This is a genomic window from Pseudomonas sp. NC02 (assembly GCF_002874965.1).
Classification (GTDB): domain Bacteria; phylum Pseudomonadota; class Gammaproteobacteria; order Pseudomonadales; family Pseudomonadaceae; genus Aquipseudomonas.
Window position 1 is genome coordinate 5477571 of sequence record NZ_CP025624.1, and the last position, 229312, is coordinate 5706882.

Annotated in this window: 212 protein-coding genes, 2 tRNA genes and 2 pseudogenes (2 of these 216 only partly in view); 92 read left to right on the forward strand and 124 right to left on the reverse strand. The window is 60.9% G+C overall.

Annotated features, from left to right (window positions below; translation table 11 throughout):
- Positions 1 to 468 carry the 3' portion of a flavin reductase family protein gene (locus C0058_RS25720; RefSeq protein WP_102369799.1) on the forward strand. It extends 165 nt beyond the left edge of the window, so 468 of the gene's 633 nt are visible here — the last part of the coding sequence; its start codon lies beyond the left edge, outside the window; the stop codon is at positions 466 to 468.
- A gap of 140 nt (positions 469 to 608) precedes the next feature.
- Here C0058_RS25720 and C0058_RS25730 read toward each other — a convergent pair whose 3' ends face one another.
- Positions 609 to 857 carry a hypothetical protein gene (locus C0058_RS25730; RefSeq protein ID WP_003214132.1) on the reverse strand — a complete coding sequence of 83 codons (249 nt, stop codon included), beginning with the start codon at positions 855 to 857 and terminating at the stop codon, positions 609 to 611.
- 43 nt (positions 858 to 900) lie between these two features.
- On the reverse strand, positions 901 to 1242 hold the full coding sequence (locus tag C0058_RS25735) for an antibiotic biosynthesis monooxygenase family protein (protein WP_003214130.1): 342 nt from the start codon (positions 1240 to 1242) through the stop codon (positions 901 to 903).
- A 326-nt stretch (positions 1243 to 1568) separates the two neighbouring features.
- On the opposite strand from C0058_RS25735, the gene C0058_RS25740 reads away from it, so the two are divergent.
- Positions 1569 to 2498 (forward strand): AraC family transcriptional regulator, encoded by a 930-nt coding sequence (locus C0058_RS25740; RefSeq protein ID WP_102369801.1) that lies wholly within the window; start codon positions 1569 to 1571, stop codon positions 2496 to 2498.
- A 152-nt stretch (positions 2499 to 2650) separates the two neighbouring features.
- Here the strand turns inward: C0058_RS25740 and C0058_RS25745 are convergent, their stop codons facing one another.
- The 4 genes from C0058_RS25745 to edd form a co-directional block, all read right to left on the reverse strand.
- Positions 2651 to 4120 carry an ATP-binding protein gene (locus C0058_RS25745; RefSeq protein WP_003214126.1) on the reverse strand — a complete coding sequence of 490 codons (1470 nt, stop codon included), beginning with the start codon at positions 4118 to 4120 and terminating at the stop codon, positions 2651 to 2653.
- A complete protein-coding gene (locus C0058_RS25750; protein ID WP_003214124.1) occupies positions 4110 to 4841 on the reverse strand; it encodes a response regulator in 732 nt (243 codons plus the stop codon). Before C0058_RS25750 ends, C0058_RS25745 begins: the two co-directional genes overlap by 11 nt.
- A gap of 154 nt (positions 4842 to 4995) precedes the next feature.
- Positions 4996 to 5952 carry a glucokinase gene (locus C0058_RS25755; protein ID WP_003214122.1) on the reverse strand — a complete coding sequence of 319 codons (957 nt, stop codon included), beginning with the start codon at positions 5950 to 5952 and terminating at the stop codon, positions 4996 to 4998.
- Positions 5949 to 7775, reverse strand: a complete 1827-nt coding sequence (gene edd / locus C0058_RS25760) for a phosphogluconate dehydratase (protein WP_003214119.1) — start codon at positions 7773 to 7775, stop codon at positions 5949 to 5951. Before edd ends, C0058_RS25755 begins: the two co-directional genes overlap by 4 nt.
- Before the next feature lie 221 nt (positions 7776 to 7996).
- Between edd and gap the strand changes: the two genes are divergently transcribed.
- The 8 genes and pseudogenes from gap to C0058_RS33330 all read left to right on the forward strand — a co-directional run bounded on the left by gap (position 7997) and on the right by C0058_RS33330 (position 17002).
- A complete protein-coding gene (gene gap, locus C0058_RS25765) occupies positions 7997 to 8998 on the forward strand; it encodes a type I glyceraldehyde-3-phosphate dehydrogenase (protein WP_003214117.1) in 1002 nt (333 codons plus the stop codon).
- A 184-nt stretch (positions 8999 to 9182) separates the two neighbouring features.
- On the forward strand, positions 9183 to 9701 hold the full coding sequence (locus C0058_RS25775; RefSeq protein WP_003214115.1) for an RNA polymerase sigma factor: 519 nt from the start codon (positions 9183 to 9185) through the stop codon (positions 9699 to 9701).
- 61 nt (positions 9702 to 9762) lie between these two features.
- The gene (locus tag C0058_RS25780; RefSeq protein WP_102369802.1) at positions 9763 to 10731 is read left to right on the forward strand and encodes a FecR domain-containing protein; all 969 of its coding nucleotides are present in this window, start codon (positions 9763 to 9765) and stop codon (positions 10729 to 10731) included.
- A 117-nt stretch (positions 10732 to 10848) separates the two neighbouring features.
- Positions 10849 to 13428 (forward strand): TonB-dependent receptor, encoded by a 2580-nt coding sequence (locus tag C0058_RS25785; protein WP_102369803.1) that lies wholly within the window; start codon positions 10849 to 10851, stop codon positions 13426 to 13428.
- A gap of 131 nt (positions 13429 to 13559) precedes the next feature.
- Positions 13560 to 14168: a biliverdin-producing heme oxygenase gene (locus C0058_RS25790; protein ID WP_003214109.1), complete on the forward strand. Its 609-nt coding sequence runs from the start codon at positions 13560 to 13562 to the stop codon at positions 14166 to 14168.
- A gap of 170 nt (positions 14169 to 14338) precedes the next feature.
- A complete protein-coding gene (locus C0058_RS25795) occupies positions 14339 to 14740 on the forward strand; it encodes a YbaN family protein (protein ID WP_008435511.1) in 402 nt (133 codons plus the stop codon).
- 264 nt (positions 14741 to 15004) lie between these two features.
- Positions 15005 to 16144 (forward strand): annotated as a pseudogene (locus C0058_RS33325) (HAMP domain-containing protein); the annotation flags it as partial.
- A gap of 102 nt (positions 16145 to 16246) precedes the next feature.
- Positions 16247 to 17002, forward strand: a complete 756-nt coding sequence (locus C0058_RS33330) for a methyl-accepting chemotaxis protein (protein ID WP_371857030.1) — start codon at positions 16247 to 16249, stop codon at positions 17000 to 17002.
- A 149-nt stretch (positions 17003 to 17151) separates the two neighbouring features.
- On the opposite strand, the gene C0058_RS25805 is transcribed toward C0058_RS33330, so the two are convergent.
- Positions 17152 to 17715, reverse strand: a complete 564-nt coding sequence (locus C0058_RS25805; RefSeq protein WP_003214103.1) for an NAD(P)H nitroreductase — start codon at positions 17713 to 17715, stop codon at positions 17152 to 17154.
- A 139-nt stretch (positions 17716 to 17854) separates the two neighbouring features.
- On the opposite strand from C0058_RS25805, the gene C0058_RS25810 reads away from it, so the two are divergent.
- The 3 genes from C0058_RS25810 to C0058_RS25820 are packed head-to-tail and all read left to right on the forward strand — an operon-like array spanning position 17855 to position 21478.
- Positions 17855 to 19282, forward strand: a complete 1428-nt coding sequence (locus C0058_RS25810; protein WP_102369805.1) for a di-heme oxidoredictase family protein — start codon at positions 17855 to 17857, stop codon at positions 19280 to 19282.
- A 31-nt stretch (positions 19283 to 19313) separates the two neighbouring features.
- A complete protein-coding gene (locus C0058_RS25815) occupies positions 19314 to 20378 on the forward strand; it encodes an imelysin family protein (RefSeq protein WP_102369806.1) in 1065 nt (354 codons plus the stop codon).
- Between the two features lie 2 nt (positions 20379 to 20380).
- A complete protein-coding gene (locus C0058_RS25820; protein ID WP_102369807.1) occupies positions 20381 to 21478 on the forward strand; it encodes a DUF1513 domain-containing protein in 1098 nt (365 codons plus the stop codon).
- Between the two features lie 918 nt (positions 21479 to 22396).
- Here C0058_RS25820 and C0058_RS25830 read toward each other — a convergent pair.
- The 5 genes from C0058_RS25830 to colR all read right to left on the reverse strand — a co-directional run bounded on the left by C0058_RS25830 (position 22397) and on the right by colR (position 26170).
- Entirely contained in the window at positions 22397 to 22627 is a 231-nt protein-coding gene (locus tag C0058_RS25830; protein WP_008433604.1) for a hypothetical protein, read from the reverse strand.
- The gene (locus C0058_RS25835) at positions 22627 to 23343 is read right to left on the reverse strand and encodes a lipopolysaccharide kinase InaA family protein (RefSeq protein WP_008433603.1); all 717 of its coding nucleotides are present in this window, start codon (positions 23341 to 23343) and stop codon (positions 22627 to 22629) included. The genes C0058_RS25830 and C0058_RS25835 overlap by 1 nt, the downstream gene beginning before the upstream one ends.
- A 4-nt stretch (positions 23344 to 23347) precedes the next feature.
- Positions 23348 to 24028, reverse strand: coding sequence for a class I SAM-dependent methyltransferase (locus tag C0058_RS25840; RefSeq protein ID WP_102369808.1), 681 nt, complete (start codon positions 24026 to 24028; stop codon positions 23348 to 23350).
- A gap of 188 nt (positions 24029 to 24216) precedes the next feature.
- The gene (locus tag C0058_RS25845; RefSeq protein WP_102369809.1) at positions 24217 to 25497 is read right to left on the reverse strand and encodes a HAMP domain-containing sensor histidine kinase; all 1281 of its coding nucleotides are present in this window, start codon (positions 25495 to 25497) and stop codon (positions 24217 to 24219) included.
- A complete protein-coding gene (gene colR / locus C0058_RS25850; RefSeq protein ID WP_003208587.1) occupies positions 25487 to 26170 on the reverse strand; it encodes a two-component system response regulator ColR in 684 nt (227 codons plus the stop codon). The genes C0058_RS25845 and colR overlap by 11 nt, the downstream gene beginning before the upstream one ends.
- A gap of 201 nt (positions 26171 to 26371) precedes the next feature.
- On the opposite strand from colR, the gene C0058_RS25855 reads away from it, so the two are divergent.
- The 5 genes from C0058_RS25855 to C0058_RS25875 all read left to right on the forward strand — a co-directional run bounded on the left by C0058_RS25855 (position 26372) and on the right by C0058_RS25875 (position 32689).
- Positions 26372 to 28321, forward strand: a complete 1950-nt coding sequence (locus C0058_RS25855; RefSeq protein ID WP_102369810.1) for an LTA synthase family protein — start codon at positions 26372 to 26374, stop codon at positions 28319 to 28321.
- 54 nt (positions 28322 to 28375) lie between these two features.
- Positions 28376 to 29119, forward strand: a complete 744-nt coding sequence (locus C0058_RS25860) for a phosphatase PAP2 family protein (protein ID WP_102369811.1) — start codon at positions 28376 to 28378, stop codon at positions 29117 to 29119.
- A 73-nt stretch (positions 29120 to 29192) separates the two neighbouring features.
- On the forward strand, positions 29193 to 29891 hold the full coding sequence (locus tag C0058_RS25865; RefSeq protein ID WP_102369812.1) for a response regulator transcription factor: 699 nt from the start codon (positions 29193 to 29195) through the stop codon (positions 29889 to 29891).
- On the forward strand, positions 29881 to 31176 hold the full coding sequence (locus C0058_RS25870) for a sensor histidine kinase KdpD (protein ID WP_102369813.1): 1296 nt from the start codon (positions 29881 to 29883) through the stop codon (positions 31174 to 31176). The genes C0058_RS25865 and C0058_RS25870 overlap by 11 nt, the downstream gene beginning before the upstream one ends.
- A gap of 85 nt (positions 31177 to 31261) precedes the next feature.
- A complete protein-coding gene (locus C0058_RS25875) occupies positions 31262 to 32689 on the forward strand; it encodes a glycosyl hydrolase family 8 (protein WP_102369814.1) in 1428 nt (475 codons plus the stop codon).
- Between the two features lie 131 nt (positions 32690 to 32820).
- Here the strand turns inward: C0058_RS25875 and groL are convergent, their stop codons facing one another.
- From groL to C0058_RS25895, 4 genes are all read right to left on the reverse strand, one after another.
- Positions 32821 to 34464: a chaperonin GroEL gene (groL, locus tag C0058_RS25880; protein WP_003208597.1), complete on the reverse strand. Its 1644-nt coding sequence runs from the start codon at positions 34462 to 34464 to the stop codon at positions 32821 to 32823.
- 50 nt (positions 34465 to 34514) lie between these two features.
- On the reverse strand, positions 34515 to 34811 hold the full coding sequence (gene groES / locus C0058_RS25885; RefSeq protein ID WP_003208599.1) for a co-chaperone GroES: 297 nt from the start codon (positions 34809 to 34811) through the stop codon (positions 34515 to 34517).
- A 249-nt stretch (positions 34812 to 35060) separates the two neighbouring features.
- Positions 35061 to 35537, reverse strand: coding sequence for an FxsA family protein (locus C0058_RS25890; protein WP_003208601.1), 477 nt, complete (start codon positions 35535 to 35537; stop codon positions 35061 to 35063).
- Positions 35538 to 35603: 66 nt separating this feature from the next.
- Positions 35604 to 36335 (reverse strand): HugZ family protein, encoded by a 732-nt coding sequence (locus tag C0058_RS25895; RefSeq protein ID WP_003208603.1) that lies wholly within the window; start codon positions 36333 to 36335, stop codon positions 35604 to 35606.
- A 75-nt stretch (positions 36336 to 36410) separates the two neighbouring features.
- Between C0058_RS25895 and C0058_RS25900 the strand changes: the two genes are divergently transcribed.
- The gene (locus tag C0058_RS25900; RefSeq protein WP_102369815.1) at positions 36411 to 37169 is read left to right on the forward strand and encodes an SDR family oxidoreductase; all 759 of its coding nucleotides are present in this window, start codon (positions 36411 to 36413) and stop codon (positions 37167 to 37169) included.
- Positions 37170 to 37184: 15 nt separating this feature from the next.
- On the opposite strand, the gene C0058_RS25905 is transcribed toward C0058_RS25900, so the two are convergent.
- Complete coding sequence (locus tag C0058_RS25905; protein ID WP_003208606.1) at positions 37185 to 38192, reverse strand: DUF481 domain-containing protein; 1008 nt, start codon at positions 38190 to 38192, stop codon at positions 37185 to 37187.
- Positions 38193 to 38394: 202 nt separating this feature from the next.
- Here C0058_RS25905 and C0058_RS25910 point away from each other — a divergent pair, with 202 nt between their 5' ends.
- The 4 genes from C0058_RS25910 (at position 38395) to C0058_RS25925 (ending at position 43163) form a co-directional block, all read left to right on the forward strand.
- The gene (locus tag C0058_RS25910) at positions 38395 to 38709 is read left to right on the forward strand and encodes an MGMT family protein (RefSeq protein ID WP_218166212.1); all 315 of its coding nucleotides are present in this window, start codon (positions 38395 to 38397) and stop codon (positions 38707 to 38709) included.
- Between the two features lie 43 nt (positions 38710 to 38752).
- The gene (locus tag C0058_RS25915; protein ID WP_008433581.1) at positions 38753 to 40294 is read left to right on the forward strand and encodes an AmpG family muropeptide MFS transporter; all 1542 of its coding nucleotides are present in this window, start codon (positions 38753 to 38755) and stop codon (positions 40292 to 40294) included.
- A 179-nt stretch (positions 40295 to 40473) separates the two neighbouring features.
- Positions 40474 to 42189 (forward strand): proline--tRNA ligase, encoded by a 1716-nt coding sequence (locus tag C0058_RS25920; protein WP_008433579.1) that lies wholly within the window; start codon positions 40474 to 40476, stop codon positions 42187 to 42189.
- Positions 42190 to 42209: 20 nt separating this feature from the next.
- Positions 42210 to 43163 (forward strand): hypothetical protein, encoded by a 954-nt coding sequence (locus C0058_RS25925; RefSeq protein ID WP_003208616.1) that lies wholly within the window; start codon positions 42210 to 42212, stop codon positions 43161 to 43163.
- 115 nt (positions 43164 to 43278) lie between these two features.
- Here the strand turns inward: C0058_RS25925 and dinB are convergent, their stop codons facing one another.
- Entirely contained in the window at positions 43279 to 44337 is a 1059-nt protein-coding gene (gene dinB / locus C0058_RS25935; protein ID WP_003208617.1) for a DNA polymerase IV, read from the reverse strand.
- A gap of 291 nt (positions 44338 to 44628) precedes the next feature.
- Here dinB and C0058_RS25940 point away from each other — a divergent pair.
- The 4 genes from C0058_RS25940 to C0058_RS25955 all read left to right on the forward strand — a co-directional run bounded on the left by C0058_RS25940 (position 44629) and on the right by C0058_RS25955 (position 49197).
- Positions 44629 to 44705, forward strand: a tRNA-Met gene (locus tag C0058_RS25940).
- A gap of 206 nt (positions 44706 to 44911) precedes the next feature.
- Positions 44912 to 44988 (forward strand) — tRNA-Met (locus C0058_RS25945).
- Positions 44989 to 45268: 280 nt separating this feature from the next.
- A complete protein-coding gene (mprF, locus tag C0058_RS25950) occupies positions 45269 to 47911 on the forward strand; it encodes a bifunctional lysylphosphatidylglycerol flippase/synthetase MprF (protein WP_003208619.1) in 2643 nt (880 codons plus the stop codon).
- Positions 47911 to 49197 carry a virulence factor family protein gene (locus C0058_RS25955; protein WP_102369817.1) on the forward strand — a complete coding sequence of 429 codons (1287 nt, stop codon included), beginning with the start codon at positions 47911 to 47913 and terminating at the stop codon, positions 49195 to 49197. Before mprF ends, C0058_RS25955 begins: the two co-directional genes overlap by 1 nt.
- Positions 49198 to 49251: 54 nt before the next feature.
- Here C0058_RS25955 and C0058_RS25960 read toward each other — a convergent pair whose 3' ends face one another.
- Positions 49252 to 51153, reverse strand: coding sequence for a potassium transporter Kup (locus tag C0058_RS25960; protein WP_010170040.1), 1902 nt, complete (start codon positions 51151 to 51153; stop codon positions 49252 to 49254).
- 301 nt (positions 51154 to 51454) lie between these two features.
- On the opposite strand from C0058_RS25960, the gene rimO reads away from it, so the two are divergent.
- The 5 genes from rimO (at position 51455) to tsaA (ending at position 55393) form a co-directional block, all read left to right on the forward strand.
- Positions 51455 to 52795 (forward strand): 30S ribosomal protein S12 methylthiotransferase RimO, encoded by a 1341-nt coding sequence (gene rimO / locus C0058_RS25970; protein WP_003208624.1) that lies wholly within the window; start codon positions 51455 to 51457, stop codon positions 52793 to 52795.
- A 103-nt stretch (positions 52796 to 52898) separates the two neighbouring features.
- Positions 52899 to 53372 carry a GNAT family N-acetyltransferase gene (locus tag C0058_RS25975; RefSeq protein WP_102369818.1) on the forward strand — a complete coding sequence of 158 codons (474 nt, stop codon included), beginning with the start codon at positions 52899 to 52901 and terminating at the stop codon, positions 53370 to 53372.
- Between the two features lie 71 nt (positions 53373 to 53443).
- Positions 53444 to 54154, forward strand: coding sequence for an rRNA pseudouridine synthase (locus C0058_RS25980; protein ID WP_003208627.1), 711 nt, complete (start codon positions 53444 to 53446; stop codon positions 54152 to 54154).
- A 77-nt stretch (positions 54155 to 54231) separates the two neighbouring features.
- Positions 54232 to 54693: a DUF1456 family protein gene (locus C0058_RS25985; RefSeq protein WP_003208629.1), complete on the forward strand. Its 462-nt coding sequence runs from the start codon at positions 54232 to 54234 to the stop codon at positions 54691 to 54693.
- A gap of 4 nt (positions 54694 to 54697) precedes the next feature.
- Positions 54698 to 55393 carry a tRNA (N6-threonylcarbamoyladenosine(37)-N6)-methyltransferase TrmO gene (gene tsaA, locus C0058_RS25990; protein ID WP_102369819.1) on the forward strand — a complete coding sequence of 232 codons (696 nt, stop codon included), beginning with the start codon at positions 54698 to 54700 and terminating at the stop codon, positions 55391 to 55393.
- 118 nt (positions 55394 to 55511) lie between these two features.
- On the opposite strand, the gene fpr is transcribed toward tsaA, so the two are convergent.
- On the reverse strand, positions 55512 to 56291 hold the full coding sequence (gene fpr / locus C0058_RS25995) for a ferredoxin-NADP reductase (RefSeq protein ID WP_003189055.1): 780 nt from the start codon (positions 56289 to 56291) through the stop codon (positions 55512 to 55514).
- Positions 56292 to 56415: 124 nt separating this feature from the next.
- On the opposite strand from fpr, the gene C0058_RS26000 reads away from it, so the two are divergent.
- Positions 56416 to 57342 (forward strand): LysR family transcriptional regulator, encoded by a 927-nt coding sequence (locus C0058_RS26000; protein WP_003208633.1) that lies wholly within the window; start codon positions 56416 to 56418, stop codon positions 57340 to 57342.
- Here C0058_RS26000 and C0058_RS26005 read toward each other — a convergent pair.
- The 3 genes from C0058_RS26005 to C0058_RS26015 form a co-directional block, all read right to left on the reverse strand.
- Positions 57339 to 57701, reverse strand: a complete 363-nt coding sequence (locus C0058_RS26005) for a diacylglycerol kinase (RefSeq protein WP_003208635.1) — start codon at positions 57699 to 57701, stop codon at positions 57339 to 57341. The genes C0058_RS26000 and C0058_RS26005 overlap by 4 nt on opposite strands.
- Positions 57702 to 57776: 75 nt before the next feature.
- Positions 57777 to 58427, reverse strand: coding sequence for a response regulator transcription factor ErdR (gene erdR, locus C0058_RS26010; protein WP_003208636.1), 651 nt, complete (start codon positions 58425 to 58427; stop codon positions 57777 to 57779).
- Positions 58428 to 58681: 254 nt separating this feature from the next.
- Positions 58682 to 59392, reverse strand: coding sequence for a tRNA-uridine aminocarboxypropyltransferase (locus tag C0058_RS26015; RefSeq protein ID WP_003208638.1), 711 nt, complete (start codon positions 59390 to 59392; stop codon positions 58682 to 58684).
- A gap of 205 nt (positions 59393 to 59597) precedes the next feature.
- Between C0058_RS26015 and C0058_RS26020 the strand changes: the two genes are divergently transcribed.
- A complete protein-coding gene (locus C0058_RS26020; RefSeq protein WP_003208640.1) occupies positions 59598 to 60038 on the forward strand; it encodes a PA3611 family quorum-sensing-regulated virulence factor in 441 nt (146 codons plus the stop codon).
- 375 nt (positions 60039 to 60413) lie between these two features.
- Positions 60414 to 61523: a TIGR00730 family Rossman fold protein gene (locus C0058_RS26025; RefSeq protein ID WP_087695311.1), complete on the forward strand. Its 1110-nt coding sequence runs from the start codon at positions 60414 to 60416 to the stop codon at positions 61521 to 61523.
- Positions 61524 to 61691: 168 nt separating this feature from the next.
- Here the strand turns inward: C0058_RS26025 and recX are convergent, their stop codons facing one another.
- The 38 genes from recX to C0058_RS26205 form a co-directional block, all read right to left on the reverse strand.
- Positions 61692 to 62159 (reverse strand): recombination regulator RecX, encoded by a 468-nt coding sequence (gene recX / locus C0058_RS26030; protein WP_003208644.1) that lies wholly within the window; start codon positions 62157 to 62159, stop codon positions 61692 to 61694.
- Between the two features lie 8 nt (positions 62160 to 62167).
- Positions 62168 to 63226, reverse strand: coding sequence for a recombinase RecA (recA, locus tag C0058_RS26035; protein WP_003208645.1), 1059 nt, complete (start codon positions 63224 to 63226; stop codon positions 62168 to 62170).
- An 83-nt stretch (positions 63227 to 63309) separates the two neighbouring features.
- Positions 63310 to 63810, reverse strand: a complete 501-nt coding sequence (locus C0058_RS26040) for a CinA family protein (protein WP_102370300.1) — start codon at positions 63808 to 63810, stop codon at positions 63310 to 63312.
- A gap of 71 nt (positions 63811 to 63881) precedes the next feature.
- Positions 63882 to 64373: a lysis system i-spanin subunit Rz gene (locus C0058_RS26045; protein ID WP_102369820.1), complete on the reverse strand. Its 492-nt coding sequence runs from the start codon at positions 64371 to 64373 to the stop codon at positions 63882 to 63884.
- Entirely contained in the window at positions 64361 to 64918 is a 558-nt protein-coding gene (locus tag C0058_RS26050) for a glycoside hydrolase family 19 protein (RefSeq protein ID WP_087695309.1), read from the reverse strand. The genes C0058_RS26045 and C0058_RS26050 overlap by 13 nt, the downstream gene beginning before the upstream one ends.
- Before the next feature lie 30 nt (positions 64919 to 64948).
- Positions 64949 to 65548: a phage tail assembly chaperone gene (locus C0058_RS26055; RefSeq protein WP_102369821.1), complete on the reverse strand. Its 600-nt coding sequence runs from the start codon at positions 65546 to 65548 to the stop codon at positions 64949 to 64951.
- 8 nt (positions 65549 to 65556) lie between these two features.
- Positions 65557 to 66882 (reverse strand): tail fiber protein, encoded by a 1326-nt coding sequence (locus tag C0058_RS26060; protein WP_102369822.1) that lies wholly within the window; start codon positions 66880 to 66882, stop codon positions 65557 to 65559.
- 11 nt (positions 66883 to 66893) lie between these two features.
- A complete protein-coding gene (locus tag C0058_RS26065) occupies positions 66894 to 67493 on the reverse strand; it encodes a YmfQ family protein (RefSeq protein ID WP_087695306.1) in 600 nt (199 codons plus the stop codon).
- Positions 67481 to 68521, reverse strand: coding sequence for a baseplate J/gp47 family protein (locus C0058_RS26070; protein ID WP_102369823.1), 1041 nt, complete (start codon positions 68519 to 68521; stop codon positions 67481 to 67483). Before C0058_RS26070 ends, C0058_RS26065 begins: the two co-directional genes overlap by 13 nt.
- Positions 68511 to 68909: a phage GP46 family protein gene (locus tag C0058_RS26075; protein ID WP_087695304.1), complete on the reverse strand. Its 399-nt coding sequence runs from the start codon at positions 68907 to 68909 to the stop codon at positions 68511 to 68513. Before C0058_RS26075 ends, C0058_RS26070 begins: the two co-directional genes overlap by 11 nt.
- The gene (locus C0058_RS26080; RefSeq protein ID WP_017480159.1) at positions 68909 to 69418 is read right to left on the reverse strand and encodes a phage baseplate assembly protein V; all 510 of its coding nucleotides are present in this window, start codon (positions 69416 to 69418) and stop codon (positions 68909 to 68911) included. Before C0058_RS26080 ends, C0058_RS26075 begins: the two co-directional genes overlap by 1 nt.
- Positions 69419 to 69434: 16 nt before the next feature.
- Positions 69435 to 70472, reverse strand: a complete 1038-nt coding sequence (locus C0058_RS26085; protein WP_102369824.1) for a phage baseplate assembly protein — start codon at positions 70470 to 70472, stop codon at positions 69435 to 69437.
- Between the two features lie 3 nt (positions 70473 to 70475).
- Complete coding sequence (locus C0058_RS26090) at positions 70476 to 71714, reverse strand: DNA circularization protein (RefSeq protein ID WP_102369825.1); 1239 nt, start codon at positions 71712 to 71714, stop codon at positions 70476 to 70478.
- Entirely contained in the window at positions 71701 to 73317 is a 1617-nt protein-coding gene (locus C0058_RS26095; RefSeq protein ID WP_102369826.1) for a hypothetical protein, read from the reverse strand. The genes C0058_RS26090 and C0058_RS26095 overlap by 14 nt, the downstream gene beginning before the upstream one ends.
- Positions 73317 to 73442: a hypothetical protein gene (locus C0058_RS33120; RefSeq protein WP_010170085.1), complete on the reverse strand. Its 126-nt coding sequence runs from the start codon at positions 73440 to 73442 to the stop codon at positions 73317 to 73319. Before C0058_RS33120 ends, C0058_RS26095 begins: the two co-directional genes overlap by 1 nt.
- A gap of 5 nt (positions 73443 to 73447) precedes the next feature.
- Positions 73448 to 73744, reverse strand: a complete 297-nt coding sequence (locus tag C0058_RS26100) for a phage tail assembly protein (RefSeq protein WP_102369827.1) — start codon at positions 73742 to 73744, stop codon at positions 73448 to 73450.
- The gene (locus tag C0058_RS26105) at positions 73741 to 74088 is read right to left on the reverse strand and encodes a phage tail tube protein (protein WP_010170089.1); all 348 of its coding nucleotides are present in this window, start codon (positions 74086 to 74088) and stop codon (positions 73741 to 73743) included. Before C0058_RS26105 ends, C0058_RS26100 begins: the two co-directional genes overlap by 4 nt.
- 64 nt (positions 74089 to 74152) lie before the next feature.
- Positions 74153 to 75649 carry a phage tail sheath subtilisin-like domain-containing protein gene (locus C0058_RS26110; RefSeq protein ID WP_102369828.1) on the reverse strand — a complete coding sequence of 499 codons (1497 nt, stop codon included), beginning with the start codon at positions 75647 to 75649 and terminating at the stop codon, positions 74153 to 74155.
- Positions 75649 to 75831: a DUF2635 domain-containing protein gene (locus C0058_RS26115; RefSeq protein ID WP_087695298.1), complete on the reverse strand. Its 183-nt coding sequence runs from the start codon at positions 75829 to 75831 to the stop codon at positions 75649 to 75651. The genes C0058_RS26110 and C0058_RS26115 overlap by 1 nt, the downstream gene beginning before the upstream one ends.
- Positions 75828 to 76418: a hypothetical protein gene (locus C0058_RS26120; RefSeq protein ID WP_102369829.1), complete on the reverse strand. Its 591-nt coding sequence runs from the start codon at positions 76416 to 76418 to the stop codon at positions 75828 to 75830. The genes C0058_RS26115 and C0058_RS26120 overlap by 4 nt, the downstream gene beginning before the upstream one ends.
- Positions 76419 to 76482: 64 nt before the next feature.
- Positions 76483 to 77490 carry a phage tail protein gene (locus C0058_RS26125; RefSeq protein WP_087695296.1) on the reverse strand — a complete coding sequence of 336 codons (1008 nt, stop codon included), beginning with the start codon at positions 77488 to 77490 and terminating at the stop codon, positions 76483 to 76485.
- Positions 77491 to 77499: 9 nt separating this feature from the next.
- Entirely contained in the window at positions 77500 to 77712 is a 213-nt protein-coding gene (locus tag C0058_RS26130) for a tail protein X (RefSeq protein ID WP_087695295.1), read from the reverse strand.
- Positions 77705 to 78088, reverse strand: coding sequence for a phage tail protein (locus C0058_RS26135; RefSeq protein WP_087695294.1), 384 nt, complete (start codon positions 78086 to 78088; stop codon positions 77705 to 77707). The genes C0058_RS26130 and C0058_RS26135 overlap by 8 nt, the downstream gene beginning before the upstream one ends.
- Positions 78088 to 80280: a phage tail tape measure protein gene (locus tag C0058_RS26140; RefSeq protein WP_102369830.1), complete on the reverse strand. Its 2193-nt coding sequence runs from the start codon at positions 80278 to 80280 to the stop codon at positions 78088 to 78090. Before C0058_RS26140 ends, C0058_RS26135 begins: the two co-directional genes overlap by 1 nt.
- A gap of 127 nt (positions 80281 to 80407) precedes the next feature.
- Positions 80408 to 80989: a phage tail assembly protein gene (locus tag C0058_RS26145; protein WP_087695292.1), complete on the reverse strand. Its 582-nt coding sequence runs from the start codon at positions 80987 to 80989 to the stop codon at positions 80408 to 80410.
- A 51-nt stretch (positions 80990 to 81040) separates the two neighbouring features.
- Positions 81041 to 81547 (reverse strand): phage major tail tube protein, encoded by a 507-nt coding sequence (locus C0058_RS26150; protein ID WP_087695291.1) that lies wholly within the window; start codon positions 81545 to 81547, stop codon positions 81041 to 81043.
- Positions 81547 to 82713, reverse strand: a complete 1167-nt coding sequence (locus C0058_RS26155; protein WP_003208663.1) for a tail protein — start codon at positions 82711 to 82713, stop codon at positions 81547 to 81549. Before C0058_RS26155 ends, C0058_RS26150 begins: the two co-directional genes overlap by 1 nt.
- A gap of 2 nt (positions 82714 to 82715) precedes the next feature.
- Positions 82716 to 82889, reverse strand: a complete 174-nt coding sequence (locus tag C0058_RS32850) for a hypothetical protein (protein ID WP_003208665.1) — start codon at positions 82887 to 82889, stop codon at positions 82716 to 82718.
- 86 nt (positions 82890 to 82975) lie between these two features.
- Positions 82976 to 83278 carry a hypothetical protein gene (locus tag C0058_RS26160; protein ID WP_256344671.1) on the reverse strand — a complete coding sequence of 101 codons (303 nt, stop codon included), beginning with the start codon at positions 83276 to 83278 and terminating at the stop codon, positions 82976 to 82978.
- Between the two features lie 2 nt (positions 83279 to 83280).
- Positions 83281 to 84063: a phage tail protein gene (locus tag C0058_RS26165; protein ID WP_087695289.1), complete on the reverse strand. Its 783-nt coding sequence runs from the start codon at positions 84061 to 84063 to the stop codon at positions 83281 to 83283.
- Between the two features lie 46 nt (positions 84064 to 84109).
- A complete protein-coding gene (locus tag C0058_RS26170; protein WP_087695288.1) occupies positions 84110 to 84643 on the reverse strand; it encodes a phage tail protein in 534 nt (177 codons plus the stop codon).
- Positions 84640 to 85368 (reverse strand): phage tail protein I, encoded by a 729-nt coding sequence (locus C0058_RS26175; protein WP_102369831.1) that lies wholly within the window; start codon positions 85366 to 85368, stop codon positions 84640 to 84642. Before C0058_RS26175 ends, C0058_RS26170 begins: the two co-directional genes overlap by 4 nt.
- The gene (locus C0058_RS26180) at positions 85365 to 86360 is read right to left on the reverse strand and encodes a baseplate J/gp47 family protein (RefSeq protein WP_023659217.1); all 996 of its coding nucleotides are present in this window, start codon (positions 86358 to 86360) and stop codon (positions 85365 to 85367) included. The genes C0058_RS26175 and C0058_RS26180 overlap by 4 nt, the downstream gene beginning before the upstream one ends.
- Positions 86357 to 86689, reverse strand: coding sequence for a phage baseplate protein (locus tag C0058_RS26185; RefSeq protein WP_003208675.1), 333 nt, complete (start codon positions 86687 to 86689; stop codon positions 86357 to 86359). Before C0058_RS26185 ends, C0058_RS26180 begins: the two co-directional genes overlap by 4 nt.
- Positions 86690 to 86701: 12 nt before the next feature.
- Entirely contained in the window at positions 86702 to 87310 is a 609-nt protein-coding gene (locus C0058_RS26190) for a phage baseplate assembly protein V (RefSeq protein ID WP_003208676.1), read from the reverse strand.
- A gap of 3 nt (positions 87311 to 87313) precedes the next feature.
- Complete coding sequence (locus C0058_RS26195; protein ID WP_102369832.1) at positions 87314 to 87829, reverse strand: hypothetical protein; 516 nt, start codon at positions 87827 to 87829, stop codon at positions 87314 to 87316.
- A gap of 22 nt (positions 87830 to 87851) precedes the next feature.
- Entirely contained in the window at positions 87852 to 88190 is a 339-nt protein-coding gene (locus C0058_RS26200) for a phage holin family protein (protein ID WP_003208680.1), read from the reverse strand.
- 610 nt (positions 88191 to 88800) lie between these two features.
- A complete protein-coding gene (locus C0058_RS26205) occupies positions 88801 to 89535 on the reverse strand; it encodes an XRE family transcriptional regulator (protein ID WP_032899152.1) in 735 nt (244 codons plus the stop codon).
- 198 nt (positions 89536 to 89733) lie between these two features.
- Here C0058_RS26205 and mutS point away from each other — a divergent pair, with 198 nt between their 5' ends.
- Positions 89734 to 92325, forward strand: a complete 2592-nt coding sequence (mutS, locus tag C0058_RS26210) for a DNA mismatch repair protein MutS (RefSeq protein WP_008433521.1) — start codon at positions 89734 to 89736, stop codon at positions 92323 to 92325.
- Positions 92326 to 92467: 142 nt separating this feature from the next.
- Entirely contained in the window at positions 92468 to 92791 is a 324-nt protein-coding gene (gene fdxA / locus C0058_RS26215) for a ferredoxin FdxA (protein WP_003208688.1), read from the forward strand.
- Between the two features lie 496 nt (positions 92792 to 93287).
- Here fdxA and apbC read toward each other — a convergent pair whose 3' ends face one another.
- Complete coding sequence (apbC, locus tag C0058_RS26220) at positions 93288 to 94382, reverse strand: iron-sulfur cluster carrier protein ApbC (RefSeq protein ID WP_102369833.1); 1095 nt, start codon at positions 94380 to 94382, stop codon at positions 93288 to 93290.
- Between the two features lie 172 nt (positions 94383 to 94554).
- Between apbC and metG the strand changes: the two genes are divergently transcribed.
- The 4 genes and pseudogenes from metG to C0058_RS26240 all read left to right on the forward strand — a co-directional run bounded on the left by metG (position 94555) and on the right by C0058_RS26240 (position 98631).
- Entirely contained in the window at positions 94555 to 96606 is a 2052-nt protein-coding gene (metG, locus tag C0058_RS26225) for a methionine--tRNA ligase (RefSeq protein WP_003208690.1), read from the forward strand.
- Between the two features lie 121 nt (positions 96607 to 96727).
- A pseudogene (rsxB, locus tag C0058_RS33335) lies at positions 96728 to 97141 on the forward strand (electron transport complex subunit RsxB); the annotation flags it as partial.
- A 558-nt stretch (positions 97142 to 97699) separates the two neighbouring features.
- Complete coding sequence (nth, locus tag C0058_RS26235; RefSeq protein WP_010170146.1) at positions 97700 to 98338, forward strand: endonuclease III; 639 nt, start codon at positions 97700 to 97702, stop codon at positions 98336 to 98338.
- A gap of 107 nt (positions 98339 to 98445) precedes the next feature.
- A complete protein-coding gene (locus tag C0058_RS26240) occupies positions 98446 to 98631 on the forward strand; it encodes a PA3496 family putative envelope integrity protein (RefSeq protein WP_003208696.1) in 186 nt (61 codons plus the stop codon).
- Positions 98632 to 98702: 71 nt separating this feature from the next.
- Here C0058_RS26240 and C0058_RS26245 read toward each other — a convergent pair whose 3' ends face one another.
- From C0058_RS26245 to C0058_RS26255, 3 genes are all read right to left on the reverse strand, one after another.
- Complete coding sequence (locus C0058_RS26245) at positions 98703 to 99335, reverse strand: response regulator transcription factor (RefSeq protein ID WP_003208698.1); 633 nt, start codon at positions 99333 to 99335, stop codon at positions 98703 to 98705.
- 656 nt (positions 99336 to 99991) lie between these two features.
- Positions 99992 to 101209: an argininosuccinate synthase gene (locus C0058_RS26250; RefSeq protein ID WP_003208700.1), complete on the reverse strand. Its 1218-nt coding sequence runs from the start codon at positions 101207 to 101209 to the stop codon at positions 99992 to 99994.
- Between the two features lie 129 nt (positions 101210 to 101338).
- Entirely contained in the window at positions 101339 to 102247 is a 909-nt protein-coding gene (locus tag C0058_RS26255) for an OmpA family protein (RefSeq protein WP_102369835.1), read from the reverse strand.
- Positions 102248 to 102403: 156 nt separating this feature from the next.
- On the opposite strand from C0058_RS26255, the gene pyrC reads away from it, so the two are divergent.
- The gene (gene pyrC / locus C0058_RS26260; protein WP_003208703.1) at positions 102404 to 103450 is read left to right on the forward strand and encodes a dihydroorotase; all 1047 of its coding nucleotides are present in this window, start codon (positions 102404 to 102406) and stop codon (positions 103448 to 103450) included.
- A complete protein-coding gene (gene rnt / locus C0058_RS26265; protein ID WP_003208704.1) occupies positions 103447 to 104124 on the forward strand; it encodes a ribonuclease T in 678 nt (225 codons plus the stop codon). Before pyrC ends, rnt begins: the two co-directional genes overlap by 4 nt.
- A gap of 64 nt (positions 104125 to 104188) precedes the next feature.
- Here the strand turns inward: rnt and C0058_RS26270 are convergent, their stop codons facing one another.
- Positions 104189 to 104791, reverse strand: coding sequence for a peroxiredoxin (locus C0058_RS26270; RefSeq protein WP_003172097.1), 603 nt, complete (start codon positions 104789 to 104791; stop codon positions 104189 to 104191).
- 237 nt (positions 104792 to 105028) lie between these two features.
- On the opposite strand from C0058_RS26270, the gene C0058_RS26275 reads away from it, so the two are divergent.
- Positions 105029 to 105247: a bacterioferritin-associated ferredoxin gene (locus tag C0058_RS26275; RefSeq protein ID WP_003208706.1), complete on the forward strand. Its 219-nt coding sequence runs from the start codon at positions 105029 to 105031 to the stop codon at positions 105245 to 105247.
- A gap of 200 nt (positions 105248 to 105447) precedes the next feature.
- Positions 105448 to 105918: a bacterioferritin gene (bfr, locus tag C0058_RS26280; RefSeq protein ID WP_008433502.1), complete on the forward strand. Its 471-nt coding sequence runs from the start codon at positions 105448 to 105450 to the stop codon at positions 105916 to 105918.
- 78 nt (positions 105919 to 105996) lie between these two features.
- Here the strand turns inward: bfr and grxD are convergent, their stop codons facing one another.
- Positions 105997 to 106335 carry a Grx4 family monothiol glutaredoxin gene (gene grxD / locus C0058_RS26285; RefSeq protein ID WP_003208710.1) on the reverse strand — a complete coding sequence of 113 codons (339 nt, stop codon included), beginning with the start codon at positions 106333 to 106335 and terminating at the stop codon, positions 105997 to 105999.
- Positions 106336 to 106434: 99 nt separating this feature from the next.
- Complete coding sequence (locus C0058_RS26290) at positions 106435 to 108531, reverse strand: molybdopterin oxidoreductase family protein (protein WP_102369836.1); 2097 nt, start codon at positions 108529 to 108531, stop codon at positions 106435 to 106437.
- 445 nt (positions 108532 to 108976) lie between these two features.
- Between C0058_RS26290 and argF the strand changes: the two genes are divergently transcribed.
- Together argF and C0058_RS26305 are read left to right on the forward strand one after the other, a co-directional pair.
- Positions 108977 to 109897, forward strand: coding sequence for an ornithine carbamoyltransferase (gene argF / locus C0058_RS26300; RefSeq protein WP_003208712.1), 921 nt, complete (start codon positions 108977 to 108979; stop codon positions 109895 to 109897).
- Positions 109894 to 111003: an ABC transporter ATP-binding protein gene (locus C0058_RS26305; protein WP_102369837.1), complete on the forward strand. Its 1110-nt coding sequence runs from the start codon at positions 109894 to 109896 to the stop codon at positions 111001 to 111003. Before argF ends, C0058_RS26305 begins: the two co-directional genes overlap by 4 nt.
- Positions 111004 to 111013: 10 nt before the next feature.
- Here C0058_RS26305 and ybaK read toward each other — a convergent pair whose 3' ends face one another.
- Positions 111014 to 111484, reverse strand: a complete 471-nt coding sequence (gene ybaK / locus C0058_RS26310) for a Cys-tRNA(Pro) deacylase (protein WP_003208718.1) — start codon at positions 111482 to 111484, stop codon at positions 111014 to 111016.
- A 360-nt stretch (positions 111485 to 111844) separates the two neighbouring features.
- On the opposite strand from ybaK, the gene C0058_RS26315 reads away from it, so the two are divergent.
- The 4 genes from C0058_RS26315 (at position 111845) to glpD (ending at position 116847) form a co-directional block, all read left to right on the forward strand.
- Positions 111845 to 112699: an MIP/aquaporin family protein gene (locus C0058_RS26315; protein WP_008433490.1), complete on the forward strand. Its 855-nt coding sequence runs from the start codon at positions 111845 to 111847 to the stop codon at positions 112697 to 112699.
- Between the two features lie 80 nt (positions 112700 to 112779).
- On the forward strand, positions 112780 to 114285 hold the full coding sequence (gene glpK, locus C0058_RS26320) for a glycerol kinase GlpK (RefSeq protein ID WP_003208721.1): 1506 nt from the start codon (positions 112780 to 112782) through the stop codon (positions 114283 to 114285).
- 94 nt (positions 114286 to 114379) lie between these two features.
- Positions 114380 to 115135, forward strand: a complete 756-nt coding sequence (locus C0058_RS26325; protein ID WP_003208723.1) for a DeoR/GlpR family transcriptional regulator — start codon at positions 114380 to 114382, stop codon at positions 115133 to 115135.
- Positions 115136 to 115308: 173 nt separating this feature from the next.
- A complete protein-coding gene (gene glpD / locus C0058_RS26330; RefSeq protein ID WP_008433488.1) occupies positions 115309 to 116847 on the forward strand; it encodes a glycerol-3-phosphate dehydrogenase in 1539 nt (512 codons plus the stop codon).
- A 48-nt stretch (positions 116848 to 116895) separates the two neighbouring features.
- On the opposite strand, the gene C0058_RS26335 is transcribed toward glpD, so the two are convergent.
- On the reverse strand, positions 116896 to 117618 hold the full coding sequence (locus C0058_RS26335) for a tetratricopeptide repeat protein (RefSeq protein ID WP_003208726.1): 723 nt from the start codon (positions 117616 to 117618) through the stop codon (positions 116896 to 116898).
- Positions 117619 to 117743: 125 nt separating this feature from the next.
- Between C0058_RS26335 and C0058_RS26340 the strand changes: the two genes are divergently transcribed.
- The 8 genes from C0058_RS26340 (at position 117744) to C0058_RS26375 (ending at position 127329) form a co-directional block, all read left to right on the forward strand.
- Positions 117744 to 120068: a TonB-dependent siderophore receptor gene (locus tag C0058_RS26340; protein ID WP_102369838.1), complete on the forward strand. Its 2325-nt coding sequence runs from the start codon at positions 117744 to 117746 to the stop codon at positions 120066 to 120068.
- 336 nt (positions 120069 to 120404) lie between these two features.
- Positions 120405 to 121331 (forward strand): glutamate/aspartate ABC transporter substrate-binding protein, encoded by a 927-nt coding sequence (locus C0058_RS26345; RefSeq protein WP_008433481.1) that lies wholly within the window; start codon positions 120405 to 120407, stop codon positions 121329 to 121331.
- Positions 121332 to 121526: 195 nt separating this feature from the next.
- On the forward strand, positions 121527 to 122273 hold the full coding sequence (locus C0058_RS26350) for an amino acid ABC transporter permease (protein WP_083359915.1): 747 nt from the start codon (positions 121527 to 121529) through the stop codon (positions 122271 to 122273).
- The gene (locus C0058_RS26355) at positions 122273 to 122944 is read left to right on the forward strand and encodes an amino acid ABC transporter permease (protein ID WP_003208733.1); all 672 of its coding nucleotides are present in this window, start codon (positions 122273 to 122275) and stop codon (positions 122942 to 122944) included. Before C0058_RS26350 ends, C0058_RS26355 begins: the two co-directional genes overlap by 1 nt.
- Positions 122941 to 123675: an amino acid ABC transporter ATP-binding protein gene (locus tag C0058_RS26360; protein ID WP_003208734.1), complete on the forward strand. Its 735-nt coding sequence runs from the start codon at positions 122941 to 122943 to the stop codon at positions 123673 to 123675. Before C0058_RS26355 ends, C0058_RS26360 begins: the two co-directional genes overlap by 4 nt.
- A 67-nt stretch (positions 123676 to 123742) precedes the next feature.
- A complete protein-coding gene (locus tag C0058_RS26365; protein WP_003208735.1) occupies positions 123743 to 125644 on the forward strand; it encodes a sensor histidine kinase in 1902 nt (633 codons plus the stop codon).
- Complete coding sequence (locus C0058_RS26370; RefSeq protein WP_003208736.1) at positions 125641 to 126981, forward strand: sigma-54 dependent transcriptional regulator; 1341 nt, start codon at positions 125641 to 125643, stop codon at positions 126979 to 126981. The genes C0058_RS26365 and C0058_RS26370 overlap by 4 nt, the downstream gene beginning before the upstream one ends.
- Before the next feature lie 18 nt (positions 126982 to 126999).
- Entirely contained in the window at positions 127000 to 127329 is a 330-nt protein-coding gene (locus C0058_RS26375) for a GlpM family protein (protein WP_174717800.1), read from the forward strand.
- Positions 127330 to 128101: 772 nt separating this feature from the next.
- Here the strand turns inward: C0058_RS26375 and C0058_RS26385 are convergent.
- Genes C0058_RS26385 through C0058_RS26410 form a run of 6 tightly spaced genes read right to left on the reverse strand, consistent with a single transcriptional unit; the run spans position 128102 to position 135362 of the window.
- Positions 128102 to 129499: a sigma-54 dependent transcriptional regulator gene (locus C0058_RS26385; RefSeq protein WP_003216481.1), complete on the reverse strand. Its 1398-nt coding sequence runs from the start codon at positions 129497 to 129499 to the stop codon at positions 128102 to 128104.
- Positions 129489 to 131267, reverse strand: a complete 1779-nt coding sequence (locus tag C0058_RS26390) for a HAMP domain-containing sensor histidine kinase (protein WP_102369840.1) — start codon at positions 131265 to 131267, stop codon at positions 129489 to 129491. Before C0058_RS26390 ends, C0058_RS26385 begins: the two co-directional genes overlap by 11 nt.
- The gene (locus C0058_RS26395) at positions 131267 to 132391 is read right to left on the reverse strand and encodes a GNAT family N-acetyltransferase (RefSeq protein WP_102369841.1); all 1125 of its coding nucleotides are present in this window, start codon (positions 132389 to 132391) and stop codon (positions 131267 to 131269) included. Before C0058_RS26395 ends, C0058_RS26390 begins: the two co-directional genes overlap by 1 nt.
- Before the next feature lie 16 nt (positions 132392 to 132407).
- Positions 132408 to 133274: a carboxylesterase gene (locus tag C0058_RS26400; protein WP_003216475.1), complete on the reverse strand. Its 867-nt coding sequence runs from the start codon at positions 133272 to 133274 to the stop codon at positions 132408 to 132410.
- Positions 133271 to 134665: an aspartate aminotransferase family protein gene (locus tag C0058_RS26405; protein WP_003216473.1), complete on the reverse strand. Its 1395-nt coding sequence runs from the start codon at positions 134663 to 134665 to the stop codon at positions 133271 to 133273. The genes C0058_RS26400 and C0058_RS26405 overlap by 4 nt, the downstream gene beginning before the upstream one ends.
- A complete protein-coding gene (locus C0058_RS26410; RefSeq protein ID WP_008435530.1) occupies positions 134658 to 135362 on the reverse strand; it encodes an MtnX-like HAD-IB family phosphatase in 705 nt (234 codons plus the stop codon). Before C0058_RS26410 ends, C0058_RS26405 begins: the two co-directional genes overlap by 8 nt.
- Positions 135363 to 135591: 229 nt before the next feature.
- On the opposite strand from C0058_RS26410, the gene C0058_RS26415 reads away from it, so the two are divergent.
- Positions 135592 to 136362, forward strand: coding sequence for a MipA/OmpV family protein (locus tag C0058_RS26415; protein ID WP_102369842.1), 771 nt, complete (start codon positions 135592 to 135594; stop codon positions 136360 to 136362).
- A 203-nt stretch (positions 136363 to 136565) separates the two neighbouring features.
- Here C0058_RS26415 and C0058_RS26420 read toward each other — a convergent pair whose 3' ends face one another.
- Together C0058_RS26420 and C0058_RS26425 are read right to left on the reverse strand one after the other, a co-directional pair.
- On the reverse strand, positions 136566 to 137219 hold the full coding sequence (locus C0058_RS26420; RefSeq protein WP_003216466.1) for a DsbA family oxidoreductase: 654 nt from the start codon (positions 137217 to 137219) through the stop codon (positions 136566 to 136568).
- 62 nt (positions 137220 to 137281) lie between these two features.
- Entirely contained in the window at positions 137282 to 138301 is a 1020-nt protein-coding gene (locus C0058_RS26425) for an alpha/beta fold hydrolase (protein ID WP_032899419.1), read from the reverse strand.
- 203 nt (positions 138302 to 138504) lie between these two features.
- On the opposite strand from C0058_RS26425, the gene C0058_RS26430 reads away from it, so the two are divergent.
- Both C0058_RS26430 and metR read left to right on the forward strand, forming a co-directional pair.
- Positions 138505 to 144081, forward strand: a complete 5577-nt coding sequence (locus C0058_RS26430; protein ID WP_102369843.1) for a dermonecrotic toxin domain-containing protein — start codon at positions 138505 to 138507, stop codon at positions 144079 to 144081.
- A 97-nt stretch (positions 144082 to 144178) separates the two neighbouring features.
- Entirely contained in the window at positions 144179 to 145096 is a 918-nt protein-coding gene (metR, locus tag C0058_RS26435) for a transcriptional regulator MetR (RefSeq protein ID WP_003216460.1), read from the forward strand.
- A 113-nt stretch (positions 145097 to 145209) separates the two neighbouring features.
- On the opposite strand, the gene C0058_RS26440 is transcribed toward metR, so the two are convergent.
- The 5 genes from C0058_RS26440 to C0058_RS26460 all read right to left on the reverse strand — a co-directional run bounded on the left by C0058_RS26440 (position 145210) and on the right by C0058_RS26460 (position 149946).
- Complete coding sequence (locus tag C0058_RS26440) at positions 145210 to 145620, reverse strand: NUDIX domain-containing protein (RefSeq protein ID WP_102369844.1); 411 nt, start codon at positions 145618 to 145620, stop codon at positions 145210 to 145212.
- Between the two features lie 48 nt (positions 145621 to 145668).
- Positions 145669 to 147015, reverse strand: coding sequence for an HD domain-containing phosphohydrolase (locus C0058_RS26445; RefSeq protein WP_023659212.1), 1347 nt, complete (start codon positions 147013 to 147015; stop codon positions 145669 to 145671).
- 182 nt (positions 147016 to 147197) lie between these two features.
- Positions 147198 to 147470, reverse strand: coding sequence for a type B 50S ribosomal protein L31 (locus C0058_RS26450; RefSeq protein ID WP_003216453.1), 273 nt, complete (start codon positions 147468 to 147470; stop codon positions 147198 to 147200).
- 100 nt (positions 147471 to 147570) lie between these two features.
- Entirely contained in the window at positions 147571 to 148896 is a 1326-nt protein-coding gene (locus C0058_RS26455) for an APC family permease (RefSeq protein ID WP_003216451.1), read from the reverse strand.
- 228 nt (positions 148897 to 149124) lie between these two features.
- A complete protein-coding gene (locus C0058_RS26460) occupies positions 149125 to 149946 on the reverse strand; it encodes a carbon-nitrogen hydrolase family protein (RefSeq protein ID WP_102369845.1) in 822 nt (273 codons plus the stop codon).
- Between the two features lie 93 nt (positions 149947 to 150039).
- Here C0058_RS26460 and C0058_RS26465 point away from each other — a divergent pair, with 93 nt between their 5' ends.
- The 4 genes from C0058_RS26465 to C0058_RS26480 all read left to right on the forward strand — a co-directional run bounded on the left by C0058_RS26465 (position 150040) and on the right by C0058_RS26480 (position 154185).
- Complete coding sequence (locus C0058_RS26465) at positions 150040 to 150804, forward strand: LuxR C-terminal-related transcriptional regulator (RefSeq protein WP_003216446.1); 765 nt, start codon at positions 150040 to 150042, stop codon at positions 150802 to 150804.
- A 130-nt stretch (positions 150805 to 150934) separates the two neighbouring features.
- Positions 150935 to 152554, forward strand: a complete 1620-nt coding sequence (locus tag C0058_RS26470) for an FMN-binding glutamate synthase family protein (protein ID WP_003216444.1) — start codon at positions 150935 to 150937, stop codon at positions 152552 to 152554.
- A 66-nt stretch (positions 152555 to 152620) separates the two neighbouring features.
- A complete protein-coding gene (locus C0058_RS26475; RefSeq protein ID WP_003216439.1) occupies positions 152621 to 152917 on the forward strand; it encodes a cupin domain-containing protein in 297 nt (98 codons plus the stop codon).
- 143 nt (positions 152918 to 153060) lie between these two features.
- Positions 153061 to 154185 (forward strand): OpgC family protein, encoded by a 1125-nt coding sequence (locus tag C0058_RS26480; protein ID WP_008435548.1) that lies wholly within the window; start codon positions 153061 to 153063, stop codon positions 154183 to 154185.
- Between the two features lie 45 nt (positions 154186 to 154230).
- On the opposite strand, the gene C0058_RS26485 is transcribed toward C0058_RS26480, so the two are convergent.
- Positions 154231 to 155643: an amino acid permease gene (locus tag C0058_RS26485; protein ID WP_003216436.1), complete on the reverse strand. Its 1413-nt coding sequence runs from the start codon at positions 155641 to 155643 to the stop codon at positions 154231 to 154233.
- Between the two features lie 676 nt (positions 155644 to 156319).
- On the opposite strand from C0058_RS26485, the gene C0058_RS26490 reads away from it, so the two are divergent.
- The 3 genes from C0058_RS26490 to C0058_RS26500 all read left to right on the forward strand — a co-directional run bounded on the left by C0058_RS26490 (position 156320) and on the right by C0058_RS26500 (position 165365).
- Positions 156320 to 156778, forward strand: coding sequence for a transposase (locus C0058_RS26490; protein WP_032899435.1), 459 nt, complete (start codon positions 156320 to 156322; stop codon positions 156776 to 156778).
- Between the two features lie 253 nt (positions 156779 to 157031).
- A complete protein-coding gene (locus C0058_RS26495; protein WP_102369846.1) occupies positions 157032 to 160124 on the forward strand; it encodes a transglycosylase domain-containing protein in 3093 nt (1030 codons plus the stop codon).
- Positions 160125 to 160259: 135 nt separating this feature from the next.
- Positions 160260 to 165365 (forward strand): NEL-type E3 ubiquitin ligase domain-containing protein, encoded by a 5106-nt coding sequence (locus C0058_RS26500; protein ID WP_102369847.1) that lies wholly within the window; start codon positions 160260 to 160262, stop codon positions 165363 to 165365.
- Positions 165366 to 165378: 13 nt separating this feature from the next.
- Here the strand turns inward: C0058_RS26500 and C0058_RS26505 are convergent, their stop codons facing one another.
- Genes C0058_RS26505 through C0058_RS26545 form a run of 9 tightly spaced genes read right to left on the reverse strand, consistent with a single transcriptional unit; the run spans position 165379 to position 173048 of the window.
- Entirely contained in the window at positions 165379 to 166350 is a 972-nt protein-coding gene (locus tag C0058_RS26505) for a fimbrial protein (protein ID WP_008435561.1), read from the reverse strand.
- Between the two features lie 36 nt (positions 166351 to 166386).
- Positions 166387 to 166920, reverse strand: a complete 534-nt coding sequence (locus tag C0058_RS26510) for a fimbrial protein (protein WP_087692798.1) — start codon at positions 166918 to 166920, stop codon at positions 166387 to 166389.
- Positions 166921 to 166931: 11 nt separating this feature from the next.
- A complete protein-coding gene (locus C0058_RS26515) occupies positions 166932 to 167411 on the reverse strand; it encodes a fimbrial protein (protein WP_003216426.1) in 480 nt (159 codons plus the stop codon).
- Between the two features lie 14 nt (positions 167412 to 167425).
- The gene (locus C0058_RS26520) at positions 167426 to 167923 is read right to left on the reverse strand and encodes a fimbrial protein (protein WP_102369848.1); all 498 of its coding nucleotides are present in this window, start codon (positions 167921 to 167923) and stop codon (positions 167426 to 167428) included.
- Between the two features lie 10 nt (positions 167924 to 167933).
- Positions 167934 to 168515 carry a fimbrial protein gene (locus C0058_RS26525; RefSeq protein ID WP_003216422.1) on the reverse strand — a complete coding sequence of 194 codons (582 nt, stop codon included), beginning with the start codon at positions 168513 to 168515 and terminating at the stop codon, positions 167934 to 167936.
- Positions 168516 to 168536: 21 nt separating this feature from the next.
- Positions 168537 to 169289: a fimbria/pilus periplasmic chaperone gene (locus tag C0058_RS26530; RefSeq protein WP_003216420.1), complete on the reverse strand. Its 753-nt coding sequence runs from the start codon at positions 169287 to 169289 to the stop codon at positions 168537 to 168539.
- Positions 169286 to 171898 carry an outer membrane usher protein gene (locus C0058_RS26535; RefSeq protein ID WP_158660304.1) on the reverse strand — a complete coding sequence of 871 codons (2613 nt, stop codon included), beginning with the start codon at positions 171896 to 171898 and terminating at the stop codon, positions 169286 to 169288. The genes C0058_RS26530 and C0058_RS26535 overlap by 4 nt, the downstream gene beginning before the upstream one ends.
- 16 nt (positions 171899 to 171914) lie before the next feature.
- Positions 171915 to 172475 carry a fimbrial protein gene (locus C0058_RS26540; RefSeq protein ID WP_023659209.1) on the reverse strand — a complete coding sequence of 187 codons (561 nt, stop codon included), beginning with the start codon at positions 172473 to 172475 and terminating at the stop codon, positions 171915 to 171917.
- Positions 172476 to 172526: 51 nt separating this feature from the next.
- Complete coding sequence (locus tag C0058_RS26545; RefSeq protein ID WP_023659208.1) at positions 172527 to 173048, reverse strand: fimbrial protein; 522 nt, start codon at positions 173046 to 173048, stop codon at positions 172527 to 172529.
- A 540-nt stretch (positions 173049 to 173588) separates the two neighbouring features.
- On the opposite strand from C0058_RS26545, the gene C0058_RS26550 reads away from it, so the two are divergent.
- On the forward strand, positions 173589 to 174137 hold the full coding sequence (locus tag C0058_RS26550) for a PadR family transcriptional regulator (protein ID WP_003216412.1): 549 nt from the start codon (positions 173589 to 173591) through the stop codon (positions 174135 to 174137).
- Positions 174134 to 174883, forward strand: a complete 750-nt coding sequence (locus tag C0058_RS26555) for a siderophore-interacting protein (protein ID WP_008435572.1) — start codon at positions 174134 to 174136, stop codon at positions 174881 to 174883. The genes C0058_RS26550 and C0058_RS26555 overlap by 4 nt, the downstream gene beginning before the upstream one ends.
- 71 nt (positions 174884 to 174954) lie before the next feature.
- Here the strand turns inward: C0058_RS26555 and C0058_RS26565 are convergent, their stop codons facing one another.
- Both C0058_RS26565 and C0058_RS26570 read right to left on the reverse strand, forming a co-directional pair.
- Entirely contained in the window at positions 174955 to 175596 is a 642-nt protein-coding gene (locus C0058_RS26565; RefSeq protein WP_102369850.1) for a Pr6Pr family membrane protein, read from the reverse strand.
- Position 175597: 1 nt separating this feature from the next.
- A complete protein-coding gene (locus tag C0058_RS26570; RefSeq protein WP_003216406.1) occupies positions 175598 to 175834 on the reverse strand; it encodes a VF530 family DNA-binding protein in 237 nt (78 codons plus the stop codon).
- A 378-nt stretch (positions 175835 to 176212) separates the two neighbouring features.
- Between C0058_RS26570 and C0058_RS26575 the strand changes: the two genes are divergently transcribed.
- Positions 176213 to 178231: a TonB-dependent receptor gene (locus tag C0058_RS26575; RefSeq protein ID WP_102369851.1), complete on the forward strand. Its 2019-nt coding sequence runs from the start codon at positions 176213 to 176215 to the stop codon at positions 178229 to 178231.
- A 142-nt stretch (positions 178232 to 178373) separates the two neighbouring features.
- Here the strand turns inward: C0058_RS26575 and C0058_RS26580 are convergent, their stop codons facing one another.
- Positions 178374 to 180398: a c-type cytochrome gene (locus C0058_RS26580; protein WP_102369852.1), complete on the reverse strand. Its 2025-nt coding sequence runs from the start codon at positions 180396 to 180398 to the stop codon at positions 178374 to 178376.
- 223 nt (positions 180399 to 180621) lie between these two features.
- Between C0058_RS26580 and C0058_RS26585 the strand changes: the two genes are divergently transcribed.
- The 4 genes from C0058_RS26585 to C0058_RS26600 all read left to right on the forward strand — a co-directional run bounded on the left by C0058_RS26585 (position 180622) and on the right by C0058_RS26600 (position 183284).
- Complete coding sequence (locus C0058_RS26585) at positions 180622 to 181824, forward strand: pyridoxal phosphate-dependent aminotransferase (RefSeq protein WP_102369853.1); 1203 nt, start codon at positions 180622 to 180624, stop codon at positions 181822 to 181824.
- Positions 181825 to 181971: 147 nt separating this feature from the next.
- Positions 181972 to 182226 carry a type II toxin-antitoxin system prevent-host-death family antitoxin gene (locus C0058_RS26590; protein WP_087692805.1) on the forward strand — a complete coding sequence of 85 codons (255 nt, stop codon included), beginning with the start codon at positions 181972 to 181974 and terminating at the stop codon, positions 182224 to 182226.
- Entirely contained in the window at positions 182223 to 182477 is a 255-nt protein-coding gene (locus C0058_RS26595) for a Txe/YoeB family addiction module toxin (protein WP_087692806.1), read from the forward strand. The genes C0058_RS26590 and C0058_RS26595 overlap by 4 nt, the downstream gene beginning before the upstream one ends.
- 102 nt (positions 182478 to 182579) lie before the next feature.
- Positions 182580 to 183284 (forward strand): hypothetical protein, encoded by a 705-nt coding sequence (locus tag C0058_RS26600; protein WP_003216395.1) that lies wholly within the window; start codon positions 182580 to 182582, stop codon positions 183282 to 183284.
- 122 nt (positions 183285 to 183406) lie between these two features.
- On the opposite strand, the gene C0058_RS26605 is transcribed toward C0058_RS26600, so the two are convergent.
- The 5 genes from C0058_RS26605 to glyA all read right to left on the reverse strand — a co-directional run bounded on the left by C0058_RS26605 (position 183407) and on the right by glyA (position 189840).
- Positions 183407 to 184492 carry a pyridoxal phosphate-dependent aminotransferase gene (locus C0058_RS26605; RefSeq protein ID WP_102369854.1) on the reverse strand — a complete coding sequence of 362 codons (1086 nt, stop codon included), beginning with the start codon at positions 184490 to 184492 and terminating at the stop codon, positions 183407 to 183409.
- A 149-nt stretch (positions 184493 to 184641) separates the two neighbouring features.
- A complete protein-coding gene (locus C0058_RS26610; RefSeq protein ID WP_102369855.1) occupies positions 184642 to 186084 on the reverse strand; it encodes a cytochrome c in 1443 nt (480 codons plus the stop codon).
- A gap of 3 nt (positions 186085 to 186087) precedes the next feature.
- The gene (locus tag C0058_RS26615) at positions 186088 to 187677 is read right to left on the reverse strand and encodes a GMC family oxidoreductase (protein WP_102369856.1); all 1590 of its coding nucleotides are present in this window, start codon (positions 187675 to 187677) and stop codon (positions 186088 to 186090) included.
- A gap of 14 nt (positions 187678 to 187691) precedes the next feature.
- A complete protein-coding gene (locus C0058_RS26620) occupies positions 187692 to 188228 on the reverse strand; it encodes a sugar dehydrogenase complex small subunit (RefSeq protein WP_023659207.1) in 537 nt (178 codons plus the stop codon).
- Positions 188229 to 188484: 256 nt separating this feature from the next.
- Positions 188485 to 189840, reverse strand: a complete 1356-nt coding sequence (gene glyA / locus C0058_RS26625; RefSeq protein WP_102369857.1) for a serine hydroxymethyltransferase — start codon at positions 189838 to 189840, stop codon at positions 188485 to 188487.
- Positions 189841 to 190119: 279 nt separating this feature from the next.
- Here glyA and C0058_RS26630 point away from each other — a divergent pair, with 279 nt between their 5' ends.
- Positions 190120 to 190725, forward strand: a complete 606-nt coding sequence (locus C0058_RS26630) for a helix-turn-helix transcriptional regulator (RefSeq protein WP_003216382.1) — start codon at positions 190120 to 190122, stop codon at positions 190723 to 190725.
- On the forward strand, positions 190712 to 191608 hold the full coding sequence (locus tag C0058_RS26635) for a queuosine precursor transporter (protein WP_003216380.1): 897 nt from the start codon (positions 190712 to 190714) through the stop codon (positions 191606 to 191608). The genes C0058_RS26630 and C0058_RS26635 overlap by 14 nt, the downstream gene beginning before the upstream one ends.
- Before the next feature lie 122 nt (positions 191609 to 191730).
- Here C0058_RS26635 and queC read toward each other — a convergent pair whose 3' ends face one another.
- From queC to hmpA, 8 genes are all read right to left on the reverse strand, one after another.
- Positions 191731 to 192423, reverse strand: coding sequence for a 7-cyano-7-deazaguanine synthase QueC (queC, locus tag C0058_RS26640; RefSeq protein WP_087692810.1), 693 nt, complete (start codon positions 192421 to 192423; stop codon positions 191731 to 191733).
- A 102-nt stretch (positions 192424 to 192525) separates the two neighbouring features.
- Entirely contained in the window at positions 192526 to 193413 is an 888-nt protein-coding gene (cyoE, locus tag C0058_RS26645) for a heme o synthase (RefSeq protein ID WP_003216376.1), read from the reverse strand.
- 11 nt (positions 193414 to 193424) lie between these two features.
- A complete protein-coding gene (cyoD, locus tag C0058_RS26650; protein WP_003216374.1) occupies positions 193425 to 193760 on the reverse strand; it encodes a cytochrome o ubiquinol oxidase subunit IV in 336 nt (111 codons plus the stop codon).
- Positions 193760 to 194386 (reverse strand): cytochrome o ubiquinol oxidase subunit III, encoded by a 627-nt coding sequence (locus C0058_RS26655; RefSeq protein WP_008435616.1) that lies wholly within the window; start codon positions 194384 to 194386, stop codon positions 193760 to 193762. Before C0058_RS26655 ends, cyoD begins: the two co-directional genes overlap by 1 nt.
- A 3-nt stretch (positions 194387 to 194389) precedes the next feature.
- Positions 194390 to 196408 (reverse strand): cytochrome o ubiquinol oxidase subunit I, encoded by a 2019-nt coding sequence (gene cyoB, locus C0058_RS26660; RefSeq protein ID WP_003216371.1) that lies wholly within the window; start codon positions 196406 to 196408, stop codon positions 194390 to 194392.
- A 3-nt stretch (positions 196409 to 196411) separates the two neighbouring features.
- Positions 196412 to 197353: a ubiquinol oxidase subunit II gene (cyoA, locus tag C0058_RS26665; RefSeq protein ID WP_008435619.1), complete on the reverse strand. Its 942-nt coding sequence runs from the start codon at positions 197351 to 197353 to the stop codon at positions 196412 to 196414.
- 798 nt (positions 197354 to 198151) lie between these two features.
- The gene (locus C0058_RS26675) at positions 198152 to 198658 is read right to left on the reverse strand and encodes a disulfide bond formation protein B (RefSeq protein ID WP_008435621.1); all 507 of its coding nucleotides are present in this window, start codon (positions 198656 to 198658) and stop codon (positions 198152 to 198154) included.
- Positions 198659 to 198918: 260 nt separating this feature from the next.
- On the reverse strand, positions 198919 to 200100 hold the full coding sequence (hmpA, locus tag C0058_RS26680; RefSeq protein ID WP_102369858.1) for an NO-inducible flavohemoprotein: 1182 nt from the start codon (positions 200098 to 200100) through the stop codon (positions 198919 to 198921).
- Positions 200101 to 200247: 147 nt separating this feature from the next.
- Between hmpA and norR the strand changes: the two genes are divergently transcribed.
- On the forward strand, positions 200248 to 201792 hold the full coding sequence (gene norR / locus C0058_RS26685) for a nitric oxide reductase transcriptional regulator NorR (RefSeq protein WP_102369859.1): 1545 nt from the start codon (positions 200248 to 200250) through the stop codon (positions 201790 to 201792).
- Between the two features lie 57 nt (positions 201793 to 201849).
- Here the strand turns inward: norR and C0058_RS26690 are convergent, their stop codons facing one another.
- Positions 201850 to 202761 carry a DMT family transporter gene (locus C0058_RS26690; protein WP_102369860.1) on the reverse strand — a complete coding sequence of 304 codons (912 nt, stop codon included), beginning with the start codon at positions 202759 to 202761 and terminating at the stop codon, positions 201850 to 201852.
- 137 nt (positions 202762 to 202898) lie between these two features.
- Here C0058_RS26690 and C0058_RS26695 point away from each other — a divergent pair, with 137 nt between their 5' ends.
- Positions 202899 to 203774 (forward strand): helix-turn-helix domain-containing protein, encoded by an 876-nt coding sequence (locus tag C0058_RS26695; protein ID WP_102369861.1) that lies wholly within the window; start codon positions 202899 to 202901, stop codon positions 203772 to 203774.
- 135 nt (positions 203775 to 203909) lie between these two features.
- Here C0058_RS26695 and dacB read toward each other — a convergent pair whose 3' ends face one another.
- The 8 genes from dacB to C0058_RS26735 all read right to left on the reverse strand — a co-directional run bounded on the left by dacB (position 203910) and on the right by C0058_RS26735 (position 212463).
- Positions 203910 to 205370: a D-alanyl-D-alanine carboxypeptidase/D-alanyl-D-alanine-endopeptidase gene (dacB, locus tag C0058_RS26700; RefSeq protein ID WP_102369862.1), complete on the reverse strand. Its 1461-nt coding sequence runs from the start codon at positions 205368 to 205370 to the stop codon at positions 203910 to 203912.
- Positions 205371 to 205428: 58 nt separating this feature from the next.
- Positions 205429 to 206463, reverse strand: a complete 1035-nt coding sequence (locus tag C0058_RS26705) for a YncE family protein (protein WP_102369863.1) — start codon at positions 206461 to 206463, stop codon at positions 205429 to 205431.
- Positions 206463 to 208889, reverse strand: a complete 2427-nt coding sequence (locus C0058_RS26710) for a TonB-dependent receptor (RefSeq protein ID WP_102369864.1) — start codon at positions 208887 to 208889, stop codon at positions 206463 to 206465. The genes C0058_RS26705 and C0058_RS26710 overlap by 1 nt, the downstream gene beginning before the upstream one ends.
- A gap of 109 nt (positions 208890 to 208998) precedes the next feature.
- Positions 208999 to 209934, reverse strand: coding sequence for a glutathione S-transferase family protein (locus C0058_RS26715; protein WP_008435631.1), 936 nt, complete (start codon positions 209932 to 209934; stop codon positions 208999 to 209001).
- Positions 209935 to 210009: 75 nt separating this feature from the next.
- Positions 210010 to 210285, reverse strand: a complete 276-nt coding sequence (locus C0058_RS26720) for a GIY-YIG nuclease family protein (protein WP_003216354.1) — start codon at positions 210283 to 210285, stop codon at positions 210010 to 210012.
- Between the two features lie 36 nt (positions 210286 to 210321).
- Entirely contained in the window at positions 210322 to 210792 is a 471-nt protein-coding gene (locus tag C0058_RS26725) for a nuclear transport factor 2 family protein (protein ID WP_008435632.1), read from the reverse strand.
- Positions 210793 to 210892: 100 nt separating this feature from the next.
- Positions 210893 to 211528 (reverse strand): response regulator transcription factor, encoded by a 636-nt coding sequence (locus C0058_RS26730; RefSeq protein WP_003216351.1) that lies wholly within the window; start codon positions 211526 to 211528, stop codon positions 210893 to 210895.
- 200 nt (positions 211529 to 211728) lie between these two features.
- Positions 211729 to 212463, reverse strand: a complete 735-nt coding sequence (locus tag C0058_RS26735) for a response regulator (RefSeq protein WP_003216349.1) — start codon at positions 212461 to 212463, stop codon at positions 211729 to 211731.
- Positions 212464 to 212968: 505 nt separating this feature from the next.
- Between C0058_RS26735 and C0058_RS26740 the strand changes: the two genes are divergently transcribed.
- The 8 genes from C0058_RS26740 (at position 212969) to C0058_RS26775 (ending at position 220667) form a co-directional block, all read left to right on the forward strand.
- Entirely contained in the window at positions 212969 to 213598 is a 630-nt protein-coding gene (locus C0058_RS26740) for a DUF1120 domain-containing protein (RefSeq protein ID WP_087692818.1), read from the forward strand.
- A 44-nt stretch (positions 213599 to 213642) separates the two neighbouring features.
- A complete protein-coding gene (locus C0058_RS26745) occupies positions 213643 to 214260 on the forward strand; it encodes a DUF1120 domain-containing protein (RefSeq protein ID WP_168197537.1) in 618 nt (205 codons plus the stop codon).
- Between the two features lie 43 nt (positions 214261 to 214303).
- Entirely contained in the window at positions 214304 to 214933 is a 630-nt protein-coding gene (locus C0058_RS26750) for a DUF1120 domain-containing protein (RefSeq protein WP_008435636.1), read from the forward strand.
- A 64-nt stretch (positions 214934 to 214997) separates the two neighbouring features.
- Complete coding sequence (locus C0058_RS26755; protein ID WP_250884758.1) at positions 214998 to 215624, forward strand: DUF1120 domain-containing protein; 627 nt, start codon at positions 214998 to 215000, stop codon at positions 215622 to 215624.
- Between the two features lie 28 nt (positions 215625 to 215652).
- Positions 215653 to 216351, forward strand: a complete 699-nt coding sequence (locus tag C0058_RS26760; RefSeq protein ID WP_008435638.1) for a fimbria/pilus chaperone family protein — start codon at positions 215653 to 215655, stop codon at positions 216349 to 216351.
- Positions 216352 to 216492: 141 nt separating this feature from the next.
- A complete protein-coding gene (locus C0058_RS26765) occupies positions 216493 to 218862 on the forward strand; it encodes a fimbria/pilus outer membrane usher protein (RefSeq protein ID WP_102369866.1) in 2370 nt (789 codons plus the stop codon).
- 11 nt (positions 218863 to 218873) lie between these two features.
- Entirely contained in the window at positions 218874 to 220001 is a 1128-nt protein-coding gene (locus tag C0058_RS26770) for a DUF1120 domain-containing protein (RefSeq protein ID WP_102369867.1), read from the forward strand.
- Between the two features lie 15 nt (positions 220002 to 220016).
- The gene (locus C0058_RS26775; RefSeq protein ID WP_102369868.1) at positions 220017 to 220667 is read left to right on the forward strand and encodes a DUF1120 domain-containing protein; all 651 of its coding nucleotides are present in this window, start codon (positions 220017 to 220019) and stop codon (positions 220665 to 220667) included.
- Here the strand turns inward: C0058_RS26775 and C0058_RS26780 are convergent.
- Positions 220664 to 221944, reverse strand: a complete 1281-nt coding sequence (locus C0058_RS26780; protein ID WP_087692825.1) for a CynX/NimT family MFS transporter — start codon at positions 221942 to 221944, stop codon at positions 220664 to 220666. The two genes, C0058_RS26775 and C0058_RS26780, sit on opposite strands and share 4 nt — an antisense overlap.
- Positions 221934 to 222593, reverse strand: a complete 660-nt coding sequence (locus C0058_RS26785) for a FadR/GntR family transcriptional regulator (protein WP_003216331.1) — start codon at positions 222591 to 222593, stop codon at positions 221934 to 221936. The genes C0058_RS26780 and C0058_RS26785 overlap by 11 nt, the downstream gene beginning before the upstream one ends.
- 159 nt (positions 222594 to 222752) lie before the next feature.
- Here C0058_RS26785 and C0058_RS26790 point away from each other — a divergent pair, with 159 nt between their 5' ends.
- Both C0058_RS26790 and C0058_RS26795 read left to right on the forward strand, forming a co-directional pair.
- Complete coding sequence (locus C0058_RS26790) at positions 222753 to 223064, forward strand: type II toxin-antitoxin system MqsR family toxin (protein ID WP_003216329.1); 312 nt, start codon at positions 222753 to 222755, stop codon at positions 223062 to 223064.
- Positions 223061 to 223543, forward strand: coding sequence for a type II toxin-antitoxin system MqsA family antitoxin (locus C0058_RS26795; RefSeq protein ID WP_003216327.1), 483 nt, complete (start codon positions 223061 to 223063; stop codon positions 223541 to 223543). The genes C0058_RS26790 and C0058_RS26795 overlap by 4 nt, the downstream gene beginning before the upstream one ends.
- A 61-nt stretch (positions 223544 to 223604) precedes the next feature.
- Here C0058_RS26795 and C0058_RS26800 read toward each other — a convergent pair whose 3' ends face one another.
- The 4 genes from C0058_RS26800 to C0058_RS26815 all read right to left on the reverse strand — a co-directional run bounded on the left by C0058_RS26800 (position 223605) and on the right by C0058_RS26815 (position 227773).
- Positions 223605 to 224369 carry an amino acid ABC transporter ATP-binding protein gene (locus tag C0058_RS26800; protein ID WP_003171943.1) on the reverse strand — a complete coding sequence of 255 codons (765 nt, stop codon included), beginning with the start codon at positions 224367 to 224369 and terminating at the stop codon, positions 223605 to 223607.
- Between the two features lie 10 nt (positions 224370 to 224379).
- Entirely contained in the window at positions 224380 to 225477 is a 1098-nt protein-coding gene (locus tag C0058_RS26805) for an amino acid ABC transporter permease (RefSeq protein WP_003216325.1), read from the reverse strand.
- A gap of 10 nt (positions 225478 to 225487) precedes the next feature.
- Complete coding sequence (locus tag C0058_RS26810) at positions 225488 to 226669, reverse strand: amino acid ABC transporter permease (protein WP_003216323.1); 1182 nt, start codon at positions 226667 to 226669, stop codon at positions 225488 to 225490.
- A 72-nt stretch (positions 226670 to 226741) separates the two neighbouring features.
- Positions 226742 to 227773, reverse strand: a complete 1032-nt coding sequence (locus C0058_RS26815) for an amino acid ABC transporter substrate-binding protein (protein ID WP_003216321.1) — start codon at positions 227771 to 227773, stop codon at positions 226742 to 226744.
- 347 nt (positions 227774 to 228120) lie between these two features.
- Between C0058_RS26815 and C0058_RS26820 the strand changes: the two genes are divergently transcribed.
- Complete coding sequence (locus C0058_RS26820; RefSeq protein ID WP_102369869.1) at positions 228121 to 228777, forward strand: alpha/beta hydrolase; 657 nt, start codon at positions 228121 to 228123, stop codon at positions 228775 to 228777.
- 96 nt (positions 228778 to 228873) lie between these two features.
- Positions 228874 to 229312, forward strand: the start of a protein-coding gene (rhlB, locus tag C0058_RS26825) for an ATP-dependent RNA helicase RhlB (RefSeq protein WP_032899430.1). Its footprint extends 1049 nt past the window's final position; only the first 439 of its 1488 coding nucleotides appear in the window; it begins with the start codon at positions 228874 to 228876; the stop codon falls past the right edge of the window.

Sequence of the window (229312 nt, forward strand, 5' to 3'; positions counted from 1 at the left end):
ATTCCGCCGATCATTGGGTTTTCCAGTGTCGGGCGCAAAGACAGCCTGAACAACATCGAACAGACCGGTGAGTTCGTGTGGAACCTGGCTACCCGCCCGCTGGCCGAGCAGATGAACCAGAGTTGCGCGCCGGTATCACCCGAGGTCAACGAGTTTGAATTGGCCGGCTTGACGCCGGTGGCTTCAAAGGTGATCGCCGTGCCTCGCGTGGGCGAAAGCCCGGTGTCGTTCGAGTGCAAGGTGACGCAGATCATTCAGCTGCAGCGCGCCGACAAGGAGCTGGTGCCTAGCTGGCTGGTGCTTGGTGAGGTGGTCGCGGTGCATATCGCCAAATGGCTGCTGAAAGACGGGGTGTACGACACGGCTGCCGCCCAGCCGATCCTGCGTGGAGGTGGCCCGGCGGATTATTTTCAGTTGGGGCCGGAAGCGCTGTTCAAAATGTACCGCCCAGGCGCCACGCAACGCTGATTGGAATGCGATAAAAATGTGGGAGCGGGCTTGCTCGCGAAGGAGGCGTGTCAGTCCATGCATATGCCAACTGATCCACCGCATTCGCGAGCAAGCCCGCTCCCACACAAGCCGCTCCCAGATTTGGATCAGCGGTGTTTTCAGTTGGCGGAAGTTGCCCAAGAGAGCTGACCGTCTTCATCTACATCGACCAAGCGCTCCAGTTGCAGCGCTGCGGCATCGTCGGCGTCGGAGGCAGTCTTGAACGTCTGTCCATCGAGGATCTTGTGAAAGCGCGGTGCGCCCATGCCATCCAGCGCCTTGACGGCGATGGCGGCGCTATAGCCACCCTCTTCTTCACGCACCAAGGCGGAAACGGCTTCGTGGTGGGCAAACTCTTTACGTGCCATGTTGCAGGTCCTGGCCAATGGGAAAGGCGGCCATTCTAAAGCACTAGCCCGCCAGTTGCAGGTACTCGCCATAGGCATTGGCCGCCGAGGCGTCGGTAAAGGTCTGGAAGTCCATGCTGCGAACCACCATGTCATTCAACAACTCGGTGAAGACCATCAGCGCCGGCGAGCTGAAGTAGGCACTCATCGCCTGCTCGCTGCTCCAGAAGCCCGACACCAACCACACATCCGGGTCGGCCAGGGAGTGCTGCAACGAGAATTGCAGGCAACCCTGAGCCTGGCGGCCCGGTTCGATCAAACTGCTCAAGCGTGCACCCAGTTCGGTGCTGTACCCGGTACGGGCACGGATAAAGGCCATATGGCTCGCGGGAATGGGGGTGGACATGTTCGACTCTCCCGTTGAGAAGTGATGCTCGGCAAGCACTGTGAGGGCGTGTTGCCATAGGATCAAAGATACGGGCGCGGGGGTGGATGCGGTTAGTCAATTCCTGCTGGCTTATTGCACAATCCTGCGAGATACGTAGATATAGCAATCGGCCTGCGAAGTTTATTCCCGGCATGACTGCCGTATTTCAGGGGCATGACAGGCCCCGGCTTGCCTGATTCACGATTTTTCGCAGGATCAGGCAAGGATTGTGCAGAATCGAAATACCGCTTTTTGCAAAGCCGCCCTTAAGCTGTGCCCATCGTCAAAGCACCAGAGGATGTCCCATGTCGTCGCCCGAACTTCGCTCCACCCCCCTCGACGCCGATATGGAAAAGCAGCGCGCAGAACTCGCCGGCATCGTTCGCCGGCATACCTGGGAGGATGGTTCCTACGGCACGGCGATCACGTCGCTGTATCTCAACCGTCATAACTCCCCGCGTGAATTCACGCCGGTGCTGGTTGAGCCCGCGCTGTGCATCCTCGCCCAGGGGCGCAAGGAAGTGCGTTTGGCGGATGAAGTATTCGCCTATGACCCGCTCAATTACCTGGTGTTTTCGGTAGCGATGCCGGTGGCCGGGCGCATCCTTGATGCCACGCCGGAAGACCCCAACCTGTCGATTCGGGTGAATATCGACCCGGCACAGATCACCGCACTGATTGCCGAAGCCGGGCCGATGGGCGTGCCCCCGCGCCCGACCTCCCGAGGGATGTATGTCGACCGCCTGGACAACCAGTTACTGGACGCTGTGCTGCGCCTGACCCGATTGCTCGACGCACCGAAAGACATCGCAATGCTCGCGCCGCTGATCAATCGGGAAATTCTCTATCGCCTGTTGCGCGGTCCACAGGGTTATCGGCTGTATGAAATTGCCGTCGCCAACAGTCAGAGCCATCGGGTGAGCCAGGCGATCACCTGGTTGAACGGCAACTACGAACAGCCCCTGCGCATTGATGACCTGGCCAAGGAAGTGAACCTCAGCGTCTCGACCTTGCACCACCGCTTCAAGGCGATGACCGCCATGAGCCCGTTGCAGTACCAAAAACAGTTGCGCTTGCAGGAGGCTCGGCGGTTGATGATCGCCGAGGGCCTGGAAGCCTCGGCGGCGGGGTATCGGGTGGGCTATGAGAGCCCATCACAGTTCAGCCGCGAATACAGCCGGCTGTTTGGTGCGCCGCCGTTGCGGGATCTGGCCAGGTTGCGCCAGAGCGTCTAACCACGGTTATAACACCGGATACTAATAATGTGGCGAGGGAGCTTGCTCCCGTTGGACTGCGCAGCAGTCCCATCTTTTGGGGCCGCTTCGCGCCCCAACGGGAGCAAGCTCCCTCGCCACAAGTACTCAATCAGCTGCAGTATTGGTGGTGTTCAATCCAGGCCACGAGGCAGTTGCAAGGTCACCCGCAAACCGCCCTCCCGCAGATTCTGCAAACTCACTTCACCGCCATGGCTGTGGGCAATGTTGCGGGCGATGCCCAGGCCCAGGCCGTAACCCTGTTGCTGCCCGGCCAGGCGGAAGTGCGGCTCGAAGACCTGCTCCAGGCGCTGTTCCGGCACGCCCGGGCCTTCGTCGTCGACGTGGAGGATGAACTCCGCGCCATCGTCTTCAATGTGCAAATGGGCGTTCTGCCCGTACTTCAGGGCGTTGTCGATCAGGTTGCCGATGCAGCGCTTGAGCGCCAGCGGCTTGCCCGGGTACGTCGTAAGTGCCCGACCATGTTGGGTCACGCGCCCATTGCCGTTGGGCGCCAGGTACGGCTCCACCAGGCAGTCGAGTACGTGGTTGAGGTCCACCGGTTCGATGTTTTCGTGGATGTCGGTGTCCTTCACGCACTGCAACGCGCCTTTGACCAGCAATTCCAGTTCATCCAGGTCGCGGCCGAACTTGGCTTGCAGGTTCTCGTCTTCCAGCAATTCCACCCGCAACCGCAGGCGTGTGATGGGTGTGCGCAGGTCGTGGGAAATGGCGCTGAACAGCTGGCTGCGTTCGGTCAGGTAACGGCTGATGCGTTCGCGCATGGCATTGAACGCGCGGCCTACTTCCACCACTTCGCTGCCGCCGCCTTCGGCCACCGGCTCCACGTCGGCGCCCAGGGACATGTCCCGCGCCGCCCTCGCCAGGCGCTTGAGTGGACGGCTTTGCCAGTGCACCAACAGGCCGATAAACAGCAGCAGGAAGCCGCTGGTGAGCACGATAAACCACACCTGCTGGTATGGCAGGCCTTGTTCTTCGAGGCTGGTGTAGGGTTCGGGCAGCAAGGAGGCAATGTAGAGCCATTCGCCTTGGGCCAGCTGGATCTGGGTGACCAACACCGGCGGATTCACCGGTTCCAGGGTCAGCGCGTAATGCGCCCAGGAACGTGGCAGTTCGTCGAGTTTCAAGCCGGCGTTGAAGATGCGCAGGTCTTCGGCGCTGACGAACTCCACCGAAACATGCACGTCGCTGCCCAGGGTCTGGCGCAACACTTCTTCGACAGCACCGAGCACTGCATGCTTGCGCGGGGTTTCCGGCAATACCGCCATGTCCAGGGGCTTGTCGTTGAGCGTCACCACAAACCGGGTACCGCCCATGCTGCGCAACTGGTCCAGTACCAACGGCCGGAAGGCCACCGGCAACGAGCGGAAATAACTGACGCTGGCGGTCATCGAATGCGCCAGGCTGCGGGCGGCGGTTACCAGGCCTTCAAGCTGGGTAGCGCGCAATTGCGAGACCCAGATTACGCTGGACAACGCCTGGGCAAACAGCACCGCCAACAGGGTCAGCAGTAACATCCGCCCCAGCAGCGAACGCGGTACCGGGATGCGCCGGCGCAGTTCACGCAGGCGCTCAGTGGGCATTGCCGGCAACCACGCTGGCTGCCAATTGATAGCCACTGCCGCGCACGGTGCGGATCAGCCGGGGTGGTTTTTCGGTGTCGCGCAGGCGTTGGCGCAGACGGCTGACGGCCATGTCGACAATCCGGTCCAGGGGCATCAGGTCGCGGCCACGGGTGGCGTTGCCGATGGTGTCGCGGTCGAGGATTTGCTGGGGGTGGTCGAGGAACAGTTTGAGCAGGGCAAAATCGGCGCCGGAAAGAATCACTTCCTCGCCGTCGACGTGGAACAGCCGGTGGCTGACCATGTCCAGGCGCCACTCGCCAAACACCAGCACCTCGCCGCCGCTGCGCTCCTGGCCAAACTGGCAGCGCCGCAACAAGGCCTTGATACGGGCCTGCAACTCACGGGGGCTGAAGGGTTTGCCGATGTAATCGTCGGCACCCAGCTCCAGGCCGATGACGCGGTCGGCTTCGTCGGAACTGGCGGTGAGCATGATGATCGGCACCTGGGCCTGGCGCGGGTGCTGGCGGATCCAGCGGCAGAGGCTGAAACCGTCTTCGTCCGGCAGCATCACATCAAGGATCACCAGGTCGCACGGCGCTTCGTTCATCGCCTGGCGGAACCCCGCGCCATCCGGCACGCCGCGCACCTGGAAACCGGCGCGGCTGAGGTAGGTTTGCAGCAACTCGCGGATTTCCTGGTCGTCGTCGACCAGGAGAATGGATTTACTGATTACGCTCACGGGGTCCTCCTTGTTGTTATGGCCAAGCTTAAGTCATTTGTTGCCCTTGAGGCCGCCTTCGCGAGCAAGCCCGCTCCCACATTCGACCTCATTCATCCAGTTGGAATGGGATTGAATGTGGGAGCGGGCTTGCTCGCGAAGAGGCCATCACTGCCTACGCAAATGCCTGCTCAAGCGCCACACCAGCACCTGTCAACCCTGAATACGGTGCCGTCACCAGCCACACCGGAATGCCTTTGAAGTAGTCGCTCATGCAGCCCTTGTCGCCAAAACTCCTGGCAAAACCACTCTTGATAAAGAAATCGGCAAAGCGCGGGATCACCCCACCCACGATGTACACGCCACCACGACCGCCGGTGGTCAGCACGTTGTTACCGGCAACGCGGCCCAGCCAGATACTGAACTGGTCCAGCACTTCCAAGGCAATCGGGTCGCCCGCCAGGCCAGCGGCAGTGATGGCCTCGGGAGTTTCCAGAACCGCCTCGTGACCGTCCACCGCGCAGATCGCCCGGTACAACCTGGGCAAACCGCCACCGCTCAAGGCAGTTTCAGCGCTGACATGGCCGATCTCATTGTAGATGTGCTGCCACAGCTGGGCTTCACGCGGGCTGCTCACGGGCAGGTCGACATGGCCGCCCTCCCCCGGCAATGCCGCCCAACGGCCATGGCCGAGGTCGAGCAAGGTGCCGACGCCCAGGCCGGTGCCCGGGCCGATCACCACCGCAGGGCGCAACGGCTCCGGCGTGCCTTCGCACACCACGCGGAATTCGTCGGGCTTCAGGCGGGTCATGCCCAGGGCCATGGCCGAGAAATCATTCACCAGCAGCAGCTCGTCCACCTGCAAGGTCTTGCAGAACGCAGTCTTGCTCAGGCGCCAGTGATTGTTGGTGAATTTAAATTCATCTCCACTCACCGGCCCCGCGACCGACAGGCACACCGCGCCAATCGAGCCGATGGCCAGGCCTTCTTCCTTCAGATAGACCTGGATCGCCTCTTCCGGGCTGGCATGATCCGCCGTCGCATGGACGCGGATCGAATGCAGCTCCTGATCCCGCCACAACGCAAAACGGGCGTTGGTACCACCGATATCACCGACCAGCGCTAGCTTCACTTAAGTGTCTCCAAGGCAGAGGTAAAGGCGCTGGCGCCCTGCTCTGCGGAGCTTGCAGCCAAACGCATAAACGCAAACAACTCGCGACCGGCCCCCACGTTATTGCCCAGAAGGCCCGTGGCAGGCGCGCGCGCGGCAAATTCTTCGGCGTCCACCTTAAGCTCCAAGGTGCCTTTGACGCCATCCACGCGAATGATATCGCCATCGCGCACACGTGCCAGTGGCCCGCCGCTCTGGGCTTCGGGGTTGACGTGAATCGCGGCGGGAATCTTACCCGAGGCGCCGGACATGCGCCCGTCTGTTACCAACGCCACTTTGAAGCCACGATCCTGCAACACGCCGAGGAACGGGGTCATCTTGTGCAATTCCGGCATGCCGTTGGAGCGCGGGCCCTGGAAACGCATCACCGCAACAAAGTCTTTTTCCAACTCACCGGCCTTGAACGCGTCGGCCAGGTCTTGCTGGTCCTGGAACACCACGGCCGGGGCTTCGACGATTTGATGTTCGAGGGCCACGGCGGAGACCTTCATCACACCCCGGCCGAGGTTGCCTTCCATTACCCGCAGGCCGCCTTCCGGAGAAAACGCACGGGCCACGGGACGCAGGATGGTTTCGTCGAGGCTTTCAATCGGGCCTTCACGCCATACCAGCTCGCCGTCCACCAGAAACGGTTCCTGGGTGTAGCGGCTCAGGCCATGACCGGCCACGGTGTTGACGTCGTTGTGCAGCAGGCCGGCTTCCAGCAGTTCGCGGATCAGGAACGACATGCCTCCCGCCGCCTGGAAGTGGTTGATGTCGGCCTTGCCGTTTGGATACACGTGGGAGAGGGTCGGCACCACCTCGGAGAGGTCGGCCATGTCATCCCAGGTCAGGATGATGCCCGCCGACATGGCGATGGCCGGCATGTGCAGGGTGTGGTTGGTGGACCCGCCAGTGGCGTTGAGGGCGATGATGGAGTTGACGATGGATTTCTCGTCGACGATCTCGCCGATCGGCGTGAAGCTGCCGTTGGCCTTGGTCAGGCGCGTGACCTGGTGCGCGGCTTCGCGGGTCAGGGCGTCACGCAGCGGCGTGTACGGGTTGACGAACGAGGCGCCCGGCAGGTGCAGGCCCATGACTTCCATCAGCAACTGGTTGGTGTTGGCGGTGCCGTAGAAGGTGCAGGTGCCCGGGCTGTGGTAGGACTTCATCTCCGATTCCAGCAGCTCTTCGCGAGTGGCCTTGCCTTCGGCGTAGCGCTGGCGCACGTCGGCTTTCTGTTTGTTGGAGATCCCCGACGGCATCGGGCCGCCCGGTACGAAGATCATCGGCAGGTGGCCGTAGCGCAGGGCGCCCATCATCAGGCCGGGGACGATCTTGTCGCAGATACCCAGCATCAGCGCGGCGTCGAACATGTTGTGGGACAGCGCTACCGCCGTGGACATGGCAATCACTTCGCGGCTCAGCAGGCTGAGCTCCATGCCCGGCTCGCCCTGGGTCACGCCGTCGCACATGGCGGGGGTACCGCCGGCGAACTGGCCAACAGAACCGACTTCACGCAGGGCCTTTTTGATTTGCTCGGGGAAATGTTCGTATGGCTGGTGGGCCGACAGCATGTCGTTATATGACGAAACAATTGCCACGTTGGCGGCGTTCATCATGCGCAGGCTGTTTTTGTCTTCGGTGCCACACCCGGCCACGCCGTGGGCAAAGTTGGCGCATTGCAGCTTGCCGCGCATCGGGCCGTCGCTGGCAGCGCCGCGAATGAGCGCAAGGTATGCCTCACGGGTTGCACGGCTGCGGGCGATAAGCCGTTCGGTGACCTCAAGTACGCGGGGATGCATGTATAGAACTCCAGGCTAACGGATGTGGCGACCTGAGTGTCTATGCTGGTCAAAAGCCCGCCGCGAAGAGGTTGGCAGGGTGTTGCTTGACCAATCGGACCAGTTGATTCAGGTCACTCGTTGTAGATTGAACAAAATATTGCCACTAAAAAGGCTTGTTTTCTATTTTTATGCGAATAATCTTGTAATTCTTACAACAAATCGACGACAGGCACCTTCCAATGACTCTACGTATCGCTATCAATGGTTTTGGCCGTATTGGCCGTAATGTCCTGCGCGCACTTTATACCCAAGGCTACCGTCAGGATTTGCAGATCGTCGCCATCAACGATCTCGGCGACAGCTCGATCAATGCCCACCTGCTTAAATACGACACCGTCCACGGTACTTTCGACGCAGAGGTCGCTCATGATCAGGAAAGCCTGACCGTGAACGGTGACCGGATTGCCGTGAGTGCCATTCGCAACCCGGCCGACCTGCCGTGGGCTGCGCACAAGGTGGACGTGGTGTTCGAATGCACCGGTCTGTTCACCGACCGTGACAAGGCCGCCGCCCATATTACCGCCGGCGCGCGCAAGGTAATCATCTCGGCCCCGGCCAAGGGCGCCGATGCCACCGTGGTGTACGGGGTAAACCATGACATTTTGCGTCAATCCCACCAGATCATCTCCAACGCTTCCTGCACCACCAACTGCCTGGCGCCCGTGGCCCAGGTGCTGCACCGCGAGCTGGGCATCGAAAGCGGCCTGATGACCACCATCCACGCCTACACCAACGACCAGAACCTGACCGACGTCTACCACACCGACCCGTACCGCGCGCGCTCGGCCACCCAGAACATGATCCCGAGCAAGACCGGCGCTGCCGAAGCCGTGGGCCTGGTGCTGCCGGAACTGGCAGGCAAGCTGACCGGCATGGCCGTGCGTGTACCGGTGATCAACGTGTCGCTGGTGGACCTCACCGTGCAACTGAAAAAAGAAGCCAGTGCCGAGCAGGTCAACGCGCTGCTGAAAGAAGCCAGCCAGCACTCGAAAATCCTCGGCTACAACACCCTGCCGCTGGTTTCCAGTGACTTCAACCATAACCCGCTTTCGTCGATCTTCGACGCCAATCACACCAAGGTCAGCGGCAAACTGCTGAAAGTGCTGGCCTGGTATGACAACGAGTGGGGCTTCTCGAACCGGATGCTGGATAACTGCCTGGCGCTGTGCAACGCCGAGTAATGCTCGGCCTGTAGGAGCGAGCTTGCTCGCGAAAAACGCAAAACCACCGCGTTTATTCAGGATGCCAGCGATATCGTTGACGCCCTTCGCGAGCAAGCTCGCTCCTACAGTAATCCAAAGTGCCACTTGCCATTTGCGTTGATGATAAGCATTATCATTCGCTGCAAATCGGTCTGGTATCACTGTGAGCCAATCTCGTTTCAACCAAGTCTTCCTCACCCAACGGGTGATTTTGCTGCGCACCTTGCAGCGGATGGTGAATAACCACAGCACCGCCGAGGACCTGTTGCAGGAAACCTACCTGCGCGTTACCCGGGCCCTGAGCGAGCGGCCGATCGACCACCTCGAACCCTTTGTCTACCAGACGGCGCGCAACCTGGCGCTGGACCACCTGCGCGCCCGCAGGATTCAGGCCCGCACGCTGCAGGAAGATGTCCCGCTGGACGTCCTGCAAAGCGTCGCCTCCCCCGTCAGCACCCCCGAAGACGCGACACAGGCCGAGCAATTGCTCGAGCACCTGAGTGTCAGCCTCGGCCAGTTGAGCGCCCGCCAGCAGCAGATATTCATCCTCAGCCGCCTGCACGGTTGCAGCTATCAGGAGATCGCCGACAAGCTCGACGTGTCCCTGAGCACCGTACAGAAGGAACTGAAACTGATCATGGCCATCTGCATAGGTGTGGCCGAAAGACTGGATCGCCCTTAAGCTTTGGCGGCACAGTCTGTAGGACTATTGATTAAAACGTGGCGAAGACCCGAGGAACACCGTGACGGAACCGAATCAACGGCACCCCCATGAGCTGGCTCATGAGGTGTTGCAAGACGCGGCCATGGACCAAGCCCTCGACTGGCTGATCGCCTTGCAGTGCCCGCAACCCGGGCAGCAGGCGGAATTTGAAGCCTGGCTCGCCAACGACCCGTTAAACGCCGAAGCCTTCATCAAGGCCCAGACTGCCTGGGGCGGCGCGCCGGTTCACAGCGCTGCCGTCGCCCTGAATGCGCCACGCAAACCCAGCGCCTGGCGCCGTATCAAACCGCACTGGAAGCCCCTGGCCACTGCCGCCGTGTTGCTGCTGGGCCTGTTCAGCTTCAGCAACCTGCCTATGCGCCTGCAGGCCGACCATCTGACCGTGGTGGGCGAACGCCAGCGCCTGCAGCTGGACGATGGCTCGAAAGTGTTGCTCAACACCAACTCAGCCTTCTCCAGCAGCATCAAGGACCACCAGCGCATCGCCCGCCTGTATCAGGGCGAGGCGTTTTTCGAAGTGCTGCCCAGCCGTGGCCTGCCCCTGGAAATCGACGCCGGCCCGGTGCGCGCCAGCGTGCGCGACACCTCTTTCGCGGTGCGCTACTTGAACGGTGAAGCCCAGGTTCAGGTACAGCGTGGTGATGTCGACCTGAGCAACACGTTTGACGACGCGCGGGTGCGCCTGAGCGCCGGCGAAAGTATCCGCATCGGGCCCAAGGGCTTCGGCCAACCGGCCAAACTCGACACCACCAAGGACCTGGCCTGGGTCGACGGCCGGCTGATCTTCGAAAACTGCCCGATGAGCGAAGTGCTGGCCGAATTGCGTCGCTACTACCCCGGCTGGATCGTCAACAACAACGACAGGCTCGCCAGCGTGGCCGTCACCGGCAATTACCGGCTCGACCAGCCGCTCGACGTGGTGCGCTCCCTGGCCCACATCACCTCGGCCAAGCTCTCGGAATACCCGGCGCTGGTGATCCTGAACTAAATGAGAATTATTTTTACTCGATAGCCAGCGACGATACGTCTCGTTATAGCCAATGCAACTGATTCCTATTTGATTCAGTGCGCAACTATAAGATTCGTACCTTCCGGAGCGCTCTCGATGTCGTCTCGTTTCAACCGCCGGTCCTCTTCGCCCGTTCGCCGCCAGGGCTTGTCGCTGCTGACGGCCGCAATCCTGTTGGCCGGTGCGCCCGTCATGGCCGCCACCGCCGCCGAGCCTGCCAGCCGCAGCCAGGGCAATTACAGCTTCAGCATCGAGCAGCAATCCCTGGTCTCGGCGCTGAACGCCTTCACCGCGGTGACCGGCTGGCAAGTCGGCCTGCCGGCAGAACTGGGCCAGGGTGTGTCGTCCCCTGGCGTACGCGGCTCATTGCCGGCGGATAAAGCCTTGGACCGGCTGTTGGTGGGGACCAACCTGGGCTATCGCAAACTGGGCAACAACAACATCGTGCTGGAAAAACGCGTCGCCGTCGGCGCCATCACCCTGCAACAGATGACCATCAGTGCCACCCGCCAGGAACAGGCCGTGGACAGCGTGCCCAGCACCGTGACCGTGCACGACCGCGAAGAACTGGACCGCCAGAACGTCAACACCATCCGTGAACTGGTGCGTTATGAGCCAGGTGTTTCGGTGGGCGGTGCCGGCACCCGCTCCGGCAATGCCGGCTACAACATTCGCGGGATCGACGGCGACCGCATCTTGACCCAGGTGGACGGCGTCGAAGTCCCCGACAACTTCTTCAACGGCCCCTACGCCAAGACCCGCCGCAACTACGTCGACCCGGAAATCGTCAAGCGCGTGGAAATCCTGCGCGGCCCGGCCTCGGCCTTGTACGGCAGCAGCGCCATCGGCGGCGCGGTGAGCTATTTCACCCTCGACCCCAACGACATCATCAAGCCCGGCCAGGACTACGGCGCGCGCCTGAAGACCGGCTACAGCTCCGCCGATGAGAGCTGGCTGACCTCCGGCACCGTCGCCGGTCGCGTGCAGGACTTCGACGGCTTGCTGCACCTGAGCCAGCGCAACGGTCACGAGATGGAATCCTACGACGGGAATAACGCCACCGGCCTGGCCCGCACCGGCGCCAACCCGGAAGATGCGCGCACCACCAACGTGCTGGCCAAACTGGGTTGGAACTACGGCGAAGACAACCGTCTGGGCCTGACCTACGAGAAGTTCAAGGACGATCGCGACACCAACCTGAAAAACGCAGTGGGTGGCCCGTTTGTCGGTGGCCAGGGCTTCAACTTCTACCGCGGCCGCACGGGCAACGACACCATCACCCGCGAACGCTTCGGCATCGAAAACAAGTTCGCCCTCGACTCGCCGATTGCCGATCACATCAAGACCAGCCTCAACTACCAGATCGCCAAGACCGACCAGACCACCGCAGAAATCTACCAGCCATCGCGCAAGGTATTGCGCACCCGCGAGACCCTGTACGAAGAGAAGCAATGGGTATTCGACGCGCAGTTGGACAAGGCTTTCAGCATCGGCGAAACCGACCATGTCGTGACCTACGGCACCACCCTCAAGCAGCAGAAAGTCACCGGTTCCCGTGAAGGCGCCGCGACCTGCCTGGCGGTCGGCGCAGGCTGCACCGCCATCGGTGCACCAAGCCCGTCGGCCGCCGACAGCGTGAAAAAAGCCAGCGACTTCCCCGACCCGACCATCAACTCCTACGCGCTGTTTGCCCAGGACCAGATTGCCTGGGACAAGTGGACCTTCCTGCCCAGCGTACGGTACGACTACATCCAGCTCAAACCCAAGCTGACCCAGGAATTCCTCAATACCGTTGACCCGACACGCATCTACGACCACAGCGATTCGGAAAAGAACTGGCACCGTGTAACGCCAAAATTCGGCATCACTTATGCCCTGACCGAGCAATACACCTGGTTCGGCCAATACGCCGAAGGCTATCGCACGCCATCGGCCAAGGCCTTGTATGGCCGCTTTGAAAACCTGCAGCAGCGCTACACCGTCGAACCCAACCCGGACCTCAAGCCGGAAAGCAGCCGGGGCGTCGAAACCGGGATTCGCGGCAACTTCGACTCGGGCTCGTTTGATGTGGCGGTGTACTACAACAAGTACCGTGATTTCATCGACGAAGATGCCTCGGTTGCCGGTGGCACCGTCCAGCAGTTCGAAGCCAACAACATCAAGCACGCCACCATCAAGGGCGTGGAGGCCAAGGGCCGCTTGAGCCTCGACGCATTCGGCGCACCGCAGGGCCTGTATACCCAAGGCTCGATTGCCTACACCTACGGGCGCAATGACGACAACGGCGAACCGTTGAACAGCGTCAACCCGCTCAAGGGCGTGTTCGGCCTGGGCTATGACCAGCAGAACTACGGTGCCCTGGTCAGCTGGACCCTGGTCAAGAAACAGGACCGCGTCGACAGCACCACCTTCTTCGCCCCTGACGGCAACAGCGCCAACGGCCCGTTCAAGACCCCGGGTTTTGGCATCGTCGACCTGACCGGCTTCTACAAGGTCACCAACGACGTGACCATCAACGGCGGCCTGTACAACCTGACGGACAAGAAATACTGGAACTGGGATGACGTGCGCAGCTACGACAGCGTCGGCGAAGCCGGTGTGACCGGCCCGGCCAACCTCGACCGCCTGACCCAGCCGGGCCGCAACTTTGCGATCAACCTGATCTGGGACATCTGATCCATGGAGCCTCATCCCGGCGCGATTTAATCTGCGCCGGGGTGAGGATTTTTTACTGTGACGCGTCTTCTGGTTCGTCTAGTTCATAACAGCCTGGCAACCAGACGCTTTCTCTTCTCAAGGACTCCCCGATGACCGCCTCCCCTACCGCAGAACGTGCAGCCCTGCGCTCCCAGCGCCTGAACCAGATCACCAATGAACCGCACACCAAGCTCGATGCGTTGGTGAAGGCCCATGCACCGTTTGAAACCCAGGCCAACTTCGCCCGCTTCGTGGTCGCGCAGTACCTGTTCCAGTCGGAGCTGGTGGCGCTGTACAACGATGCAGAGTTGATCAAGATCGTCCCTGACCTCGCCGAACGCTGCCGTGCCGAAGCAGCCAAACTGGACCTGGGCGACCTGGACACCGAAGTACCGGCCCCGGTGGCCGGCGCCGTGAAAAACCCGAGCAAGGCCGAAGCCCTGGGCTGGCTGTTCGTGTCCGAAGGCTCCAAGCTGGGCGCCGCGTTCCTGATCAAGCGTGCCGTGGGCCTGGGTTTGAGCGAAACCTTCGGTGCCCGTCACCTGGGCGAGCCTGCGGGGGGTCGCGCTGAAGGCTGGAAGCGCTTCACCCGCACCCTCGACGCACTGGAATTCACCGCTGAAGAAGAAGCCGAAGTGGAGAAAGGCGCGATTGATGCGTTCGTGCGCTTCACCGTGTTGCTGGAACAGGCGTACGCTAGCGCCCCTGAGCTGGCCTGATTCCCTGATTGGAATGCAATCAAATGTGGGAGCGGGCTTGCTCGCGAATGCGGTGGATCAGTCAATATATCTGGTGACTGAACCACCGCATTCGCGAGCAAGCCCGCTCCCACATTTTGATCCGGTTTCACTTTGAATCCTTCGTAAATCCATCCATGCAAACCGCACCCATGACCGGCAAAACCCAATCCTCATCCAAAATCGCCCGCGTCCTGTTCGGCCTGCTGGCCTACGTCAGCCTGGGCATCGGCTTGATTGCGATTGTGGTACCGGGCTTGCCCACCACCGAATTCATCCTGCTGGCCGCCTGGGCCGCCACCAAAAGCTCGCCGCGCCTGAGTGCCTGGCTGGAAAACCACCGGCTATTCGGGCCGATCCTGTTCAATTGGCGCAATGGCAAGATCATCGCCCGCCGGGCCAAAGTCAGCGCCACCGTGAGCATGCTGCTGTGCGCCGGCCTGATGCTGGTGATGCTCGACCACGGCTGGCCGATCTACCTGGCCATCGCCGGAATGAGCATGGGCAACCTGTGGATCTGGTCGCGACCGGAACGTCTCCCGCAACCCACCTGACACCCCCACTACCGCTCATCGGCTCCCGCTCATGAACTGCCGGCCCAAGCCGATGTTCCGGGCATAGCGCCGAATGGACTCGCCTGAGCTTGCATACTAATAAGTCCATTCGCGGGTACTTCTATGTTCGACACCCTCTCCATTCGCTTGAAAATCGTGCTGTTGTCCGGTCTGTGCCTGCTGGGGGTGATTGCCCTTGTTGTGGGCATGAACCTTTACCAGACCAGCCAGAACGATCAACTGATCAGCGATTCAAGCTCGCGAATGCTCACCGACAGTGTGCAGAACCTGCTGCAGGCCAAGGCCGCCGAGCAAGCGGTGCAACTGCAAAAAACCTTCGGTGAAAGCCTGTTGGTGGTAACGGCCCTGGCCGACCAGATCAAGGACCTGCGCACTCTGGCCGCCAAGCGCTCGCTGGATGCCGGGGCCTTGCGTGAAGAACTCAACCACAGCCTGAAAACCGCCTTCGACCGCAACACCAAGGTGCTCGGCATCTGGCTGTCGTTCGAGCCCAACGCCCTCGATGGCAAAGACAGTGAATTCGTCAATGATGCCGCCCGTGTGTCCAACGAAAAAGGCCGCTTTTCCAGCTACTGGAGCCGCGCCGGCGGTGAAGGCCTGAACACCGTGATGGTCGAGGATGACCTGACCAAGACCACCCTCAACCTCAGCGGCACGCCCTACAACATCTGGTACACCTGCCCACGAGACACAAAAAACACCTGCCTGCTGGACCCGTATGAAGACACCGTAGCCGGCAAGCCGGTGTTGATGACCACCATTTCCCTGCCCCTGCTGGTCGACGGCAAAGTGATCGGCGTGGTCGGTGTGGACCTCGCCCTCAATGCCCTGCAAGCGGCGACCGATGCGGCGCAAAAAGAACTGTTCAACGGCGCCGGAATTCTCGAAATACTGTCCGGTAACGGCTTGATCGCCGGCTACAGCGGCGAGCCGGCCAAAGTCGGCAAAAACCTGGTGGACACCCTCGGTGCCGAAGGCAAAGAGATCGTGCAACTGCTGGCCAGCGATACCCGCAAGATCCGCGAGGAAGACGGCACGATTCGCGCCGTGTACCCGGTCAAACCGATTGCCGACGCCAAATCCTGGGGCGTGGTGATCAAACTGCCCAAACAAGTGCTGCTGGCAGACTCGCTCAAACTCCAGGCGGTGCTCGACAAGGCTCAGGCCAGTGGCACCGTCAAGGCGTTGCTGGTAGGCGCAGCCGCCGGGCTGCTGGGCCTGTTGCTGATCTGGCTGACCGCCACCGGCGTGACCCGGCCGATCAACAGCGTGGCCGCCATGCTCAAGGAAATCGCCAGCGGCGACGGCGACCTCACCCAGCGCCTGGCCTACGGTAAAAAAGATGAACTGGGGGAACTGGTGAACTGGTTCAACCGCTTCCTCGACAAGCTGCAGCCGACCATCGCGCAGATCAAGCAAAGCATCACCGAAGCCCGTGGCACCGCCGACCAGTCCTCGGCAATCGCGCGCCAGACCAGCGAAGGCATGCAGGTGCAGTTCCGTGAGATCGACCAGGTGGCCACCGCCTCGAATGAAATGAGCGCCACCGCCCACGACGTGGCCAACAGCGCCTCCAACGCCGCCAGCGCGGCCCGCGGCGCCGACCAGTCAGCCCGCGAAGGCATGCAGATCATTGAACGCAGCACCCGCGACATCACCACCCTGGCCGAAGAAGTCAGCAAGGCCGTGACCGAAGTCGAAGCCCTGGCGGTGAACAGCGAGCAGATCGGCTCGGTACTGGAAGTGATCCGCAGCATCGCCGAACAGACCAACCTGCTGGCCCTGAACGCTGCGATTGAAGCGGCGCGAGCCGGGGAAAGCGGGCGCGGTTTTGCGGTGGTGGCCGACGAGGTGCGCAACCTGGCCAAGCGTACCCAGGACTCGGTGGAGGAGATTCGCCTGGTGATCGAGCGCATCCAGACTGGCACCCGTGGAGTGGTGGCGACCATGCATTCGAGCCAGACCCAGGCGCAGAACAACGCCGGGCAGATTCATCAGGCGGTGCAGGCCCTGGGCAAGATCAGCGATGCGGTAACGGTGATCAGCGACATGAGCCTGCAAATCGCCAGCGCCGCCGAGCAGCAAAGTGCGGTGGCCGAGGAGGTCAACCGCAACGTCTCGGCAATCCGCACAGTGACCGAAACCCTGACCGGCCAGGCCACCGAATCGGCGGCCATCAGCAGCCAGCTCAATGCCCTGGCCAGCCAGCAGATGAAGCTGATGGATCAGTTTCGGGTTTGACCCGGGCTTGAAGCCAGTAAGCACCAAATGTGGGAGCGGGCTTGCCCGCGAATACGGTGGATCAGTCGGTACATGTATTGACTGACACACCGCATTCGCGAGCAAGCCCGCTCCCACACAAGCCCGTCCACATTTAGAGTCGCGGTGCCTTATTGACCCGTCCAGGCCGCCACAAACGGCGCCAGGTCTTCTTTCGGCGCGGTACGCGGCGGGTTTTGTGGGGTGCCCAGGTAGAGGAAGCCAATCACTTCCTCATCCGCCTTCAGCCCGAGGCCTTTGGCGACATGGGCCGAGTACGACAACTCACCGGTGCGCCACACCGCGCCGATCCCCTGGGCGTACGCCGCCAGCAGAATCCCGTGAGCCGCACAGGCCGCCGCCAGCAGCTGCTCGGATTTTGGCACTTTGAAATGTTCTTGCAGGCGGGCAATCACCACCACCACCAACGGCGCCCGCAGCGGGCCGTTCTGCGCCTTGTCGATCGCGGCCTGGGGCGCGTCGGCGTCCTGCAGGCGGGCGGCTTCGGCCAGCAGGGTGCCCATGCGCTCACGTGCCGCACCCTCCACCGTCAGGAAGCGCCAAGGGCGCAGTTGGCCGTGGTCGGGCGCGCGCATGGCAGCGGCGAACAGCAGGTCGCGCTGCTCCTGGGTCGGTGCCGGGTCCAGCAGTCGCGGCACGGAAACACGGTTGAGCAAAGCGTCGAGAGCCTGCATTGGCCACCTCCAGAGAAAAATGTGCGGTCATTCTAGCGGGAATGAATCGGATACCACCAAACGATAATTGCTCTTATTCAATCCGCCCTGCCCTGTTAGACTTTGCGGCCTTATTTTCAGCCTACGTTCAGGAAGACTGATGTCCCGTTCGCCCCTTCGCCTGTCTGCACTGTTGATGGCCTTGAGCCTGAGTGCCTGCGATGACGCCCCGCGATTCACCAAGGCCGAGCCTGGTGAAGCGCGTGCCGGTGGCGCGACCACGGTGAGGAAGACCGACCAGAACGCCTTCTCCCTGCCCTCGGCCAACCTGTCGCCCACCCGGCGCCTGGACTTCAGCGTCGGCAACAGTTTCTTTCGCAGCCCCTGGGTGATTGCCCCGTCCACCACCACTGCCCGCGACGGGCTGGGCCCGCTGTTCAATACCAATGCCTGCCAGAACTGCCATATCAAGGATGGCCGTGGGCATCCGCCATTGCCCGATGCGCCCAACGCGGTGTCGATGCTGGTACGCCTGTCGATTCCCGATGCACCGCCCTATGCGAAGGTCATCGAGCAACTGGGTGTAGTCCCCGAACCGGTCTACGGTGGGCAATTGCAGGACATGGCCGTGCCCGGCGTCGCCCCGGAGGGCAAGGTGCGGGTCGACTACACGCCGGTCAACGTCCGCTTCAAGGACGGCACCGTGGTCGAATTGCGCAAGCCGGCCCTGCAAATCACCCAGCTCGGTTATGGGCCGATGCACCCCGACACGCGCTTCTCGGCGCGAGTTGCACCGCCGATGATCGGCCTGGGGCTGCTCGAAGCGATCCCCGACGCCGACATCCTGCGCAACACCGACCCGAAAACCGCCGACAAGGACGCCATTGTCGGGCGGGCGAATTGGGTCTGGGACGACGCGCAACACAAGACCGTACTCGGTCGATTTGGCTGGAAAGCCGGGCAACCGAACCTCAATCAACAAAATGTTCACGCGTTCTCTGGTGATATGGGCCTGACCACCTCCCTGAGACCGTTCGATGACTGCACCGATGCACAAGTGGCCTGCAAACAGGCGCCCAACGGCAATGGCCCGGATGGCGAGCCTGAGGTCAGCGACAACATCCTGCGCCTGGTGCTGTTCTACACCCGCAACCTGGCCGTCCCCGCCCGCCGCGACGTCAACGCACCGCAAGTGCTGGCCGGGAAAAACCTGTTCTACCAGGCCGGTTGCCAGGGCTGCCACACCCCGCAATTCACCACGGCGCCCACCGCCGCCGAACCTGAATTGGCTAACCAGGTGATTCGCCCCTACAGCGACTTGCTGCTGCACGACATGGGCGACGGCCTCGCCGACAACCGCAGCGAATTCAAAGCCAGTGGCCGCGACTGGCGCACGCCGCCGTTGTGGGGCATTGGCCTGACGCAAGCCGTCAGTGGCCACACCCAGTTCTTGCATGACGGCCGCGCCCGCAACCTGATGGAGGCCGTGCTGTGGCACGGCGGTGAAGCCCAGGCGGCGCAGCAGCATGTGTTGTCGTTCAATGCCGAGCAGCGCGCCGCGTTGCTGGCATTTCTGAATTCTTTATAAGCTTTGTCCTAATTACAGAAGGGAGCTCGACATGTTCCGTCCGAAGTTGTTGTTCACCAGCCTGGCCGCCCTCGCCCTCGGTGCGTGCTCGCCCCAGGATCCGCAAGCGGTGACCTCGGCGGCCATCGCCAAGCAAGTGATCCTGCCGACCTACAGCCGCTGGGTTGAAGCCGACCGCCAACTGGCCGTCAGCGCCCTGGCCTACTGCCAGGGCAAGGAAAGCCTGGAGACCGCCCGCGCCGACTTCCTGCACGCGCAAAAGGCCTGGGCCGAGTTGCAACCGCTGCTGATCGGCCCGCTGGCCGAGGGCAACCGCTCGTGGCAGGTGCAGTTCTGGCCGGACAAGAAAAACCTGGTGGGTCGTCAAGTCGAGCAACTGGTGACCGCCCAACCACAGATCGACGCCGCCACCCTGGCCAAATCCAGCGTCGTGGTGCAGGGCCTGTCGGCCTACGAATACATCCTCTACGACGCCAAGACCGATCTGGCGGACGAGACGCAAAAAGCCCGCTACTGCCCGTTGCTGGTAGCCATCGGCGAGCGCCAGAAACTGCTGGCCGAAGAGATCCTGTCGAGCTGGAACAGCACCGACGGCATGCTGGCGCAGATGACCAAGTTTCCTAACCAGCGCTACGCCGATTCCCACGAAGCCATCGCCGACCTGCTGCGGGTTCAAGTGACTGCGCTGGACACCCTGAAGAAAAAACTCGGCACCCCGATGGGCCGCCAGACCAAGGGCATCCCGCAACCGTTCCAGGCCGATGCGTGGCGCAGCCAGTCGTCCCTGCAAAGCCTGGAAGCCAGCCTGGCTGCCGCCCAGACCGTCTGGGTCGGCGTCGACAACAAAGGCCTGCGCGGCTTGTTGCCTGCCGATCAAAAGCCATTGGCTGACAAGATCGACGCCGCGTATGCCGCCTCCCTGAAACTCTTCGCCAGCAACCAGCGTACGCTGAATGAAATGCTGGCCGACGATGCCGGGCGCCAGCAGCTCAACGATATCTACGACAGCCTCAACGTGGTCCACCGCCTGCACGAAGGCGAGCTGGCCAAGGCGCTGGGCATCCAACTGGGCTTTAACGCCAACGACGGTGACTGATGATGCTCAGGCGACAGGCTTTGGCCCTCGGCAGCGTGCTGCTCAGTGCGATCACTTTGGGCGGCTGGACGCTGTTCAAGCAGAAGGGCAAAAGCCCGCTGCTGCTCTCGGCGCGGGATGACAGTGATGGCAGGCACTACGCCGTCGGCTTTCGCCTGGACGGCAAGCAGGTATTTGCCACCGAGGTCGGCCAGCGCTGCCACGACATCATCAACCACCCGACGCTGCCGATTGCGCTGTTTGTCGCCCGCCGGCCCGGCACCGAGAGTTACCTGATCGACCTGCGGGACGGGGCGCTGTTGCAAACCATCACCTCCAAGGCCAATCGCCACTTTTACGGGCATGCGGTGGTGCACAAGGATGGCGAGTGGTTGTATGCCACAGAGAACGACACGTCTGACCCGGGTCGCGGTTTGCTGGGTGTGTACCGGTTCGAGGGTGAGCGGCTGGTGCACACCGGGGAGATTTCCACCCATGGGATTGGGCCGCACCAGGTGTCGTGGATGCCTGATGGCGAGACGCTGGTGGTGGCTAACGGCGGGATTCGCACTGAGGCTGAGAGCCGGGTGGAGATGAACCTGAATGCCATGGAGCCGAGCCTGGTCCTGATGAAGCGCGACGGGACGCTGTTGAGCAAGGAGACCCTGGGCCAGCAGATGAACAGTGTGCGGCATATGGGGATTGCCAGCGACGGGACGATCCTCGCGGGGCAGCAGTTCATGGGTGCGTCACATGAGCGTTCGGAGTTGCTGGCGATCAAGCGGCCGGGGCAGGCGTTTATGGCGTTTCCGGTGGCGGATGAGCAGTTGCAGGCCATGGGGCACTACACGGCCAGTGTGGCGGTGCACAGCGAGTTGCGGCTGGTGGCGTTGACGGCGCCACGGGGGAATCGATTCTTTATCTGGAACATGGACAGCGCGCAGTTGCTGCTGGACGGGCCGTTGCCGGATTGTGCCGGGGTGGGTGCGGTGGCTGATGGGTTTGTGGTGACTTCCGGGCAGGGGCGTTGCCGGTTTTATGATTGCCGGCAGGTGCCGTTGGTGGGCAAGCCGCTGGAGTTGCCGGCGGGGCTTTGGGATAACCATCTGCATCTGGTTTGATTGGGGGGCTGATTGGGGGCATATCCGTTGCTGCGGTAACGGCCACTTATGGTTCCGCTCTTACAGCGGGTCACTTTTGGAAAAGAGCCCCAAAAGTAACCAAAAGGGCTCTTGCCCCACCACTCGGCACCTCGCCTAGGCTCGGTGTGCCCTCACTCCGGCTTTGGACCGTGGGCCGCCGTCATGGGCCATCCTTGGCCCAGGACGGCTAACCCGGCGTCCTGCCGGGTTACCCACGCTCCAAAGCCTGCGTTCGGCCAGCGTGGTTTAACGGGGCGCCTAAGATCAAGATCAAAAGCAAAAGCACAGCGGCCTCCCGGCCGGCTTGAGTGTTGAAGAGCACAATCAAAAGCTAAAGCGTGCACGGTCCATTGTAGGAGCTGGCTTGCCTGCGATGGCATCAACTGGGTGTACCTGATGCACCGAGGTGTCTGCATCGCAGGCAAGCCAGCTCCCACAGAAAAGCAGATCTGCATTCGCTCTGGCTTTTGATCTGGCTGTTAAACACTCAAGCCGGCCGGTAGGCCGCTGTGCTCTGCTTTTGATCTGCTTTTGATTTTGATCTGCGGGCCCCGTCAACCACGATGGCCGCAAGCAGGCACGGTGGAGCGGGTAAATCGGCAAGGATGCCGATTTAGCCGCGCCGGGCCATGGATGGCCCGTCGCGGCGGCCCGCGGAGCCGTGCCGGAGTGCGGGCATGCCGAGCCTAGGCGAGGCACCGAGTGGTGGGGCAAAGACCTTTTGGTTACTTTTGGGGCGTTTGCCAAAAGTGACCCGCTGTAAGAGCGGAACCATAAGCCGCCGTTACCGCAGCAACGGATATGTACTCGATCAACCAACCAACCAACCAACCCAAAACCCAAGCCCAAATAAAAGGCCTCGAACTAGCGAGGCCTTTTATTTGGGCTTCAATCTCTTCAACTCTGTGGCCTCATCCCTTGGGACATCCCAAACATGAACAACAACAACTCATGATCAGGCTTGGCCGCGACACCGACCTTGGCGATCCGCGGCATCGGGCATTGCTGCCCGACACCCTGCACCGCACTGAGAACTTGTGTCCGGGGCTGCTCCCAGGCAGCCAGGGCCAGGGCAGCTATGCCCAACGCCCCCAACAGAAACAAACCTCGTGCAATTTCTAGCTTCATTACGTTAAACCCTTGATAGCGCTGCCAAACGCCGTCTCGTAAAAGTAGCTCAGTTTTTGCCAGTCCGTAGCATTCCACGACGAATGGCGGCGCAACTGCAACATGTCATGCCGGGCCGCCCGCAAAGCGGTCAAGCGCTGCCGGCACTTCTCGAAATCCAGCAACGCCACCTCAACCTTCGCCGCGTCACCCTCACCCGTCACTCGCACAAAGATATGCTTGATATACAGGCAACCATGCTGCCAACGCCCCTTGTGCATCCGCGCCAACGTACCCGCGAGTTCCTTGAGCAAACGCTCATGCACCAACTCGCCATACTGCTCACGACCACCCGCGGCGTACCAGTTTTCGATCTCGTCGAAACCGTCCAGCGACGCCGTCACCAACAACGCCTTCCATTGGTGCTCAGGATCGCGACGGGCCTCGCAGAACACCAACTCCGGCACGCGTACATCCAGCAAGCGCAGGCCCTTCAGGGCGTCACGCTCACGCAACACAGTGGGGCGCCCAAACGGATGGAGCCAACTACGGTAGATATGACCGGTCTGGCGCTTGCTGTAGAGCAAACGCCCATGGGTGCCCGTTACCCGTTGCACACCACTTTCACCGCCACGACGACGATTGGGCTCTTCGACCCACTCGCCCTGCTGGCGCCAGAAATAATCAAATCGCTCTTCGGGAGCTACTTCACTACCTGGTAAACACTCGACAGCCATCCTGTTACCTCTTGCGCAATACATACACTCGCCACATGGCGTAGAGCGGTATGAAGTCCAGAGATTCCTGAACACGGAAACCGGCCTGCTCAAACTCTGCCTCAACAGTACCAGCCGGTAACACAAACCGATTTTGGTAACCTTCCTGCTCACCCTTGTTGCGACGCCGCACTTCGGCACGCTTGCGTTTCCACGCCTTGAAGTTGCCGTCCACCCACAGCGAGATAATCACGCTGTCACGGGTAACACGCTGAAATTCGCGCAGTATTGCCAGCCTGTGCTCGGGGTCACCAATGTGGTGCATCAAGCGCATGCAGAAAATACTGTCGACCGCATTATCTGGCAAATCGATATCAAAGGCAGACGTTTGCAAGGGGCGTACCCGTTTCACCACATCCGCCGGCTGGGCGACGGTGGCAATCTTCAACATCGACGCGGAGTTGTCGGCGCCGATGATCACGCGGTTGGGCTTTTCTGCCAGCAACGGCCAGAAACGCCCGGCACCACATGGCAAATCCAGCACCAGGCCAGGCTCACCGGCCATGGCCAGCGCACCACGGGCCAATTGCTCGTCGCGTTTGTGGGACAACCGGCGAGCCAGATTGTCCTGGTGTTTGAGTAAATAATTCTGCGCGTGCTGATCGTCGTACTTTTCGGAAAATTCGAGCTTGATCGGGGTAGGCATCACCGGGTCTCCAGTTACTGATGCCTACAACCTTAAAAAGAATCCTGTGATCAACAGGTCAACACGTTGTGAAAAACTTGTCCTGTCGAATCGTATACATTACAAAACTTTGCAGACACAAGTCGTGGCATGATGCCATCTTCGGCGAAAATCAGGAAGTCTGCCGCAGCTTAGCGGCAGGGCAGGCATCAGGCTTTGACCTGACTCAATTCGACGTGAAAGCGGCAGCCGTTGGGCTCCATGGTGCTGAGGCTGACGCTCCAACCCTGGTTCTCGCAGATGCGCTGAACCAAGGACAAACCCAGGCCAAGGCCTTCACCGCGCTTTTCACTGCCACGCACAAACGGTTCGAACATCGCTTCGCGCTTGTCCTCGGGAATGCCCACGCCAGTGTCTTCCACCACAAAACCGCTCGGTTCCAGGGTAAGGCGGATCAAGCCATGCTCGGTGTAGTGCAGGGCATTACGCAACAGGTTGCCCATGACCGCGTGCAGGAAGGTCGCGTTGTAGCGGGTATCCAGTGGATTGCCCGGTTGATAGATCAGCTCAAGGCCTTTGCGCTCGATCGGCTCACGCCAGATCCCCAGCAAGTCCTCGGCCACCTGGGCCAGGTTGGCCTGGGGCGACATGCCGGCCTCCTCGCGCTGGGCACGGGCCAGCATCAGGAAGGTCTGCACCAGTTCGCGCATTTCTTCACAGGCCCGCGCAATGCGCTCGACCTGCTTGCGGCCGCGCTGGTCAATCGCGGGGTTCTCCAGCAACAGCTCGCAGGAACTGGCGAGCACCATCAGCGGGGTGCGCAATTCGTGGCTCACGTCACTGGTAAACAGTTGCTCCCGGGACAATGCCTGGCGCAAACGGCCCAGGGTGGCGTCGAAGGCCACGGCCAATTCGCCGACTTCATCCGCGGCGTAATCCGGCGCCAGCGGTGGTGCCAGTCCGAGTAACTGGTCGCGGTGCCGCACCTGGCGGGCCAGGCGCACCACCGGCGCCATTACCTTGCGCGCCAGCACCCAGCCGAGGAATACCGCCAACGCCAGGCTGAGTACAAACCCCACCAGCACCACGGCAAACAGCACGCGCTCGCGCTCTTCGAAATCGCTCTGGTCTTGCAGCAGGACATAACGGCGGCCGTCGACCACCTCGACCATGGCATGGTAGGACAGCGCCTCCCGAAACACCTCGTGAAAACCAGGCTCCAGATGACGCAAGTCCTTGGGCAGTTCGAAATCGCCGGGGCCGCCGCTGAAGTAGAACAACTGGTCGGGCTCCGGGCGATGGCTCCAGTCCTCGACGCTGTCCATCAGCAACAGGCGTTGCAAGTCACCGCCCAGGCCTGCCGAAATGAGTTTTTCTTCCACCAGGTGCACCGTTGCGACGATGCCCATGGCGAAGGCCCCCGCCACCAGCGCGCTCATCAAGGCGAAGGCGATGATGATCCGCTGGGCAAGGCTTTGCTTAAACTCCATCACGACCCTCGGCCAGGCGATAACCCACACCGTGCACCGTTTGCAGCAACGGCTTGGCGAAGGGTTTATCAATCACCTGACGCAGTTGATGGACATGGCTGCGCAGGCTGTCGCTGTCCGGGCAGTCATCGCCCCACAGGGCTTCTTCAAGAATCTCACGGCGCAATACATGCGGGCTTTTCTGCATCAGCACCGCCAACAACTTCAGGCCGACCGGGTTGAGCTTGAGCAGGCGCCCTTCGCGGGTGACTTCCAGGGTATCGAGGTCGTAGTTCAGGTCACCCACCTGCAAGGCACGGCGCCCGCCGCCCTGGGCACGACGCAGCACCGCTTCGATACGCGCGGCCAGCTCCGACAGCGCAAACGGCTTGAGCAGGTAGTCATCGGCGCCGGACTTGAAGCCCTGCAGCCGGTCATCCAGTTGGTCGCGCGCAGTGAGCATGATCACCGGCGTGTCGCGGCGCGCGTCTTCACGCAGGCGTTTGCACAGGGTGTAGCCATCAATGCCAGGCAGCATGATGTCGAGCACGATCAGGTCGTAATGTTCGGTGGCAGCCAGGTGCAGGCCCGACAAACCGTCCTGCGCACAGTCTACGGTGTAGCCCTTCAGCCCCAGGTAATCGGCCAGGTTGGCCAGAATATCGCGGTTGTCTTCAACCAATAAAATTCGCATGGGCAGTGTCTCCGTACGCGGTAACGGCCGTGTTGGCTCGCGCAGCTTAAGGCCAAGTATGGCTCACGGCTAGGCCTGAAGGCCGCGCCGATTACTGTTTTCAACCGATTGCGAGACTTAACGAGTTTTTCACTATAGGTTCACAAGCTGACTACAGTGTCAGCGCGAAGATCGCGCCCATCGAAAATAAGGAACGTTGACATGGGTTTTCCAAAAACGGCGCCAATGCGCTATTTGCTGTTGGTGACCGGTGCCTGGCTGGTGGTTTTTCTACTGACCCGCAGCGTGCTGCTGGTAACCCATCTGGATGAGGTGAGCGGCAACCTGCTGCCGGTATTCGGCGTAGGGCTGCTGTATGACCTCGGCTTCCTCGCCTATGCCGCCCTGCCCCTGGGCCTGTATTTGCTGCTGTGCCCACCGGGGTTGTGGCGCCTTCGTGGCCATCGCTGGTTCCTGCAGGCGGTACTCACCGTCAGCCTGTTCGCCATGCTTTTCACCAGCGTGGCCGAATGGCTGTTCTGGGACGAGTTCGGCGTGCGCTTCAACTTTATTGCCGTGGACTATCTGGTGTACTCCAAAGAGGTGTTGAACAACCTGCTGGAGTCGTATCCGATTGGCAAGCTGCTGAGCCTGCTGGCGGTGATGGCGATTATCTTGAGCCTGGCCTTGCGTAAACCGTTCAACGCGGCGATGAACTCGCCGTTGCCTGCGATGCGCAAACGCCTGCTCAACGCCCTTGGTTTGTTGGTGGTGGCCGGCCTGAGCCTGCAACTGATCAACCAGGACAGCCCGCGCAGCCAGGGCGGTAACGCCTACAACAACGAATTGGCCAGCAACGGCCCCTATCAGTTCTTCGCCGCTTTCCGTAACAACGAACTGGACTACACCCAGTTCTACAAGAGCCTGCCGGCAGATGTAGTCGCCAAGCAGTTGCGCGCCGAACTCAGCGAGCCCAACGCACGGTTTATCGGCACGGATCCGCTGGATATCCGTCGCGCCATTACCAACCCGGGCACGCTGCGCAAACCCAACATCGTGCTGGTGACCATCGAAAGCTTCAGTGCCAAGTACATGGGCAGCAACGGCGACCCGAATAACCTCACGCCCAACCTCGATGCGCTGCGCAAACAGAGCCTGTACTTCAATAACTTCTACGCCACCGGCACCCGCACCGACCGTGGCCTGGAAGCCATCACCCTGGCCATCCCGCCGACGCCCGGGCGCTCCATCGTCAAGCGTATCGGCCGGGAAAGCGGTTTCGGCAGCCTCGGCCAGCAGCTCAACGCCATCGGCTACGACAGCGTGTTTGTCTACGGCGGCCGGGGCTACTTCGACAACATGAACGCGTTTTTCAGCGGCAACGGTTACCGCGTGGTCGACCAGAGCAGCGTGCCGGAATCCGAAATCAGCTTTAAAAACGCCTGGGGCATGGCCGACGAAGACCTCTATAAACAGACGCTGAAACTGGCGGACGCCGACTACGCCAAGCAGCAACCATTCCTGTTGCAACTGATGACCACCTCCAACCACCGTCCGTATACCTATCCGGCTGGCCGCATTGATATCAAATCCGGTGACGGTCGCGACGGCGCGGTGAAGTACACCGACCATGCCATCGGCCAGTTCCTGGAGGCGGCGCGCCAGAAACCCTGGTTCGACAACACGATCTTTATTTTCGTCGCCGACCACACGGCGGGCAGCGCCGGCAAGGAAGACCTGCCGATGGTCAATTACCAGATCCCGCTCTTCATCTACGCACCCAAACTGGTAGACGCCGGCGAGAACGCGAAGCTGGCCAGCCAGATCGACCTCGCCCCGACCCTGCTGGGCTTGCTGAACCTGAGCTACGAGTCGACGTTTTTTGGCCGCAACCTGCTGCAGGACAACCCGCTGCCGCCACGGGTAGTAGTCGGCAATTACCAGTACCTGGGGTTGTTCGACGGCAAGGACCTGGCGATTCTCAGCCCGCGCCAAGGCTTGCGTCGGCATGACCAGGCCCTGGGCGACAGCCACGAAATCCGCGTTGGCAGCGATGACCCGTTGATCCAACGGGCCATCACCTACTACCAGGGCGCCAGTTATGACTACAAGCAACAGTTGCTGAGCTGGAGGGTGCCCAAGGACGAGGCTTCCCAAGTGAGTACACGCTAACCAAAATGCCCCGGCCAGGTCTGACCGGGGCTTTTTTTAGAGTCTGAGTTCGCCATGCACGCAATCGCTGTTCGTCCGTTATCCCAACCCCTCAACTTCTGGCTGTGCCTCGGTGTGCCTGCCGTTCTGGCGGTGGCCATGTTGCTGCTGGAGCTGACGTCGCTGGACATGGACATCGCCAGGCTGTTTTACGACGCGTCCGAAGGCGGCTTCGTGGGCCGGCACAGTTTTTTTCTGGAGGACATTCTTCACGATCGCGCCAAGCAGATGGTGATCGTGTTTTCGGTGCTGGCAATCGCCGGGCTTGCCGGGGCCTTTGTCTTTGAGCGGCTCAAACCCTATCGCCGGGAACTGGGCTGCCTGGTGCTGTCGCTGGCACTGGCCACCTCGTTCGTTTCACCGTTGAAGACGGTGACCGGGGTGCAATGCCCGTGGAGCGTCAAGGAGTTTGGCGGCCAGGAGACGTACAGCGAGCTGCTGAGCCCCAGGCCGCCGACCGACAAGCCGGGGCGTTGCTGGCCGGGCGGGCATGCGGCGACCGGGTTTGCGCTGTTTGCGTTGTTTTTTGCCCTGAGGGATCGCCGACCGCGGATGGCGCGCTCGGCGTTCATGTTTGCGCTGGGCCTGGGCACGGTGCTTTCGGTGAGCCGCACGATGCAAGGGGCGCACTTTCTTTCCCACAACGTGTGGACGGCAATTTTCAGCTGGCTGATTTGTTTGGGCGCCTATTACTTCCTGCTGTACCGGCCGGTGAAAACACCGCAGCCCGCCTTCCGCAAGCAGCCCGTGACGCCGTGATGATCAGCCCTTGCCTAGCCGGGGGCAAGGGCGCAACACTCTGCGCACTTTTTGGCAACGATCCTGCTGAGCCATGTCCGATACCCTGTTGCTGATCGAAGACGACCTGCCCCTGGCGGCACTGACGGCCGAGTTCCTGCGCGCCGAAGGCTTTACCGTCGCAGTGGAACACCGTGGCGACCACGCCGCCCAGCGTATCCAGGATGAACAACCGGCACTGTTGATCCTCGATGTGATGCTGCCGGGCATCGACGGTTTTACCCTGTGCCGACAGATTCGCGACCACTACCCCGGGCTGATCCTGATGATGACGGCCCTGGACGAGAACGCCGAACAATTGGTGGGGTTTGCCGCCGGGGCCGACGACTACGTGGTCAAGCCGATCGACCCGCAACTGTTGCTGGCAAGGATCCGCTCGCTGCTGCGCCGCCATCCCCAGGCACCTCGCAGTTACTATCAGTGGGGCGCTTTTCGGCTGGACCTGAACAACCACTTCGCCTGGCTTGGCGAGGCACCCTTGCAGTTTTCGGTGGCCGAATTCGAGTTGCTCGCCATCTTTGCCCGCCATTGCGGCGTATTGCTCACCCGCGAAAAGCTGCTCCAGCGCCTGCGCGGCCTGGAGTACGACGGGCTGAACCGGTCGATTGATATGCGGGTGTCGCGCTTGCGCAAAAAGCTGATGAGCCTTGAGTGCCCCGTGACCATCCAGACCATCACGGCGCAGGGATACCTGTTCGTCGAGATCCCGACGGGGAGCCAGCATGCTGTCTAAAGTTCGCCCGTGGATGGCCATCGCGGCCGGCACCAGCTGGGCCGCCCTCACTTTTTACCTGTTGTGGTTGTGCTCGAACGCCTCGGTGTTTATCGGGGACTACAGTTTTCTGCGGCTGATGGCCGGGCCGGGTTATCTCGTTGCTGAGCAACTCAAGGCCTTGCCCGCCGAACAACGGGAGGCGCGCATCGAGTCACTGCAAGCACGCTTTCAGTACCCGGTGAGCCTGGTGAAAAAGGATGATATCGAGCTGCCGCCTGAAGCTATTGTGATGCTCGACCACCATCAGCCGGCGCAGAACAGTGATGAGGACGTCACCTACTTCCCGCTGGACGATGACACGGTGATTCAATTCGGCCCCTTGTGGGGAACCGCCGAAGTGAAGGACCTGCTGCAATATCCGGTGTACTGGGTGACCGCCTGTGTCGCCGGCCTGCCGGTACTGTTGTTTCTCTGGATTGCCCTGCGTGCCCGGCGCAAATACACCCATGACCTCGATGCCCTTAATGCCTGCATTGCTACCCTCGCCCGCTCGCCCAACACGCTGCTGCCCGCGATGAGCCAGGAGTGGGCGCCGCTGCTGCTGACCTTGCAACGGCATGCGCTGGATATCAGCTCGATGGGCGAACGCCACCGGGAGGTTTCCCAGGCGGTGTCCCACGAACTGCGCACACCCCTGGCGCGGATGCGTTTTGCCCTGGCACTGCTGAGTAAAAGCGCCGACCTCGACACCCGCACCCGCCTGCAAGAGCGCCTGCACACCGATATCGAAGAGCTGGAGTCGCTGGTTCGCGCCAGCCTCGCCTTTGCCCGGCTGGCCGATGCACCCAGCGACCTGCAGCATGAGCCAATCAATCTCCATGCCTGGCTGCAGCAGGAGTTTGCCCTGCTGGACGGGCACCATCGCTTGCTGACCCTGGACACCGACCCGGCCGACCTGGAACTGATCGGCGACCGCGCCCTGCTGCATCTGATCGTGCGCAACCTGTTAAGCAACGCCATTAACTACGCCCGCGAACGGGTGAACGTCAGCGCTGCGTGCCAGGGCCAGCACCTGGTGCTGCATGTGGATGATGACGGCCCGGGCGTACTGCCGGAAAACCGCGAAAAGATCTTCGAACCCTTCGTGCGCCTGGCCATGGGCGGCGACGAGCCCAGCGGATTTGGCCTCGGCCTGGCACTGGCCAAGCGCGCCACCCACTGGCACGGTGGTGAGCTGTCGATCACCCGCAGCCCGTTGGGCGGCGCACGCCTGACCCTGACCCTGGCACTGCGCCCGGCCTAGGCTGTTACAGCCTGTGACAGTGGAACATCCGCGCTGCCGCTAACCTCGCGACCTTGCCCTTTGGATCAGGTTGGAGAGTCAGCTCATGCGTCACCCTAGACGGCATCTGCCCACGCTGCTGTTATCACTGTGCATGGCCGCCGGTTCATGGTCAGGCGGCGTTGCGGCCCAGAATGTCCAAGCGCCCTACTACCCCGGCACCATCCTGCCCAATCGCCAGCCCCAGGCGATCATGGATCAACAACTGGTCACGTTCTACAAGGACTGGAAGGCGGTTTACCTGTCGGGGGAATGCGGCAGCGGCCGGTATTTCATCAAGGTCAACGCCGACCACAAACCCGTGGGTGGTGGCGCCGCGCCCAACACCATCACCGTGTCCGAGGCCCATGGCTACGGCATGCTGCTCACTGTGATGATGGCCGACTACGATGACGAGGCCCAACGGACTTTCGACGGCATGGTGCGCTACTTCCAGGATCACCCGGCAGCTTCCGATCCCGGCCTGATGGCCTGGAACCAGACCGAGGGATGCGGCGACTCCACCGACCCTTTCCGTGGTGACGTCAGTGCCACCGATGGCGACCTGGACATCGCCTACGCCCTGCTGCTGGCGGATCAGAAATGGGGCAGCGAGGGCACCATTGACTATCGCAGCGAGGCCAACACGGTGATGGCGGCAATCATGAAACACGAGGTGCACCCCAGGACTCAGCACCTGATGCTCGGCGACTGGGCCGGTACCGACGGTGACGCAGAGCTTGAGTACACCACCCGCAGCTCGGACTTCATGCAGTCGCACCTCTACAGCTTTTTCACCATGACCGGGGACAAGCGCTGGCAGGCGGTGCGCGACAAGACCTATTCGATCATCAGTGACTTTACCCAACGGTACAGCGCCAACAGCGGGCTGGTGCCGGACTTCATCAGCCACCTGGACACCTCGATCACCCCGGCGCGGCCCGATCTGGTGGAAGGCCCATACGACGGCAGCTATTCGTGGAACGCGGCCCGCTACCCGTGGCGCATCGGCCTGGATTACCTGATGTACGGTGACCCGCGTGCGCTGTACACCTTGACCACCTTCAACCGCTGGGCACGCGCCACCACCCACGATGAGCCGGGCAACTTCAACAGTGGCTACCGAATCGACGGCAGTGCGATCGAGGAAGCGCACAATGAGCCGGCCTTTGTGGCGGCACTCGGGGTCAGCGCAATGATCAACCCCGACAATCAGCTGTGGCTCAATAACCTTTGGGACAACCTGCAACGCCGGTCCATCCGTGACCATGACTATTACGGCAATACCCTCAAACTGCTGGGCATGGTGGTCATGTCCGGCCATTGGGAGCGGCCCCAACCGGCGCCCCTCAAAAAAACCGCACACGTGCCTGTCCATCCGTCATCCGGCTCTGCGGCACCGGGACCCGTGGCATCTTTGCCGCCCGCCTCGCACCTGATGCTGGCTCGCGGCTTCATGTTCAAGAAACTGCTGGGGCGTCGCGGCGTCAGCTGAGGCGTGCGCGTAAAGAGAGACGCGGAGCGTCCCTGGCGGCATTCCCACGCAGAGCGTGGGAACGATCAGCATAAAAAAACCCCGCCTGCATCGCTGCAGGCGGGGTTTTTCAGTATCGGGGTAAGACTGGCTTACATCATGCCGCCCATGCCGCCCATACCGCCCATGTCTGGCATACCGCCGCCAGCTGGAGCATCTTCTTTGATCTCGGCGATCATTGCTTCAGTGGTGATCATCAAGCTGGCAATCGACGAAGCCGCTTGCAGAGCCGAACGAGTCACTTTAGCCGGGTCCAGGATGCCCATTTCGATCATGTCGCCGTATTCGCCGGTAGCAGCGTTGTAACCGAAGTTACCCGAACCCTGCTTGACCTTGTCGACCACTACGCTTGGCTCGTCGCCGGAGTTGGCAACGATCTGGCGCAGAGGTGCTTCAACAGCACGACGCAGCAGAGCGATACCGACGTCTTGGTCAGCGTTGTCGCCTTTCAGCTCGGAGATAGCCTGCAGAGCGCGAACCAGTGCCACGCCACCGCCAGGTACCACGCCTTCTTCAACGGCTGCACGAGTAGCGTGCAGGGCGTCTTCAACGCGGGCTTTCTTCTCTTTCATTTCAACTTCGGAACCCGCGCCAACCTTGATCACTGCAACGCCGCCGGACAGCTTGGCCAGACGCTCTTGCAGTTTTTCACGGTCGTAGTCGGAAGTGGTATCAGCCACTTGAGCGCGGATCTGGGTAACACGTGCCTGGATGTCAGCTTCAACACCAGCACCGTCGATCACGGTGGTGTTTTCCTTGGTCACGGTGACGCGCTTGGCATTACCCAGGTGTTCCAGGGTAGCGCTTTCCAGGCTCAGGCCGATCTCTTCGGAGATAACGGTACCGCCAGTCAGGACAGCGATGTCCTGCAGCATGGCCTTGCGACGATCGCCGAAACCAGGTGCCTTGACAGCAACCACTTTCACGATACCGCGCATGTTGTTCACAACCAGAGTCGCCAGGGCTTCGCCTTCAACGTCTTCGGAAACGATCAGCAGTGGGCGGCCGGCCTTGGCAACAGCTTCCAGAACTGGCAGCAGTTCACGGATGTTGGAGATCTTCTTGTCAACCAGCAGGATCAGTGGGCCGTCGAGCTCGGCGGTCATGGTGTCTGGCTTGTTGACGAAGTACGGGGACAGGTAGCCACGGTCGAACTGCATGCCTTCAACAACCGACAGTTCGTTTTCCAGGCCCGAGCCTTCTTCAACGGTGATCACGCCTTCTTTACCGACTTTTTCCATGGCTTCGGCAATGATGTCGCCGATGGAGCTGTCGGAGTTGGCCGAGATGGTGCCGACCTGAGCGATTGCCTTGGTGTCAGCGCATGGCTTGGACAGGGACTTCAGCTCTTTGACAATGGCGATGGTCGCCTTGTCGATGCCGCGTTTCAGGTCCATCGGGTTCATGCCGGCAGCGACGGCTTTCAGGCCTTCGTTGACGATCGACTGAGCCAGGACGGTCGCGGTGGTGGTGCCGTCGCCTGCGTCATCGTTGGCACGGGAGGCAACGTCTTTGACCAGCTGCGCGCCCATGTTTTCGAAGCGATCTTTCAGCTCGATTTCTTTGGCGACGGAAACGCCGTCCTTGGTGATGGTCGGAGCGCCGAAGCTCTTCTCGATGATCACGTTACGGCCTTTAGGGCCCAGGGTCGCTTTTACTGCGTCAGCCAGGACGTTCACACCGGCGAGCATTTTCTTACGGGCGGAATCGCCGAATTTAACTTCTTTAGCAGCCATGATCGATATTCCTTAAATACTTTGTAGTAACGGGAAGATGAGCGGGGAAATCAGCCTTCCAGAACAGCGAGAATCTCGTTCTCAGCCATTACCAGCAGGTCTTCGCCGTCGATTTTCACAGTGTTGCTGCCGGAGTAAGGGCCGAAAACAACCTTGTCACCCACTTTCACAGCCAGCGCACGTACTTCACCGTTTTCCAGGGTCTTGCCTGGGCCAGCAGCGAGAATCACACCGTGGTTGGCTTTCTCAGCAGCCGAACCTGGCAGCACGATACCGCCAGCGGTTTTCTTTTCTTCTTCACTGCGACGGATGACGACGCGGTCATGCAGAGGACGAAGCTTGCTCATTGTCGATCTCTCCTAATTGTGTTTTTCATCGGCCGGTGTCAATTCCGGCTAGTTAAATTCCGGCGGTGCCGGTCGCGGTTCGCGGCGCGAAACGCGGAAGTCTGTCTGGTGTCGCCACCAGAAACCTTGCGGTGACCGTTACATAAGGGCGCATAAGCTTATTACAAGGGTACCGAGATGAAAATTTTTGTGTCGGGGGGCGTCTTCAAAAGCCGCACGGCACCCGCGGGTGCCGTGCCAGTGAGGAGATTACTTGGGGTCGCGGTGTTCGAACTCACCTTCGATCACGTCACCTTCGCGCCCCAGGGGCTGGCGCGGGGCCGGGCCACCACGGGGTTGCAGGTCATCGGCAAAGGCGCGCTGGCGAATGGCAGCCTCTTCGGCACGCTGGCGCATCTTGCCCGCCAGCACTTTGCGAGTGAATGGCAGCAACATCACCAGGCCAACCACATCGCTGATAAAGCCCGGCAGGATCAGCAGGCCACCGGCCAATGCCATCATCAGGCCTTCGAGCATGGTCTGGGCCGGCAGCTCGCCACGATTCAGGCTTTCGCGGGCACGCAGCGCCGTGGCCAGGCCGGCGACGCGCAGCACCAGTACGCCGAGCATCGAGCCGAGAATGATCAGCAGCAGCGCCGGGAAAAACCCGATTGCCCCGCTGACTTGTACGAATACGAACAGCTCAAGCACCGGAAACAACAAAAAGAGCAACAAAAAAGGGCGCATCAAATGGTTCCTCAACGCAAGAATGCCTTGCTACTTCACCTTAGATGACGTCGCCGTTTCGTGAATTCAAGCTTCAGCGGCTGCTTTTTTCGGCCAGACCTCGGCGTGAGCCAGGAAAACCAAGGCTTCGCGTACTTGTGTCGGCGTGTTGCAAGGCTCGGCAAAGGGCAGCCAGTAGAGGGCCTGGCCAATGCGCAAATGCATGCCTTCGCTGTCGATACCGGCCAGTTGCGCAGGCTCAGAGGTCGGCAGGCCGGCCAGTTCGACATAGTGGGCAATCGCCTTGGTGTGGTCGCTGTTCATGTGCTCGACCATGCTCAGCTCGGCCTTGCCGGCAAACGGATTGGCCAGGGTCAGTTGGTCGACCCAGTGGATCGCGCCGAACCCGCCGATATAACGATGGCGCACCGGCTTGAGCACCCAGAAGTCAAAATCATGGGCCTTGTGGTAGTTCGCCGAGTCCGGGAAATAGCGGTAATAACGCTCGGCGGCGGCTTCAATCGCAGCGCCGTCTTCGAGCTTTTCGGCCTCGGCGAGGTAGGTCAGGCGCCCTACCGCTTGCACGTCGTCGGCCTCACGCTCACCGACCAGCAACGAGCACTTGGGGTCTTTCTGCAGGTTATGGGTGTGCTGGGCGATACGGCTGATCAGGATCAGCGGCCGGCCCTCGGCGTCCAGACAATAAGGCACCACCGACCCAAACGGGAAACCGGGCATGGCCTTGGACAAGGTGGCGAGTGCCCCACGGTATTCCTTGAGCAGTAGTTCTCGGGCATTCTTGGCAACGTGCGCGCTCAACTTATGACTCCTTCGATAAATTTCGTCAAAAAACAAACTTGGATAGCCGCTTAATTCTGCCCACAGGACTTGCGAATGCATCTCAACGACAAAGTAATCATTATCACCGGCGGTTGCCAGGGTTTGGGCCGCTCCATGGCCGAGTATTTTGCCGCCAAAGGCGCCAACCTGGCGCTGGTGGACCTCAATCAGGAAAAACTCGACCAGGCGGTGGCCGCCTGCCAGGCCCATGGAGTGAAGGCCCGCGCCTATCTGTGCAACGTGGCGAATGAAGAGCAGGTGACCCACACCGTGGCACGGATCGCCGAAGACTTCGGTGCCATCAACGGCTTGATCAACAACGCCGGGATCTTGCGTGATGGCTTGCTGCTCAAGGTCAAGGACGGCGAGATGACCAAGATGAGCCTGGCCCAGTGGCAGGCGGTGATCGATGTCAACCTTACCGGGGTGTTCCTGTGCACCCGTGAGGTGGCGGCAAAAATGGTGGAGCTGAAGAACCAGGGCACCATTATCAATATCTCGTCGATCTCGCGGGCCGGCAATGTCGGGCAGACCAACTACTCCGCCGCCAAGGCCGGTGTAGCGGCCGCCACTGTGACCTGGGCCAAGGAGCTGGCGCGCTACGGCATCCGCGTGGCGGGCATCGCACCGGGGTTTATCGAGACCGAGATGACCCTGGGCATGAAGCCCGAGGCCTTGGAGAAGATGACCGCCGGCATTCCCCTCAAGCGCATGGGGCGGCCTGAGGAGATTGCCCATTCAGCGGCGTATATCTTCGAGAACGACTACTACACCGGGCGGATTCTGGAAATGGACGGCGGGTTACGCCTTTAATTACCAGGCGGCTCGTTACCAGGCGACGCCGAACCCTGCGGTGTAGCGGGTCTTGCTCAACGCGCTTTCCGAGTCGCCACTAATAATGTCGCGCTCGGCCTTGAGGTTGAGGGAGGCCCACTCGGTGACTTTGTAGCGCAAGCCCATTTCCGCATCCAGGGAGTACTCGGACGGCCCGGCCAGCGGCTTGCCCACTTCGCCATTGGTGAAGAATTCAACGGTCTTGCCCACCAGGTAGCGGTTGTAGTTCCACTTCATGGCCAGCGAATAGAAGTTGTCCTTGCCGCCGTCCTGGTATTCATAGTCGGTGCGGTTGACCAGCGAACCGAGGGAGAACGCGCCCAGTTCGTCATCCCAGAATTGGTAGCCCGGGCCGGTACCCACGGTGCGCTGGCGGGACAGGTCCTCGACCTTGTCGCGCTTGTAGGTCAAGCGGCCCTGCCAGAACCAGTGTTCGGTAATAAACCGGTCCAGGTCGTACTCCAGCGCCCAGTTGTCGGTGGTGGTCACGTCGTCCTGGAATTCGCGGTTGTACTCGCCCTCGGCGGTATGGCGCCACTGGCCATGGCGGGCAGTGGTCTTGAAGTCGATGTCGTAGTCGTTGGTGTCTTTTTCCGCGCGCTTGTAGTCCAGCGCCATATCGACATTGCCCTTCCACACCAGGTCCTCGATCACCGGCTTGGGCTTGATGATCTGCTGGATGCTCGCCAGCTCGACGGTCTTGGGCGCCTCGCCGTTGGCCAGGATGACCTTGCCATCGTCGGCCGGCTGCAGGGACTTGGCCTTCTCACCGCTGTAGGCATCCTGCTTGACCAGCAATTCCTGATCGCTCTCCAGGGTCTTGACCTGCTTCCAGTCCACCGGGATCGCGCCGGCATAGTCGGTCTGGATCAGCAGTTTGCCACCGTCGAAAACCTTGATCTTGCCGGTCAGGCGGTCACCGTTCTTCAACCAGACGGTGTCGGCGAGCAACGGGGTGGAGGCGCTGAAGACAGCGAGGCACAGCAGGGTTCTGGACAACATAAGCGGATATGGGGCTCGAGTTTGACGAAAAAACGGGCATTATCGGGGTGGATAACTTCTTAGCAAGGACTGACTCGGGTATTCGTATCGAGTTCCGCTCTCAGCCCCCCATTTTGCAGAAACTTCTTACAAATAGACGGATATTTTCATCGGATATGCCACCGTGAACGAACTGACCGACGCTCCGCAAAGCCCCGCTGAAATGCGCCGCACCGTGCTGTACCTGACCCTTGCCCAAGTGCCCGAAGGCTGCGTGATCAGCTACGGGGAGCTGGCACACCTCGCCGGTTTGGGTCGCGCCGCACGTTGGGTGGGTCGCACCCTGAGCCAACTGCCCGAGGACACCAAACTGCCTTGGCATCGCGTGCTGGGTGCCGGTGGTCGGATAAGTCTGCCGGTGGGCAGTGCCTCGGGTGACGAGCAACGTGCGCGTTTGCGCGGCGAAGGCGTCAGCATCCTGAACAATCGTGTTGATATTCAGCGTCATGGCTGGCGCCCGGTAGAGCACAGCGGTTAGAGTGCGCGCTTTATTTGCGTAATTCTGAGGCAGACTCCAGCCCATGCCCCGTAAAACCTGGCGCGCCGCGCTCGCCGCCTATGCCAGCCCCTCGACGTTAGTGCTGTTGCTGCTCGGCTTTGCTGCCGGCTTGCCTTACATGTTGGTGTTCTCGACGCTCTCGGTATGGTTGCGCGAGGCCGGCGTGGCCCGCGAAACCATCGGTTATGCGAGCCTGATCGGCCTGGCCTATGCCTTCAAGTGGGTCTGGTCGCCCCTGCTCGACCAATGGCGCCTGCCACTGCTCGGCAAGCTCGGACGCCGTCGCTCCTGGCTGGTACTGTCCCAGACGCTGGTGATCCTCGGATTGATCGGCATGGGTTTCTGTGATCCGCAAAAGCATCTGTCCTGGCTGATCGCCATTGCCGTGATCGTGGCCTTCGCTTCCGCCACGCAAGACATCGCCGTAGACGCCTACCGCCTGGAAATCGCCAGCGACAGCCAGCAGGCCGCGCTTGCCGCCAGCTATATGTCCGGTTATCGCGTGGCCGCGCTGCTTGCCACCGCAGGTGCGCTGTTTTTTGCCGAAGGCTTCGGTTCCACCGGGTTCAACTACAAGCATTCGGCATGGGCCGGTACGTACGTGCTGTTTGGTGCACTGATGGTGCCAGCGCTGCTGACCACGCTGTTCATGCGCGAACCCAATGTGCCGCTGCGTACCCAATTGCAGGCCGGGCGCTACAGCTTTGCTCACCAGCTGGTCTCGGTGTTCGTGTTGATCGTGCTGCTGGTGTCGGTGCCGGCGATGTTCACCCAGCTGTACAACACTGACTTCGCCAGCGTGCTGTTCCATGGGGTCAGCCTGCTGGACCTGCTGCTGGAAGATCGCGCGTTCCTGCGGGCCATCCTCTACATCATCCTGACCACGCTGTGCCTGTCGACCATGGGCCGCCGGGGCCTGGCGCCGGTGCTCACGCCGGTCAACGATTTTATCCTGCGCTACCGCTGGCAGGCCTTCCTGCTGTTGGGGCTGATTGCCACCTACCGCATGTCGGACACGGTAATGGGCGTAATGGCCAACGTGTTCTATATCGACCAGGGCTTTACCAAGGACCAGATCGCCGGTGTCAGCAAAGTCTTCGGCCTGATCATGACCTTGCTGGGCGCCGGCATGGGTGGCCTGTTGATCGTGCGCTTCGGGATTCTGCCGATCCTGTTCATCGGCGGCATTGCATCGGCCGGCACCAACCTGCTGTTCGTGATGCTCGCCGACATGGGCCCGGACCTGCAGATGCTGATTTTCACCATCTCCCTGGACAACTTCAGTTCCGGCATGGCGACCTCGGCGTTTGTCGCGTACCTGTCGAGCCTGACCAACCTGAAGTTCTCCGCCACCCAATACGCCCTGCTCAGCTCGATCATGCTGCTGCTGCCGCGCTTGATCGGCGGGTATTCGGGGGTGATGGTCGAGAAGTTCGGTTACCACAACTTCTTCATGATCACCTGCCTGCTGGGTGTGCCGACGCTGGTCCTGATCGCCTTGCACTGGTTTCAGGAAAGCCGGCGGATTCGCTTGAATCCTCCCGAGGAAAACGAATCACTGTAGGAGCTGGCTTGCCTGCGATTGCATCACCGCGGTGTAACTGACACACCGTGTTGCCTGCATCGCAGGCATGCCAGCTCCCACAGAAGCCCTGCTCCAGCAACCAGATGCCTGTACGTCGGCAGCAAGCGCCCGTACAATCCCAAGTCATTTCAAGTCCAAGCAACCGACAACGGCCTACCATGCGCACCAGTCAATATTTGCTCGCCACACAGAAAGAAACGCCTTCCGACGCGGTCGTGATCAGCCATCAGCTGATGCTGCGCGCCGGCATGATCCGCAAACTGGCCTCGGGCCTGTACACCTGGCTGCCCATGGGCTTGAAGGTGATGCGCAAGGTCGAAGCCATCGTTCGTGAAGAAATGAACGCTGCCGGCTCTCTGGAAGTGTTGATGCCGAGCACCCAACCGGCTGAGCTGTGGCAGGAATCCGGGCGCTGGGAAGAGTACGGCCCTGAATTGCTGCGCTTCAAGGATCGTCATGGCCGGGACTTCTGCGCCGGCCCGACCCACGAAGAAGTGATCACCGACCTGATGCGCAACGAGTTGAGCAGCTACAAGCAGCTGCCCCTCAACCTGTATCAGATCCAGACCAAGTTCCGTGACGAAATCCGCCCACGCTTCGGTTTGATGCGCGGCCGCGAATTCATCATGAAGGACGCCTATTCGTTCCACGCTGACCAGGCGTCCCTGCAGGTCACCTACGACCGCATGCACACCGCCTACTGCAATGTGTTCACGCGCCTGGGCCTGAAATTCCGTCCGGTTGAAGCGGACAACGGCTCCATCGGCGGTGCCGGCTCCCACGAGTTCCACGTGCTGGCCGAGTCCGGTGAAGACGACATCGTGTTCAGCAACGGTTCCGACTACGCGGCAAACATCGAGAAAGCCGAAGCCGTGCCACGGGAAACTTCCCGCCCTGCACCAAGCGAAGAGCTGCGCCTGGTGGACACGCCCGAGACCAAGACCATCGCGGCCCTGGTGGAAAAATTCAATCTGCCGATTGAAAAGACCATCAAGACCCTGATCGTGCGCGCCGAGGAAGAAGGCAAGCTGATCGCCCTGGTAATCCGTGGCGACCACGAGCTCAACGAAATCAAGGCCGCCCAGCAGCCAGGCGTTGCCAGCCCGCTGGTCATGGCCACCGACGCCGAACTGCGTGACGCCATTGGTGCCGGTGCCGGTTCCCTGGGCCCGCTGAACCTGCCATTGCCGATCATCATCGACCGTTCGGTCGAGCTGATGAGCGACTTCGGCATCGGTGCCAACATCGATGACAAGCACTACTTTGGCGTGAACTGGGAACGTGACCTGCCGGTTCCGACCGTGGCCGACCTGCGCAACGTGGTGGCCGGCGACCCAAGCCCGGACGGCAAGGGCACCCTGGAAATCAAGCGCGGCATCGAAGTCGGGCACATCTTCCAGCTGGGCAACAAGTACAGCAAGGCGATGAAGTGCGAAGTGCTGGGCGAGAACGGCAAGCCGATCACCCTGGAAATGGGCTGCTACGGCATTGGCGTATCCCGCGTGGTTGCGGCTGCCATCGAGCAGAACAACGACGAGAAAGGCATCATCTGGAGCGACGCCCTGGCGCCATTCCAGGTTGCCCTGGTACCGCTGCGCTACGAAACCGAGCAAGTACGCGAAGCCACCGACAAACTGTATGCCGAACTCACGGCTGCCGGTTTTGAAGTGCTGCTGGATGATCGGGACAAGAAAACCAGCCCGGGCATCAAGTTCGCCGATATGGAACTGATTGGCATCCCGCACCGGATCGTGGTCAGTGACCGCGGCCTGGCCGATGGCAATCTGGAATACAAGAGCCGGACCGAAGCCGAGGCCCAACCGTTGCCGGTGGCTGACGTGCTGTCTTTCCTTCAGGCGCGTATTCGTCGCTGAAAACCAGATCAAGAGTCGTCATGTTCAAGCGAAACACCATAGCCCTGGGGGGCGCCACGTTATGTGGCGCCCTGCTGGTCAGCGGCTGCGCCAACCAAATGTCGCAACGCAGCGAGCACGAGGAACGCATCGAGCGCAAATTGCTCGATCACAGCCTGCAGATCGACGTGGGCGAGCCGAAGGTGCTGGAGCTGCCGCAACGCCGGGTGCGCATTCACGAGCAAAAGACCTTTGAGGTCACCGAGTTCGAAGTTACCCGTCGCTACGACCGCTACACGCCCTACCAGCCCTGGCGCAAACTCTATGAGATGCCCCTGGGCGCGGTCGCGCTGGTGGCGGGCGTCGGCGCCAACGTGGCGAATGTGTTTGCCCTGGGCAACCTGCCTGCCAGCATGACCCGGGATTGGCTCAGCTATGGCGTGGACGGGCTCAACCCGTTCATGAACGTGCAATCCAACGGCCGTGCGCAACAGAACCTGGCGGGTATCGATGAAGTCCAGCGCGACAAGCGCGTGGAGTATTCGAGCCTGCCCTGGAGCGAGCGCCCGGTACAGGTGACTGCCGGCAAGCAAACCCATGAGCTGACCACCGACCGCGATGGCGTGCTGCGCCTGAACCTGTTGGACAGCCCGTTTGCCGAGCAGGACCTGAACCGCATCAGCACCCTGAAGATCAGTGTTGAAGATGCCCAGGATGACGTGCACTCGGACTCATCCCTGGCCATCAGCGGCACCCTGCGGGGCAAATTGCTCGAAGCTCACGGTTTGATCTATGACGACCTGGAAGACGACGAGGTCAACGAGTGGGTGCACCGGGTCAAGCGCCTGTCGGAGCTGGGCCTGGAAGAAGAAGCCAGCGAGCTGGAACAGAGCCTGATCGAACTGACCCGCAATGATCCGGAGTTGCAGCAGGAATTCCTGCAGGCCTTGACCAAGGATGCCGGACGCCTGGTGGCGGATCCCGGAGCACGCTGAAGCCTTTAAATGTGGGAGCGGGCTTGCTCGCGAATGCGGCGTGTCAGCCAGCACATGCGTCAACTGACACACAGCATTCGCGAGCAAGCCCGCTCCCACATTTGGTTTTCGGTTCCTACCAGGGGAATTGGAGCTGCTCGTTGCCGTTGCTCAAATCCAGCAAACGCACGCCTATTCCCAGCAATCGCACCGGCTTGTCGCCGCGATTGAACGCCTGGGTCAGCAACTGCCGGTAACTCTCCAGGTCCCGCCCTGCCCCCGCCTGCTCCAGGGTCGTCTGGGTAAAGTCGTGAAACTTCACTTTGACGAACGGCTTGCCCGCCCGATAACTGCTGTCGATGCGCGCCATGCGCCCGGCCAGGGTGTCCATCAGCTCCGGCAGTTTTTCCAGGCAACTGGGCAAGTCCGGCAGGTCGACATCGTAGGTATTTTCCACGCTGATGGATTGCCGGCGGCTGTCGTTCTGCACCACACGGTCATCAATCCCACGCGCCAGGCTCCAAAGCCGCTCGCCAAAACTGCCGAACTCTCGCACCAGCGCCAACTTGTTCCACTCCCGCAGTTGCAGGCAGTCCTCGATCCCCAGCCGCGCCAGCTTGTCGGCCGTCACCTTGCCCACGCCGTGGAGCTTTTTCACAGGCAGCGCCGAGACAAAGTCTTCCACCTGGTCGGGGGTGATCACAAACAGTCCGTTGGGCTTTTTCCAGTCGCTGGCGATCTTGGCGAGAAACTTGTTCGGCGCCACGCCCGCGGAAACGGTGATGTGCAACTGGTTGGAGACCCGCCGGCGAATGTCCTGGGCAATGCGCGTGGCACTGCCGCCGAAATGCGGGCTGTCGGAGACGTCCAGGTAGGCTTCGTCCAGGGACAACGGTTCGATCAGGTCGGTGTAGTCGCGAAAGATCGTCTGGATTTCCTTTGATGCTTCTTTATAAGCATCCATGCGCGGCTTGACGATGGTCAGGTCCGGGCACAGCTTCAGGGCATGGCGGGACGACATGGCCGAACGCACACCATAGGCCCGTGCTTCATAGTTGCAGGTGGCGATCACCCCGCGACGGTCTGCCGAGCCACCGACAGCCAGGGGCTTTTGCGCCAGGGTCGGGTCGTCGCGCATCTCGATGGCGGCGTAGAAGCAATCACAGTCGACGTGGATGATTTTGCGCTGCGTCATATATAAGGCAGTGGTTCTGGGCAGAAAACGGATAGGCCGGCAGTATCTCACTCACACCTGTATATAGCACCAGTAGTTTGAATCTTCCGCTTAAGCGGTAGGAAAATTCGCAGGTGAATTCATTTTCTCAATCGAAACACACCCCCCAATAGAGCTGAAAGCCTCGGCCAGACTGGCCCCGCGACCTATCAAGGGGCCACCTTGGAGAGCTAACCGATTGAACCACAAGCGCTTTTCTTTGAATCAGCGGTTGACACACTCGCGTTCCTCTGTAGAATGCCGACACACAGACGCGGGATGGAGCAGTCTGGTAGCTCGTCGGGCTCATAACCCGAAGGTCGTCGGTTCAAATCCGGCTCCCGCAACCAAACATCAAAAAAGGCTACTCGAAAGAGTGGCCTTTTTTGTGCCTGTCTGTTTTAGCCCTCGTTTCGATTGTCTGACAAAAAACCTTTCCCAATCGCGCACTTACCGCACCCGCGTGACAATCCGACGCTAAATTGCACTTATTTGACCCATCGTTCGATTAACGGTTGACACCCCGCCGTTGCTCTGTAGAATGCCGCCACACAGACGCGGGATGGAGCAGTCTGGTAGCTCGTCGGGCTCATAACCCGAAGGTCGTCGGTTCAAATCCGGCTCCCGCAACCAAACATCAAAAAAGGCTGCTCGAAAGAGTGGCCTTTTTTGTATCTGACGAAAAAGTCCTTTTGAAACAATGGCATGGCATCTTTCATGAAACCGTACACGGTTTGTAGAGTCCATCTCATTGCAAGCTATGCTAAGTCTTCAAGCACTGTCCTTCTACGACCAATGGGCGCTGTCGCCGCACTTCGCGATACGCGTTAATATTTGTAATTATTTTGTCCATAGGGATTGGTAACTTGGCTGGATACCTCCATCCTGTCGCGCACAATCCACGAGGTGATTGATGCGCGCCAACTCGTCTGAACCACAAGACTCTGTCACAGCGACACAACCGATCACTCCCACCCGTTTGCGCTGGCTGGATCTGTTGAGCAAATACCGCCAACCCATCGGGCTGGCCGTCACCTTGTTGCTGTTCGCAATCGCCCTTATCGCCTGTCGCCACCTGTTGCTTGAACTGGATCTGTACGCGCTCCACGATTCAATCCTTGAAGTACCCAAGCCTGCACTGCTGGGTGCGTTCGGTGCTGCTGTCGCCGGCTTTATCATTTTGTTGGGCTATGAATTTTCCGGTGCCCGTTATGCCGGCGTGAAGCTGCCTGCCAAGACTCTGGCCTACGGCGGCTTTACCGCATTCGCCATCGGTAACGCGATTGGTCTGTCGATGCTCTCGGGCGGCTCGGTACGCTACCGTTTATATGCACGGTATGGCATCGGCGCTTCGGAAGTGGCGCGCATGACCGTGTTTGCCAGCCTGGCCCTGGGTTGCGCCCTGCCGCCGCTCGCTGCGCTGGCCACCCTGAGCAACCTGCCTGCCGCGTCCAATGCCCTGCATCTACCCGCAAGCCTGCTCGGCGGTATCGCCGGCGCTGTGTTGCTGTTAACAGCCGCACTGTGCATCGGCATCTACCGCCGCCGCCTGCCGGAACAACCGTATCCGGACAACCTGCTGGTCAAGGCTGGGCGTCGCACCTTGCGCCTGCCGGGCCGTCGCCTGACCTTCCTGCAACTGATCATCACTGCCCTCGACGTGGCTGCGGCCGCTACCGTGCTGTATATGCTGCTGCCGGAAGCGCCGCCCTTTGGCCCGTTCCTGCTGGTGTACCTGCTGGCCCTGGCCGCCGGTGTGCTCAGCCATGTACCCGGTGGCGTCGGGGTGTTCGAAGCAATCCTGCTGGCTGCCTTCGCCGACAAGCTCGGTGCCGCGCCACTGGCGGCCGCACTGCTGCTGTACCGGATGATCTATGTGGTGCTGCCGCTGTTGATCGCTTGTGTGTTCCTGCTGGTCAATGAAGCCCAGCGCCTGTTCCATACGCAACAAAGCCTGCGCGCGGCCTCGGGCCTTGCTGCACCGATCCTGGCCGTACTGGTTTTTTTGTCAGGCGTGGTCCTGCTGTTTTCCGGCGCAACCCCGGAAATCGACTCACGCCTGGAAAACATCGGCTTCCTGATTCCTCATCGCCTGATTGACGCGTCGCACTTTGGTGCCAGCCTGATCGGCGTGCTCTGCCTTCTGTTGGCCCAGGGCCTGCGTCGACGGTTGTCCGCGGCGTGGATGCTGACCATGGTGCTGCTGCTGACCGGCGCCCTGCTCTCCCTGCTCAAGGGTTTCGACTGGGAAGAAGCCAGCCTGATGACCATGACGGCAGTGCTGCTGGCGATCTTCCGGCGCTCGTTCTACCGCGCCAGCCGCCTGACCGAACTGCCGTTCTCGCCGCTGTACCTGGTGGCCAGCGTGTGCGTACTCGGTGCGTCGATCTGGCTGCTGTTGTTCGCCTACCAGGACGTGCCCTACAGCCATCAGTTGTGGTGGCAGTTCACCCTCGACGCCAACGCCCCGCGGGGCCTGCGTTCGCTGCTGGGCGCGGCCGTGGTGCTGGTGGTGGTGTCGCTGACCTGGCTGCTGCGTACCGCGCGCCCGATCATCCACTTGCCGACACCGGATGAACTGGAGCGCGCCACCAAGATCCTGATGAACTCTGCACAACCCGACGGCGGCCTGGCGCTGACCGGCGACAAGGCCCTGCTGTTTCATCCCAACGACGAAGCGTTCCTGATGTACGCTCGTCGCGGTCGCAGCCTGGTGGCCTTGTACGATCCGATTGGCCCGACCCTGCAACGGGCCGAGATGATCTGGCAGTTCCGCGACCTGTGCGACATTCACCACGCCCGCCCGGTGTTCTACCAGGTGCGCGCGGAGAACCTGCCGTACTACATGGACATCGGCCTCACCGCGATCAAACTGGGTGAAGAAGCCCGGGTCGACCTCAAACGCTTTGACCTGGAAGCCAAGGGCAAAGAGATGAAGGACCTGCGCTACACCTGGAACCGCGGGACCCGTGATGGCTTGTCCCTGGAGATTCACGAACCCGGCCAGGCCCCGATGGAGGAGTTGAAAGTCATCTCCGACGCATGGCTGACCGGCAAGAACGTGCGGGAAAAAGGCTTTTCCCTTGGACGATTCAGCGACGATTACCTCAAGCACTTTCGTATTGCGATCATTCGCTTCGAAGGGCGCCCGGTAGCGTTTGCGAACCTGCTTGAGACCTACAGCCACGACCTGGCCAGTCTCGACCTGATGCGTGCGCACCCGGACGCGCCGAAACTGACCATGGAATTCATGATGGTCGGCCTGATTCAACATTATAAGAACCATGGCTACGCCCGCTTCAGCCTCGGCATGGTGCCGTTGTCGGGCCTGCAACCACGACGTGGCGCCCCGCTGACCCAACGCCTGGGCTCGATGGTGTTCCGCCGTGGCGAGCAACTGTATAACTTCCAAGGCTTGCGCCGCTTCAAAGACAAGTTCCAGCCTGACTGGGAACCCCGTTATATGGCCGTGCCCGCAGGACTTGATCCGCTGGTGGCACTGGCCGACACCGCCGCCCTGATTGCGGGCGGCTTGACTGGATTGGTGAAACGCTGATGATTCGACGCTCCTGGCGGTATGTATTGGCATTTTTGGTGGTACTGGCACTGATCCTCGGTGGCGGCTACTGGTACTGGAACCGCCCTGCACCGCAACCGACCCTGGAACAACTGCCACAGGCCGATGGCACGGTCCTGACCCGCGTTACCCCGGGTACCGCGCCCAACGCCCGCGTGGCCGTGGCCGTGCTGGCCGACGAAACCCTGACCGACAGCCAACTGATCGCCCTGAGCCAGGGCGGCGCAGCGCAGATCGTCCAGGTGATCCTGCCCAAGGACGACTGCAAGCTGCAGGAACAAGCCCTGCAAACCGCCCTCGGCCAGCTTGCCGGCCCAGCGACCCTGGTCAGCGGCATCGGCCCTGGCGCAGCCCTGGCCTGGCGCTGGCTGGCCGCGCAGAACGACGACAAGGCCAATGCCATCTCCGTCGGCTTCGCGCTGGCGCAGCCAGGCTGCAACGACCCGCTGCCGAAGACTTCGGCCCACGGTAGCTGGCTGGTGGCCTGGAACGATAACCCTGACGACGATGCTGCCAGCTTCGTACGCGATACACCGCGTGCTACCACCAGCATCAGCGACTACGACGTTCACTACCCGCAAGTGCTGAACAACGAGCTGCGCAAGCAACTGGTGGGCTCGGACAACGGCGGCCTGGCAATTCCGGTGGTCGAAGTGCCGGCTGGCCAGGCCAAGGACACCGTCACCCTGTTCCTCTCCGGTGACGGCGGCTGGCGTGACCTGGACCGCGACGTGGCCGGTGAAATGGCCAAGATCGGCTACCCGGTGGTGGGCATCGACACCCTGCGCTACTACTGGCAGCACAAGACTCCGGAACAAAGCGCCAAGGACCTCGCCGAGCTGATGCAGCACTACCGGCAGAAATGGGGCACCAAGCGCTTCGTGCTGACCGGCTACTCGTTCGGCGCCGATGTGCTGCCGGCCATCTACAACCGCCTGCCGGAAAACGAGCAACAGCGTGTAGACGCGATCATCCTGCTGGCCTTCGCCCGCACCGGCAGCTTCGAGATCGAAGTGGAAGGCTGGCTGGGCAACGCCGGCAAGGAAGCTGCGACCGGCCCGGAAATGGCCAAGCTGCCGGCCGACAAGGTGGTGTGCATCTACGGTGCCGAAGAAGTCGACGAGAGTGGCTGCACCGACAAGACCGCTGTCGGCGAAGCCGTGAAGCTGCCTGGCGGCCATCACTTCGACGAGAACTACCCGGCGCTGGCCAAGCGTCTGGTAGACATCATCGAGAAGCGCCAGGGCAAGACCCCGGCCGAATAAGCGCCCACAAAAAAGCCCCCGCTGCCGCAAGGCACCGGGGGCTTTTTGTTGGGCTTACATTTCTACTTGAGTGCCGAGCTCGATCACCCGGTTAACCGGCAACTTGAAGAAGCGCAGGTTGCCGTTGGCGTTCTTCAGCATGAACGCGAACAACCCTTCGCGCCAACGCGCCATGCCCTTGATGCGGGACGCGATCACGGTTTCGCGGCTGAGGAAGTAGGTGGTGCGCATCGGGCTGAAGTCCAGGTCATCCAGATGGCACAGCTTCAGCGCTTCGGGCACGTCCGGTTCATCGGTAAAGCCGAAATGCAGGATCACCCGGAAGAAGCCTTCGCCGTAGGCATCCACCTCGAAGCGGCGTGCGACCGGCACCCGTGGAATGTCTTCATAGACCACCGTCAACAGCACCACCTGCTCGTGCAGTACCTGGTTATGCAGCAGGTTGTGCAACAGCGCATGAGGCACGGCGTCTGGCCGCGCCGTCAGGAACACCGCGGTGCCCTGCACGCGATGAGGCGGTTGTACGCGGATACTGCTGATAAAGATCGGCAACGGCAGGCCGCCCTCGTCGAGACGGTCCACCAGCAATTGCTTGCCGCGCTTCCACGTGGTCATGAGTACGAACAGCACAATCCCCGCGAGTACCGGGAAAGCACCGCCCTGGACGATCTTCGGCACGTTGGCCGCGAAGTACAGGCCGTCCACCAGCAGGCAGCAGACCAATACCGGCACCGCCAATATCGGTGGCCATTTCCACAGCAGCAGCATCACTGCCGACACCAGGATAGTGGTCATCAGCATCGTGCCGGTCACCGCCACGCCGTAGGCCGATGCCAGTGCGTTGGAGGACTCAAAGCCCAGCACCAACAGGATCACACCGACCATCAGCGACCAGTTCACCGCACCGATGTAGATCTGGCCCTGCTCGGCACTGGAGGTGTGCTGGATATGCATGCGCGGGATATAACCGAGCTGGATGGCCTGGCGCGTCAGGGAGAACGCACCGGAGATGACGGCCTGGGACGCGATCACTGTGGCCAGCGTGGACAACACCACCAGCGGGATCAGGGCCCAACTCGGCGCCAGCAGGTAGAACGGGTTTCGCGCGGCCTCAGGATCGCCGAGCAACAAGGCACCCTGGCCGAAATAATTCAGCACCAGCGCCGGCAACACCAGCATGAACCAGGCGCGGGCAATGGGTTTGCGGCCGAAGTGGCCCATGTCGGCGTACAGCGCCTCGGCACCGGTCAACGCCAGCACTACGGCACCGAGGATGGCCACGCCAATGCCCGGGTGAGCCTCGAAGAAACGCACGCCCCACATCGGGTTCATGGCGTTGAGTACTTCCGGATGCTGGGTGATGCCGTAGGCGCCGAGGCCGCCCAGCACCAGGAACCAGGTCACCATCACCGGCCCGAACAACTTGCCGATGCGGTCGGTACCGTGTTTCTGAATCAGGAACAGGGCCACCAGCACAATCAGGGCGATCGGCACCACCCATTTTTCGAGGCCATCGAAGGCCAGTTCCAGACCTTCCACCGCCGATAACACGGAAATCGCCGGGGTGATCATGCTGTCGCCGTAGAACAGCGCCGCGCCGCACAAGCCACAGACCACCAGGAAACTGCGCAGCCGCTTGCGCTCACCCGCTGCTCGTCGCGCCAACGCGGTCAAGGCCATGATGCCGCCTTCGCCCTGGTTATCGGCGCGCAACACGAACAGCATGTACTTGATCGAGACCACCCAGATCAGCGACCAAAAGATCAGCGCCAGGATCCCCAGCACACCGTCATGGTTGACCTGAACCCCATAACCACCGGTAAACACCTCTTTAAGGGTGTAGAGCGGGCTGGTGCCGATATCGCCGTAAACCACCCCCACTGCCGCCACCAGCATGCCGATCGGCTTTGCGTTGGACTGCTCGGCACCTGCTGCCTGACTACTTGCCTGACCCATCAACCACTCCTGCCCTTTGACCTGCGGTCTTTTATAAACAGCGCGCCTGCTGCGGGCGCCTATGCTGTCCACAGCATGCGCTGTTTTACTTCTCGTTACAGACGATTTATTGACCGAGGAAATTCACTCAGGTGCAACGGCGCGAAGCATAGCGCAGCACTCGTCGTATTTCCCTGCATAAAGCTGGTCAAGAGCGATTCCCGTCGCTAGAATTGCGCACTTTTTGATCAGAGGCACACCAAGTGCCCATCCGCCACCTTTCGTGCACGACGGGCGGCGTCATTCAATACCGAGGTTAGACATGTCCACCACCATCGCAAAAGCCAACCCCAAGGTCGGCTTTGTATCCCTGGGTTGCCCAAAGGCTCTGGTCGACTCCGAACGCATCCTTACGCAACTGCGCATGGAAGGCTATGACGTCGTGTCCACCTACCAGGACGCGGACGTGGTGGTGGTCAACACCTGTGGCTTCATCGACTCGGCCAAGGCCGAGTCCCTGGAAGTGATCGGCGAAGCCATCAAGGAAAACGGCAAGGTGATCGTCACCGGCTGCATGGGCGTGGAAGAAGGCGCCATCCGCAACGTGCACCCAAGCGTGCTGGCCGTGACCGGCCCGCAGCAGTACGAGCAAGTGGTCAACGCCGTGCACGACGTAGTGCCGCCGCGCCAGGACCACAACCCGCTGATCGACCTGGTGCCGCCGCAGGGCATCAAGCTGACGCCGCGCCACTACGCCTACCTGAAGATTTCCGAAGGCTGCAACCACAGCTGCAGCTTCTGCATCATCCCGTCGATGCGCGGCAAACTGGTGAGCCGCCCGGTAGGCGACGTGCTGGACGAGGCCCAGCGCCTGGTCAAATCCGGCGTGAAAGAGCTGCTGGTGATCTCCCAGGACACCAGCGCCTACGGCGTCGACGTCAAATACCGCACTGGCTTCTGGAACGGCGCGCCGGTGAAAACCCGCATGACCGAACTCTGCGAAGCCCTGAGCAGCCTCGGCGTATGGGTGCGCCTGCACTACGTTTACCCGTACCCGCACGTTGACGAGTTGATCCCGCTGATGGCCGCCGGCAAGATCCTGCCGTACCTGGACATCCCGTTCCAGCACGCCAGCCCGAAAATCCTCAAGGCCATGAAACGCCCGGCCTTCGAAGACAAGACCCTGGCGCGCATCAAGAACTGGCGCGAGATCTGCCCGGACCTGATCATCCGCTCCACCTTCATCGTCGGCTTCCCCGGCGAAACCGAAGAAGACTTCCAGTACCTGCTGGACTGGCTGACCGAGGCCCAGCTGGACCGCGTCGGCTGCTTCCAGTACTCGCCGGTGGAAGGTGCTCCGGCCAACCTGCTGGACGCTGCCATCGTGCCGGACGACGTCAAGCAGGACCGTTGGGAGCGCTTCATGGCGCACCAGCAGGCCATCAGCTCGGCGCGCCTGCAACTGCGCATCGGCCGTGAGATCGAAGTACTGATCGACGAAGTCGACGAGCAAGGCGCTGTAGGCCGCTGCTTCTTCGATGCACCGGAAATCGACGGTAACGTGTTCATCGACGATGCCAGCGGCCTGAAGCCGGGCGACAAGGTCTGGTGCACCGTGACCGACGCCGACGAGTACGACCTGTGGGCTGAAAAACGCGCATAAGGTGTAAAGAATTGAAAAAGCCCTGCCTCTGGACAAGATGCGGGGCTTTTTTAGGTCTATCGTTTTGCCCATCGGCGCCAATCATCGGCAAGGGGCAGCGGGCATGCGTCAGCATTCGGTTATCCATACACCCAAATCCAGCGACTATCAGGAACTGACCCGCATCTGGGAGGCTTCGGTGCGGGCCACCCATGACTTCCTGCCGGACAGTTACATCGAGTTGCTGAAAAACCTGGTGCTGACCCGCTACCTCGACGCGGTGATGCTGATCTGCACCAAGGACTCGCGCCAGCGCATCACCGGGTTTGCCGGGGTGGCCGCGGGCAAGGTCGAGATGCTGTTTATCGACCCCGAGCACCGTGGCCAGGGCCTGGGCCGGCAATTGCTGCGCTATACCATCGAGTCGATGAATGCCGATCAACTGGACGTCAACGAACAGAACCCGCAGGCCCTGGGCTTTTACTTCAAGCAGGGCTTTGAGGTGATCGGACGCACGGACCATGACGGCATGGGCCAGCCTTATCCGTTGCTGCACATGCGTTTGCGCCAGGCCCAGCCACAGGCGCGTCGCGGCTAAATGAAATGGAGCCGGGATTAACCGGCGCCACACAGGTACAATAGCCGCCCCCTTTTGTTTCGGCCCTTGTCATGACTGAACCCCTACGCCTCTCCAAACGCCTCATCGAACTGGTCGGTTGCTCCCGTCGGGAGGCTGAGCTGTTCATCGAAGGCGGCTGGGTCACGGTGGACGGCGAAGTGATCGACGAGCCGCAGTTCAAGGTCACCACCCAGAAGGTCGAGCTTGACCCTGAGGCCAAGGCCACAGCGCCGGAGCCGGTGACCATCCTGTTCCACGCCCCCGCCGGCGTGGATGCCGAGACAGCCATGGCGTCGATCAACGCCGAGACCCTGTCGGAAGAACACCGCTTCAGCAAGCGCCCGCTCAAGGGCCACTTCCTGCGCCTGACCGCCAGCAGTGACCTGCAAGCCAAGGCCAGCGGCCTGCTGGTGTTCACCCAGGACTGGAAGATTTTGCGCAAGCTGACCGCTGACGCGAACAAGATCGAACAGGAATACGTGGTGGAGGTGTCCGGCGACATGGTCGCCCACGGCCTGAACCGCCTCAACCATGGCCTGACCTACAAAGGTAAGGAATTGCCGGCGGTGAAAGCCAGCTGGCAGAACGAGAACCGCCTGCGCTTTGCGCTGAAAAACCCGCAACCGGGTGTGATTGCCTTGTTCTGCGAAGCCGTCGGCCTGAAAGTCGTCGCCATTCGACGCATCCGCATTGGCGGAGTCTCCATCGGCAAAGTGCCGGTAGGCCAATGGCGCTATCTGTCCGGCAAAGAAAAGTTCTAAGACTTTTTTCGCCGCCGAATCTCTCGATACCGCCTGCCTGGGCGGTGTCCACAGTTGAATGACCAGGATTGCCCACCATGATTCACAATGACGTACTGCGCAGCGTGCGCTACATGCTCGACATCAGCGACAACAAGATGGTCGAGATCATCAAGCTCGGCGGCATGGAAGTCACCAAGGACGACCTGCTGACCTACCTCAAGAAAGACGAGGAAGAAGGCTTCGTGTTCTGCCCGGACGAAGTCATGGCGCATTTCCTCGATGGCCTGGTGATCTTCAAGCGCGGCAAGGACGAGAGCCGTCCACCGCAGCCGATCGAACTGCCGGTGACCAACAACATCGTCCTGAAGAAACTGCGCGTGGCCTTCGAACTGAAGGAAGACGACATGCACGCAATCCTCAAGGCCTCCGAGTTCCCGGTGTCCAAGCCTGAGCTGAGCGCACTGTTCCGCAAGTTCGGCCACACCAACTACCGCACCTGTGGTGACCAGCTGTTGCGCAACTTCCTCAAGGGCTTGACCCTGCGCGTTCGCGCCTAAACCCGTGAACTACAGCGTCTCGCCCATCGGCTTTGTCCGCTCCTGCTTCAAGGAGAAGTTCGCCATCCCGCGCCAGCCACAACTGGCGCCTGCCGCCCGGGGCGTGCTGGAGTTGGTGGCGCCATTCGACCAGGGTGAGGCGGTGCAGGGTTTGGAACAGGTCAGCCATGTGTGGCTGCTGTTCCTGTTCCACCAGGCGCTGGAAGACAAGCCCCGCCTGAAAGTGCGCCCGCCTCGCCTGGGTGGCAACACGTCCATGGGCGTGTTCGCCACCCGCGCGACGCACAGGCCCAACGGCATCGGCCAGTCAGTGGTCAAGCTGGACAAGGTGGAAGATGGGCGCCTGTGGATATCCGGGATCGACCTGCTGGATGGCACACCGATTCTCGACATCAAGCCGTACGTGCCGTACGCAGACATAGTTGACACTGCGACCAACAGCATCGCCAGCGCTGCGCCACCGCTGATTCCCGTGCAGTGGCTGAAGACTGCGCTGCAACAGGCAGAAGGCCACGCTCAGCGCCTTGGCGAGCCATTGGTGGCGTTGATCGAGCAGTGCCTGGCGCAGGATCCACGGCCGGCGTACCAGACGCCGGGGCCGGAGCGGGAATACGGGGCGCAGTTCTGGGATGTTGATGTGCGCTGGCACTATCCCGAAGCCGGGATGATTTGTGTGCTGGAAGTCGTGTCGGCCGGGTAAACCGGAAACAAATGTGGGAGCGGGCTTGCTCGCGAAAGCGGTGGATCAGTCAATACATCTGGTGACTGTTACACCGCTTTCGCGAGCAAGCCCGCTCCCACATTTTTTTGCGTCGCGCTTATTTCTCGACGAACGCACGCTCGATCAGGTAGTCGCCCGGCTCACGCATACGCGGGGAAACCTTCAAACCGAAGCTGTTGAGCACTTCGCTGGTTTCATCCAGCATGCTTGGGCTGCCGCACAGCATGGCGCGGTCGTCTTCAGGATTGATCGGCGGCAGCCCGATATCGCTGAACAGCTTGCCGCTGCGCATCAGGTCGGTCAGGCGGCCCTCGTTTTCGAACGGCTCGCGGGTCACGGTCGGGTAGTAGATCAACTTGTCACGCAGGGCCTCGCCGAAGAACTCGTTCTGCGGCAGGTGCTCGGTGATGAATTCACGGTAGGCGACTTCGTTGACGTAACGCACGCCGTGGCACAGGATCACTTTTTCGAAACGCTCGTAGGTTTCCGGGTCCTGGATCACGCTCATGAACGGCGCCAGGCCAGTGCCGGTGCTGAGCAGGTACAGGTGTTTGCCCGGCTTCAAATCGTCAAGCACCAGGGTGCCCGTCGGTTTTTTGCTGATGATGATCTCGTCGCCTTCCTTCAAGTGCTGCAATTGGGAAGTCAGCGGGCCATCAGGCACCTTGATGCTGAAGAACTCCAGATGCTCTTCCCAGTTCGGGCTGGCAATCGAGTAAGCGCGCATGAGCGGGCGGCCGTTGGGCTGTTGCAGGCCGATCATCACGAACTGACCGTTCTCGAAGCGCAGGCCCGGATCGCGGGTGCACTTGAAGCTGAACAGAGTGTCGTTCCAGTGATGAACACTGAGGACACGCTCGTGGTTCATGTTGCTCATGTACGGGGGACTCCTGGAAATGGGTCTGCGCCAAATGATGGATGCGCAATTGCACAGCATTCTAATGGCGGCGACAATATCTGTTAACTGGATTATTAAGATAAGGGTTATCGGTTATATCGATATGCGATTTACTCTACGTCAACTGCAAGTCTTCGTCGCCGTCGCCCAGCAGGAAAGCGTCTCGCGCGCTGCTGGCCTTCTGGCCTTATCTCAATCCGCCGCCAGCACGTCGATTACCGAGCTGGAGCGTCAATCCAGCTGCCAGTTGTTCGACCGCGCGGGCAAACGCCTGAGCCTCAACGCCCTCGGTCACCAGCTATTGCCCCAGGCGGTGGCACTGCTGGACCAGGCCAAGGAGATTGAGGACCTGCTCAACGGCAAGTCGGGCTTCGGCTCCCTGGCGGTCGGGGCCACGCTGACCATCGGCAACTACCTGGCCACGCTGCTGATCGGCAGCTTCATGCAGCAGCATCCCGAGAGCCAGGTGAAGCTGCATGTGCAGAACACTGCGCATATCGTGCATCAGGTGGCGCACTACGAAATTGATCTGGGTCTAATCGAAGGCGACTGCAGCCACCCGGACATCGAGGTGCAAACCTGGGTGGAAGATGAACTGGTGGTGTTCTGCGCACCCCAGCATCACTTGGCCAAGCGCGGCCAGGCGACCATGGAAGAGCTGACCCATGAAGCCTGGATCCTGCGGGAACAAGGCTCTGGAACACGCCTGACCTTTGACCAGGCCATGCGGCATCACCGCAGCGCGCTGAATATCCGCCTGGAGCTGGAACACACCGAGGCAATCAAACGCGCGGTGGAATCAGGCTTGGGGATTGGCTGCATTTCCCGGCTGGCGCTGCGCGACGCCTTCCGGCGTGGCAGCCTGGTACCGGTGGAAACCCCGGACCTGGACCTGGCCCGGCAGTTCTACTTCATCTGGCACAAGCAGAAGTACCAGACCTCGGCGATGCGCGAATTCCTCGAGCTGTGCCGGTCGTTCACCGCCGGGGTGCAGCGCAGCGACGAGATCGTACTGCCGACCATTGCCTAGATCAGGATCACGGCCCACACCAGGGTAATCATGGTCAGCGCTACGAACTGCGCGGCGCTGCCCATGTCCTTGGCATTTTTCGACAAGGGGTGCAGGTCCAGGGAAATCCGGTCGATCGCCGCTTCGACGGCGGAGTTGAGCAACTCGACGATCAATGCCAGCAGGCACACGGCGATCAGCAGCGCCCGCTCTACCCGGCTGACGTTAAGGAAGAAACTCAGCGGGATCAGGATGACATTGAGCAACACCAGCTGACGAAACGCCGCCTCGCCGGTGAAAGCCGCACGCAGGCCATCCAGGGAATATCCGCCTGCGTTGAAAATACGTTTGATACCGGTTTGACCCTTGAAAGGCGACATAGAGTAGGCAACTGAGCAAAAAGGTGTGGGGAAACTAGAGCAAGCAAAGTCAAAAAAACGTGAATGAACAGCGTCTTAATGCTGTGAAATTGACTCAAGTTGTTGCAAGAGCAGCGCCGCCTGGGTTCGCGTACGTACGCCGAGCTTGCGGAAGATCGCCGTGACGTGAGCCTTGATGGTCGCTTCCGACACGCTCAACTCATAGGCAATCTGCTTGTTCAGCAGGCCTTCGCAGACCATGGTCAGCACGCGGAACTGCTGGGGCGTGAGGCTGGCCAGGCCATCACGCGCGGCCTTGGCTTCGTCGGAGACGTTGATCTCTTCAAAGGCCTGCGGCGGCCAGGAGACATCGCCATCCAGCACCGTGCGCACGGCTTTCTGGATGTCTTCCATGGAGCTGGACTTGGGAATGAAACCACTGGCACCGAACTCCTTGGAGCGCACCACCACCGACGCCTCTTCCTGGGCCGACACCATCACCACCGGTATCTGCGGGTATTGCCCACGCAGCAGCACCAGCCCGGAAAAACCGTAGGCACCCGGCATGTTCAGGTCCAGCAGGACCAGGTCCCAGTCGGACTTTTCGGTAAGGCGGGTTTCCAGCTCGGCAATGCTGGCGACTTCGACGAGGCGTACATCCGGCCCCAGGCCCAGCGTGACCGCCTGGTGCAGCGCACTGCGAAACAGCGGGTGGTCATCGGCAATCAGGATTTCGTATGTGGCCATTTATTAAATGATCCTGTTTTTTAGGGCGGCACTGATGGGTTCAGTGCTCGCCAACGCGCAAGGTGGCTGCCAGGCCAGCAGTCACCAAAGGGCGCGCTCAACGTCAAAAAGCGACGTATCCAATCTGTGACAGCGCCCCAATCGGCGCCAAGCATGCCCAGCGTAGCCTGGGTGGTCAAGCGCTACGCCCGTGGCTATTTTAGCGGGCTGCGCGTTTGCGCGGCCATCATGCAAAGGTCGGCTGGCCATGACACCTATAGATAAGGTGCAAGGCGAGTATGGACGACATCGGCCGGGTCCAGCGCCAGTTGAAACTTGGCGGCCAGGTAGTGAGTGCTGAATACGTCCAGATAGGCATCCAGGACTTCACTGGCTGCGGCATCTTCAGCCAGCTCCAGGCACAGCGCGGCGACTTCGGCGGTGCAGAAGTGGTCATCACGCTTGGAGCGACGCAGCTTGTAGCGCGACAGTTGCTCGGGCGCCAGGCTCAGCACCGGCAAGTGCTCCAGGTACGGGCTCTTGCGGAACATCTTGCGCGCCTCGCTCCAGGTGCCGTCCAGCAAAATGAACAGCGGGCGCTTGCCCTCCTCCAGCCTGACCTGATGGACCACCCGCTCCGGGGCCACGAATTCGCCGGGAAAGACGATGTATGGCTGCCATTGCGGGTCGGCCAGCAAGGTCAGCAACTCCGGCTCAACCTCAGTGCGCGACCAGGGGAACGCGGTCGTGTCGTTGATCACATCGGCAATCAGCCAGCCGGTGTTGCTGGGTTTCATCGGCTCTACGTCGTGCATCAGCAGGCACATGCCGGATCTGGCCTGGACCTTGGGCCGCCAGGCGCACAGGCAGTACTCGGGAATCACCCGGCAGCCGGGGCAGCGTTCGGCCCGCGAGCCTCGCGCTACAAACGGTTTTACGGCACGGGCCAGGCGCTGCGTGCGCAAACGGGAGACGGCATGGCTCATCGGGTGCGCCGCAGGGAAGTGGAAATCGACACGGATAGAACTCGGAAGGCAAAAGTTACCGCAGTCTACCAGAGCCGCCCCCGGCCACCTGCACTTCCCGGCAATAGGCTGGCCCTAGGGGCAAGCGGTCACCTATAATCCCGCGCCACTGAACGCACAGCGCAGTGGCTGGTCTATGCACCAGTAACCGAATCAGGAGAGTTTCATGCTGCGTCTTATGCCACGCCTTGTAGTTCCGTCCGTCGCCCTCGCGCTGGTGTTGCCTCTGGGTGCCCAAGCGGCCTCGTTGCTGGAGGCTCAACTGAACAGGAAGCTGCAAAGCGTCGCAGAGGAAACCAACAAAGAACTGCCACGGGAAATTGACGAAAAGACCCTGGAAGTTGCCTACACCGTTGAAGGCTTGCAGCTGATTGACCATTTGAGCGTACTGCCCGACCGCGCCGAGCAAATGCGCGCCAACCCCAAGGCTGTGTACTTCCAGCTCGGCCAAAGTGTGTGCCTGAACAAGGGTTACCGCGAGCTGATGGCCAAGGGCGCGATCATGCGCTATGAAATCACCGAGAACAAAACCAACCGCCCGGTAGCCTCGGTGAAGTTCCAGGAAGCAGATTGCCCGGCACCGGCTGCCGCGAAGAAGAAAAAGTAAGCGATAACTCCTGTCGCGCGCCGCTGACCAGCGGCGCGCAATATACCCCTCTGCACTCTCCGCCATTGCCCGCCCGCGGCAGCGTCTAAACTCCCTCAGAAGTGATCAATAAGCGGTTGCCAGCCAAGACTTTATAGGCTCATGATCAATTCATCCTGAACGCCTGGAACATCGGGTTTTCACACCGTCCTGTAACATTTTCAGGGCAAAAGAGGGTTGCCCTCCTGAGCGTGCAATGCAAAGGTTTTTAATCATAAGGAATATACAGAACCGGTTTCGCCCACCTCGTTAATCAGAGGCAACGACACATGCAGTGTCGTGGTCCCGACGAATTTCTCGCCGGCACCCAGGGTTCTGTGAAGAAGGAGAAGTTGAATGCCTTACGAACCGAATGAACTCCTGATCCGTCAATTTGAAGAAAACGGCACCGACCTCACGCAGCAGGTCGACGCGCAACTCCACTTGATTGCGCCCAACAGTCCAAATATCCCCCTTTATCGCGACATGATCTTCACCGTGTTGCGCATGGCCCAGGACGACCGCAGCCGCTGGAATGCCAAGATAACCTTGCAGGCGATCCGGGAACTGGACCACGCCTTCCGCGTGCTCGAACAGTTCAAGGGGCGGCGCAAAGTCACGGTGTTCGGCTCGGCGCGCACGCCGGTGGAAAGCCCGTTGTACGCACTGGCCCGGGAAGTGGGCGCGGTCCTGGCCCGTTCGGATCTGATGGTGATCACCGGCGGTGGCGGCGGCATCATGGCGGCGGCCCACGAGGGTGCCGGCCTGGAGCACAGCCTGGGGTTCAACATCACCCTGCCTTTTGAACAGCACGCCAACCCGACCATCGATGGCACCGAGAACCTGCTGTCCTTCCACTTCTTCTTTACCCGCAAGCTGTTCTTCGTCAAGGAAGCCGACGCCTTGATCCTGTGCCCGGGCGGTTTCGGTACCCTGGATGAAGCGCTGGAGGTGCTGACCCTGATCCAGACCGGCAAAAGCCCGCTGGTACCGGTGGTACTGCTGGATGCACCGGGCGGTAGCTTCTGGCAAGGCGCACTGGACTTTATCCGCAGCCAGCTTGAGGCCAATCGCTACATCCTGCCCACCGACCTCAAGCTGGTCCGCCTGGTGTACAGCGCCGAAGAGGCGGTGGACGAAATCAACCAGTTCTACGCCAACTTTCACTCCACCCGCTGGCTGAAGCGCCAGTTTGTGATTCGCATGAATCATCCGTTGAGTGACCGCGCACTGGCCCATCTGCAGGAGGCATTTGCCAGTCTTCGCCTCAGTGACGACTTCCAACAAATCGCGTACACCGGCGAAGAGCATGACGAGCCAAGCTTCAGCCATCTGACGCGGCTGGTGTTCAACTTCAACGGGCGTGATCAGGGACGGTTGCGGGAATTGGTGGATTACATCAACTTGCCGGAAAACTGGGCCCAGGCTCAGGGGAAAACGCAGCAGCGGGTGACGGAGACGGCGTGACCTGACACTGAAACGAAAAAAGGCCCGCTATTTTCATAGCGGGCCTTTTGGGTTGTGTCAGGTAGAACGATGCGCAGGTTAGGGCCGCTGCGCAGCCCAGCGGGAGCAAGCTCCCTCGCCACACCAAGCCCCGTAGTGATCAGAGCAACCATTTACCAGGCGCAGCCTTCAGTCATCCATATCCCGACCGCTCAACAGGCGACTGATCATCTCCATCGAAAACCCGCGATAACTCAGGAAGCGACCTTGCTTAGCCCGCTCACGCGCATCAATAGGCAGATGACCGGCAAACTTGCGCCGCCAGGTTTCTTCCAGTTGTGCCTGCCAACTGATGCCGCACTCACGCAACGCGAGTTCGATATCAGCACGCTGCAGGCCACGCTGGCTCAGCTCTTCACGAATTCGTGCAGGGCCATAGCCGGATCGGGCTCGGTAGGAGACGAAACTTTCGAGGTAACGGGACTCCGACAGCAGCCCTTCTTCCGTCAAACGGTCAAGGGCTGCGTCGATCATCTCGGGATCTGCGCCACGCTGACGCAGCTTACGCGTCAGCTCGACTCGACCATGCTCGCGCCGTGCGAGCAGGTCCATTGCAGTGCGCCTTACGGCGACGGGTGTATCCAGGACAACGCTCATCGTTTGCTTCAGATGTCAGTGTCGACTTCTTCTACTTCTTCAACCGGCTCGCGGTTGGCGGCAGCCTTGACGTCAGGTGCCGGGGTCAGCAACTTGTCGCGGATCTGCTTCTCGAGCGTAGCGGCAACATCCGGGTTATCCGCAAGGAACTTGGCCGAGTTGGCCTTGCCCTGGCCGATCTTGCTGCCGTTGTAGGCATACCAGGCACCGGATTTCTCGACGAAACCGTGCAGCACGCCCAGGTCGATCATCTCGCCGTTCAGGTAGATACCCTTGCCGTAGAGAATCTGGAACTCGGCCTGACGGAACGGCGGGGCCACCTTGTTCTTCACGACTTTAACGCGGGTTTCGCTACCAACAACCTCGTCACCTTCCTTCACCGCGCCAGTACGACGGATGTCCAGACGGACCGAAGCGTAGAACTTCAGCGCGTTACCACCGGTGGTGGTTTCCGGGCTGCCGAACATCACGCCGATCTTCATCCGGATCTGGTTGATGAAGATCACCAAGCAGTTGGCGTTCTTGATGTTACCGGTGATTTTACGCAGGGCCTGGGACATCAAGCGGGCTTGAAGGCCCACGTGCATGTCGCCCATTTCGCCTTCGATTTCAGCCTTGGGTACCAGGGCTGCCACGGAGTCGACCACGATCACGTCGATGGCGTTGGAGCGCACCAGCATGTCGGTGATTTCCAGCGCTTGCTCACCGGTGTCCGGTTGCGAAACCAGCAGGTCGTCAACGTTGACGCCCAGCTTGCCGGCGTATTCAGGATCCAGGGCGTGCTCGGCATCGACGAACGCACAGGTGGCGCCCATTTTTTGTGCCTGGGCAATCACCGACAGGGTCAGGGTGGTTTTACCGGAAGATTCAGGACCGTAGATCTCAACGATACGGCCTTTTGGCAGGCCGCCAATGCCGAGCGCGATGTCCAGACCCAGAGAGCCAGTGGAGATAGCCGGGATCGCCTGACGGTCGTGATCGCCCATACGCATTACGGCACCCTTGCCGAATTGACGTTCGATCTGACCCAGGGCCGCAGCCAAGGCTTTCTTCTTGTTGTCGTCCATTAAAGTCCTCACGTAATCAATAAGGCCTGGCGGCCAACACCTGTATAAGTAGACAGTATTGTTCCACAAAGATCCGTGATCGCCTACCCCTGTTTTTCTATTTCTGCTGCAGCTCGTCGCAACAAGCCCTCTAGTGCGGCCTTTACCGTTTGTCGGCGGACCTCGTCACGGTTCCCAGGGAAGTGTTCGAGCTCGGCGGTAACCTCATCGCCCACGCCCCAGGCCAGCCATACGGTGCCCACCGGCTTGTCCGGCGAACCGCCATCGGGCCCGGCCACACCGCTGACTGCCACGGCAAAACGCGCCAGGCTTTTCTCCTGGGCGCCTCGCACCATCGCCTCCACCACTTCGCGACTGACGGCACCGACCTTGGGGAACAGGGCCTCCGGCACATTCAGCTGCCGGGTCTTCTGGCGATTGGAATACGTGACATAGCCCGCCTCGAACCAGGCCGAACTCCCGGGAATCCGCGTGATTGCCTCGGCGATACCGCCGCCGGTGCACGACTCGGCCGTCGTGACGTGGGCATTGAGAACCTGCAAGCGTCGGCCAAGTTCAGCGGCGAGTTGAGTAATTTCCTTCACGGTCATCTCCTGGAGTGGACGGGCATTCGCCTACCCTACAGGAGCCCATGGGCCATGCAAGTTACAAGAGACTAACGCGCGACAGCCCGGACATACGCCTGGCAGGCGCGCAAGGCGATCATTGCGTTGTCGCCGTCGTCGGTGATGCCGATAATTCGTTGAGCATGCGCCGGGTCAAGTCGGGCTCGCGGGGCGCCATGAACCAGGCTGCCGGAGGGGGCGGTGGCTGGCATTGCACAGCCGCTGCCTGAATCGCTGGCGTCGAGAAGGACTGACAACCGCACATCAGCAGTGGCCAGGCGATCCCGCAGGTGAGCCTGAGCGCGTTGTGCATCGGAAAGCTCCCGGGTGTGTTGTTGGTCGCTGGCGCTGAGTTGTTGCTCCAGTGCCAGCCGTTTGTCCTGTTCGGCCTGTTGTTGCTGGCTGAGTGCTGCGGCATGCAGAGCCTGCAGGTGCTCGAGTTGTGCGCCATATCGCCAAGCCTGTACCTGCCAGGCAACACCCGCCGAAACTGCGAACAACAGGCAAAAGCCAAGCAGGCGATATGACGTCAGGAAGCCCATGACACCGCCTTCGCCCGCGCCCACAGTTGCATACGGTTCTCCAGACCGTTGAGGCCACCATTGATGCGCCGGGTGATCGTGGTGAACTGGTCCTGGTCAGCCAGTTCGTTCAAGCCATTGCGCTGCCAGAACCACGCGGCAGATTCGCACGCCCATTGCGGCGTCTCCAGCAACTCCGGTTGGTGCAACAAACGCTCATCGCCGAACAGTGCCTGACTGCACGCCAGGTAGTTGCGCCGGCCGGTGATCTGGATCAGGCCGCGGCCGCGATACTTCTGGCCATCGCCGTCGGCTTCCGGGGAGTTGCCCAGGCGGGCGGCCAAGGTACCGGTGTCGTATTTGCTCAGGTATTGATCGCTGCCCAGTTCACGTACGTAGCGCAGTTCGCCGGATTCGTGGCCGATTTGGGCGAGGAAGGCGGCGATGCGTTTGGGTGTGGTGATTTGGCGGTTGGACATGGCTGTGTTCAGCGCAGATACGAAAACGCCCGCTTGGGCGCGGGCGTTGGGCATGATTTGCACAAGATCATTCTGGGTTATCGGCATGAAAAAACCTCCGAACTCACGAGCACCACACTATTGTACAAGGCCAACCATCCAGTCCGGTTTAACCGGCCGAAATTCGGAGGCTGGAAACTTCGAGTTCTGCGGCCAATCACGCAGCAGTTGGAAATAAGCCAGCAGTTGCGCAAATTGTCCTTCTGTCAGCGTGGTATCTCGCTTCAGATCGGACTCATCCCGATGGCGCTCGCGAAGCCACTTGATACTGTCGATTTCCGAATCCCGCCAGAGTCGTTCGGATTCACATTCGTTCGTGTTCCTCAGCTTTTCATCGAGATGCCAGGACGAGCCATCCCAAACGTGATCTGACCCGGGGCGTTTCAGCGAGGTAAGCTCCAACGGCAACTCACCTAACTGCTGCCATTGGATCTCCTCGCCGGTATCCGTTCGATACACAAGGCCGCGCAGGTCCGGAACCAGGTTCCAGATAGCTTGAGCATCTTTAACGTGAACCGCAGCAAAGCCGGGCTCGGTTACAGGCGGGGCTTCACTGAAAGCCATGGAGGGGATAAGCCAGGCCCCCTCGACAAGTGGATCGGGGTCAGCAAAAGCCGTTCCGATGTATTCGCCCGTCACCGGGTGTGCCTGATAAACAACAGGGGCAGAAGCAGTCATGATTGACCTCAGTACTTGATGCACATAAGACGGGAAGTGTTGCGCGGACGCGTTTCGTTGGCGGTGCGTGGAACACCATTGACGCCGTTGGTTACGGGGTCACCGGTGCTGCCAATGTTGAACGATGCGTTGGAACCACCGCCCACGCCGTTCCAGTTGCCTGGGCTCCCGTTCAGGGTGGTGCCAGGACGAGGGCCGTGCCAATGGCCTTGCATCGCATCCAGTTGCAACGACCCCAGCCCGCGTTGCGGGTCCACGCCGCGTCCATCGTCAAAGCCACGGATGAACTCACCACGGCTGTCCGGCAGGTTAAACGTAGTGCTTCCGTCACCAGCGCCAAACGTCGTCCCTATCACGTCAAACAGCTTTGAATAGGCTGTACGAGAAACCGCAGCACCGTTCTCTTTCAAAAACCCAGCCGGTGCCGAGGCACCGCAATACTGAATCGTCGTCCCGACCGGAACCCCCATCGACGCTGGGTCGAGATTTCCAGAGTGCCAGAGCCTTCGTGTTGGGCTCCAGACCTTAGCCTGAGAGCAGCCTCGGATGTAGACATCCGGTTCTGTGTTCCCCTGCTGAAAACCAATCTGCCCCGCGTAATTTCCGTCGCCGTAAGGGATATTCACCAATCCGACGTAGTTGGCGAAACTGGTATTCCCGGCACTGTAATAGTAAAACCCGCCGGGTAGCCCAACGGTATCAATCGCGGCAGCAGGTGCAACATTGCCACCCAGTCCGTATTGACCAATGCTCAGCGCATCTGTCACACCATAGCCCGCAAGGGTCGTAGCCTTATCCGCTTTGGTTGAAGGGTTGAAGTTGATCTCAGACCAAATTTTCTTCGAACTCCAGAGCAACTCACCGTCCGCGTTCATCGCGAGTGCTCGAGCAATTATCTTGCCCCAATGGAACATGATTCGTGGTGCATAGTTGAAATCTCGTGTGGAATCAGAAACTTCTTGCGCTTCACGAATTTCCAGTGCGCCCCCCTGTCCATTGCCGATCTCACCCAATATGCTGGAAGAAAGACTTGGGCGCTGCTGGGACGTACGGCCTACCACCAGAGCATCCGTAATCCCATACCCCGCCAACGTCGTCGGCTTATTCCTCAACTTCAACCAATCACTCAACACACTCAACGCTTGCGCCAGCTGATCGGTCTTCGTCTCATCCGGCGCAATCCCCGCCGCCGCCAGCACATTCAAAATCTCCTGCGTAATCCCATTCCCCCAAGCCGCCGGAATCAAACTCCCCGGCGTCCCGGTCACCGGGTTTTCATCCACAAACTTGCCATTCACCAGCCCAACGCTGGGCACACTCTTTGGATAATCCACGCTTCTATCCTCTAGTCATAATTGATGTGCACCTGCGTATGAGCAGGTGCGCTGCGATGAATCAGGCACTCCAGGGCATTGCCCGGGTTGACGCCAAACCGCTCTCCCCAATAACTCGCCCCAAACCGCCGCCCCAAGTGCTGGCGGCCGCCGGTATTGAGCGTCCACATGAAGTGCGCCTGCCAGGTGCCAAAATGCGCCGCGCCAAACCGTGAGCGGCCCATGCGCGGGGCGCGATGTTCAGTGACACTGGCGTCGGGATAACCCTGGCTGCGGGCGATTTCGATGTAGTACGCGGCGCGCTGGCTGCCCACCGCCAACAGACGTCGACGCACCGCCAGGCGACGGTCGTCGTACAGCGGGCTCAAGCCCAGGCAAGGGTCGGGCAGTTGCATCACCCTTTCCCACTCCGGCACCAGTTCGCTGACGGTCACGGGGTCCATTTCGTTTTGCAGGTCGCAGGCGCGGGCGTCGATGCGCGTAAGTTCTTCGGCGATGCCTTTGAGCACCGTCTGCAACTGCGGCATGGTCTCCAGGTCCCAGGCCGGCCCGCTGGGCAACAGGGCGATCAGTTGCTCCTCGTACTGGCCAGCCGTCCTTATCCCAGCCATGTGATACCTCCAAACACCAGTAACTGGTTTGTCGCCGCCGTAACGTCCGCCAGCGGGCTTGTCAGTTTGTGATCGGTCTCACCGGTGGCGGTGCTGATGGCTTCGGCGATGTGGGTCAGCAACAAGCTGTCGCCCAGCCCCGCCTCGCGATTGTGCAAATCTCGCAGTTGGGCCTCGACGGCCGCGCGCACGGCGCTGGTGTCGGGGGTCAAGCGCAGTTGATAAACCACTGGCTTCATCACCGGCGCCAACACATACACATCAGCGGTCACTGGCCGCAGCGGTTCGATATGGGCTTGAACCTGCGCCAGCTGCGCTGCATTGGGGATCGGCTGCGGGTCGTCGTCACGCATCACGAACACCCCCACCGTCCCCGGCCCCAGGTAATTGCCGCGACACCATGCGCGGGTAATGCCGGGCACTTCGAGGGACCAGGTCTCGTAATCCTGTGCCGAACCGCCCTGGGGAATAACGCGATAGGAACGAATCACCCGCGCCCGCAGCGACTCCAGGGTTTCTCGTGCCACACCGCCGGTCAACCCCGGCGCCAGCACGGTAAACGTCGAACCAATACCTTGCAGCGGCTGGACCGCGATCAGGCTCAGCCCGGCATCAGCGTTGCCCAGCGTGCCGGCATCAATCGCCTGCACCGTGGCGGTGTTGAGGCCTGCATGGGTGGTACCGGCAGCGGTGACTTTGAAGCTGCGACCATCACTGGCTTGCAGCACCGTGTCCACATCCAGCACCGCGCCCGCCGCTGCGGTAAAACTCACGCTGCCACTGGCGGCCACCGCCGCCTTGCGAGCCTGGTTCAAACGCAGCGCGGCGATGCGCTCCAGGGTGGATTCATCCGCGGTATCCGGCAGGATCTGCTCAGCGATCCAATCGAGATAACCGTACAGGCCGAACGCAGCGCCACTCAGTGTGCGCGCCAGGACCTGGGCATCGGACTGGCGCAGCGAATCGCTGGCCAGGTCGCTTTGGGTGCGTTTGATCAGCACCGGCAGCGAAGGGGTTTCAAACGGCATAGATCACCTGCCAACTGTTATCAGGGTTGATGTCCAGGCGCTCGCCATCGGCCAGGGTCAGCTGCGTGCGCAGGTTGAGCCGCTGGGCGTCGAGGCGCTCACTGAGGACTTCGATGGCGCTGCAATGCCCGTCGTCGATCAGCCATTGCAAGGCTTCGCGGGCATAGAATTCGGCGTCCAGTTGCGTCTGGCGGGTCAGCTTGACCCGGCGCAGCAACCACAACCTTGAGCCGATACGGTCGTCGGCCACGCTGGGAAAACTGTCGCCCCACCAGCCGAAGCGCTCGTCATCGTCAACAGGGTCATCCGGCGCGGCACGGCGCCAGGTGAACAGGCTGATCAGCACCGAGCGGGTCAGGGCCTTTTTCAGGTTGTCGGAGACAAACATCACTGGCCTCCCGCCGGCGCACCGGTCTGACCGCTGCCGGGCTGGACGCCCACATGCACGTGCCGGATCTGGCTGATGCCGCCGGCAATCTGGTCGCCCTGGGAGATGATCTTGCCGCTCTGCGTCAGGGTCGGCGTATCAATGTTCACCGCCTGGCTGGCGCGGATATTCAAGGTGCCGGTTTCAATGTCGATTACCCGCCCGCGCTTGAAATGAACTTTGTCGCCTTCGTCGGTATAGATCGCCACTTCACCCGGCGCCAGGGACTGCAAGCGATAGCGACGGTCGGCCACCACCAGCACGATGGCATGGGAGCGGTCACCGCCCAGGAAGGTGGCGATGCCTTCAGCACCCGCCAGAGGGTTGCTGGTAAAACCGTAGGGTTCGAAGTGCTCCATGTCGTCGTTCACTTCGCCTGCCGTCAGGCGCATTTGCAGCGATTGCAGCTTGGTGGCCGAGTGGGCGAGCACGACAGTGCCGCGCGCCAGCAGGCGAGTCAGTAAGCTCATGGAAATTCCTTGGTGGTTAAGCGGATGGCAACGGATTGGCATCAAAGGTGGACGGCGGCGCCACCTGTAGGGTGGTGATCGAACCTTGGTCGGAGAGCGACCAGGTGACCTTGGAGATCAGCATGTCCTGGTCAAAGCCCAGCACCGGATCGATCACCCGCACCAACAGGTTGTGGCGCCACAAATCGCCGTTGGACTGCCGCCAGCCTTGCACGGTGTAGGTGGTGGTCAGGGCTTTTCCGGTACGGGTGGCGCGTTCCCAGTCGGCGCGTTGCTGGGCCAGCTCGGGGGTCAACTGCGTCGGTTCGCTGATCACCGTGACGCGTTTTCGCGTGGCTTTTTCATCCCGGGAAATCCCTGAAACCTCACTGACCGCCGCTGCGTTTTTTTGATCATCGCCCTTGTGCTGGCCGATGACGCGGTACTCGGAAAATACCGAGTCGAAGTCCATCGGTGCGTTAGCCGAAAGGATGTTCTGGCCCAGCTCCAGGCTGTCATTCGCACGCCCTGCACTACCGGGCGATGCCAATACCAGGCGCCCATCCGCATCGTCGGTGGAGAACACCCGATACAACGTCAGCAAGCGGTCGATGGATTGAAATACCGTCTCCCCGGGCACGATGCTGTGGGTATGCAGGCGCGCGGTTTCGGCAATCTCGCTGTGCACCTCCACGCCATAGGTGGCCGTCAGCGCCCGGACGATGCTCAGCACACTTTGCCCGCGCCACTGGCCGGGCTGGTTTATCGCTGCGCAGTCCACAAGGTCCTGGGTCACTGAACCGCCCTGAATACTCAGGCTGATCTGTCGGCCGTCGTAACTGATGGGCGCCTTGAACACAAAGCCGGTGAGCACCAGGTCGCAACCGATGCGTACCTGGCAACGGGCACCGGGCTTGATCGGCGCCGCCAGGGTTTGCCCGGGCCATTGCCAGGTGATGTTGAGGGTGAAGGTGCGAAATTGACGCTCCAGGTCGGCGCTGATTTCCACGCTTTTCCAGCCGCCATAATCCAGGCCGTCCACGGTCAGGGTGACGGCATTGTCCAACTCGTTCATGGGTTACTCCCTGACCACTTGCAGGTCCGCCGGTGGCAGGAAGCCCGGATGGGCCACCCGATTGCGCTGCACCACCTCGCCCACTCGCGTCGCGTCACCGAACCGCTGATAGGCCAACAGCAAGGCGGGCATGCTGCGCATCGGCGTCAGATTGACCAGCCGGACACCGGACGAAGCCACCGCCGTCAGATGCGCGAACATCTGTTGGCGCAGGTCGTTCAGCGCAACATAGTGCCCGGCGTCGGCCTTCAATGCGGCTTGCCACATGGCTTCGTTCAGAAGGTCACGCAGCATCAGCACATCGTCGGCCACCGGCACTTCGCGGCGCTGCACCGGCTGTGCCGCCTGTTGCGCCAGGGATGGCGTGGTACTGAGGGTCACCGCTTTTGTCGCCACCGGTACGTCCGCCAGCCAATGGGCGATCTTCACCCACAACGCATCCTGTACCAGGTTGGCAGTGGCTTGCACCGTCGCCACGCTGTCCTTGCCGGTGGTCAGCTTCGGCACGTCGATAGTGCGAGCCGCTTCCACCTGCTGCGAGAGGTTGGCCAGCATGCCGCGATAGCCGTTGCGGGCAAATGCCTTCAACTCTTTCAAATCGCCGAGCAAGCCCTTGAACTCGGCGCTCAATTCCTTGGGCACTTCCTTGATGGCTTTGACCAAGGCATTCAGGTCGCCATACAACTGAATCAGTGGGGCAAATTGCTGCTCAATTACCTGGTAAACCTCTGCCAGGCCATTGCGCAACGCCTGGATGCCCACCCGCGCCTGCTTCACCAGTGCGACGGCCTGCTCAAAGCGCAGCACCGCCGAACCCAGCAAACTGTCGGCCGACACCAGCAACAGCTGGCGGGTATTGACCGCCGTAGTGGGAAACTTCAAAGGTTCGTCGGGATAGAACTTCAGGGCAAAGGTCACCAGCCCGCCGTCCTGGCGGGTTTGGGTCATCTCGCATTCGCCGACCTTGACCTGCAACCGTCCAAGCCATGGGTGCACCAGCTCGCCGGCGCCCTCCTCCAGGGCCTTGAGCAACTTGTCGCGTTGCTCCAGGCAATCCTCGCCCACTACAAATGCCGTCAGCTCATGCACCCTGGACTGTTGGCCCAGCCCTTCAAAAAAAGGCAGGTCGCGCTGAGGGTATTCGTGCAACTGGCCCTTCTTGCCGACCGGGACTTTCGCCTGGTCAACCCAAAACCCGACGCCACGAAACGACGCCGGCAACAAACGATCACGCCAGCTCATTGGAGCCTCCAAGGGACAGGGAACGGTAGCCGACACGTGGGGTGACGCTCAGGCCGGGCTGGTTGGTTCTGGGCTGGTCCACCCGCAGGCCCGCCGGTGCATTGTCGAAGCTCACCCGCAAATCGCCGTTGAGCTGCGTGCGGTTGTTGGCAGCGGTTTGTTGCAGCAGCGAACTGGAGCTGGACGCCAGCGGTGATACCAAGCCAGGCCCCTTGCGGAACCAGGATGGGTTACGCGCGCTTTCGGCATTACGTTCCTGTTGCTCGGTGGTCAACTCCAGCACACTGCCGGTCGCCTGGTTGATCACTTCACCCAGCCCACCGTTGAACAGCTTGCGAATCGGTGCGGTGATCACCGCAAGCTTCTCCGACAGCGCGGTGAACCAACTCAGCACCGGTGCCCACATGGCTTCAAGTTGCTCCATCGGATGCCAGTCGTCGAACAGGCCACTCAACACTACAAAGGCGTCCTGGGCCTGCAATTTGATATCGCCCCAGATCGAGGCGAATGCACCGCTGACGCTACCCCAGACGGCAGAAACCTTGTCCAGGGGCGACCAATCGAAGTAACTGCTGACGATGGTAAAAGCCGCCAGCGCGGTGAGTTTGAAGTCACTCCAGATCGCCGCAAACATCTCACTGATCACGCCCCAGTTGGCAATGATTTGCCCTTGGGGTGACCAACTGAACAGGCTTTTCATGAACTCGACCACCGGCACACTCAGTGCCTTGAGCAAGTCCCAGAGGGCCGCAAAAAAGCCGCTCAACGGCGTCCAGTTGTTGACGATCAAACCCATTGGCGACCAGGAAAACAGTGTGGTGAAAAAGCCGACCAAGGGCTGCGCCATCACTTTCAGCGACGTCCACAACCCGGCAAAAAAGCCTGTGATCGGCCCCCACAAGCGCATCACCTGTTCCAGCGGACGAAACGCAAAGACGGTCTGGAAAAACTCGCCCAAGGTTCCAATCGCCGCCATCACCCGTTCGCCAAGCCCGACAAAAAATGCCGAAATCGGCTTCCAGTTGGCAACGATCAAGCCTGCCGCCACGGCAATGCCTACAGCCACCAAAACTATCGGATTGGCGCTGAGCACCAGCTGCATCAAGCCCAGTGCCTGAGACACGCCGGTGACGGCCGCCTGCATCGCGGTAAACGCTACTGCGCCGGCAGCCAGGCCCTGCACCAGTTGCGGATTTTCGGTGAGCACCTGGGCCAACGTCGTCAGCAACGGCTCCAACCCGACCACCACCGCCGTGACGGCCGGCAACAGCGCAGTACCAAACGCCACCGACACCTTGTCCAGCGACGCGTTGAAATCCTTCAGCCCTTGCGCCGCCGTTTCGGTAACGCCCTGCCCCACGGCGGCATTGACCTCGCCGACCTCAGCCTTGAACGCCAGCGCCGATTTGATACCGCTGATAAACGGTGCCGCCAGCCCACCGCCCTTTACCAAACCGGCGATATCCAGCTTGCCGAGACCGGTCTGTTCCAGGTTCTGCCTGAAGCGCCCGACCATGGCCTGCAGCGCAGCAAGCTTGGGCGACAGCTGGTCGATGCCGGTCAGGCGCACGGCGGTACTTTCTACTTTCTGAGCTTCTGCCATCACTGCACCTGCTGCATCGCATTGATCCGTTGCGCATGCTCCAGGGATTCCCGGAGCGTATCCAAAGGCCTGGCCAGCATCTGTTCGGGATCAACCTTCCAGAACCAGGCCAGGTCATAGGCCACCGCAATCAGCTCGGCGACGGAGCCTGCGCCGCACTCATGAAAAAACCAGCGACGGCCCAGCTCAGCGCGTTGAAGTCCATCAGGTCGAGCTGGTTGACCGACGACGGCGGGATACCCGCGCACACGGCGATGTACTTGGCGGCGACGTCAAGGTCCAGACTCACGTCTTCGCCCTTGTCGATCTTGTACGGCAGCGCCTTGATTGCCCGCACCTCCTGCACCGTCGGGCGGCGCAGGGTGAGTTCGGTCAATGACTCGCCGTGGGCCTCGATGGCCGCTTGCAGCTTCACCGTATCGGTCATTGCCAGGTCCCCTTGATGCCTTCGAATTTCAGCTCGATCACGGCATCATCGCCCTTGGCCACCGGCTCTTCCACCAGGTAGGCACCGGCCAGCACGTAGACCTTGCCGTTGTTGAATTCGCAGGTGACGGTCATGTCGGTGCCGGCGATCAGTTGCTTCAATGGAAAGTCCGGCGTGTGCAGCGCGGTAACTTTGAAAGACGGGGTGATGTCGGTTTCCTTATAGAAACCCGGCACCACGGTTTCCCGCTTGACGGCCATCAACGGTGCTTCGCAGCCGCCGTTGATGGTCAGTTGAGCGCCGTCCACTTTGACGTAGCAGGTGCCCGCAATCAGTTGACCCATGATGTTTCTCCCAAAAATAAGCCCGCACTCGGCGGGCTGGAATCAGTTGCGAAAAGCGCGGGGCCTACACCGCCGCGTCGTACTGCAAACGGAACTGGTTGAGCAGCGCGAACACCCGCAGCCCGTTGACGTAATCCGGCGGGAACAGCACGTTGACCCGGCTCGGGTCCTGGCTGTCGCGCTCGACGATCAGGTGCTCGGCGAACAGCTCGGCGTTCTCCACATGGCCTTCCAGTTCGAGCTTGGCGTACTGGGCAATCAGCTCACCGCGGATGGTGCTCGGGGTGACGATCGGCTGGCCGGCGCCAAAGCGCGTGCCGTCAGCAGCGAGTTTGTGGCGCCCGTACTTGCTGGTGATCACGCTCTGCAGGCGGCGCACGATAAAGGCCGACTGGTGCAGGGTTTCGCTGTCCAGATAGGAATTGTCCGCCTGGCCGAACGCGTTCTTCTGGTAAGTGGTGATCGCCCGCTGAATGCGCACGTAACCGCCTTCGTAGTAAGCGGTGGCGATGCCGTAGTTGAGCAGCGATTGGCGCTCGGTCAGAGTGAAGCGCTCGCTCGCGTCGGCCGGATCGAGGCCCGGCAAGCTACCGCTTTGGGTCGGACGACTGGCATCGGCAGAGATGAACACCGCCGTGCGTGCAGCCAATGCTGCGGCCTGGACCCAGAACGGTTGCGGCACGCCCGGCTCCATGGCCTGGATGGTCACGTGCTGGTCATTTCGCCCTTGCCCGGCCGCCACCAGGGTGCCGATAGTGCCGCGCTTGGCGGTGTAGACGTGGCCGAACAGTTGCTTGGCCCACGACCAACGACCGCTGTTGTCATCCATCACCGCTTGCCAGGCGTTGAGGCTGGTGGTGTCGGCCCAGGGCATGCAGATGAACTCGAACGGCTCGTCGCCCAGCGCAGCCAATGCCGCGAGCTGGTCCGGCACACCGGCGCCCGCCGCCATTTTGCCGAGCACGGCGGTCAGGCCGTCGGGGGTTTGTTCGCCGTTGCTCTGGCCCAGGCGGTTGAGCTGCAGGCTGATGTCGTTGCCACTCTCACCGGTCCACTTGGCGGTCAGGGTGACGGTGCCATCGGCGGCTACCGCACTGACCGGCAGGTCGGCACTGGCGTTGATTTTCAGCGCCAGGGCGGTGGCAGCCACGGCAGCCGTCGCACCATTGATCACGGTCGCTTGAACCCGGGTGCCGCCGACGTACAGGCTGAGAATGCCACCTTGGGTCGCGGCGCCGGTCAGCTTGAGCTCGGCCTTGGCCGCGCTGCCTTCGGTGCTGTGCAGCGGCAGGCACCAGATCTCGCCCACCGGGTCACTCTTGCGGAACGTCTCGTACATCGACGCCAGCATCGAACCCTGGCCACCGATACGCTTGGCCATGGCCGCGCTCGATACCAGCACCAGGCTGCCGATTTCCGGGCTGGTGACGTTGTCGTTGACCTGGGCCACGATCAGCCGGCGCAGGGCCGACGACGCACTATTGGCCGCCGAATTGTCCATCTCGGCGTAGAACAGCGGCACACGAATGTCCGCCGGAATATGACTGAATCCGATCGCCATTACTTGGCTCCCTGTGTTTTTGCCGCCTTGACGGCTTTGGTTGTGATGTCGCCATCGGCCAGACGTCGACGCCACCAGGCGTTGTCCGGGACTTCGCGGCCTTCGGCGGGCAACAGATCGCCCGCCTCCGGGTCAGGTACGGCACGGCCGGAAACCGGCAGTACGGTGATGCGTTTGCTCATGGTTTTACCTCGGCAGAAAACGTCATTTCCAGGCGCCCGTCGGGGCCTGGGCGTTGCAGGTTGGGGTCGGCTGGGTCGATGGCATCGACCCGCACCGTCACCCCGTTGAAGGACGGCAAAGCGTCCAGTTCAAGCTCGAGCCAGGTTTCCGCCGGCTGCGTGCTGAGGTTGCGTCCCAACTGGCTCTCGAGAAAAAACCGCAGCCGGTACAACCCGCGAACCTTGCTGAGCAACAGCCATTCGCCAGCGTCGTACTGGATGGGCTCGTAGAACCCCTCGGGCCTGTAGCCCACCAGCGCCCGCCAGACCTCGGCGCGCAAGGCATGCAGCTGGTCCATCGCCTGGGCTTGCTGGCCCTCCGGCAAATCCAGCACCAGCACCACGCCAAAATGTTCGCGCAGGGGTTGGCGACTGCTGTTTTGCGCAGCGTTAGGGCTGGCCTTGTCATTGATCGGCGTCACGACCGCCTGGGGTGAGTCGAGCACTGGCAGGTTTTGCAGCGCGTCGAGGTCGAGGCCGGCGCGGATGTGTTGGTTGAACGATGGGCAGTGATCCCGAAGATGACTGACCAGGGAGGTGATCTTCATGGCATCTCACCGGGCAATAAAAAACCCGCAACGGCGGGTGGGTGAATGGGGATTATTGGAGGTGTCATTCAGGTGCGGACAACCCGCTCGCCTTGACTGTGCAGCGGTAGCTCTCTTTGCGCTTGCCGCTGGCCGTCACCGTATCGATCGACCAGCGCCCTTGCATGAAGCCGGGCCAGGTCTCATCCAGCAGTAACAGCCCTTCAGCCCCCAGCGCCGGATCGCCCGGGCAGACCACATTGATGACCAGACCTTCACGGCCAACCCTGCGCATCTCGCCTTCAGCCGCAGCCCGGGCTTCTTCTTCGCTTTGATAACGCTGCGACAGAATTTTGAACGGCGCGAAACCGACCTCTACTTCACGTTTTTTACCGGCAGATGCATCCCACCAGGACGCCTGACCACCATTGAATTTAGCGCGGCTTGTCTCGGTAAAGCTGGCACTGATGAACGCATGGTCGCCGGGGCGATTATCGCGGGTTACCGACAGCGGCACGTCTGGCAACACCTTGCCCGACAATGTGGTGATCTGGCCTTTGCGGCCCAGTACGTACAGCTCGTCAACCGGCTTGGCCACTGCATCAAAACGCCGGGCAAGCCGGGTCAGGAAGCTCATGTCGCTTTCATTGGTCTGGTCGATATGGCTGATCATCTGACCGTCCAGGTCCGGCGCCACGCGCGGTGAAAATCCATAGCGTGTCGTCAGTTGGCGAAACAGTGCGCCCAATGTGATCGGTCCATGGCTGGCGGTGCGACGCTGTTTGAATTCGTGCTCGTCAAACGGCGCCGCGGTGGCGACCAGTACCAGGCGCATGGGAAACAGGTATGGCGTGCGCTGAGTAATCTTGAACAGGCCTTTATCTACCAGGCCCGACTCGAGATACCCGACACGCAAACCGATCCTGCCGCCCAGATCGGGCAAGCCCTCAAGCCCTTCAATGTCGAGGGTCAGCTTGAGCTGGTCAGACACGAAACCCGCAGTGTCGGTATGTTCCCACTCCAGCAGTCGCTCGTTGAGCAACACGGCATTGGCCCCGTAAATCTCCACTACCGGTGTGAATCCTAGTGCCATGAATCCTCCTTAATCCCACGCCGAAACCGGACTTTTCGCCACAGGGCGCACGCTCAGTTCCGGCACGATCACGCCAATGCCGGCAGGCAATACCGCGCCATGCTCCGCAAGCTCGGGATTCAGGCTCCACAGTGCTTCCTCCGCCGCATCATCGCTGCGGCCCAGTTCACGGTAGAGCAGCAAGTTCACCGAGTCACCGGCAATACTTCGAACTTTACGCATTGACGAACTCCTCCAATGTCAGCGTCCAATTGATCAGCATCGCCGTGCCGTCGTCGATCACGTTAGCCTGCTTCTCGTCCACCGACTTGATCGTCCACAACCCCCAGTTACGACCTATGCCATCTACCAGCGGCAACGGCGTACGCATGGCTTGCAACGCACGAAGTTCATCCAGCCGCGCCATCCCTGTCGCCCGCGCCGCCTTGCCACCGAAGGTCAATGTCTCCAGGGCCTGGCCGGTCTGGCTGGATTTGGGTTTGCCGGCAATAATCTCCAGACTCACCCAACCACCACTGCTCACACGACCAAGCGTGTCGTAGGCAAACCCGCGCGACAGCCCGAAAATAAAACTACCCAACACCATTTGTTGTCGCATCACACCATTCCATCGGTCAGTGCTGCGTCGCGTCGCGTCGCCAGCAGGTTGTCCATCGATAACGGCCTGAACTGCGCCTCGATCTGCTGCACCACGATTGCCGCCAGCTGTTGATAGTTGGCCTGCTCGGGCGCGGTGATGGTGATCTGCGGGGCGAAGTTGATTTGCCGATTATCGGCTTGAGCATTGGAGAGGTTTTTGCTGACATCTGTGGGTGGAGGGAGGCGGTCGGCAGGGCTCGAAAACTTTTCACCTAACCACGCGCTGATGTTGCTGCCGATGTCGCTGCCGATGACAGTGCCCAAGGCACCACCGACATACCTACCGACTGCACCGCCCACAACCAACCCCACCCCATTGCCGATAACGGGTACAACGGTACCCAGCAACCCCCCGGCGGCTGCACCCACGACCTGGCCAATAGCCGCGCCGGCGAACTGGCCTGCAATCCCACCTGCCGCAGAACCGGCGGCGGAGCCCATCAGCTGTTTATCTCCCGTCACAGCACCCTTGACGAAATCGAAGCCGGCGTCTGCCATGACCATCGCAGGACCTGCCCATTTGGCGAGCTTGGCGGTTTTGCCGGACAAGCCCCACGTCGGGCCGGCAGAAGGCTTGGCATTTTTGGACGTGCCCTTGCCTTTTTGGCGGTTCTTGTTTGTGGAGTTGCCTTTCTTCCTGGAGCCGCTGCCGGGACTTGTATCGCCTTCGCGCAAAATCTTCCCGGCCACCTTGTCGAAAACCTTGTCCTTCACGGCATCGAACACGCCGCTTAAAAGCGGCCCCATTACCGCGGCAGCCACCGTGACAGTGGCAGTCGTCTTGGGCAAAGCTTCAGCCAACCAACCCACGCCGTTGACCAACGCGGTCATCGCCGTCAGCGTGGTATTCACGATCGGTGCCATCGCCGTATCGCTGGCAGTGTCCAGCCGTGTGGTGCTTGCGTCGAAGGCCTGCCGGCGCGCTTGTGTGGAGTCGGCACGAAGCTCCGCCGAACGCACGACTGAACCCTGCGCGCCCACGGCCGAGGTGGCATACGTCGACTTGTCCGCCACCAGCGAGAAGGCCTGCTTCACACTGTCGACTGCCGGCATCAGGCTCAGGATCGACTGGTTGCCGTCGAACAGCTGTGTGGCCAACGCCGCCTGTCGTTGCGCAGGCTGCGCCTTGAGCGCTTCAAGTACCGTCACCAACGTTTGCGGTGCGTCTTGCTTCATCTCGCCCGCGAGTACTTTGGGGTCAAGCTTGAGTTCTGCCCAAGCACTGCGCTGGGCCTCTGAGGCGTTTTCACCTTTTGCCAGGGCGGCGCTGATTTTTTCCACCCCAACACCCGTGGCACCTTTGCTGTTGCCAGCGTTGAGTAACGCTGCCGAGAGTGCCGCTATCTGTTCAGGGCGCATGCCAGCCGCCATCGCGGCGGCACCCTGGCCTTGTACAACGCTACCGATATCTGCAGCCTCAGCGTTCAGCGAGACGCTGGTGCCCAACACGTTTGTCGCGTCTGCCAGATCCAGAGCTTGCCCACGGTCGAGCTTCATCGACGCGCGCCACCCGCCGATGATTTCGCCAGCATTTTTAACGTCGATCTTGAAAGCCGTGGCCATGATCGCGGAGTCACGGGCGAACTGTGTCAGGTCAACCTGGCGCGCCGCGCGATCGATGTTCCCCGAAGCGTCGACGCGCTCACTGCCGATACCGGACTTTGCCGCCACATACTCGACCTTGGCCAGATCGACCGCACTTGCACCACTCGCCGCCACCACCGGCTTTGTCGCCATGGCAAGGTTAGTTTCGCGCAGATGTTTGCGCTCACGCCCTGCAAACCCCAGCAACTGATCCAGGTCGGTCATCGCCGCGTCCAACATCTGCGACCGCGTCCCCGAATCAGGAACTTCGGAGGCCTTGGCACCGCTCGCCGCGTTGCCAGATTCGATTTGTCGGGCGTCCATCAGGTTCAGCAGCGAGGCGTTGAACAACTCCAGCGTGTCAATAAGTCGAGCCTGCCCTGCAACCAGTTGGCTGATCTGCTGGCCGGCCGAGTCGCCCGGGACCGTATCCAGAAAGGAGGGTGTCACAAGCGTTGGCGCAATAGCGTTGATACTGGCGTAGGACTCTGCTCGATCAAGTGAGCCAAAAGGCGCCCCGCCATCCTTGGCGATGGCCGACCTCAGTCCATATTCACTGTTTGCCATCCGCTCTACTCCTGTTTGACGCCAAGGCGAGTGATCGCGATGTCGTAGCGGCGCAATGCTTTTCCAGCGTCCCAATCGAGGATCTCCGCTTCATTTACCGAGTAAATGAGCGGAACGATATCGAGGATTACTTCGATATCGCGCTCCGAAAGAAGTCCGCCGGCTTGTTTAAAAAATCGTCGATGCGCTCCTGCAGTTCCGTCCAGTCAGGCACGGTCAGGCCGGCGAGATCGGGAATCATCAAGCCAGTGCAGTGGGCGGTGATGAACTCGGCGCGCTCTTTGTTGGTGGCGAGTTTTTTCATCACTTTGGTGGCACGCAATGCAGGCATTTCCAGGGTGACGGCGGTGAGGCTGCGACCGGCCGTATCGAGTGGCAGCAGCAGCGAGACGTGCTCGCTGGTTTGCGACTCCCGTGGCTGATCGTTAGCGTTGAGGAAAAACGAGGCCGGGCGGGTCGACATCTCGTGCACGTACTGCGCGATGCTGACGTAGTCCGGACGCTTGAGCTGGTCGAGCTCATGTTCAGAAAGGCCGGTGGCGAGTTTTGCGAGTTCGAAAAATTGGTCGTCTTCGTCGTCGCCAGCGCGAGCCAGGGCTTCTTTCTGTGGCGCGTAGAACAGCGGCTTGAGTTGGATCTTCTCGATCGTCTCACCGGTATCGGCGGTGATCGGGGACAGCAGGATGTGCAGCGGAGGCATCCAGGCCATGGGACAATTCCTTGGTGAAGTATGGGAGCGAGCACACTCGCTCCCAGGGGCTTACGGCATCAGTACCGCGCGGCGGGCGTCGCCCAGGATGTCGACGCCATTGAGCACGAACTTCTGCGTTCGCACATCGATGTCGATCACCGGGATGCCGTTTTCGAGGCGGTTGTAGGTGCGGCAGGTCAGGATCAGCGTGGTGGTGACCTTATCGCCCATCTTCAGCTTGGATTCGGTCAGGGTTTTCAGCTTGCCGCCCACCGTGTGGTAGATGAAGTAGGTCTTGCCGTCCTGATCCTGGCCGGCTTCACGTACGTTCAGCAGGATGTCATCGCCTAGCTTCACACCCAACGCCAGCATGATTTCGGGCCCCACGCCCTGCAGCGCCAGGGTCGCGTTCAACACCTTGCCGCTCTTGGCCATTTCTTCGGCAATGAAGCGGCCACCGGTCATGGGTTCCATATCAAAATCAATCACCGGCGGGGTGAACTCTTCCACGGTTGCGGACAACGGCAGGCCTTGAAGGGTGGCCGCCATGGCCTGTCTGATTCGGTTGGTAAACATTAGAGAACGTCCTCCAGGAACTGCTCGATGATTTCATCGCGGGCGTTGAGTTGATAAATCATGTGTTCGTTCGGCGCGTAGCGGCCGTAGTCGATGACGATGAACCAGGTGCCGTTCTTGTACTTCTCGACACTGTTCAATTCCGGGTGCAGGTACACGCTGCCGCCGGGAATGGTCTCGTCGGCCACCAGGGTTTGCAGCCAGTCGTTGATGCGCTTGACCTCCTGGTCCATGAACGACTTGGTGAGGTTCTTGGCCATGGCTTTCTGCCCGGCCTTGACCAGCTTGCGGCTGATCGCATCTTCCAGGCCTACGTAGCTGATGAACTTGCCGGTGATGGAGCGGTTACCCAGCAGCGAGAAACCGCCGAGGATGGTGCGGGCGTAGTAGCTCACGCCGTAGCGGTTGAGCAGGTCGCCTTCGGTGGAGGTGTCAAGGATGTTGTACTCAACCACGCGGGACACGTCTTCGGCGAAGGTCACCTGATTGCCCGGGCTTTCCCATTGCTTGACCTTGGCCAGCGCGGCGATGGCCAGGGACGACGGCGCCAGGAACACGTTTTTCTTCGCGGCCTTGGAGTACACCGACGGCATGTTGTGCACCAGCAGGCAACGGTCGAAACCGAGATCGGCACCGCCCAGTTCGCCGCTGTAGGTCACCTGGTCGGCGACGGTTGCGTCCTTGCCGTCCAGCACCACACGGGCCTTGATGCGCTTGCCGAAGGAGGCGAATTCGCCGGCCACGGCCTTGGTGCCGGTGAAGCCCGGGGCGCCGATGATGGTCAGGTCTTCGGGGACGCTGGCCAGGGCGGCGAGGCCCAGTTTGCGGCCGGTGACCGGCTCTTCACCGCCGATTACGTTATTGATGGTGTCGGCCGGGGTGGTGCCCTCGTCGACGATCACTACGTAGACCGGCACCTTGACCACTTTGAGGATCTGGTACACGGCGTGGAACAGCGTGCCGGTTTCAGCGCCGGTAGGGTCCAGCAGCGCCTGGGTAGTGAAGCTGTTGATGCGGAACGGGGCGTTTTTCGGAATCGACGCATGGGCGTTGGGGGCGGTGCCCACCAGGCCGATGACGTTATCGCCCAGGCCACCCATGGCCTCGGGGGATTCAGTGGCATTCACGGTGATGCCGTTATGTTCGAAGTTCAAAACCTCAGCCATGATCAGTCAGCCTTCTTCGGGGTGGAGTTGAGGACGCTGGTGAGTTCCAGGCGGCCAGCGGTGCGCAGGGCGGATGCTTCGACGTCCAGCAGTTCCAGTTCCTCGCCGGCGGTAGACCAGTGGCCGTTGCCGGTGGGGAATGGAATGAGGACGGTGTAGGTTTGGCGGTTAAACATGAGTGGAATTCTCCGGGTGGAAAACGCCAAAGCCCCTGCGAGAGGGGCTTTGGGCGGGCGAAAAAAAACCGCTTTCGCGGTAGGGTTCAGTCGCGGTCAGGCAAGGGATAAAGCGCCTTAATTTCGGCTACTTTGTCGCGCCAAGCCTTTTCCTTTTCAGGAGTTTCGTCGTATTGCCACTCGAGAAACAGCGGGTCAGCTTGAGTTTCATAAAGCGTGCGACGCGCAGCGATGGTGCTTTCCAACTTTTCAGCTCGTATCGTTTCTTCGCAGAGTTCGTCGGCGCGGGCTTCGCTGAACCCCAGTGAGATAAGTGTAGGGCGATCAGCCGGAACATTGATGAGCGTTTCGCCAGAGTCGAGCAGTAGTGTTTTAATAGACCCAACCATATTCATACTCCTTTAACTGCATAGCGCTGATCGTTATCCAACGTATACGCCATCCTACTTTCAGGGTAAGTAGCTCCCAGCTCTGACGCTGTGATTGCGAAAGGCTTGACCTTCCACGAAATTTCATACTCAGCTGTAACGGCTTGGCTCAATTCGACCTCGGCGTCTGAACGACTAAATTTAACAGGGGCTTCAAAGCTTTTGGTAATGATGTAACTCAACCCGCCCCGCAAGTAGCATCCCGACTCTTGTGGAGAACCAACCAAAGTGCCCACAGCCTGATTCAACCAAATAGGCTTCAGCCCAGTGACAGGACGAACATAAGAAAGCATCCCAAACTGCGCGCACCGAACAGTTTCTCGGTATGTTTGGGATATACGCTTGATTGTCAAAAAGTTCGCATCACCATTCCACGGAATCCCACACCCTTCCATTTGCAGGTTTAGGCCCGCAACGTGCGGTTCAAAATTATTATTGAACGGATTAAGCTCGGCATTCGTGGCGTAGTTTCTAGAAATCACGATCTCAGACATGCCTTGCTCGTTACCCGGCATGCGCCACCATACGGGATAAAAGATGTTGGTGGACAGCCCAGTCAGATCAATAGTCTGGGAGTAAGAGGCACGCCCGTTAATATCCTTGGCCTGTACACTGCCGCGCCACGCGTTGAACTGACCCAAGGCAACATCCATTCGAGAATCTATTTTGCCAACCTGATTCGTCACCGTATCCGTCAGTTTGTTACATGCGTCCACAACTTTTGTGATCGTCGTTTCAATCCCCATAATCAACTCCCTAGTAAAAATTATCTTTTCAGCACTTTTGCAAGCGCTATTGCTTAGCTTCTAATTGCATAACCCGAAACATCAAATCAACATGCCTCGACATATTGCCAACCGAAGCCGCCGCCATGATTGCGATTTCTTCAGCCATCAATACATTCAAATTCTCGCTCCCCACCACAATCGTCACGCTATCCGCCGGCAACGGCGAAATATCCAACGTGAACTTCTGCAGTACCCGAGCCGCCGCCGCTTTATACGTGAGCAGCTTCCCCTCCACGGAATACACCGCCAACAACGTGCCACTGGCGAGGTAAAAACCAAACTCGCCGATCTCATACTCGGCCTCGCCATCAAACAGCGCGGCCATCCGGAGTTGCCGGTCGCCCAGATCCTCGTAGTCCACAATGGCGACCCGTTGGCGCTCGTCACGCAGGGCCACTTCGGTGCCGTCGGGGTTGTAGCGGCCAGTACCGGCGCCAATGTGGGTGATCTCGCCTTTCAAGCCCTGGTTCTTTGCCTGCAGCACTTCATCCAATCCCTTGGAGGTGAAGCGCACCAGGCGTGTAATTTCATCTGTCATGGCTGCGCCCTGAGGTCGTAGTCGTTAATGGTGTAGTGCCGGGCAACCCCGGCACTGTTTAGCCGGGCCGCCAGCCCGAGTTCAGGCAGTACGCCGCACAACTGCAACTCGCCATCGCTGAGCGGTGTGTGCGCCACGCTGCTGCAAGCAAGTACCCCGTGCAGCTTCACTTCGGGCAACGCCCCGGGCGGGCCCTCATCGCCGATGCTCAACCCTGGATCAGCGGCTGCAGCAACACGTAAACCCTGGGAGGTCTCGTGCACGATGGTGATGGTGGCCAGGTCCCGCTCGCTCTTGGCCGCGTTGATGCGGCGGATCAAACGGTTGTGATCGCCACTGGACCAACTGCGACCGATGATTGCCTGCACATCAAAGGTGTAAGGCAGACCGGTTGGCCGCTGTTGATACCAGGCACTGATATTGGGGGTGAATCCCAGGGATTCGACGGCGTAGCTCAGCGCCTTGGGCGTACCGGCCTGACGCTGGATTTGCCAGGACAAGGCCACGGTGAGGCGCTTCTCCGACTCGCTGGCAGCGGCGTCCCATTCACTGACGCCGCGATCAGCGGCAAGGTAGGGAAGGAATTCAGCCGGCGTCTGCAGCGGATTCATCAAGGCGGGAAAGGGTGGCGTCACCCGATCGAGCAATTGCCCAAAACCCAGGTCCAGCGCCTTCTCCAACGGCGAACTGTTGGCGGGCAGCAAGCTGCCTTTTGGCTCACTCATAGCGTGCGCACCTCCACCTCGACACCCGTGCAATACGGAGCCTGGAACGCGGTGGTGACGATCGGCTCCAGCGGTTCAAGGATTTGCAGTTGTGCAGCTCCCGCCGAGTGGATGGCGTAGTCGATCCAGCTCGGGTCCACCCGCCCTTCCAGGCGATGACAAGACTCGGCGTAGGTTTGCAGCAGTCGCTGCGCGGCTACCTGGGTCAATCCGGAATCCGGACCGGCGTTGATCTTGGCCACCACCCGAATTTTGTAGCGCAGGATCTGCGCCCCCTGCACCGTGACGAGATCCGTTTCCGGTCGCACGTCAGGCCGGGCGAAATGCCGACGTACACCGTCAAGCAGATCAGCAGAAGGTGTGCCATCCCCGTCTCTGGACAGGACCGTGACCATCACTTCGCCGGGCGCGGTTCGACGGCCATTACCATCCTTGACCCGTGCCGCGTAGCCGTCCGGGTCGAAGGTATAAGTGACCGTCACCACACCCGGCGTAGCACTTTGCACTTTCACCGATGGACGCTCACCGAGGGTGAAAACCTCCCGGCGATACTGCATCCGCGAACCCGCCGCCGGAGCGTGAGGCGCGAGGTAATAACGCAACCGGGCGTCATCGTCGCTCTCCAATGTTGGCGGTACCGGCGGGAAAGCCGCCGGGTCACCAGGGTCGAGCACCTGGCGCTCAAGGCCCATGTCCGCCAGGCGCGCATCGAGGTTGCTGCCGGTGGCCCACCACGCCAGCATCTGCTTGATGCGGGCGTTGTATTTGCGCTCGTGGGTTTGCAGGCGAACGCAAAAAGCTTCCAGCGCCAACGTCAGCAACTCGCTCTCGTTCTCCAGGCTGACCTTCAGCTTGGCGGCATTTTCAGGCGCACGAGTAGCGACGTAATCAACGACAAACGCCTTGAACTCCGCCAACAGTGGCTCGAACTCATCGACCGCAATGATCGCTGGCTCAGCCAACTGGTTCTGGCCGGGTATCAGCATGCTCATGTCACCACCTCGAAGGATTGCTTGCGGTTTTTCCAGGTGCCAGCGAAGCGCAGCAACAGGCCGGCGCCCTGGCGGTTGGCGACGATGACTTGCGGCTCGAAGTCGGCGATGCCGTTCTGCGGGTTGTAGAACGCCTGGGCGGCATGGCTCTGGGCGAGAATCAGCAGGTCATCGCCGAGGTTTTGCCCGAGCAGCTGCGGGATCATCGAGCCGTACAGCGGGCGCTTCTGGCGAGTGCCCAAGGGCGTGGTCAGCGCTCGGGTAGCGCGCTGCACAAATTGCAGCCAGTCATCGACCGCCGCCCCGGTGTTTCTATCGATTCCGATCATGGGATGTCCTTGTCAGGGGCTGATGACTCGACCCTGGTGGTCCACCACCGGGCCGCTGAAGTGCGCGCCGCCGGCGTCCAGCAACAGGCTGGTGCCGCCGACTTGCAGCGTGACGCCCTGGGCGCTCATCGTGAGGCTGGCGGCGCCGACCTTGATGTCGACCTGTTCGCGGGAACCTGTGAACGTGGTGGGGCCATTGACCCAGTTGAAGGTATGGCTGGCGTCGTCGTAGTCGCTCTGGGTGCCGTCCTGATGGCGGCGCCGGGTCAGTGTCGAAGCGCTGGAGACCGGTGGAAAACGGTCACTGTTCAAGCCGAACAAGGCCACCGATTGCGCCCCGCCCTCCCCGGCGCCGTAGTTGAGCAGCAAACATTGCTCGCCTACTGACGGGATGCGGGTTTCCGTCTGCGCTCCGGCGCTGGGGTTGAAAAAGCGGATCGCCGGGGTGAGCAGTTCGCCGTGGCTGACCTTGCAGGTATTGCTGGCGGCGTCGACCTCCTGGCACACGCCGATTCGGCAGAAACTTTCGGCGCGTCGATACAGGTCTTCGAGCTGGCTTTCCATTTCCGCCAGGCGCTCCACGATCGGCCCCAGCTGCATGCGTAACAGCGCGTCGAACATGGGCTACTCCGCCAGCGGCTTGTATTGGTCGGGGTCGTCGATGTTCGACACGTCCCAGGTGCAGGCAAAAAGCGGCTTGCCTGTGGGATCGTTGAGCAACGGCGGCCCGATATAGAGGGTTTGGATGAAGGTGACGGTCCAGGTGTCGTAGTCCGTCTCTGCGCTGGTGCGTATTGAAGGCGCAGCGACGATGCTGGTCGGCAGGTCGCACTGCGCCTGCGACAGGTTCCAGCGGTTATCCAGCACCAGGTCCATCAGTTGGCTGGCCAGGTCGCAGGCATCAAAGGGCAAGGCACCCGGGGCCACCATGGCCTTGAGTGAAATCCCCAGGGCATGGGCCTTGCGCCCCTCGCGGGAGCGAAGGCCCGGCCCATTGCCTTCGACCGTTATCAACACGCCGGTGTCGTTCGCGGCGCCCTGAAAGTCCTGATGAGTGCCGACCTTAAGTTCCGGAAACGCCCTGCGCAGTGCCTCGCTGATGGCCTGGGGCAGTTGGGAGGGTTTTTCGATAAGTGTCATTTAAGTAGCGTCCTTGCAACGGTTACTGCGGGTCCCGGCCAGGGCCTTCGTTGACGCCGATGCGCTTGGCCGCCCAGCGTTCATAAAGGCCGATGGCCACGTCGGCGCCGGCCATGGCGGTCAGGCACCCAATGGCGCCGGCCGTCCAGATCGACATGCCGGCGGCGTAGCACAGCATCAGGGCTGATACCCCGCACACCATGCAGGCCCCCGAACGCAGGGCCAGGCGCCGCATAAGCGACCAACCGCGGGCGCCTTCCTTGTCGGCGCGCCACATTTCTCCGGAAACCCCGCCAATCACCGCCAATACGATGACCAGCCAGATAGGCATTTCCGCCAACGCTTGCTGCTCGTTTGTCATGTCACGCCTCCTGGAATGAGTGATACCGGCAGGTCGCCGGTTGTAGGTGTTTGTTTCAATTTGAATGGGTTCTCTAGGTAGGCATTCCAAAAAGCCCGGTTGCCCGGGCTTTTCAGTAATGATGTCCTCGAACTTTCGGCGCTACTGGCGCGGTACGGTTCTTTCCTCAATGTTTTTCCGACCACGATCCCTGTCTGCCGGATAACTGCTTCTGGTGCTTTACGCTGCACACCCGGGCCAGTTGCCAACCCTCTGAACCGTTAAGGCCGGTTCATCGCTGCCTGTTCTTGAAGCGGTTTGAAACTAAAGAGCGTCGGCATCCTTGCCGGTATTGCCTGGCATCCTTGCCATCGCTTCGATGGCGTCCTTGCCGGTGTTGCGTAACGTCCTTGTCTTCCTTGGCAGCATCCTTGCCGCCTCCACCAGGCCTTCTTGGCTGGCTTGAGATGAAGAATATGCATGTATGCATATACAGTCAATGCACAAACGCATTTATTTTTGCGCAAGAAATGCACAGGTGCATTTATAGCCCCGCAGGCAAAGGGTTTGGTGGTTTTACGCAGACGAAAAAAAGCCCGCTCACTGGCGGGCTTTGTCTTACACAGAAGGGTTAGCGGGCGTACATGCCCCACCAGAAAACGTGACCAAGGATGCTGATCTGTTCATCCTGGATTTCCTGGAAGCTGTAGTCCTCGTCCGGATGTTCATCGCGGTTGAAGCTACGCAGGCGAATCCCGGAAGGCAGGCGATAGAGCTGTTTCACCCGTAGCTGGCCGTTGTGATTGATGGCGTAAAGATCGCCATCGACGATGTCACCAATCCCGCATTTGCCCGCATTGACACCTACGGTGGCGCCGTCGCGCAGCACCGGCAACATACTGTTGCCGCGCACCGTCACGCACTTGGCCTGGTCGAACTGCACACCGTTATGCCGCAGGCTGCGCTTGCCGAATCGCAGGCTGGCCTTCTCGCTTTCCTCGATGACGAATCTTCCTGATCCAGCAGCCAATTCAACCTCGCGCAGAAAGGGGATCGACACCTCGTCATCATTAACGGGTGTTTCGTCGTCCCACAGGCTTATGTCCTTGAGTTCCGAATGCATCGGGTCACGCTCGTCCGACCGCACCGGCACCAGCCCTGCGCGCCCGCGCAGCTGATCGGTGCTGACCTGGAAGTAATCGGCGATGCGCGAGATGTGCTTGTCCGACGGATCCACGATCTTGCCGCTGAGGATCCGGGACAGTGTGGATTGAGGCACGCCGGTACGCCGGTGAAGCTCCGTGGGGGAGATCCGGTCGCGGTCCAGCAGCTCTCTTAAGACGATAGAAACGTTGCGTTTTTGCATAACGCGGATAGTGCAGGCAGTTTTGATGCTTGGCAAATGCTAATTTGCATATTTAATGCATGGAGCAGCGAATTTGACCTGACCGTTTGTGCACTGCGAAGCCCCGACCGCGCGTGTTAACCTTGCGCCCATTGCAAAAAATGCTGGGCCAAGCGCCCCCTTTGCCCCATCACTTTCAACGAATTTGCCAACTATCCAATGAGTAAAAACACTTCCGATCTGTCCTCCCACACCCCGATGATGCAGCAGTACTGGCGCCTGAAAAACCAGCACCCTGATCAGTTGATGTTCTACCGCATGGGCGATTTCTACGAGATCTTCTATGAAGACGCGAAGAAGGCGGCCAAGTTGCTGGACATCACCCTGACCGCGCGCGGGCAGTCGGCCGGGCAGTCAATTCCGATGTGCGGGATTCCATATCATTCGTTGGAAGGTTACCTGGTCAAGCTGGTGAAGCTGGGCGAGTCGGTGGTGATCTGTGAGCAGATCGGCGACCCGGCCACCAGCAAGGGCCCGGTGGAACGCCAGGTGGTGCGCATCATCACGCCGGGTACGGTGAGTGATGAGGCGCTGCTGGATGAGCGTCGCGACAACCTGATCGCGGCAGTACTGGGGGACGAACGCCTGTTCGGCCTGGCAGTCCTGGATATCACAAGTGGCAACTTCACGGTGCTGGAGATCAAGGGCTGGGAGAATCTGCTGGCGGAGCTTGAGCGCGTCAACCCGGTGGAGTTGATGATCCCGGACGACTGGCCAAAGGACCTGCCGGCGGAACGTCGCCGTGGGACCAAGCGTCGTGCGCCGTGGGATTTCGAGCGTGATTCGGCGCTGAAAAGCCTGTGCCAGCAATTCTCCGTGCAAGACCTCAAGGGCTTCGGTTGCGAAACCCTGACCCTGGCCATCGGCGCCGCCGGTTGCCTGCTCAGCTATGCCAAGGAAACCCAGCGCACTGCCCTGCCGCATTTGCGCAGCCTGCGTCATGAACGCCTGGACGACACCGTGGTGCTGGATGGCGCCAGCCGTCGCAACCTGGAACTGGACACCAACCTCGCCGGCGGGCGCGACAACACCCTGCAATCGGTGGTCGACCGTTGCCAGACCGCCATGGGCAGCCGCTTGCTAACCCGCTGGTTGAACCGCCCGCTGCGGGATTTGACCGTGCTGCAAGCCCGCCAGACCTCTATTACCTGCCTGCTCGACCGCTACCGCTTTGAAAAGCTGCAACCGCAGCTCAAGGAAATCGGCGATATCGAGCGGATCCTGGCGCGGATCGGCCTGCGTAATGCGCGGCCCCGCGACCTGGCACGCCTGCGCGATGCCCTCGGCGCCCTGCCGCAACTGCAAGCGGCGATGACCGAACTGGAAGCACCGCACCTGCAGCAGCTGGCAGTCACCACCGGCACCTACCCGGAACTGGCGGCGCTGCTGGAAAAAGCCATCATCGACAACCCGCCCGCGATCATCCGTGACGGTGGCGTGTTGAAGACCGGTTACGACACCGAGCTGGATGAGCTGCAATCCCTGAGCGAGAACGCCGGGCAGTTCCTGATTGACCTGGAAGCCCGTGAAAAAGCCCGCACCGGCCTGGCCAACCTGAAAGTCGGCTACAACCGCGTGCACGGCTACTTTATCGAGTTGCCAAGCAAGCAGGCCGAGCAGGCGCCGATCGATTACCAGCGCCGCCAGACCCTCAAGGGTGCCGAGCGCTTTATCACTCCGGAGCTTAAAGAATTCGAAGACAAGGCGCTGTCGGCCAAAAGCCGCGCCCTGGCCCGGGAGAAAATGCTCTACGAAGCCTTGCTCGAAAGCCTGATCGACAAGCTGGCGCCGTTGCAGGACACCGCAGCCGCCCTGGCCGAGCTGGATGTACTGAGCAACCTGGCCGAGCGTGCCCTGAACCTTGACCTGAACTGCCCGCGCTTTGTCAGCGAGCCGTGCATGCGCATCGTGCAAGGTCGCCACCCGGTGGTGGAGCAGGTGTTGACCACGCCGTTCGTCGCCAACGACCTGTCGCTGGACGACGACACCCGCATGCTGGTGATCACCGGTCCGAACATGGGCGGTAAATCCACCTACATGCGTCAGACCGCGTTGATCGTGCTGCTTGCGCATATCGGCAGCTTCGTGCCGGCGGCAAGCTGCGAATTGTCACTGGTGGACCGCATCTTCACCCGGATCGGTTCCAGCGATGACCTGGCCGGCGGCCGTTCGACCTTTATGGTGGAAATGAGCGAAACCGCCAACATCCTGCACAACGCCACCGAACGCAGCCTGGTGCTGATGGACGAAGTGGGCCGCGGCACCAGCACCTTCGACGGGCTGTCCCTGGCGTGGGCGGCGGCCGAACGTTTGGCGCACCTGCGGGCATATACGCTGTTCGCGACGCACTACTTCGAACTGACCGTGCTGCCGGAAAACGAGCCGTTGGTAGCCAACGTGCACCTCAATGCCACCGAGCACAACGAGCGCATCGTGTTCCTGCACCACGTGCTGCCCGGCCCGGCAAGCCAGAGTTACGGCCTGGCCGTGGCGCAACTGGCGGGGGTGCCGGCCGAGGTGATTACCCGTGCTCGCGAGCACCTGAGCCGCCTGGAAGAAACAGCGCTGCCCCATGAGATTCCCGTGGCCAGCCCGGCCAAGGCCAGCAACAAACCCAGCGCGCCGCACCAGAGCGACATGTTCGCCAGCCTGCCTCATCCGGTACTGGATGAGTTGGCTAAGCTTGACCTGGATGACGTGACGCCGCGAAAAGCGCTCGAAATGTTATATGCACTGAAGACTCGGATATAACGCAGACGCTTGCAAGCTGGTAGACTCTCGCGCGGTTTGGGATGCTGCGGGCTTTTAGCCTGGCCTGCAGACTATCGCTCCCGAACCTCGCGAGCCCTGCTACAAAGGGTTTCGCTGCCGCCGCCTGAGGAGAAAATTAGAAATGACCTTCGTCGTCACCGACAACTGCATCAAGTGCAAGTACACCGACTGCGTAGAAGTGTGTCCGGTGGACTGCTTCTACGAAGGCCCGAATTTCCTGGTCATCCACCCGGACGAGTGCATTGACTGCGCCCTGTGTGAACCAGAATGCCCGGCCGTCGCTATTTTCTCCGAGGACGAAGTCCCGGCAGAGATGCAGGAATTTATTCAGTTGAACGTTGAGCTGGCGGAAATCTGGCCGAATATCACTGAGCGCAAAGACCCGATGCCGGATGCGGCAGAGTGGGATGGCAAAAAAGGCAAGATTGCCGACCTCGAACGCTGATAGCGTCGATGCCCTCCAAAAGGCCCCTTGCGGGCCTTTTTGCATTTCTGCGGGGCGGGTTTCACTGTTCTACAGGCAAAAAAAAGGGGCGGTATGACCCGCCCACATTTTTTCCCTAGTCCCTGTGTTCCTTTTCATCGTCCTGATGAATCGCATCCTGCGAGGTTCCCTGAATCATCGTTCCTTGATGACTGTGTCAATCCGTGGACACAGGGCTGATCTTAGAGAGTTCACGGGGAAGTTCAACGGGATCCAACCCGCCGGGTTTTCGATTCACGCGCTCAAACGCTAATAAATAATCGTTATATTTCAATAAGATAGAAATATAGGCAATCAATTCAAGACGCCCCCGCCGATGAAAAAACCCAAACGCTTACGAAAAAGTAAGTGAATGCTTACACCAGCAATTACGTAAAAGAGTAAAAAACGCCTCGTTGGTGTTCACCAGGCAAGAAAAAGCCCCGACAAGGTCGAGGCTTTTTTCCCATCCGGTGGATCAGTCGTCGCTGACAGTAATCGTCGGCATTGCCTGGGCCTCGGCTTCCTGCAGGACGATTCGCGCGCCTACGTGGCGCGCCAGCTCCTGGTAGACCATGGCAATCTGGCCATCGGGCTCGGCAACCACCGTCGGCTTGCCGCCATCAGCCTGCTCTCGAATCCCCATGGACAGCGGCAATGACGCCAGCAGTTCAACGCCGTACTGGGTCGCGAGCTTCTCGCCGCCGCCTTCACCGAACAGATGCTCGGCGTGGCCGCAGTTGGAGCAGATGTGCACCGCCATGTTTTCCACGACGCCCAGCACCGGGATGTTGACCTTGCGGAACATCTCCACACCCTTGCGGGCATCCAGCAGCGCGAGGTCCTGCGGTGTGGTGACGATCACCGCGCCGGCCACCGGCACTTTCTGCGCCAGGGTCAGCTGGATATCGCCGGTGCCGGGCGGCATATCGATCACCAGGTAGTCCAGGTTGCCCCAGTCGGTCTGCGTGACCAGTTGCAGCAACGCACCGGATACCATCGGGCCGCGCCAGACCATCGGTGTGTTGTCGTCGGTCAGGAAGGCCATGGACATGACTTCCACGCCATGGGACTCGATCGGCACGAACCATTTCTGGTCCTTGATCTTCGGCCGGGTGCCTTCCGGGATGCCAAACATCACGCCCTGGCTCGGGCCATAGATGTCGGCGTCGAGAATCCCGACCCGCGCGCCTTCCCGGGCCAGGGCCAGGGCCAGGTTGGCGGCGGTGGTGGATTTGCCCACGCCGCCCTTGCCGGAAGCCACGGCCACCACGTTCTTGACGTTGGCCAGGCCCGGAATCTGCGCCTGGGCCTTGTGCGGGGCGATCACGCACTGGATGTCGACCCTGGCCGCGCTGACGCCGTCCAGGCCTTCGATGGCCATTTGCAGCATCTGCGCCCAGCCGCTCTTGAACAGGCCTGCGGCGTAGCCCAGCTCAAGCTGGACCGAAACCTTGTCACCCTGCACGTCGATGGCGCGTACGCACCCGGCGCTGACCGGGTCCTGGTTCAGGTAGGGGTCGGTGTACTGGCGAAGAACGGCTTCCACCGCTGCGCGATTGACGGCGCTCATGGGCTACTCCCGAAAAAAGACTGACTAAAACAGGCGGCTATCCTAACCGTTCCAGCGCCCCAGCGGCACGCTTTCGGCCTGCGGGAAAATCCGGAAACAGCCGCACGGGGTGAAATAAATTTCCCGGCGCTTTATAGTGGCCGACCTCCGTTTCATCAAGTAGCCGAGCCCCATGTCCGAGCCACGCAAGATCCTCGTCACCAGCGCCCTGCCCTATGCCAATGGTTCTATCCACCTTGGCCATATGCTTGAGTACATCCAGACCGATATGTGGGTGCGCTTCCAGAAGCATCGCGGCAATCAATGCATTTATGTCTGCGCGGACGACGCCCACGGTTCGGCCATCATGTTGCGCGCCGAGAAGGAAGGCATCACCCCGGAACAACTGATCGCCAATGTCCAGGCTGAACACAGCGCCGACTTTGCCGAGTTCCTGGTGGATTTCGATAACTTCCACTCGACCCACTCCGACGAAAACCGCGAGCTGTCGAGCCAGATCTACCTGCGCCTCAAGGACGCCGGGCACATTGCCACGCGTTCGATCACCCAGTATTTCGACCCGGAAAAGAAAATGTTCCTGGCCGACCGCTTCATCAAGGGCACCTGCCCGAAATGCGGCACTGAGGACCAGTACGGCGACAACTGCGAGAAATGCGGCGCCACTTACGCGCCCACCGACCTGAAGGATCCGAAGTCGGCCATCTCCGGCGCCACCCCGGTACTCAAGGATTCCCAGCACTTCTTCTTCAAGCTCCCGGATTTCCAGCAGATGCTGCAAACCTGGACCCGCAGCGGCACCCTGCAGGACGCCGTGGCGAACAAGATCGCCGAATGGCTGGACGCCGGCCTGCAACAGTGGGACATCTCCCGCGATGCGCCGTACTTCGGCTTTGAGATCCCGGGCGAGCCAGGCAAGTACTTCTACGTGTGGCTGGACGCGCCGATCGGCTACATGGCCAGCTTCAAGAACCTGTGCGACCGCACGCCGGAGCTGGACTTCGACGCGTTCTGGAACAAGGACTCCACGGCCGAGCTGTACCACTTCATCGGCAAGGACATCGTCAACTTCCACGCGCTGTTCTGGCCTGCAATGCTTGAAGGCTCGGGCTATCGCAAGCCAACCGGCATTGCCGTGCACGGTTACCTGACGGTCAATGGCCAGAAGATGTCCAAGTCCCGCGGCACCTTTATCAAGGCGCGCACCTACCTGGACCACCTGTCGCCGGAATACCTGCGCTACTACTACGCCTCCAAGCTGGGCCGTGGTGTCGACGACCTGGACCTGAACCTGGAAGACTTCGTACAGAAGGTCAACTCGGACCTGGTGGGCAAGGTGGTCAACATCGCCAGCCGTTGCGCCGGGTTTATCCACAAGGGCAACGCCGGGGTGCTGGTGGCTGAAAATGCCGCACCTGAGCTGACCGATGCGTTCCTGGCCGCGGCGCCAAGCATCGCCGATGCCTATGAAGCCCGCGACTTTGCCCGGGCCATGCGCGAAATCATGGGCCTGGCCGACCGCGCCAACGCCTGGATCGCCGACAAGGCGCCGTGGTCGCTGAACAAGCAGGAAGGCAAGCAGGCTGAAGTCCAGGCGATCTGCGCCACGGGCGTCAACCTGTTCCGTCAGTTGGTGATCTTCCTCAAGCCGGTGTTGCCATTGCTGGCAGCCGACGCCGAGGCGTTCCTCAATGTGCCGCCGCTGACCTGGAATGACCACGCGACACTGCTCGGCAACCATCAGTTGAATGAGTTCAAGCCGCTGATGACCCGTATCGACCCGGTAAAAGTGCAGGCCATGACCGACGCATCGAAAGAAGACCTCGAGGCCAGCAAGACCGATACCGGCGACGCTGCACCTGCGGGCAATGGCGAACTGGCGAAAGATCCGTTGTCGCCGGAAATCGACTTCGACGCCTTCGCTGCGGTGGACTTGCGGGTGGCCCTGATCCTCAAGGCCGAAGCCGTGGAAGGCGCCGACAAGCTGCTGCGCCTGACCCTGGACATCGGTGATGAACAACGCAACGTGTTCTCGGGGATCAAGAGCGCCTATCCGGACCCATCCAAGCTCGATGGTCGCCTGACCATGATGATCGCCAACCTCAAGCCGCGGAAAATGAAGTTCGGTATCTCCGAAGGCATGGTGATGGCGGCCGGCCCTGGCGGTGAAGAGATCTACCTGTTGAGCCCGGACAGCGGCGCCAAGCCGGGTCAGCGCATCAAGTAACAATGGCTAACTGCCTCATGGTCTCGGCCATGGGGCGGTTTCAGCTAGTACCCCCTCCTCGCTTGCCGGATAGTCGGATTCTGTTTGCTGTCGGCCCGCTGTTGGCTGTGGCTTTTCCGGGTTCCAACGCAATGATCAAACCATGAGCCTGATTCAACGTATCGACGCCCTGCTGCCGCAAACCCAGTGTGGCAAATGTGGGCATCCTGGCTGCAAGCCCTACGCAGAAGGCATTGCCCAAGGCGAGGCGATCAACAAGTGCCCTCCGGGCGGCCAGGAAACCATTACAGCCCTGGCGCAGCTGTTGAAGCTCCCGGTGCTGGAGTTGGACACATCTCGAGGGGAAGCGCCCGCACAGATCGCGTTTATCCGTGAAGCGGAGTGCATCGGCTGTACCAAATGCATCCAGGCCTGCCCGGTGGACGCTATCGTCGGTGCTGCCAAATTGATGCACACGGTGATTGTCGACGAGTGCACGGGTTGCGACCTGTGTGTAGCACCCTGCCCGGTTGATTGCATCGAAATGCGTCCGTTGAGCACCGTGGTACCGATTGTCGGCGGGCTGGCCTCCAATGATCATGAACGCGAGGCACGCAGCCTCAAGCGCGACCGGGCCCGGCGACGGTTTGAACAGCGCAACGCGCGGCTGCAACGCGAAGAGGAACAGAAACTTGCCGAACGCCAGGCACGCTCCAAGCGCGCCGCCCCGGTAGCTGCGGCCACGGTCAACCCGGTCCAGGCGGCCATTGAGCGGGTTCGTGCACAAAAAGCCGCGGCCATGGACGCCGCCTTGAAGAAGGCCAAGATCAACCTGGCCATGAGCCGCGCCCAATTGCACAAATCCCTGAAAGCTTTCGGCCACCCGCCGACCTTTGAACAGCAGTCGCAGTTGATCATTCTGCAACAGCACTTCGAAACGGCAGAGCAGGCGCTTGCGGCACTGGTGGTGGCTGATGCCCGCACCTGAACCCCTTGAGCACCGGCCGCACCTGATGAAGCGTGTACTGCCGGTGCACGCCGCGTTTATCCTGCTCGGGTTATTGGGCCCGTTTTTCGTAACCACACTGACTGTTTGCAAGGAACCGCTCGCCCCATGAACGCCGCAAAACGCCTGGAAATTTTCCGCCGGCTTCACGAAGACAACCCGGAACCGAAAACCGAACTGGCCTACTCCTCGCCGTTCGAGTTGCTGATCGCCGTGATTCTCTCGGCCCAGTCCACAGACGTCGGCGTCAACAAGGCCACCGCCAAGTTGTATCCGGTGGCGAACACCCCGGAGGCGATCTACGCGCTGGGGGTTGAGGGGTTGTCCGAATACATCAAGACCATCGGCCTGTACAACAGCAAGGCGAAGAATGTCATCGAGACATGCCGGCTGCTGGTGGAACTGCACGGCAGCGAAGTGCCGCAAACGCGCGAAGCCCTGGAAGCCCTTCCGGGTGTTGGCCGAAAAACCGCCAATGTGGTGCTCAATACAGCATTTCGCCAGTTGACCATGGCGGTGGACACGCACATCTTTCGGGTCAGCAACCGAACCGGTATTGCCCGCGGAAAAAATGTGGTGGAGGTGGAAAAACAGCTGATGAAGTTCGTGCCCAAGCCGTATCTGCTGGACTCGCATCACTGGTTGATCCTTCACGGACGCTATGTCTGCCAGGCCCGCAAGCCGCGCTGTGGCAGCTGCCGCATCGAAGACCTGTGCGAATACAAGGAAAAGACTTCCGACGATTGAGCCATCATTGCTTTTATCGATGAGTCGATTGAAAAAATCTTTTTTACCAGGCCCGAGATTATCGTTATAAGGAGCGCCAACGGCAGTCTTAGCCTGGAGTTAACCTTATGAGCACTGGCAAAGAACAACTGGATGTAGAAGACGACGTTGTTGGCGCTGAATCCGACGATGATGCAGCAGAAGCACCGGTAGAGGTGGCCAAGACCAATTTGAGCAAACGCCGCACCATCGACAACCTTCTGGAAGAGCGGCGCTTGCAAAAACAGTTGGCCGATTACGACTTCGATCTCTAATCGATCCAACGATAAACAGAAGCCTCCCTTGCGGAGGCTTTTTTCTGACTGGATGTAAATGTGAGGCCGGCCTACACCAGGCCGTTTCGCTGGGCCAGCTCGATCAAGTCCACCAGCGAGCGTGCGTTGAGCTTGAGCAGCAAGCGGGTCTTGTAGGTGCTCACAGTCTTGTTGCTCAGGAACATGCCATCGGCGATCTCCTTGTTGGTCTTGCCGCGGGCCAACTGCTGCAACACCATCATCTCCCGGCCGGACAGGCGCTCGACCATGTCCGCTTCGCTGGCGTTACCCATTGTGGAGCGCACCGAGTTCAACGCCTGGTTGGGGAAGTAGCTGTACCCGCACAGCACCGCCTTGACCGCGCTCAACAGCTCGGTGAGATCCTGTTGCTTGCACACGTAGCCGGCAGCACCCGCCTGCATACACCGCATCGAGAAATGCCCGGGCGCCTGGGACGTCAGCACCAGCACCTTGAAGGGATGTGCCTGTTTGGTTGATGACAGCCGGCATATAACTTCCAGGCCATCGAGTTTGGGAATTCCAATATCCAGTATGACAATGTCCGGCATATGCTCGCGCGCAAGTTGCAAGGCATCGACACCGTTATCGGTCTCGGCAACGACCTCATAACTATGACGTTCCATTAGCATACGTACAGCAAGACGAATGACGGGATGATCATCCACGATCAGCACTTTATTCATGGGCAAGTCCAATTTCGCTGTTCGAATTATTAAGAGTAAGCACAATAGCCTAGTCGTTTCTCGCTTGGCATAGCGCTCCCCCCCAAGCAACAGCAAGCAGAGACCTAACCCACAAAGACATAGGATTTAACCTACAAAAAAACGCCAGATCGGAGCTATCCAGTTTTGTTGGGGCTTTCAGAACTTTCCGAGCACAAACATATTTTGAGTGAAAATTCCCAGGATTACGCGGGCCCGGGTAAACGCGCCGTACACAAGTTTCAGGAAATGCCCCTTGTGCGCTGTCAGAAGACCTGTGAACCCGGAGGGAAACCGGGTTTTTAAAAGTTCCATTCGACATAATTACTAACGCTCCATAAATCCTACAGGCATGTCAGCATCTGACATATTCGCGGTACATTTCTGAGTGAATTTTCTGTAGTACATAGTTCCTGCCTACAAGAAAAAATCTCACTTTCAACAATGCATCACTTATCGAGCGAAATTAATAAACATTGCCCCCGTAAAAATATAAACACTCCAGATCATCTCCTGGAGCACCTGAACTTTTTCGAAGCGAACAATAAACACAGGCGCGCGCCCGATGATTCCGGATGTATTTTCAACCAAAAAAAATGGCCCCTTGAGGGGCCATTTTTCATTGCAACTTACAACACTCAGAACAACTTGCGACCTTTGTTGGCCGCAATGCGCATGCGCAACGCGTTCAGCTTGATGAAGCCTGCCGCGTCTGCCTGGTTGTAGGCGCCGCCATCTTCTTCAAAAGTGGCGATGTTGGCGTCGAACAACGACTCATCGGACTTGCGACCGGTCACGATCACGTTGCCCTTGTACAGCTTCAGGCGCACAACGCCGTTCACGTGGACCTGGGAAGCGTCGATCATCTGTTGCAGCATCAGACGCTCCGGGCTCCACCAGTAGCCGGTGTAGATCAGGCTGGCGTACTTGGGCATCAACTCGTCTTTGAGGTGAGCCACTTCACGGTCCAGGGTGATGGACTCAATGGCGCGGTGAGCGCGCAGCATGATGGTGCCGCCCGGGGTTTCGTAGCAACCACGGGACTTCATGCCCACGTAACGGTTCTCGACGATGTCGAGGCGGCCGATACCGTGTTCGCCACCGATACGGTTCAAGGTCGCCAGTACGGTGGCCGGGGTCATTTCGACGCCGTCCAGCGCGACGATGTCGCCGTTGCGGTAGGTCAGTTCCAGGTACTGGGCCTTGTCAGGAGCGTTCTCCGGGGAGACGGTCCATTTCCACATGTCTTCTTCGTGCTCGGTCCAGGTGTCTTCCAGCACGCCGCCTTCATAGGAGATGTGCAGCAAGTTGGCGTCCATCGAGTACGGGGACTTCTTCTTGCCATGACGCTCGATCGGGATCGCGTGCTTTTCGGCGTAGTCCATCAGCTTTTCACGGGACAGCAGGTCCCATTCACGCCACGGAGCAATCACTTTTACGCCTGGCTTCAAGGCGTAGGCGCCCAGTTCGAAACGCACCTGGTCGTTGCCCTTGCCGGTGGCGCCATGGGAAATGGCGTCGGCGCCGGTTTCGTTGGCGATTTCGATCAGGCGCTTGGCGATCAGCGGACGTGCGATGGAAGTACCCAGCAGGTACTCGCCTTCGTAGACAGTGTTGGCGCGAAACATCGGGAAAACGAAATCGCGGACGAACTCTTCGCGCAGGTCGTCAATGTAGATCTCTTTCACGCCCATGGCTTGCGCCTTGGCACGTGCAGGTTCGACCTCTTCGCCCTGACCCAGGTCAGCGGTGAAGGTCACCACTTCACAGTTATAAGTATCCTGCAGCCACTTGAGGATCACCGAAGTGTCCAGGCCGCCGGAATACGCGAGAACGACCTTGTTTACGTCGGCCATGCCATCACTCCACGGGGTTGTACGGAAAGGCGTCGATTCTACCGACCAAAACCGTGAAATTACAGAGGCGCGACAGCAAATGAAGATAAAGCGACAGATTATGTCGAGCGGGCGACGAAACGCCGCACCTTATGAGGTGGCGGCAGCGTTGCCTGGCGCCTTGGCCTGGGGCGCCGGTTTCTCGGGGGCTGCCACCCGTTCGAGCTGAATATTCACCCGGCGGTTTTTCGCCCGGTTGGCCGCGTTGGTGTTCGGCGCCAGCGGATAGCTTTCGCCATGAAAGCGCAGGGTAATCTGCGATTCCTGGATGCCATTGGCCTTGAAGTAGTCCATTACCGCCAATGCACGACGCCGCGAAACGTCGCGATTGGTCAGGCGATTGCCGCTGTTGTCGGAGTGGCCATTCAACTCGACGTGGTTAACCGTCGGGTCGGCTTTCATGAATTCGAGAATCACCGAGAGCTTTTTCCTGGCCGCCGCGTCCAGTTCGATGCCGCCACCCGGGAAACCCACCTCGGTCTGTCTGACCTGCTCGAAATTCATCGGCAGCAGCTTGGTGGTGCAGAGTTGGTAGTCGTTGTAGGCCTTGCTGAATTTCGCCGGCAGCAGGCGGATCTCGGAGTAACCGCCGTCGCGGCTATAGTGGCGCACCGTCGGGCTGCGCCCTTCGAGCAGGCCGGTAAACAAACGCCCGGCCTGGGCCTGGGAGCTGTTGAACAGCACATCGCCACTGCCGACACGCACCGCCCCCAGGTTGATATCGCCACGCCCCGGCTGCCACGGCGCAGCCGCCGCCAACAGGGTTGCGGAACCGGCACCCAACGAGCCGTTAAAGGCTTTCAGGCGAAACGTCGCCTGCTCGCCGGCCCGGCGCACGAACTCGCCCGAGCCGAAATAGGTGATCGGCTGGGTCAAGCGGCACTCGAATTTATCGCCCTCCACTTTCCACTCAATATTCTCCAGACGTGTCTGGAACGTGAGGGCCATCGCGGGCAGGCTGGCGAACACACTGAGCAGGGCTAGATAATGCTGGCGCACGGGAGGCTCCACTGGTTTCTACAACACATCAAGGCGTCATACATCGTTAAGGCATACCCAGGGATATCGGTCGCATCCTGCAAAACTTGATAGCGAGTGCCTGCAAGAGTCTTTTCCGGTAGCATTCCCACCAGATTGACCCGCCTGGAATCCCCAATGTCCGACCGCCTGACCCTGCTGCGTCCCGACGACTGGCATATTCATCTTCGCGATGGTGCTGCGTTGCCCCAAACCGTGGCCGATGTAGCGCGCACGTTTGGCCGCGCCATCATCATGCCTAACCTGGTACCTCCGGTGCGTAACGCCGCGGAAGCCGACGCCTATCGCCAGCGCATTCTCGCTGCACGACCGGCCGGCAGCCGCTTCGAACCGTTGATGGTGCTGTACCTGACCGACCGCACCCAGCCCGAAGAAATCCGCCAGGCCAAGGCCAGTGGTTTCGTGCACGCCGCCAAGCTGTACCCGGCCGGCGCGACCACCAACTCCGATTCCGGCGTCACCAGTATCGACAAGATCCTGCCGGCCATCGAAGCCATGGCCGAAGTGGGCATGCCGTTGCTGATCCACGGTGAAGTCACCCGTGGCGATGTCGATGTGTTCGATCGTGAAAAGATCTTCATCGACGAGCACATGCGCCGAGTTGTCGAGCTGTTCCCGACCCTCAAGGTGGTGTTCGAGCACATCACCACCGCCGATGCCGTGCAGTTCGTCACCGAGGCTTCGGCCAACGTCGGCGCGACCATCACCGCGCATCACCTGCTGTACAACCGCAACCACATGCTGGTGGGCGGGATTCGGCCGCACTTCTATTGCCTGCCGATTCTCAAGCGCAACACGCACCAGGTAGCGCTGCTCGATGCCGCCACCAGTGGCAGCGAGAAATTTTTCCTCGGTACCGACTCTGCACCTCACGCCCAACACGCCAAGGAAGCCGCGTGTGGTTGTGCCGGTTGCTATACCGCCTATGCGGCAATCGAGTTGTATGCCGAAGCGTTCGAACAACGCAACGCGCTGGACAAGCTTGAAGGGTTCGCCAGCCTCAACGGCCCACGTTTCTATGGCCTGCCGGCGAATACCGACCGCATTACCCTGGTCCGTGAAGACTGGACCGCCCCCACCAGCCTGCCGTTTGGCGAGCTGACCGTTATCCCGCTGCGCGCCGGTGAAACACTGCGCTGGCGCCTGCTGGAGGAACACCCGTGAGTGAAGACCATTACGACGACGACCAGGAACACGGCGGCGGTGGTGGCGGTTCCCGTCACCCGATGGCCGAGCGTTTCCGTGGCTACCTGCCGGTTGTCATCGACGTAGAAACCGGCGGCTTCAATTGCGCCACTGACGCGCTGCTGGAAATCGCCGCCACGACCATCGGCATGGATGAACAGGGTTTCGTGTTCCCGGAACACACCCACTTCTTCCGCGTCGAGCCGTTCGAAGGCGCCAACATCGAAGCGGCGGCCCTGGAATTCACCGGGATCAAGCTTGATCACCCACTGCGCATGGCCGTCAGTGAAGAAGCGGCGCTGACCGACATCTTCCGTGGCGTACGCAAGGCCCTGAAGGCCAATGGCTGCAAACGCGCGATCCTGGTGGGCCACAACAGCAGCTTCGACCTGGGCTTCCTCAATGCCGCCGTGGCGCGCCTGGACATGAAGCGCAACCCGTTTCACCCGTTCTCCAGCTTCGACACCGCGACCCTTGCCGGCTTGGCCTATGGTCAGACCGTGCTGGCGAAGGCCTGCCAGGCTGCCGGTATCGACTTCGACGGTCGTGAGGCCCACTCGGCCCGCTACGACACCGAGAAGACCGCCGAGCTGTTCTGCGGCATCGTCAACCGTTGGAAACAGATGGGCGGCTGGGAAGACTTCGGCGACTGAAGCCAAATCCCGCACATAAAAAAACCGGCCTTCTCAGGCCGGTTTTTTTTGCTTCGAACGTGGCTTACAGCTTGCCAGCGTTCTCGGTCAGGTAAGCCGCAACGCCTTCTGGCGAAGCGTTCATGCCCTTGTCGCCTTTTTTCCAGTTGGCAGGGCAAACTTCACCGTGCTCTTCGTGGAATTGCAGAGCGTCGACCAGACGGATCAGCTCTTCCATGTTACGGCCCAGCGGCAGGTCGTTGATGATCTGCGAGCGTACAACGCCCTTGTCGTCGATCAGGAACGCGCCACGGAATGCCACGCCGCCTTCGGACTCAACGTCGTAGGCCTTGGCGATGTCGTGCTTCATGTCGGCAGCCATGGTGTATTTGACTTTGCCGATGCCGCCATCATTGATGGCGGTGTTGCGCCAGGCGTTGTGGGTGAAATGGGAGTCGATGGAAACGGCAACCACTTCAACATTACGCGCCTTGAAATCATCCATGCGGTGATCCAGAGCGATCAGCTCCGATGGGCAGACGAAGGTGAAGTCCAGCGGGTAGAAGAACACCAGGCCGTATTTGCCTTTGATGGCTTCAGACAGTTTGAAGCTGTCTACGATTTCGCCATTGCCGAGGACGGCGGGTACGTCGAAATCCGGGGCTTGTTTGCCGACGAGTACGCTCATTGGGTATCTCCTGATGGTGGTGACTGAAGTAAAAGGATCCGTCCCAGTGTGCCGCAGCTAAACGACAAGCCTGTGACGTGATCACGCTTCGTGAAGACCGACCATCATACCGGAAAAAAGCCGTTCGTCAGTGAAGCCGCGTGCAAACACCAAGGCTTGAGAAACTACTTTGACAATCATTCTCGTTAACATTAAGATCCGTCGCACTTAAGCCTTAAACCGCGATGGTTCTCCCTTATGTATGTCTGCCTTTGCACTGGCGTCACCGACGGACAAATCCGCGAAGCAATCTACGAAGGTTGCTGCAGCTACAAGGAAGTACGTGAAACCACCGGCGTTGCCAGCCAATGCGGCAAATGCGCCTGCCTCGCCAAGCAAGTGGTACGGGAAACCCTGACGCAGCTGCAAACTGCCCAGGCTGCGATCCCCTACTCAGCAGAATTTACACACGCTTAATCAGCGTGTTTTAAAGAACCGGACTTAGTGTCCGGTTTTTTTATGCCCGAAATTCAAACAGTTAGCGCCAAGACGCGGAACACAAACATTCTTATTCCGATTAATTTTCATTTATTATTCAATAACTTAGGTTTGACAGTAGTAAATGCGCAGCTCAAACTCCGCCTTATATACAGCTAATACAGGGCAGGACCCCAATCATGAAAGGCGACATCACAGTCATCCAGCAACTCAACAAAATCCTTGCCAATGAACTGGTCGCGATCAATCAGTACTTCCTGCATGCGCGCATGTATGACGATTGGGGCCTGGAAAAGCTGGGCAAGCGTGAATACAAAGAATCCATCAAGGCCATGAAGGACGCTGACGCGCTGATCAAACGCATCCTGTTCCTTGAAGGCCTGCCGAACGTGCAGGACCTGGGCAAGCTGAACATCGGCGAGCACACCCAGGAAATGATCAACTGCGACCTGAACTTCGAGCGCAAGAGCCACACCGACCTGAAGGCCGCCATTGCCCATTGCGAATCCAAGGGCGACTTCGGCAGCCGTGAACTGCTGGAAGATATCCTTGAAGACCAGGAAGAACACATCGACTGGCTGGAAACCCAAATCGGCTTGATCGACAAAGTGACTATCGAGAATTACCTGCAATCGCAGATGGGTGAATAACCCTTCAATTCCCGGCCACTAAAAAGCCCCGCTCTCTTTCGAGAAGCGGGGCTTTTTATTGCCGCGGCCTAAAACAAATCAGGCTTCGGTCTTCGCAGCTGCTTTGGCCGCTGCGTCTTTGATCAGTGCCTGCAACGAACCATCAGCCGCCATTTCGGTGATGATGTCGCTACCGCCGACCAGCTCACCGGCAACCCACAGCTGCGGGAAGGTTGGCCAGTTGGCGTACTTCGGCAGGTTGGCGCGGATTTCCGGGTTCTGCAGGATATCCACGTAGGCGAACTTCTCGCCACATTGCATGATTGCCTGGGAAGCCTTTGCGGAGAAGCCACACTGGGGAGCGTTAGGGGCGCCCTTCATGTAAAGCAGAATAGTGTTGTTGGCAATCTGCTCTTTGATCGTTTCGATGATATCCATGGAACACCTCGGCTGGAACTTTCCGACTCATGGGTCGGCACGGTGGCGCATTGTAACGCAAACCCCAGCGTGACGCTCGGACTCCCCGACAGACAATCCTTACGCCGCCGCCACCTGCACCGGCACGCCGTTCAACGCTGCGTTGCCCGACAGCTCATCCAGTTGCCGCTCATCCGTCAGGTCATTCGCGCTCGCCCCCGGCTGCCCGCTGGCGATGGTCATCTGCACGCCAGGGCGGCCGTGGCCCCAACCGTGAGGCAGGCTGACCACGCCGGGCATCATGTCGAGACTGGCCAACACTTCCACCTCGATCATGCCGATCCGCGAGCTGACCCGTACCCGCTGCCCGTCAGTCAACTGGCGATGGGCAAGGTCATCCGGATGCATCAGCAGTTGATGGCGAGGCTTGCCCTTCACCAGCCGGTGGTAGTTATGCATCCAGGAGTTGTTGCTGCGCACATGCCGGCGGCCGATCAGCAGCAACTCATTCACCTCGGGCACCGGCTGCGCGGCAAAGCGCGCCAGGTCGGCAAGGATTACCGATGGTGCGGCCTGCAGATGGCCATTGGCGGTTTTCAGGCGGCCTGCGAGGTTGGGTTTCAGCGGCCCGAGGTCCAGGCCATGAGGGTGATCGGCCAGAGCGGCAATGGACAACCTGTCACCATAAGGCCCGGCCCGCAGCCCGAAGTCGATCATCTGCGCAGGCGGCATCGTCGGTTTGAGTGTATTACCCGTCTTCTCGGCAAACGCCCGGGCCAGGCCGACGAAGATTTCCCAGTCATGCAACGCACCCTCGGGTTTCGGCAGGATGGCGCGATTGAAACGGGTGACGTTACGCACCGCGAACATATTGAAGGTGGTGTCGTAGTGATCGTTTTCCAGGGCCGAGGTGGACGGCAGGATCAGGTCGGCATAACGCGTGGTCTCGTTGATATACAGGTCGATGCTGACCATGAACTCCAGGCCATCCAGCGCCTGCTCCAGTTGCCGGCCGTTGGGCGTGGAGAGCACCGGATTGCCCGCCACCGTCACCAGCGCACGGATTTGCCCTTCACCCTCAGTGAGCATTTCTTCAGCCAGTGCCGATACCGGCAGCTCGCCCCCGTACTCGGGTCGCCCGGAAACCCGGCTTTGCCAGCGATTGAAGTGCCCGCCGGAGGTGGAAGCCACCAGATCGACTGCCGGCGTGGTGCACAAGGCCCCGCCGACTCGATCCAGATTGCCGGTCACCAGGTTGATCAACTGCACCAGCCAATGGCACAGCGTGCCGAACGCCTGGGTCGAAACGCCCATGCGGCCATAACACACAGCCCTTTCAGCCGCCGCAAAGTCCCGGGCCAACTGGCGGATCTGCTCGGCGGGTACCGCACATTGACGGCTCATGGCCTCGGCGGTGAATCCGGCCACGGCGTGGCGCACGTCATCCAGGCCGTCCACCGGCAGGTGACTGTCACGGGTCAGGTTCTCGGCAAACAGTGTATTGAGCAATCCGAACAACAACGCCGCATCACCGCCCGGGCGCACGAACAGATGCTGGTCGGCCATCGCCGCCGTCTCGCTGCGGCGCGGATCAACCACCACGACTTTGCCGCCGCGAGCTTGGATGGCCTTCAGGCGCTTCTCTACATCCGGCACGGTCATGATGCTGCCGTTGGACGCCAGCGGGTTGCCGCCGAGGATCAGCATGAAATCGGTATGGTCGATGTCCGGGATCGGCAGCAACAGGCCGTGGCCGTACATCAGGTGGCTGGTGAGGTGGTGGGGTAACTGGTCCACCGAGGTGGCGGAAAAACGATTGCGGGTCTTCAGCTGGCCAAGGAAGTAGTTGCTGTGGGTCATCAGCCCATAGTTATGCACGCTCGGATTGCCCTGGTACACCGCCACCGCGTTCTGCCCGTGACGCGCCTGAATCGCGGCCAGGCGCTCGGCTACAAGTACAAAGGCGTCTTCCCACGGGATCGGCTGCCATTCGCTGCCCACCCGCAACATGGGCTGGTGCAGGCGGTCCGGGTCATTCTGGATGTCTTGCAGGGCCACGGCCTTGGGGCAGATATGGCCACGGCTGAACGTATCCAGGGGGTCGCCCTTGATCGAGGTGATCGCCAGGCTTCCGTCTTCGCCCTGGGTAGTTTCCAGTGTGAGGCCGCAGATGGCTTCGCACAGATGGCAGGCACGGTGGTGGAGAGTCTTGGTCATGGCCAGTCTCTTTTATTGTGGGCTAGGCGCTTCGGACGAAAACTATGGCCCGCCCGGGGCAGCAGCGCCAGCAACGTTCGTCGTGTGAATCCAGGGGCATCAGGCCAGGCCATGAGGAAACATCAGGAAATGTTTCAGAAGCCTTCGGCAGCCCGCTGAAACCGACGCAGCCCGGCCTCAGCCCGCCCTCACGCATTGCAATGTGGCGCAGCGCCAGTGTACAAATGACCCGCTGCTGTCAGGAAACAGGCTTCAAAAGCGCCCTCCCCGCGTCCTTGAACTCCCCTAAAAACTGTAGCCCTATTGGTAAGACGCGACATTTAATTATAAGATCGCGCCTTCCCCTATTTCGTCGCCCCGTGCGGCTTTCGCCGCAGGTCTCGCCCGTTTTCAAAATAAACCAGGCTTTGAGTATCTGCGGTCTGTTGCAAAAAGGTAGTTAATGATGAGCGCAAGGCACTTTCTCTCCCTGATGGATTGCACGCCCGAAGAGCTGGTCAGCGTGCTCCGTCGAGGCATTGAGCTTAAAGACCTGCGTAACCGCGGCGTACTGTTCGAGCCTTTGAAAAACCGCGTGCTCGGGATGATTTTCGAGAAGTCGTCCACCCGCACCCGCGTGTCTTTCGAAGCCGGCATGATTCAGCTCGGCGGCCAGGCTATCTTCCTGTCACCTCGCGATACCCAACTGGGCCGTGGCGAGCCGATCAGCGATTGCGCGATCGTGATGTCGAGCATGCTGGATGCGGTGATGATCCGTACCTTCGCCCACAGCACCCTGACCGAATTTGCCGCCAACTCCCGAGTGCCCGTGATCAACGGCCTGTCCGATGACCTGCACCCCTGCCAGTTGCTGGCCGACATGCAAACCTTCCTCGAACAGCGCGGCTCGATCCAGGGCAAGACCGTGGCCTGGATCGGCGACGGCAACAACATGTGCAACAGCTATATAGAAGCGGCGATCCAGTTCGACTTCAAATTGCGCGTTGCCTGCCCTGAAGGCTACGAGCCGGATGCACGTTTCCTGGCCCAGGCCGGCGACCGCGTGACCATCGTCCGCGACCCGCGTGAGGCGGTCATCGGCGCACACCTGGTGAGCACCGACGTGTGGACCTCCATGGGCCAGGAAGAGGAAACCGCCAAGCGCCTCAAGCTCTTCGCCCCGTTCCAGGTCACCCGCGCCCTGCTCGACCTGGCCGCGCCGGACGTGCTGTTCATGCACTGCCTGCCCGCCCACCGTGGCGAAGAAATCAGTCTCGACCTGCTGGACGATCAACGTTCAGTAGCCTGGGCCCAGGCGGAAAACCGCCTGCACGCACAAAAAGCCCTACTCGAGTTTCTGGTTGCGCCGGCGTACCGTCCTGCATGAGCCAGCCATTACTGCTGAACCTGCGCAATCTGGCATGCGGCTATCAAGACCAACGGGTGGTGCAGAACCTCAATCTGCACCTCAACGCCGGCGACATCGGTTGCCTGCTGGGCTCCTCGGGCTGCGGCAAGACCACCACGCTGCGAGCGATTGCCGGGTTTGAGCCGGTGCATGAAGGCGAGATCAGCCTGGCAGGCGAAGTCATTTCCAGCGCCGGTTTCACACTGGCCCCGGAGAAACGTCGGATCGGCATGGTGTTCCAGGACTACGCGCTGTTTCCACACCTCAGCGTGGCTGACAACATCGCCTTCGGCATTCGCAAGCACCCGCAAAAAGAGCGTGTGGTCGCTGAATTGCTTGAACTGGTGAACCTGAAGAACCTCGGCAAGCGCTTCCCCCACGAACTCTCGGGCGGCCAGCAGCAACGCGTCGCCCTGGCTCGCGCCCTGGCGCCGGAACCGCAATTGTTGCTGCTGGACGAACCCTTCTCCAACCTCGACGGCGAACTGCGGCGCAAACTCAGCCACGAAGTACGCGATATCCTCAAGGCGCGGGGCACCAGTGCGATTCTGGTGACCCACGACCAGGAAGAAGCCTTCGCAGTGAGTGACCATGTCGGCGTGTTCAAGGAGGGTCGCCTGGAGCAGTGGGATACGCCCTACAACCTCTATCACGAACCGCTGACACCCTTTGTCGCCAGCTTCATTGGCCAGGGTTACTTCATTCGCGGGCAGTTGAAAACGCCGGAATCGGTTACCACCGAACTGGGGGAGTTGCGCGGTAATCGTGCCTACACCTGGCCAACCGGCGGCGCGGTGGATGTGTTGCTGCGCCCGGACGACATCGTTTATGCACCGGACAGCGCCTTGAAGGCGCGGATTGTCGGCAAGACGTTCCTCGGCGCGTCGACCCTGTATCGCTTGCAGCTGCCGACAGGCGCTCAGCTGGAGTCGATCTTCCCCAGCCACGCCGATCACTTGGTCGGTGCCGACGTGGGCATTCGCGTGGCAGCCGAGCACCTGGTGTTGTTCCAGGCCTCAGGCAGCACCGCAGCACAAATCCCTCAGGTTGAGTCAGGCGTTCGCCGCTACAGCACCGCCTCCTGACGTCAACGCATCACGCCCGGCCAATTTCCGCGAACTTGGCCTGGGTGTGTTCGGCCAGCACTGTCGCTGCCAACTCCACCTCAAGCCCCCTTCTCCCCGCACTGATAAAAATTGTCGGAAACGACTGCGCCGTCACATCGATGAAGGTGCGCAGGCGTTTCTTCTGCCCCAGCGGGCTGATGCCGCCCAACAAGTAACCGGTGGCCCGTTGCGCCGCTGCCGGGTCTGCCATCTCGACCTTTTTTACCCCTGCCGCCTGCGCCAACGCTTTTAAATCCAAACTTCCGACGACCGGCACAACCGCCACCAGCAGCTCGGCTTTTTCACTGCTGGCCAGCAGGGTCTTGAACACCTGCGCCGGGTCCAGGCCCAATTTTTCCGCGGCCTCCAGACCATAGGACGCTGCCTTGGGGTCATGTTCGTAACTGTGAATTCGATGTTCGGCGCGAACTTTTTTCAACAGGTCCAATGCGGGCGTCATGTGGGCTCCAGGCTTGGCAAAAAGGTGAAAAAACAGACAGCCAATTCTAGGCCAACAACACGCAAAAGGCTCTAGTCCGAAGCCCTCTGCCACGCCCTTACGCGCACCTTCCCTGCCGCTTCCCGCGCCCACGGCGCGATCATTCATCACACCAATAATTACAAAATGACCGATCGTTCACTTTCGACCTTTGACAGCCGTCATTCTTGTCTATATTTTTTCGTTTACGAATACTGTAGGAATGCACCTACGGATTCACAGCAGTAAGCCGCGAACAGGATGGGGATCCTCGCCAAGGTGAAAATCGCCGATTGCCCGTTGCGGCAAAACGCCAGACAACAACAAAAACAGAGGTTTTCCATGACAACTGCTCTTCAACAGCCTTCACTTTCAAGTCAATGCATGGCCGAATTCCTGGGCACTGCGTTGCTGATCTTCTTCGGTACCGGATGTGTTGCTGCGCTCAAGGTCGCGGGTGCCAGCTTTGGGTTGTGGGAAATCAGTATCATCTGGGGGATCGGCGTCAGCATGGCGATCTACCTGAGCGCCGGTATTTCCGGGGCTCACCTCAATCCGGCGGTCAGTATCGCGCTGTGCATCTTTGCCGATTTCGACAAGCGCAAACTGCCGTTCTACATCATCGCCCAGGTCGCCGGGGCCTTCTGTTCGGCCGCGTTGGTTTACACGCTCTACAGCAACCTGTTTTTCGATTACGAACAAACCCACCACATGATTCGCGGCACCCAGGCTAGCCTGGAATTGGCGTCGGTGTTCTCCACCTACCCGCATCCGCTGCTGGGCACGGCCCAGGCGTTCCTGGTGGAAATGGTCATCACCGCGATCCTGATGGGCGTGATCATGGCCCTGACCGATGACAACAACGGCCTGCCCCGCGGCCCGTTGGCGCCGCTGCTGATTGGTTTGCTGATTGCCGTGATCGGCAGTGCCATGGGCCCGCTGACCGGCTTTGCGATGAACCCGGCCCGTGACTTCGGCCCCAAGCTGATGACCTTTTTCGCCGGTTGGGGTGAAATGGCTTTCACTGGCGGGCGCGACATTCCTTACTTCCTGATTCCGATCTTTGCGCCGATTGTCGGCGCCTGCCTCGGTGCTGCCGCCTATCGCGGGCTGATTGCCCGTCACCTGCCCAGCGCCGCACCTGCTACAACTGATGCAACCGAAGCAGCTGCCACCGCCAAAACCCGTACTTCCTGATGCGATAGCCTGGACCGTACTGCCCTTTTGCGGCCCAGGCTGTTTACTGACTTCCCTATTCTCCGTCCAAGGCAATCGACATGACCGACATTCAGAATAAGAACTACATCATTGCCCTCGATCAGGGCACCACCAGTTCCCGGGCGATCATCTTCGATCGTGACGCCAACGTGGTCTGCACCGCCCAGCGTGAATTCACCCAGCATTACCCGCAAGCCGGCTGGGTCGAACATGACCCGATGGAGATTTTCGCCACCCAGAGCGCGGTGATGGTCGAGGCCCTGGCACAAGCCGGCCTGCACCATGACCAGGTCGCGGCCATCGGTATCACCAACCAGCGTGAAACCACCGTGGTATGGGACAAAATCACCGGCCGCCCGATCTACAACGCGATCGTCTGGCAATGCCGCCGCAGCACCGAGATCTGCCAGCAGCTCAAGCGCGACGGCCACGAACAATACATCAACGACACCACCGGCCTGGTCACCGACCCGTACTTCTCCGGCACCAAGCTCAAGTGGATCCTCGACAACGTCGAAGGCAGCCGCGAACGTGCGCGTAACGGCGAGCTGCTGTTCGGCACCATCGACAGCTGGCTGATCTGGAAATTTACCGGTGGCAAGACCCACGTCACCGACTACACCAACGCCTCGCGCACCATGCTCTTCAACATCCACACCCTGGAGTGGGATGCGAAGATGCTGGAGATTCTCGACGTGCCGCGCGAAATGCTGCCGGAAGTGAAGTCTTCCTCGGAAATCTACGGTCGCACCAAAAGCGGTATCGCCATCGGCGGTATCGCCGGTGACCAACAGGCGGCGCTGTTTGGCCAAATGTGCGTAGAACCGGGCCAGGCGAAAAACACCTACGGCACCGGCTGCTTCCTGCTGATGAACACCGGCGACAAGGCGGTGAAATCCAAGCACGGCATGCTCACCACCATCGCCTGCGGCCCGCGTGGCGAAGTGGCCTACGCCCTGGAAGGCGCCGTGTTCAACGGCGGTTCCACCGTGCAATGGCTGCGTGATGAGTTGAAGATCATCGCCGATGCCACCGACACCGAATACTTCGCCGGCAAGGTCAAGGACAGCAACGGCGTGTACCTGGTGCCAGCCTTCACCGGCCTGGGCGCTCCGTACTGGGACCCGTATGCCCGTGGTGCGCTGTTCGGCCTGACCCGTGGTGTACGCGTGGATCACATCATTCGTGCAGCCCTGGAGTCGATTGCCTACCAGACCCGCGACGTACTCGATGCCATGCAGCAGGATTCCGGCGAACGCCTCAAATCCCTGCGGGTAGACGGTGGCGCGGTCGCCAACAACTTCCTGATGCAGTTCCAGGCCGACATCCTCGGTACCCAGGTTGAACGCCCACAAATGCGCGAAACCACCGCGTTGGGCGCCGCCTACCTGGCCGGCCTGGCGTGCGGTTTCTGGGGCAGTCTGGACGAACTGCGTGGCAAGGCGGTAATCGAGCGTCAATTCGAACCGCAGCTGGAAGAAGCGGCGAAGGAAAAACTCTACGCCGGCTGGCAGAAAGCAGTCAGCCGCACCCGCGACTGGGAACCCCACGAAGGCGCTGAATAAGCCAAGCGCCGGACGCGCATAGGGTTGTAACTGGCAGGGAGCAGATTCCTGCGTCATCATGGGCCACTTTTTACGGCAGCCCAAAGGACGCACCATGAATCTGCCTCCCCGCCAGCAACAAATCCTCGAACTGGTTCGCGAACGCGGCTATGTGAGTATCGAGGAAATGGCGCAGCTCTTCGTTGTCACCCCGCAAACCATCCGCCGCGATATCAATCAACTGGCGGAAGCCAATCTGTTGCGCCGCTACCATGGCGGCGCAGCCTATGACTCCAGCGTTGAAAACACCGCGTACGCCATGCGTGCCGACCAGATGCGCGACGAAAAACAGCGCATCGGCGAAGCCATCGCCGCGCAAATCCCCGATCACGCCTCGCTGTTTATCAACATCGGTACCACCACCGAATCGATCGCGCGTGCGCTGCTTAACCACAGCCACCTGAAAATCATCACCAATAACCTCAACGTCGCCATGATGCTGAGTGCCAAAGACGACTTCGACGTACTCCTGACCGGCGGCAACGTGCGCCGGGATGGCGGCGTGGTAGGCCAGGCCAGCGTCGACTTTATCAACCAGTTCAAGGTCGATTTTGCCCTGGTGGGCATCAGCGGCATCGATGAAGACGGCAGCCTGTTGGACTTCGATTACCAGGAAGTACGGGTTTCCCAGGCGATCATTGCCAATGCGCGCAAGGTGATCCTGGCGGCGGACTCCAGCAAATTCGGGCGCAACGCCATGATTCGCCTGGGACCGATCAGCTTGATCGATTGTTTAGTCACCGATCAGCAGCCGGTCCCGGCACTGGTGCAACTGTTGAATCAGCACAAGATTCGACTGGAAGTGGTGTAAGCCTATACAGGGGGTGTCCTGCCCCCTGATGTTCACAAATTTTCCTTTCTTCGCCCTTCGATCAGTATTTTCAATCGAAGCGGGCTGGCTGTACCTGCGTTTATAAGCTACCATTTTCGCAAATGAACATTTATGTTCGAATTCCAATACGAAAAAGATTGCGAGGCCAGCCGATGAACCCTTCTACCTTGCCTGCCCCACCGCTTGCCGAAGTCTATGACGTCGCCGTTATCGGTGGCGGGATCAATGGCGTCGGGATTGCAGCAGACGCAGCCGGTCGCGGTTTGTCGGTATTCCTTTGCGAAAAGGACGACCTGGCCAGCCACACTTCCTCCGCGAGCAGCAAGCTGATCCACGGTGGCCTGCGTTACCTGGAGCATTACGAATTCCGCCTGGTGCGCGAAGCCCTGGCTGAACGTGAGGTGCTGTTGGCCAAGGCCCCGCACATCGTCAAGCAGATGCGCTTTGTATTGCCTCACCGCCCGCACCTGCGTCCGGCATGGATGATTCGCGCCGGCCTGTTCCTGTATGACCATCTGGGCAAGCGGGAAAAACTCGAAGGCTCCAAGAGCCTCAAGTTCGGCCCCGACAGCCCGCTGAAAAGCGAAATCACCAAAGGCTTCGAATACTCCGATTGCTGGGTCGACGACGCCCGCCTTGTAGTACTCAACGCCATGGCTGCGCGGGAAAAGGGTGCGCACATCCACACCCAGACCCGTTGCGTCAGCGCACACCGCAGCAAAGGCCTGTGGGAAATGAACATGGAACGTGCCGACGGCAGCCTGTTCTCGATCCGCGCCCGAGCGCTGGTGAACGCTGCCGGCCCGTGGGTGGCCAAGTTCATCAAGGATGACTTGAAGCTGGATTCGCCCTACGGCATCCGTCTGATCCAGGGCAGCCACCTGATCGTACCGAAGCTGTATGAAGGCGCCCACGCGCACATCCTGCAGAACGAAGACCAGCGTATCGTCTTCACCATTCCGTACCTGAATCACCTGACCATCATCGGCACCACCGACCGCGAATACACCGGCGACCCGGCGAAAGTGGCGATTACCGAAGGTGAAACCGACTACATGCTCAATGTGGTCAACGCGCACTTCAAGAAGCAGCTGAGCCGCGATGACATCGTGCACACCTATTCCGGCGTGCGCCCGTTGTGCAACGACGAGTCCGACAACCCGTCGGCCGTGACCCGCGACTACACCCTGGCGCTGTCCGGCACCTCGGGCGAGGCGCCGTTGCTGTCGGTGTTCGGCGGCAAGCTGACCACCTACCGCAAGCTGGCCGAATCGGCGATGGCACAACTGGCGCCTTACTTCACGCAGATGCGCCCAAGCTGGACGGCTACAGCCACCCTGCCCGGCGGCGAAAACATGAGCACGCCAGAAGCCCTGGCCGATGCAATCCGTAGCAAATACGACTGGGTGCCGAGCGAGATTGCCCGTCGCTGGTCCACCACTTACGGCAGCCGCACCTGGCGCCTGCTGGAAGGCGTGCAATCGCTGGCGGACATGGGTGACCACCTCGGTGGCGGCCTGTACACCCGCGAAGTCGATTACCTGTGCGCTGAAGAATGGGCCACTCAGCCCCAGGACATCCTGTGGCGCCGCAGCAAATTGGGCCTGTTCACCACGCCGCAGGAGCAGGAGAACGTGCAGCGTTACCTGTCCAAGGTTGAGCACAACCGCGGCAAGATCGAAGCGGCCTGATCAGCCCGACGTAAAAAAGCCCCTGCACCGAAAGGTCCAGGGGCTTTTTCATGCCTGCAGATGACGCTGATAGCGCAGGCCCATTTCACGAATCCCGCTGAAGGCTGAGCCCAGCAACACGGGATAAGCCGCCTGCAAAAAGCCTGGCGTGGCCGTCGCGAGGGCCCGCTCCAACCATAGGCAGGCCTGCACTTCGTCGCCGTCGTGAGCCAGCTCCGCAGCATGGTTGTATTGCCCGCGGAAATCCCCGGCCTCGGCTGAGCGCTGATACCACTGGCGCGCCAGTTGAACATCCTTGGGCACCACCACGCCTTCATGGTGGAACCGACCCAACAGGTTCATCGACTTGGCGTGCCCCTTGGCCGCAGCCTGGCGGAAGAGTTCATATGCCGCGACAAGGTCACGCTCCACACCACGGCCACGCGTCAGCAACTGGCCGTAGTTATACAAACCCCAATCCAGCCCCAGATCGGCGGCCTTGCGGTAATGCCGCGCACTGTCTTCCAAGTCGACCTCGCAGCCCCACCCATTCTCCAGGCAGCGCCCGATCATGTTGATCGCCATGGGGTGACGCTGCCGCGCAGCGATGCGAAACCAGCTCAACCCCAGCGCCTCATCCTTCTGCACGCCACGACCGTCGAGCAGCAGCTGGGCCAGGGTCGCCTGTGCGTCGGCATCTCCCAGCTGTGCCGCATGCATCACCCAGCGCACATAGGCACGCGGGTTATCACCGATATCCGAGGGCTCGCTGCCTGGCTGTGCGCTCTGCATTCCTGCCCCGAGTAGCGATCAAGGACCGCAAAAAGTTTCATGATTTATTTGGTTACAAAGTATTACATTTGAGATCGCTTATCAATTACGATCGCATCTCACTAACACTAACAAGAGATTACTCAATGGCTACCGGCATCAGTTCTGCCCCCCTCTCATCGCGGCATTTGCTCGCGTCGGCAGTGGGCCTGGCAGTGGCTGCGCAAGGAGGATTCAGTTACGCGGCGGAGCCCGCACCAGAAGACAACACAGGGGTCATCCAACTCGGCGCGACCAGCATCGAAGGCCAGGCCCCGAGCCAGAGCGTCTACAACCCTGTGGCGCCTTCTTCCCCCAAGTACACCGAGGCCCTGCGCGACACGCCGCAGACCATCACGGTGGTACCCAAGGAAGTCATTCATGACCAGAACCTGCTGACCCTGCGCGACGTGCTCAGCACCGTGCCGGGGATCACCTTCGGGGCCGGCGAAGGTGGCAGCGGGTATGGCGACAGCATCAACCTGCGCGGCTTCTCCGCCAGCGGCGACATCTACGTGGACGGCGTGCGCGACAGCGCGCAGTACAGCCGCACCGACCCGTTCAACCTGGAGCAGGTCGAAGTCGTCAGCGGCGCAAGTTCGGTGTATTCCGGCTCCGGCGCGGTCGGTGGCACCATCAACCTGGTGAGCAAACAGCCGGAATTACGCGACAAAACCACCATCAGTGCGGGCATCGGCACCGATAACTACAAGCGCACCACCCTGGACACCAACCAGACGCTCAACGACACCACCGCGTTCCGCCTGAACCTGATGGCCCATGGTAACGACGTGCCTGGCCGCGATTATGAAGATTACGAACGCTGGGGCATCGCGCCCTCCATCGCGTTTGGCCTGGGAACGCCGACACGTGTCACCGTCAGTTATGAGCACCAGAAAGACGACAACACACCGCAATACGGTATCCCGATCTACAACGGCAAGCCCATGCCGGGCGTGGGTTGGAGTGACTACTACGGCTACCACAACATCAATGACCAGCAAATCACATCGGACTCGTTCAGCCTGAAGCTCGAACACGACTTCAACGACGCCGTCTCGGTGCGCAACTTCACCCGCGTCGAGCGGGTGCGCCAGGACCTGCGCGCCTCAGGCCCCGAAGGTGCATTGACCGGCTGTCTGGCCAGCGGCACCCAGATCACCGGCGCCCCTTGCGCCGCAGGCCTGCAGCCGGGCTACTTCCAGCCAAGCGGCGGCTCACTGGGTAACGAGCGCAACACCCAGAACAAGATGTTCACCAACCAGACCGACGTCACCAGCCACTTCAGCACCGGGTTCATCGACCACACGCTGGTGACCGGCATCGCCATCAGCCGCGAGGAATACGAGGCGGATACCGGTAAATGGCTGACCAACGCCAACGGCAGCACCATCGTCCCACCACCGGTCAGCTACAGCGATCCGAACTCCGAATGGTCCGGCCCCGTCAACTTCACCCGGGCCGCCCACATTGACGGCGCGCTGAACAACCGCGCCGCCTATGCCTTCGACACGCTCAAGCTCAACCCACAGTGGGAAATCAACGGCGGCCTGCGTTACGAGCACAACGCCGGCAGCTCGGTGACCAATGCCTATTCCAGCACTGGCGTGGAAACGCCCGGCACTCGCTACGGCCAGGCGGATGACCTGACCTCCTACCGCCTGGCGCTGGTCTACAAACCGGTGGAAAACGGCAGCTTCTATATCGCCTACGGCAACAGCAAGACGCCGTCCCAGGCCAGCGTCAATGGGGGTTGCTACACCCCGGCCAAAAGCTCAAGCATCGCCACCAACAACTGCGATGTTTCCCCGGAAACCGCCGTCAGCTATGAGATCGGCACCAAATGGGACCTGCTCGACAATGCCCTCTCGCTGACGGGCGCGATCTTCCGCAATGACCGCACCAACTATAAAGTCGCCGACAATGACCCGAGCAACCTGAGCGGCACCCAGACCCTCGACGGCAAGGCACGTGCAGACGGTGTGGCGCTGGGCCTGAGCGGCCAACTTACTGACCACTGGAAAGTCTTCGCCAACTACACCTACCTGAACACTCGTGTGCTGCGCAGCGCCAGCGATTACACCCTGGCGACCACCGGCATCGACGTGCAGAAAGGCGAGCCGCTGACCTTCACCCCCAAACATGCAGCCAGCATCTGGACGGTGTACGACCTGCCCTACGACTTCCAGGTGGGCTACGGCATCACGGCGCAAACCAAGCAGTACCTGGTCAGCGCCGCCAACTCGCCGACTTCCCCCGGCTATGCGGTGCAGCGTGCGATGCTCGGTTACAAGGTCAACAAACAGTTGAACCTGCAGCTGAACATCAACAACCTGTTCGACAAGGAGTACCTCACCCGTATCCGCAACAACGGTTGGGCAGTGCCCGGCGATGGCCGCGCGGCAGTGGTGTCGGCCGACTATACGTTCTGACAGAGCCACACCCAAAAGCCCCGGGAGCCACACTCCCGGGGCTTTTTCATGGGCGATACAGGCCCACGCCGCCATTCGGTTTTCCGAACGCCATAGCTCAACCTATTCGGTTTGCCGGACCAAAACAGGAGAAAAAACCCGTAACACAAAGTTAATCTCTATATAAATCATATGGTTAACCTTTTATTTCTGGTCTGGCACGACTCATGCTCTACACTCGTAGGCGATTGCCTGAGGCGCCTCAGGAGCCGTCACAGGCTTTCGCAGTACTGTTTATATAAAAACGTGGCCGTCCCAACCGGTCTCATAAAAAAAACAAATGTCGAGGAAGTATTGATGCGCATCGTTCCCCATATCCTGGGCGCAGCTATCGCTGCTGCTCTGATCAGCACTCCAGTTTTCGCCGCCGAACTCACCGGCACACTGAAGAAAATCAACGACTCCGGCACGATCACTCTCGCTCACCGCGACAGCTCCATTCCGTTTTCCTATATCGCGGATGGTTCGGGCAAACCCGTGGGCTACTCCCACGACATTCAGCTGGCTATCGTTGAAGCCCTGAAAAAAGACCTGAACAAACCCGACCTGAAGACCAAGTACAACCTGGTCACCTCGCAAACCCGTATCCCGCTGATCCAGAACGGCACCGCGGATATCGAGTGCGGCTCCACCACCAACAACGCCGAACGCGCCCAGCAGGTTGACTTCACCGTCAATATCTTCGAAATCGGCACCCGCCTGCTGGTCAAGAAAGACAAGGAAGGCAAGCCGTCCTACAGCGATTTCGCCGACCTGAAAGGCAAGAACGTCGTGACCACCGCCGGCACCACGTCCGAGCGCATCATCAAGGCGATGAACGCCGACAAGCAGATGGGCATGAACGTCATCTCCGCCAAGGACCACGGCGAGTCCTTCCAGATGCTGGAAAGCGGCCGCGCCGTTGCCTTCATGATGGACGACGCGCTGCTGGCCGGTGAAGAAGCCAAGGCCAAGAAGCCGGACGACTGGGTCATCACCGGTACTCCACAGTCCTTCGAAGCCTACGCCTGCATGGTTCGCAAAGACGACCCAGCCTTCAAGAAGGCCGTGGATGATGCGATCGTCGGCCTGTACAAGTCCGGCGAGATCAACAAGATCTACAGCAAGTGGTTCGAGAGCCCGATCCCACCAAAAGGCCTGAACCTCAACTTCCCGATGAGCGACAAGGTCAAGGATCTGATCGCCAACCCAAGCGACAAGCCAGCGCCTGACGTAAAAATCTGATACCTGACTAAGCTTATGTCCTGAGGGAGCCAACCCTCCCTCAGGCGTCTGTTGCTACCTGCTGGCTTTAATTTTGGAACACTCGACCTGGCGGTTTTCGAGCCGATCGCGTGTGCCTGGCGTTCACCGTCGGGCGGGAAAGGATCTTCCCCAAGCGGGTGCTTGTACATCGATCGATCTCGAGGGGAGACCCTAATGAATTACAACTGGGACTGGGGCGTGTTCTTCAAGTCCACCGGCGTGGGCAGCGAGACTTATCTCGACTGGTACATCGCCGGCTTGGGCTGGACCATTGCCATCGCCGTCGTGGCATGGATTATCGCCTTGCTGCTGGGGTCCATTCTGGGCGTCATGCGCACCGTGCCAAACCGCATCGTATCGGGCATCGCGACCTGCTACGTGGAACTGTTTCGCAACGTACCGCTGCTGGTTCAGCTGTTCATCTGGTATTTCCTGATACCCGACCTGCTGCCGCAGAACCTGCAGGACTGGTACAAACAAGACCTCAACCCGACCACCTCGGCCTACCTGAGCGTTGTGGTGTGCCTGGGCCTGTTCACCGCCGCCCGTGTGTGCGAACAAGTGCGTACCGGCATCCAGGCGCTGCCACGGGGCCAGGAATCCGCCGCACGCGCCATGGGCTTCAAGCTGCCGCAGATCTACTGGAACGTGCTGCTGCCCCAGGCCTACCGGATCATCATTCCGCCGCTTACCTCGGAATTCCTCAACGTCTTCAAGAACTCCTCCGTGGCGTCCCTGATCGGCTTGATGGAACTGCTGGCGCAAACCAAACAGACCGCCGAGTTCTCGGCCAACCTGTTCGAGGCCTTCACCCTGGCCACGCTGATCTATTTCACCCTGAACATGAGCCTGATGCTGCTGATGCGCGTGATCGAGAAGAAAGTCGCCGTGCCCGGCCTGATCTCCGTGGGGGGTAAATAATGGACTTCGATTTCAGCGGCATCATCCCCGCCATCCCGGGCCTGTGGAACGGCATGGTCATGACCTTGCAGTTGATGGTCATGGGCGTGGTCGGCGGCATCATCCTGGGTACGATCCTCGCGCTGATGCGCCTGTCGTCCAGCAAACTGCTGTCGCGCCTGGCCGGCGCCTACGTGAACTACTTCCGCTCGATCCCGCTGCTGCTGGTGATCACCTGGTTCTACCTGGCGGTGCCGTTCGTGCTGCGCTGGATCACCGGCGAAGACACCCCGATCGGCGCGTTCACCTCCTGCGTCGTGGCCTTCATGATGTTCGAGGCGGCGTACTTCTGCGAAATCGTGCGGGCCGGCGTGCAGTCGATCCCCAAGGGCCAGATGGCCGCGGCGCAAGCGATGGGCATGACCTACGGCCAGACCATGCGCCTGATCATCCTGCCCCAGGCGTTCCGCAAGATGACCCCGTTGCTGCTGCAACAGTCGATCATCCTGTTCCAGGACACCTCGCTGGTCTACACCGTGGGCCTGGTGGACTTCCTCAACTCCGCCCGTTCCAACGGCGACATCATCGGCCGCTCCAATGAGTTCCTGATCTTCGCCGGTGTCGTCTACTTCATCATCAGCTTTTCCGCCTCGCTGCTGGTCAAGCGTCTGCAAAAAAGGTTTGCCGTATGATCTCTATCAAGAATATCAACAAGTGGTATGGCGACTTCCAGGTGCTGACCGATTGCAGCACCGAGGTTAAAAAAGGCGAAGTGATCGTGGTGTGCGGGCCGTCCGGCTCGGGCAAATCGACCCTGATCAAGTGCGTCAACGCCCTGGAACCGTTCCAGAAAGGCGACGTGGTGGTCGATGGCACCTCCATTGCCGACCCGAAGACCAACCTGCCGAAACTGCGCTCGCGCGTTGGCATGGTGTTCCAGCACTTCGAGCTGTTTCCGCACCTGACCATCACCGAAAACCTGACCATCGCGCAGATCAAGGTATTGGGCCGCAGCAAGGAAGAAGCCACCAAGAAGGGCCTGCAACTGCTGGAGCGCGTCGGCCTGTCGGCTCACGCCCACAAGCACCCGGGCCAGCTTTCCGGCGGCCAGCAACAGCGTGTGGCGATTGCCCGTGCGCTGGCGATGGACCCGATCGTCATGCTGTTCGACGAACCGACCTCGGCCCTCGACCCGGAAATGGTCAACGAAGTGCTCGACGTGATGGTGCAGTTGGCCCAGGAAGGCATGACCATGATGTGCGTGACCCACGAAATGGGTTTCGCCCGCAAGGTAGCCGACCGGGTGATCTTCATGGACGCCGGCAAGATCATCGAAGACTGCCCGAAAGAGGAATTCTTCGGCGACATCAGCGCCCGCTCCGAGCGTGCGCAGCACTTCCTCGAGAAAATCCTGCAGCACTAAGCACTGCCCTGTTGTGGTGGGTCGGGCAACCCCACTCACCACAACTGGTTGACCCAAGGCATCTGTGATGAAATGCGACCCCAACCTCTTTCGCGCCGCGCCGCCATCACTTGCCGTGAAGCCTCGTCTGATTCGCCAATTGTTCCTGCCGCCGCTGATCATCGCCCTGATGATCGGACTGGGTTACGTCGGCTTCTGGATCAGCGAGTTCTATGGGATCCGCACCCTCAGCGATACCGGCGAACGCCAACTGGAATTGCACGCCCGCACCGTCGAGAGCGAACTCAGCAAATACACCTACCTGCCCAGTCTCCTGGAGCTGGAATCCAGCGTCTCCAGGCTGTTGGCAGACCCGAATCAAGAAACCCGCAAAACCGTCAACGACTACCTCGAAGGCCTGAACCGGCGCAGTCGCAGCCGGGCGATCTACGTGATGGACACCACCGGCCGTGTGCTGGCGACCAGTAACTGGCGCGATGCCGACAGTTACCAGGGTGAAGACCTGTCCTTCCGTGCCTATTTCCAGAATGCGGTGCGCGGCCAGCCCGGCCGGTTCTACGGCATCGGCAGCACCAACGGCGAACCCGGCTATTACCTGGCCCATGGTCTGGAAGAGCACGGCAAGATCATCGGCGTCGCCGTGGTCAAGGTACGCCTGGAAGCGCTGGAAGAGCGCTGGCAGCGGGCGCGCCTGGAGGCCTTCGTCAGTGACGAGAATGGCATCATCATTCTCTCCAGCGACCCGGCCCGTCGCCTCAAGTCCGTGCGGCCATTGAGCGATGACACCAAGGACCGCCTCGCCCACAGCCTGCAATACTACTGGGCGACGCTCAACGAGCTGGAACCACTGGCCCGCGAGCGCCTCAACGAAGGCACCGAGAAGTTGACCTTCCCGGCCAACAGCGAAGTGGTGGCCGACGAGCATGAGGTCAGCTACCTGGCCCAGACCCGCCCGCTGAACGACACCCCCTGGAATTTCACCCTGCTCACCCCGCTGAACGACCTGCGCCGGGCCGCCATCAACCAGGGCATACTGGTGGCCGTAGCCTTTGCGCTGGTGGCATTCCTGCTGATTGCCTGGAACGAGCGCCGCAAGGTGATTGCCACCCGCCTCGCCGCCCGGGAAGCCCTGCAGGAAGCCAATAACCAGCTGGAGCGACGGATTGCCGAACGCACCACCGACCTGCGGGCCAGCAACGAGCGGCTCAAGAGCCAGATTCGCGAGCGGCGCCAGGCCGAGGAAACCTTGCGCCGGGCCCAGGACGAACTGGTGCAGGCCGGCAAACTCGCGGCCATCGGCCAGATGTCCACCAGCATCGCCCATGAATTGAACCAGCCACTGGCCGCCCTGCGTACCCTGTCGGGCAACACCGTGCGCTTCCTTGAGCGTGGGGCGCTGGACACCGCCAGTGCCAACCTCAAGACCATCAACGAACTGATCGACCGCATGGGTCGCATCACCGCCAGCCTGCGCTCCTTTGCCCGGCGTGGCGATGACCAGGGCGAAGCCAATCTAGGCAAGGCGGTGGACGCTACGTTCCAGATCCTCGGCAGTCGCCTGGAGACCCTGCCGCTGACGGTGCACCGCCACTTCAGCAGCGCGCAGTTGCAGATCGACCAGACACGCCTGGAGCAGATCCTGGTCAACCTGATGGGCAACGCCCTGGATGCGATGCAGGCGCAACCGGCCCCCGAACTGTGGCTGGAAGGCGACATCGCCGACGGCAAATATCGCCTGCGGGTGCGCGATAACGGCCACGGGATTGATCCCGAGACCCGCAAGCATTTGTTCGAACCGTTCTTTACCACCAAACCCGGCGAACAAGGCCTGGGCCTCGGCCTGACGCTGTCGGCCAGCCTCGCGGCGGCGACTGGCGGCAACCTCGCCGTCGAGCATCCGGCCAGCGGTGGTACTGCCTTTGTCCTGAGTTTGCCGCTGGCGAGCCCTCAACAAGTCGAGTCGAAATGAACGCAGAAAAAACCACCGACCTGACCGTCCTGATCGTCGAAGACGACCCCCATGTATTGCTCGGCTGCCAGCAAGCCCTGGCTCTGGAAGACATTCCCAGCGTGGGCGTGGGCAGTGCCGAAGAGGCCCTGACCCTCGTCGGTGAAAACTTCGCCGGCATCGTCATCAGCGATATTCGCCTGCCGGGCATCGACGGCCTGGAGTTGCTGACCCGGCTCAAGGCCCTGGATAAAAGCCTGCCGGTGGTGCTGATCACCGGCCATGGCGATATCTCCATGGCCGTGGGCGCGATGCGCAACGGCGCCTATGACTTCATGGAGAAACCCTTCTCTCCCGAGCGCCTGGTGGACGTAGCCCGCCGCGCCCTGGAACAACGCGGTTTGGCCCGGGAAGTCTGGTCGCTGCGCCGGCAACTGGCCGAGCGCGATTCGCTGGAAGGCCGGATCATCGGCCGCTCCCCGGCCATGCAGAACCTGCGGGAATTGATCGCCAACGTCGCCGACACCTCGGCCAACGTGTTGATCGAGGGCGAGACCGGCACCGGCAAGGAATTGGTCGCGCGCTGCCTGCACGATTTCAGCCGGCGCCACTCCCACCAGTTCGTCGCCTTGAACTGCGGCGGCCTGCCGGAGAACCTGTTCGAAAGCGAAATCTTCGGCCACGAAGCCAACGCGTTCACCGGTGCCGGCAAGCGCCGCATCGGCAAGATCGAACACGCCCACGAAGGCACGCTGTTCCTCGACGAGGTGGAAAGCATGCCGATGAACCTGCAGATCAAGCTGCTGCGGGTGTTGCAGGAACGCACCCTGGAACGCCTGGGCTCGAACCAGAGCGTGGCGGTGGATTGCCGGGTGATCGCCGCGACCAAGTCCGACCTCGACGACCTGAGCCGCGCCAACCAGTTTCGCAGCGACCTGTACTACCGCCTTAACGTGGTGACCCTGGAACTGCCGCCGCTGCGTGAACGCCGCGAAGACATCCTGCAGTTGTTCGAACACTTCCTGCAGCAGTCGTCGCTGCGTTTCGACCGCACCGCGCCGGACCTCGACAACCAGACCCTGTCCAGCCTGATGAGCCATGACTGGCCGGGCAACGTGCGTGAACTGCGCAACGTGGCCGAGCGGTTTGCCCTCGGCTTGCCGGCGTTCAAGAAAAGCGGCGCCAGCAGCGGCAACCATGGGCTGGCCTTTACCGAAGCGGTGGAGGCGTTCGAGCGCAACCTGCTCAACGATGCCTTGCAACGCAGCGGCGGCAACCTGACCCAGGCCAGCCAGGAACTGGGGATGGCCAAGACCACGTTGTTCGATAAGGTCAAGAAGTACGGGCTGAGCCACTAGGAGCGCATTGTGGATTTATTGTTGAAGGCGGCATTGGGTGCGGGGGTGGTGCTTATTCTGGCGGCGCTGGCCAAGACCAAGAACTACTACATTGCAGGGTTGGTGCCGCTGTTTCCGACGTTCGCGTTGATTGCGCATTACATTGTCGGCAAGGGTCGGTCGGTGGAGGATCTGAAGACCACGATCGTGTTCGGGATGTGGTCGATCATTCCGTACTTTGTGTACCTGGCGACGTTGTATGTGATGGTTGACCGGATGCGTCTGGAGGCTTCGCTGGCGGTGGCGGCGGTAGCGTGGTTGATGGCGGCTACGATTTTGGTCAGCGTGTGGGTTCGCATGCACGCCTGACATGTGGAGCCGAATGAGTGTGTTTGTCCATTTTTTAGGTAACGGCCGCTATTGGTTCCGCTCTTACAGCGGCTCACTTTTGAAGAGCGCAAAAGTAAGCAAAACGCTCTTGCCCCACCACTCGGCACCTCGCTTAGGCTCGGTGTGCCCTCACTCCGGCTTTGGACCGTGGGCCGCCGTCATGGGCCATCCTTGGCCCAGGACGGCTAACCCGGCGTCCTGCCGGGTTACCCACGCTCCAAAGCCTGCGTTCGGCCAGCGTGGTTTAACGGGGCGCCTAAGATCAAGATCAAAAGCAGATCAACAGCACAGCGGCCTACTGGCCGGCTTGAGTGTTGAAGAGCAAAAGCCAAATCAAAATCTAAAGCGGGCACGGTCCAAATGTGGGAGCGGGCTTGCTCGCGAAGGTCGTTAACGATGACGCGGGCATTCTGAATGAACGCGGCGCTCTCAGGTTTTTCGCGAGCAAGCCCGCTCCCACAGAAAAGCAGATCTGTTTTCGCTCTGGTTTTTGCTTTTGCTTTTAACACTCAAGCCGGCCGGGAGGCCGCTGTGCTTTTGCTTTTGATCTTAGGCACCCCGTCAACCACGATGGCCGGAGTGCGGGCATGCCGAGCCTAAGCGAGGCACCGAGTGGTGGGGCAAAGACCTTTTACTTTTGGCTGGGCCGGCATTCCGGGCGTTTGCCAAAAGTGACTCGCTGTAAGAGCGGAACCATAAGTCGCCGTTACCTAAATAACGGATATGCCCCCAAGCAACCGCTCAGCGCCCCCTAGCGAACAATCTTGTCCACCTGAATCCCCAGCTTCTTCAACCGATACCAAAAACTGCGCTCGGAAATCCCGATCTTCTGCGCCGCTGCAGCCTGCACCCCGTTGCTCTCCTGCAACGCAGCCATGATGTAAGCCTTCTCTACCTCAGCCAGCGCCGCATCCAGATCCTGCGGCACACCCGGCCCGTTGCTGAGTATTGCGCCCACCCCATCCTCAGCAGGCGTCGAAGCAAACAGATACGCCGGCAAATCAATATCCTCGATCACCGGCGTCGCCGCGACAATGGTCGCCCGCTCCACACAGTTCTGCAGCTCACGAATATTGCCCGGCCAGGAATACGCCGCCATGGCCTGCAACGCCTCGGGGCTGAAACCGGTGATGCGTTTGCCCGCCGTGGCACTCAAGGTCTGGGCAAAGTGCCGGGCCAGCGGCGCGATATCTTCCACCCGCTCACGCAAGGCCGGCAGCGGAATCGGAAATACGTTCAAGCGGTAGTAAAGGTCTTCACGAAACTCTTTGTTCGCCACCGCATCCAGCAAATTCTTGTTGGTGGCAGCGATCACTCGCACATCCACCTTGCGCTCGCGCGGGTCACCCACCGGCTCGATCACCCGCTCCTGCAAGGCCCGCAGGATTTTCGCCTGCAACGCCAACGGCATGTCACCCACTTCATCGAGAAACAACGTGCCCTTGTCGGCCTGCATGAAGCGCCCGACCCGATCCGCCACGGCGCCAGTGAAGGCGCCCTTGCGGTGGCCGAACATCTCGCTTTCCAGCAAGCCTTCGGGGATTGCCGCGCAGTTGACCGCCACAAACGGCTTGTCGGCGCGGTTGCCGTGTTTGTGGATGGCACGGGCGACCATCTCCTTGCCGGTGCCGCTTTCGCCCGTCAGCAGCACCGTAGCGTTGCTGTCGCGCACCGAGTCCACGGCGTGCAGCACGCGGCGGAACGCCGGGCTGTCACCCACCAGGCTGTCGAACTGCGCATGTTCATCCAACTCGGCACGCATGCGCGCGTTGTCGCGCATGATGTCGCGAAACTGCAGGGCCTTCGCCACCGTGATGTCCAGCTCGTCGATATCGAAGGGCTTGGCGATGTAGTCGTAGGCGCCGTTGCGCATCGACTGCACCGCGTTCTTCACGGTGCTGTAGGCGGTCATCACGATCACCGGCAGTTGCGGGTAGCGCACCTTGATTTCCGCCAGCAGCGCCGGCCCGTCCATGCCGGGCATGCGCCAGTCGCTGATCACCAGGTCGATGTCTTCCTGCTCCAGCACCTTGAGCGCGTGCAGGCCGTTGCCGGCGGTAAACACCTGGATCCCGCTCTGGCTCAAGGCCGACGAAAGCAAGTCACAGAGCTTGGGTTCGTCGTCAACTACCAATACGTTATGCGTCATCACCATCCTCATCATCGCCGTCGTCTGCACCCTGGGCCGGAATGTACAGGCTGAAGGTGGCGCCGGCATCTGTCTCGCTGACACATTCGATGCTGCCGTCATGACTTTCCATGATCGAGAACACTTTGGCCAGACCCAAGCCCGTGCCCGAGGCCTTGGTGGTGACGAATGGTGTGAAGATCCGCTCGATCATGTCCGGCGCAATGCCCTCGCCGGTATCGCCGATGCTGATCACCGTGTTGCCGCCCACGCTGTGGATGCCCAGGGTCAGGCGCCCGCCTCCGGGCATGGCGTCGATGGCGTTGAGAATCAGGTTCAGGCACGCCTGCTTGAGCTGCTTGGCATCGGCATAAATCGTCGCGCCGGGAGCCGCATCATCAATTTGCGCGTCGATGTTATGGGTCGCAAGCTCAGGCCCGCAGAAGCCGAGGATCTCCTCCACCACCGGGCGTGCCGCCTGCACAGTGCGCAGCGGTGCACTGGGTTTGGCGAAGTCGAGGAATTCGGTGATCAGGTCGTTGATCCGGCTGACTTCGCTGATCACGTATTCGAGGTGACGCTTGTCGGTTTCCGGCAAATCGGCGCGGCGGTGCAGCAACTGGGTGGCCGTCTTGATAATGCCCAGCGGGTTGCGAATTTCGTGGGCCAGGCCCATCGCGACTTCGCCCAGTGCATGCAGGCGGTCGCGGCGGCGCAGTTGCGCTTCCAGGTGATGCAACTCACCGAGGCGCTCGGTCATGTGGTTGAAGGTGCTGCTCAGTTGCGCCAGCTCGTCGCCGCCGCTGACCGCCACACGATGCTGATAGTTACCCGAGATCACCGCGCTGACGCCTTCGGACAGATCCCGCAATGGCCGGGTCAGGCGCTGGGACACCAGCATGCCCGCACCAAGGGACAACGCCGAGCTGAGCAGGAAGATCAACACGAACAGATTGCTCTGGTTCACCAGGCCCACCAGGCTGGTATGGCGCAGCAAGCCACTGAAGATCACCCCTTGCAGCTCGCCGGCATCGTTGAAGATCGGCCAGTACAAACCGCTGTAGTTGTTGGTGAACTGTTCGCTGGGCTGCTTGGTGCTGCGCAGCGCAGATTCGATACTCGAAGGAATCCGCGCGGGGTGATCGACAAAGCGCTGGGTGGAGAAAATCTCCGAAAACCCGCTGGGGTTGGCCAGGTACAAGCGCAGGTCGAGGGAATGCACATCGGCCACGCTGGTCAGGAAACTGCTGTCCAGATAAGTGGCCACCAGCAGTTGATAATCGACGCCGTCCTCGCTGGTCTCGAAGGTGGACACCACAACCCCGGTGGTCACGCCACCCACTTCGACCGTCTGCAACACCGCATTACTGGCCAGGTTGATTTGCTTGACGATGTCGTCGGCGGCGGTGGTAAACACGATTTTGTGGTCACTGCTGCGGATCAGCGCGACCACGTCGATGTCGGTGGCGGCGGCAATATCAGCGGTCAGCTTGTCGTGTTTCTCGGCCTGGCGCGACGACGGCGGCTTGGTGTAGCGCAGGAACAGTTGGGCGACCCGGGCGTTGTCGTGGAGGATGTCGCCGATCTCGTCCTTGACGATCTTGGTCGACTCCTGCAGCCAGATACGCACGTTACTGTCGAAGATCTGCGACAGCGTCGTCGCGGCCAGCTCCGCCGCGATCATCGTCGGAATTACCGTCACCAGCCAGAACGCCAACACCAGCTTGCGCTGGACGCTCCAACGCGAAATGGCAAAGGGGCGGGCTTTTTGGCGGGTCTTGTTGATCATCAGGTTTCGCTTATCGCAGCAGCCATGGCAGGGTCGGATCGATCCGGTCGGAGAAACACTTTTGCAACGAACAGCGCACGGTTGACCAGCCAGTTACGGTGGCGGAAAAACATGCTGTTGCCCTGGAACTCGCAGCCCAGCAGCAACTTGCTGGCATAGCCGGCCTGACCACATTCATATAACGCAATATCGTTGCGAATACAGTAGTCGATGTTGGTTAACCAACTGCGCACCGCCAGGCTGTATTCGCGACTGTAGTTACTGTCTTCGCCGAAAAACTTGTCAATCAGGCGATCCCGGTTAAGCAGGATCAGGTTGAACGCCACCAGTTGCTCGTCCACCCAATAAAGCACACAGACCGCACGTTCCTGCAGCTGTTCAAGGATACCGGTGAAATAGCCTGCCGGCAGTCGCTCGAACTGCAGGTCGGAGCGTTCCAGGGTGGCCTCATACAGCGCCATGATGCGCGGCAGTACGTCGTCGATGTTGCGTCGCCACTCGACACGCGGCCCCGGCGCACGCAGTTTGCGGCGCAGGTCCTTGCGGGTGGCTTTGTCCAGGGAACCGAGGTAAGCGTCCACTGAACCAAAAGGGATCGGCAACAAGGCCGTTGGCAGGCTGGGCATGCTCTGGAAACCCGCGCCTAGGCAGCTGTTTGACCAGCCTTCGTCCCTGGTCGGTGCATCCTTGACCGCCACCAGCCCGACGCGGAACGTATCGGCATCCTGGCGCGCGGCAGCGAGCAATTGCGCAAGCAGAGCCTCGCGCCCTGATTCGGCAACGTGGCTGGCGATGCCCGCATTGCACTGCTCCGCCACCGGCGAGCCGATGGCATACAGGCCCAACTTCAAAACACCCGGCCACAGTCGCTCCAGGCGCTCGGTAAAGCGCTTGCCTACGCCTGACACGGTGGTGTCCAGGCGATACCGCGTGATGAACGCCGGTGCGACCGCCACCAGCCTTGCATCGTCAAACACCGCGAGGTAGCGCCACTGAAAGTCATCAATAGCGGCGTTTTCCACGGCCACGTAATAGTCCCAATCCTCCAGGGCATCGGGAAAACAGTCGTTCCAGGCACTGCGTTCGATGGCCCGAATGGTCGAAAAGGCTTGGGCGGTGATCACGTCAAATCCTTAGGGTTCAAGCCAGCTGTCGATAATCTTCAGGTGCCTCTGTGGCGTGTGCGTGCTGCCCGACAAACTCGGCACTCAACTCGATCACCCGACGGTATTGCAGGTCGACGGTGATCATGTGGTAGCAGTTGTCCAGCAGGATCTTGGTCACGGGGCCGCCGAGATGGCGTTCCACGTAATCGGCGTTCCAACGGCTGGTTATGTCATCCTCGATGGAATGCAGCACCAGGGCCGGGGTCTTGATCGATGGCATGAGCTTCTTCACCACGGCATTCATCCAGTGCAACTCGCGCACCGTGACGCCCTCCATGGTCAAGAGACCCGCCTCGCTGCTCTCCCCTTCCTTCATCTGCCGCTCGACGATCGCCCGCAGGCGCTCGTTCTTGATGCCGTAGGGCGGCTTTTCAGTAAAGCGGAACAGGCGCACACCGAAGGGAATACGGATCAGCAAGGGCGTGATGAACGCCATCTTGTTGATGCTCCAGCCGTCGTACTTCAACGTCGTGGAGTACATCAGCAAGCCGGCAACCTGGCCGGGGAACTGCGACGCCACGTACATCGACATCACCGCGCCCATCGACAAGCCGCCGACGAATACCTGCTCGTGACGCTGTTTCACCGCGACGAAGGTCTTGCGCACGCCTTCGTACCAGTCCTGCCAGCCGGTGGCTTGCAGGTCGCTGTTGTCCCCGCAGTGGCCGGCCAGGGTCGGCACGTACACCGTGCAGTTACCGACCTTGGCCAACCCCTGGGCCACCCGACGGAGTTCCGTCGGGGTGCCCGTCAGGCCGTGGATCAACAAGATCCCAATCGGACCGCTACCGAGAACGAAGCCGGCATCACCTTCACCGAGGTCGATCTCGTGGCTGCTCACCGTTTGGTCGCTCGCACAAGCAGTTGCTCGAGCAGCTTCAGGCCCAGGTCGATTTCCGGGTAGCTGATTTCCAGCGACGGTGCCAGGGTGATCACGTTCTTGTAGTAGCCGCCCACGTCGAGGATCAGGCCGAGTTTCTGACCGTCAACCACCATGTCGCCCTTCATGCCTTCCTCGACCATGTAGTCCAGGGTCGCCTTGTCCGGAGTGAAGCCGTCCGGGCCGCAGATTTCGCAGCGCAGTGCCAGGCCCAGGCCGTCGACGTCGCCGATGATCGGGAAGCGCTTTTGCAGCTCTTGCAGGCCGGCCAGGAAGTATTTGCCCTTGGCCATGACCATCGCGCCGTAGTCGACTTCGCTGGTCATCTTGAACATTTCCAGGCCTACCGCGGTGCCCAACGGGTTGGACGCGAAGGTGGAGTGGGTGGAGCCTGGCGGGAAGATCTTAGGGTTGATCAACTCTTCCTTGGCCCAGATGCCGCCCAGCGGGTTCAGGCCGTTGGTCAATGCCTTGCCGAAGACGATCACGTCCGGCTTGACGTCGAAGTGTTCGATCGACCACAGCTTGCCGGTACGCCAGAAGCCCATCTGGATTTCGTCGACAACCATCAGGATGCCGTGCTGGTCGAGGACCTGCTTGAGCTCGCTGTAGAAGTTCATCGGCGGGATCACGTAGCCGCCGGTGCCCTGGATCGGCTCGACGTAGAAGGCGGCGTATTCGCTCTGGCCGACTTTCGGGTCCCACACACCGTTGTATTCGGTTTCGAACAGACGGGCGAACTGCTGCACGCAGTGGCTTCCGTATTCTTCCTTGGTCATGCCTTTAGGGCCGCGGAAGTGGTACGGGAACGGGATGAAGTTGGCGCGCTCGCCGAAGTGGCCATAGCGACGACGGTAGCGGTAGCTCGAAGTGATCGACGAAGCGCCAAGGGTACGGCCGTGGTAGCCGCCTTCGAAGGCGAACATCAGGCTCTTGCCGTTGGTGGCGTTACGCACCACTTTCAGGGAGTCTTCGATGGACTGCGAACCGCCCACGTTGAAGTGCACACGACCGTCGAGGCCGAATTTTTTCTTGGCGTCGACTGCAATCATTTCCGACAGCTCGATCTTGCCTTTGTGCAGGTACTGGCTGGCGATTTGCGGCAGGGTGTCGATCTGCTGTTTCAGCGCGTTGTTCAGGCGCGGGTTGGCGTAACCGAAGTTAACGGCCGAGTACCACATTTGCAGGTCGAGGTAAGCCTGGTCTTCGGTGTCCCACACGTAGGAGCCTTCGCAGCGGCTGAAAATGCGCGGCGGGTCGATGTAGTGAACGGTGTCGCCGTAGGAGCAGTACTTGGCTTCTTTATCCAGAAGAACCTGGTCTTCTGCGGTAGCGATGCGGATATCAGACATGGTGGAAGAGTTCCTGATTGTCGGAAGAGGTGCTGAAGGAGGTGGCGTTGGCGGCGATGCCCTGAGGCAGCTTGGCCAGCAATGCCGGCAGTTCGGCGAAGGTGTCGAACCGCGCGTAAGGGATGTTGTTGGTTTCGCAGTAGTCGGCCAGGCTGGCCTTGGCGAAGACGAAGTCGGCGGTGGAGGCCACGCACATGTCGGACTTGCCGTCGCCGATCACCAGCACGCGCTTGTTGCGCGGCGTGGACTTGCACTTGCAGTTGCCGGAGGCGGCACGGCAGGCGTCGCTGGCATACGGGAAGTCGATGCGCCAGCTGTTCTGGTCGACCTGGCGCAGGCGGTTGGCGAGGATCGGCAGCAAGGTCACGTAGTTGCGCGACAGAATCCGCGCGATGCCTTGTTCGATGCCATCGCTGACCACTTCAATGGAAGCGCCCAGGCCCATGACGTGGTCGACGAAGTCCGGGAAGTCCGGATCGATCTCGACGCTGTCGAAATACGCCAGCAACTCGGCCGGGGTCGCCTTGATCAGCGCCAGTTGACGGCTCAGGCATTCGCGCGAACCGATGTGCCCATCCAGCCATTCCTGCTCGATGGTTTCCCACTCGGGGCCGGCGAAGCGTTGGAGGACGTTGTCGATGACGTCGGTAGGAGTGATAGTCCCGTCGAAGTCACACACGATATGCCAGTGGATCATCTGCATTTACCTATGAAGTAGGAACGCGCTGTTGCGCTTGCAGGGGATAGAGCATGGAGTGTGCCAAGTGCCACCAACCCCTGTTTTCAAAGGGTTTGGCGGGTATCGGCGTGTGGTTGTGTCGGAACTTGCTACAATTTTTGTAGCTTGCTACAACCTAGATGAGTGCTTGCCTAAGGCAGGGCGTTTGCGCGTTCATGCGCGCATGTTCACAAAAGGAAATGGCTCCATGTTCAGGGTTACTTTTGCTGTATTCACCGGCTTGCTGGGGCTGTGGGGCGTTTGCGGCGCTGCGCTGGCGGACGGAATTACCGGTGAAGCCGGCGCAGGCGTCAGCTATCAGCCCCACGATCCGACGGGCAGCCGCTACGAAACGCGGCCGATCCCGTATTTCGACCTGGATTGGGGGAGTGTCAGCCTGGGTACCGACGATGGGCTGACCTGGAGTGCCCTGAATACCCATGGCTTTACTGCCGGGCCTTACATCAACTACTTGCCGGGGCGGACGGCCAATGGGTCGCTGCGGGGCTTGCGTGATGTTTCGGATATGGCCGAGATCGGCGGCTTCATCCAATACGCTCCGGCTGAGTTCTGGCGGGTGTATGCGCAGGTGGGCCAGGCCGTGGGCGGGGCGCGTGATCAAAGCGGCGTGGTGGGCAAGCTCGGCGGCGAGTTGGGTTATCCGTTGGGGAGCGGCATTATCGGCAGCACCGGCTTGATGGCGCACTTTGCCGATGCCCGCCAGGCGCAGACGTTTTTCGGGGTGGATGCCAATGAGGCTGCGGCCTCGGGGTTTCGGCCGTATAACGCCAGTGCCGGGTTTCAGAACCTGACGTTGACGCAGAGTTTTGAGTTTCCTTTGGATGCGAAGTGGTCGCTGTTGACCAGTGCCAGTTGGATACACCTGGTGGGGTCAGCGGCCAATAGCAGCATCGTCAAGGAGACCGGGGATGTGAATCAGGGGCAGGTGCAGACGGCCATCAGCTATAAGTTTGATTGAAGCAACAGCAAAATCAAAGGCGGGCACGCTCCAAATGTGGGAGCGGGCTTGCTCGCGAAGGTCGTTAACGATGACTCGGGCATCCTGATTCAACGCGGCGCCCTCTGGTTCTTCGCGAGCAAGCCCGCTCCCACATAAAGCGGCTCTGCTTTTGCTTCTAACACTCAGGTCGGCTGCTTTTGATTTTTATCTGACAGCCCCATTCAGCCCTTGGCCTCACTGATAATCTGCCGAATCGCCCCGACAAACGCCTCAGCCGGCTGCCCACCACTCACCGCGTACTGATCGTTGAACACGATGGTAGGCACAGAAGTCACCCCGCGAGACACCCACAACTGCTCCTGCTCCCGCACCTCGGCGGCATATTCGTCCGAAGCCAGAATTTCCTCTGCCCGCACACGGTCCAGCCCAACACCCTCGGCAATCCCCGCCAACGTCCCGTGATCAGACGGATCCTGCTGGTCAGTGAAATACGCCTTGAACAATGCTTCCTTGAGGTTGTACTGCAACCCCTCAAGCCCCGCCCAATGCAACAGGCGATGCGCATCAAACGTGTTGTAGATACGACTCTGCCCGTCCGTACGAAACGCAAACCCCAACTCCGCCCCCATATCACGAATCCGCGCCCGGTTAGCCTGGGACTGCTCAGCCGTGGAACCGTACTTTTCAGTGATGTGCTCGGTAATGTTCTGCCCTTCGGCAGCCATGTTGGGGTTCAGCTCAAACGGCTGGAAATGAATCTCGGCCTGCACCTCCGGACCCAGTTGGTCCAGGGCCTCGGTCAAGCCACGCAGGCCAATGATGCACCAGGGACACGACACGTCGCTGACGAAATCGATTTTCAGGGGAGTACTCATGACTAGGCAACCTCGCTGGCATTAAACGCCGGAAAGGTCCCACGATACACCCCGTCAAGCCCTTACAAAACCTTCGCAGGCACCACCGGGTCGATCTGCGCCCAATGCGCCGCATCCTGCCGATGCGCTTGCAAGTAGGGCAAGACCGCCGCCAGCAACGGCGCCTTGAACGCCTCCTGGAAACGATGGGCCAGCCCCGGAATCAGCCGCAGCTGGCTGCCCTGGATATGCGCCGCCAGGTGCACCCCATGCATCACCGGCAACAACGGATCGGCCGTGCCATGCACCACCAGCGTCGGCACCCGCAGTTGATTGAGCAACGGCACCCGGCTCGGTTCGGCAAGGATCGCCATGATCTGGCGCTTCACACCGTCAGGGTTGAACGCCCGGTCGTACGACTGCGCCGCCTGCTGCAACAGCACCTTGCGGTCATCCTTCACATAAGGACTGCCCAGCGCCGCCAGCAGGTCGGCCTGTTGTTCCAGGGCCACTTCACGATTGGGCGCGCTGCGGCGCGACAACAGTTGCACCAGCGCCGCACTCGGTGCCGGCAGGCCTTCGGCGCCGGAGCTGGTCATGATCAGCGTCAGGCTTTCCACTCGTTGCGGCGCCATGGCCGCCAGGTGCTGGGCGATCATGCCGCCCATGCTCGCGCCCAGCACGTGGAATTGCTGAATGTGCAAGCCGTCCATCAAGCCCAGTGCGTCATCCGCCATGTCGGTCAGGGTGTAGGGCGCCGCCACCGGCAGACCGAGCTTGTAGCGCAGCACTTCAAAAGTCAGGTTGGCGCTGGCCGGTGCCTGGCGCCAGGTGGACAGCCCGACATCACGGTTGTCATAACGAATCACCCGAAAGCCCTGCTCACACAGGGCCACCACCACTTCGTCCGGCCAGTGGATCAACTGCCCGCCCAGGCCCATCACCAGCAGCAAGGCCGGGTCGGAGGCACGACCAATGCTCTGGTAGGCCAGGCTCACCTGTTCCAGATCAACCCGTTCAGTCGGGACATTCACATCACATCGAGAAGCCGCAAAGGACGGCAGGCCGAATAACAGAGCGGCCATGAAAAACAACACGCGCATGAAAAACACCGAAACGCAGAACCCCAGTAGAGCGCGAGTCTGATGAACTTTGTACAAGCGCGCTGCCACAGTTCAGTGACAGTTTGATGAAGGGCGCCCAACGGTCATCCGCGTATCTATCTATCACCTCACGCCCTGGCCCCGCCTTTTTAATGGTGCATTCACCGGCAAGCCCGGTCTCACCAGAGCATGAACACACCATCATGAGTGACCTCACCCTACTTCCCCCGTCTGCCACCCTGAGCGACTTCGCCTCACCGTCGCTTCCAGGCCAGGCCCGCCTCCAGGACCAGAGCCTGTCCCTGCAAGCCTCAGCGCGCTGGCGCGAAAGCCAACAGGAACTGCATCAACTGATTGCCCAGGCACCCGGCGTGCGCGACTCCATCGAACAATCGCTCACAGAGCATTGGCAACTGGGCGCCGCACCGGTCGGCCTGGGTTTTCTCAAGACCGAAGATCACGACGAGCACTTCGTCAGCCTGGTGGATGCCTGGGGATTTATCTGCCAGTTTCCAGACATCTCCCCCACCCTGGATGCCCGCAGCACCGTGGTCGGCCTGGCGTCCCACCGCCTGTCAGCCCTCACGCCCGTGCAATTGCTCAAGCGGCTCCAGGCACTGGGCCTGGGGAAACTGCTCAGCGCCCGCTGGGAAAACTATTGGAGTACCCGGGCGCCGGGTACGCCGTTGTCCCGTCGCGAGCGGGCGGCACAACTGTACTGCCAGCATTTCGAGGCCTGCGGGCAATCGGCCTATGCCCAGGGAAGGCTGGGTGCCCAACAACTGATCTCGTTGCAGACAGTGCTCAACCCGGTCACCACCCCCAATGGCGTACGCCCCGTCGAGACCTGCCAGCTGGCGTTGCTGCTGCCCGACCAGAGCAAGGTCAAATTGGCTGGCGCCTGGGTCATCTCCGTGGGCCAGGAGCCGCTGTTGACACAAACCCTGTACCTGCCCTGCCGGCAACCCGGCGTGATGGTCTTCAGCCAACGCCGCGACATGGAGCAGTGGCTGGTCGCAGCGCATCAGCAACTGATCCCGCCGGACGTCGCGGCTGACGCTGTCACCGTCGAATACAGCTCGCGCACCGAACCCCTGGAGCACGGCATTCTGGACCTGCTGTCGCACCTGCACGCGGCTCAGTTGGAAAGCCTGCGCAACCGTCATCGCAATGGCAGTGACCTGGCCCGTTACGCCAGCCATGCCCTGGATGATGCCGACCGCCTGGACAGCCAGCGCCGGGAAATCCCGATGCTTATCGCACCGCATCAACCGGCAGCTACGCCCGGCCCGGACGCTGACGACCTGCCTCCTGCCCTGCCCTTCGGCCACCTCAGCGCCGACATTGCCCTGGGCCAGCGCTGGGCCGCGATCAGGCTGCAACGCAGCTCACTGGAACGCTTCCTGGGCGATGGCCCTGAGCAAACCGCCCGGCTGGCGCAGTTGAAGGGTTTGATGCAAGCGCTGAAAGACGCAGAGCAGGCCGGCAATGATGCCGCCAGCGGCCTGCTGGCAAAAAAAGCCGCCTTCGATCAACTTGAGCTGCGGCAAAAACCCAATCCGGACTATGACGCGCTCTACCAGGCGCGGCTCGCCGCCCTGCGCGCCGAGGGCGCCATCCAGCATGCGCTCCAGCAGATCAGCGATGAAGAACACGGCCTGCTCCTGGCCGTCACGGAACACCCCGCGGCCCCGGAACGCCGCCCGGCTGTCGCGGTGACCCGCCTGATCCTCTCCAGCCGTGACCCAAGGGAAGGTTCCGAGGAGCTGACAGGCCTGTTGCTCATCACCCAGACCAGCGCGCTGACCTCTTCGGCGCCCCACAGCCTGTTGCTGTACTGGCCCGGCAATGCAGGCGGCCTGCAGCGTTTCGAATCCCGCCAAGCCCTGGAACACTCGCTGTTCAAGCTGTCGAGCGAAGCGCAGGACGTCACCCTGCAATTGTCGCTGCTGACCGGCGACCCGATTGAATACTCGTTGCAACAGCAGCTGTACGCCAGCGAACAACAGGCGTATGCGCTGATCTCCCTCTTCCCGGTGCCTCCGTTCGGCCAGGAGCGAACCGAAGGCCTGGACAAACTCAAAGAACAAACCCTGTTTACCCTGCAAACCCCGGTGTGCCTGGCGCGGGAACTGGCGTATGGACAACTGCTCGAGCAACAACGCAGCAGCACCCTGGCCGGGGCACTGCCTGGGGAGTTGAGCCAGTTGCCGGCAGATGAACGCCTGGCGCTCAAGCACCTGATACACGCGCAGATCAGCGCCCTGCATCGCTCGCAGCAATTGCTCGAACGCGAGCTGGAACCTTTCGACGATTTCGGCCAGCGCCGCCTGGACCAACGCCTGCGCGAAGACTTCCAGCTTGAACACACCTGGTCGGTGCAACTGGACCTGCCCGATACGGTCAGCCAGGAGCGCGAATACCTGTCCGAATACGCGGGCCCGGGTACACCGTTCAAGTATGTGACGGTGCCCAGTGCCCGCCGCAGCACCCTGTCATTGTTGCAACTGGCCCAGCAAAACATCGACCCGACGCTGGCCCAGCGCCTGACCTACATGAAGCTCGATGTCTCCGGCCCCAATGCCCCTGAAACCACCCGGCTGACCACCGGCCTGTCCCTGGAATACCTGAAGACCCTGGTCAAGGAGCTGGACCTCGCCGGGGCCTACGAAAGCTTGATCACCCGCACCTTCCTCGGTGATCCCGCGGCGGCGCCTTTCACCACGCAGCACCGTCGCGAATGCCTGACCGAGCCCCTGCGCCTGATGCTCATGCTGCAAGGCAAACGCGCGCGGGCCCTGGGGCGAGTCGACGACAACGATCTGCGGCTGCTGAGCATAGCCATCGACGCCGACAACGCGGATGCCTGGCAGGTGGAAGACAAGAAAATCGTGCTGCTGCCGGCCACCCTGAGTGCGGGCGGTGAAGATACCGACTTCGGTCCGACCACCCTGTCAGGGGTCACCTTCATCCAGGAACAAATCTCCGGCACAACCCTGCTGTACCTGCCAAACAGCCCGGACAACCAGGACCTGCGGCGCTACCCGAGCCTGGAACTGGCCCGCAAGGCGCTCTACGACCTCAGCCTGGTCAGCGGCATGAGCGCCTACCTGGCCGGCCTGGCCATCAAGGGCGACACCGCCGCCCACCTCGCCCGGATCGCCCAGGCCCAGCAACGGAATTTTGATCCGGTCTTTGCCGTCGGAACCCCGTGGCCGGCCACCACCTCGCTGGCCGCCCATTTGCTGAACGCCCATATGGGCCGCGTCATAGAAGCGCACCGCGCGACCTCGCGCTCCAACGCGGCCTTGTTGCTGGAGCAGAATGCGCTGCGCGCCGGGCTGATCTTCAACTACCTGAAAATCGCCCTGGGGCTGGTGCCTTTCGTGGGTTCGGTCGTCGCGTTGTATGACGCCTGGTCCAGTGCCAACCTGGCCACTGCTGCGTTCCTGCGCGGGAACGTCGGCCATGGCCTGGCCGAGGTCGAGGCGGTGCTGTTGTCGCTGATCGACTGCGCCATGGACATTCTGCCGGGCAGCCTCGCCCTGCCGATCAACGCCCGCGCTGCCACGCGCCAGCGTCAATTGCGCCATCTGGCCAGCAGCGCCGCCAGCCTGCACCTTCCCTCGGTCACCCAGGCTCGGCGGGCGGCACAGCGTTTCGCCGGTTATGAATATGAAGGAGTGATCTCGCTGGCCGGGCTGCAACCGCAGACCCACGGTTTTTATCGCAATGTGTACCGGCATACCGAAGGCGACTTCATCGTGCGGCGCGGGCGCATCTATCAGGTTGAGCTGGCCGGCGATCCCCTGGACTGGCGCCTGAGCCCGACCCGCAGCAAAACCTACAAGCAGCCGATTGCCCTGGATGAAAACGGCGAATGGGACACTCACTACGGCGTCTACGGCAGCGCATTCAAGGGCGGCCTGGCGGGTGGCGGCAGCGTGCTCGGGCATATGGCCGAAGTGCTTGATCCGATCTGGCCCCAGTCGATCCGTGATTACTTGCCACGCTGGTGGACCGACCGCGCCCTGCGCCGCCAACAGGCGCTGGCCAACAGTATCAACAGCCGCGAAGACCTGATTGCGCTCTCCATTAACCGAACCGAAGAACTGATGGCCCGCACCGACAGCGCAGGCCCGGCGATCCGCAGAGCCTTCGAGCAGGACATCGAACTGTACAGCCGCCAGTATCAGGAACTGACGGAGTTCGTGCCCTTTACCAGCGGCAACCGCCAGCGCGCGATCAGAGAGGACATGAGCCGCAATGCGGCGCGCCTGACCCTGACCACCCTGAACCGGGCGCGCTATCACTTCAAGCAGATCGAGGCACGGATCCTGGAGCTTGGAACCCATAACATGACCGCTATCTCCCCCGAGGTTTTCGACACCTTGGCAATCGTTCCCGCCATGCTGGAGATCCTGCGGCAGCGTAAAAGGATCAGCAGCGAGATTCTGCGTGACCTGGACCGGATCGATGCCGACTTTTCCCAGTTCAACCGCTGGTTCGATCAGGTTACCGATGCCGCCCACCGTACCCGGCTAAGCCCGATGCTGGAGCAATTCCGACGTACGCTCAATGACAGCTACCGCACGCACCTGAAATTTTTACACCGCTTCGATACCCTTGAGACTTACCCCGAAGTTGCCGAGCTGTCTTGGTTCTACTTGCGGGCCCAGGCCCGGGACAGCTACGCCAAAGTCAACCGCGCATGGGCTTCGCATTTTGAACTGCCCAACGCCAGCGCCAACATCACACAGCGGCGCAAGGTGCTGGAAGACTGCATACAGGCCTATGAACAATTCCGGCTGACCATCCGCACCTGGAACCTCGGTTACCCGCAGCATTTCGACCAGGCGCAACTCAGTGCGTTTTTCGTCGACATTGACCAGATGATCGAACTCGCCCGCCGGGCCATCAAGGAGTCGCCGGCAAGCCGCCCACCGGCCGGGCAACCCGTGCGGCGGGTATTCGACACCGAGGACAATATTTCCCTGGTGGGCACCGAGAGCATCGACCCACAAACCCAAGCCACCACTTACCAGGTTGAGAGCGCCAGCGGGCGCGTCGAGACCTGGGTGAAGGGCCCCGGCGGCAAATCCCGGCTCAAGGACAGTGCCGCCTCGGAACCCGCGCCGCCGGAGTCCAACGTCAAGCCGTTCGTGGTGAGCGAAGCCAGGGCTCGCCTGGACAACGTCGCGCTGTACGAAAGCCGCGCCACCGCCTACACCGAGCAAAAAATGCTGCCGGTGGACCTGGAGCACCTGCTGGTCAGCGAAGCGGCCGAGTTGAACCTGCGGGCCAATCGCCTGGAACGCCTGGACCCTACCGAGGACCTCGTGCGCCAACTGCGGGCCAAGGCCATGGAGCTGACCATCAAGGGCCGCAACCTGCGAATCCGCCAGACCCTCGCCAGCAAAACCCCCACCGAAGGCTATCTGGACTACCTTCGCGAACAACGGGTGGTGGAGATTCGCAAGGGCGAACCGGCCCGCAACCTCAATGAAGGCAAGAAAGGACGGGCGGATTATCTTCAGGAATACGTGATTCAGGACCTGACACAAACGCCGCCCGCCACCCTGTGGTATGCGCACTTTCATTACGACAAGGCCGGGGCGCAGTTCGACGAGTTCACCAAGGCCCACTTGAAGATTCCCGAGCAGCGCAACCTGGGCCTGCAATGGCAAGTCGCCCAGGCGCAAGCCGGGGCCGCGGTGGACCCTATCTGGCGCGGCAATATCGGGCGAGCGCTGGCCACCCGGCACTTTGCCGGGGTGTAAAGGCGGCGGGACTTGAGCACGACGGTCGACAGGCCTATCAACATGAGACAAACTCAACCGATCCGAATTTGTCACAAGTTATATTCATGGAGACCCCGTGCTCGAAATCCGCCATCTCAAGACCCTGCACGCCTTGCGCGAAGCCGACAGCCTGGTGGAGGCCGCTGAGCGCCTGCACCTGACGCAATCAGCACTCTCCCACCAGTTCAAGGAACTGGAAGAGCGCATGGGCATGCAGTTATTCGTGCGCAAGACCAAGCCGCTGCGCTTCACCAGCGCCGGCCTGCGCCTGCTGCAACTGGCGGACGCCACCCTGCCCTTGCTGCGCGGTGCCGAACGCGACATCGCGCGCCTGGCCGGCGGCACGGCCGGGCGTTTGCACATGGCCATCGAGTGCCACAGTTGCTTCCAGTGGTTGATGCCGACCATCGACCAGTTCCGCGATGCCTGGCCGGAAGTCGAGCTGGACCTGGCCTCCGGCTTCGCCTTCGCGCCGCTGCCGGCCCTGGCCCGTGGCGACCTGGACCTGGTGGTGACCTCGGATCCGCTGGAGCTGCCGGGCATCACCTATGTACCGCTGTTCACCTACGAAGCCATGCTCGCCGTGGCCAACCAGCACCCGCTGGCGAACAAGCCGTACATCGTGCCCGAAGACCTGATCAGCGAAACCCTGATCACCTACCCGGTGGAGCGGGATCGCCTGGACATCTTCACCCGCTTCCTGGAACCGGCGGATGTAGAACCGGCCCAGGTGCGCACCTCGGAACTGACGGTGATGATGATGCAGTTGGTGGCCAGCGGTCGCGGCGTGTGCGGCATGCCCCATTGGGCGCTGCATGAATACAGCTCCCGGGGGTATGTGAAGGCCAAGCGGCTGGGGGAGAAAGGTTTGTTTGCCACGCTGTACGCCGGGATTCGCGCCGACATGCTGGACGCGCCGTACATGCGTGATTTTCTGCTGACGGCCAAGGACACCTCGTTTTCGACCCTGGACGGCGTCAGCGCCGTTCGCTGACCTGTAGCGGATACCTGTGGCGAGGGAGCTTGCTCCCGCCGGGCTGCGCAGCAGACCCAAAAATCCTGGGGCCGCTTCGCGCCCCAGCGGGAGCAAGCTCCCTCGCCACAAGATCAGGCAGGGATCAGAGAGGCGCGGTAGAACGGCAGAATCAAATCCCGGGTCAGCGGCGCAAGCTGCAAACCGCCGTCGCCCGCCGGGTCGATCCAGCACACCTCTTCAATCTCGGCAGCCGGTGTCACAGGCACGTCGATGTGCACTTGGAACAATTCGGCCTGCACCACGAACCCCGGCTCATTCGCCGCCGGCGCCGAGAACTGCCCAAGGTACACAGCCGCCGCCGGATCAACTCGCAGGCCCAGTTCTTCGTGCAGCTCACGGGCCAAAGCCTCTGCGGGTTGCTCGCCGGCATCGATCTTGCCGCCCGGCTGCATGAAGGCCTGGGTGCCGCGCTTGCGTACCAGCAGGGTCTGGCCGTCGCTGCCGATCAGCAGGGCGGCGGCGATGCGAATGGTGGAGGTCATGAAAAGGTCGCCTTGAATACAAAGGCGCAAGGATCCCATGAACCGGTCTCACCCCGAAAGCAGTGCCTCATCCGGCTCCTTGATGAACACGCTGTACTTCGCCCCTTCCATCGCCTCGAACGCAATCAGCTTGTCCACCAGCGGCAGGTTCAACACCTTGCCGGCGTTGAGCAGCAGCATGCCGTTGTCGGCGTTGAGGTTGCGCGCCAGCACCATGCCTTCGGCCAGTTCGCGGGTGGTCAGGACCTTCACCGACGGGTCGCCCAGGGTCACGTCACTGAGGAACGCGGCGCAGGCCTGGATGAAGTCCTCGACCATGTCCGGGTCGTAAAGGCGCCCGGCGTATTTGCGGATGTAGAGCAGCGCTTCGTCGCTGTTCATCTGCCGTTCGAGGATCAAGCCGCGTTGCAGTTCGATGAAGTCCACCGCCAGTTTCAACAGGCGCGAACCTACAGGTATTGCTTCGCCCTTGAGGTGGTCGGGAAAGCCGCTGCCGTCCCAGCGTTCCTGGTGATGGCGGATCAAGCGTGCCGCGTCTTTCATCGGTTCCAGGGTCATCAGCAACGATTCGCTCTGGGCCGGATACGCCCGGTACCGCTCACGGTAGGTGCTGTGCAGCAGGTCGCTGGGAGAGACCATCATGTTGTCGCTCCAACTCAACTTGCCGATGTTGTAGAGCGCGGCGGCCATGGTCAGGTCGCGATTGCTGGCCTCATCCAGGCCGCGGCCGTGGCACCAGGTGCGCACCAGCTCGATGATCTGCCGGTTGGTTTGCTTGGCTCGGGGCAAGCGCAGGTTGGCCAGCAGCGAGAACACTTCGGTGCCGGTGGCGTAGCTGTGTTTGAGTTCTTCGTAGGCCAGGTCGAGCATGTCAGCGGTTTGCTGCAGCTCGCTGGTGCGTGAGGCCACGCGTTTTTCCAGGCTGGCGTTGAGTTGCTTGAGTTCGTCGTTCTGCTGGCGGGTCAATTGCTCCAGGCGCAGGCGCTCACGCTCGGAGTGTTGATGGGCCAGGGATTGCCGCAACGCCAGCAGCAGTTCTTCGTCTTTCCAGGGTTTGCTCAGGTAGCGGTAGATCTGCCCTTCGTTGATGGCCTTGATGATCAGCGTCAGGTCGGTTTCACCGGTCAGCAGGATGCGCACGGTGTGCGGGTAATCATGGTGGATCTGCGCAAGCAGGGTGGCGCCGTCCATGTCCGGCAGGCGCGCGGCACTCATCACCAGGTCGACGGGTTGCTGCGCCAGAATCGCCAGCGCGTGAGCGGCGTCGGTGGCGCTGCATAATTCAAAGGGTTCCAGGCGCAGCAACTGCGTCAGGCGGTCCAGCACGTCCGGGTGTGCGTCAATCAACAGCACTACCGGGCGGTCGGGATTTGCGAAGGTCACTGACTCTCCCATGGGGCACCTCGTATAGCGTCGATGTGCGTGTCCTACGGTCAAGGTAACAGCCTCCTGGCCATTACCCAGCAGTTTAGTCGGTTTTTCTTTGCGGTGATGGCCTTGAGACATCACTTCGTCAGATGGGCATAAAAAAGGGCCACTTCATTGAATGAAGCGGCCCTGAGGTAACGCGCGGTGCATCACGCCTCGGCGGTTTTACCGGCCGAACCAAACGATGCAAATCGCTTGTTGAAGCCGGCGATGCGGCCTTCGGACTGGGTCTTGCGCTGTTGGCCGGTGTACACCGGGTGCGAGGCACTGGACACGTCCAGGAGCACGTAGGGATAGGTGTTGCCGTCGCTGTGTTGTTGCGTACGGTCCGTTTCCACGGTGGAACCGATCAGGAAGAAAACGTCGGCGGCGGTGTCATGGAACAACACGGTGCGGTAGTCGGGGTGGATACCAGGTTTCATAAGGCCTCCGGGGCGTCTGGGTGAACATCAAGTGTTATACAGTAACACAAATGATGCACCCAAACGAGAACCGATTGCAATAAGAATAGACCCCGAGCTTCTATGCGGCTTCCTGGAAGTCCATTTCCGGGGGCTGCCGGGAGAAGCCCCGCGTCAGGAAACCCAGGTACACCAGGCCAATCGCCAACCAGCTCAGGCCCAGGTAAATCGCCAGGTGATCAAGGCTGACCATCAACCACAAATCCGCCACCAGGCCGATGGTCGGGAACACCAGGAACAGCACCAACTCCCGCAAACCGCGCTGCTTGGCACCGATCCAGTAGTGGAAGATCACCGACAGGTTCACCAGGCTGAAAGCCAGGAACGCACCGAAGTTGATGAACGAGGTGGAGGTGGTGACGTCCAGTCTCAACGCCAGTAACGCAACCACCGCGCACAGCAGGATGCTGTTGACCGGCGTACCGAAGCGCGCGTGCAAGGTACCGAAGAACGACTTGGGCAACACCCCGTCGCGCCCCATCGCAAACAGCAACCGCGAACCACTGGCCTGCGCTGACAGCCCCGAGGCGAACTGGCCGACGATCAGGCCGATCAGGAAGATCGATACAAACAGGTCGCCGCCAATGTTGCGGGCAATCTCGTAGGCGGCAGAATCCACGTCGGTGAACTCAAACGATGGGTGGGCGATCTGCACGAAGTACGACACACCGACGAAGATCAGCCCGCCGATCAGGGTGATCAGCATGATCGCCCGGGGAATCGTGCGGCGCGGGTCGCGGGTTTCTTCGGTCAGGGTGCTGACCGCGTCAAAGCCCAGGAACGAATAGCAGGCGATCGCCGCACCGCTCATGATCAACGGCATTTGCATCTGGCCGTTGAAGAACGGGGTGATGGTCCACAGCGGCTTGCTCGCATCACCGCCGATGTAGTGGATGCACAGCGCGACGAAGGCGACCAGCACCAGGAACTGCACCAGCATCAGCAAGGCGTTGATGCCGTTGGCGAGTTTCAGGCCGATGATGTTGATCACACTGGTGACCCCGATAAACGCCAGTACCCAGACCCATTGCGGCACGGCCGGGAAAGCCGAATGCAGGTAGGCCGCGCCGATCAGCCAGATGGCCATGGGCAGGAACAGGTAGTCGAGCAACACCGCCCAACCGGCGATAAACCCAAGCTTGGGGCTGATGGCCTTGCGCACATAGCTGTAGGCGGACCCGGCCACCGGGAACGCCGAGGCCATGCGGCCGTAGCTCATGGCGGTGAAGAACATCGCCACCAGGGCGGCCAGGTAAGCGGCCGGGACCATGCCGGCGGTGGATTGCGCCAGGATACCGAAGGTGCCCAGGACAATGATCGGTGTCATATAGGCGATGCCAAACAGCACCACCGACCCTAACGACAGGGTGCGTTGCAAACGAGCCATGAGCGATTCTCCGCGCAATTATTAGATTTATGGCAGAACTGAAGTCGGTGCAGCGAACGCAATAATTTTTATGGTTGAAGCAGCTTTTTGGTGAAATGCAGCTTCTGTGGCGAGGGGGCTTGTCCCCCGTTGGGCTGCGAAGCGGCCCCAGAAAAAGCGGGAGCGCTTCGCACTCCAACGGGGGACAAGCCCCCTCGCCACAACAGCATCCTTGCCACGAGACCCGTGTCAGGGTTTGGGGATCAACAACTCCCGCGTCCCGTCCTCGCGCTCAATCACCTCCCCCGGCAATTTCAAGCGCTGGTCATCCAGGTAGCGATAGTCCTGTCGCGCCGCCGCCAGTTGCCCCAGGTCCAGTTCAACCCTGAACTGCCCTTCCCCGCGCCCGGCTTCAAACAGCAAGCTGCCAAACGGGTCGACCAGCGCACTGCCACCGGCGAACATCAGGCCGTCGTCGCCCTCTTCCACTCGGTTGACCATCAGCGCGAACGCCTGGTTTTCCTGGGCGCGGGCCATGATCGCAGTGCGGTGGGTGGGGCCGTACGGGTCCATGTTGCCGTTGGTGACGATCAACACTTCAGCGCCCAACTGCGCCAGGGCCCGGGCGGTTTCCGGGAATTCGATGTCGTAGCAGATCAACAGGCCGACTCGCACGCCGTTCCACACGCAGGTGGCGTAGCGGTCACCCGGGGTGAAGACGCCGCGGTCCGAGGCCCACAGGTGGGTCTTGCGATAGCGCAGGGCGATGCCGTCCGGGGTGATCATCAAGGTGGTGTTATAGAATTGGCCCGCGTCGCTCTCGGCCATGCCGATCACCACGGCGATATTGCGCGCACGGGCGGCCTGGATAATCGCCTGCACGGTCGGGCCGTCCACCGGCTCGGCCACCTCGGCCACGGTGCCGGCGGTCGGGAAGCCCATCAGGTGGGTTTCCGGGAATACGACCAATTGGGTATCCGCCGCACACGCAGCAATTGCCGCCAACGCGCGCTCAAGGTTGTAAGCTGTGCCGTTATCGCGGCCTGCCAGCTGGGCAAATTCGACCTTCATGGTTATTCCTTGTTCTTTATCTGTGGCGCAGTATGCGCAGCCGCGAACACTCGGGAAATCACGCAGCCGGGTTAACCCTATGGGGGTAGATGCATGACATTGTCGCTGGAAGACATCGCCTGGCACCGTTCGGTGGGGCAGATGATAGACGCCCTGGACCAGCCGAATTTCTGGACGCAACTGGTCCGGTTGCTGGACCAATATGTGCCGTTCGACAGTTGGGTGGTGTTGCTGTTCAGCAGTGAGCACAAGCCCCTGGTGTTCGCCGAATGCCCCGGCCAGGACGGCGAACCCGACCATCTGTTCCAGGATTACCTCAACGGTTTATACCTGCTCGATCCCTTCTACATCGCCAGCCGCGAACACTCGCGCACCGGACTGTTTCGCCTGGCCGAAGTGGCCCCGGAGCATTTCGAGCTGACCGAGTATTACCAGCGCTACTTCCGGCTGAACGTGGTGGCCGATGAAATCCAGTTCAATTGCCAGCAACCGGACGGGCGAACCCTGTGCCTGTCCCTGGGCTCCAAACAGCGCTTTGACCCACAGCAGATTGCCCTGCTGTCGCTGATTCAACCGTGGGTACTGGGCTTGCTGCGCCAGCGCCTGCCCCATGAACTCAACCAGGTGAGCGCTCCGGAGCAGCCGATCCACAACGATGGCTGGGGCGCGCAACTCACCGCGCGGGAGCTGGATGTGGGCCGTTTGATGCTCAGTGGTTGCTCCAGCAAGGAAATCGCTCGTAAGCTGGAAATCTCTGTTGAAACCGTGAAAGTCCATAAGAAACACATGTACAGCAAGCTAGGGATCAAATCCCAGTCGGAGCTGTTCTCGATTTTTCTGCAGGCGCAAAACGCCTGATCGAGCCCTGTAGGAGCGAGCTTGCTCGCGAAAAACGTCAATGCACCGCGGTCATCCAGACAACCGCGCTATCGTTAACGACCTTCGCGAGCAAGCTCGCTCCTACAGGATAAAAACTAAGGAACCCTGTATGAGCCTGTCCTTGTTAAGCCGTTACGCGTTCTTTGCCGTCTGCGTCATTTTCACCCTCGCCAGCATGCCGTTTATCGAACACGAATGGCTGTGGCCGATCGCCGTGGTCACCGGCATCCTTAGCCTGATCGGCATTTTCGACCTGCTGCAAAGCCCCCACGCGGTGCGCCGCAACTACCCGATCCTGGGCAATATCCGTTACCTGGTGGAAGGCATCCGTCCGGAAATCCGCCAGTACCTGCTGGAATCCGACAGCGACGCCCTGCCCTTCTCCCGGGCCCAGCGCTCGCTGGTCTATTCCCGCGCCAAGAATGAAAGTGCCGACAAACCCTTCGGCACGCTGATCGACGTGTACCAGTCGGGCTTTGAGTTTATCGGCCACTCCATGCGCCCCGCGCCGCTGAGCGACCCCAGCGCGTTTCGCGTGATCGTCGGCGGCCCGCAATGCAAGCAGCCCTACTCGGCCTCGGTGTTCAATATCTCGGCCATGAGCTTCGGTTCGCTGAGCGCCAACGCGATTCGCGCGCTCAACCAGGGGGCCAAGCTCGGCAACTTCGCCCATGACACCGGTGAAGGCAGCATCAGCCCCTATCACCGGGAAAACGGCGGCGACCTGACCTGGGAGCTCGGCAGCGGCTACTTCGGCTGCCGCACCAGCGCCGGCCTTTTCGACCCGGAACGCTTCGCCGTGCAGGCGCAGAACCCGCAAGTGCGGATGATCGAAATCAAGATGAGCCAGGGCGCCAAACCGGGCCACGGCGGGATCCTGCCCAAGCACAAGGTGACCCAGGAAATCGCCGACACCCGCGGCATCATGATGGGCGAGGACTGCATCTCGCCGTCGCGCCACAGCGCGTTTTCCACTCCCATCGAAATGATGCACTTCATCGCCCAGCTGCGTGAACTGTCGGGCGGCAAACCGGTGGGCTTCAAGTTCTGCCTGGGCCACCCGTGGGAATTCATGGGCATCGCCAAGGCCATGCTCGAAACCGGCATCCTCCCGGACTTTATCGTGGTGGACGGCAAGGAAGGCGGCACCGGCGCCGCGCCGGTGGAGTTCACCGACCACATCGGCGTGCCGCTGCGTGAAGGCTTGCTGTTCGTGCACAACACCCTGGTGGGCTTGAACCTGCGGGACAAGATCAAGCTCGGCGCCAGCGGCAAGATCGTCAGCGCGTTCGACATCGCCAGCGTGCTGGCCATCGGTGCCGACTGGGCCAACTCGGCGCGGGGCTTCATGTTCGCCATCGGCTGTATCCAGTCGCAAAGCTGCCACACCAACAAATGCCCCACCGGGGTGGCCACCCAGGACCCGTTGCGCCAGCGCGCACTGGTGGTGCCGGACAAGGCCCAGCGCGTGTTCAATTTCCACCGCAACACGTTAAAGGCCCTGGCAGAAATGCTCGCTGCCGCCGGTCTCGACCACCCTTCACAACTGTCGGCCAAGCACCTGGTGCGGCGCATGTCGGCCACCGAGATCAAGTTGTTTTCGCAGCTGCATGTGTTCCTGAAACCTGGCGAATTGCTCACCGGCGAAGTGAACGGCGAGTTTTATTCGCGCATGTGGCAGATGGCGCGGGCGGACAGTTTTGAGCCGAATGAAATCGCCGCGGCCTGAGCCCGCACTGAACAACCCCGCTGAACCGGACCACCGAACGGCATCGTTGAAACAAGGAGCCTCACCATGCCGTTACTCGACTTCACCGCCCTTGCCGCCCAACTGCCGGACACCTGGAAATCCACCCGCGTGGGCCAGGTCGGCCCGGCGCGGATCAAGGTGCTGCGCATGGATGCACAGGCTTATGAAGAAGAAACCCACGACTACAACGAAGGGCTGTTGGTGATCGACGGCCTTTTGCGCCTGTCTATTGGCGAGGAGGCCATCGACGTCGGCGCCGGTCAGATGTACCTGGTTGAAGCCGGCATCGCCCACGCGGTACTCGCCGGCAGCCAAGGCACGCTGGTGATCATCGACGTTTAAACAAAGCGATGAGACATTCAGCAAAAAACTCAGCTTTGCAATTGCTTACAAATACCGCCAACCTGCGCCCGCCCGACGTACGGCTCGACTGAAGCCGTCGTCCACTTGTCATTACTAAACCCCTTGTTCAAGAGCCCGCTGCCATGTTGAACGGACGCGACCCGCGCATCGATTTTTTTCGGGGCCTGGCGTTGATCTTTATTTTCTGGGATCACGTGCCCCACAACCCTCTGGGCCAGATCACCTTGCGCAACTTCGGTTTCAGCGACGCGGCGGAAGTCTTCGTGTTCCTGGCCGGTTATGCGGCCGTGCTGGCCTACGGCAAGATCCTGCAGCGCGACGGTTATCTGATCGCCTGCGTGAAGATCTGGCGGCGCACCTGGGTGCTGTACGTGGTGCACATCTTCCTGCTGGCGATGCTGATGGGCATCGTGTTCTTCGCCAACAGCCATGTGGAAACCCGCGACCTCGTTGAAGAGATGGGCCTGACGCACTTCGTCACCCATCCCCAGCAAGCCCTGGTGGATGAACTGTTGCTGCGCTTCAAACCCAACCTGATGGACCCGTTGCCGCTGTACATCGTGCTGCTGGGTTGCCTGCCGCTGGTGTTGCCGTTGCTGTTGCGCAAGACCTCGGCGGTGGTGGCTGTTTCGCTGGCGGTGTACTTGCTGGCCCCGCACCTGGGCTGGAACCTGGCGGCGATTGCCGACGGCGTGTGGTACTTCAACCCGGTGACCTGGCAGTTGCTGTTTGTGCTGGGCGGCGCGGCGGCGATTCATGCCGGGCAACCCCGCCCTGTCGAGACTCGGCGCCTGTTGCGTCAGCCATTGTTCGTCGCTGCGGCGGTGTATGCGCTGTTGGCGGGGGTTCTCACGCTCTCGTGGCGCTGGCCGGAAATCCACGACGCGCTGATGCCGTCGGCGCTCAGTGACCTGCTGTACCCCATCAGCAAGACCGACCTGTCGCCCGTGCGTTTGCTGCATTTTCTGGCCCTGGCCTATGTCACCGCCAAGCTGTTGCCTGGCCGCGAATGGACGCAGAACTGGTTGGCCCGACAAACCTGCCGTATGGGGCGCTACTCCCTGGAAGTGTTCTGCCTGGGGGTGCTGCTGGCGCCACTGGCAGACATGATCAATGCGATCACCGGCGATGCCTTCGCCATGCAGATTTTCACCGCACTGGTAGGCGCCGGGTTGATGGCGTTGCTGGGGGCCTGGCTGGACTTGAACAAGCGGCTCACGCAACCGGCGCGCGTCGCCACCGCCTGAAAAACAAAAAGCCCCGAAAGGGGCTTTTTGTTGAGCGCAGGAAACTCAGCTCGCGGTGCGTGCCGCCGCTTGAGTCGGCTGCAACTTGAACACGTAGAACAACACCGTCAGCAGCACCAGGAACACCGGCCCCACGTAGAGCGCCACACGGGTGTCCGGGAAGTACGCCATCAGGCCAACCACCAGCACCAGGAACGCCAAGGCCAGGTAGGAGCTGACCGGGTACAGCCACATGCGGTATTTAAGGCCGTCACGTTCGGCCTGGGTCAGGCTCTTGCGGAACTTGAGCTGGGCCAGGAGGATCATCAGCCAGGTCCAGATCGCGCCGAAGGTAGCGATGGAAGTGACCCAGACGAAGACTTTTTCCGGGACCATGTAGTTGAGCAGCACGCCCAGCAACAGCACGAAGATCGACAGCAGCAGCGCCTTGCGCGGCACGCCGTTGCTCGAGGTGGTACCGAACGTGGCCGGGGCCTGGCCGTTCTGTGCCAGGCTGTAGAGCATCCGCCCGGTGCTGAAGATACCGCCGTTGCACGACGACAACGCTGCGGTGATCACCACGAAGTTGATGATGCCGGCGGCGGTCTTGATACCCAGGCGCTCGAAGGTCATCACGAACGGGCTGCCCTGGGTGCCGATTTCGTTCCACGGGTAGATCGACAGGATCACGAACAACGCACCGACGTAGAACAGCAGGATGCGCCAGAACACCGAGCCGATGGCACTCGGGATGGTCTTCTGCGGGTTCTTCGCTTCACCGGCGGTGAGGCCGATCATCTCTACGCCCAGGTAGGCGAACATCACCATCTGCAGGGACATCAACACACCCTGCACGCCATTGGGCATAAAGCCGCCGTGGGTCCACAGGTTGGAAATGCCCAGGGCGACGCCATCGTTGCCAAAGCCGAACGCGATGATGCCGACGCCGCCGATCACCATGGCGATGATGGTGACGATCTTGATCAGTGCGAACCAGAACTCGAACTCACCGAAGGCCTTGACCGCGATCAGGTTGATGGTGCCCATGCTGATCAGTGCTGCCAGGGCCCAGATCCAGCGGGGTGTATCGGGGAACCACACGCCCATGTACACGGCGACGGCCGTGATTTCTGCCACGCAGGTCACCAGCCACAGGAACCAATAGTTCCAGCCGGTGAGAAAGCCCGCCAGCGGGCCGAGGTAATCCTGGGCGTAGCGGCTGAACGAACCGGCCACCGGGTTGTGCACGGCCATCTCGCCGAGGGCGCGCATGATCACCAGGATCGCCAGGCCGCCGATGATGTACGACAGCATGATCGCCGGGCCGGCCATTTCAATGGCCTTGGCCGAGCCTAGGAACAGGCCGACGCCGATGCATGCACCGAGGGCCATCAGGCGAATATGCCGTTCGCCGAGTTCGCGTTTCAGCGGACCGCCCTGAGCGGTCTCGCCGTGGGGCAGATGATTGCCAGCTGGCATAGGGATACAACCTCGTCTTGTTATTGGATATGAACCACCGAGTCCGGGGCGTCATGGCGGGTCTGCCATGGCGTACCGTTGCCGGATCACCTTTTGGGTAAAACGGTCTGGCCGGGCCAGATCAGCGGGGGTGCAGTATAAAAAGCTAAACCCAGGGGTTTTCACTCTATAAACGGCAAGATTCAGCGGGAACTCTCGGTAAAGGCGCCTTTTGCGGAGGAGCATCACCTGGTTAGCGTAGGAATCATCGCCACCAAACGGCGGCGAGTATTGCACGGTAATGGTGCAGCGTCATGCCCCTACCTTTGGCGGGTTTACGGGTGGGGGAGGCTCTAGCTCGACGGTTTGGGGTTATGTGGCGGGGTTATCTGTGACGAGCGGGCTTGTCTGTGGCGAGGGGGCTTGTCTGTGGCGAGGGGGCTTGTCTGTGGCGAGGGGGCTTGTCCCCCGTTGGGCTGCGTAGCAGCCCCAAAACCTGCCATAAGTTCTATCCGGAAAAATGCGGTGTCTTTACTGGGGCTGCTGCGCAGCCCAACGGGGGACAAGCCCCCTCGCCACGGACAAGCCCGCTCGCCACAAATCTACCTTCGAGAAACACGCCGACACTGAACTGCAAGAGAGCACTCCACAGCAGCTGCTAACGTCAATTGACTACTTCCCCTCAAGGAGCAAAGGAATGCTTCATCAACCCAACTCTCATCTGTTACGCCGTGGTCGACATTCAGAATCTGGCCGTCCTTATCTGATTACCGCCGTGGTTCACAACCGGCAACCCCTGTTCAAAGACTTCCATTTGGGAAGACTACTGGTAGCAGAATTCAGGAAGACCCATGAATTGGGAATGGTCGACTCTCTGGCATGGGTCGTCATGCCTGATCACTTTCATTGGCTATTTGAGCTGCAAGGCACAACGTTGTCGCAGGCTGTGGGACGTACCAAATCCCGCAGCACCCTCACCATTAATCGCGCACGCGGCAGCAAAGAACGATTCTGGCAACTTGGCTACCATGACCGAGCAGTGCGTAGCGATGAAGACCTTCGCAAAATTGCCCGCTACATCATCGCCAATCCTCTGCGAGCGGGCCTGGTCGAACATATTGGTGACTACCCACTATGGGACGCAGCCTGGCTCTGATTTTTCCTGTGTGGAGAGGGCTTGTCTGTGGCGAGGGGGCTTGCCCCCCGTTGGGCTGCGCAGCAGCCCCAGTAAACACACCGCATTTCTTCAGGAAGATCTTCATGGCAGGTTTTGGGGCTGCTGCGCAGCCCAACGGGGGACAAGCCCCCTCGCCACAAACAGCATCACACTCACAAATCCCCCCCACTCGCCCACCACCGTCTAAGCTTCAACCAAGTCCGATCAATCTACGTAAATGGATCAATCGACTATGGGCGCTTTATGGCAAAACGCTTCGACCAAGGCTGCGGTATCCACCGATAGCCCGGATGAACAGCCGTTGCCACAAAGCCCTCCTCCCCGCCGACGGTTGTGGTGGCGGCTGTTCTGGCTGGTGCTGCTGATTGCGCTGATCGCCCTGGGCTTTGCCGCCCTGCGGGAAATGCGCACTTCAAGGTTGCAGGCCAAGACCTTCTCCGACATTGCCTCAACCCTCACCTACCAAATGCATTCGGGCCCCAGCGATGCGCGGGTTTACCCTGGCGCCGGGCCCTTTGACAAGCGCCTGGGCTACAGCGCCCTCGGCGAGTTCCTGCCGCGCTTGATCAAGCGTGACTACCTGATCCAGGCTCAAGCGCGCTTCTCCCCCGACCTGATGGCCTACGCCCAGCGCGGCCTGTTCGTGCCCTACCCGGAAAAGATCCAGGCCGGCCTGACCATCACCGATTGCCGCGCCGCGCCGCTGTATCAGTTCACGTATCCACAACAGTTCTACCCAAGCTTTGCGGCGATCCCGCCGGTGGTGGTCAGCAGCCTGCTGTTTATCGAAGACCGCGACCTGCTGGACCCGAAAAACCCGCAACTCAACCCGGCCGTGGATTGGCCGCGCTTTGCCAAGGCCGCCTGGTCCCAGGTGGCGAAGCTCTTGCACCTGCCCGGCCAGACGGCAGGCGGCAGTACCCTGGCCACGCAGCTGGAAAAATACCGCCACTCGCCCGACGGCCTGACCCTGTCCGGCGGCGAGAAAATCCGCCAGATGATTTCTGCCAGCGTGCGCGCGTATCAGGACGGCCCGCAAACCCTTGCCGCTCGCCAGGACATCGTGCGCGACTACCTCAACAGCGTGCCCCTGTCGGCGGTACCCGGCCATGGCGAAGTGCACGGCATGGCCGAAGGCTTGCGCGTGTGGTACGGCGCCGACTTCAACCAGACAAACGCGCTGCTCATCGGCACCGACCCCAAACAGCTGTCGCAAAAGGGTCTGGCGTTGCGCGAGGTGCTGTCGCTGATGATCGCCCAGCGTCGCCCGTCTCACTATCTGTCCAAGGGCCACAAGGAACTGGCGGACCTCACCGACAGCCACATCCGCCTGCTCGCACAAAACAACGTGATCGACCCGGCGCTGGCCAGCGCAGCCCTCGCCAGCAAAGTCACCTACCGTGACTGGCAGCAACAACCGACGATCCAGCCAATCGAAACCAACAAGGGCATCAGCGTCGCCCGCACTCGCCTGGCCGCCCTGCTCAACCAGCCGCTGTACGACCTCGACCGACTCGATCTCTCTGCCACGAGCACCTTGCAAGCCGACCTGCAAAGCCAGGCCAGCACGTACCTCAAGCAACTCGCCGACCCCACTTTCGCCGCGCAGATCGGCCTGCTCGGGCCCACGCTGCTGACGCCCGCCAGCACCGCTCAGGTTCGCTACAGTTTCAACCTCTACGAGATGACACCCGACGGTGCCCGCGTGCGCGTGCAAACCGACAGCACCGACCAGCCATTCGACATCAACGAAGGCAGCAAGCTGGAACTGGGTTCAACCGCCAAGCTGCGGGTGATGACCACCTACCTGCAAATCGTCAGCGAGCTGCACGACAAATACGGCGCGATGCCGGCTGCCCAGTTGCGCAAGATTCCGGTGGACGACCAGGACCGCATCACCCGCTGGGCCCTCGATTACCTGATCCAGAACAGCGACCGCAACCTGCCGGCCATGCTCGACGCCGCCCTCAATCGCCAATACTCGGCCAACACCGGCGAAGGCTTTTTCACCGGCGGCGGCATGCACCACTTCCACAACTTCCGCAGCCAGGACAACGGCCGCAATCCCACCTTGATCGAGGCCCTGCGCGAGTCCATCAACCTGCCGTTCATTCGCTTGATGCGCGACCTGGTGCGCTACACCACCTACCAGGGCCCGAACAACAGCGCCGAGTTGCTCAAGGACGACAACGACCCGCGCCGCCAGGAATACCTGGCCCAGTTTGCCGACCGCGAGGGCACTACGTTCCTGCTCAAGTTCTGGAAAAAGTACCGCAACAAAGATACCCAGGCGCGCCTCGATACTTTCCTCGATGGCATGCACCCCACCGCCATCCGCCTGGCCGCCGTACACCGCTACCTGCTGCCCAACGCCAGCCAGGCGAGTTTCAACAGCTTCGTCCGCTCGCACTTGAGCAGCGTCAAAAGCCCTGAAAAACTCACCGACGAGCGCCTCGAAAAGCTCTACCAGAATTACGGCCCCGGCGCCTACGACCTGCCTGACCAAGGCTATATCGCCAAGGTTCACCCGCTGGATCTGTGGCTGATGGGCTACCTGCTGAACAACCCCGACGCCACCTTCACCCAGGCCACCGCCGCCAGTGAACACGAGCGCCAGGAGGTTTACAGCTGGCTGTTCAAGAGCCGCCACAAGAGTGCCCGCGACAGCCGCATCCGCACCATGCTGGAGATCGAAGCGTTCCTCGATATTCACCAGCGCTGGCAAAAAGTCGGCTACCCCTTCGACCATCTGGTGCCGTCGCTTGCCACGGCCATCGGCAGCTCCGGCGACCGCCCGGCGGCCCTGGCGGAACTGGTGGGGATCATCCTCAACGATGGCGTGCGCCAGCCCACCCTGCGTATCGACAGCCTGCGCTTTGCCGCCGACACCCCGTACGAAACCCGCTTGGTCAACGACCCCAATCGCGGCAAGCGCGTGATGCCTTCCGAGGTGGCCACGGCACTCAAGGGGGCGCTGTCCCAGGTGGTGGACGCGGGCACTGCACGGCGCGTGTCCGGCAGTTTCAAACTGGCGGACGGTACGCCTTTGGCCATGGGTGGCAAGACCGGTACCGGCGACAACCGGATCGAAGCCATCGGCGCCGGCGGGCGGATTCTCAGCTCCAAGGCGATCAACCGCACGGCGACCTTCGTGTTCTACATCGGCGAGCATCATTTCGGCACGTTGACCGCCTTCGTCCCCGGCGCTTCGGCCCAGGGTTTCAAGTTCACTTCGGCGTTGCCGGTACAGGTACTCAAGGGCATGGCGCCGATTCTTACGCCCTATCTGCAACCGGGCAACAACAGCTTATGCAGCGTGCGCTGATGGGCCTATCCCTGCGCTTTTCACTTGCGGATTACTGAGGGATCCGCCGCGGTTTCCACCCACTATTCAAACTTATCCGCAGCCGTGCCGGTGCATAGACTCAAGCCTTCTTTTTGAGCTCTACAGGTTGCCCCCATGGCCGACATACCCGACCAGTCCCTGCACCACGCGTTTATCGAAAACGCCCTGCCGCACTGGCTGAAAACCACCTCGCCACTCCGCCTGTGCGCACTCAACGACGTCGCCCACCAAGGCATCCGCCACTATCCCCATGCCAGCGCCAGCCAGCATCAAGCGCTCAAGCCCGCGATCGCCGCACACTGGCAGCAGCAGGCTGCGATGGACCAGCGATTCCAGGCATTGACCGACGTGTACGCCTTCGCCGAACCGCTGCTGAAAAATGCCTTGAAGGCCTATGGCGAGATTGACGTCAGAACCACCTGCCTGCGGCTGTATGCCAGCGCCAAAGTTGCCTGGTGGGTGCACGATTTCAATCGTGGGGAGCAAAGCAAAACCCTGTCGCTGCTGGACGTCGCGCTGGCCAACTTTGCCGCCTCGGACACCTTCGTCGACTACGCCTTCCTGTCCGCCGAAGACCCACGCGGGCAGCGGGATACACTGACCTTGCGCCACTCCATCACCGGCGCGTTATTGACCGCTGAACAGTTCAAGCACATCTGCCGCACCCTGGACCTGGGCGCCCGCTACCAGAAAAGCCTGCGCCAGGCCCTGGGGTTCTATGACCCGGCGGTGACCCGGGCCGTGCGCCTGCAGATGATTGCCACTCAGAAGACTGCCCTGGGTACGGCGGCGCACCTGGCCTTGATCAACCGGGACATCGACGCCGATGCCCACGGCGCCGTGCTCGACCTGATCGCCGGCCGCGTCGCGCTGCTGGACGGTCAGGCGCTTGGATGCCATACCCTGAGCCTGATGAACACGGCATTGACCGGCATCCTGTTGCTGTTTGTCCCGCAGCCCACCCGACCCGTCGGCAAGGTGCTGGTGTACATCCCCGCAGACCCCGAACACCCTCTGAAGCAATACCCTTCGCCTGCGGCCTTCCTCAGCCACCTCACGGAAAAACTGCGGGACAGCCAGCGCTACCAGACCTTCTTCAGCCAGTTCATCGACCACGCCAGGCGCGGTGAATTCTTTGCCGGGCTCAATACACGCTTGAGCCGTGTGCGCTGGCATCAAACCGCCCACACCGACCCGCGTCCCAGCTGGCGCGACACCCCGACCACCCAGCCAAACCTGCAATTCAGCGTGCAGGCTATCGGTGACGATCACATCAATCGCTCAACGCTCGCCGCCGAAAATGACCTGTGGAATTACCAGTACCGCCTCAAGTTGAACAAGATCGTCAACGATGCCCTGGACATCGCCGTGCCCACCGCCACCGCCGACCGCCACGCGCGCTGGGCCTGGTGGGACAACCTGGAAAAAATCCTCGGGGATATCTTCAATGCGGCGCTGCTGGTGCTGACGCCCTTCGTGCCGCTGCTGGGTGAAGCGATGCTCGCCTACAGCCTGTACCAGATCACCGACGAGGTGTTCGAGGGGATTGTCGATTGGGCTCAGGGGCGCGGTGCCGAGGCGGCGGAGCAAGTGGTCGCGGTGGCCGACAGCGTGATCCAGTTTGCCTTGTTCGGTGCTGCCAGCCAGTTGGGCCATGTCGCACGGCTCAAGCTCAGCCCCTTCGTCGAAGGCTTGCGCCCGGTGGTGCGGCCCGACGGCAGCACGCGCCTGTGGCACCCGGATATTGCGCCCTATGCTGTGAAACACCTCGACCAGCCGCCCATTGTCGACGGCCTGCACACCCATCGGGGCAAGCAGATCCTCGCGCTGCAAGGTGCTCACTTCGAAGTGCAGGCAGACCCTGAAACCGGCGACACGCGTATCGCTCACCCGGAGCGCGCCAACGCCTATCAACCCCTGGTGCGGTTCAACGGCGACGGCGCCTTCGTACATGAAGCCGAGCAACCGCGCACCTGGGACAGCGCCACGCTGATGCGCCGCCTGGGGCCGCGCACGGCGCCCTTCAGCAACCAGCAACTGCAGCAGATGCAACGCATCAGCGGTGCCGACGACGGTGTGCTGCGCAACCTTTACATGCAAAACCGGCCGACCCCGCCGCTGCTGGAAGCGACCCTCAATCGCTATGAAGCCCAGCGCGCTGCCACACAGACCGTGCACACCATTCGCGCCGGCGCACCGCTGCCGCTGGATGCGACGTCCGCCTGGTTCGAGCAGACCATCACCGAGCTGCCGGGCTGGCCCCAAACCAAGGCATTGGAAGTGTTCGTGCGCTCGGACAAGAGCGGTGACTCCCACAAGTACGCCAACCCGCAGGCATCGCCGGCCGACACGCTGCAATTGAGCTTGGCCGAGGTGATGTCCGGCGAGTTGCCGGCGCGGGTGCTGGAGTTTCTCGATGAGCCGTCGATCAGGCACCTGCTGGGCGGCGACGTGCTGCAAGCACTGCGCGTGCAAACCTTGCGCGATCAACTGGCGGACTCGGTGGCGCGCCAGACCGGTGACATCGCCGACTACATCCATCAAGCCCGCCAGGTCAGCGCCGATCCCCATGGACGCCGTTTGCGCGAACAGGTCAGCCCGCTGGACCGGCCGCTGGCCGACACCCTGCTGGCCGGCACAACCCCGGCCGAACGGCAAACCCTGGACCACCACGTACCGCTGCGCCTGCTCAATCAGGCCAGGGAACTGAGCTTCGCCCAGCACAGTGTCCAGGCCTACGCGGGGTTCTTCCCGCCCTGGGCGATCACCGAAGGTACCGAGCGCCTGGTGCTCAATACCCTCAAGCGCTACAGCGATGGCTTTGGCGACCTGCACCTGCAAATCCGCGATCGCCTGGTCAGCGGTACGCTGCGTTGTGAAGCCGGGCCGGCCGATGCCCGCCGGCGCCGGGTGCTGGTGCGCCAGAACGACATGGGCTACGAACTGTTCGATCAGCAGGGCCAGCGCCTGCATGGGCCGGATACCCTGTATGAATGCCTGTTGCGCGCGCTGTCCGAAGCGCAGCAACGTGAACTGGGCTACCGGCCCGGCCAGGGCGCCGGGCTCAAGCATTGGCTGATGGAAACCCTCGAACCCCTGGCCGAACGGCGCCGAGTGCTGGCCGAGCCACCGCTGCGCAGTACGGCAGATGTGCAGACCACCACCCTGCTCGGCGGCGCGGCCCTCGGCGGGTTGCGCCGCGCCCAGGAGCACCTGGGCCAGGCCCGCGCCCGGGAGGTGCTGGCCAGTCTGTTCCCGACCCTGGAGGAGGAACGCCTGCAGCGGTTCCTCAATGAGATCGGCCCGGGGCTGAACAACGATGTCCTCAATCGCCTGGTCCTGCAGCGGCACAACCTGTACCGGGAGCTGGAGCAATGGAAGCGCCTGCCCGGCCCCCATCCCAAAAACAGCCGCATGGCCCGGGAGGAAAAACTGCGTAAAAATATCATTGCGCACAAACTCTATCGCTGCTGGGAAGACCGCCTCGCCGAGCACCGCGACGACTTGGGCCAGGTGCAGAGCGGCGCGAGCCTGGACCTCAGCGCCCTCGACCTGCCCGGCAGCCTGCCGCTGCTGGGCAATGGTTTCGAGCACGTCACCCAACTGAAGCTGGCCAACTGCATGTTCAACGACAGCCAGTGGCCCTTTCTGCAGGCATTCCCGTCCCTGCGGGAGCTGGACGTCAGTGCGAACGAACTGACGCGGCTGCCCGAGCCCATCGCCAACATGCGCTACCTGCGCGACCTCAACCTGGGGGAAAACCAGATCACGCTGCTCAACGGCGACGTTGCGCGCCTGAAAAACCTCAAGCACCTGCGCAACCTGAACCTGTACCGCAACCCGCTGACGCAGCCACCGAACATCTCGAAAATGCCGCACCTGCGCCGCCTGTTCCTGAGCCGCACCCCCATCACCCAATGGCCCACCGGGCTGTTTGCCCACCCACGGGAGGAGGGTTTCCTGCTGGACCTGAGCCAAACCCGGATTGATCATGTGCCAGCGCTCATGGCCGATAGCGCCGAGGCCCGGACCGTCGCCCATACCCGCCTGGACCGCAACACCCTGCTCAACGACCAGCGCCTGCTGTACGAGCAGTACCGCGAAGCCGCCGGACTGGACCCCAACCGCAGCTATGAACCCCGTGGAGAGAGCGGCCCGTGGCTGGAACGGGTCAGGCCGCCGTTACTGGGCAGGCGCCAGGAGCTGTGGCAAGCGGTGGAGCGCGAGCACGGCTCCCAGGGTTTGTTCGAGGTGATCAAGGCCCTTGAAGCGCCCGACTTCTTCCAGCGGCCCCAGGACATGGACACCTATTGGGACAATCTTGAAACGTTGCGCGAGCGCGTCTGGCGTTTGCTGGAGGCGGCCCACAACGATACGGCGCTGCGTGAAAAGCTGTTCAAGATGGCCAGTTTTCCCGGCCTGTGCGCCGACGGCAGTGCACAGATTTTCAATGACCTGGGCATCGAAGTGCTGGTCAGCGAAGCCCAGCGTTACTCCGCCTCGGCCAGCGAGCGCGAGGGCAAACTGGTGACGCTGGCAAAGGGCAATGCACGGCTCAAGCAATTGAACCGCATCGCCAGCGAGGACATTGCCCATCGGCTCAAACCCGAAGCCGAAGGCGGCCTCGGCCAATGGCTGCGTTCGCAACGACGGGAGGGCGTGATGGGTAACGTGGACGACGTGGAGGTCTACCTGAGCTACCAGACCTCCCTGGCCAAGCGCCTCGACCTGCCCTGGCTGTCGGAACACATGCTGTACCGCGACACCGGCGACGTAAAACCCACGCAGATCGAACAGGCCTACAGCACGGTGCTGGAGCTGGGCGAAGGCGATGGCCTGGTCAACCAGATGTTGCTGGAGCCCTATTGGGAACAGTACCTGCACGACCACCACCCGAACACCCTTGAGGCCAATGCCCGGCATTTCGACGAACAATGCGCACGCCTTGATGAACTGCAGGAAGCCCAGGCCAGGCTGGCCCAGGCCAACGGCTTACCCGCCGAGCAGAAGGAAGCGTTGAGGCTCACGCTGATCGGCCTCGCCGACGCCCTGGGTGTACCGCACCCGCAGGTGCTGACCGGGCAACCCATGACGGACGACAGCTACAACCTGCTGCTCAACGAACTGGGCTACCGCGAAAAACAATGGATGCGCGAGTTGACCCACCAGGCTTTGGAACGCCACAGCCAACAACGTAACCGCGTCACGCGCCAGGTCTGACCGTATGGGTGTGTCATGGCACCCCCATTACCAGTACGCCGCTGCCGTTCAACGGCCCCTCGACAGGCAGGGACCCCGCCTGCTTGACCAGGGCGAACGTTACAACGTCGCTCCCGGAACTGTTGGTGATACGGGTCAGGAACGAGCCATTGACTCGAACCGCAGTCCCCTGACGGACAAGGGCCGTGCCCACGTTCGGATTGCTCATCACCAGCGCATTGGCGTTGAACGAGGACGGCGTGCCTTTGTAGGTAATGGTGATCGGCGTGGTAATCCCCGGGTCCGGGCACCGGTAGGTGAGCGTGCGATCGGTACGAACGGTGGTTGATACGGGGTCGGTGCCTATCGCCCTCTGGTGCACGTTGCCGAAGTTGATTTCGATCGGTTGGTTATTGTTGATCGTGCACGACGACGGGGAGATGGTGAAGTCGTTGTTGGCGATGTACGTAAGCTGCAGGCTCGTGGAAAAGGAATCGTAGTTGTTGGTCTGGTCGAGACGTAACACGCCCAGAGTGTCACCTATTCGAATGTCGATCGGGTTGGTCGGGTTGTTGCGGATCAATATATAAGGGATGACATCGATCGGGATCGGAGACGTATTGTTAGGCATGGTCGCGATCCTGATACCCGCCTGGATAGGCGTGTTCCAATAACTGCCATTGATACGCAAGCCGGTCGTCTGGCTGACGAACTTCGGACCAGGCGACCAGGCCGGGCCGATCCTCGTCCCGGTGGCCCAGTAGTCCTGCCGTCCATCCGGGGTATAGCTGTCCGGTTCAAACCGGCATTCGATCCTCACCCCGGACAGGAGAATGCGCGGCTCATTCACCTCCAGCCGCACATTCACCGGAACCTGCAGGTTCAACGTCCCGCCAATGCTCACCCGTTGCCAATTGCCGCCATTGACCCGGCAATCAGCCGCTTTCACGGTCGTCGTGACGCCAGCCAAAGCAAGCAGCACAACGGCTCCAAATAGTCGTTTCATGTTGTTCTCTTTCATCCCATGCATAACGGTTTAGCGTTACGGATAATCCAGCGTAAACGTCGAAGTCACACGGTAGCTGCCGTGCCCGATGGTCTTGTCCCGCAGGGCATCCGGCTCACCCTGCACATAGGCCTTGAGCAGGATGACGTTGTTGCCGGGGCTCAATTTCTGTTCGTCGCCGACCTTGTTCACCGGCACCGGCTTGTCGCTCAGTGTCTCCAAACCCAGCCCGATACCAGAGGCACCGCTGCCACCGTCCAGCGCAAACAAACCGGGCAGCGCGCGGTTTTCCGCACCGTTGAACAGGATGGTCACCGAGTCGCTGATGGTGGTATTGCAGTCATCCAGGTGCAGGGTGAAACGTTTGCCCACTGAGCGTGTGTTGATGTAGAGGTGCTTGCTGGTCAGGTCCCACAGCTCCAGGGTGATGGCTTCATCGCCCGGGCGGATGGTGCAGGCCTGTTCCACCAGGTTGCCCTTGAACCTCAGGTTGTCCACCGCCTGCGCCGTGGCCGCCAGGCCGAAGGTCAGCAGCAGGACCAGGCCCTTATGAATCATTGCGTGTCGCATACACTCAACTCCTACTGGTATTCAGCCAACAGCGTGGCCACCGCCGTGAACCCTTGGGCCTTCAGGACCGAACCCGGCCGTTTGACCGGCACCACTTCCAAGGTCGGCGGTGCCGCCAGGCTGATGTCCAGCGGCGTGTTGAGGCGAAACGGCGCGTTGTTCTGGTACAGCCGAATGCCCAAGTCAGGCGCAGTGGTCTGCAGGGCCGCGTTATCAAAGCTTGTCTCTGCGCCCTTGACGCTCAACTTCAACAGCCACGGCAGCGTGGAGGCGCCGCAGCGGATGGTGTAGCCGACGGCCCTGCGATATTTCACGCCATCGACACGCTTGGTGCCGACATCCCCGAAATCGACTTCAATCGTGCTGCCCGAATCAATCGTGCAGGGCGGCGGCTCGTTCAGCGTTCCGTTGAACGTCAGGTTGGCCGACGCAGCACTGAAAAAGCCGAAGCAACACAAGCCGAGCAACGTTCGCTGTGGCCAACATTTCATTGATCGTTTCCTCATTATTGGTACTCGATCACGAGGGTGGCGGCGGTCGCAAATGCCCCGCCCGTCAGCGTGCTGCCTGCGCGCTTGACCGGCACCGCCTGCACGACCGGAAAGGTCGGATGGGTAAACCTGAGCGGCGTATTCAGCGGCCAGTCCGCCCCATTGGCGAAGAGCTTGACCCCCAGGTCGGTCTTGGGGGTCGAGAGCACTTTGTTATCAAACCCGGCTGCCGCGCCCTTGAGTTCCAGGGTCATCGCGTTGCTGTAAACGGGAGGACTGCAGGTGACGGTATACGGCACGTCCCGTCGATAATTCACGCCATCAATCCGTGACGTCAGCAGGTCATTGCCGAACGGCACATTCAGCGTGCCGCCGCTGTTGATCACGCATGGCGGCGGCGCGATGATCACCGCGCGGATCGTCAGGTTGGTATCGGCCTGCACGCCCTGGCTGACCGCCCACAGCAGTCCCGCACCGATAAAAATGGCCCACGGGCCGGTTAACCTGGTCATTGTTCTGCCCTTACTCATAATTGAGCCTGAAATCCACCACGGCCCGGAATGCACCGCTGGTCAGGGGTGCCGGGGTGCGCGTGGGCTGGACGTTCCAGGTCTGCGTGTTGCGGCCCAAGGGCAAGAACAATGGCTCCCCCCTTGAACCCAGCTGTACATCGCGCCCCTGGGAATCGGTCAGGCGCAGGCCCATCCCGGTGATGCCTTGCACCTTGACCAGCCGTGAATCGTCGGCATCGGCTGGTGCGATGAACGCTACCGAGAGCACCGGTTGATAAGCACTCCATGTCAGGTTCCCCGTGCGCTCACTGGCGATGCGGCCGGCGGTGCGCCGACAATCCTCGAACAGCAGTTGAAAGGCCACGGAGGTCGCCTGGTCACCCGGCCGTTGCAACTGGCTGGCCGATACCGGGCCCAGGTCGATCGTCTGGTGCAGGGATGCCATCTCCAGGCTGCAGGGGGTTTCATGCATGGACCCGAGAATGTTGAGCATCCCGACCATGCCCTCCACATCCTCGTCATCCGCGGCGTGCGCCGGCCCCATCAGGGCCAGCAACAGACCGCCCAAGACCTTCACTGTGTGCAACTTCATGACGTTCTCCGGCAGCAGGCACTACTGATTGGCCACAGACAGTTGCGTGTTCACCTTGCATGTCTCGCCACTGCAGGTGAACGCCAGCAGCGGACGGCCACCGTAATCATTCACGTAGGACAAATAGGGGGTGGTGCCGAGCTCCTTGGCAGTCGGCCCCAGGGCCTGCGTGCCTTTGGGCGGGACCATCACCGGCTCGAAGCCCGGTATGGTCTTGCCGTCCTTGCTGCTGCGCGCATCCACCAGGGTCACGTAGTAAGGCGTGGGGTTATTCACCTGGTAGTGATCGCCTTGCCGGGTAAGGGTCAGCTTTTCCTGCCATGGGTTGGACAGGTCCTGCTGGGTGGGGGTAATTGCCTGCGGCCGGTAAAACAATTTGATCCGGGTTTGCAGGGCGATTTGCAGGGTGTTGGGCTTGTCGCTGCGCGGCGGAATTTCCCGCAGGTTGAAGTAGTAGACCGTCTCCCGATCCTGGGGCAGCGATTTGGCGGCCGGCAACGCCTGGACCTTTACCTGGCTCTGCTTGCCGGGCTCCAGGCGTTGGACCGGTGGCAGCACGATCAACGGCGAGGTGATCTTGTTGCCCTCTTCATCCTCGATCCAGCCCTGGGCCAGGTACGGCAACTGGGGGTTGTTGTTGGTGATGTTGACGCTGGTTGCGTCTTTGCCACCGTCGAAAATCACGCGGGTACGGTCCAGGCCGACAGCGGCGTTGGCGCTCTGGCTCAAGACCGCCAGCAGCAGTGCATAGGTAAAACGTGTGCTGTGTTTCATGAGGATGGGTTCTCCATAGTGTTTCGCTGGCCGGTCAGGGTGGCTGGCTCGGGTGAGGCTTGATCGACGGCTACCCTCTGGCAGCGCAGTTGCAGGGCATCGGTGAACGCATCCGTTGGCAACTCGACGGGCAGCGTCAGGACGCAGCGCTCGGTGCCGCCCCAACTGACGATCATCTGCTCGCCGGCCTGAATGCCGCTCAGGTAGACATCCCCGCCGTCATTCACCACCCCGGTGTCCTGCTTCTTGCGGTTTTTCACCGTGGCGCCGAAGGGCGGTGCGCTGCCATCCGGCAGGCGAAGAACCGCCATGGCTTTCTGGCCGGAAATCACTTCCAGGGATCGGTAGCCAATGGCCCCTTCGGTGAGGGTCAGTTGCGTCACGGATTGAGTGGCCTCGACATCGCTGGGCAATTTCTCCAGGTCAACACTGGCCGCCGTACGCTGGTAGCTGGTGATGTCGGAGATGACCGCCTTGCCGAACGCGTTGCTGCGGGTCGGCGTGCCGTAGCCCCGCACGGGCACATCGGGCACACCGGCGGTATCGACCAGCAGCCGGGTTCCGCCGGTACTGGTGGTTCGATGCAGCGCCCCGCCGTAAGGCGTGAGCGTGCCGCCGCCACGCACGGATGCGCTGAGGGTGCGGTTATTGCCTTGTTGCGTCGTGGCGCTGAGGTCGATGTCGGCCTGGTCACCAATATGGCTCAGGTAGCCGCTGGCCGAGGTGTCGCTGGCACTGACCTGGTAGCTGTTACGTTCATCCAGGCGATCGGCGTAGCGTGTGGTAAAGCTGTTTTTGCCGCCGGCCCTGTTGGCATCCATCGACAGGGTGCCGGTGGGGCCCAACGGCAGGCTGACCGTCAGCGCTGCTCCGTTGTCCTTATATTGGTATTCATGGGTGCGATATAAATTCAGCGACAGGCTCATGTTCCTGACAGAGCCCACGTTGAAGTAACGAGACGCCGACAGGTTCCAGCGCTGGGTGTCCGGCCGGTTCCAATAGGTTTGTTTGTTGTAGCTGGCATACACCGTGGTGTTCAGATCGCGGAACTGTTTGTTCACCGTGACCGTATACAGCGCCTTGTTACCGCCAATGGGTTTCCAGTGTTCAATGAAGTTACCGTCTTCATCGAACACGCCGCGCCCACCCAATTCACCGTTCAGCCCATAGTGCCGAGCATCCAGGTATTGGCTCATGCTCAAGTAGTTCTTCTCGGAGAACCGGTAACCGGCGAAGGTGACCTGGCTGTCGTACTCTTCAAAGTTCTTGGAATATTGAAGGCGGTAGGATTTGCCCGAAAGTGTCTGGTTCCACAGGCTGGCGCGAGACTGGGTGACGTCCAGGGAAACGGCCCCGAACGCCAGCAAATCCCGCCCCGCCCCCACCGACAGCGCACGGTAGTTGTTATCCGTTATCGCACCGCCCAGCAGCGACCAACCATTGCTGATTCCCCAGGAAAATTCGCCGGTGCCGAAAAAGTCACCGTGGGAGTGGTACTGCAGGTTGGACGGTCGCCCGGCAGACAGCTTGTAACGGACCTGCCCGGGACGCGTCAGGTAGGGAACGCCGGCCGTATCGAGCTGGAATTTCTGTACCGAACCGTCCTGCTCCTCGACCCGCACATCCAGCGTGCCGGACACGGCGTCGTTAAGGTCCTGGATCCGAAAAGGGCCTGCCGCCACCAGCGTTTCATAGAGCACACGCCCCTGCTGGCTGATGACAACCTTTGCATTGGTCTTGGCCACCCCGACCACTTCCGGTGCATAGCCCCGCAGGTTGGGCGGCAGCTGGCTTTCGTCTGACTTGAGCCCGGCACCGGTAAAGCGGAAGCTGTCGAACAGGTCCGAATACAGGTAGTCCTCGCCCAACACCAGGCGTGCCTTCAGCGCAGGAATGGCGCGATATGCGTAATAGCGACTCCACTCCAGTTTTTGCCGGCTGGCCTGCGCCTCGCGGTCTTTCTCGACACGCCCTTGCCAATCCGCCCGCAGGCGCCAGGCCCCGGCATTGGCCCCGAGTGTGCCGTTACCGCTGAGGTCATTGCGCGTACCGTCACCTTTGCGGTAGCTGGACTGCGCCGTCATGTTGTAGTCGACCAGCAGCCCCGGCACCCCCTCGTCCCAACGTGACGGCGGGTCCCAGTTGATGGCGCTGTATTCCAGGTAGGCCTGGGGAAGGTTGATGTCCAGGGTGGACGTGCCCAGGTCGGCACTGACTTCCATGCCGGGCAAGCCCGTGACATCCAGGCACTGCCCGCCCTTCCACCACTTCAGCTGGTCAGCACCGGACGCCTTGAGGCCCAGTTGCTCGACAAGCTCGCGCGATAAACAGGGCACACTGCCTTTGGGATCATCATCGGGGGCAAAGAACGCCACCGATTGTTCAGATATAGGTTGGGTATTGAGCTGGACCACCATCGAGTAGGTGCCAGGCAAGATAAACCCACTGCGTGCAAACTGAGACAGGTCAATATTGGAGCGATCAATCAGATCAAGAACGTCGGTATTAAACTCAATATCCCCGGCGCCCATTGCAGTTCCAGCCAGTGATATCAACCCGCCAAAGAGGCTGGGGCGCAGCGTATTCATGACTTTCGACGTATTCAACATACACGCAACTCAATCTTCAAAAGTATTCCAACTTGAACCGCACTGCCGCGCGGTGAGCCCCTGCCAACAGCGGCACTCCGTTGCCCACCAGGCGGAGCCTGTAATGAAGTGTCATGTCGCCATCAACCACCGGCAGCAGCGCCATCGGCACTCCCGGCACACTCACCTGGCCAGCGGCGTCCTCAATATGGAAAGCAACCCCCTGCGAGGCCCCAAAGGCCGCAAAGGTGCGCCCGCCCATATCGCTGGGCCCGTCGAACGTCACGCGAAGATGCTCCCAGTCCGGCAGCGTTTCGCCGGGGCGCAGCGGGTCGGGACGCGTCACGGTGCAGTTGACCAGCCGTAGCTGGAACGGCTGCATTTGCCCCGCGCCCTCTCGCAACAGGCGGCCGATGGGTTCGGGAGGCATGTCGATGGTCTGATCGGCAGTGACCGCTTCCAGCCCGCAGGCCGAGTCGATGATCTCGCCTCCCAGCGTGACGAGCCCATCGCCTTGCACACGCGTCTGCGCGGCATCACAAGGGCTGATGAACAACGTCAATGAAGAGGCAATAGCGAGACTTATGAATGTTTTCACCTTGATCTCCCGCCAGTTTTCCCCCGCCACCAGTGGTGGCGGGGGAAACACTTACTGATAAGCCAAGGTGAAGTTGGTGACCGCGCTGAAATCACCAGGAACGATGTCGCCTGTCGCCTGGCCTTGTACGTAGGCGCCGAACTGCAGGGTGTTATTACCGGCAACAATGGCCTGCGGAGTGGTTGGCACGCCCAGCTCAATCGCTTTGCCGCCGTGGGTCATCATGATGCCGATGCCGCCCGCGCTGCCGACCGTGCCGATGCCGCCAGGCACAACGCTGGACGGTGCACCGGTGAAGGTAGTGGTCACGGTGTTATCGGTGAGGCCAGACAGGTCGCACCCTTCAAGCTCGATCGCCACGGGGCGGGCGGTGGACTTGCCGCCGGATTGCAACTGATGCTTTGCAATAGCGCCAAGTGCAACTGACTGATCCACAGACTCAGGCTTGATAGAGCAAGCACCCGAATGGACCGAACCGGTAAATGTAATCGTCCCGTCCGCCGCATTAGCAACAGAGATCGAACCCGCCAACAGGCCGACAGTCAACAGCGCAGCTTTTACTTTAGTCTTCATTTGCAGAGGCTCACATGTATTAAAAATCAAAACGAAATCCTGGCTTAGTTACGCACAGGACTTAATTAACCCAGCGCCAGAACAATTTCCCGAAGCAATGGAAATCGGATGCTTTCCAATTACTTGTATTGCAATTCAGGAGTTCGTTCGAGGCCGGGCAATTATCCATTTCGATTTTGAATATGAAAGCCGGTCGATTCGCTTATTCACGTAGCCTTGTCACACCAAGACACATAGGAAAATTATGGCACTTTGCCAAAACTTTTGAATCAACCGTAAGAAACGGACTACATCAACTTAACGAGAATGATTTAGTGCAGAACAAGTCCGTAAGAATAGGATTACATATTATAAAAAACAACAGTAATTACTGGGGCACGCCAACTAACAAGTTGGCGAATATGTCGAAAGGGTCAGTGCGCTGATCGGCCCGTTTCGAGTCCCGTCTCACAAGACGCGAGATGACCGTTCGTCTGCCGAGGTTGCGGCGGCAATAAGATATATCTTACGTTGTATCTAAACCAAACGAGAGCACCCGAAATGAGAGACCATCATTCACACCGCGACCCCGGTGACAGCCGCGACGGCTTCGACAAACGTCCAGGCCGCGAGCGCGGCGGCCGTGGCCCACGGGTCTTCGCGCCCGGCGACCTGAAACTGCTGCTGCCGGCGCTGATCGCCGAACAGCCGTGCCATGGCTACGACCTGATTCGCCGGATCGAGACCCTGTTCGACGGCGCCTACAGCCCCAGCCCCGGCGTGATCTACCCCACGCTGACCTTTCTCGAAGAAAGCGAATTGATTACCGGCGACGCCGAAGACGGAAAAAAACGCTACACAATCACCGACGCCGGTCGTCTCTTCTTAAGCGAACAGGCGGTTGCCCTCGAAGGCATTCGCATGCGCATGGATGTGAGCAAACGTTCGCTGCGGGGCCAGGACCGTCCGCCGGAAATCCACGAGGCGGTGCATAACCTGCGCCACGCCTTGCATTCGCACCACGGGCGCTGGAGCCCGGAAGAAATCGTTCGTGTCGCGGCGCTGCTCAACAGCACCGCCCAAGCCATTGCCGACGGGAAAGCTCAATGAATACCCAAGCCATCCACCGCGTGACCCACGAAATCAAACGCCGCCGCCTCGAAGTCCTGCGGGTGGTCGACATCACCCCGCGCATGCGCCGCATCACCCTGGGCGGGCCGGAACTGGCGGGCTTTATCAGCCTGGGCAGTGACGATCACATCAAGCTGCTGTTCCCACAGAACGCCGCCGAACAAGCGGCGCTGGACAGCCCCGACTTCAACCTGCGCGGCGACGGCCCGCAACCCGCCATGCGCGATTACACCCCACGCCGGTACGACCTGGACATCGGCGAGCTGGACATCGACTTCGTGCTGCATGGCGATGGCCCTGCCTCCACCTGGGCCGAGCAGGCCAAGGTCGGTCAGCACCTGCACATCGGCGGGCCGCGTGGCTCGATGATCGTGCCGGATATCTTCGACAGCTACCTGTTGATCGGCGATGAAACCGCGATCCCGGCGATTGCCCGGCGCCTGGACGAATTGCCGGCGGGGCGCAAGGTATTGGCGGTGATCGAGATCGCCAATGCGGCGGAACAGCAGCCGCTGGCCAGCGCTGCCGAAGTGGAAGTGATCTGGGTGGTGCGCGGCCAGGATGACCTGCTCGAGACGGTGCAGAACCTGACGCTGCCGGGCGGTTCGCTGTACAGCTTTGTCGCCACCGAGAGCAAGCTCTCGCGCCAGGTGCGGCGGGTGCTGCTGGACACGCACAACGTCAATGAGGCATTCCTCAAGGCCGTGGGTTACTGGCAACAGTGATCCCTGTAGGAGCGAGCTTGCTCGCGAAGAACCTGAGAGCGCCGCGTTAAACCAGACACACTGCGTTATCGTTAACGTTCTTCGCGAGCAATCTCGCTCCTACAGATTTTATCCAGCCCCACCACCCCCAGAGCAATCAGCACAAACCCCACCAGAATCCCCCCGGCATTGATGAACACCTGTGGATAACCCAGGGTGTCCACGTTAATGAACGGGTACTGATACAGCCCCCACACATACCCGCGCAACAACGCATAGGCGAAGTACACCACCGGGTAAATCACCCACAGCCCGATGTGTTTGAGGCGCAGGCTGCCCTTGGGCACGCACCACCACCAATACGCGACAAACACCAACGGCATCACGTCGTGCAGCAACTCGTCCGCCACAAACTGCACCCCCGCAGGCTGCCACATGTGGCGCAACAACAGGCTGTAGGCGAGGCTGACCACGACAATGCTCACGGCAATCCCGCTGCTGACTACGGGCCCGAGGAAGAACCGGCTCGCCGCGGTTGGCCGTTGCACCCACGCATGGGTCAACACCACCGCCACCAGGGTGTTGGTGAGCACGGTGAAGAAGCTGAAGAAATTCACCAGGCCCGGCAACAGGCTGGCGCCATCGACCCAGCGGAAGTAGAAAATGATGTACTGCTGCAGCGCCAGGCCGGCCCAACCGCCGAGGGCTGCGAGGCCGATAAGGTGACGTTTCACCTCAGTCCTCGACCGGTCGCTTGGTGCGCATCAACTTCACGTACAGGCCCTCGACCTTCTCCCGCGCCCACGGGGTCTTGCGCAGGAACGACAGGCTCGACTTGATGCTCGGGTCACTGGAAAAACAACGGATGTTGATGCGTTCGGCCAGGCCTTCCCATTGGTAATGCGCCACCAGCGCGGTGAGGACCTGTTCCAGGGTGACGCCGTGCAGTGGGTCTTTGTTTGTCGCGGTCATGCCGGGCCTTTTGTGCAGAAAAGAAGAAAACGAAGCCGCGCACCTTAGCGGACGGGCCGTGCGGGTGGAAGCGTTGCCTTCACTATAGGCCACTGTTCGATCGTTCCCACGCCCTGCATGGGAATGCCGAATTGGACGCTCTGCGTCCCTCGGTCGACGCAAGTTTTAACCCTGCGCAATGGTGACGCAGAGCGTCACGGCATGCATTTCCACGCAGAGCGTGGGAACGATCAGCGTGGGAGTGATCGAGCGGGGTTTGGGAAAGTTCCCCTTGGCAGGGAAAAAAGTGATGTTATATTGTAACGATAACTATCAAAGGGTATCGAATCCCTTACCGTTTTCAGCCTTCTCTTTTTGCCGTTTGCCAAGGAACGACCGATGTCCCTCTCTTCTCTCTGGCGCCTCACCCCGCTGGCCGCCGCCCTGTTGATCACCTCCCAGGCCAACGCCCTGGAACTGCAACCCCAAGTCATCACCGGCAACCCGCTGGGCAGCGAAACCCTCGCCTCGCCCACCACCGTGCTCGAAGGCGATGACCTGACCCTGCAACAAAAAGGCAGCCTGGGTGAAACCCTGAACAAGCAGCCCGGTGTGTCGTCGTCGTACTTCGGCCCGGGGGCCAGCCGGCCGATCATTCGTGGCCAGGATGGTGACCGCATTCGCCTCCTGCGCAACGGAGTCGGCGCGCTGGATGCCTCGTCGTTGTCCTATGACCACGCGGTGCCGCTGGACCCGGTCAACGTCGACCGCATCGAAATCGTGCGCGGCCCGGCCGCCCTGCTCTACGGCGGCAGCGCCATCGGCGGCGTGGTCAATACCTTCGACAACCGCATCCCCACCGAAGCCATCGAAGGCATTCACGGTGCCGGTGAATTGCGCTACGGCGGCGCCGACACCACCCGCAGCAGCGCCGGCAAACTGGAAGCCGGCAACGGCACCTTCGCCTTGCACCTGGACGCCAGCGCGCGGGAATTCAACGACCTGAAAATCCCCGGTTTTGCCCGCAGCCGTCATGCACCGCCAAGCGAAGACGGTGAAGGCAAGAACGGTCGCCTCGGCAACAGCGACGGACGCCAGGACGGTGGTGCAGTCGGCGGTTCCTACACTTGGGACGACGGTTACGCCGGGCTGTCCTACAGCAACTACGACAGCAACTACGGCTCCCCGGCCGAGCAGGACGTACGCATCCGCATGAAGCAGGATCACTACGCCTTTGCGTCCGAAATCCGCAACCTGCAAGGCCCTTTCACCTCGGTCAAACTCGACGCCGGCTATACCGACTACAAGCACATGGAAATCGAAGGCGGCGAGACCGGCACCACCTTCAAGAACAAGGGCTACGAAGCCCGGGTGGAAGCGCGACACTTGCCGATCGGGCCGTTCAACGGCGTGGTGGGCGCCCAAGTCAGTCGCAATGAATTCTCGGCCCTGGGTGAAGAAGCCTTCGTGCCGCAGACCGATACCAACGCCGGCGCGCTGTTTATCCTCGAAGAAATGCAGGCCTCCGAGCGCCTCAAGCTGAGCCTCGGCGGGCGCCTGGAACACACTAACGTCGACCCGGACGGCAAGGGCAACGCACGCTTCGTCAATGCCGACAAATCCGCCGACTTCACCGCCGGCAGCCTGTCGTCCGGCGCGGTGTACACCCTCACGCCGATCTGGTCCCTGGCCGCCACCCTCGGCTACACCGAACGTGCCCCGACCTTCTACGAGCTGTATGCCAACGGCGCTCACGTCGCCACCGGCACCTATGAACTGGGCGACGCCAACCTGTCGAAAGAAAAAGCCGTGTCCAGCGACCTGGCACTGCGCTTCGACAACGGCACCCACAAGGGCAGCTTCGGCGTGTTCTACAGCCACTTCTCCAACTACATCGGCCTGCTGGGCAGCGGTCGCACCTTGAATGACGAAGGCGAGGAAGACGCCGGCGGCATCCCTGAGTACAAATATTCCGGTGTGCGTGCGCGTTTCGCAGGCTTTGAAGCCCAGGATCACATCAAGCTGGGGGAAGGTGCGTACGGCAAGTTTGCGCTGGAACTGTCGGGCGACTACACCCGTGCAACCAACCTGGACACGGGTGAAGCGTTGCCCCGCATTGCGCCGTTGCGTTTGAACAGCGGCCTCTTGTGGGAACTGGATCGCTGGCAGGCGCGGATTGATGTTGAACACGCGGCGGGCCAGGGGCGGGTGCCGGATAACGAAAGCGGTACCGACGGCTACACCACGTTGGGCGCCAGCGCCGGCTACCGCTTCAATGTCGGCGGCAGCCAGTGGCTGGCGTTCGTCAACGGCGAGAACCTGACGAACCAGACCGTGCGCTACGCCAGTTCGATCCTGCGGGACATCGCCCCGGCGCCGGGTCGAAGTGTGCAGGTCGGGTTGCGCACCACCTTCTAACTGACTGCACTCGGTTAAAACTGTGGGAGCGGGCTTGCTCGCGAAAGCGGAGTGTCAGTCAATACATGGGTGACTGACTCACCGTCTTCGCGAGCAAGCCCGCTCCCACATTGACTGTGCCCACTTCGAACAGGTGGTGGGGTTAGTACCGCGCATCCACGGGCTTACCCCCCTTCGGCCAGTCCTTCACCTTGTCCGGGAAATCCGGACGAGGTTGTTGGGAGAAGTACGCTGCCACATCCACCGCCTCCTGATCCGACAACCCGCCCTGCCCCAACGGGAATTTCTCGTGAAAACCGATCGGCATGTTGCGTTTGACGAACGCCGCCGCCGTGTACAGCCGCGCCATCCCCGCCCCGATATTGAACGACTGCTCGCCCCACAACGGCGGGTACACCAACTCGCCATCCGCCCGCGTCAACCCTTGGCCATTGTCGCCATGGCACACCGCGCATTGCCGGGCGTACACCTGCCTGCCATTCTGCATATCCGGCTTGATCGCCGGGTCGACCTTGCCCACCCCGCGCCCGGCGACTTTATCTTCGGGCCTGGTGTTGTTTTTCATCCAGTCGAAGTACGCCACCATCGCCTGCATATCCGCCGATTCCGCTGGCAACGGCTTGCCATTCATCGAGCGACGGAAGCAGCCGTTGATCCGCTCTTCCAGGCTCACCACCTTGCCCGCACGCGGCGCATAGCTCGGGAAAAATGCCGAGACGCCCACAAACGGCGAACCATCCGCCACGGTGCCGGCGTTGAGATGGCAGCTGGTGCAGTTCAGCGAGTTGCCCACGTTATTGGGCAGCAGTTCCTTGGTCTGCAGGTGCAGGCGCATGCCGCGTACCACCTGATCGGCATTCGGCGCCGCCAACAATTCGGCCAGGCGTGGGGTTTCAAACGCTGACGAATCGGTGGTGACCGGGTTGAGCTGGCCGCGCATTTTCTTCACTTGGGCAGCCGTGACAGGCGTGCCTTCGTTGCCCCAACTGCTGCGCGCGAAACTGAGGATTTCAGCGATTTCCTGATCCGCCAACCGCGCAAACCCAGGCATGGTGTAGACCCGTGGATGGGCTGCGGTCTCGGCGGTTTCCCAACCGGTGAGGGTGATGTGCAGCAGTGACGTCGGGTTGTTCGAGGCAACGCTCGGGTTGCCGGCCAACGGCGGGAACAGCCCTTTCACCCCGCCGCCATCGCTGCGGTGGCAGTCACTGCAAAACTGCATGTAACCCAGGCCACCACGGCTGGTGAACAAGTCCTTGGGCGGTGCGGCGGGTTCGTGGGCCACGGCGGGCATCGGCAGGTCGTCCTTGCCCGGCGGCAGGGATTTGAGATACGTCGCGATGGCGGTCAAATCGGCATCGGTGAAGTGTTGGGTACTGTGATGAATCACATCCGCCATGTTGCCCGCGACCGTGGCAAAGCGGTTCTGCCCGGTCTTGAGCAATTGCACGGTGTCGTCCACCGTCCACAGGTTGCGCAGGCTCAAGGCGCGCCAGTGCTCGACAGTCTCACCGGCCAGGTAATGCCGGCCACTGCGGCCCGCGTCGCTCATGGCTTTTTCCTGGAAGGCGATGCCGCGCGGGGTGTGGCACGAGCCGCAGTGGCCCAGGCCCTGGACGAGGTAGGCGCCACGGTTAAGCACGTCATCCTTCGCCGGGTCCGGCACGAATGGTTGCTTGTCGAGAAACGCCAAATTCCACAACGCCAGGCCCCAGCGCTGGTTGAACGGGAAGCCCATCTCGGCGTCCAGGTTGGGTTTGTTCACCGCCTCCACGCCCTGCATCAGGTAGGCGAACAAGGCGCGCATGTCGCCTTCGCTCATCTTCGCGTAGGACGGGTAAGGCATCGCCGGGTACAGGTTCTGCCCGGCCGGCGTCACGCCTTCACGCATCACCCGGTCGAACTGCTCGAAGGTGTACTGGCCGATGCCGGTGTCACGGTCCGGGGTGATGTTGCTCGAATAGATCGTGCCCATCGGCGTGCCCAGTTCCAGCCCGCCGGCCATCTGCGCGCCTTGCCTGGCGGTGTGGCAGGCGATGCAGTCGCCCAGTTGGGCAACGTATTTGCCCTGTTCGATCAGCGTGGGGTCGGCTTCGTTGGCGTGCAGGGGAAGGGAAAGGCACAGCACCACCCCCACAAGGCCCAGACGTGACAGGGGAAAAATCATCGCACTATTCCTTTAATAACCCGGCCTGGGGCGGTCCCCTCGGCGCAGGTCTGCAATCGTTTTTATTGGGTCATCAGGCAGATAACCGGGGCATGGCCAGCCCCAGCTTTGTTGTAGCGGATTTTTTGCGCGCGGCCCTTGATGTGGATCAGGCGGCATGTTCTACAGTGGAACTGAAATTGACTAATTGACGCGGGCATCGATGTCGGCGAGGAGAGCAAGGATGCGTTATTCACCCTTTGTGGGGCGCATTGGCGGCGAATCCGTCAGTGCCTGGGATATTCACTACGCCGCCGCCGAAGCCCAACTGCGTGGCGAAGACGTGATTGTGCTCAGTGTCGGCGACCCGGATTTCGCCACACACAGCGCGATCTGTGAAACCGCCGTGGACGCCCTGCGCGCCGGCGACACCCACTACACCCCTGTGCTCGGCCGCCCGAAACTGCGGGAAGCCATCGCGGCCCGGCAGAGCCTGCTGCAAGGGATTACGGTGCACGCCGACAATATCGCCCTGGTCGCCGGCGCGCAGAATGGCCTGTTCGCGGCCTGCTTGTGCCTGTTCAGCCACGGCGATGAAGTGCTGGTGCCGGAGCCGATGTACCTGACCTACGAGGCCTGTGTCCAAGCCACGGGGGCACGCATTAGAACCGTCGAACAACCGGCCGCCAACGGCTTTCGCCTGACCCGCACCGCGCTGCAAGCCGCGATTACCGACAAGACCCGGGGCATCGCCCTCGCTACACCGTGCAACCCCACCGGCAACGTCTACTGCCGCGAAGAGCTGGAAGCCGTCGCCGAAGTGGCACGCGCCCACGACCTGTGGGTGATTTGCGATGAAGTGTATGGGCAGCTCATCTATGACGATCAACACCTGAGCATCAGCGCGTTACCCGGCATGGCCGAGCGCACGGTGGTGCTCAACAGCCTGTCGAAAAGCCACGCCATGACCGGCTGGCGGGTAGGCTGGGTGGCAGGCCCGCCCACGTTGATCAGCCATCTGGAGAACTTGCTGCTGTGCATGATTTACGGCCTGCCAGGGTTTATCCAGGCGGCGGCGCTCAAGGCACTGGAACTGGATGAGGCCGTGGTCAGCGATGCCCGTGCGGTGTATCGGCGCCGGCGTGACCTGGTGGTGAACGCGTTGAGTGCGATCAGCGAGCTGGACTGCCGAGTCCCCCAGGCGGGCATGTTCATGCTGGTGGACGTACGCCGCACCGGGCTCAGCGGCCGGGAATTCGCCTGGCAACTGTATCGCCAGACCGGCGTATCGGTGCTTGACGCCCAGGCGTTTGGCCCCAGCGCCGAAGGGTTTGTGCGGGTTTCGTTTACCGTCGCCGATGACACCCTCAGGGAGGCTTGCCAGCGCATTGCCGGCTTCGTCGAAGGGCTTGGGGCCGACGCCGCGCCTTTACGTGATCGCCGATAACAGGTAGCGGCTGTACCAGGAATTGGGCTACGAAAAACGCGCCTTCGAAATGGGCAAGCGCCTTGGTTAAATCAACCGTTGGTAAGATGCCCCTTGATGACCTGTACGTATTTCTGTACGTTTCAGCCATTAAGCGAGGACTCAATTATGGAAACTATCAACTACACCCATGCACGGGCCCATCTCTCGGACACGATGGATCGGGTAAACGAAGATCGTGCCCCTCTGTTGGTGACCCGGCAAAAAGGTGAACCGGTGGTCATGATCTCTCTCTCAGAGTTCAACGCTCTTGAAGAGACGGCCTATCTGCTGCGCTCTCCCAACAACGCGGAACGCTTGATCAAATCGATCAACAGCCTGCGAGCCGGAAAGGCCAAGCCGAGGCAGTTGATTGAAGAATGAAAATACTCTTTACGCCTGAAGGCTGGGACGACTACCTCTGGTTTCAACAAAACGACAAAGCTGGGCTCAAACGCATCAACTTACTGATCAAATCGATCCAGCGTGATCCTTTTGACGGCGTTGGCAAACCAGAACCACTCAAACATAACCTCAGTGGTTTCTGGTCCAGGCGAATCACAGCGGAACATCGTCTGGTGTACGGGATTGAGGAGGGTGAAATACAGATCCTCATGTGTCGCTATCACTATTGACGCCATTTACCGTCAGGATCCTGCCTTGACCTGATCCCCCTCCCCGCTGAAAATGCGCGACGCTTTTCCCGTCTCCCCGTTTACTGAAGTAGTGAAATTTCAATGTCTGATTCCCGCACCGAAGAATCCGTAGTCGCCTTGCAATCCAAAGCTGAATACGAAAACGCCATCAATCTTTCACAGCACGTGCCGGCGGCCAAGACCATCAGTGAAATGGTGCTGGACGCGTTCCACACCTCCAAGGAAAGCGACCAGATCCGCGAGCTGCGCGTGGCCATCCGCCAGGCCCACGACGCTTTCGACGACGACAAGGCCTACGACCTGATGGGCGAGCTCAAGCAGCTCAAGGACGCCGAAGCCGCCGACAACGCCGCCCTCGAAGACCTGAACAGCAAGTTCTCCATCAGCCGCATCCTGTCCAGCTTCAAGGACGACCCGGAGTTTCAGGAGCTGGTCTACGGCCTGGCCCTCAAGGTGCTGAACCAGACCCACCAGGCCATCAGCAACCCGAGCGCCGGCAAAGGCAAGGCTTCCCGCCCGAAGAAGGAAGTGGAAGTGTTCGCCATCAGCAAGGACGGCATCAGCGTCACCCTGCCGCTGCGTTCGCCGCGCTCCAAGCCGAACGTCGACCGTGAGGCGTTTGAATTCCTCGGCTTTACCTTTGTCGGTGAAGGTGACGAGGCGGAACTGGAAGTTGAAACCTTTGTGGATAACTCGGGCGCCGAGCAGCCACTGACGCGTAAAAGCATCATCACCGCGCTGCAGCAGCAGACGGCGTTTGAGGGCTACAGCATCGCCCAGCAGTAACTCGATCTAAATGTGGGAGCGGGCTTGCTCGCGAAGACGGTGGGTCAGTCACGCATGCATTGACTGACACTCCGCTTTCGCGAGCAAGCCCGCTCCCACATTTGACCTGCGTCGCAGCGAATTCAGCCTACGACTTGAGCCGCAAACACCTCGCGAAACCGCTGCATCTCATCAGCATTGCCCACGGTGACCCGCACCCACTGCGGCCAGTTTTTCCACACGCGCCCAATCTTCACGCCCTGCTCGCCCAGCCGCTCGATGACCTGTTCCGCCGGACGGCGCACATCAATCATGAAACAGTTGCTGTGAGACGCCGTGCAGGTGAATCCGCGGTTTTTTAGCCAGGCCACCGTCTCATCCCGCAACCGGGTATTGAGCGCCTTGCGCGCCGGCACCAGTTGCGCATCCGCAAGGCTGGCGCGGGCGGCCAGCAGGCTGGCGGCCGCCGGCACGTTGTCCCCGCCAAACACCGCCAGTTGTTCCAGCAGCTGCGGATGACCGATCGCAAGCCCCAGGCGTGCGCCAGCCAGGCCGTAGATTTTCGAGAACGTGCGCAGCACCAGCAAGTCGTCATGGTCCTTGACCCACGCCACACAACTGGGTGCGTCACTGAAGTCGATGTAGGCCTCGTCCACCAGCAAAATGCTGCCCTGGGGTTTGCGCGCCAGTGCCTGTTCGATGGCCTTGGCGGGTGTGAGGGTGCCGGTGGGATTGTTCGGGTTGCAGAGGTAGATCAGGCCGGGCTGGCGGTCAACGGTGAGCATGGCGGGAAGGTCATGGGCGTGATCGGCGGTGAGGTCCACTTCACGCACCCTGGCCTTGCACGACTCGGCTGCCTGGCGCGGAACTTCGTAGGAAGGCGTGGCCATCACCAGGCTGCGGGTTTCGCTGGTAAACGCCAGCACCGCGTAGCGCAACGCAGCCATGGAGCCGGCGAACACCGCCACCTGTTCCTCCAGAATGCCCTGCTGTTTGGCAAACTGTTCGACCAGCGCGTACATGTCCGGGTACGGGTAGCGCCCCGAAACGGCAATACCGCGCTGCATGGCCTGCCGCGCAGCCGGCGAGGGCCCGTAGGGGCTTTCGTTGTAGTTGAGCAGCACCTCGGGCGCCGCCGCGGCGGGGCTTGCCTCAGCCCAGTCCAGGCGACCCAGCAACGGCAAGGCCGCGCCCAGTGCGATCAGGGAACGACGACTCACGTTGACCATGAAGACCTCTCCTTGTCGGCTCGCAGCTTCAGGTGCGGGATTCGCCCCCGTTCCTGCAATTGGGTATGACGAGGAAAACAGCCGGTGATTTACCCAACCAACAAAAAGCCCCGCACTTCATACCGAAGGCGGGGCTTTTGCGTTTCCGGCTAGTTGGAATGAAAACGCCGGTTCAACGCGATCCGCTTGGCCTCCACTGCCCGCAGGTGTTGGTGGTGACGGCGCCACAGCAACAGCACGATGATCAGCACCAGCACCACCAGGCCACCGCCCCACAGCAGGTACGGCATGGCCGTGATCAACAACGGCGCATCCCCACCGCGACGCAGGCTGGTGACTTCTTCGGAACTGACGCTCAGCGCCGGGTTGCCGAAGGTGTGCAGGCTGTAGTTGGCGATGGCGGCGATTTGCGCGTCGTTCAGGTCACCGCCCAGGGCCGGCATGCTCACGGCGCCGTCGGCACCTTTGCGGTCGATGCCCGCGATGATCGCCATCACCAGGTTGTTGGCCTGGTTGCCGTTGAGCGCGGTGTTGAGGCTCAGGGACGGGTAGAACTTGTCAGCCGAGCCCTGGCCATCGCGGCCGTGGCAGCTGGAGCAGGCCGAGTTGTAGAGGCGTGCGCCATCCAGTCCGGTGGCGTCGGCCAGTGAGGCTTGATCGCCCTGGCCGGTTTCCAGGGTGCTCATGTCCACCGGCTTGACGTCACGCACCACCCGCTCGGTTTGCCCGGGATCGCGGATCGGCGGCACGTTGTGCAGGTAGGCGGCCATGGCATGCAGGTCGCTGTCGCTGAGGTAGCGGAAGCTGTTTTCCACGGCTTCGGCCATGCCGCCCGCGGCTTGGGCCTTGTCGGCGAGGTGACCGTTTTTCAGGAAGTTGACCAGGTCGTCCTCGCTCCAGTCGCCGAGGCCACTGACCTTGTCGGAGGTGATGTTGGGCGCAACCCAGCCCCCCAGTTTGGCGCCGGCCAGGTACTGGCTGTTGTCCTCGGCCATCAAGGCATTACGTGGGGTGTGGCAGGCGCCGCAGTGGGCGAGGTTGTCCACCAGGTACTGGCCACGGCTGGTCTGTTCGGTGGCGCCAGGCTTGGGCACGAAACCCTGGCTGTCGAGGAACACCAGGTTCCAGCCGAACATCAGTTGGCGGATGTTGAACGGGAACGCCAGGTGCGTTTCCGGCACCGGCTGGTCCACGGCTTTGACGCCCTGTTGCAGGTACACGTACAAGGCGTGGATGTCGTCATCGCTCATGCCCTGGTAAGAGGTGTAGGGCATCGCCGGGTACAGGTGCTGGCCCTTGGCGTTAATGCCTTTGCGCAAGGCGTCCGCCAGTTGTTGCTCGGTGTAGTCGCCGATGCCGTAGGCCTTGGACGGGGTGATGTTGCTGGAGATGATCTTGCCCATGGGCGAGTCGATCACATACCCGCCGGCCAGCGGCGCGCCGCCATTCTCGGCGGTACGGTGGCAGGCTTCGCAGTCGCCGGCACGGGCGACATACGCACCTTTCTGGATCAGCGCGGCAGTGTCTTCAGCGGCAAACACCGGCAACGCGGTGAGCAGCAAGGCCAGCAATGGAAATTTAAGCAATCCCATGACCTAGACCTCCCGCGCAATGATGTCGGCCATACGGATACTCAGCGCCACGCCGGCCAGGGTCGGGTTGATGGTGCCGGAGGCCGGTATCACCCCGGTGGTGGCGAGAAACAGGTTGGCGTGGTCGTGGGTGCGGCACTCGTGGTTGACCACCGAATCCTTGGGGTTGGCGCCCATGATCACGGTGCCCATCAGGTGGTCGCGGTTCTGGTAGCCGGTGTTGTCTTCCACCACCGTGCCGCCCATCAGCTGCACGAAGTGCGCATAGTCTTCAGTGACGCCGGCCTTGGCCGCCTTCACGTAGTCGCCCACCTCGTAGTTGACCACCAGCATCGGGATGCCCAGGGCGTCCTTGCGGGTGCGGCTCGGGCGCACGGTGTTGGTCTGCAATGGCAGGGTTTCATACACGGTAGAGACGTCGACCCAACGCGCCGCATCGTGGCGGATGCGTTCGTCCAGCTCCTTGCCGTACACGCCCTGGGCGATCAGCCGCTTGGCCACGGCAATGTTCGGCACGTTGTTGGAGATCGAGTGTTTGACCGAGGCCCGCTCCTTGCGGAACTCGCCGTCGCGGCGGTTGAAAATCCCGCCCTGCTGCACCGCGCCGCGTCCCGGCCACAACGGCTCGTCGGCGATAAATTGCAGGCCTTGGCCAGTGTGGTCCATCAGGTTGCGACCGACCTGGTCGGAGGAGTTGGCCACCTCGGAAATCAGCAGCAGCTTGGGGGTTTCCAGGCCGTGGGCGGCAACGATGAAGTACTTGGCAGTGAGCCGCACATCGGCGCCGGTGGAGCTGCGGTAATGGATGGCGACGATCTTGTCGTCCGCGCCTTTTTCCAGCTTGTAGGCGGTGGCGTCGGTGATCAGCTTGGCGCCGGCCTGTTCCGCATGGCGGGCGTGCACGTCGCCGCTGTACATCGCGCCGATGGGGCAGACCGGCATGCAGTTGTTGTTGCCGCTGCACGCCGGGCGCCCGTCGTAGGGTTCAGTGGCACGGCCATTGGGCTCATGGATAAAGTGATACCCCGCCGGGGCCATGCGTTCGCGCAGGCGCTGGAACAGGTAGGTATCACCTTCCGGCGCCATCGGGTACGGGCTTGAGCGTGGCGGGAACGCGCCGCCGCCCTGCCCGCTCTGGTCCTGGGTGTCACTGCCGCATACGCCCAGGGCAATTTCCGCACGCACGTAATAGGGTTCCAGCTCGCTGTATTCCAGCGGCCAGTCGCGACCTACGCCGTAGAGCGTCTTGAGTTTCATATCGTTGGGCAAGTAACGCCAGCACGCTGCCGCCCAGTGCCAGGTGGTACCGCCCACCAGTTTCAACATGCCGGGGCGGAACTCGAAAGAACCGGTGTTCTCGATGTATTGCTCATCATAAGAATGATGGGCCCACGGTTCATTCGGATAGGGTGAGTTGTAATTGCCCTTGTTCGACGAATTACGGAAGTTCTCGACTATCTTCCAGCGGGGAATATGTTCACCCGCTTCCAGAATAATCACCGACTTGCCGAGTTTGGCCAATTCAAAGGCTGCGTTACTGCCTAATGCGCCGGAGCCAACCACAATGACATCGGCGTCAAAATCCTGATTCATAAAAGTGCCTTGTCTTAGTCGTTGGCCAGCGTGGCCGGAGGATTGACCCAGTAATTGGTTTTTCCCCGGGAGTACGTCGGGATCACCGTGGCGTCCGCGGTCGGCGCATAGGCCAGGGCGCCGGTGAAGGTGACCAGGCGCGTGCCGTCGGTGGCGCGCAGGGACACCGGCGTGCCGGTGTAGCCCAGGTACCAGGCGGAGACGATTTTCTGCGTCGTGTCCTTGATCACCGGGTCGGCGTAGAACGGGCTGCCGGACAACTGGCCGACGTTGCGCAAGTGATGCTGGCCAACCTTGCTCCACAAGGCTTTGATCTTCTCGGGGAATGCAGGGTCGTTCCGGGTGCACTGAGCCAGGATGCGCAAGGACAAGGCGGCATCCAGGTTCGAGCGTTCGAGGAGGAACATCGACAGTTGGCGGAAGGATTCAATGTCGTCGCTGGCGGCGCTGCTGACTTCCTGCGCCAGCGCGGCACCTGCCCACAGCGGGGCAAACAGGCCAGCACCGGTCAAGGCTGCGCCTGAATACAGGAGTTTTCTTCGGGTTATCACGGGATATCTCCTCATGAGTCGAACAACTATCGGCGCACGGGCCTAGTTCGACTTCACTGCAAAAGGCTGAGTACTTCGTTCACGGAGGTTGAACGGACTTTAAGAGCCCTTTTTATAACTGCCAGGAGAACGCCAAGCTGTCGTGCAGCTTGTTAATGATGAGAATGAGCAACAACGCGACCGTCTATAACAGCCGCTTAAACACCGTACAGCAATTTATCCTGCAATAACATGAAACATCCATTTGGATGTTTGCTCAGTTGTGCAGGTAATCCGCGAGGGGATACTTCGCGCACAAGGCTTGAGCCTGCAAGCGCAGGGATTCCTGTGCATTCGGATCCAGGGTGAACTTGTGCTCGTTGAGGGGCGTGACCGCATCGAGTACCCGGCACACCAGTTCGACGACCTGCCGACATCCATCGGCGTCGAGCTGGCGTTGCGCCAGGGAGCCGGTGCCGATACACAACCCGCCAGCGACGAATGATGGTCGCGTCTCTCCCGGTGCGCGATGCTTGTCCACGATGATGCCGCACTGCTCCAGCGCCGCCTGGGCGATGGCACCGGTGATGCCGCCACGCAAGCGAATCAGCACCGAGTGGTTTTCACTGCGCCCGCCCACCACCTCGTAGTCACAGGCCTGGAACGCGCTGGCCAGTTCGTCGGCCGTGGTGCGAATACGCGCCATCCAGGCGTCGAAATCCGCGGACATGGCGTAGCCGAATGCCGCCGCCTTTGCCGCGATCATGTTGAAGGCCGGTGCGCCCTGCATTCGTGGGAACACGGCTTGATCGAGGAGCCGGCTGAAGCTGGTCTTAAGGCCCGGCACCTTGGTTTCGGCGTCGCGACCGGAAAGGATCAGGCCGCCACGCGGGCCGCCCAGTTGTTTATGGGTGCACAGCGTAGTGACGTGGGCTGCGTCGATCGGGCTCGGATGGCGCCCGGTGGCGACCAGGCCGGCGATGGTCGAAATGTCCGCCAGCAGGATCGACCCGGCTTCGTCGGCAATCCCACGCAAGCGCGCGAAATCAATGGTGTGCGAGTAGGCCGTCGCCCCGCAGATGATCACGCGCGGGCGATGGGCCAGCGCCAGTGTGCGCACCTGGTCGTAGTCGATAACACCCTTGGAGGTAGTGCCGTACCTGAGCGCCTTGTAGTTCGCGCCGGTGAACGCGACGGGGCTGGCGTGGCTCAGATGCCCGCCGTGATCGGGGGCCATGCCGAGCACGGTGTCTCCCGGCTCCAGCAAGGCCGCCAGTACCTGATAGTTGGCAGTCGACCCCGAGTGTGATTGCACACCGGCGTATTGCGCACCGAACAGCTCACGCGCTCGGCGCACAGCCAGGGCTTCGACCCGGTCGGCATTCTCGCAGCCGGCGTGATGACGCCAGCCGGGCGTGCCCTCGGCGGTCACGTTGACCAGCAGCGAGGCGGACGCCGCCAGGATATTCGGCCTCACTGCGCAGGACGAAGCGGCCAGCGACAGCGTCTGGTGTTGGCGCGTGACTTCCGCATCCAGCAACGCTGCCAGCTCCGCGTCTTCTGCCCGTAGATCCGCCAGCCCTCGTTGCAGCAGGTCGGCCTGGTGGGTAAGTGGTTGCGTGTCGACTGCCATTGTCCTGTGTTCCTTCCCTGAAAATCCCGTGCGCCTTTCCGTTGGGCGCAGGGCAATTAAGCAGAAAAATGAACATTTTCCAAATTAAATGATTCTTTTTGGCCGCACACAGGGGGACAAGACGCGGTTTTTCCTGGCTGAATGCTGGCCAATCGCCAAAAAACTGATCACGGTCTTTATTCTTGTGGCAGGCGCATGCAACACTTCGCGCCGCGGCGAAGCACGCACCCCCAGCGCAACATGGACGCTCTGTGTAGAACATAAGGAAGTGGTGGGCATTTGATTCACAGAAAAGAACGCACCGAGTATTTGAAGAGCAATATCAAATACCTGATCAAAAGCCGCGGAGAGACGCAGCTGTCGTTGTGCAACGCGGCCGGCCTGACCAGAACCACGATCTACAACATTCTGGAAGGCAAGGTCGTTAACGTACAGCAGTCCACCATCCGCAAGATCTCGGATTTCTTCGGCGTTTCCTATGAAGAAATCGAGACCCTCGACTTCGAAGAAAAAGAGATCATCGACAGCAGTATTTCCCCCCAGGGCAACATGAACCCTGCTGCCGTGCCGATCATCAAGCAAAGCCAGGTCATGGCGAGCATGGACAAGCGCATTGGCGAACTCGCCACGCTGTACCCGCTGACCTACTACTTCGGCACTTCCTACAACTTGATAGCCGTGCTGCTGGAACATGCGATTGCCGGCGTCAACGAGCCGGGCGATTTGTTGATCGTGCAGAAAGGGACGTCGAGCGACGACAAGGAAAAGTTGGTGTACGACAGGCTCAGCAAAAAACTATTTATCACGGATCAAGCGTGTGTCAGCTCGGATCGTATCTGTGTGGTGGGAGATATCATCGAGGAGCGCTTCAATGACAACGTATGAGCACGAAGTCGAGAACAGCAAATACAAGTTGCTGGGGTTCGAGAATGACAAGAGCCTGGCGGTGATCATGGTGATCGCCACGGGCAAGATCATTCGGATAAAGCTGAGCGAAGTGCTGAACAGCGAAATCATGGACAATTTAAACAAAATGGAAGTGAAGAACATGTACAAGAAGTTCTACTCACAGGGCGGAGCGCTGACCGCGTACGACCTCAACGACCGCAACGAGAACTCATGGATGATTTACATCATCCTGAACCTGCTGCTCTTTACGTTCTATATCTTCACCAGCATCGCCGCGACCAAACCTATTTACCTGGAGTCGCTGGGCATTATCGTCACGCCCGGCACGTTCCTTTACCCGCTGACGTTTCTGATCGTGGACTTGCTCAACGAACAGTTCGGCCTGCGGCTGGCGAGACGGGCCATCCTGTTTGCGTTTGCCAGTAACGCGATGATCATCATCCTGCTCTACGGCTCGACCTTCCTCCCCGGTTTGCCAGGCTGGAAGCTCGACGGGCCTTACAACGACGTGATCATCCAGGTGTCGTCGGTGCTCATCGCCTCTTCGGTTTCGTTCCTGGTGTCGGAGAACATCAACTCGTACCTGCTGTGCAAGATCAAGGAGCTGACCAATTCCAGGTACCTGTTCCTGCGGATTTTCCTGAGTACGTTCTTCGCGGTGATCATCGACAGTTTCCTGTTCTGCTTCATCGCGTTCTACGGCGCCATGCAGACCAGCGACATCCTGAACATGATCTACGTGCAGATCGCGATCAAGGTTTGCTTTGCCTTCTTCAACATCCTGCCGGCCTATGGCGCCCGCTCGCTGTTCAAGCGCTACATCACGGGCGATACCCAGGCCCAACCACACGCCAGTTGATGATCGCTGATGATCGTTCCCACGCTCTGCGTGGGAATGCCGCGTTGGACGCTCCGCGTCCGCCTTTGTGACGCGGAGCGTCACGGGATGCGTTCCCACGCGGAGCGTGGGAACGATCGACATCACGCCAGTTTGCTTTTCAGGCTCTGCATGACGGCTGCCTTGTTTTCGAGGTAGTCGTTCAGGCCACGTGCGCGAAGGTTGCACGCGTCGCAGTTGCCACAACCCGTACCGATAATGCCGTTGTAGCAGGTCAGGGTCTGGTTGCGGATCAGGTCCATCTGCTGGTGATCGTCCGCCAGGGCCCAGGTCTCGGCCTTGTTCAGCCACATCAACGGCGTTTCCAGGCGCACGTCGTATTCCATGCCCAGTTGCAGCGCTTTGTTCAGCGCCTTGACGAACTCGTCCCGGCAATCGGGATAGCCGGAGAAGTCGGTTTCACACACCCCGGTGATCACCGTTTCCGCCTTGACCTGGTAGGCGTAGATCGCCGCGAGGGTCAAAAACAGAATGTTCCTGCCAGGCACGAATGTGCTCGGCAAACTCTCGCCCGAGCTGTTCACCGTGGGTACCGGAATGTTGTCGCGGGTCAGGCTGCTGATGGCCAGCTCGTTCAACAGCGACACGTCCATCACTTTGTGAACGGTGGCGCCCAGCTGTTTGGCGAGTTTCTGTGCGACTTCGATTTCCGCCACATGGCGCTGGCCATAATCGAAGGTAATGCAGTGCACCTCGTCATACAGCGCCAGTGCCTGGATCAGGCAGGTGGTCGAATCCTGCCCACCACTGAATACGATAACGGCTTTTTTACTCATCACGCTGCTTCCTGCATTTGTAAGATTTGGCATAGTTTAAAGGCCCCTCAATAAAAAACCCCGCGCTTCTTTCGAAGGCGGGGTTTTTTACTGCTCGATCACTCAGTGAGCGTACGTCAGCAGCAACTCTTTCGGCACCTGGAAATCCAGGGACATCATCACGCTCAAGGCGGTGATGGTGAAGATCGAGAAGACGAACAGCTTGCGTGCCCAGACGGTGTCATCCACCGCCTTGTAGCCGGTCCAGGCCATGTACAACCAGTACATGCCCATGGCGGCGGCAACGGCGAGGTAGCTCATGCCGGCGTAGCCACTGAAGGTCAACATCAAGGTCGCCACGAGGAAGGCCAGGATGTAGAGCAGGATGTGTTTCTTGGCGACCTTGATGCCACGCTTGACCGGAAGAACCGGAATCGAGGCAGCCAGGTAGTCGTTGAAGCGGAAGATCGCGATGGCATAGGAGTGCGGCATCTGCCACAGGCTGAACATCACCAGTAGCACCAACGCGGCCATGTCGAAGCTATTGGTCACAGCCACATAACCAATCACCGGCGGCATCGCCCCCGACAGACTGCCCACCAGCGTGCCGTGAACCGACTTGCGCTTGAGGTACAGGCTGTAGAAGCCGACGTAGATGACGAAGCCGATCACGGCAAACAGCGCCGCCAGCGGGTTGGCCACCTTGTACAGCAACACCACGCCGGCGATACCCAGGATGGTCGCGAAGATCAGTGCCAGTTTCAGGGAGATAAGGCCCTGGACCAGCACACGATTCTTGGTGCGTTCCATCTTGATGTCGATATCGCGGTCGATGCAGTTGTTGAATACACAACCGGAAGCTACCACCAGGGACGTGCCGATCATCGCAGCCAGGAAAATGGCCAGATCGACATGCCCCTTGGAGGCCAGGAAGAAACCGCCTGCCACAGAAAGCACGTTACCGAAAATGATCCCCGGTTTGGTGATTTGGATAAAGTGCTTAAGCGACATCGGGTCTTACCTCACTTCGCCATCATGAACGTATGGATGCTGAACATGATCCATACCGACAGGCCAACCAGCAGGAGGATCACCAAACCTGCGAACACGAACGCAATCACGTTATCGCGCTGAGCCTTCGAGCGGTCCAGGTGCAGGAAGTACACCAGGTGAACCAGGACCTGGATCACCGCGAACGCCAGGACGATCATCAAGGTGATCGACTTCGGCAAGGTTGGGTACATCACCAGGCCGAACGGGATCAGCGTCAGGATGACCGACAGGATGAAGCCAATGGCGTACGACTTGACGCTGCCGTGGCTGTCATCATGGCTGTCATGGGAATGTGCATTAGCCATTACAGAGTCCCCATCAGGTAGACAACGGTGAAGACGCAGATCCAGACCACGTCCAGGAAGTGCCAGAACAGGCTCAGGCAGCTCAGGCGAGTCTTGTTGGTGTTGGTCAGGCCATGTTTGTTGACCTGATACATCATGGTCGCCATCCAGATCAGACCGGCAGTCACGTGCAGACCGTGGGTGCCTACCAGCGTGAAGAACGCCGACAGGAAGCCGCTACGGTGCGGGCCGTAACCTTCGGAGATCAGCAGGTGGAACTCGTTGACCTCCATGCCGATGAAGCCCAGGCCGAACAGGAAGGTCAGTGCCAACCAGCTCAGGACGCCTTTCTTGCTGCCCTTGTAGAAGGCCAGCATGGCGAAGCCGTAGGTGATCGAGCTGAACAACAGCAAGGCGGTTTCGCCGAGCACGTAAGGCAGTTCGAAGATGTCGTGGCCCGACGGGCCACCCGCTACGTTGTTTACCAGTACCGCGTACACCGCGAAGATCGACGCAAACAAGATGCAGTCGGTCATCAGGTAGAGCCAGAAACCGAATACGGTCATTGGCCCCGAGTCGTGGTGATGGTCATCGTGCCCATGGTCATCGACATGGGCGTGTCCAGCATTGGTCACTAAGTTCGACATGGTTTAAGCCTGTTCCAACGAGGTTTCAACACGGTTGGCCGGGATCTTCTTCTCGGCAACCAGGCGAGCGTGTTGCTCGGCTTCGATGCGTTCGATCACGTCGACCGGCACCATGTAGCCTTGGTCATCACGGGCAGCGTGAACGATGAAGTAGCCGATGGTGCCCACCAGGCTCACGATGGCCAGCCACCAGATGTGCCAGATCATCGCGAAACCGAACACGGTCAACAGCGCGCCCATCACAACGCCGGTAGCGGTGTTGTTAGGCATGTGGATCGGTTCGTAACGCGCAGGCTTCTGGTACGCAGTACCGTCTTCCTTGGCTTCGGTGAACGGATCGATGCTGTCAGCCTTCGGCAGTACGGCAAAGTTGTAGAACGGCGGTGGCGACGAAGTCGACCATTCCAGGGTGTGTGCATTCCATGGGTCGCCGGATTCGCACATGTTCTGCTTGCGATCACGCACGCTGACATACAGCTGGATCAGCTGGCAGGCGATACCCACAGCGATCATCAGTGCACCCACCATGGCAACGTACAGGTACGGTACCCACTCAGGGTTGGTCGTGGCGTTCAGACGACGGGTCATGCCCATGAAGCCCAGAGCGTAGAGCGGCATGAACGCGACGAAGAAGCCCGAGATCCAGAACCAGAATGCAGCCTTGCCCCAGCCTTCGTGCAGCTTGAAGCCGAACGCTTTCGGGAAGTAGAAGCTGAAACCTGCGATGTAGCCGAATACTGCGCCGCCGATGATCACGTTATGGAAGTGAGCAATGACGAACAGGCTGTTGTGCAGTACGAAGTCAGCACCCGGGATGGCCAGCAGTACGCCGGTCATGCCGCCGATCGCGAAGGTCACCATGAAGCCCAGGGTCCACAGAACCTGGCTGGTGATACGCAGACGACCGTGATAGATGGTGAATAGCCAGTTAAATAGCTTCACCCCCGTCGGGATGGAAATCAGCATCGTCGCCAGTCCGAAGAACGCGTTGACGCTGGCCCCCGAACCCATGGTGAAGAAGTGGTGCAGCCAAACCATGAAGCCCAGTACCGAGATCGCGCCCGAGGCGTAGATCATCGAGTGGTGACCGAACAGGCGCTTGCCCGAGAAGGTCGAGATCACTTCAGAGAAGATACCGAACGCTGGCAGGATCAGGATGTACACCTCAGGGTGACCCCATGCCCAGAACAGGTTCACGTACATCATTGGATTGCCACCAAGTTCATTGGTGAAAATGTGGAAATCCAGGTAACGGTCAAGCGACAGCAACGCCATGGTTGCAGCCAGGATCGGGAACGATGCAACGATCAGTACGTTGGCCCAGGTGCAGGTCCAGGTGAAGATCGGCATGTCCATCAGCTTCATGCCAGGGGCGCGCATTTTCAAGACGGTGGCCAGGAAGTTGACCCCCGTCAGTGTCGTCCCGAGTCCTGATAACTGTAGCGCCCAGATGTAGTAATCCACACCCACGCCCGGACTGTAGGCCAGGCCCGACAATGGCGGATACGCAACCCAACCGGTCTTGGCGAATTCGCCGACGCCCAGGGACAGGTTGATCAGCACTACGCCGGATACCAGCAGCCAGAAGCTCAGGGAGTTCAGGAACGGGAACGCAACGTCACGCGCACCGATCTGCAGCGGCAAGGCAAGGTTCATCAGGCCGGTGAAGAAAGGCATCGCCATGAAGATGATCATGATCACACCGTGGGCGGTGAAGATCTGGTCATAGTGTTCAGGAGGCAGGTAGCCAGGCGAACCCTCGGTGGCCATGGCCAACTGGGTACGCATCATGATGGCGTCGGCAAAACCACGCAGCAGCATGACCATGGCAACGATGACGTACATGACGCCGATTTTCTTGTGGTCGACCGAAGTCAGCCACTCGGTCCACAGGTAGGTCCACTTCTTGAAGTAAGTGATACCTGCAAACAGTGCCAGACCACCCAGCGCGATCATGGCGATGGTCACCATCACGATCGGCTCGTGGAACGGGACCGCATCCCAACTTAATTTACCAAACATCGTTTACTCCTCTGCCCCAGCAGTTGAATGCGAGCCCGTGTCAGAACCTTCAACCGCGGCCACTTCTTTCTTCTCGTGCTCGATCGGCTTGCCTGGCTTCATACCTTCGTACTTGTCGACGATTTTCTGAAACAGGTCCGGCTCGTACGTGGAGTACAGGGCGACTGGGTTGTTCTGGCTTGGTTTGGCAAGGGCGTCGTATTCAGCTTGATCAAGCTGTTTAGGTGCGGCCTTGACTTCGGCTACCCAGGCGTTGAAATCTTCCTGGCTCGTCGAGATCGCTTTGAATTTCATGCCGGTGAAGCCAGCACCGCTGTAGTTGGCGGAGATGCCTTCCATTTCAGCTTTCTCGTTCGCGATCAGGTGCAGACGGGTCTGCATGCCTGCCATCGCGTAGATCTGGCCACCCAGTGCAGGGATGAAGAACGAGTTCATCACGGCGTCGGAGGTGATCCGGAAATTAAGCGGGGTGTTCTCCGGGAACCGGATCTGGTTCACAGTGGCGATACCCAGGTCCGGGTAGATGAACAGCCACTTCCAGTCCAGCGCGACCACTTCGATGTTGATCGGCTTGACGTCGGAGTCCAGCGGACGGTACGGGTCCAGCTCATGGGTCGACTTATAGGTGATGTAACCCAGGGCGATGATGATGAGGATCGGCACCAGCCACACCGCGATTTCAATCTTGGTGGAGTGCGACCACTTCGGCGCGTAGGTGGCGCTGGTGTTCGACGCGCGGTATTTCCAGGCGAACGCGAACGTCATGATGATCACGGGCACCACGACCAACAGCATCAGCAGGGTGGCGGTGATGATCAGGTTGCGTTGATCCAGACCGACCTGACCTTTAGGGTCGAGCAAGGTCCACTTGCAGCCTCCCAGCATTAACATCATGCCAAGTAGCGGCAAAAAGCCTAGTAATCGGGGGTACCTGTTTTTACTCATCTCACGACCTCTAAAGCAGCTTGCGCAATGCAGTTGGGTTTTGATCGCCAACACTTCACCCTGCCAAGGGTTGGCATTTCTCTTCGATTGAATAAGGGCCTGCCCGTCGCACCTTGCGCGAATCGACACGTCACGGGCTAGCGGTGAGTTCTTATTCGAATTCGTTGGTCAAAGGCCTTGTTACAGACCAATTCCATTTGGTGCGGATAGTTGAAAGGCTGCCGGCACCTGGGGTCGCATGAAACGTTACATCCGCTTCTCGACCGCCCTAGTTTGCTCAGGGGTGAGCAGCACCGGACATTCAGTGCGGGCGATTGTAGTTAGCTAGCGATGTATAAACCATGTCTTATCCAGAAATAATTTTTATCGTTTCCAGCAATAATCCTTCACCATTATTGCAAAGGTCCGCGATCGTATCGCGTTTGATTCTCGACAAAAACCACAAAAAATGCCGTGTTATTGGGCAATCTGCCACATCCCTTACAGCCTGTAAGGGCATCGAAAACGGATCCAAGTCCCCTAAAAACAAGGCATTCGGACATCGGGCAATGTCGCCGACCGCACGCCACTCGCGGCGTCGGCCAGACGACGAACTGACAGCCATAAAACGCCGCTTCATGCAAATTTATGGCGCGTTTACGAGCGTCAGAAACGTCCTGCGACAGCTTCCGTGTGACAACATGTCGCACGCTGCGCACACCCAAACTTGCCCCGCGTCACGGCCTCTTCACAAATGCCTACAAACAAAAACGCCCCAGCCTTCTTTAGAGGAAGGCCGGGGCGTTGAGTTGTAACCGCTTAGGCTTTGCCCTGGCGATTACGGTAAATGCCCAGTGGCACCAGGATCACCGTCAGCACAAAGGCCACCAGCGCCCACTGGGCCAGGGACAGGCCGAGCACGGGCGGGTACGGCGTCTCACAGAAGCCGTCGACCTGGAACCCCAGGGGAAACACCGAGGCCAGCGGCAAGCCATCGACAATCGGTTGCAGCACGTCGATGCCGCAGCTGACCTTCGGAAAGAACTGGATGTACACGTGATAGCCGGCAGCGGCGACGCCCCCCAGGGCGCTGAGGGTCACCAGTGCTTCAAACACCGTGACACTGCGGGTGGTGCGCATGGCGGCACCGATGAAGGCGAAGATCGCGATCAGCAGCAAGGCATAACGTTGCAGGATGCACAGCGGGCAAGGGGCCTCGCCCAGCACCACCTGCATGTACAGCGCCCCGCCGATCAGCGCCAGGCAGATGATGCCCAGCAGTACCAGAAAGCGTCGCTCCCTGCCCAAACGCAATTCGTCGATCATCCCCGTTTCCCTTTAGCCAATGATGGTTGTGCCAATGGCCGCAAGTTTACACGCGGACGGTGAAAGTTGAGCAGTTGGCGTGTGGAGGTTTAAACAGGAGGCATTAACAGGAGATTAATCAGGGAAAATGGAGATCAAAATGTGGGAGCGGGCTTGCTCGCGAAAGCGGAGTGTCAGTCACTGAATGTGTGCCTGATACACCGCCTTCGCGAGCAAGTCGAATCGTCGCACCGCCGCTCCCACATTTTTGACCGAGTAAGTTATTCCAGGGCCGACGCCGGCCCAAAGAACTCATACCGGCTCTGCGCTTCCGGCACACCCAGGGCCTTCAAGTGACGCTTGATCGCCGCCATGAAGCCTTTAGGCCCCAGGAAGTACGCATCCACATCGCGCTCCTGCGGCAGCCACGCCGCCAGTTGCTCCTGGCTCAGCATCCCGACCTTGTCCGCCGCCGGGCTCACGCCATCATCCTCGGCGTAGCAATAGAAGCGCTTGAGCTGCGGATGCTGCGCCGCCAGGCCGTCCACCCATTCGCGGAACGCATGCACGCCGCCATTACGCGCGCAGTGGATAAAGTGAACCGGACGCTCGGTGGCCAGCGCCGCTTCGAGCATCGGCAATGTTGGCGTGATGCCCACGCCGCCGCTGATCAGCACCAATGGCTTGTCGCTGGCCGCCAGGGTGAACTCCCCCGAAGGCGGGAACAGATCGATGGTCGCACCCACCTGGAACTGGTCATGCAGGTAGTTCGACACCCGCCCACCGGCTTCGCGCTTGACGCTGATGCGGTACTGGCCCGAATCGCCACGCGCCGACAGGGAGTAGTTGCGGCGCACTTCCTCGCCCTCCAGCACCAGCTTCATGCCGATGTACTGCCCAGGCTCGGCGGCCAGGATCGGGCCGTTATCCACAGGCGCGAAGTAAAACGAGATAATTTCCGCGCTCTCCTCCACACGCTTGACCAAGGTGAACGGCCGCGCGCCACGCCAGCCGCCCGGTGCTTGCTCCTTCTCTTTATAGATAGCCGCCTCGGCACCGATCAGGATGTCGGCCAATTGGCCATAGGCGGCGCCCCAGGCACTCATCACTTCAGGGGTGGCGATTTCGCTGCCCAGCACTTCGGAAATTGCCCGCAGCAGGCAGGTACCGACAATCGGGTAATGCTCCGGCAGGATCTGCAGGGCCACGTGCTTGTTGATGATCTTTGCCACCAGATCGCCCAACTGGTCGAGTTGGTCGATATGCCGGGCGTACATCAGCACGCCGTTGGCCAAGGCCCGGGGCTGGTCGCCGCTGGCCTGGTGGGCCTGGTTGAACAGCGGGCGTACTTCTGGGTATTCGGACAGCATCATCCGGTAGAAATGGGTGATCAAGGCTTCGCCGCCACTTTCCAGCAGGGGCACGGTGGATTTGACGATGGCACGGTCTTGGGCACTAAGCATGGCAGACTCCTGAGTCTTCTTACTGAATACCCTTTACTACTCAGTATTCGTGCCAACAAATAAAACCATATAAATCATATACTTAACATTAATGTAGTCAGTATGACTCCCCACACTATATAGTCACTATGACTACAAGGAGTCATTATGACTGCGAAGCCGCTGCTCACCACCCTGCTGCCCCTGGTCGCCGACCTGTCCCGCGAGTTGCCCGAAGGCGAGCGTTACCGGCGCCTGCTCCAGGCCATGCGCGCCCTGCTACCCTGCGACGCGGCCGCCCTGCTGCGCCTCGACGGCGAATGGCTGGTGCCGCTGGCGGTGGATGGCTTGAGCACCGACACCCTCGGCCGGCGCTTCAAGGTCAGCGAACATCCGCGTTTCGCCGTGCTGCTCAGCAGCCCCGGCCCTACCCGCTTTGACAGCGACAGCGAACTGCCCGACCCCTATGACGGCCTGGTGGATGGCCTGCACGGGCATCTGGAAGTCCACGACTGCATGGGCTGCCCGCTGTTTGTCGACGACCGGCCCTGGGGCCTGCTGACCCTCGACGCCCTCGACACCGAGCGTTTCGAACGGGTGGAACTGGACGCCCTGCAAGCCTTTGCCAGCCTCGCCGCCGCCACCGTCAATGTGGCTGAACGCATCGAACGCCTGGCCCTGCGTGCCGAAGACGAACACCAGCGCGCCGAAATCTACCGCCAGGCCAGCGGCCAGCAGCACAAGGAAATGATCGGCCAGAGCAAGAGCCACAAACGCCTGGTGGAAGAAATCAACCTGGTGGGTGGCAGTGACCTGACGGTATTGATCACCGGCGAGACCGGCGTGGGCAAGGAGCTGGTGGCCCAGGCGATCCATGCTGCATCAAACCGCGCCGAGAAACCGCTGATCAGCCTCAACTGCGCCGCCCTGCCGGAAACCCTGGTGGAAAGCGAACTGTTCGGCCACGTGCGCGGGGCGTTTACCGGCGCGCTCAACGAACGCCGGGGCAAGTTCGAGCTGGCGAATGGCGGCACGCTGTTTCTTGATGAAGTGGGCGAGTTGTCCCTCACCGTGCAGGCCAAGTTGCTGCGGGTGCTGCAAAGTGGCCAGTTGCAGCGCCTGGGGTCTGACAAGGAGCACCAGGTGGATGTGCGCCTGATCGCTGCCACTAACCGGGATCTGGCCGAAGAAGTACGCAGCGGCCGCTATCGTGCCGACTTCTATCACCGTTTAAGCGTGTATCCCCTGCAAGTGCCAGCCCTGCGTGAGCGCGGTCGCGATGTGCTGTTGCTGGCGGGCTTTTTCCTTGAACAAAACCGCTCACGCATGGGCCTGGGCAGCCTGCGCCTGACCAGCGATGCCCAGGCGGCACTGCTGGCTTATACCTGGCCTGGGAATGTGCGCGAACTGGAACACTTGATCGGCCGCAGCGCCTTGAAAGCCCTGGGTAACTGCCGGGAGCGCCCGAAGATTCTCAGCCTCAGCGCGGCGGATCTGGACTTGCCGAACGCCACCGCGCCACCGCTCGAAGCGCAGCCCGACCCCGTGCCGGACGTCACCGGCGACCTGCGCCTGGCCACCGAGAACTACCAGCGCCAGGTCATCAGCGCCTGCCTGGAACGCCACCAGTACAACTGGGCCAGTGCCGCCCGTGAGCTGGGCCTGGACCGGGCCAACCTGGGACGAATGGCCAAGCGCCTGGGCCTGAAGTAATGAACGGTGATTCTCAGGTAAAGGAGATCAAATGTGGGAGCTGTCGAGCCCCCCACACTAAACCTGCTTCGCCTTGTAGATTGGATTGATCGGCGCGCCAGCCTTGGGCTTGCGAAACACCAACACATTCCCCAGCATCACCAGCACCAACCCCGCCAACGCCGGCGGCGTCCACTGATAGCCCTCGGCAAACGCCGAGACGTTCAACGCCACCACCGGGAACAGCACGGTGCAATACGCCGCCCGCTCCGGCCCCATGCGCCCGACCAGGGTCAGGTAGGCGGTAAAGCCAATCACCGAACCCGGGATCACCAGGTACAGCAGCGAACCGATGTACCGGCTGTTCCATTCCATGTCGAACGGAATGCCCTGCACCGCGCAGTACATCGCCAGCATCGACGCACCATAGGCCATGCCCCAGGCATTGGTGGTCAGTGGCTTGAGGCCGGCCTTCTGCTGCAGGCTCGACAGCATATTGCCCGCCGAGAAACACATGGTGCCGAGCAATGCCAAACCCAGGCCGAGCAAGGTTTGCGGGCTGGCGGTGTGCCCCACCAGCTCCGGCCAGAACAACAGCCCCAGGCCGAGCAAGCCAAGGCCGCCGCCCATCAACACATTGCGTGCGACCTTCTGCCCGAAGAACACCCGGGCGTTCAGCGCGTTCCACAAGGTGGCCGTCGAGAACACCACCGCCACCAGGCCGCTGGGAATCCACTGGCTGGCGGTCAGGAAGCACATGAAGTTGACGCAAAACAGGCACAGGCCCTGGGCCAGGCAGATCAGATGCCCGCGCCGGTTCATCACCTGCAGCTTGCGGCTGAGCAGCAGCATCACGAACAGCACCAGCGCCGCGAGGCCAAAGCGATAGACGATGGACACCGGAATCGCCACCACGCCCAGTTGCCACTTGAGGGCAATCCAGGTGGTGCCCCAGATCAATACGGTGAGTAAATACAGGAAAAGGTTCATGGCGGGCTCCGAGGGTTGAGCCACAGTTTCGCCCCTGGCGGCACCAGGTCTCTTGCACATTCTTGCGCTTTTGTCGGCTGCCGGGATCACAGCCGCCGCCGCGGGGAGTAGGATGCAAGCCGTCAGAGAGTACGAATATGCCGCCACTGGAAACCCTGCAAGTCTTTCAATCCCTCAACCGCTCGCCCAACGCTCGCCTCGAGCTGTGCGCCGAGCTCGGTGACGGCTTGTCTGCAGCCTTGTGGAGCAACCATCACGACGCCCAGGATTACGAAGCCCCCGACCACCACACCTTGTCCTGCTACATCGGCGGTGGCACCGGCACCTTTCGCCGCGACCAGCCCGGCACCAAGGGCGGCCCGGACAAGCTGTGCATCTTGCCGGCCGAGCATCAGTCGGCCTGGGTGATCAACGGCGAAATCCGCCTGGCCCACGTGTATTTCAGCCCCGAGCAATTCGCCTTGGGCTGCGTCACCTTGCTAGACCGCGAACCCCGCGAGTTGCAACTGCGCGAGAGCACCTTCCTCGACGATGCGCGGCAGGCCCGGCGTTTTCACCAGTTGATCAGCCTGAACTGGAAAGAGCCCGGCGAACGCCTGCTGACCAGCAGCCTGGCCCATGAAATGCTCAGCCATACCTTGCTCAGCCAGGTGGGGATGCGCGAGGGTTTGCGTTTGAAAGGCGGGCTGGCCGCCCACCAGCGCCGGCAACTGGTGGAGCACATCGACCAGCAACTGGCGGAGCCGATCAGCCTGGGGCAGTTGGCAGGCTTGTGTGCGTTGTCGGAGTACCACTTTGCGCGGATGTTTCGCGAGAGTTTTGGACTGCCGCCCCATCAATATCTGCTGGCGCGGCGCCTGGCCCGCGCCCGGGAGTTGTTGCGGGGTGGGTCGTTGCCGCTGGGCGAGATTGCCCTGGCGTGCGGGTTTTCCAGCGCCAGCCACTTTACCAACCGGTTCCGCCAGGCGATGGGCGCCACCCCTAGTGAATACCGGCAGGCGTTCCTGCCTTGAAATGCAATCTGCCTGACAGCACAGGTCCAATGTGGGAGCGGGCTTGCTCGCGAAAGCGGTGTGACAGTCAACACATGTACTGACTGAACCAGCGCATTCGCGAGCAAGCCCGCTCCCACCTTTGATCTTCGGTGCTCAATAGTCCGTGCTGTTGGCCAGTGCCGTGGCCAGGCGGTTTTCCAGCGCCTTGACCCGCGCGCCTGCGACCACGTAATTGTTGGTCACCATCGAAAACACCAGCTTGCGCCCATTGGCATCGGTGACATACCCGGTCAACGACGACACGCCGCTCATGGAGCCGGTCTTGCCGTGCAGGTTGTTTTCCGCAGCGGTGCCCCGCAGGCGGTAACGCAGGCTGCCGCCCACCAGGCGCTGCGGATTACCGGCAACCGGCAACGCGTTGTACCAGGCGCTGAACCAGGGCTGTTTGCTGGCGGCCAGCAGCACATCCGTGAGGTTCTGCGACGACACCAGGTTACGCCGGGACAACCCCGAACCGTCCACCTGGTTCAACGTCGCCGTATCAATCCCCTGACGTTTCAGGAACCCGCCCACCGCCGCCACACCGGCAGGCGCCGTACCGGCATTCACGGTCTTGCGCCCCATGCTCTTGAGCAAGGCTTCAGACATGTTGTTATTGGAAAGCTTGAGCAACGGCGTGATCAGTTCCTGCAACGGCGCCGACTCATGCAGCGCGAGCACCGTCGCCGTGGTCGGCGTCACACCCCCGATCATCCGACGCCCCTGCACGACAATCCCCTGCTGCGCCAAGGCCTGTTCAAACAGGTTGGCCACCAGTTGCGTCGGCTCCCACACACTGACCAGTTGCGGGCTCTGCCTGCCCGGCGCCAGCGCGCCACTGAGGCGCAACAGGTTGGTGCCGTGCTGGCGATTGATTCCATAGCTGTTGCCTGTGCCGCTGACCGCACGGTTGCTGAGCTGCACGTAATCGGTAGCCGGGCTGATCTCCACCGTCACCGGGCGCCCTGCCACGACCGGCGCCCTGGCCGTGACCAGCAGGGAGCCCGCATCAAAGTCGTCATTGGGCGATACCGTCAGCGCCGAAATCTGCGCGCCGTAGTAGGTGCTTTCATCGTCCTGGGACCAGTCGGTGCCCAGGCGCTCGGCGTCGAAGAACGTGTCGTCGAACACCAGGTCGCCCCGCACCTGCCGGATGCCCTGCTGCGCCAGGTTGGCCGCCAGCGCCTGGTAATCCGCCCACTGGATCGTCGGGTCGCCCAGGCCGCGCAGGTAGAGGTTACCGTCAAGCACCGCGCCCTGGCGGATGCCGTCGCTCAACAGTTGCGTGGAAAACCGATACTGCGGCCCCAGCACATCCATCGCCGCCGCGGTGGTCAGCAGCTTGAGGCTCGAAGCCGGGGTCAGCCGTGTGCGTGGGTTGTGTTGATAGAGCGTGTTGCCACTGCGGGCATCGCGCACCATCAGCGACACGCTGGCACCGTGCAGTGCCGGGTCGGCCAGCAACTGGTCGAGGCTGGCGCTGGTGGAGGTTTTCGGCGCCGTGGCGCAACCGCCCAGCAACAAGCTCAAGCCCAGCAGCAGCCCGCCGGTGTGTGTCCATCGTCCCAACCGCATAAACCTGGTAGTCCTTGAATTTCGAGAGTGCGCAGCTTGTGGAATTCCTCCCGGTCAATCAAGGCCCGTAGGTCGTGACGGAAAACGTATTGGCATGAAACAGCGGGTCCGGCTTGGGCTCGGCCTTGCTCGGCGCCGGCTGGGTAAAGTCCATGGCCGGCAGGAATACCCGCTGGCTCGCCGGGTCGAACGCCATGTTGTAGGCCATCGGCAAGGTGCTGACGCTGGCGCGTACGGCGTAGTGGTCGGCATCCGTTTGATCCACCAGCGTCAGGTTGGCATCGACGCCACTGGGGATCAGCAAGCGCCGGTGCTGCTCGTCGTAGGCCAGGGCGTTGACGTCGCGGGTGATCGGCAGCTTCGCCTTGACTTCACCGGTTTTCCGGTCGGCAACGATCAACACCGGCACTTCACCGCGACACGCCACAAACAGTCGCTGGCGCGCCACGTCCTGGGCCAATGCGCTGGGCTTGGGGCAACCGGCAAACTGCCAGGTGTCAAGCAACGCAAAGGTGCTCGCCGAATAGCGGGCGACCTTGCCTTCATCGCGCATCGGCAGGAAGAAGCTGCCGTCGCCCTTGATCAGCAGCGGGTCGATTTTCTTCACCGCCAGTTCATGGGCGCCGGTGATTCGTTCCTGTTTCGGGTCGAATTCAAACAGCGTCGAACGATCCGCCCGACGCCCACTGACGATAATCACCTTGCCCGTCGATGGCTCGTACACCGCGCTGTTGAGGTTGCTTTGCGCCACCGGGATACGCTTCAAGAATGTGAGTGTGGATAACTCCACCACACTCAGACTGCCGTCGGTGTTGAGCACGAAAACCCGGTCTACCTCAGGCACGAACACCACGCCGTTGGCGCCTTCGGACTGCGCCACCGTCTCGACCAGGCGCTGCTGTTTCACATCAAACACGCTCAGGCCGTTTTCCCGGCGAGCCAGGAACAGATACGGCCGGGTCGGGTCCAGCCCGACAAAGCCCCAACTGTGGCCAGAGCCGGGCAATGTCACCCGGTGTTCGCGATGGTAGGTCGAGTCATCAGCCGATGCTGCGCCGCTGATCAACAGTGCTGCCAGTAACCAGTGTTTCATCAGAACTCCAGGGTGCTGGAGACGGACACCTGACGGGCGTCGCCGATGGAGACAAACTGCGTGTTCACGGCCGAGGTGTAATAGGTACGGTCAAACAGGTTCTTCACGTTGAGCTGGAACTTGACCTTCTGCCCCTCGATTTTAGTGTCATAGGTGGCGAACGCATCGGCCACGGTGTAGCTCGGCAGGTCGAAATCGTTGGCGGCATTACCCGCTCGCTCCCCCACATAACGTGCACCGGCGCCCACCCGCAGTTGGTCACCGCCAAGGATGCTGCCGAAGTCATACACCGCTGACAGCGAGCCGGTGTTCTTCGCGACGTTTTGCAGGCGGTTGCCCTTAAGGTCCGGGTCTTCGGTGACAACAGCATCGGTGTAGGCGTAGCTGCCGATTACGCTCCATTTATCCGTCAGTTGACCGCTGGCGTCCAGTTCAAGGCCGCGGGAGCGGACCTTGCCGGCTACGCTATAGATCGCGGTCGGGCCGTCGCCCACCTCGACCAATACATTGCGCTTCTCGATGTTGAACAGAGCGGCGCTGGCAGTGATACGACCCGGAATGTCGAGTTTGGTACCCAACTCCCAGGACTTCGACTGTTCCGGTTCAAGGCTGCCATCCAGCACCGTTTTGTTATCCAGCGGTGCGATGGTGGAGTTGGGCTTGAACGACTCGGTGTAGCTGCCATAGAACGACAGCTCGTCAGTGTAGCGGTACACCAGGCCCGCGCGTGGCACCCACTTCTGGCCATTGCCGTCGGTGTTGGCGGTGAACGGGACACCCTTGCCGGCGTATTGGTCGTACATCTGATAACGCGCGCCGCCCACCAGGATCCACTGGTCAGTGAGGTGGATCGCATCCTGCAGGAACAGCGAGTCGCTGCGCAGCAGGTCCGTCTGGTTGCTGTCCGGCGCGCTGACGGTGGTGCCCGCCACTTCATTGCCATAGACCGGATCGTTGTAGTTGAACGTGCCACGGGGCGCCTGGCGGATCAGGTCGGCCCGGTAGATCTTGCGGTACTCGTCATCCAGGCCGAAGGTCAGGTCGTGCTGCATGCCCGCGACGTTGACCTTGCCTTCAAGGCTGGCGGTGGCGAAGCGGTCGGTGGTCAGTGCGCCCTGGGTGCCGTCCATGCTGCGGGTCAGGGTGCCATTGGCGTTGACCTTGACCACACGCACCTGGCTGGCGTCGTAGGTCTCGCGGTTCCAGCTGTAGCCGAAGTGGGCTTTCCAGTCGTCATTCAAATCGTGGTCGGCCTCGAAGCGGTACAGGTCGGAGCGGCCTTCCATGTTGTTGAAGGGCTCGTCCAGGCGGCGAGTCGACGGGATGTTGAGCGGGTGGTTGGTCTTGGGGTCGATGGCGGTGCCCCGGTCGAACGGCGAGAGAAACTCCCGGTGCTCATAGGCAAACAACAGCTTGGTGTTGTCGCCGTACCAGGCCAGCGACGGTGCGATCAGGCTCTCGCGGTGAGTGCCGTAGTTGCGCCAGTAATCTTCGTCTTCGTGATCGACGATCAAGCGGTACGCCAACCCGCTGTCACCGATGGGCCCTGTGGTGTCGAGGTTGCCGCCGCTGCCGTTCTTGCCGTCGCCAAAGGTCGAGCCGCGTACGGTCAGCGAGGTGGATTGGATCAGCTCGGGTTTCTTGCTGACGATATTGACCACGCCGCCCGGATCCTGGATGCCATACAGCAACGACGACGGGCCCTTGAGCACTTCGACGCGCTCGGCGGTGGAATTCAGCGCGCGGCCCTGCACCAGCGGCATGCCGTCCTGCATGATCGAACCGTTTCGGTTGTCACCAAAACCCCGCAGCATCACCGCGTCCTGGGTGCTGCCCAAGGTGTTGGCCTGGGTGATGCCACTGATGTTGGTCAGGGCATCGTCGAGGTTGCGCGGCTGTTGATCGCGCATCACCTGGGCCGGTACAACGTTGACAGTCTGTGGGGTTTCCAGCAGCAGGCCGTGGGAACGCATCACCGAACTGGTAGGCGGCGGTTGATAGCTGGTGGTATCCGAGGCCAGGGCGGCACCGTTGATGGTGGTGGCGCCGAGGTTCAGCGCGCCGTCGGTGGGCAGCGGTTCCAGGGCCAGGGTGCGGGCGTCGATCTGGCGGAAGGTGAAGCCGGAATTACCCAGCAGGCGTTGCATGGCCTGGGCCGCACTCATCTGCCCGGTGATGGCCGGGGCCTTGATGGCGTAGGGCGCTTCATCGGTGTAGACCACGCTGATGCCGGTCACCCGGGTGAAGTCGCTCAAGGCCTGGGGCAGCGGCTTGGCGGCCAGGGCAAAGTTGAACAGCGTGCTCTGCTGCTGCGCCTCGGCCGCCTGCGCCACGCCCAGGGGCAACAGCGCCAGCCCCGAAACTGCCAATACCGAGGCTCCCAGCCAATGTTTAACCGAACCCGCCGACGTTGCCCTGGACTTCATGCTTGAGAACCCGTGTGTAAAAACGCTGTTAATGCGAATTAATCGCAGTTTCAAGCACTACACGGATGGCCGACAGGTTTACCTCACACCGATTTGAAAATAATTTCAGTCACGCCGGTTGGATCCGAAATCCGAAGCGCGGAACGTGCACATGCACGGTGCCGGCGCGGTCATCGGTGCGCCGCAGAATCAGCTCTTCGCGGCCGGCAAACAGCAACTCCCCGGCCACCGGATCGGTGCCGTAGTCGGTGGCGCTGATGGTCACTTGCTGGCCGGGCTTGAAGCCGTTAGGGTCTTCGAAGATTTCTTCCGGCAGGTTGGCCGGCGTGGCATTGCGCGCGACTTCCAGGGCTTGCTCGGCACTCATCTGGCTCGACGTGCCATGCCCGAAACCCAACACCCGGGCGAGCCAGGCGGCCACCGCAGGATAGGTTTCCACCAGCGGCGAGGTGACCGACGATCCCATGAGGAACCACAACGGGTGCGCCAGGGCGAAGTCGGCAATCGACGGCTCGCCGAACAGGAAGTCGCCCTGCTGGTGCTGCAACTGCTGATTGATACGACCGATGATCACCGGCCATTGATGCTTGGCCTGATCCAGTTGCACACGGGTGGCCGTGCCGCCACTGAACAATTTGCTGCGGTCGGCCACCAGCACCTGGAGCATTTCCGGCGGCACTTTGGCGAACTTGACCGCCAGGGATTCCGGCTGGAACACCAGGCTCACGGCATGGGAGAACACCGTCGAATCAGCCCAGGCGGCGAAGCTTTGGCTGACCAGTTCCAGGCCTTGGGGAAACAGCGCCGGCGCGGACTTTTCCTGCTCCAGGCGGCGGGCGATCAGTGCGGTGTCGCAGTAGATATCGGCGCCCACCTGCAACACCGGGGTCTTGCGATAACCACCGGTGAGGGCCGTCAAGTCAGGCTTGGGCATCACCGGCGAGATGTGCACCGAACGCCAGGACAAGCCCTTGAAGCCCAGCAACAGGCGGGCCTTTTCGGCAAATGGGGATTGCGGGTAGTGGTGCAGGATCAACTCAGTCATGCCAGGCTCCGCTCAATGAGTGAGCGTCCAGCTTAGCCTGCAAACCCGGCAAAGGCGCGCATGGGAACCTATCAGTCAAACTGATGGGCCGATCGCCGCCAGGCACTCCTTGGCGCTTTTCTTGAGTTTCTTGATCAGCCGTTCCTGGCGCAGCGCCTCGGCCTTGCTGATGCATGCCTCGGTGTACACCAGCGCCACGGCTGGGCTCGAGAGGAAAAACCGTGCGCCCTTGCCACTCTGGTGCATGGCAAAGCGGCGCACCGGGTCATTGCTGATACCGCAATAGAGCGAGCCATTGGCGGCGCGCACCAGGTAGACAAACCACGGTTTGGCTTCAGAAGGAGTCGTCACGGATCAATTCGGCAAACCAAAGGAACGCCAATCTTATCAACGACTGGCCTGGAACGCCTTCAACCCTTTCAGCGCCTGGGCCCGCACGGCGTTTTTCACCAGCGGCGTCCAGCCCAGCAACAGGCCTTTGGTGCCCAACGCCTGCCGCGACCAGCGCCACAGGTCAAAGTGGTCGTGGTGCTCGCAGATCTTGCCGTCACGAAACACAAAGCGCGCCCGGATATCGTTGACTACAGTGTTGCCCGTCGCACTGAACAGGTAGGTCGCCACCCAGTGGGCGCTGCCGGTAATTTCATCGCTGCGCACACTGTCGAAGGTCAGGGAAAAGTCCTTGGCCCGGGTGGTCAGCATGCGCCACATGTCGCCGGCATCACGGCCACGCAGTTCACCGAATGCCGGGTCGCTGAACACCACGTCGTCGCTGTAGCAGGCGCTCATGGCCTCGGCATCCAGGCGCTGGAAGGCACTGTAGAACTCGGTGATCAAGGCGTTATGGGCGTCGCTCATGGGCAGGTTCCGCAAAAGAAGTTGGGATGGCCGGTACGATAATCCCCAAGGCCGGGGAACACTACTGGCATCAACGCCAGGAATACCTCATCCCGTCCCTTCAGGGCACCATTCCGCTGCTGCGAGCATAGTGGAACAAATCCACATCGGTGGAGATACACAGCCGGTTCATCGCGGTACTTTTCTGTTTGCTGATGGTGGAGATGCTGCGATTGACCCGCGCGGCAATCTGGCTGACGGTCATGCCGCTGGCCAGCATGCGCACCACTTCGCGTTCCTTGCCCGACAGTTGCGGCGGTTGTGATTGATCGCCCGTGCCGGCCTGCACCAACTGGGTCCGCAGGGACTCGCTGACGAAGGTCTTGCCCTCGCAGACTTCCTTGATGGCCGTGGGCAACTCCTTGGCCGACGCACTCTTGGCGACAATGCCTCGGGCGCCCTCGGCGAACGAGGCACGCAGGGTGGCGATATTGGCGAACATCGTCACCAGGATCACCGGCACCCCGGGGTATTGGCGTTGCAACAAGCCCAACAACACATAGCCGTCAGCCTGCTGCCCGCCCGGCATGGCGAAGTCCGTCACCAGCACATCGCAAGGGGTGCTGCCCAGTACCCGCAGCAGCTCATCCGGGCCGTTGGCCTCACCGACCACCTTGCACTTGCCATTGGCCTCGATCACCACCTTCTGCCCGATCCGAACAATGGGATGATCGTCAGCAATAATTACGCGAAGCATAGAAATCCATGAGTGATGGCAAATTGATTTGCGCAAAATAACCCTGTCCGTCCCGGGCAACAACCGCCCACCTGGGAGCGGTTTTCAATGGCGTCCCGTGTTCTTAAGCGGGTGATTTTTTACCTACAACAAAAAAGGAAACCACCTACAAACTAAGCCCACAGACAGAGGTAATACCCCCTACAGACTCGCTGAAAATGTCATAAATCTGTCAAATAGCGCAGGTACACCAGCAGGTCCTGGTCGAACCGCTGCAATGCCCGCCTGTTGCACCGGATCCCGTGCTTGCGCACCTGTTCGATCAACTCCCCCGCACAGCGATCCAGCTCCGTCTCGCCAAAAAACGCCAGGCTTCCCGCCAGGCGATGCAGGCAGTCGACCAATGCATGCGGGTCGACGATGCGGCAAGCCTGTACCAGGCCTGCGTAATCAGCCTCGGCCTCGCGCACCAGGGTGCGCAACATCTGGTTCACCACCTGTTCATCGCCAAATGTCCTGATCAGTTCGGCACGAGTCGGCCAGTGCGCCCCGGCGCAGGCTGTGGCAGGCGGGTTCGTACTGGCGCCCGGCGGCTGTGGCAGCCACTGCTCCAGCACCCCGCGCAATTGTTCCAGGGTCAGCGGCTTGAGCAGCCAGGCATCCATGCCGGCCTCAAGGCAGCGGCGCGCATCGTCCGCAGAGAGTTTGGCGGTCAAGGCAATGATCGGCACACGAGGGCGGCTGTGTACGGCCTCTCGCCGCCTGATCTCACGAGCCATGCTATAGCCATCCAGCACCGGCATGCGGCAATCGCTGATCACCAGGTCGAAATGCCGCAGGGCGATGGCGGTCAACGCGGCCTGCCCGTTGCACACCAGTTCGTGATCGACTTCGAATTTTTGCAGGAACCAGCCCATCAAGGCGCGATAGGCCTGATGGTCCTCGACGATCAGCACGCTCAGGTGCTTCCAGTGAACAGGAGGACTGCGCCATGGCACCGTTTGCTGCCTGGGGGCGTCGTCAGCAAACACGCTTGGCATCATGGCCACCTCGATATCGGCGCCGACCTGCCAGGGCCATCAGACGGCCCTGGCATATCGTCTAGTGAGGGTGCGCTTGACGGTGATCCTTAACCCATCCGCCTGGCACCCATTACCGAATCAAGCTATCCACATGAATACCACTCTTGCGATACAAGAACTACGAAAAGGCAGTTTTTCCTACAGCTCCGCCCACCTATTCCGACTTGACGCAGGCGAGCTAGAGGGATAGCGGATTGTCGTAATTCTTGTATTTCCCCTCCTCCCCCCCCGGCGCTAAATTGCGCCCCACCCCAAGAGGGCAACCCGCCAACTCACCTGGCGGCCAACTATCCGAACTGACCCGACGCCCAACCGCGCCTCTTTCTGCGCTGCGGTGAGCTGCACCCGTCAGTTGATCCAACACCGAGACAATACAACCATGAACAAGCATCTGATCGCCGTCGCCAGCGCCCTGCTGATCACTGGCACCGCCCCCGCCTTCGCCGCCAGCACCGTGGACCTGACAGTCAAGGGCATCATCACCCCGAATGCCTGCACGCCGAGCCTGTCCAGTGGCGGGGTCATCGACCACGGCAAGATGTCGGCCAAGGACTTGAACGCCACCCAGATCACCCTGTTGCCGAAAGTCACGCTGCAAATGACCGTGACCTGCGATGCGCCGGTGATCTTCGCCCTCAAGGCGACCGACAACCGTATTGGCTCCGGCAGCGGCAGCGGCTTCGGGCTGGGCTTTATCAACGGCACGCAAAAGCTGGGTTCCTATAGCTTGACCCTTGGCGCCAACGGTAGCCCGCCCCAGGCCGACGGCGAAACCGTGCAAGCCATCGGGTCTTTCGACAATGGCGTCACCTGGGAGCGTTGGAACAGCTTTGAAACCGGCACCTATCTCTCGGTCGCCACCCTGGCAGACGCCAGCACCCCGCGTGCCACCCAGCAACTGGTCACCCCCGTGGCCTACAGCGGCTACATCAACCGCACCGACGGCCTGGACCTGAGCAACGAAGTCAATATCGACGGCTCGGCCACCATTGAAGTGCTCTACCTGTAACCCACCTTCGCCCCTGACCTGCAACCAAAAGGTGCTGCTCGATGATGAATTCCTCACCCGCTGTCTTTCTCGCCACGTTGCTGCTGGCCCCCACCGTACTGGCCACCAGCAGTACCGACTTCGCCGTCACGGGCACCATCACGCCGAATGCCTGTGAACCCATGCTCTCCGGCGGAGGCGTGGTGGATTACGGAAAAATGCCGGCCAAGGAACTCAACACCGACAGCCCGACCTCACTGCAGCCGCAGACCATGCAAATGGAAGTCCTGTGTGAAGCGCCAACGTTCATCGCGCTGAGCACGATCGATAACCGCGCCGGCACTTCGGCAATTAACGACTACTGGCATGGCCTGGGGCTGACGGACAGTGGCGAAAAACTTGGCGCCACCGCATTCGGCCTGCTCAACCCGGTCGCGGACGGCGTCACGGTCAAGACGATCAACTCGACCGATGGCGGGGTGACCTGGCTCCCGTCGATTTACCTGGGCCACTACACCCAAACCTCGGTCGCCACCAACGGCGGTGCGAACACCCCGATTGCGATACGGCAATTCAGTGCCGACCTGCGCGTGTACACGATGGTCGACGGCACCGACCGCCTGACCGTGCTCGACGAAGTGCCGCTGGACGGCCATGCCACCGTGCAACTGAAGTACCTGTAACCCTTTATTCAACCGGCCCCACTCGAAAGGAAACGTGTGCCCCATGAAACTTACGCTCAATGCCCTGGCCACCGCGCTGTTGCTCAGCACCAGCGCCTCTGCCCTGGCGGCGTCCACCGTCGACCTGACTGTCAAAGGGGTGATTACCCCCAACGCCTGCACACCTGGCCTGTCCGGCGGAGGGATGGTGGACTACGGCAAGATCTCCGCCAAAGACCTGAACCTCACGACCCCCAAACAACTGCCACGCACCACCTTGCAACTGACCATCACCTGCGACGGCGGCACCCTGTTTGCCGTCAAGGGCACCGACAACCGCGCCGGGTCCAACTCCAGCGGCGGCACCTACGGCCTGGGGTTGATCAACGGTACGCAGAAGCTGGGGGCCTACGACCTGATGCTGAATAACGCAGTCGCCGACTCTGTCGCCGTCACGGTGCTGGAATCCGGGGATAACGGCACGACCTGGGCAGAGTCGGCGGACGCGATCCTGCCACCCAGCGCATTGGCGGCTTTCGGCGATAGAACCTCGGGCACCTGGCTGCCGGTGCCGATCCAGCAAGTCGTCAGCGACCTGGTGGTGTACGCGCAGATCGCCCGGGCCGACAGCCTGGACCTGAGCGATGAACACCCGATCGACGGCTCGGCCACGCTGGAAGTGAAGTACCTGTAAACCCGCGGCCTCGTCGTTCGCGGCGAGGCGCCTTACTTGCACCGAACACATTGAAGACCGAATGATGAACAGAACCCTACGCCTGTGCACGGCGCTGTTATTGCTCAACACCGGCTCTAGCGTGTTTGCCAGCACCGCCACCGAGATGACCCTGTCGGGCCTGGTCACCCCCAGTTCCTGCACCATCGCACTCTCCGGCAGCGGCATCATCGACCACGGCACCATCCCTGCCCATCTCCTCAACCAGGTGGCTCCCACCCCGTTGCCCACCCAATGGCTGGAGGTAGAGATCCACTGCAGCGGCCCCTTGTTGTTTGGCCTGATTGGCCTGGACAGCCGCGAAGATTCGTCCGCCGCACCGGACACTACCTACGGCCTGGGGAGAAACCCCATCGCGCCCGCGGAGCAGTTGGGTTACGTCGACCTGGCGTTCGAAGCGGCGCAAGGAGACGGCCAGGCCATGCAGTCACTTGTGTCAAACCCCGAAGGCGGCCTTTGGGCTCCCCAACCGGCCATCCACCCCAAGACACTCATGGGCTTCGCCCGTCCCGGCCGACCGTTTCCGGAACCCATCGTCACCCTGACCACCCGGATCCGCGCACAGACCACCATCCACCCGGCGAACCGTCTGACCCTCAGGCAAGACGTTCCCCTCGATGGCTCACTGGTCCTGGATTTGCGTTACCTCTAAGCCCTGTGATCATTTTAGGAACTGCGTCATGAAGACCTATCCAACCTTGCTGGCCCTGGGCTGGCTGCTGAGCACCCAGGCGTTTGCCGACGGCATGGTGCCCGACACCTCGGTGGTGATCGTCAACGAGGCCGACGGTGAAGCCTCGGTGTCGGTGACCAACACCGACGGCAAACTGGCCCTGCTGCACGTCACCCTGGAAGACATTCCGGAAGACACCGAATCGCTGCTGTTCGTCACCCCGCCCCTGTCCCGGGTCGAGGCCGACAAAAGCCAGCTGGTGCGCTTTATCCTGCGCAACCCCACGCCCCTGAAAACCCAACGCCTGAAGCGGGTGATCTTCGAAGGCATGCCCAAGGACCGTGACGCCGCCCAGGCTGGCCATGCGCGGGTGGGCGTGACCGTGCGCCAGAACCTGCCGGTGATCATTCATCCCAAGGGCCTGGCGCCGAACCGCACACCCTGGACCGGGCTGACCTGGTCGTTGAACGCCGGTCACCTGAACGTCGCCAACCCCACGCCTTACGTGGTGCGCCTGGCCCAGGAGCTGCAATTGCTGCCCGGCAAGCAGAGCCTGGTGCTGCCGCGCACTTATGTGTTGCCCGGCGAAACCCTGCGGCTCAGCACGCCCCACACCGCCACGGCCGTACGCCTGCAACCGGCCACCGTGTACGGCTTTGCCGTCGCCGCCTATGAAGCACCGATAACCGCCGCAAACGCTGAATAACGAAGTGACAGCCCTGTGACTGTCACCGGGAAGCCCGCCAACCGTTGCCGGCTTCCATAACCTGAGTGCCTTTACGTGAACACAGTAACCACTGACCCGGCTGGCGAAGCCGTGCCCGACTGTCCTTTACGCCCCGCCCGGATGCGGGCCGCGCTGCCACTGACCATGGCGTTGCTGTCGGCCGATGCCTGGGGCGACGCCTTCGACGCGCAAACCCTGCACCAGCGCGGTATCGACCCGGAACTGGCCTACCTGTTGCTGGACGCACCGCGCTACACCAGCGGCCGCCACGCCGTGAGCCTGACGGTGAACGGCCAGCGCCGTGGCCGCCTTGATGTTCAGTTCGACAGCCAGGGGGCGCTGTGCTTTGACCGCCCGCTGCTGGACGCCGCCGACCTGGTGATACCCGCGCCGCTGGGCGACAGCACCTGCCATGACTTCCTCGGCGAATACCCGCAAACCGTGGTGGAGCAAGACCCCGCCAGCCTGAGCGTGAGCCTGATGGTGCCCACCGATGCCCTGCGCCCGCGCCAACGTGAGCTGTCCGGTTATGAAACCGGAGGGTTCGCCGGCTTGCTCAACTACGACCTCACCGGTTTGTACAACCGTTATGGCGACGACGCCAGCCGCTTCGGCTCGGCCAATACCGAGCTGGGCTTCAACGCCGGCGACTGGATCGTGCGCAGCCGCCAGGTACAGACCTGGCAAGACTCCCGGTCCCGCAGTACCCACCTGGAAGCCTATGCCCAGCGCACCTTCGCCGAGCAGCAGGCGGTGTTGCAGGCCGGGCAGATCAACCTCTACAACCCGGTGCTGTCGTCCGCGCAGATCACCGGCATGCAGCTGTTTACCGAACAGGCCCTGCAGGACCAGGAACAGGGCTCGACCATCAGCGGCATCGCCAACAGCCCGGCCCAGGTCGAGGTGCGCCAGAACGGCGCGCTGATTCACTCCACGGTGGTGCCGGCCGGGCCGTTCTCGCTGACCGACGTGAGGCGCCTGAACACACGCTCGGACGTTGAAGTGACGGTCAAGGAAAGCACCGGCGAAGAGCGGCGCTTCACGGTGCCGGCGGCGATGCTCGGCATCGGCTTGCCAGCCCCGGGTTACTCGTTGGGGGCGGGCCGGGTGCGCAATATCGGCGCTACACGGGGCGACGATCCATGGGTAATCAGCGGCGGCTGGAGCGGTGCGTTGAACCCGCGCCTGAGCCTGGGGGCCGGCGCGCTTGCCGCCGAAGACTACCGTGCCACGGGTGCCAGCCTCGGCCTGTTGCCGTGGCCAGACGGCCAGGTACAACTGTCGACCCAGATTGCCGATGCCCAACGCCTGGGTGAACGCGGCGTACAGACCGACCTGAGCCTGTCCCAGCGCCTGGGCCGACAATGGTCGATCACCGCCGGCGCCTCCCACCGCACCATGGGCTACCGGGAGCTGGAAGACGCCGCCTACTACGACTCACGGGACGACGAAGGTCGCCTCACCCGCTATCGCGACCAGCAGAGCCTGGCCCTGGGCTGGGCCCATCCATGGCTGGGTGCCTTCAATGCCGGCCTGTCGCGCACCACCACGTTCAACGGCGAAAACAGCAGCCGTGCCCTGGCCTCATGGGGCACCAGCGTGCGCGGCGTGTCGCTGTCGGCCAGTGCCGAGTGGCAGGTCAGCGGCCGGCAGAATAACGAGAACGCGGTGTACCTGAACCTGAGCGTGCCACTGGGTGAGAACCGGCGTGGGCGCTCCTGGGTGCGCAACTCCGGTGGCGAGCATCGCATCGGCCTGGGGGTGAACGAGCAGGTCAACGATCAACTCAGTTACCGGGTCAGCGCCGAGCACGACAGCCGCGACCAACAAGTGGAATCCACCCTCGGCGTGTCCTATCTGCCGCGCTATGCACAACTGGACATGAACTACAGCCGCTCTGACGCCGAGCGCTCCAGCTACCAGGGCGGTGTGCGCGGTGCAGTGGTGGCCCACAGCGGTGGCGTGACCTTCTCGCCTTATCCGGTGCGCGAGACCTTTGCGCTGGTGTCTGTCGGCGATATGGCCGGGGTCAAGCTCACCACGCCCAGCGGCCCGGTGTGGACCGACTTCCAGGGCCAGGCCGTGGTACCGCAGGTGTCCGCCTACGGGCGCAGCCCCGTGGAAGTGCAAACCCAGTCGCTGCCGCGCAACGCCGATATCAGCAACGGCCTGGCCGTCATCAGCGCCGGGCGCGGTGCGGTCGACCGCGTGGAATTCGGCGTGGCCCTGACCCGTCGTGCCTTGCTCACAGTGACCACCGACCACGGCACGCCGCTGCCCCGTGGCGCCACGGTGAGTACCGTCGATGGCGAGTTCGTGACCCTGGTGCAGGAAGGCGGCCAGGTGTTCCTGCCGAACGTACTGGACCCACGCCCCCTGTGGGTCAAGGCACCGGGCATGAGCCGCTGTGAACTGCAGGTTGAACTCGCGGAAAAAGCCGACCCGCAGGTGTATTTCGAAACCGCCCCGGCCCGCTGTGTGATGCCATGAGGAAGACTGTGATGAAGCGATTGTTACTGCTGGGATTGGCCCTGGGCGCCATCGTCCAGGGCCGGGCGCACGCCGACGAATGCCAACTGACCCTAAGCCAGTCGCGCCTGGATTTCGGCGTGATGAACCGCGCCGTGCAGCGCAACCCCGGCGCAGAAATCCTGCTGGGAGAACGCCGCCTGAGCCTCAACCTGAACTGCCCGACGCCCACCGATATGCACGTGTTCTACCGAGCCCTGGCCGCGACCGCCGAGCGCTACCGCTTTACCGAGCGTGGCAGTTACCGCGTGCACATCGGCGATGCGGTACTCGACGGCCAGGCTGTTGAACTGGGGTTGACCAGCGGGCAAGGCCAGGCGCCCAGTGCCAGGGGCAGGACACTCGACTGGCGGCCCGACCAGGCCATCGTACCGTTGCGCGACGGTGCGCCGACCACCGGCAGCAGCTTCTCGGCGCAATTGCTGGTCAATGCCTGGGCGCAGGCCGACGCCCTGCAAGTGCGCGACGCGGTGACCTGGGAAGCCAGCGGCTTGATCGACGCCGTCGCCAGCGGCCGCGCACGGGAGTTGTCGCTGCAAGCCGGCTTCGCTCCGGCGGCCTGCGAGACCACGCTGTCCAACGGCGGCATCATCGACTTTGGCCGTATGTGGTCCAGGAGCCTTAACACCGACAAGGAAACCGGGCTGGTCTCCCGCAGCCTGCTGCTGAGTATCGGCTGCGACGGCCCGACTCATTTCGCCTTGCGCATGCATGACAACCGCAAAGGCTCGGCCACCGGCGGCATCGACGAAACCGCCTACGGCCTGGGAGTGGACGACAGCCGTAATAAAATCGGCCGGTACTTCCTCTATTTCGACCCCTTCGACCTGCGCGCCGATGCCCTGCCCCAGGTATATCGCACCGACTCCACCACTGGCGGCGTGGCCTGGAGCAGTTCCAGCGCCTACCCCATTCCCATCGGCAGCAGCAGTTTGCTCGGCTTTACCGCTCTACCCGGCAGCAATGCCGGCCCGACCGCGATCCAGAACCTGAGTGGGCAGATCAGCGTGCGCGCCGTCCTGTCCCCCATGAACAGCCTGGACCTGCGTACGGAAGTACTGCTCGACGGTTCGGGCACGATTGAAATCATCTACCTCTGATCAAGGAGTATGGTCATGCACCTACGCCAGCTTTCTCTCGCAACACTTGCCCTGCTGACCCTCAGCAGCGGTGCCACGGCAGCCTCCAGTGTCGAACTCGGCGTCACCGGCTTGCTCACTCCCAGTGCCTGTACACCGGCGCTGTCGAGCAACGGGCTGATCGACTACGGCAAGATTTCCCAACAGGAGTTGAACATTGATCGCGGCAAACGCCTGCCGGTGCGCTACCTGAGCGTGACCATCAACTGCGAGGCAGCGACTCGCTACGCCCTGCGCATGAGCGACAACCGCGACGGCACCGCCAACGTCAACAGCGAAATCTACTACGGGCTGGGACTGGACCCGAGCGGCAACAAGATCGGGCTGTACTCCCTGACCTTCGACCCCAAACAGACGGTGATCGACAGCCTGCCGGAGGTTTACGGCACCGAGTCCACCAGCGGCGGGATCGCCTGGCGCACCGCCAACAGCAACCCGATCGACATCGGTTCGCGCAGCTTTCTCGGCTTTACCGACACCGTCGGCAGCACCAGCGGGCCGACGGCCTTCCAGACGCTGAGCAGCCTGGTCAGGGTCGATACGGTGATCGCTGCCAAGAACAATCTCGACCTCAGCAGCGACGTGCATATCGATGGTTCCAGCACTATGGAAGTGCTGTACCTCTAGACCTTTTCGCTGGTCACGCCGACATACCGCGCACGCCCGGCGCCCAACCCCGCGATGATCGCGCCCAGGCCGATCACCGCGAAAATCCAGCCGGTGGCGTTCCAGCCACCGGTCCAGTCATGCACCAGCCCGACCGCGAACGGCCCCATGGACGCCAGGGTGTAGCCGATGCCCTGGGCCATGCTCGACAGGTTGGCGGCTACATGGGCGTCCCGTGAACGCAGCACGATCAAGGTCAGCGCCAGGCTGAAAGTGCCACCCTGGCCCAGGCCCAGCAATATCGCCCAGCCCCACAAACCGTCCAGCGGTGCATACAGGCAACCGAACAGGCCGCCCAGGGTCAGCACCATCACCACCACGATGGCCAGGCGCTGGTCCTTGCCGCGGGTGGCCAGCCAGGGCGCAGCCAGGGAACTGGCCAGTTGCACAATCACCGAACCGGAAAGCACCAGGCCCGCCTGGGTGGCGCTCAGGCCACGGCCGATCAGGATCGACGGCAGCCAGCCAAACACAATGTACGCCAGGGAGGATTGCAGGCCCATGTACAGGGTCACCTGCCAGGCCAGCGGATCACGCAACAAGCCCTTCACGCGATAGGCCACCTGGTGCGCGCCGTGTTTCTGGCCGACCTGTGGCAACCAGAACAACGCCGCGACCAACGCCGGGAGAATCCAGAACCCCAGGCCGATGTTCCAGCTGTCGCCGAAGTAATGACTCAGGGGCACCGTGGATCCCGCCGCCAGCGCTGCACCCAGGCACAGGGCCATGGTGTACACGCCAGTCATGGTGCCGGCCTGTTTGGCGAAATCGCGCTTGACGATACCGGGCAACAGCACCCCGATGATGCCGATACTCGCGCCCGCCAGCAGGCTGCCGGCGAACAGCCCGGCCTCACCGAATGAACTGCGCAGGATGATGCCGCCGGCCAGGGTCAGCAGAATGCCCAGCACCACCCGCTCGGCGCCAAAACGTCGGGCCAGGATCGGAGCCAGTGGCGCGAACAGGCCCAGGCACAACACGGGCAACGTCGTCAGCAACCCGGCCTTGGCCGCCGAGAGACCCAGGCTGTGGGAGACCTCAGCGAGCAGCGGCGCCATGCTCGACAACGCCGGGCGCAGGTTCAGCGCCACCAGGATCAGGCCCAACAGCAACAACCACGGACGGCTTACCACCGGCGGGCTGTGCTGGACCTCATCGTCATCGGCTTCGGCGTCGATCAGCAGTTCATCAAGGGCATTTTCTGAACGGGGCATGGTGGTCTCGGGTTCAAGGTTCATTGATCAACTGCCGGGACAGGGCCTTGGCGCGTTCCGGGTCCTGTTGCTCCACGGCATCGAGCAAGGCGCCGTGCAGGTCGAATACCGCTTGCCGGCGCGGCTGGATATTCAGGGTCTGGCGCAGTTGCGCGCCGACAATGCTCGAGAAGTACTGATACAGCTCGCTCAAGGCCGGGTTGTGGGCCGCGTCCACCAGGCGTTTGTGGAACACCAGGTCGCAGCTGATGTAGTGCTCAAGATCACCGTGGTAATGGTCGCCGCTGGCGTTGAGGGCCGCGCGCAAAGCGACCAGGTCTTCATCGGTGCGGCGCAACGCGGCCAAGCCGACTGCCTCGACTTCAAGAATCTGCCGCGTCTCCTGCGCCTGAGCCAGGGTGCAGTGGGACAAGGCTTTCATCGCGCCCAGCGGGTCGGTCATGGAGCGCAAATAGCTGCCGTCGCCCTGGCGGATCTCGATCAACCCGGAGAATGCCAATACGCGCATGGCTTCACGCACGGTGTTGCGGCTGATCCCCAACTCGGCAGACAACTCGGGCTCGGTGGGCAGGCGTTCGCCGATGGCCCATACGCCTTGGGTGATGCGCTGGCGCAACTGTTCGAGGGCTTGATCGACGAGGGAGCGTTTGATCAGGGGGGCGATGTCTGTCATGGGTTTCGTCCTTTCATCCAATCATAGGATGAATTTTCCCACAGCCTATTCGGAGTTGCCTACAAAGGCAACGCACTAGGGTTCTTGGGCAGGCAAAGGAGCAGTATTTTCGATTGGTAAAATTACCCTCAGAGGGTAATTATTGGACTCAGGTGTCTTATGGAAAAGTACACACCTCATTACGATCTGGCGGTGATAAAGGCGGATGTCAGGCGGCTTGGAAAGCAAGCATTTACTCAAAGCGCACGCCGTTGCGGCGAGGATCTTGATTTAAGCATCGAACAAATGCAGGCAGTCATTTTCGAGTTGAAAAACACGATGTTGTACAAGTCGATGACCACTCATGACGACCATCGAGTTTGGCAAGATGTGTATCACATTCACTCACATGATCTGGAGATCTACATCAAGGTGACCTACCGCACGGATGGTAAACCTCCGGTGATCTCCTTCAAGGAGAAAAACCCATGAAAACAGAGCAATGCTTCAGCTGCGGCAGGCATGACGGAATGCATCACTTCTCAGGACGTAGCGAAACATCGGAAGTCAAAGGTTTGCATCGCCGTATAGACGATCTGTCTGGATGGGAGTGCCAGGCATGTGGAGAGGTGATCCTGGACCCCGAAGACGCGGAACGCTATTCAGACCACTGCGATGAAATCGTTCACAGTTTCAGGCAGATGGTCGGCACCGAGATGAAGCGCATACGCCGCAAACTGCACCTTTCACAAAAAGAAACGGTACAACTGCTATCGGGTGGCGGCCACAACGCCTTATCTCGCTACGAGCGCGGTGAGGTATTGCCCCCCAAATCCCTGGTAGTCCTGATGCGTTTGCTTGAGCGTCACCCCCACTTGCTGGTCGAAGCAAAAATCCTGAGTGAAGGCGCAGATCTTCGCAATTCCGTGCATACGGTACATAAAGAGCACGAGACCCTGACGACAACTTGATTGATGGCAAAAATAAACCCGGCACCAGGCCGGGTTTATTGTTTCAAGCATCACTCATCGATCAATGCAGAATCTGGCTCAAGAACAACTTGGTCCGATCATTCTGCGGGTTGTCGAAGAAGTCATTCGGCGCCGCCTGTTCAACGATCTCGCCCTTGTCCATGAAGATCACGCGGTTGGCCACGGTGCGCGCGAAGCCCATTTCGTGGGTCACGCAGAGCATGGTCATGCCGTCTTCCGCCAGGCCGATCATGGTGTCCAGTACCTCTTTCACCATTTCCGGATCGAGCGCCGAGGTCGGCTCATCGAACAGCATGATTTTCGGCTTCATGCACAGCGCACGGGCAATCGCCACGCGCTGTTGCTGGCCGCCGGACAACTGCCCCGGAAACTTGTGGGCCTGCTCCGGAATACGCACGCGCTCAAGGTAGTGCATGGCAATTTCTTCAGCCTTGCGCTTGGGCATCTTGCGTACCCACATCGGGGCCAGCGTGCAGTTCTGCAGGATGGTCAGGTGCGGGAACAGGTTGAAGTGCTGGAACACCATGCCGACTTCGCGGCGGATCGCTTCGATCTGCTTGAGGTCGTTGGTCAGTTCCACGCCATCGACCACGATGCGGCCCTGCTGGTGCTCTTCCAGGCGGTTGAGGCAGCGGATGGTGGTGGACTTGCCGGAACCCGACGGGCCGCACAGCACGATACGCTCGCCCTGCTTGACGTTCAGGTTGATGTCTTTCAACACATGGAACTGGCCGTACCACTTGTTGACGCCCTGCATCTGAATAATGCCTTCAGGGCTCACAGGCTGTTTGATCGCTTCACTCATCACAACACTCCTAACGCTTGTGGCCTGTGTCCAGCTTGTGTTCCAAATGAATGGAATAGCGGGACATACCAAAACAGAAAATCCAGAACACCAGGGCGGCGAACACGTAGCCTTCAGTGGCCATGCCCAACCATTTCGGGTCGGCGGCGGCTTGCTTGACGCTGTTGAGCAGGTCGAACAGGCCGATAATGATCACCAGGCTAGTGTCCTTGAACAACGCGATAAACGTGTTGACGATGCCCGGGATCACCATCTTCAGTGCCTGGGGCAAAATCACCAGGCCCATGCTGCGCCAGTAACCCAGGCCCATCGCGGCCGCAGCCTCGTATTGGCCCTTGGGAATCGCCTGCAAGCCACCGCGTACCACTTCGGCCACATAGGCCGACTGGAACAGGATCACGCCGATCAAGGCCCGCAGCAATTTGTCGATGCCCATGCCTTCCGGCAGGAACAGCGGCAACATTACCGACGACATGAACAGCACGGTGATCAACGGCACGCCGCGCCAGAACTCGATGAAGGTCACGCAGACCACACGAATCGCCGGCATGTTCGAACGCCGACCCAACGCCAGCACGATGCCCAGCGGCAAGGCCCCGGCAATGCCGACGGTGGCGATCACCAGGGTCAGCATCAAGCCGCCCCACTGGCTGGTGGCCACGTTGGTCATGCCGAAGATCCCGCCGTGCAGCAGGAAGTAGGCAACGATCGGGTACACCACCAAAAAGCTCAGGCCGTAGACCGCCTTGCGCGTGAAGCGCGAGATGAACAACGGCGCCACACCCACGATGGCCAGCCACACGGTCAGGTCGACACGCCAGCGCAGGTCGCCGGGGTAATAGCCGTACATGAACTGCCCGAAGCGCTGTTGGATAAACACCCAGCAGGCGCCCTCCTTGGTGCAGTCGGCGCGGGTGGTACCGACCCAGTTTGCATCGAGGATCGCCCAGTGCAGGATCGGCGGCACGACCAGGTAGATCAGGTAGAACGCCAGCAATGTCAGCAGGGTGTTGAGCCAGCTGGAAAACAGGTTGGCGCGCATCCATGCCATCGGCCCGAACACTTTGTTCGGTGGCGGCATATCAGGTTTGAAAGTATGCGTACTCATGCAGGTTTCCTCACCGCTCGATCAGCGCAATGCGCTTGTTGTACCAGTTCATCAGCAGGGAAATGCTGATGCTGATCGCCAGGTACACGCTCATGGTGATGGCAATAACCTCGATGGCCTGGCCGGTCTGGTTGAGCACCGTGCCGGCAAACAGCGAAACCATTTCCGGGTAACCGATACCGGCCGCCAGTGACGAGTTTTTCGCCAGGTTCAGGTATTGACTGGTCAGCGGCGGAATGATCACGCGCAGGGCTTGCGGGATGATCACCTTGCGCAGGGTCGGGCCGTTGCGCAGCCCGAGGGAACGCGCCGCTTCGGTCTGGCCGTGGCTGACGGACTTGATGCCTGAACGCACGATCTCGGCGATAAACGCCGCGGTATACACGGTCAGGGCCAGGGTCAGCGCCAGCAACTCGGGAATCAGTACCCAGCCGCCGACGAAGTTGAAGCCTTGCAGCTTGGGCATTTCCCAGTGCAGCGGCGCGCCGAACACCAAAGCGCACAGCGCAGGGATCACCACCAACAGCGCCAGGCCGGCCCAGAACTTGTGGAACGGAACACCGGTGGCTTCAAAGCGTTTATTTGCCCAACGGGCCATCAGCACAATGGCGATGATTGCCACCACGACGCTGATCACAAACGGCCAGAAACCCTCCGCCATCAACGCGGCGGGCATGTTCAGGCCACGGCTGCTGACAAAGAACGTGTCGCCGAAGTTGTGGCTGTTGCGCGGCCCCGGCATCGTCAGGAATACCGCAAAGTACCAGAACAGGATTTGCAGCAGCGGCGGAATGTTGCGGAACACTTCCACATACACCGTGGCCAGCTTGTTGATCATCCAGTTGGGCGACAAGCGCGCCACACCGATGATGAACCCGAGGATGGTCGCCAGGACCACACCGATCACCGTCACCAGCAGGGTGTTGAGCAGACCGATCACAAAGACCCGGGCATAGCTGTCCGATTCGGTGTAGTCGATCAGGTGCTGAGCGATGCCGAAGCCGGCACTGCGCTCAAGAAAGTCGAAACCCGAGGTAATGCCCCGGTGTTGAAGGTTGGTTTGCGTGTTGTTGAACAGGTACCAGCCCAACGAGACCACCGCCACAATCGTGATGATCTGGAATAGCCACGCACGCACTTTTGGATCACTGAAGCTGAGCTTCTGTTTTGGTGCGCCGATTTGATTTTGCATTAAGTGCCCCAGAAATAATGGAACAGAACATCACCCGGCGGTTGGCCCACCGGGTGATAGAACCATCAGCGATCAGCGCACAGGTGGTGCGTATTGAATGCCACCGTTGGTCCACAGAGCGTTCAGGCCACGATCGATTTCCAGAGGCGTGCTCTTGCCGAGGTTTTTCTCGAACACTTCGCCGTAGTTACCGACCTGCTTGACGATCTGTACGACCCAGTCCTTCTTCACTTTCAGGTCTTTGCCGTATTCGCCGTCAGCACCCAGCAGACGGGCAACGTCCGGGTTCTTGGTGGACTTGGCTTCAGCTTCGACGTTTTTGGAGGTGATACCGGCTTCTTCGGCGTTGAGCATGGCGTAGCCAACCCAGCGCACGATGGCCAGCCACTCGTCGTCGCCGTTACGCACGACAGGGCCCAGTGGTTCTTTGGAAATGGTTTCCGGCAATACCACGTAGTCTTTCGGCGAAGCCAGCTTGCTGCGCTGTGCGTAGAGCTGGGACTTGTCGGAGGTCAGTACGTCGCAACGACCGGATTCCAGCGACTTGGCGCTTTCATCGGAGGTGTCGAACGTGATCGGGGTGTACTTCAGGTTGTTGGCGCGGAAGTAGTCGGAGACGTTCAGCTCAGTGGTGGTACCGGCCTGGATGCAAATGGTTGCACCGTCCAGTTCCTTGGCACTTTTCACGCCCAGCTTGTTGTTCACCAGGAAACCAACACCGTCGTAGTAGGTGATGAAGCCCGGGAATTTCAGGCCCATGCCGGCATCGCGGGAGCTGGTCATGGTGGTGTTGCGCGACAGGATGTCGACTTCGCCAGACTGAAGCGCGGTGAAACGCTCCTTGGCATTCAACTGGCTGAATTTGACCTTGGTTGCGTCGCCGAATACGGCAGCGGCAACAGCACGGCACACGTCAGCGTCGATCCCAAGGATCTTGCCGCTGGCGTCCGGCACCGAGAAGCCCGGCAGACCGTCGCTCACGCCACACTGCACAAAGCCTTTCTTCTGCACGGCATCCAGAGTGGCGCCAGCCTGGGCGAAACCACTGACACCCAGTACGGTAGCCGCGGTCACGATGGCCAGGGTGGATTTCAATACCTTCATTCAAACCTCCAGTTTTGCTCTTGTTGTGCCTGCGCTCGAACCCCACCGCACCCTTATGAGGCGACATCGACCCGTGTTGGCTTTTTTTGGGGTCAAACAGCATGAGGTTTTTGCTTTAAGTCCAGTTGCTATCCCACAGGCGCCAGTCACTGATAGTGTTACCGCCTGGGGTGAGCCTTGACATCGGGTTTCACATAGCAAGCCCCGTACCAGACTGATGGCTGAGTCGTTTCAGCCCATGGTCAAGAGCAAAAGATTCAACCTTGCGACATTCTCTTAACAGATCAACCCGTCGCGCACCGTTCCGACGCACTCAATCGGAGCGCACGCACATATATGGAGCAGACATGACCGAACCCTTGATTCTTCAGCCCGCCAAGCCCGCAGACGCCTGCGTAATCTGGTTGCATGGCCTGGGTGCCGATCGCTACGACTTCCTGCCCGTGGCCGAAGCCCTGCAGGAAAAACTCCTGTCGACGCGCTTTGTCCTGCCCCAGGCGCCGACACGCCCGGTGACCATCAACGGCGGCTATGAGATGCCCAGTTGGTACGACATCAAGGCCATGAGCCCGGCGCGTTCCATCAGTGTTGGAGAGCTGGAAGCCTCGGCAAAAATGGTTACCGACCTGATCAAGGAACAAAAAAGCAGCGGGATAGACGCCTCGCGGATTTTCCTTGCCGGTTTTTCCCAGGGTGGCGCCGTGGTGTTCCACACCGCGTTCCTGAAATGGCAGGGTGCTTTGGGTGGCGTGATTGCCCTTTCCACCTACGCTCCCACTTTCGGTGACGAACTCGAATTATCGGCCAGCCAGCAACGGATTCCGGCGCTGTGCCTGCACGGCGAATACGACGACGTGGTGCAGAACGCCATGGGTCGCAGCGCCTATGAGCATTTGAAGTCGCGCGGTGTCACCGTTGCATGGCAGGAATACCCAATGGGCCACGAAGTGTTACCCCAGGAGATACACGATATCGGTGACTGGTTGGCCGCCCGCCTGGGCTGAAAACCACCCATTGTGTAGCCGCATGACCAACGCACTACGCCGCGCCCGATTCTTGCATTACACTGGCCGGCGTACATTCCTTAACCAATTGATGAGATGACCGTGCTCAAAGCACTCAAGAAGATGTTCGGTAAAAGCGAGGCTGAGCAGCTCGCGCCAGGTTCCAGTGCCCCCGCCCACGTTCAAGGCAGCCGCAATGACGGCCAGCAGCCTGGCCGGACCGCACCTGTAGCCTCGCCAAAAAAAGAGCCGGTGACCACACCCGCCACGGTTAACGTCGCTGAAGAGCCAGCCGCCGACCAACCACGCCAGGAGCCACGCCAGGAAAAGCCGCGCCGTGAACGCGCGCCCAAACCTGTGGTTATTCCCTGGAAACTGGAAGACTTCGCCGTCGAACCCCAGGAAGGCAAAACCCGCTTTCATGATTTCAAACTCGCCCCGGAACTGATGCACGCCATCCAGGACCTGGGTTTCCCGTACTGCACGCCGATCCAGGCGCAAGTATTGGGCTTCACCCTCGCCGGCAAAGACGCCA

Coding starts and splice junctions, on each gene's coding strand:
- C0058_RS25730 (WP_003214132.1), bottom strand. CDS start 857: ATGGCACGTAAAGAGTTTGCCCACCACGAAGCCGTTTCCGCCTTGGTG.
- C0058_RS25735 (WP_003214130.1), bottom strand. CDS start 1,242: ATGTCCACCCCCATTCCCGCGAGCCATATGGCCTTTATCCGTGCCCGT.
- C0058_RS25740 (WP_102369801.1), top strand. CDS start 1,569: ATGTCGTCGCCCGAACTTCGCTCCACCCCCCTCGACGCCGATATGGAA.
- C0058_RS25745 (WP_003214126.1), bottom strand. CDS start 4,120: ATGCCCACTGAGCGCCTGCGTGAACTGCGCCGGCGCATCCCGGTACCG.
- edd (WP_003214119.1), bottom strand. CDS start 7,775: ATGCATCCCCGCGTACTTGAGGTCACCGAACGGCTTATCGCCCGCAGC.
- gap (WP_003214117.1), top strand. CDS start 7,997: ATGACTCTACGTATCGCTATCAATGGTTTTGGCCGTATTGGCCGTAAT.
- C0058_RS25785 (WP_102369803.1), top strand. CDS start 10,849: ATGTCGTCTCGTTTCAACCGCCGGTCCTCTTCGCCCGTTCGCCGCCAG.
- C0058_RS25790 (WP_003214109.1), top strand. CDS start 13,560: ATGACCGCCTCCCCTACCGCAGAACGTGCAGCCCTGCGCTCCCAGCGC.
- C0058_RS25795 (WP_008435511.1), top strand. CDS start 14,339: ATGACCGGCAAAACCCAATCCTCATCCAAAATCGCCCGCGTCCTGTTC.
- C0058_RS33330 (WP_371857030.1), top strand. CDS start 16,247: ATGCAGGTGCAGTTCCGTGAGATCGACCAGGTGGCCACCGCCTCGAAT.
- C0058_RS25805 (WP_003214103.1), bottom strand. CDS start 17,715: ATGCAGGCTCTCGACGCTTTGCTCAACCGTGTTTCCGTGCCGCGACTG.
- C0058_RS25810 (WP_102369805.1), top strand. CDS start 17,855: ATGTCCCGTTCGCCCCTTCGCCTGTCTGCACTGTTGATGGCCTTGAGC.
- C0058_RS25815 (WP_102369806.1), top strand. CDS start 19,314: ATGTTCCGTCCGAAGTTGTTGTTCACCAGCCTGGCCGCCCTCGCCCTC.
- C0058_RS25820 (WP_102369807.1), top strand. CDS start 20,381: ATGCTCAGGCGACAGGCTTTGGCCCTCGGCAGCGTGCTGCTCAGTGCG.
- C0058_RS25830 (WP_008433604.1), bottom strand. CDS start 22,627: ATGAAGCTAGAAATTGCACGAGGTTTGTTTCTGTTGGGGGCGTTGGGC.
- C0058_RS25835 (WP_008433603.1), bottom strand. CDS start 23,343: ATGGCTGTCGAGTGTTTACCAGGTAGTGAAGTAGCTCCCGAAGAGCGA.
- C0058_RS25840 (WP_102369808.1), bottom strand. CDS start 24,028: ATGCCTACCCCGATCAAGCTCGAATTTTCCGAAAAGTACGACGATCAG.
- C0058_RS25845 (WP_102369809.1), bottom strand. CDS start 25,497: ATGGAGTTTAAGCAAAGCCTTGCCCAGCGGATCATCATCGCCTTCGCC.
- colR (WP_003208587.1), bottom strand. CDS start 26,170: ATGCGAATTTTATTGGTTGAAGACAACCGCGATATTCTGGCCAACCTG.
- C0058_RS25855 (WP_102369810.1), top strand. CDS start 26,372: ATGGGTTTTCCAAAAACGGCGCCAATGCGCTATTTGCTGTTGGTGACC.
- C0058_RS25860 (WP_102369811.1), top strand. CDS start 28,376: ATGCACGCAATCGCTGTTCGTCCGTTATCCCAACCCCTCAACTTCTGG.
- C0058_RS25865 (WP_102369812.1), top strand. CDS start 29,193: ATGTCCGATACCCTGTTGCTGATCGAAGACGACCTGCCCCTGGCGGCA.
- C0058_RS25870 (WP_102369813.1), top strand. CDS start 29,881: ATGCTGTCTAAAGTTCGCCCGTGGATGGCCATCGCGGCCGGCACCAGC.
- C0058_RS25875 (WP_102369814.1), top strand. CDS start 31,262: ATGCGTCACCCTAGACGGCATCTGCCCACGCTGCTGTTATCACTGTGC.
- groL (WP_003208597.1), bottom strand. CDS start 34,464: ATGGCTGCTAAAGAAGTTAAATTCGGCGATTCCGCCCGTAAGAAAATG.
- groES (WP_003208599.1), bottom strand. CDS start 34,811: ATGAGCAAGCTTCGTCCTCTGCATGACCGCGTCGTCATCCGTCGCAGT.
- C0058_RS25890 (WP_003208601.1), bottom strand. CDS start 35,537: ATGCGCCCTTTTTTGTTGCTCTTTTTGTTGTTTCCGGTGCTTGAGCTG.
- C0058_RS25900 (WP_102369815.1), top strand. CDS start 36,411: ATGCATCTCAACGACAAAGTAATCATTATCACCGGCGGTTGCCAGGGT.
- C0058_RS25905 (WP_003208606.1), bottom strand. CDS start 38,192: ATGTTGTCCAGAACCCTGCTGTGCCTCGCTGTCTTCAGCGCCTCCACC.
- C0058_RS25910 (WP_218166212.1), top strand. CDS start 38,395: ATGCGCCGCACCGTGCTGTACCTGACCCTTGCCCAAGTGCCCGAAGGC.
- C0058_RS25915 (WP_008433581.1), top strand. CDS start 38,753: ATGCCCCGTAAAACCTGGCGCGCCGCGCTCGCCGCCTATGCCAGCCCC.
- C0058_RS25920 (WP_008433579.1), top strand. CDS start 40,474: ATGCGCACCAGTCAATATTTGCTCGCCACACAGAAAGAAACGCCTTCC.
- C0058_RS25925 (WP_003208616.1), top strand. CDS start 42,210: ATGTTCAAGCGAAACACCATAGCCCTGGGGGGCGCCACGTTATGTGGC.
- dinB (WP_003208617.1), bottom strand. CDS start 44,337: ATGACGCAGCGCAAAATCATCCACGTCGACTGTGATTGCTTCTACGCC.
- mprF (WP_003208619.1), top strand. CDS start 45,269: ATGCGCGCCAACTCGTCTGAACCACAAGACTCTGTCACAGCGACACAA.
- C0058_RS25955 (WP_102369817.1), top strand. CDS start 47,911: ATGATTCGACGCTCCTGGCGGTATGTATTGGCATTTTTGGTGGTACTG.
- C0058_RS25960 (WP_010170040.1), bottom strand. CDS start 51,153: ATGGGTCAGGCAAGTAGTCAGGCAGCAGGTGCCGAGCAGTCCAACGCA.
- rimO (WP_003208624.1), top strand. CDS start 51,455: ATGTCCACCACCATCGCAAAAGCCAACCCCAAGGTCGGCTTTGTATCC.
- C0058_RS25975 (WP_102369818.1), top strand. CDS start 52,899: ATGCGTCAGCATTCGGTTATCCATACACCCAAATCCAGCGACTATCAG.
- C0058_RS25980 (WP_003208627.1), top strand. CDS start 53,444: ATGACTGAACCCCTACGCCTCTCCAAACGCCTCATCGAACTGGTCGGT.
- C0058_RS25985 (WP_003208629.1), top strand. CDS start 54,232: ATGATTCACAATGACGTACTGCGCAGCGTGCGCTACATGCTCGACATC.
- fpr (WP_003189055.1), bottom strand. CDS start 56,291: ATGAGCAACATGAACCACGAGCGTGTCCTCAGTGTTCATCACTGGAAC.
- C0058_RS26000 (WP_003208633.1), top strand. CDS start 56,416: ATGCGATTTACTCTACGTCAACTGCAAGTCTTCGTCGCCGTCGCCCAG.
- C0058_RS26005 (WP_003208635.1), bottom strand. CDS start 57,701: ATGTCGCCTTTCAAGGGTCAAACCGGTATCAAACGTATTTTCAACGCA.
- erdR (WP_003208636.1), bottom strand. CDS start 58,427: ATGGCCACATACGAAATCCTGATTGCCGATGACCACCCGCTGTTTCGC.
- C0058_RS26015 (WP_003208638.1), bottom strand. CDS start 59,392: ATGAGCCATGCCGTCTCCCGTTTGCGCACGCAGCGCCTGGCCCGTGCC.
- C0058_RS26020 (WP_003208640.1), top strand. CDS start 59,598: ATGCTGCGTCTTATGCCACGCCTTGTAGTTCCGTCCGTCGCCCTCGCG.
- C0058_RS26025 (WP_087695311.1), top strand. CDS start 60,414: ATGCCTTACGAACCGAATGAACTCCTGATCCGTCAATTTGAAGAAAAC.
- recX (WP_003208644.1), bottom strand. CDS start 62,159: ATGAGCGTTGTCCTGGATACACCCGTCGCCGTAAGGCGCACTGCAATG.
- recA (WP_003208645.1), bottom strand. CDS start 63,226: ATGGACGACAACAAGAAGAAAGCCTTGGCTGCGGCCCTGGGTCAGATC.
- C0058_RS26045 (WP_102369820.1), bottom strand. CDS start 64,373: ATGGGCTTCCTGACGTCATATCGCCTGCTTGGCTTTTGCCTGTTGTTC.
- C0058_RS26050 (WP_087695309.1), bottom strand. CDS start 64,918: ATGCCGATAACCCAGAATGATCTTGTGCAAATCATGCCCAACGCCCGC.
- C0058_RS26055 (WP_102369821.1), bottom strand. CDS start 65,548: ATGACTGCTTCTGCCCCTGTTGTTTATCAGGCACACCCGGTGACGGGC.
- C0058_RS26065 (WP_087695306.1), bottom strand. CDS start 67,493: ATGGCTGGGATAAGGACGGCTGGCCAGTACGAGGAGCAACTGATCGCC.
- C0058_RS26070 (WP_102369823.1), bottom strand. CDS start 68,521: ATGCCGTTTGAAACCCCTTCGCTGCCGGTGCTGATCAAACGCACCCAA.
- C0058_RS26075 (WP_087695304.1), bottom strand. CDS start 68,909: ATGTTTGTCTCCGACAACCTGAAAAAGGCCCTGACCCGCTCGGTGCTG.
- C0058_RS26080 (WP_017480159.1), bottom strand. CDS start 69,418: ATGAGCTTACTGACTCGCCTGCTGGCGCGCGGCACTGTCGTGCTCGCC.
- C0058_RS26085 (WP_102369824.1), bottom strand. CDS start 70,472: ATGAACGAGTTGGACAATGCCGTCACCCTGACCGTGGACGGCCTGGAT.
- C0058_RS26090 (WP_102369825.1), bottom strand. CDS start 71,714: ATGAGCTGGCGTGATCGTTTGTTGCCGGCGTCGTTTCGTGGCGTCGGG.
- C0058_RS26095 (WP_102369826.1), bottom strand. CDS start 73,317: ATGGCAGAAGCTCAGAAAGTAGAAAGTACCGCCGTGCGCCTGACCGGC.
- C0058_RS26100 (WP_102369827.1), bottom strand. CDS start 73,744: ATGACCGATACGGTGAAGCTGCAAGCGGCCATCGAGGCCCACGGCGAG.
- C0058_RS26105 (WP_010170089.1), bottom strand. CDS start 74,088: ATGGGTCAACTGATTGCGGGCACCTGCTACGTCAAAGTGGACGGCGCT.
- C0058_RS26110 (WP_102369828.1), bottom strand. CDS start 75,649: ATGGCGATCGGATTCAGTCATATTCCGGCGGACATTCGTGTGCCGCTG.
- C0058_RS26115 (WP_087695298.1), bottom strand. CDS start 75,831: ATGAGCAAACGCATCACCGTACTGCCGGTTTCCGGCCGTGCCGTACCT.
- C0058_RS26120 (WP_102369829.1), bottom strand. CDS start 76,418: ATGAAGATCACCTCCCTGGTCAGTCATCTTCGGGATCACTGCCCATCG.
- C0058_RS26125 (WP_087695296.1), bottom strand. CDS start 77,490: ATGGCACTAGGATTCACACCGGTAGTGGAGATTTACGGGGCCAATGCC.
- C0058_RS26130 (WP_087695295.1), bottom strand. CDS start 77,712: ATGCGTAAAGTTCGAAGTATTGCCGGTGACTCGGTGAACTTGCTGCTC.
- C0058_RS26135 (WP_087695294.1), bottom strand. CDS start 78,088: ATGCGACAACAAATGGTGTTGGGTAGTTTTATTTTCGGGCTGTCGCGC.
- C0058_RS26140 (WP_102369830.1), bottom strand. CDS start 80,280: ATGGCAAACAGTGAATATGGACTGAGGTCGGCCATCGCCAAGGATGGC.
- C0058_RS26145 (WP_087695292.1), bottom strand. CDS start 80,989: ATGGCCTGGATGCCTCCGCTGCACATCCTGCTGTCCCCGATCACCGCC.
- C0058_RS26150 (WP_087695291.1), bottom strand. CDS start 81,547: ATGTTTACCAACCGAATCAGACAGGCCATGGCGGCCACCCTTCAAGGC.
- C0058_RS26155 (WP_003208663.1), bottom strand. CDS start 82,713: ATGGCTGAGGTTTTGAACTTCGAACATAACGGCATCACCGTGAATGCC.
- C0058_RS32850 (WP_003208665.1), bottom strand. CDS start 82,889: ATGTTTAACCGCCAAACCTACACCGTCCTCATTCCATTCCCCACCGGC.
- C0058_RS26160 (WP_256344671.1), bottom strand. CDS start 83,278: ATGGTTGGGTCTATTAAAACACTACTGCTCGACTCTGGCGAAACGCTC.
- C0058_RS26165 (WP_087695289.1), bottom strand. CDS start 84,063: ATGGGGATTGAAACGACGATCACAAAAGTTGTGGACGCATGTAACAAA.
- C0058_RS26170 (WP_087695288.1), bottom strand. CDS start 84,643: ATGACAGATGAAATTACACGCCTGGTGCGCTTCACCTCCAAGGGATTG.
- C0058_RS26175 (WP_102369831.1), bottom strand. CDS start 85,368: ATGAGTGAGCCAAAAGGCAGCTTGCTGCCCGCCAACAGTTCGCCGTTG.
- C0058_RS26180 (WP_023659217.1), bottom strand. CDS start 86,360: ATGAGCATGCTGATACCCGGCCAGAACCAGTTGGCTGAGCCAGCGATC.
- C0058_RS26185 (WP_003208675.1), bottom strand. CDS start 86,689: ATGATCGGAATCGATAGAAACACCGGGGCGGCGGTCGATGACTGGCTG.
- C0058_RS26190 (WP_003208676.1), bottom strand. CDS start 87,310: ATGTTCGACGCGCTGTTACGCATGCAGCTGGGGCCGATCGTGGAGCGC.
- C0058_RS26195 (WP_102369832.1), bottom strand. CDS start 87,829: ATGACACTTATCGAAAAACCCTCCCAACTGCCCCAGGCCATCAGCGAG.
- C0058_RS26200 (WP_003208680.1), bottom strand. CDS start 88,190: ATGACAAACGAGCAGCAAGCGTTGGCGGAAATGCCTATCTGGCTGGTC.
- C0058_RS26205 (WP_032899152.1), bottom strand. CDS start 89,535: ATGCAAAAACGCAACGTTTCTATCGTCTTAAGAGAGCTGCTGGACCGC.
- mutS (WP_008433521.1), top strand. CDS start 89,734: ATGAGTAAAAACACTTCCGATCTGTCCTCCCACACCCCGATGATGCAG.
- fdxA (WP_003208688.1), top strand. CDS start 92,468: ATGACCTTCGTCGTCACCGACAACTGCATCAAGTGCAAGTACACCGAC.
- apbC (WP_102369833.1), bottom strand. CDS start 94,382: ATGAGCGCCGTCAATCGCGCAGCGGTGGAAGCCGTTCTTCGCCAGTAC.
- metG (WP_003208690.1), top strand. CDS start 94,555: ATGTCCGAGCCACGCAAGATCCTCGTCACCAGCGCCCTGCCCTATGCC.
- nth (WP_010170146.1), top strand. CDS start 97,700: ATGAACGCCGCAAAACGCCTGGAAATTTTCCGCCGGCTTCACGAAGAC.
- C0058_RS26240 (WP_003208696.1), top strand. CDS start 98,446: ATGAGCACTGGCAAAGAACAACTGGATGTAGAAGACGACGTTGTTGGC.
- C0058_RS26245 (WP_003208698.1), bottom strand. CDS start 99,335: ATGAATAAAGTGCTGATCGTGGATGATCATCCCGTCATTCGTCTTGCT.
- C0058_RS26250 (WP_003208700.1), bottom strand. CDS start 101,209: ATGGCCGACGTAAACAAGGTCGTTCTCGCGTATTCCGGCGGCCTGGAC.
- pyrC (WP_003208703.1), top strand. CDS start 102,404: ATGTCCGACCGCCTGACCCTGCTGCGTCCCGACGACTGGCATATTCAT.
- C0058_RS26270 (WP_003172097.1), bottom strand. CDS start 104,791: ATGAGCGTACTCGTCGGCAAACAAGCCCCGGATTTCGACGTACCCGCC.
- C0058_RS26275 (WP_003208706.1), top strand. CDS start 105,029: ATGTATGTCTGCCTTTGCACTGGCGTCACCGACGGACAAATCCGCGAA.
- bfr (WP_008433502.1), top strand. CDS start 105,448: ATGAAAGGCGACATCACAGTCATCCAGCAACTCAACAAAATCCTTGCC.
- grxD (WP_003208710.1), bottom strand. CDS start 106,335: ATGGATATCATCGAAACGATCAAAGAGCAGATTGCCAACAACACTATT.
- C0058_RS26290 (WP_102369836.1), bottom strand. CDS start 108,531: ATGACCAAGACTCTCCACCACCGTGCCTGCCATCTGTGCGAAGCCATC.
- argF (WP_003208712.1), top strand. CDS start 108,977: ATGAGCGCAAGGCACTTTCTCTCCCTGATGGATTGCACGCCCGAAGAG.
- C0058_RS26305 (WP_102369837.1), top strand. CDS start 109,894: ATGAGCCAGCCATTACTGCTGAACCTGCGCAATCTGGCATGCGGCTAT.
- ybaK (WP_003208718.1), bottom strand. CDS start 111,484: ATGACGCCCGCATTGGACCTGTTGAAAAAAGTTCGCGCCGAACATCGA.
- C0058_RS26315 (WP_008433490.1), top strand. CDS start 111,845: ATGACAACTGCTCTTCAACAGCCTTCACTTTCAAGTCAATGCATGGCC.
- glpK (WP_003208721.1), top strand. CDS start 112,780: ATGACCGACATTCAGAATAAGAACTACATCATTGCCCTCGATCAGGGC.
- C0058_RS26325 (WP_003208723.1), top strand. CDS start 114,380: ATGAATCTGCCTCCCCGCCAGCAACAAATCCTCGAACTGGTTCGCGAA.
- glpD (WP_008433488.1), top strand. CDS start 115,309: ATGAACCCTTCTACCTTGCCTGCCCCACCGCTTGCCGAAGTCTATGAC.
- C0058_RS26335 (WP_003208726.1), bottom strand. CDS start 117,618: ATGCAGAGCGCACAGCCAGGCAGCGAGCCCTCGGATATCGGTGATAAC.
- C0058_RS26340 (WP_102369838.1), top strand. CDS start 117,744: ATGGCTACCGGCATCAGTTCTGCCCCCCTCTCATCGCGGCATTTGCTC.
- C0058_RS26345 (WP_008433481.1), top strand. CDS start 120,405: ATGCGCATCGTTCCCCATATCCTGGGCGCAGCTATCGCTGCTGCTCTG.
- C0058_RS26350 (WP_083359915.1), top strand. CDS start 121,527: ATGAATTACAACTGGGACTGGGGCGTGTTCTTCAAGTCCACCGGCGTG.
- C0058_RS26355 (WP_003208733.1), top strand. CDS start 122,273: ATGGACTTCGATTTCAGCGGCATCATCCCCGCCATCCCGGGCCTGTGG.
- C0058_RS26360 (WP_003208734.1), top strand. CDS start 122,941: ATGATCTCTATCAAGAATATCAACAAGTGGTATGGCGACTTCCAGGTG.
- C0058_RS26365 (WP_003208735.1), top strand. CDS start 123,743: ATGAAATGCGACCCCAACCTCTTTCGCGCCGCGCCGCCATCACTTGCC.
- C0058_RS26370 (WP_003208736.1), top strand. CDS start 125,641: ATGAACGCAGAAAAAACCACCGACCTGACCGTCCTGATCGTCGAAGAC.
- C0058_RS26385 (WP_003216481.1), bottom strand. CDS start 129,499: ATGACGCATAACGTATTGGTAGTTGACGACGAACCCAAGCTCTGTGAC.
- C0058_RS26390 (WP_102369840.1), bottom strand. CDS start 131,267: ATGATCAACAAGACCCGCCAAAAAGCCCGCCCCTTTGCCATTTCGCGT.
- C0058_RS26405 (WP_003216473.1), bottom strand. CDS start 134,665: ATGTCTGATATCCGCATCGCTACCGCAGAAGACCAGGTTCTTCTGGAT.
- C0058_RS26410 (WP_008435530.1), bottom strand. CDS start 135,362: ATGATCCACTGGCATATCGTGTGTGACTTCGACGGGACTATCACTCCT.
- C0058_RS26415 (WP_102369842.1), top strand. CDS start 135,592: ATGTTCAGGGTTACTTTTGCTGTATTCACCGGCTTGCTGGGGCTGTGG.
- C0058_RS26420 (WP_003216466.1), bottom strand. CDS start 137,219: ATGAGTACTCCCCTGAAAATCGATTTCGTCAGCGACGTGTCGTGTCCC.
- C0058_RS26425 (WP_032899419.1), bottom strand. CDS start 138,301: ATGCGCGTGTTGTTTTTCATGGCCGCTCTGTTATTCGGCCTGCCGTCC.
- C0058_RS26430 (WP_102369843.1), top strand. CDS start 138,505: ATGAGTGACCTCACCCTACTTCCCCCGTCTGCCACCCTGAGCGACTTC.
- C0058_RS26440 (WP_102369844.1), bottom strand. CDS start 145,620: ATGACCTCCACCATTCGCATCGCCGCCGCCCTGCTGATCGGCAGCGAC.
- C0058_RS26445 (WP_023659212.1), bottom strand. CDS start 147,015: ATGGGAGAGTCAGTGACCTTCGCAAATCCCGACCGCCCGGTAGTGCTG.
- C0058_RS26450 (WP_003216453.1), bottom strand. CDS start 147,470: ATGAAACCTGGTATCCACCCCGACTACCGCACCGTGTTGTTCCATGAC.
- C0058_RS26455 (WP_003216451.1), bottom strand. CDS start 148,896: ATGGCTCGTTTGCAACGCACCCTGTCGTTAGGGTCGGTGGTGCTGTTT.
- C0058_RS26460 (WP_102369845.1), bottom strand. CDS start 149,946: ATGAAGGTCGAATTTGCCCAGCTGGCAGGCCGCGATAACGGCACAGCT.
- C0058_RS26465 (WP_003216446.1), top strand. CDS start 150,040: ATGACATTGTCGCTGGAAGACATCGCCTGGCACCGTTCGGTGGGGCAG.
- C0058_RS26470 (WP_003216444.1), top strand. CDS start 150,935: ATGAGCCTGTCCTTGTTAAGCCGTTACGCGTTCTTTGCCGTCTGCGTC.
- C0058_RS26475 (WP_003216439.1), top strand. CDS start 152,621: ATGCCGTTACTCGACTTCACCGCCCTTGCCGCCCAACTGCCGGACACC.
- C0058_RS26480 (WP_008435548.1), top strand. CDS start 153,061: ATGTTGAACGGACGCGACCCGCGCATCGATTTTTTTCGGGGCCTGGCG.
- C0058_RS26485 (WP_003216436.1), bottom strand. CDS start 155,643: ATGCCAGCTGGCAATCATCTGCCCCACGGCGAGACCGCTCAGGGCGGT.
- C0058_RS26490 (WP_032899435.1), top strand. CDS start 156,320: ATGCTTCATCAACCCAACTCTCATCTGTTACGCCGTGGTCGACATTCA.
- C0058_RS26495 (WP_102369846.1), top strand. CDS start 157,032: ATGGGCGCTTTATGGCAAAACGCTTCGACCAAGGCTGCGGTATCCACC.
- C0058_RS26500 (WP_102369847.1), top strand. CDS start 160,260: ATGGCCGACATACCCGACCAGTCCCTGCACCACGCGTTTATCGAAAAC.
- C0058_RS26505 (WP_008435561.1), bottom strand. CDS start 166,350: ATGAAACGACTATTTGGAGCCGTTGTGCTGCTTGCTTTGGCTGGCGTC.
- C0058_RS26510 (WP_087692798.1), bottom strand. CDS start 166,920: ATGCGACACGCAATGATTCATAAGGGCCTGGTCCTGCTGCTGACCTTC.
- C0058_RS26515 (WP_003216426.1), bottom strand. CDS start 167,411: ATGAAATGTTGGCCACAGCGAACGTTGCTCGGCTTGTGTTGCTTCGGC.
- C0058_RS26520 (WP_102369848.1), bottom strand. CDS start 167,923: ATGACCAGGTTAACCGGCCCGTGGGCCATTTTTATCGGTGCGGGACTG.
- C0058_RS26525 (WP_003216422.1), bottom strand. CDS start 168,515: ATGAAGTTGCACACAGTGAAGGTCTTGGGCGGTCTGTTGCTGGCCCTG.
- C0058_RS26530 (WP_003216420.1), bottom strand. CDS start 169,289: ATGAAACACAGCACACGTTTTACCTATGCACTGCTGCTGGCGGTCTTG.
- C0058_RS26535 (WP_158660304.1), bottom strand. CDS start 171,898: ATGTTGAATACGTCGAAAGTCATGAATACGCTGCGCCCCAGCCTCTTT.
- C0058_RS26545 (WP_023659208.1), bottom strand. CDS start 173,048: ATGAAGACTAAAGTAAAAGCTGCGCTGTTGACTGTCGGCCTGTTGGCG.
- C0058_RS26550 (WP_003216412.1), top strand. CDS start 173,589: ATGAGAGACCATCATTCACACCGCGACCCCGGTGACAGCCGCGACGGC.
- C0058_RS26555 (WP_008435572.1), top strand. CDS start 174,134: ATGAATACCCAAGCCATCCACCGCGTGACCCACGAAATCAAACGCCGC.
- C0058_RS26570 (WP_003216406.1), bottom strand. CDS start 175,834: ATGACCGCGACAAACAAAGACCCACTGCACGGCGTCACCCTGGAACAG.
- C0058_RS26575 (WP_102369851.1), top strand. CDS start 176,213: ATGTCCCTCTCTTCTCTCTGGCGCCTCACCCCGCTGGCCGCCGCCCTG.
- C0058_RS26580 (WP_102369852.1), bottom strand. CDS start 180,398: ATGATTTTTCCCCTGTCACGTCTGGGCCTTGTGGGGGTGGTGCTGTGC.
- C0058_RS26585 (WP_102369853.1), top strand. CDS start 180,622: ATGCGTTATTCACCCTTTGTGGGGCGCATTGGCGGCGAATCCGTCAGT.
- C0058_RS26590 (WP_087692805.1), top strand. CDS start 181,972: ATGGAAACTATCAACTACACCCATGCACGGGCCCATCTCTCGGACACG.
- C0058_RS26595 (WP_087692806.1), top strand. CDS start 182,223: ATGAAAATACTCTTTACGCCTGAAGGCTGGGACGACTACCTCTGGTTT.
- C0058_RS26600 (WP_003216395.1), top strand. CDS start 182,580: ATGTCTGATTCCCGCACCGAAGAATCCGTAGTCGCCTTGCAATCCAAA.
- C0058_RS26605 (WP_102369854.1), bottom strand. CDS start 184,492: ATGGTCAACGTGAGTCGTCGTTCCCTGATCGCACTGGGCGCGGCCTTG.
- C0058_RS26610 (WP_102369855.1), bottom strand. CDS start 186,084: ATGGGATTGCTTAAATTTCCATTGCTGGCCTTGCTGCTCACCGCGTTG.
- C0058_RS26615 (WP_102369856.1), bottom strand. CDS start 187,677: ATGAATCAGGATTTTGACGCCGATGTCATTGTGGTTGGCTCCGGCGCA.
- glyA (WP_102369857.1), bottom strand. CDS start 189,840: ATGGCAGTCGACACGCAACCACTTACCCACCAGGCCGACCTGCTGCAA.
- C0058_RS26635 (WP_003216380.1), top strand. CDS start 190,712: ATGACAACGTATGAGCACGAAGTCGAGAACAGCAAATACAAGTTGCTG.
- queC (WP_087692810.1), bottom strand. CDS start 192,423: ATGAGTAAAAAAGCCGTTATCGTATTCAGTGGTGGGCAGGATTCGACC.
- cyoE (WP_003216376.1), bottom strand. CDS start 193,413: ATGTCGCTTAAGCACTTTATCCAAATCACCAAACCGGGGATCATTTTC.
- cyoD (WP_003216374.1), bottom strand. CDS start 193,760: ATGGCTAATGCACATTCCCATGACAGCCATGATGACAGCCACGGCAGC.
- C0058_RS26655 (WP_008435616.1), bottom strand. CDS start 194,386: ATGTCGAACTTAGTGACCAATGCTGGACACGCCCATGTCGATGACCAT.
- cyoB (WP_003216371.1), bottom strand. CDS start 196,408: ATGTTTGGTAAATTAAGTTGGGATGCGGTCCCGTTCCACGAGCCGATC.
- cyoA (WP_008435619.1), bottom strand. CDS start 197,353: ATGAGTAAAAACAGGTACCCCCGATTACTAGGCTTTTTGCCGCTACTT.
- C0058_RS26675 (WP_008435621.1), bottom strand. CDS start 198,658: ATGATCGACGAATTGCGTTTGGGCAGGGAGCGACGCTTTCTGGTACTG.
- hmpA (WP_102369858.1), bottom strand. CDS start 200,100: ATGCTTAGTGCCCAAGACCGTGCCATCGTCAAATCCACCGTGCCCCTG.
- norR (WP_102369859.1), top strand. CDS start 200,248: ATGACTGCGAAGCCGCTGCTCACCACCCTGCTGCCCCTGGTCGCCGAC.
- C0058_RS26690 (WP_102369860.1), bottom strand. CDS start 202,761: ATGAACCTTTTCCTGTATTTACTCACCGTATTGATCTGGGGCACCACC.
- C0058_RS26695 (WP_102369861.1), top strand. CDS start 202,899: ATGCCGCCACTGGAAACCCTGCAAGTCTTTCAATCCCTCAACCGCTCG.
- dacB (WP_102369862.1), bottom strand. CDS start 205,370: ATGCGGTTGGGACGATGGACACACACCGGCGGGCTGCTGCTGGGCTTG.
- C0058_RS26705 (WP_102369863.1), bottom strand. CDS start 206,463: ATGAAACACTGGTTACTGGCAGCACTGTTGATCAGCGGCGCAGCATCG.
- C0058_RS26710 (WP_102369864.1), bottom strand. CDS start 208,889: ATGAAGTCCAGGGCAACGTCGGCGGGTTCGGTTAAACATTGGCTGGGA.
- C0058_RS26715 (WP_008435631.1), bottom strand. CDS start 209,934: ATGACTGAGTTGATCCTGCACCACTACCCGCAATCCCCATTTGCCGAA.
- C0058_RS26725 (WP_008435632.1), bottom strand. CDS start 210,792: ATGAGCGACGCCCATAACGCCTTGATCACCGAGTTCTACAGTGCCTTC.
- C0058_RS26730 (WP_003216351.1), bottom strand. CDS start 211,528: ATGCTTCGCGTAATTATTGCTGACGATCATCCCATTGTTCGGATCGGG.
- C0058_RS26740 (WP_087692818.1), top strand. CDS start 212,969: ATGAACAAGCATCTGATCGCCGTCGCCAGCGCCCTGCTGATCACTGGC.
- C0058_RS26745 (WP_168197537.1), top strand. CDS start 213,643: ATGAATTCCTCACCCGCTGTCTTTCTCGCCACGTTGCTGCTGGCCCCC.
- C0058_RS26750 (WP_008435636.1), top strand. CDS start 214,304: ATGAAACTTACGCTCAATGCCCTGGCCACCGCGCTGTTGCTCAGCACC.
- C0058_RS26755 (WP_250884758.1), top strand. CDS start 214,998: ATGAACAGAACCCTACGCCTGTGCACGGCGCTGTTATTGCTCAACACC.
- C0058_RS26760 (WP_008435638.1), top strand. CDS start 215,653: ATGAAGACCTATCCAACCTTGCTGGCCCTGGGCTGGCTGCTGAGCACC.
- C0058_RS26765 (WP_102369866.1), top strand. CDS start 216,493: ATGCGGGCCGCGCTGCCACTGACCATGGCGTTGCTGTCGGCCGATGCC.
- C0058_RS26770 (WP_102369867.1), top strand. CDS start 218,874: ATGAAGCGATTGTTACTGCTGGGATTGGCCCTGGGCGCCATCGTCCAG.
- C0058_RS26775 (WP_102369868.1), top strand. CDS start 220,017: ATGCACCTACGCCAGCTTTCTCTCGCAACACTTGCCCTGCTGACCCTC.
- C0058_RS26780 (WP_087692825.1), bottom strand. CDS start 221,944: ATGAACCTTGAACCCGAGACCACCATGCCCCGTTCAGAAAATGCCCTT.
- C0058_RS26785 (WP_003216331.1), bottom strand. CDS start 222,593: ATGACAGACATCGCCCCCCTGATCAAACGCTCCCTCGTCGATCAAGCC.
- C0058_RS26790 (WP_003216329.1), top strand. CDS start 222,753: ATGGAAAAGTACACACCTCATTACGATCTGGCGGTGATAAAGGCGGAT.
- C0058_RS26795 (WP_003216327.1), top strand. CDS start 223,061: ATGAAAACAGAGCAATGCTTCAGCTGCGGCAGGCATGACGGAATGCAT.
- C0058_RS26800 (WP_003171943.1), bottom strand. CDS start 224,369: ATGAGTGAAGCGATCAAACAGCCTGTGAGCCCTGAAGGCATTATTCAG.
- C0058_RS26805 (WP_003216325.1), bottom strand. CDS start 225,477: ATGAGTACGCATACTTTCAAACCTGATATGCCGCCACCGAACAAAGTG.
- C0058_RS26810 (WP_003216323.1), bottom strand. CDS start 226,669: ATGCAAAATCAAATCGGCGCACCAAAACAGAAGCTCAGCTTCAGTGAT.
- C0058_RS26815 (WP_003216321.1), bottom strand. CDS start 227,773: ATGAAGGTATTGAAATCCACCCTGGCCATCGTGACCGCGGCTACCGTA.
- C0058_RS26820 (WP_102369869.1), top strand. CDS start 228,121: ATGACCGAACCCTTGATTCTTCAGCCCGCCAAGCCCGCAGACGCCTGC.